Raw genomic sequence first — 230,686 nt, forward strand, 5'->3', positions numbered from 1 at the left:
CGTCATTGCCATAAAGGTTAACGATGGGTTTACTACCGCAGAAGAACAAAACGCTGCACCGTCTGAGACAAATAAATTATCAATGTCGTGGGTTTGGTTAAAGCCATTTAAAATTGAATCTTTTGGATCGCGTCCCATACGTGCTGTACCCACTTCATGAATTGCTAACCCCGGCGCGTTATGATCATAGGTCGTGCGACTTTTAACATCCAAAACACCTGCTTTTCTAAGCATGTCGGCACCAACTTGTGCGGCATCTTCCATCATCAGTTTTTCGTTATCTGACCATTGGCAATTGATGTCCAATTGCGGAATACCCCATTTATCAGTTTTAGTTGGGTGCAATGCCACTTGGTTCTCAAATCTAGGTAACATTTCGCCCCGGCATAAAGCCCTAGTCGCCATTCTCCAGGCTCAGTTAGCTTAGACTTATAGTCGGCACCAATTCCGTCACTGCCACCTTTACCACGCCAATCGGTGCGATATGCACCCATACCAAATGCGTAACCACGTTTAAACCCTTCGCCATAAAGGCTCGGTTTATAACGAAAATTAGGAATGTAACACCCCGTTGGACGACGTCCCTGATAAAATTCGTCCTCAAACCCTTCAACCCTGCCATCGGCACTCGCATTGTAATTATGGTCCATTAGATAATGTCCCAATACGCCTGACGAGTTTGCAATACCATTAGGGAATTTCTTAGACTTACTATTGAGCATAATTTGGGTACTGCCCAGCGTACTTGCACACAAAAATACTACTTTGGCAAAGTATTCACGGGTGGTTAAATTGTCGTTATCGATGACTTTAACACCGAGCACTTTATTGGTTTTGTCGTCATAAATTAGACTATGAACCACACTATTTGGCGCGATATGCAGATTGTTTGTTTTCGCCGCCGCAGGCAGAGTTGAGCTTTGGGTAGAAAAATAAGCGCCAAATGAACAGCCTTTTTGGCATTCATTTCGGGCTTGGCATTGCACTCGGCCTTGCTCGATATGCAGCTGTGTCGGTTTAGTTAAATGGGCGCAACGGCCCATAACCACGTGTCGTTCAGTGTAATTTTTATCAACAAACTGTTTGAACATTTTTTCCGGTGAGGTCATTTCAAACGGCGGTAAAAATTCGCTGTCGGGCAAATTTACTAGCCCTTCGGCCTGACCACTAATGCCGACAAACTTTTCAACGTAGCTGTATTCATCTTTCAAATCATCATAACGGATTGGCCAGTCATTGCCTTCACCGTCACGTTTATTCGCTAAAAAATCGTCTTCACATAGTCGGTAGCTTTGTCGATGCCACAAAAGGGACTTACCACCGAGTTGATTGGCTCTAATCCAGGTGAAGTCGGTACCTTCTTTGGTCGAATAAGGCAATTCTCGGTCGTTACCAAAAAAATGCTTAGTGCTATCGTGAAACGCATAACATTTTTTTGTTGATGGAAATCTTGTTCCACTAGTAAGTTATCGACCTTGCTTCTATTTGGAAACTCCCACGGGCCTTTACCTTCACCCGGATAGTCTTCACGGTGTTTTACCACACGCCCGCGCTCAATCATTAACGTATTTAATCCGCGTTCACAAAATTCTTTAGCTGCCCAGCCGCCGGTAATTCCAGAACCAACAACAATGGCATCAAAGACAGTATCGGTTTGTTCTATATACATTTTATCGTTCATATTTTACTCCACTGCCATTTGAGACTAATAAAAGGCATGTGAACCCCATGCTTTATCGCCCTTTTTATAAGGGATTGAACCGGTAAACCCACCCGGTACCGGCAGATATCGTAGCGCCTGTGTCGCGCCAACTTCTGACGTGAAAAAGCCGAACACGATAAGGTGTTTAATTAGCTGAAATTTGGACTTTTGATCGTGGTTAAAACCGTCAAGTCGTTCTAATTTAGTTAATAATTCATGACGTTGACTGTCAATTAACTGCGCAAATGACGTTGAAAAAGCATTGATGGCTGCACTTTCAATATCATCCACTATTTCTATTGCCAAACGTCGGTCATGCTCGTTGTAACAAACCGCTAATTGATGATCGATGAACCCATGACAATCAACATCTTCAGCACTTGGTGTATCTGTTTTTGGCAAAACGGTTCTGGCAATTTTTGCCAACGTCGCCATTTGTGACTGCGTAAAGGTTTTGCCTTTACGGTGGGCGCTGTTTGGTGTCATTTCGTAGGCAAATGCCTGATTTAACTTCACCCCACTGACAAGCGTAAAGGCTGCACTCGAACCAACTACTAGACCTAACTTACGCAGAAAGTCACGGCGCGTTGGTTCAGTTAATTCGTTATTAGATGGTTCCATGTTCACCTTCCGACTTTTCTACTATTGAATCTGTGTCAGTAGATTGTTCTGGTTGTTTTTGTTGACCGTTTGTTTGTCTTCTCACAATGACAAATAACACCGCAAATACAACGATTAAGACACTAGGGAATACCGTTAAGTTTGAGAGTACTTCTTGCCCGGCAACCAATCCAACTTGGTCTGGCGCGACATTTGACATTTCTGCAGTCTTTTTCGCGTCGTCAATCCATTGGCCAATAACCGGATTCCACATACTGACCGAAAACATGCCTACACCACCGGCTAAAGACAATCCTAGAGCGCCTGTTTTTGGCGTATATTCCACAACACAACCCAGCATAGTAGGCCAAAAATATGTCACGCCGACGGCAAATAATATCGCCGCTAGATATATCATTGGGCCGCTGACTTGGCTCATCATATAAATTCCGCTAAGTGCGATTACCGACGATACAAACAAGGTGCCAACAGGGCTTAAGCGGTGAACCAATGGCCCCGCATAATAACGACCAACCGCCATTAGACCTGTAATTAACGCTAGGATAAGCATTGGCGAAGCACCGCTTTCACCTAAAATGCGTTCAATCCATTGTTGTGTGCCAAGTTCGGTTGTTGCCGTCAAACTAAAACATAACAACAGTAAAAGGTATAACGGCGAAAATAGACTGCGCATGTTATTTATTGTTGAGTTCTGTACTTTGTCAAAAATTGGGAAGGTGCTTTTTAGCAACATAGTTCCGTAAATAAGCGTAGGGATTAGAATTAGTGCAACTTGCCATTGCCACGTTAACCCAATAGACCCCATAAATTGTGATGCTAATGCACCAATCAATATGCCCCTGAAACCACACATGAAAACGATTCAGCATTGTTGTTTTATTGCTTGAATGCAGATCCGCGATTAGTGGATTACAACCCGCCTCGACCGAGCCATTAGCAAAGCCAATTAAAAACGTTGAAATAAGCAGGCCCCAAAATCCACCAGCGGTTAGGGTAAAAATAATGCCAAACAAGTGACAGGTAAATGCCAAAACGATCAGCTTTTTAGCGCCAAGTGCGTTATACAAAATACCGCCAAACATAGTCGCTATAGGAAAACCCAAAAATGCCATGGCATTTATCCACCCCAACTCACGGCCGTTGAGCCCAAATTCAACTCCGAGTTCTCCCAAGATCCCCGCGCGAATTGCAAAGGTCATTGCAGTCACAATAAGGGCAATACAGCAGAGCCTAAAAATCTTATCCTTGTCGACGATATTATTCATAATGTTCTCTTTTTTGTTATTTTTATCTGTTGATTGAACTACTTGAATTAGCTGAGGCCAAGTACCTTATTATTAAATTCAACGTCTGCTGCTCCCCAGCAAAATCGTCAAATGCCTTATCTGTCGGTCTTATAATATGTTGTTCGATAAATTTAGCGCCCTCCGCTGCTCCATCTAAAGGATGTTTAATACAACATTCCCATTCCATCACTGCCCACCCTTCATAACCATAGGCTGTCAGCTTGCTAAATATGGCATTAAAATCTATCTGACCATCACCTAATGACCGAAAACGTCCATGACCTATCGACCCAAGATTCATAACCACCATAAACACCAGCGCGTCCTGTTGCGTTAAATTCAGCATCTTTAACGTGGAATGCTTTTATTCGTTCGTGGTAAATATCGATAAATGCCAGATAGTCGAGTTGCTGCAATATAAAATGTGATGGGTCATAAAGAATATTGGCTCGTGGGTGATCATTAACCGCCTTCAAAAAGCGCTCAAATGTCACTCCATCGTGTAAGTCTTCACCTAGGTGTAACTCGTAACAGACATCAACACCTGCGGCGTCAAAGGCATCAAGTATCGGTAACCAACGTTTCGCAAGTTCGGCAAAGCCTTGTTCGACAAGACCGGCGGGGCGTTGCGGCCACGGATAAAACGTGTGCCACAATAACGCGCCAGAAAAAGTGGCGTGCGCGTTTAGGCCAAGCTGTTTACTGGCGGTTGCTGCCCACATCATCTGCTCAACGGCCCACTCTTGGCGAGCGACTGGATTATTTTTGACGTGTTCAGGTGCGAAGCCATCAAACATTTCGTTATAAGCTGGGTGAACCGCCACTAACTGACCTTGTAAATGGGTTGATAGCTCGCTGATTGAGAGTCCATAACTTGCCACTTTTTTCAGTATTTCGTCACAGTACGAAGTGTCCTGAGCGGCCTGTTTAAGATCAAAAAACGGGCATCCCATGAAGGTATTTGAATCGCTTTAAAACCAAGTCCAGCAGCCCATCTACAGATATCATCGAGATTACTGAAAGGTATGTCGTCACTGGCAAATTGAGCAAGAAAAATACCTTACCCTTTGATCTGTTTCATTATATTTGTCCTTCACTGTTAACGGTGAGCTTAAAGGGTTGCCATTTAGTTTGTTGTTTACTCGCCTCGACGACATTTTCGATAAATGCCATACCACGAATTGCCTGTTCAATATCAGGCGCAAGTTCACTAATGTCTGAATCCGATTGTTGTTCTAGTGCGATAATTTGATTGATAAACTGCAAATAAATATTGGCAAACGCTTCAATGTACCCTTCAGGATGACCAGCCGGTGTCCGTAAATACGCGTTAGTATTCGCGGCCAGTGTGCCTACGCCCGCTCGAATAATTTCCCTCGGCTGATTATTGTATTTTTTGATCAACGAGTTTGGCTCTTCTTGACGCCATTCAAATGAAGCTTTTGTCCCGTAAACTCTGATTGATAGATTGTTTTCTTCGCCAACCGATATTTGGCTCGCAATTAGTACGCCTTTGGCACCGTTATTAAATTTCAATAACACTGTGCCATCGTCATCGAGTACGCGTCCAGCAACGACAGAGGTTAAGTCCGCGCAAAGCTCGGTTATTTTGAGTCCACTAACATACTCGGCCAAATTAGCCGCATGAACGCCTATGTCGCCCATGCAACAACTCGCACCTGCACGTTTAGGATCGAGTCGCCAACTTGCCTGTTTGTTTTCTTCATTCGTTGTTTCCGCTAACCAGCCTTGACTATATTCAACAATAATCTTAACAACATCACCGAGCGCGCCCGCGGCAACCTGCTCACAGGCTTCTTTAACCATTGGATAACCGGTATAGGTATGCGTAAGCCCATATAATTTTTGCTGTGAAGTTACAATTTTCTCAAGTTCAAGGACTTGATGTAGGTCCATTGTTGCCGGTTTGTCAGACAAAACATGGAACCCGTGTTCTAACGCGCATTTTGAGACTGGAAAGTGAAGATGGTTAGGTGTCACGACCGATACAAATTGGATCCGCTGCTCAGCGGGTAATTTGGCTTCAGCTTCAAACATCTGCTGATAGGAGGCGTAACAGCGTGTTGGTTCAATCCCTAACATGTGTCCGGTTAATAAACAGTTGTCATGATTAGAGCTAAACGCACCAGCAACTAATTCTATCTTACCGTCTAAGAACGCGGCCATACGATGGATGTTGCCAATAAAAGCACCTTGGCCACCACCGACCATACCCATTCTGACTTTATTGCTGGTTTTTGCCATATTCTCAATACACATATAGATTACTAAACTTAATCCAGTATAAAGAGACATGGATTTAACCTATATAATAATATCGGTCAAAATTAAAAGGTTTTCGGCGTTGTGGTTTGTAATCTAACAAACAGAAAATCCCGAATCGCCTTTATTTATTGGGTTAGGTATATTTTGTCGGAGTTATGATTTGGTAATTTTTAGACTAATTACTTTAAAAGTAGATGCGAGATATTTAATGTTTGCCATGGAGTTGAGATTTAAGCTAAGCCCTTATTTTTCAAAATAAGGGCTTACACTATCCTTAGAAAATAACGTTTAGTCGGGCATACGGACCATGTATGATGTCGTCTCGGTCGTAATTAATGAAATATCCATCATCAGGGAAATCATCTTCGTCATCCCAATTGGATTGAACATGATAGTAGTCAACTTTATAACCGGCTTGAAAAGATGCACCAAACCCCTTTAATGCCCGAAAACGATGCTGCCATATATACCCCAATTCACCCGATACTCCCAACTCAATAGGATTTAGCCCGATGATGTCAGCTTTAGTTTCGCCTGTAACTTCAGTAACAGCATCTCGACCAACAGTCAGATTTGATAGGCCAATAAAGCCCGTTACATTAAGATAAAAACGGCTATAGTTTGTTTCATATCGATAACCATAGGCGGCTTCGTCAAAACCCAATTTAAATCCAAGTGAACTCATGCTAAAAGCTTCATCAAATGCCGAACCTAGATAAGCGCCATTGTGGGAACCAAAGCCAACAACACTTGGTGAATCAAACTGGTGATAATACATGCCCAAGAACAAACCTTTTTCGGCAATAATTAAGGCATCATATGTCTCTCGTTTACTGGTAAATGCATGTGACATATTTGTACCGTTTTGCATATAGCTTGCTGTACCGCCGGCATCCATTGTTGAATAACCTAATCGCAATGTGCTCGCGCCATTAAACAAGCCATGATAATCAAATTGAATAATATATTTATTCACGGCGGCTCGAATTAATTGGTTGTCGGTTAAGTTATCCAGCTGATCTTCTGCTTCGTTTTGTAGTAACGTGACGGCTAACTGTGATTTTCCCCAGCGACCTTGAACAAAGAAAGATTTGAGAATATTGGTATTCATGTCATATTCAGTGGTAGCTTTTTCTACGTCATTAACGACAACACTTTGATTTACTGACCAATTAGCATATTGAAGCCCGCCCCCAGCCATAAAATCAACTACACTGCCCGATGCAAAGTCGTGTTGATTGTATTCCATCGTTTGTAAATCGCTTTTAGAATACTCAAAAGTGTCCAACTTTCGTTCCGACGTATTTCGGGTGGTTACAGTGATCTTATTACCAGTGACTTTGATTGTGGGTTCAAAGCCTATGTTTTCAACTTCAGAGGAATGTTCATTCCCTCTCGATACAAGGCCTTTGTCATCAAAATAGTAAATGACTAACCCTTTGTTATAGGCGTTAACCCACTCGTACACAGCGGCAACATAACCAATATTTGGAACCACTTTAGCGTCAATGATCTGAGAATAATCACTGCGCTCATGCAACGCCGTTTTTGCAGATAACCATGGCTGATGTGATTTGACTCGGGGGAGATCAGATACATACAATTCAAAATCATCTTCACTGACAAAACTAACAGCTATTTCTCCAGAATAATTATGAGAAACCGATCCAACTTTACGCTCGGCTGGTAATTCAAAATACGTTTCTTTTTACCAAAGTGACGGCCATCAATGAGGAGCTGAGATGCCGACAGGCAAACAAGTTCGCCCTGAGGGGTTATGTCTCGTTCTTGGCCGTCACAAATGGACGACAACGACGCACGTTTACGACCTTTTGAGCTATGAAGAAAGTACTGCTTTTTATTACCTTTTCCTTTAGAAACCCGAATGTAATCAGACACAATGGCCCACGCAACGCCGTTATACAGAGCCTTAAGCTCCAATTTGGATTTGTCACTGTAACTCTGTCGATATTTACCAATCGTCAGTTTCATCGAGCAGTCTTTTTTGCATTTAGAATTAGACTGGCTAAAATCCACCATAGGCAAAGCTTCAACATTCGGAGCCAATCCTAATAACACCAATCCAAATAACCATTGTGTAATCGCTATCTTCATCTTCACTTAACTGTCCTTAATTGAGCTTTCTAAATAAACTGTTCGTAGTACTTTTTAGCTTTAAGTACTTTTTGAATATACCCTTGAGTTTCAGGGTGTGCATTTGCACGAAGCTTGTTGTAAACCTCCTGCGGTGCAAGTTGATTGATTGCTTTATAAGCTGGTTTAAGTTTTTTACTGCTTTTATCGTTAAAAACATAGGCAACATTGCTCATGTGCCCGTATTGTAAGCCGCAATTGCGACATAAATTTTACTGGTTTCATTTTTTACTGGCGAAAAGTAACGATTGACCAATAAATTCATATACGTCGAACCAAATTCAACATTGGTTTCAGGGACTAATAATGTTTTTTGATGCGGCGGTGTTTTTGATTTATTCAAATAGTCATTTACGTCTATGCCCGCGCTTGTTGGCACCACCTGCATTAAACCAAAGGCAGGGATGGGGGATTGGGCCATAGGATTAAAGCTAGACTCTGTTTCCATAATGGCATACAGGAGCGCTGGTGATAGGTTGTATTTATTGGCCTGCGAACTAACATAACGTCGATACGGTGTGGTTTTTTCCACTGCGTACTACTGAATTTTATTTTCCGTGTCGCAGGTTGTTTTTTCTCTGGCGCCACACTGACTTGCTGTTGATGTTTAAGCGCATTACTGGTTTCCACATCAAAGGTATTAAGAAACATACGCTCCGGTAATTGCTTCTCCACGGGCAACGTTTGGATATAGGCTTCGACTTTCTTTTTGGCCTTAACGAGTGCCTTAATATTTTCTTCAACGCGCTCAACTTCTTTCACGGGAATGGAACGCTTAGCAACCGATTTCACTAATGCCTTTAATTCACTTTGGCTAATACCAAGCGAATCCGCTACTGTTAATCCTTTACTCGGATCGTATTTTTTAATCTTTTTGAGCTGAGCGACATGCCGTTTTTCAAATCAGCAATTGATGCATTAAGCGTATTATTTAATAAGGTTTCGGCTTGCTTTAAATTAGACGGTTTGATGCTGGAATAAAAATTTCATCGGCGGCGTAATCAATGAGCACCTTCTCATTCATGTCTTGAGAATAAACAACTAGCCTTGAGCCACTGGACACATCGGCATACCCCCAAACTCCCGTAACTTGAGCTTTATACTGCGCTAACTCTTTCCTAAGATTAAGTTTGTAGTCAGCAAATTCCTTTTTCTCATTTTCTGCGAACGTTGCAAATTGTGCCTTAAAACGCTCAAATTCTGATTTTGGCGCGCTAACCCCTTGAGGGAGTGCGCCTAGCATGGAGAGCAAAATTGTCAAAATTTTGTATTTATTTTGCATGACATAACCTTTCTATACCCAGCAATTAGCTATTTATTAAATGAATGATGTCGCTGAATTAGTAAGGGATAATTAGGAAGTTTTTGAAAAAATTGCATTTTCTTACTTACACTAATCTTTTGACAGGCTGTTTGCATCCTTACTAACGAGATTAAACATTACTATAAGCGTGGCAAAAAGGCACGGAAAGGTTACTGATAAGAGCGTAAATTTGCTAAAAAACACACTTTATCTCACAATCGACTTTCCACCCATCGGTGAAGGGATCTGTTACGCATTGGTGACTGAATCTGACGATTGCTCATCAAAAATTTTAAAAATGTTTTTGATTTTTTTCAGGTGCAGTTGTGAGAACAACGGTAGTCGTATAACGATAGATATAACAAGAGATGATTACGCACAAAATAAATGGGATGGTAGAAAAGAATGAATCACCGACAATCCAGAAATAGCCACTTATATGAATAATTAACATTGTGCCAAATATAACTGCTTTTCTATTTAACTTATCTTGTATTGAAAGTTCAGCTGAGCACTTAGAGCATTGAAAGTGTTCTGAAAATGACCAATAGAGTTGAAACCAACTAACTTTAGTTTTGCACTTAGGGCAAGCGTGATCTTTTTCATAATCCTTGAACCTATCTTAATTTAATCCATTAAATAATGCCTAATAAGGCCATTTTATCTGTTTCGCTAAAACGAGTAAACATCAAATTTACCACGCAATTAGAAGAAACACAGAGCAAGTCACCGTTCTTTAATACATAATAAAACGGCATATGGATAACGAGCAAAGCGTCGTTAAGGCAATTAGAAAATTGTGGCCATACACATTGGCAACAGCGCCTATGTTTTATGGTTATTGTTTAATTGCGACTTACCTAAACTAACGCTTATTTAGACAACGCCTTGTTCTATCATGGCATCGGCAACACGTCGGAATCCCGCAATATTAGCGCCTAATACTAAATTTCCCTCATGACCAAATTCTTTCGCTGCATGACTTGAGCTAATAAAAATGTTTTGCATTATTTGCTTTAGCTGCTCATCTACCTGTTCAAATGTCCATTTTTGCATACTCGCATTTTGAGCCATTTCTAATTGGCTTGTTGCTACACCGCCGGCATTGGCAGCTTTACTCGGCCCATAAGCAATTTTAGCGTCAATAAATGCATCAACAGCCGCTTTAGTTGAAGGCATATTTGCCCCTTCACTCACCAATTTGCAATCGTTTGTTAATAAAGCCTTTGCATCCATCAAGGTTAACTCGTTTTGAGTGGCGCACGGAAATGCCGCATCGGCTCTATAACGCCAAACCGCGTGGCCGTCTTCAGGATAATGTGCGGCCTCTGTGTAGATAGCTTCTGGGTAACTTTCGGCATAATGAGCTATGGCTCACTCGTTGTTTTTCTTTAAGTTGTTTTACTAACTTTAGATCGATGCCGCGGTCATGATAAATTGTCCCCGATGAATCACTGCAGGTGATTGGTGTTGCTCCCAGCTGATAGAGCTTTTCCATTGTATATATAGCGACATTGCCAGCTCCAGACACTAAACAGCGTTTGCCATTTAAGCTATCTTTACGTTCTTTAAGCATGCATTCAGCAAAATATACAGTGCCATAACCTGTCGCCTCTTTACGAGCAAGTGATCCACCCCAAAGTAGACTTTTGCCTGTAAATACGCCGTCGTAATTTCCAGTTAATCGTTTGTATTGACCAAACATATAGCCTATTTCTCGCGCACCAACGCCAATATCGCCCGCAGGTACATCCGTTGTCGGTCCGATATGGCGAAAAAGCTCTGTTATAAATGATTGGCAGAAACGCATAATTTCACCATCACTGCGACCTTTGGGATCAAAGTTTGCACCGCCTTTGCCCCCGCCTAAAGGCAGACCCGTTAAAGCATTTTTAAAAATTTGCTCGAATCCTAAAAATTTGATGATCCCCGCATTGACGGAAGGATGAAACCTCAACCCTCCTTTGTATGGGCCTAATGATGAATTAAACTCAATTCGATATCCCTTATTAACGTGTATTTGACCGTCGTCATCAACCCAAGGTACCCGAAACATAATCTGACGTTCAGGTTCAACAATACGTTGAATAATCGCTTGCTGTTGGTAGTGAGTATGTTTTTCTAAAAGAGGCGCTAACGAGTTAAGCACCTCTTCAACAGCTTGGTAAAATTCAGTTTGCGCCGGGCTACTGCGCATTAAATCAGATATCGTTTGGTGAATATATTTCATCAAATACGTCCTTTATATTGAAAGATTACGTCTAGCTGTTGCCTTACAAATACAGTTTTAGCCGCATAAGGCTTGCCGAGTAATAACCCCCATGAAACCGACGTTCCTATGTTTAATTCAAGTCGGATTGGCCCCTTAGGCTTAACAACTGGATTTCGAGCCATGCAAGCGAACTAAGCAAAGAATCTCAATAGGAGCTCGATATTTTGTTTTGCGTTCCACTAATGCTGAGCTTTCTAATACAAATCACTAGTGGACTTTGTAAATTGAGCTCTTCCCTTCACTTTAGACAGAATTAGAGTCAATTAGGCAAAACGGGAAAATTAAGGCTTTGAAGACGTGTAATGAAATCTGAACACTGCGATGGCAACAACTTGTTCTTGAGCTTAGATAAAGTATAGAAAATCAGTCCAGCAACATTTGCCGCCGTTTCAAAATTTAGGGAGAGAAAATTCAGGGTTTGAGCACTAACATTAGAGACACCCGCAAATAAAACGCATTCGTAATTTGTTGATAACCTAAATCTTCATTCATTACCTTTAGGATCGACAATGAGTAAAAACAAAACAAAATTCACGCCGTGTGAATTATATACTTTGGTTATACCAGAAAATGAAATAGCAGAAATTAAATGCGTTTTTAAATTAGACCACACATCCATTAATGAATATGAGCACCAAGCTATCACCCACGCCCGACAGGCAATTGAGGGTATCGAGGGTTACGCTTACATCCCCAGTTTAATGGAGTTCATTCTAAATAAAGTCCCGCCGCACAAATAAACGGTACACGTGTTGCTCGATAACATATGGATAATAATAGAACGCTGCTCACAAATAGCGACAAAAAATGGATTTTTACAAAATAGAAACACCTAACTCATTGTTAACGATAAGTTAGGTGTTAGTACTATTGCATAATACGGCTAACATAACGTTTCTGTTAATCGCCACCACCACCGCCGCCATCTCCTCCTGAGCTGCCACCGTCAGAATCAAACCAACTAGAACTAGCATCCCCATGACGCAATTTGGAGCGTTTGGATCGGAATGCACTCACTAAAAATATAAGTGCTAATGCAACAACGATCCATATGACTTTAGAGTGAGGTTCAACGGTGTATTTTTTATATGCCGCAATAAATAGAACTGTGGATATTATGAAGGGAACAAGTTTCATAAGCAGATCCGTGCCTTTTTGGGTGTTACGATAAAATCGAAAATTTAATTTAAGATCTTATAGTATAAATATTCCCATGCCAACTGAACGCTATATAAAGGCGGGTAGGTGTACTCTTCAACTTCGGCAACCATATACTTTGGCACGTTAAATTCAGCGTGATGAAATATCTCCATCCAATCAATATTGCCACTTGCCCCGAGCTCTTTATAATCTTTAATGTGCCAACTTAAAAATCGGTTTGGGTATTTTTTAAAATAATTCACAGGCTCTACCCCAGCGACTTTCATCCAGTAAATATCAGCTTGAAAATACACATATGAAGGGTTGGTGTGTTCTAAAAAATAGTCATAGATCCGAGTGCCCTCGACATCGCCAAATTCGTCAGCGTGATTATGAAAGGCAAAGGTAATGCCCTTTTCGCGGCATAACTTCCCAATCGCATTATAATAATCGCTATAACGCTGCAGTTCTAATTTAGTCGTTACACCTTTTAGTTGATTATTGGACGTTGTCAGATAATGTACGCCCGCTTCTACATGGTCATCTATCGTCTTCGCCCACCATTTTAAGGCGCTTTCCCAATTGTCAGAAGCAGGCAGATCATGAAATGTCATGGACCCCAAAAATTGCATTCCGTGTAACCTAACTTCCTGTCTAAACTCGGTTGGCGACATGCCATAAAAAGTTCCATTGTCATAAACGAAGGTTTCTATGTAGCTATAACCCATACGTCCTAGCTCTCTCAGCGTTCCTGCAGGGTCATTCAGCATTTCCTGATGTACCGAGACTAGTTGGATCCCAATATTTTTATCTTTAGGGTTAGACTTGATATAGCGGGTTTTCCAAAGGCTTTTACCTGTAACGTCAAACCCCTCTACTAATATATTGCTGGGGCTTTGAAACTCAAAATCGACTTGCAAATAAAAGTTACCAAGCATATCGACGTCTCGCATCGTCCATTTTTTATCCGATGAAAAAGCCCTTTTCCTTTGAAAATAACCCCTTCTTGGTTTTGCCCTAATGCAATGATTTGGTCACTCTTAGTATCGTAACCAATCAATTCAGTTAATAAGGTTTTGTAATGGCCGTTTTGATATTGAAGTACTTCAACTTGCATCGACTGATTATTCATTGTTGAAATATTTTTCATCTTTATTGCAGGAAAGGCCCCAAAGCTATCGGTTTCAATATTATCGCTGCTGACCCAATGCCCCGCATACTGATGTAGGCGATCAATTTGAGATCTGAGCAAAGGTTCTGCCAATAGGCTTTGGCTTTGGCTGAGAAAGAGAAAGAAAATGAATACAATCGAAATGATTAATCTCATGGTTAAGACCTGTCGTTTTATTAGTTTTAGGTCGCCCAATAACAAGGTAAACCTGCATGTTTATAAACCTCTCTCCCAATAAAAAAGCTTATAACAACTAATTGCATTTTTTGGAGTAAGGCCAGCCGCATTTACAAAATTTAGGAACGATAAATAAATCGATATAAATAGTAACGTAGGTTTCTACTTAACTATCTTTACGTATTTTTGTTTTAGGTATGCGATATCGATTACGATTACTGGAAGGTAATTAATAATTTAACGGTTCGTTAAATCGAACTGCGACCATCTTGCGCACAAACACAGCCGAAGCTATCCATCATAAGACTTTTGTTTTTGTCACAGTCTAAGTGAATTATTGTTGCGCCTTTAATCCAGTTGAGCACATTGCTCTACTTGCCTATCTTTCTTCAACTTCCGGCTTTGTTTTTTATCGCTAATATAAGACCAACGTGACGCTAAGCCTGCAGCATAAAATAAACCTATCACCAGCCAAATAGTCGAACTGTAAACCCAAAACCAAACCCCGAGGCTTGCAACATACGGACTGTCAAAAAGGAAAGGAACAAAAAATCCATACAAGCCCCGCACCATGCACAATGCAGAAATAAGTATTAGACACTCTTTCAAGAAGGGCAATCGACGAATAACACCGGCGCCAGAAAGGGCGTATAAAGACCAGCCAAAGAAAATACAGACTAAAATGACGCCAATAAATGCGGGGTAAATCGAGCCTGTTTCCGCTAATTTTGCCATGTTTTCACCTGCACCAGAAGCTAAATACCATTCTGGTCCGCCTATAATTATCGCGATGTGGAGTATACATCCGAGGAAGGTTAATACTGCGCCGTAAATAAAACTCTGCTTTACCATAAGATTCCTTCCTGAATTAAAATACGTGCTAATTTTGTTGGTTATCTTGTGTACTGTCGATAAAGTTTGCGACAGAAGAAGTATCGATTGAATTTCAATCAGTTATATCAACACTACCGTGTTTTTTATGGGAATGACTTGACCCATTTAAAGATTAAGCGATACTTTATTGATCTTATCAATACAAATTTTGGAAGTTCAAACTGCAACATTTTTTAAGTAAGAACATATGCGGTTAATTGGATATTTAGGCCAATTGCACTTGGGATCCCCCTTCGCTAAAACATGCATACAATATTTTACCAAGTCAATTTGGTCATTATCTGATCCTAGTTGTGTTTTTCTGTATTGTGTCTTTTTGTACTAATGCCCAATCAGAAACCAGCTCTTCGAAAGCTTTCGAGTCAAGTTCTAAATTTGCTCATCTATCCGATAGCGAACTTTTAAAAAACGCCGAGTCTCTTCGGTCTATTGATCTACAAACAAGCATGAAACTGGCAAATGAAGCACTTCGCTTATCTACAATTAATAATAACCATACAGTAAGCGCAGAAGCACACTCATTATTGGGGCAATTAAATCAACGCTCACATAATGCAGACCAGTCACTTGATAACTTTTTGCAAGCCTCTGTTATATATAACAATATCAATGACAAAAGAAATCAGATCTTGTCGACAATTGATTATATTGAAGTGTTATTAGTTGAAAAACGCTACGATCAAGCGGAAAACACTATTGATGAATTATTACCTATCACCCTGCAATATGACGACGGGTTCCTTATCGCACTTACATTCATTAATAAAGGTAATGGCTATTATCAACAAAAACGTTACCAAGATGCTATCAATCAATACCTTCAAGCCCCCGATTATCTTTATGGTAGTGATAAAGTTATACAACATCGACTTGGAGAAACTTACAAAATAATAGGCCAGTCATACAAACGTTTAAGAAATAGAGAGCAAGCTGCTAAGTACTACAGGAAAACACTAGAGGTATTTACCACGCTGCAAGATAAACGATTAATGGCGCGTACCCTAAATACGCTTGCTGACTCAGAACGCTATTTAGGTAATCTAGTTATAGCCCTTGATTATTCAATGCAAGGGCTCGAATTGCATCAAGGATTCGACGACCCTGAAGCTTATGCTAAATCTTTGCTCGGTGCCGGAATTATCTATCGTCTTATTGGCCGTTACGAAAAATCTCTAACACACATTCATGAAGCGTATTTATATTACAAACAAGTTAATGATGTACTTGGTATTGCGAAAACATCGAACCAAATTGGCCATATTTATACTAGGTTAAAACAGTTTGAACAGGCTAAATCCTTTTATCAGGTCACGGTAGATTTGCCCGAAGGGTCAATAGAAGAGAAAACAATAGCGTCGTCTTTACGAGAGTTGGCAGTTATTAATTTAAAGTCTGGCGATTATAAAACCGCCATGGTAATGGCTCATAGAGCCTACACGATTTATAAAAGAAGCAAATACAAATCAAACCAATCAGTTATAGCTAGAATTATTGCCAATATTTACCGAGCCATAAATGACACCAATAATGCTATTAATTATTACCGTGAATCTCTTTCTCTTGCTAGAGAAATAAACAGTAAAATATACCAAATAAGAGCACTAAACCCGCTTGCCGGCATTCTAATCGGAATAGATAACGATGAAGCAATTAGCTTGCTAAACGAATCACTTGCACTATCAAAGGAATTGAATAATAAAGTAGAAATGTTATTTGCCTATGGCCATTTTAGAACAGCAGAAAAAGACAGAGGCAACTTCACAGCCGCGTTACATTACGCAGAACAAGAGCTAGAGTTAAGTGAAATCATTCAAAAAGAAAATGAAGATAATCAACTTATCCTAGCAAAAGCCAATTTGCATTCACATAAATTAGAAGTTGAACTCGAAGCATTAAAAGAAAAATCCAAACTCGATGAACTTGAATTAGCTAGGAAAAACAATGAAATTGAGATTGCAAAACAAGTAAAAACCATCACTGAACTAGAACTTATAAAAAATAAATATGCCAGTGTTGCGTTAACGTTATTACTTGTTATTTGCCTGTCGCTAATCTTCTTAATTTATCGCCGATTCATTGCATCAAATAAACGTAATAAAGAGCTCGATTACCTTGCGGCGCGTGATCCCCTGACGGATTGTTACAACCGTCGTATTTTATTGAAGTTGATGAATCAAAATTTTGAAAATGCAGAAATACTTGGCGAATACTGCATTATTTTGGCTGATATCGACCATTTTAAAAAGGTTAATGATACCTTTGGTCACAACATTGGTGATTCAGTCCTAAAGAGCTTTGCACATGTATTACAAAATTGCGTTCGGCAAAATGATATCGTCGCTCGATTTGGTGGTGAAGAATTTTGTATTGTTTTACACAGAGTAACCCCAGAGCAAGCTATGACCATTGCCGAAAATATGCGTAAAAAGTGGAACAAACAGCTTTTGATGATGTTTCGGTAACGTCTAGTTTTGGCATTACGTCTATCCGGTTTAATGCCAAAAACCCTTCTGAGTTGATTGAACAAGCGGACAAAGCACTGTACAAATCAAAATCCAACGGTCGCAATCAAGTTACGCTTTGGGAGCCCACTTTATAAATATTTTTACATTACATGTCGAAGAATATTGAATAAACAAATGTGAAGATGCCGTTCAAATTGCTACAACACCCGTTCTGGCAATTGTGGACGACTGCTGATGTCGCTTTAACTTAACTATCAGCCAGACATTGTGATTTTATGGGAGGGTTACAGTGGTAATGGTTTGTCATCAAACAATACGCATGGATCAGCCAATTAAATCTGTCACAAACATGGCCTTTTTGGAATTATCTTTTTATTTGGACTCGTTAGGTCCAATAGGAAGAAATGAAATTAAATAGCCCGCAACGACAACAAATAGCAGTATTGCCGGCAGAATTAATACCGGATATTCATTAAGTAACTCCATTATTACCCTCCGTTAGTCGCAACCAATTGTTTAAATAATAATTTATCGCTAATGACGATTATAGTAAACGATACCCAATTTTCACTTTTCACAATACACTTTTTGCATTTCCAAAGAGCGTATGGTCAATTTCCACTTTAAGAATATTTGTCTTTGAATTTGCTGGCGTATTATTTGGGGTATTTAAGAATTGGCGCCCGGCAGGAATCGAACCTGCGCTTCAACCTCCGGAGGGACGAGCTAAAACAGTGTATCTAAATCGTTTTTTTCGTTACTAAATGGTGTTCAAACTACCACAAAAACGTCAACCTTTTGTTTTTATTAATATTTAATAGTTTCATTTTGTACCTTTTAACGCCGAACATCTGAGTCACACAAATCTTATCCATGATTGTAGTGGTACAAATTTTTACTGTTATTTTACATTCTGGTCACATATAGGTCACAGAAGAATTCAAATTAAAGAGCTATAGAACTCAACCCAACGGTAGGAATACGCTCAAACATCAATTAACGATACGGTGTCAAAAATAAGATCCCAAATGCCCCCTTAGTTTATTTAGAGGGATTGAAGCGACCACAACCAAAAAAACAATAGCAAGGTATGTTATCAATAGCTTATCAGACGATGTTCAAAGCGCAAATCGAACCCGAGATGCGATGTCCTTACCTATCCAAATTGTGGATGTAGATCATAGTGAACGGCTGACAGAACAGGATGTCAACGCAGCAAAAGGGCGTCTCTCGTTCTGGGAAAAGCGTAAAGGGGATTTAACTTTTTGGTAAATAACGAATTGCTGTTTCAGCCACACCATTAAAGTTGTCAGCTTTGTAATGAAAAACTTTGCCTGAGTCAGGAAATTTAGTTAGTTCTGTCTCTGTCATTGTGTGTGATGCTGAAGTGATATAGACATCATTTAGCCGCGGTCCAGCAAACGTAATGTTTGTTACATAGAGCGCCGGAACTGAAACTTTTATGACTAATTTTCCTTGTTCGGAATAGCAATAGACTGCGGCACCGCCCCAGCTTGCAATCCATAAGTTGTTTTGATTATCGACGGTTAAGCCGTCAGGATAACCTTGTGAACTTGGCCACTTGATGAAAACTGATTTAGAGAAGGCATTATGTTGTTTCGAGTATTGGATTTTATAGATTGTTCTTTCTGTACTCGATACCGAATAGATAATATCACCTGACAAATTGAACGCTGGGCCGTTGCTGACCGTATATCCAGTATCCACTGTTATGCAACTATGACTATTATCTATAGTGTATAGTCTGCCTTTGGCTTTTGTTTCCGAGTTGTCCAAAGTACCAAAATAAAGTCGCCCACTTCGGTCACATTTGGCGTCATTAAGTCTGACGTTGTTTTTAACCTCTCTGTTGCGCCAGAGGAGGGTTTTCCTTTGGGATTTAAAGCTATAGTGGAATATACCTGAATTGCATCCAATAACGAGCTTGCCATTTATATCTTTATTTACCCAGCAGATCGCTTCATCAAATTCTTGTATGGTAATGGATTGATTATTTAAGTCTTGACGGAACAGCCGAGGTTGCAGGATATCTACCCAGTACAACGCCATTTCATGCGAACAAAAGTAAAGACCTTCGCCTAAGCGCGCAACCGGGACATCTAGGGTAGCAACGTAAGTTAGTTCAGTCATAAAAGTAAGCTGTGTTGACGTTTTACGTAATTAACAGCATACCGGAAATTGTCGCAACGAGTAAAACAAGAATTCGCATGAGTTTTGGGTTAATAAGATTATTGATAAAATTAGACAAACATATTCCTATTAAGATCGCCGGCGCCAATTGCAGAAAGTGTATAAAATCTTGAGTACTTGCCTTGCCAGCCAATAAAAGTGCAATAATTGCGATCGCATTGAGATAAACAAAGAAGATACTTAAATTGGCTTTAACCGTCGATTTTTCCTCGGATTGATATAATAGCCCCATTGGCGCACCTCCAGCGGACGTGATAGTGCCCATGACACCAGATACAAACGAAGCGACCAGACTGCTGACGTAATTGACTTTTGGCTTAATTCCTAACACAGACAATGAGACCGCAAGTAACACTAGAAAACCAAAAATTTTCTGGTACTGCTCAATAGATATAAGCCCAATGAATATCGCTGCGAAAAATACACCAAACGTACCGCCAATCAATGACAGTTTCGTTTGAGATACATCAATTTTGTCTTTGAATTTCAAGGATAGGATAACCGTATTTAACAGAGCAAGCAGGATCATTGGCCCTAGCACCAACTCAGGGTCGATGAGAAACACCAATGGTGCACTTAAAAGCCCTAATCCAAAGCCGACTAAGGCTCTGTAGACAGGCTCCAAAGATAATGATGATGTACAGTAAATAAAATTCAGAACTCACAAAACAAAATACTTTAACTAATATTGTATTACAATAGTATTCTGTGAGCACAAATAGTCAATTAATAATTTTATTAATTTCAGTTATTAAATTTAATTAAATCCAACCCGCGTCGATTATTAACGTTGTTGCGGTCATCATTTTACTGTCATCTGATGCCAAAAATAATGCAGCTTTGGCAATATCGATAGGCTCTAACGCTTTATGTATGCATTGGGCTTCTTGTGTTTTTTCGGCGACGTCTGGGCTTAACCATTTGGCAATTTGTTTGTCGGTTTTCACCCAACCTGGAATAAGGGTATTGACTCTAATGTGGTCGTTACCAAAATTAGAGGCTAAACTTCGTGTTAACCCTTCAATAGCGGCCTTAGCTGTAGTGTATAAAGGCATTCCTGACTGTTTTCGACGCCAGCTTGCTGAGCCCAAATTGATGATGGAGCCACCGTGATTTTTCATAAATGGGTGGACAGCTTGTGCCGCAAAAAATAGGGTTTTAGGTTAATGGCAATCGAATGATCCCAGTAGTCTTCATTTACGGTGTCAATCCGGTGCCTTTCATCATTCGCCGCATTGTTGACCAGAATATCAATTTGCCCATGTTTTTTAGCACTATCTGCAATGATGTTTTGTAACTCAGAAATTTTGGTTACGTCACATTCAATGTATTGAACCTCTAGACCTAGTTCGGTTAAGTGGTTTGCGACTTTACTGGCATTTACCTTATCAATATCGACAAAGGTTACCTTAGCGCCTTGGTAACACAATTGTTTAACTATTACGGCGCCAATGCCTGTGGCTCCACCCGTAACAAAGGCTAATTTGTTTTTTAACGAAGGATAAATCGCTTGGTCATTGCTGGTAGGGATCATAAATGCTCGTTTTTACTTACTATGTGTTGAACTGATCTTTTCGTCAATAAGCACCATAGCTTCATCAATTAAATAAGCCATCATATTTTTTGCTCGTTCCGCTTCACCATTATAAATTGCTGAGTAAACTTTGTGATGTTCCTCTACAATCGACAACCGGTTTCCTTTTGCAGGTGTAGTATGCTGAATACTGACTGACAAAGCTGTGCTGATGAACTCTTTAAGTTGCGCAAAAATCGGTTGCCACTGGCTTGTAAGATAGACGAATGAAAAGCTAAATCAGAATCAAACATTGACGCATCGTCAATTTTTGCGGCTTTCTCCATTTCATCAAGCGCATTCTTAATGTTTTTGATGAGTTCTTTATCACCATTTTTGGCCGCTAACGCGGCGGCTTGCGGTTCAATCGCCATGCGCACCTGTAAAAACTCTTTTAGTACAAATAGAGAAGGACTATTTTGCAATAACCATTCTAATACCCGGGTGTCATAAAGGTTCCAGTTTTCAGCCGGTTCGACTCTGATCCCTTGGCGGGGTTTAGAGGAAATTAACCCTTTTGCCGTTAACATTTTTACGGCCTCTCTTACGGCGGTTCGGCTAACTTTATAATGCTCACAAAGTTGCGCTTCTGTTGGAAGGTTTGACCCCGCTGCATATTTCTCTGAAATAATTTCTTTACCTAAGGCATCAGTTACTTGCTCTGATAGGTTATTTTTTGACACTGCCATAATGTTAATGCGTCCTATTCATAACTATTTTTAAGATAATAACATAATAATTTGTAAGGCAAACTCCAATTGTTGCGAGTGTATTCCACTCATGAATAAGAATAAATAACAAATAGTGACCTTAGTTTTTGGTTTAAATTTTAATATTATTATTATAGTATAAATAATAATTTTACTGAGGATAATAATAATGATTGAACTTAGTTGGCTCGATTGGGCCGTTTTAGCGGGGTTTTTCTTGTTATTGATAGGCGTTGTTGCTCTGTCAATGCGAGATAGAGAAGAAGATACAGCGGATTACTTTTTAGCTGGCAGAAATGCAACTTGGTTAGTGATAGGTGCGTCTATCTTCGCCTCAAATATCGGTTCGGAGCATTTAGTCGGCCTTTCAGGAGCGGGGGCATCATCAGGAATGGCGCTTGCTCATTGGGAGTTACAGTCGTACATCATACTTTTATTGGGCTGGTTTTTGTACCATTTTATTGGAGCTCAAAAGTTTACACTATGCCAGAGTTTTTGGAGCGACGATTCTCAGAACGTTGCCGAACGTTCTTAGCGGCAATTTCAATTATTAGTTATGTGTTAACTAAGGTAGCCGTTACGGTTTATGCAGGGGCGCTGGTTTTGCAAACTTTATTAGGTATAGATTCCGTTTGGGGTATCGACTTTTTCTGGGTTGCGGCTGTAGGTATGGTGGTTGTGACTGGGATTTATACGGTATTAGGCGGCATGAAGGCAATTATGTGGACTTCAGTACTGCAAACACCTGTACTTCTGATTGGTTCAATCATTATCGTTTGGTTAGGCCTGGATAAAGTCGGAGGTTGGGCAGAAGTAGAGCGAATTAACGCAGCCAATATGCACTTGATCCGACCTTGGGATGACCCCGAGTTTCCATGGCCGGGTGTTCTCTTTGGCTCATTTATTATTGGATTTTGGTACTGGTGTACTGATCAATATATTGTTCAACGTATCCTGTCTGCAAAAGGGATTAAAGAAGCTAGGCGCGGGACTATGTTTGCAGGTTATCTGAAGTTATTGCCTGTGTTTATATTCTTAGTTCCATAGGCATGATCGCTTTTGCACTTCAGCAAAAAGGGCTGATCAGTTATGACTCTTCAGATGCAGCATTTGCAACCTTAGTGTCTGAACTTTTACCAGCTGGGGTAAAAGGCATAGTGATTGGCGGCTTATTGGCAGCCTTAATGTCTTCGTTAGCATCACTGTTTAATTCATCTGCGACTTTATTCACTATCGATTTTTACAAGAGGTTTAAACCCCAATCTTCCGAAAAGAGTTGTTGCAAGTCGGTAGATTGGCAACGGTTGGAATTGTAATTTTGGGGATGCTTTGGATACCACTGATGTTAGCATTATCAGCGAATTTGTTTGAGTACCTTCAACAAGTGCAGGCACTAATCGCACCTATGGAATAGCCGCGGTCTTTTTGCTTGGTATTTGCAGTAAACGGATCACTGAGGCGGCCGCATTTTGGGGGCTTGTGATTGGATTTATTTTGGGCATGTTAAGGCTCGTATTGAGTTTCTTCGCTGAACAAGTTGAGTCTATTGCCTTAATTGGTTGGTTCGCGAACGAAAACTGGCTCTATATTTGTATATTTTTGTTTATTGTTATTTCGCTTTTAATGCTTGTTCTGAGCTTAGTCACTCCACGGAAATCGCTACAAGAACTAAAAGGTTTAACCTTCACTACGATGCCTAAAGAACAATTAGAAGAAGTAAAAGCCGGTGTCGACAAATGGGACTATATCCATACGGCAGGCATAATCGGCATCACAGTGTTTATCTATTGGCGCTTTTTCTAACCATTTTCCCGTTGTTGATTGTCAGGTCGACACACCTTTTAGGCGCTATTAATTAGCGTCTTTTTTTAATCGCTCATTTCTGGTCTCAGTTGGGGAAAACCATTTTTATCCCATTGAATTACTCGCGCTCTCGCGTGACGATTAGGATCGGTGAGTGGCGTCCCCTGTAAGTCTTTGTAGTCGCGAGCATGATAGATGAGTAGATCTGTTTTGCCATCTTCGGCAATGACAAAACTGTTATGACCTGGGCCATAGCGATTGACGGATTCATTGGTTCCAAAAATGGGATTTGGGGATTTATTCCAACTTTTAGGGTCCATCAAATTATCTTCTGGATTAGCCCAAAGTAAACCCATTGCATATCTGTCATCTGTGGCGCTGGCCGAATAAGCGACAAATACCTTATTATTTCGGATCAGTACAGCGGCGCCTTCGTTAACTTTATAACCTTGAATCTCCCAATTCAGCTCCGGTTTCGACAGTTCGATCACTTCGCCCTTGATGGTCGTTGGATCAGACATTTCTGCCATCCACAATGCAGAGTTGTATGTGGCTGTTGGGTCTTGTTGAGCCCAAATTAAGTAGCGCTTACCTTTGTGCTCAAAGGTGGTTGCATCAAGCGCAAAGGTATCCCATGGTGTTTTGATTTGTCCTAAGTTAGTCCATGAGCCTTGCATAGGATCTGGATGGTCATTTCTTAATACAAACATTCTAATATGAAATGGTCGATCTCTTTCGCCAGCAGCAAAGTATATATACCATGATCCATCAATTTTATGCAGTTCAGGCGCCCAGATGTTAAGGCTTAAAGGACCTGTTTGATTTTTTGCCAGATCACCTTAGGGCGGGCCAACTTTAAATCATTAAGTCGGCAGGCTTGTCTGAGTTCTATGTTGTCAAATTTAGGAGACGAACCAATGAATGTATAACAACCCGTTTCTTTATGTTTATATAAAAAGGATCGGCCCTCTGGGTTACGATAGGGTTGTCGTACAATAGTGTACCGTGAGATTGGGTACCTACTATACTCGCGCAAAGGCAAGTTAAGGTTGCTAATCGTTTCATTAAATACCTCTGTTTTATGAAATTACAATTGAAAAACCATGATTAAAATACTATTGTAATATAAATGTATTGTCCATCAACAAAGAGAATTTTATGAGTTTAAGAATAGAAGTATTATTCCAGCACTTTACTAGGCTGTTATGTTTGACCGCATTCGTGACATTAGGTGCCTGTGCGAAACAGGTCGAAGTTCACGACCCGGTTATGATTAAGGCTGACGACACATATTATGTGTTTAGTACCGGACCGGGGATTACTTACTACCGGTCGAAGGATATGAAAAATTGGCAGCTTGTTGGCCGAGTTTTTAAGGATGAGCCGAGCTGGGCACGGCGAGTAGCTCCTGAGTTTAACGGCCATTTGTGGGCCCCCGATATTTACCATAAAGCGGGTAAATATTATTTGTATTATTCTGTCTCAGCGTTTGGTAAAAATACGTCTGGAATTGGCGTTGCGGTAACAAAGTCGTTAGAGCCTAACTCGCCTGATTATGGCTGGGTAGATTACGGTATTGTGATCCAGTCAGTACCAAATCGTGATCATTGGAACGCAATTGATCCCGCAATCGTCGAAGACGAAAATGGACAAACTTGGATGACGTTTGGCTCATTTTGGGATGGCATGAAGTTAGTTAAGTTAGACGATGATTTAGTAAGGCTTGCGGAGCCACAAGAATGGCATACCATTTCGGCGCGTCAACGCTCACATAACCTTGATACTGCAGAGCCTTAGCGACGCCGCCGTTGAAGCCCCATTTATCTTTAAGAAAAACGGATTCTATTACCAGTTTATTTCGTTTGATAAATGTTGCCGTGGGCTCGACAGTACTTACAATGTTAGAGTCGGGCGCTCTAAGTCGGTAACAGGCCCTTATTTGGACAAAAATGGTGTTGATATGAATCATGGTGGAGGCTCCTTGGTTATTTCCGGCAACGATAATTGGGTTGCGTTGGGGCATAACTCGGCATACACCTTTGATGGGAAAGACTATCTGGTACTTCATGCGTACGAAACTGCAGATAACGCGCTGCAAAAGCTCCGTATTTTGGAAATGTCTTGGCAGGGTGGTTGGCCAACGGTTGATGCCAGCGACCTAGATAAAAATATAACCCAGTTAATCGAATAAACCATACTCCCCTAATTGAGGAATTTTAAGCGGCCATTTCCATTGGAACTGAGCCGCTTTTTTGACGGAATTCAACAGTATTTAAAACGCTTGTTTGCTGATGTTTAATCACTTAGTTTTAACTTAAAGCAGGAAAGCGGTTTACATTGTTGGTATTGGCCATAATTGCATCAGTTACCGAATTACAGAAAATTTGTAGTGTAGTATAGAGTCTGTTTTAAGAGTAAAAAACAAAGGCCAAAGCCAAGGCATAGAGTTATTGTGGAAGTAACTTTGTGTTTTTCGCGGCGTAAAAAAGGCTGCGTTTCGGCAACCTTTATCGTTTATCTGGATCTTTATTGAGTTAGGGTGACTCATTAAGCGAATTCCATAAATTCCGCCCGCGATAGACTCTGGTTTTGCATGAAACTTTAGTTCTAGAGTTTTAGCCTCTTTCATTGTCTGTGTTAATGGGTAGTCAATATAATAAAAATCATCCTGACTCGAATGTGGTTTCAAGTCGACCTCCGCCAATAACTCTCCATTAACTTCAATGACAAAACGACGGTTTATGTCGTGTTTAAAATATTCTATTCGCAGTAATTCTGCATTTAAATCTTTATTAGAAAGCTTATAACTGAACCAACCGAACGCATCTCGCCAGTGATGTCCGTTATTAACACCAGCTCGGGTGTTATCACCTTTAAACTCATGTTCAACCTCTGGTTGTTGTTGGCTAGGAGTAACTTTGTCGATCGTTTTTGCTGCCAATTCAGCATCCTGAAGCGCTTGTTTTTTAACCTTTTTGGCATAGGCATCAAACTTTTGTTTATCGAGTTGCGGCCAATAAACCTGATGGCGACTGTCGTGTAAGCTATAAAATGGGATTAACGTGGTGGCCATGGACTCATTGGCGTTCTCAACAGTTGCGATATGTTTATCGACTCGAAAAGCCAATGAACCCGGAATTCGAGTAATACCCGCAATAAAGTCATCCGGGCTAGCCAGCATGATTGGCAGGGCCTCGGGGGACAAGTTGGTCCCGCCGCGATATGTCCCATCCGACTGTTGTCAGCGACAAAACTGAGCTTTTCGTTTTGTAATGCTTCTACTTTATTGGCAAGTACCACTGGACCATATAATAACGAATAGTAATCCTGACCATCTGGGAGTTGTTCGGCATAGAGCTTAGTAATTAGCTCAAAAGTTAGGGTATCGCCATCTTGCCAAGTTTGGTCAATGGCGACATAACCATTATTAAATTGCGAAGTGATCAATTTCCCATTTAGTTTGACGGCTAGTGGGGCATCTATCCAATTAGGTTGACGAATTTTGAGGGTAAAGTTTTTGGCAACTTCGACATTTACTTTTAACGAAACTTGGTTGGAGTCTGGAAATTGGGTCCTTTGGGTTATTTTAATACCTTGTTCCTGCCAATCTAAAGTTGATGGAACGAACATATTTACCAGCAGTTTTTCTCCTTGTTTGGCGTAGATAAATTCACCGTATTTACTATGATTTTCAATTCCTGAACCGACACAACACCACATTGAATCTTCAACGGCTGAATACATTCTATAATGTCCGGGGCGCATCGAGGTAAAGTAAACTAATCCACCATGTTCTGGATGCTGTGACGACAAGATGTGGTTATAGGTTGCTCGTTCATAGTAGTCCAAATACTTTGGTTCAGATGTGGATTTAAACAACATTAGACTGAGTTTCATCATGTTGTAAGTGTTACAAGTTTCCGGGCCCTCAATATCTTCAATCATTGGAGTGAAGTCTTCGCTGGAGTGGAAGTGTTCACGGACGCTGTTACCACCAATCGAAACTGTGCGGTTGCCTGTTACCGTTTGCCAAAAGTATTCGGCGCCATTAATCCAATCTATATTTTTAGTGGCTTCCGCGTAGCGTAACATGCCAATAATTTTAGGGATTTGAGTATTGGCATGCAGTCCTGTTAGCTCATCTTGCTCATTTAATAATGGATTTATTATTTTCAAATGTGAGAAGCGGCGGCCTAGTTCTAGGTATTTTTCTTCGCCAGTTATTGTCGCCACGTCGACAAAGACTTCGTTTAATCCGCCATGTTCGGAATACAACATTAACTGTATTTGCTCGTCAGTTAACCCTGCAACGAGATCCAACATCCAATCAGTGAGTTTTATTAACATTTCTCGCGCTTGTTGGTTTTTGCCAATTAAGTAGGCATCTCGCAACCCATGATAAATTTTGTCAATATTATACAAAGGTACCCAGCGGTCATTGAGACTAAATAAGTCTGCTTTAATGGTGCCTTGGCGTATTTCCTGCCATGCTGTCAGGCCATTTGGGATACCGCCTAAATAGCCTCCCGTTCTAATTTGGGCTGCTGCTAATCTTTCAATCATATAGTCGAGTCGGCGCTTGAGATCAGGTTGACCTGTAGCCGTCCAAGCCAAACTTAATGCTGACAAATAGTGGCCACCGATATGTCCATCTAATCCGGTGTTTTCCCAATTACCATAAGGCTCTACTTTTGATCCGATCCCGGCTTCACGTAAATAAGGAGCAAGTAACCTATCCGGCTCCATTGCCAATAAATAGCGTACATTTGTTTGCTGCGCGTGAGCCATTGGGCCATGGGTAATTCGTATTTGATTCAGTGGGAAAGATTCTATTACCTCTTCGAAAGCGATGGTGGAGAAGGCAAATAATAAAAAGGCGCTTGATAAAAAGCGCCATTTGAAGATTTTTGTAGTTAACATGTTTTAATTGTTTCCACTGAAATATACTAAGGTTGGCCGGGTTTACCGAAAATTGGCATACCGTGTACGTCCCATTTCACTTGTTTTACATACGCATGACGATCGGGATTCCAAAGCGGATCACCTTCGATTTCTGTATAGGTGCGACTGTGATATACCAAGACGTCATTATTATTTTCATCTTTAGTAAAACTGTTGTGGTCAGGGCCGAACATTTTCACGGTGGGGTCGGTTTGAAAAACCGGTATTTGAGATTTAGTCCAACTCGCGGGGTTCAGTAGGTCTGACTTTTGATCAGCCCATATCATACCCATGGCATAGTTTTCGTCTGTTGCACTGCCAGAATAAGTGATAAATATTTTTCCGTTTTTCTTTAATACGGAAGGCCCTTCGTTAACCCAAAAACCAATGGTTTCCCAGTCAAACTCTGGCTTAGTTAACATCACAGGTTCGCCTTTGATTTCCACCGGCGTTTTCATGGGGGCAATGTAAAGGTTTGAGTTGCCTTTTATGCCAGGACCTTTTTGGGCCCAGACATAATACAATACGTCATTATGAGTGAATGTGGTGGCATCTAGGCAGAACGTGTCGATACCTGTATCAATTTGACCGCAAAACTCCCATTCGCCATCGACCGGATTATCATCTGAACACTTGATGGCGTACATACGGTGTTGGAAGAGATCATCTTTGATTTCACGAGAAGGTGCCGCCGCAAAATAGACGTACCACGCACGTTGGTTAAAATGAATTTCTGGCGCCCATATTAATTCGCTGTATTGGCCAGTTTCTGGTTTGGTCCAAACTATTTCGGGTTCAGCATTAGCAAGACCTTCAATTGTTGTTGCACGGCGTAATTCAATGCCGCCATACATTGGAATTGACCCAGTAAAGTAAAAGTAGCCGTCGGTGTGTTTAAAAATATGTGGATCAGCACGTTGAGGGATTAACGGTTCATTGGTATTCATTTTTGCAGCTTGCGTGCTCATATTATTTAGCTCCTGAAACAACAACAGTATTTTTACTGTCTGACGAAGTTGAATGAGTTTGGTTGGATTCTTTGACCTGTAACTCTGTGATCAATTTTTGGTATGCCGCATCGGTTATCAGGTAGCGTTTCATCAACAACCCAACGAAGTAGTGAAACACACCGGGAATTATAGTTAGCATTAGCGCTATCCCCGTTAAGGTAAATTCACTCTGCTGTTGGGAAGGGTTATAATTAAAGTACGCGAGTAACCATCCTACGATAGCTCCGGCAATACCCATACCGGCTTTTTGGAAAAAGGAAATACCACCAAATGCCAGCCCCGCGACTCGCTTATCAGTTTTATTGTGCCCATAGTCCACGGCTTCAGTAATCGCAGACCAGAATACTGGGGCATGCAAATCCACCACAAATGAGATTATAAAATAGAAAATAAAGGCTAAGAAAATGTCGTTTGGCCCCACCAAAAAGTACATTGCAAAACTGATAACACCTACAGCCATTTGGCTATATCGAAACAACTTAATCTTACAAAAGCGCTTTGTTATCCAAGTTGAAGCAACCATAGAAAGGATTGCGGCACTTACGCCAGTCGCTAAAAAGGCGGATTGAATACTGGTATCACCACCTAAATAATATTTTGCATAATAAAGTGCTACCGAACCACGCACGACATAGCCAATCGTTCCGAGAATGCAAACACCTGCTAAGATGAGCCATTGGTCATTTTTCAACAATAAGGTGAATTGTTCCTTAAGTGGTTTTTCGTCAACCTGATGTTCCAATCGTTCTTTAGTTGTAGCAAAACAAAAGACAAACATTACTACCGCTAATACTGACATTATACCCATCGCAAATTGATATCCTAGTGCCATATTGCCTTGCCAGTAGTCTGCCGCCGCAACTTTAGGTACGATAATCGTGACTAAAAACGCTGCAATTTTTGCAAAAAATAACCGATATCCATTTGCTGAAAGCCGCTCCTTTGGATCTGAGGTCATAACACCGATAAGTGAGATATAAGGTATGGTCACTGACGTAAACATTAGCGTAACAAAAATGTAGGTTGAATAGGCCCACATTAGTTTTGCGTTGTAATCGCCGTCAGGAGTACTAAACGTAAGAAATACCGAAATTCCAAACGGCACGGAAAGAAATAAGAAGTAAGGGCGATAGCGGCCCCAACGTGTCGTGTATTTGTCGGTTATCATGCCCATTAGTGGGTCACTAATAGCATCCAGTAACCTTACTGATAGAAATAAGATAGCCATATCTGTAGGTTTTAAACCAAATACATCGGTATAGAAGAATGAGATGATTAACATCATCGAAGATATCACCACATTAACGGCCATATCGCCGGCGCCAAAACCGACTTTCTCTAGATAAGATAATTTTTGTGAACTCATGAAGTAACCTGTTTCATACTTTTTATTATTTTGGTACTGGTTGCGAATAAATCCAGCAAGTACATATTACTCTGGTAATATTATCATACATATTTAAATATGGAAGTAAGTTAGTGTAAGTTTCATATTAATTACACGTTTTAATATTCAAATTTGAGTTCGTGAAATCTATTGATTGCGCTTGTGACATGGCTTACAGGGTTGGTAAATTTTATGTTCGGGTTTTCGTAACAAAACAAACAGAGCAGTAAAAATGGCAAAACCTAAACCTATTATAGAAATAATTAGCTACGGGATATATGACAAATGGGATGCAGACGACAAAACATTACCAAAGATTAAACGTTTTACAACAACCGTTGGTGCCGTGATCGATGTGGAATTTGGATTCATTATCAATATTAAACGGGCAAAAGGGGAAAAATCCGTTACTGCATTTACCACCCTAACATTCCCGATGCTGATGGTCGGATAATGGCGCCATTTGACGGAGAGCATTATGTGAAAAGTAACAACTGGGATTTCTATTTGGGCGACACCATTTGGGCCCCGGAACACAATAAGTTAGGTGTTTGGCGTATGACGATAGAATTAGGTGGAAAGGTCGTAGCGGAACAAAAGTTCAATCTTGTCACCCCCAAAGGGGTCAGATACACTTATTTCAATTTCAAACTTTAGTTTGGGTGGATTTTGATAGGACGCCCCCGTTTTCCTTCCATTACTCTTCGACCTGTTAGTGTTTCAACTTCTAATTTGAAGCGTTCACTGCCTAATGCCATGCTTTTGTTTAATGCTTCGCGAATATCATGCAATAGTGGTCCATCAACATGGGAACGAAATATCTCCCGATAAGCTTTTAATCTGTCAAACTTATTATCGCCAAGTCTCAAATATAAAGGGTGAGGGGAGCACAGTTTTGAAACTTTTCCCAGACCATTAATTTGATAACTAGACCATAAATAATTTGCAGGGTCATTAGTTATTTTTGCGCGAACAGGGTTTAGTTCGATGTATCGATATAATTCCATCAAGTATTTTTCTTCCTGAATTAAACAGGTTTTGTATCTTCCTTCCCATAATGTGCCGCTCCGATTATATTTTTTATTAAAATAGGGGACGTAACGGCGTCCAAGACTTTGCATCATCAAACTTACACCATTTGAAAATCTAGGGGTACAAAGTATATGAACATGGTTTGTCATTAAAACCCAAGCGTGGACATCGACTTTAAACTTTAGAGAATACTCCATTAGCCAGTGACAATACCTTAGCAAAATCGTCGTCGCTTGCGAAACAAATTTGTCGGTTGTTTCCTCTCTGAATCACGTGTTGAGGTACATTAATCAAATCTACTCTCGGTAACCTTGCCATAGTTTCATCCCTGATTTTATTGGTTTAGGGAATATAGCTTTATTTCTAAAACAAAGAACCTGTTCCTCATGCATATAATTATGTGTATCTGACCCCAATTTTTATTAATCAAATCTACTCTCGGTAACCTTGCCATAGTTTCATCCCTGATTTTATTGGTTTAGGGAATATAGCTTTATTTCTAAAACAAAGGACCTGTTCCTCATGCAAATTATTATGTGTATCTGACCCTATATTTGGGGATTTGGGTACAAAAAGCCCGGGCGGACCCGGGCTAAGCACTTTATGTTTTTAAGCCAAAACTAACTACATTGAGTAACGAATACCTAGTGCAACCGTGCGACTGTAGTTACCCGTGTAAAAGTTAAACAAGTCCGGTTCCTCGTAGTATTCTTGGTACAATTCATTTGTGATGTTTGTTGCATCTAACGTAACGGTGACTTGGTCTGTTATGTCATAAGTGAATTGAACATCAATGCTGGTTTCTGGTCGGCGCCAAATAGCCAATGGGTTAGCGAATAAACGCGCTTCGTTTCTTTGCTTAAATGCTTCGCGATAAACATAAGACCAATTAGCACTGAACTTTTCAGTTTCATACATGACCTTAATATTGTAAGAATCTGGAGAGACACCAAACATGGGTTCTTCCATAGTTCCAATCGCTTCGCCTGTGGCACTAAATAGCGGGTTTACTTGGCTGGCTTCTAATTGAGTGTAACTCGCTTGGAAACCTAATCCATTCAGAATGCTTAAGGCAACTCTTCAGGATAATACGTCACACCCACTTCGACGCCTTCTAACGAACCTGTGGCCTCGTTATTAGGTTGTGACAATACAAATGGGTAATCCGCACCTTCAATACTTATTGAGCGTGTTGTATCGATAAACAAACCGTCGATATCACGCTGGAACCACGTCGTATAGATCGCGTTACCTTCGCCAAAGTAATACTCTAGTGAAATATCTAAGTTTGCCGATTCAACCGGTTTTAAATTTGAGTTACCTTGCCAAGCCGTCCCATAACCAACATCGGTGACGTCAGGAAAATAGGAGCGCAGCGGGTTAAAGGAACCAAAATCTGGACGTCTAATAGTCTCCGTATAGGCGAAACGTGCCATCCAATCCTCTAAGAAAGTGTAACGTACAATTGCGGTTGGCAATATCTTGTCACTTTCATGGACGCTTTCTCCTTTACAATAGATGATTGTTGATACATCAAATGCGTTATCATCCGCTGGGTTAACCTGAGGATCGCGACATGCTTGAGTATAGGTGCCTTCGGTTTTTACCTCCGAATATCGAGCACCTATGGAACCGTCAAATTCACCTATATCCGTATCATAATAAAACTGCGCTTCTGCATAGAATGACAAAGAGGTCTCTTCTGAGTTCATGTTTTCGCTAAGGTTTAGTGAAAATATGGTTGGAACGCCATTGTCATATAGACGCATATCAGTCGACGCCAACTCAGAAAACCCGAACCCTTCGCGATAAAACTCTCGCTCAGCAAACAAGTGATTGCCATCACCAATAACCCATGATTCTGGCACATCAGCTCGGTCGTCAAAAAATTCGTCATTTATAAACGCTAGGTCTTGGTGTGTTCTTTGAATGTCATCACAATAAAAACCAATGTCATCATTATTACTACAATCCATTCGAGCGCCGCGGCCGGAAGCTATTGCAGTTCTCTGCTCAAATCGAGTTCCAAAGTTGATTTGACTGATGCCGCCAAAATCCACCAACCATTCACCATCTAAGGTAAACGTCACAGATTCCCCTTCATCTTTACCACCGTTATCCCAGGCTCTACCAATGGTATAAGCCTCTGGGTTAGTTAGGTCCGACTCGTCCCATTCCGTTGAAGGATCATCAGGGAAAATCAAGGAAGGCACGCCATTTCCATTGTTAAAATCAACTTCAACAGTATGGTAGCTAGAACCCATGCATCACCTACGCGATGACGAGGATTCCAACGTGTCGCAAAAACTCACTTTCAAACGTACTTTGCTGATAGACCACCTCTGACTCAATTTTAAGATCTTCGTTTAAGTCCCATTTTCCGCCCAAAGCGTAAACAAAACTGTCAGTTTTACCCGTACCCGCATCGCCACTGTTAAATCCGCCTGCGTTGTATACTGTACGTTCCTTAATGACATTGGTACCTTCATATACGGTATAACTGTCATCTAAATTCACAGTGCCATTTGGGTTTACAAACGTGAAAAATAAACTGTTGAACGATTGCGAACGGTATCCGTTATAAAACGCTTCGAACAAGTATTCAGAGCTGTCGTTTGGTGCAAACTGCAGTGAAATATTTGCTGCAGGACGTTCCCGTTTACCTGTAAAATCTGAGGCAAATACTGCATCTCTAGCTAAGAAATATTCTTCATCAACGCCACCAACATTAATTGTTGAACCGGCAGCCGTAGGCAAACCCGCAAGAGTGCCTGGGACCCATGCCGTCATTTCCTGTCCATCGACCACATATGTCGTGTTGATCTGCTGATACGCAGACAATAAAGGTGAAGATGGGTTTGCTCCTGCAAATGGAACCGCCGCGCCTGAAGTAATGTTTTCATCACGCCAATTCGTTTCAGAATATGAAAGGTTAACAAGCGCGCCGAATTTTCCTAAACCTGACTCCCAAGTATTGGATACCAAAAAGCTAGCATGAGGATCGGTCGAATCCGCTTGATCTTGATATACCCCTTTTGCTGCCGCCACAACTTTGACACCGTCGAAGTTAAATGGGCGTTGGGTTCGAACATCAATTTGACCCGCGATACCCGTTTCAACTTGTGAAGCCGAGCGGGTTTTATATACATCAACACCAGCTAACAGGGCTGCAGGTGTATCGGCTAACGCGTAGCCACGGCCCGTTGAAATAAAGATCTGCCGGCCATTGATGGTCGTGGTTACGTCACTTAAACCACGAATTGAAACGGCGTTGGTTTCGCCTGAAGCCCGATCGGTTACCTGTATACCAGGTACACGTTGTAGTGCTTCAACGACATTGTTATCGGGAAATTTTCCGATATCTTCCGCAACGATACTATCAACAATTTGAATCTCTTCTCGTTTTAGATCCATCGCTTTTACTAAAGAAGAGCGCATGCCTTTAATTTCAATTACTTCAATATCGTCACTATCAGTTGCTTCTTCAGCTGCCATTACATAACTCGGCGCTGAGATCATCATTGCGGTTATTACCGCTTTATATATAGTCGAACGCTTAAACATAAGTTAGTTCTCTCAAATTCATTTTAACTAGGTAGTTGTGTTTATCACTACCGCTGTTTTTTATGGCCCACCAGCAAGGTGGGCGCTTTTTAGTTATTCAGCTAAATTGCCTTCATCAAAAAGCTCTTTAATATCAGTCGCCTCAATGGGCTCTGCAAAAATAACAAGCTCATCAATTAAGCCATCAAAACTTACGTCCCAATAGTTAATACCTAGTGAGAATTCAGATGAAGATGCGGCAGTAAATACATCTGGAAAGCCATCAAGTTCGTTGGCCAATTCACCGTTTAGGTATATCGATAACTTGCCACCATCAACGGTAACCGCAAAGTGAGTCCACGCATCTACTGGGATTTGCACTCCAGAATCACCATCAAACCACGCGGTACCTGACCACAACATCGTGTTTCCTGCACCTGGACCATACGGCACGACGCTAAACCAGCTATTTGCGGATGCTGCGCCAAAGAAGGCCGTTGTGAATTGACTTAAACTGCTTGGTTTCAACCAAAGAGCGAATGAATATGTGTGATCAGTGATCAAGTTATTGGGTAACTTGGCACCAGCGGAACTTCCACCTGCAATCGAGAAAGCATCTCCAACGATACCTGTGTCATAAATTGTGGCGGCGTCAGTAGGAATTAATCCATTTACCGCAGCTTGACCATCGGCAAAGTTGCCGGTGCTGTCCGCCAAATTACCTTCAAAACTGAAACGAGCAATTGGACGTGGTGGGCCTTCGGCGATAACTTTAGCGGTGAAGCTTTTGGTTTCGGTTATACCAGCTAAGGAGATAGTCGCAGTTAAAGTTACGTCGACATCTTCATTTCCGCGAGTCGGGCGTGTAACGTAACCAAATTGGTCAATAACCGCTGGATGGGAAGACTCCCAAACCACACTTGATGCGAACATTCCGGTTCCCGCTAACGGCAAGTCTGCAACAACAAAAGTCAGGTCAGCAGCAATTGATAAGTTTTCTTTGGCCACGGCTGTCATTTGTGCATCTTCAGTGAACATGTTGTATTCAAGTGCACTTATTTCTTCTTCCGTTAAAGCTTGTGAATAAACTTTTAGTTCATCAAATTGGGCAACAAGACCTGGATCCCAATAATTGAGTCCTAAAGTAATAATGGAACCATCAGGCTTATCAGTGTGCATGTCTTCTAGACCTTCCGCACTGCCGACCAGCTTACCGTCATAGAATATTTCTATGGTTCCCTCTTTAAAGGAATAGGCGACATGGTGCCACTCATTGATTGGGTAAGGTACGACACTCGTCGTCCCGTCAAACCAAGGAAAAGAAGCATCTTCTTCGAGCCAATGTGACCACATCATTAAACCGTCATTCCAACTTGCAGGAAGGAAGGATTGCCAATAGTCAGCACTTCGGGCAGAAAAAACTGCTGGACGGAAATTGTGTTGTTCTTGTTGGTTTAACCAAAACGACACTGTGTACTCATTGCCTTCAATCACACTTGGATCAAGCAAAATACCATAGCTTCCATCGAGGTTAACGGCCTTACCTAGCGGACCATCGACGTAATTTGCAGTGGCCGGGTCACCCGCTACGTTTGCAGCGGCGACACCATCCGTAAAGGTAACACCTTCATTTGTTAACGTGCCAGATTCAGCTAATGTTTCATCAAAACTGAAATGTGCACGTTTTGGCAAAGCAGACAATATAGTCATATTAATCGCTTCTAACGCTTTGACGGTTACAGTTTCAGTGTAAGTTGCCGACTGACCTTTGTAAGTTACGTTTGCTGTAATATCGACTTGTTGATCACCTAGATCAGACGGACCTTGATATATTGCACCTGAGCGACGAACTAAGTATTCATTGCTCGACGTCCAGCTAACGGTTAAGCCACGTGGGCCAGTGCCAGCAAGGAGGAAATTGCCGTCAGACAAAATTTCGGTTTCGGTTGGAAAATAATCAGCCATTGCGTTTTGAAAATCGGCTAATAATTCCGCAGGCGTTTTGTCTTCGAGTTTGTGAGCCCAAATCATTTCGCCAGAAGAACTCATGGCAGAAATAACAGGCTCTAAACGTTCTTCACCCTTGTTCCATTGCCATTTCACGACACCGTTATAATTGGTACCGTCAATGGTTATATTTATGAGGCTATCATTTTCCGAAAAAGTATATGTGCCACTTGCTGCACCGGAAATATTACCTTTAAATACGTGGTTGCCCTGAGATAAATTGATATACAAGGATTGATGTTCTTCGGTATTGGTATCATTTTCATGAAAAATAATACGGTAATCACCTTGAATATCCTGGTTATCAACGTAATTAACACCTTCGATTGGTGCATAGCGATGCGGCGATAAAACTAACCAACCATCACTGTTAACCCACATTTCGTGAACCCGCACTGCATGCGCATTTTCATGGGCCTGCTGTTCTACCGGAAAACGCGTATGGGAAACAAATAGGTGTTTATCCAATTCAACGTCATACATTGCTGAATTGTGGCCCGGTGCGTTATAGCCCCATTCTGTTGCAGTTTCACCTAGCGGAGAGTCGAAATTGAAGCTACCAATAAGTTTAACGCCATAATTGTTGTTAACTCTAGCATCAATGACGTCACGTCCTTCGGCGTCTAAATATGGCCCATCTGGTGTTTTAGAACGAGCGACCCTGACGTTGTAACCTTCGCCATCGGCAAAACCACCGTTTGACCACATTAAATAATAATAATCACTTTTAGGGCTATAAAATACAAATGGCCCTTCCATAGCATTAAAATCACCGCCTGCGAGCTTTTTACCAAAGCCTTGACCTGCCACAGGCATTCCGGAAGTTTCATCAATATCAAGGACAAAAATACCGCCAGAATAAGAACCGTAAACCATCCACAAACCACCGTCTTTATCATAGAAGGTGGTTGGGTCAATCGCATTAGGATGGATGGCAGCATTATATTCTGTCACACCATCCACAGGGTACGTCGCCAATTCACCGTCGCGGTGACCCGAGCGTAAAAGATCCCTTTATTGACATATGGACCTTCAATAGAATCCGCTTCTGCCAATCCTAAATAAGAGCGGTGATAACATACTTCGGTGCCGATATTCGGTTCTTCTGGCTTAGCTTGACCACAATGGTTGTAATAAAACCAAAACTTTCCATTTGGTGCTTGGATTACATTTGCAGCCCAATTACCACTAAAATTATCCGTCCAAGCAATACCTTCGGCAATTTCGGTACTATACGTTTGGAATAGAGGGCTTGTGTCTACATTGCCTTCGGTGAGAGATGATACTTCTTGCCAATTCATTAAATCCGTGGATTTTGCGGCCGCGAGATGGGAGCCAAAAATGTAATACGTGCCATCGACTTTAATGACCGACGGATCATGAACGCCATAGTCGTTAAATCTTTCACTGTTAGAAATCCCTGCGGTTGGATCAGCTTTAACATAATTTGAGTTGTTAGGTATATTGCTTGTCGAAAAGTCGGTTAGATCTTTTCCTGATTCGCTACATCCTGACACGGCAATTATGCTGCTCACGATGAGCGCTAATTTTCGTTTCATGTTGATATTCCTCAAGTATAGAACCTGTTATTGTTATTTAATTATTACCAAAGGCAATGCAAACTTATTAGAATTGAACAAAGTTTGTAGATTTATTCTGTAATAGTAATACAATATTATCAACCTACAATTTTGTTATTGTATGATTTTTTTCAAAAACATACAGGTTCAAATGATGGTTTTTTATTATTTATTCTTTATTTACAAGACGTTAATTGAGGTTCTAAAGGTAAATAATTATTTAGTATATAAATGGTAATTTGTATTACATATTTCGATAATATTAAAAAATAGGGTAAATCAAAAGAGGGTATTATGTTTAAAAAGTGTTTATTTATAGTGTTGGGCGGATTAATGAGTACCGGCCTAATGGCTAAAAATCCAATTGTCACGGATGTATTTACAGCGGATCCAGCCGCATTAGTCGTCGGTGATACAGTGTACTTATATACTGGTCATGACGAAGCACCACATAACGATCGTTTCTTTGAAATGCACGACTGGTTAGCGTTCTATTCAAAAGATATGGTGAACTGGACATCACATGGCCCTATCATGCGTGCGACTGACTTTAAGTGGGCTAAAGGTGATGCATGGGCAGCGCATATGGTCGAAAAAACGGGACATTTTATTTCTACACAACAGTTCGTCACAAAGACGATAAACCGGGATTTGCTATTGGTGTCGCAACGTCCAAATCACCGACAGGACCGTTTAAAGATGCGATTGGCAAAGCCCTGGTAACAGACGATATGACAAAACACACCCCAAATGATTGGGATGACATAGACCCTGCAATCTATATCGAAGAGAACGGCGATACTTACATGTTCTTTGGTAACTTTATGCCTAAATACGTTAAACTTAAAGACAATATGCTGGAATTAGATGGCGACATTAAAACGTTGGAGTTACCAAACTTTACCGAGGCATTGTGGGTCCACAAAAAGAACAGTATTATTATGTGTCCTATGCGTGCGAATTCCCTGAAAAAATTTGTTATGCCATGAGTAAATCAATTCACGGCCCATGGGAATATAAAGGGATTTTAAATGAAATCGCGGGGAATTCTGAAACGAATCACCAATCGATTATCGAGTTTAAAGGTCAGTCATTTTTCATTTATCACACAGGCGCTATGCCGCCTAAAGATGGCAAGCCAAGCGGCGGTCGTTTTCGTCGTTCAGTCGCAATTGATCCACTATATTACAATCCAGACGGTACATTAAAACGCGTTGTAATGACTACGGAAGGTATCGAAAACTAAAATAATCTCATGTCATTACCAATTAAATTAAGCACCGTTTATATCGGTGCTTTTTATTTGGGAGCAACATTAAATTTAGCTTGTACTTAACGACGCTATGTAGAATAATTATTAGCATATTATAATATAAATAAGTTAGGTATAACGATGACTCAAAATACTATGCAAAAATCGGCAAACGCCATCCGACTACTTGCGGTTGACGCCGTACAAAAGGCAAACTCAGGTCACCCTAGCGCCCCAATGGGCATGGCTGATATAGCAGCCGTTTTGTGGCAAAAGTTCTTGTCTCATAATCCAACTAACCCAGAGTGGGCAAACCGCGACCGTTTTGTATTGTCTAATGGTCATGGTTCTATGTTGCAATATGCGCTCTTGCACTTATCAGGCTACGATTTAGATATCGAAGAGCTTAAACAATTCAGACAGCTACATTCGAAAACACCGGGTCATCCAGAGTATGGCTACACGGTGGGTGTTGAAACGACCACAGGCCCATTGGGTGCTGGCATTGCTAACGCAGTAGGCATGGCCATTGCAGAAAAGACCTTGGCGGCACAGTTTAACCAGCCTAAATTTAACATTGTTGATCATTACACTTATTGTTTCTTAGGTGATGGATGTTTAATGGAGGGTATTTCTCACGAGGCTTGTTCGTTAGCTGGCACGTTAGGATTGGGTAAACTGATTGCGTTTTGGGACGATAACGGCATTTCAATCGATGGTGAAGTCGAAGGTTGGTTTACCGATGATACGGCAAAACGTTTTGAATCTTATGGCTGGCATGTGGTCACAGATGTAGACGGTCATGATTTTGAGCAGATCACCGCCGCCATTGAACAAGCAAGATCAGTCTCGAATAAACCAACCATGATTTGTTGCAAAACGACAATCGGCTTTGGCTCGCCAAATAAAGGCGGAAGTCATGATTGCCACGGCGCGCCGTTGGGAGACGCTGAAATTGCTGAAGTGCGTAAAACTTTAGACTGGCCGTTTGCACCGTTCGAAATCCCGCAAGACGTTTATCAGCAATGGGACGCAAAAGAAGCCGGAATTGCAAAACAATCGCAATGGCAAGCTGTCTTCGATGATTACGCCGCAACTTATCCAGAGTTAGCCGCTGAATTTACGCGCCGAGTAATTGAAAACCGTTTACCAGAGTCATTTGGTGCGGCGTTTGATGAGTATATCCAGCAATGCCAACAAGAAGGCGCACAGATCGCGACTCGTAAGGCGTCACAAAATGCCATTACTTTTTTGCCGAACAACTTCCAGAAATCATCGGTGGTTCAGCTGACCTTGCGGGCTCAAATTTAACTTTATGGCCTGACGCTAAAGGCATTCAGGATGACGCTGCAGGGAATTATGTGTTTTATGGAGTTCGTGAATTTGGCATGAGTGCCATTATGAATGGCATAGCATTGCATGGTGGCTTCATTCCTTATGGTGCAACGTTTCTGATGTTTATGGAATACGCAAGGAATGCGGTACGTATGGCTGCATTAATGAAAGCTCAAAGTATTTTTGTATATACTCACGACTCGATAGGACAAGGGGAAGACGGTCCCACTCACCAACCCATTGAGCAATTGGCTAATTTAAGAATGACCCCAAATTTAACGACGTGGCGACCATGTGATGCAGTTGAAACGGCAGTTGCATGGAAAAATGCGTTAGAAAACAATACGGGTCCTACCGCACTTATCTTTTCTCGTCAGGGTACACAGCACATGGTAAGGGACTCTGAACAAGTGGGCTTAATTGAAAAAGGAGGTTACGTGATCTCCGATTGTGGCAGTAAACCCGAATTAGTGATCATTGCCACTGGTTCAGAAGTGTCATTAGCCGTAGAAACGGCAAGCAAGCTGCGCGAAGAGGGCATTAAAGTGAATGTGGTCTCAATGCCTTCAACAACGGCGTTTGACCGACAAAGTGAGGAGTACAAACGCCAAGTGTTACCCTCTAATACGGCAAGGTTGGCAATAGAAACCGCTCATGCAGATTTCTGGTATAAATACATCGGAGATAAAGGAGATATCTTAGCGATGACCACTTTCGGTGAATCGGCGCTAAGGCGGAATTTTGCTGCAACACTTTGGCTTTACGGTAGAAAATGCGGTTAAGAAAGCGAAAGCGTTGCTGAATTAATATAGAAATTTTTTGGTGCACTGCACAATAGGCCTAGCGACTAGGCCTTTTATTTTGCAACAAAAACCAGCCTCGCAGACTGGTTTTTATTGATAGCTAAAATTTAATATTTAGGCCAACCATTTTGCCAATTCAAATCACTAATTAGTAACTTGGGAGTGCCGTTATCATTTGCATCGTAGGCATGCCGAACGATATTGCCGGTGCCAAACAAATCCTGACCACTAGGACCAATCCACACTGTATTTCCCGCGTCTAAAATGCTGCCTCCATCATTCATCATATTAACGCCATTTTGATCTAAATAAGGCCCCGTTATTTGAGTCGCTCGGCCAAATCGTATGGTATACGTAGAATCAACGCCACGACAACAGCTACCTACCGATACAAATAGATAATAATAACCATCACGATAAACAATTGCAGGTGCTTCGATTACCTTAGCCATCACCATTTTGACGACTGGCAATTGAATGTGTAAACCCGGTAGGTTTCATCGTATTGGCATCAAGACGGACCAATTTAATTCCGCTAAAATATGAACCATACACTAACCAAGGATCACCGTGTTCATCAACGACCAAGGTCGGGGTCAATGGCATTGTGATCTGAGTTTGAATTAGTAGCCACAACTAAGCCTTCGTCAACCCAATTGCCAGCTGTTATATCGTTGGTGCTCAATAAACCGATCGCCGACGTATTTGAACCAAAAGTTGAAATGCTGTAATACATATAAACTTTGCCATTAAATTCTCTAACTTCAGGTGCCCACACATCGATGCCGTCATGGTTAGGTACGTAGTTTTGCCACCAAGATAATCCGTTAGGCAGTATTGCGGGTAATGGTTCCCAATGCGTCCCTCCATTCGTTGAATATTTGCCATAGATGCTAGGGCCGGTTTGATATAGCCACCAAGTGCCGTCTTTTTCGATAAAGGTTGGATCGTGCGTAACCAAATTTCCGGTAAGCGACCAATGATATGCTGCGCCGTTATTTGGCGTAGGATTTGGATCAATGTCAGAAGGGCTAGAAGGGCCGACAGGTTGAGAATCAAATGACCACTTTTGTGCCGCACCGCCCCAATATGACCATTGTCCAATATTAGCGCCGTCGCTTGTATCCCAAGCTAATAAGTCGAGCGCTTTACCGCTAAACTTATTAATAATGAAGTAGCTAGCTCCATCTTTGTTAATGGACCAGAGCTGTGGATCTCCGCCCCAATAATCGTACTGTACGACGTTGCCGCCATCACTTTGATCCCAGTTAAAGACTTCCATCGCTTTGCCGCTATGGATGGCTCGAATACTGTAGTAACCATCGCCTTGGTGTTCAATCTGCCATTTTTGATTATCAAAACCGTTCTCGGGCCAAGAAATTATGTTGGCACCGCTATCTTGAAGCCCAGCTTCGACTTCCACTAATTTATTGCTGTGGTCGTTTTTAATCGTATAGATACCGTTTGGGATATCAAATGCGATAGCGGTGAGTGAAGGAAGTAATAATGTACTCGATAGAGCATATTTTAAATGTATTTTCATTGTGGTTTACCTGTTGATGTTTTCCCTATTTTTATTGTTATATCTGCTCCTTTAGATATAGTTGTTATTATATTACAATATGATCTTGGATGTAGAAGGTCAACAAAATTTGTTTGATATTTAACCCATACTCAAATAGTCATGAACTAAATATCAAAAAAGAAGAAACTATCGCTGGCTTAAAGCATAGTAAATTGCGGTTCTTAACATTTTGTGGTCATCAATTGTCGCCTAATGGCGACAATAGACTTAACTAGACGAAACCTTGAGTTGCTTTAACGACACAGATAGACAAGGCATTAAAGTATGAGGACAATCGCAGAAATCGCGAATAACATGATGGTTTTAATAACGGTCATGAATTAGTCTTCCATATATATAACGGCCCCACCTTGAGGTGCTAGTTTAAGCGTGAGTTTTCCGGTTTCACGGATAGTTAGTTGACGTTGAATACTCGATAACCGTTCTCCATCTTCGATAATTGTGACCTGTTTTCCAACTAACATTGGAACAACCACTTCCAGTGTTTTAGGTTGTTTTTCACCGTTTGTCACCCCGATATACCACTTGTCATCCAAGCGCCTTAGCAATTGCAACGTGATCGGCCGGTTTACCGGATATTAATTTCGTTTCATCCCAGTTTGCTGGCACTTGTTTCAAAAATCTCAACACATACTTTGGCTGTTCGTTGAGGTTATTTGGAGTAAGGCCAAAATGTTGGATTGGAGATTGATATACAATACTGGTGGCCAATTCAAAGGCATCTGTGGTGGTTCGGATTGTTCCGCCATCTTGGTTTTTAGTTAATCGGGTATTAAGAAAGACCGGAGCAAAATCCATTGCGCCGATAGCATTGCGAGTGAATGGCAAAATTGTCGAGTTTAGCGCGTGTTTGTTCATCGAATCTTGGAAAAAGATTAGGTTTTCCGATGCCATTACGGCTTCAGAACTGACAAAGTTTGGATACATGCGTTCCCAGCCTCGAGGAATGGTACTACCATGTACGGTAACTAGGAGTCCGAAGTCATTGGCGTCAGTGAATATGTCTTCATATAACTTTATCGTTTGCTGTTTGTCGCCACCAAAAAAATCGACCTTAATACCTTTGATCCCAATAGACTCCATCCAGGCCATTTCTTTTTACGTTTGGCACTGTTGTTCATGATGTCCTGAGGTGTCTGAGGAGCGTCATTCCACCATCCATTTGAGTTATACCACAACATCAATTCCACATTTTTGGTTGCCGAATATTTCGCAAGTTGCTCTATTTTATTGCGGCCAATTTGGGTATCCCACAAACTATCTATCAATACGTATTCGAGATTTAAATCGGCAGCTAGGTCAATGTATTTGATCTGGTCCTCGTAGTAGATGCTCTCATCCTGCCAAACAATCCAACTCCATGACGCTCGACCCATTTTATAGCGGTTTTTGGCACTAAATCTTGGCGTGACTAAATCATAAGGAATCGATGTTTCTACGATAGGCGAGAGGTCGCTTCCAACCGTGATAGTTCGCCACGGTGTTTTTGCAGGTAGCGCCATCGCTGCGTAAGTCGCACCTATCCCCGAATTTTCTCCTTCCTGTGGAAATAACAAGGGATAATTGCCGTCCGCGCCACTTTCTCCAAGGCGACTGCCAACATAACGGCTATCAAGGTCGGTTTCGGAGATCAGTAGCCAACCTTTTGATTTTATCTCAAACAGAGCCGGCAACGTATACCCAACGTTATTTGCAGAAGACATCGAGTGAGTACCATATACTGTGTAAGGTTCTTCATAACTCGGTTTCGTTTGCATCCAACCGGTTTCTGGTAAGGCTTGTGAAGTAATAAAAGTCGCGGCGTCGTCTGGCAAATTAAAACTGGTTGATTCGCCAAAAATTTTGATCCGGGTAGCGCCAGAATTGGAACGGACGCCATAACGGAATGCTAAGTTATTGTTTGATACTTGAACGTCTACTTCTAAAGTGTCGTTCTTTTTATTCGCCAATGTTACCGACAGGGTGTTGGCTAAATATTGAAATTGGCTGTGCTTAGCATTAGACATTTCATATCGTTCAGCAATCTCATTATAGGAATGAGACTGTAAAGTTAACGCGCTGGTGAAGTCTCCTAGGGAAGTTTCTAAGCCTAGTGAAGAAGGTTCAATAAAGACCCTATTTTGGTAGGTCACTTGGTATTTTAATTCACCATCTAACAAAAATAGTTCTATGGCAGTTTGATTATCAGGACTCTTTAGCGTGAGGCGTTCTGCTGAAGTGACGCTGAAGTTCAATAAGGCAGTGGCACAGGTTAATAGAAAAATGTGGATCCGAAACATATGAAGCACTCTTATTTTTATATTTTTTATGTACTCACATTAAGCGAGTGGTTTTAAAACTACTTTTAATTAAAAAAGACTCCTTAAAATAAGGAGCCTCGTTCAATTACAGATGTTCTTTGATGGTTTGTTCTAACGTTTTTTGGTCTTTTGCAAATTGTCGAATGCCTTCGGCTAACTTGTCATGGGCCATCGCATCTTCGTTCATTGCCCAACGGAAATCCTGTTCGGTCATCACGTCAGAAGTCGTAGATAAGGTTGATGCTGGGTGCAATTTACATTCAATTTCACCGTTAGTATTCGCTAATTCTTCCAACAAAGTAGGGCTTATTGTTAGCCGATCACAGCCAGCCAATTGGCGAATTTCTTCAGTATTTCTGAAGCTGGCGCCCATCACTATCGTGCGATAATTATGTTGCTTAAAGTAGTTGTAGATCTCCGTGACTGATTTTACGCTAGGATCATCAGCGCCTTCGTAATGGTGTTCAGGTTGTGTTTTTTGTACCAATCTAAGATGCGACCAACAAAAGGGGAAATGAGATACACATCCGCTTCTGGCACATGCTTTTGCTTGAGCAAACGAAAATAACAAGGTCACATTACAGTTGATCCCTAATGACTGGAGGATCCGGGCCGCTTGAATACCTTCCCATGTCGCCGCGACCTTTATCAAAATTCGTTTTGGATCAACTCCTTGCTCTTCATATAAATTTAGTAGTTGTTTGGCTTTTTCTACGGTACCCATGGTATCAAAAGAAAGGTGGGCATCGACTTCAGTTGAAACTAAGCCCGGAACCTGTTCCAACAATTTACTGCCTATCAATACACAAAGCTTATCTGACGCAGCTTCAATTACATTTTCCGGATGATTACTTTTGGCCCAGGTTATTGCGTCATCTAATAAAGTTTGAAATTTAGGTTGTTGGATCGCCTTTAAAATCAGCGATGGATTTGTCGTTGCGTCTTGTGGTGAAAAGCGTTCTATCGCTTCAAAGTCGCCAGTATCTGCTACTACAGTAGTAAATTTTTTAGACTAGTTAACTGATCCATTATTGTTCCTCTTACTCTTTAAAAATAATTTAATAATATTTATTTGTGTTTTGTTATTAGTGATATTATCATACAAATAAATATTGGATAGCAAAATTTGTTACTCCTGTTAATTTTTAAAGAGAAAGGTTGTTATGTCTTCTTATACTCTTGGCCTAGATTATGGGTCAGATTCAGTCCGCGCATTATTAGTGGATGTTACTACCGGCGCTGAAGTTGCCAGCAGTATGGTTATGTACCCTAGATGGTCAGCAGGTTTGTTCTGTAAGCCTGAATTGGATCAATACCGTCAACATCCACAAGATTATCTCGATAGCCTAGTTGAGGTGGTGAACGAACTCTGGACACAAGTGTCTCCATCTGTTGCAACCAGTGTTATAGGTATGAGTTTCGATACAACTGGTTCAACACCGGTCGCAATTAATAAGGAAGGTACGCCGCTGGCGCTTACGTCTGAATTTGCTGAAAATCCCAACGCAATGTTTGTGCTGTGGAAAGATCATACTTCCATTAAAGAAGCTCAAGAAATTACAGACGCTGCGAATTCTGCAGATATCAATTACCTATCCTATATGGGCGGCATCTATTCTTCAGAATGGTACTGGGCTAAAGCATTACATGTTTTACGCCAAGATGAAGGCGTTCGTCGTGCGGTGTATTCTTGGGTAGAACATTGCGATTGGATGACCGCGTTAATGTGCGGAACAACGGATCCAAAACAACTACAGATGGGGCGATGCGCCGCTGGACACAAGTTAATGTGGAACGAAAACTGGGATGGGTTTCCTCCAAATGACTTTTTAAATCAATAGATCCTCTATTAGATGGTTTAGTGGATACCTTAAATCCAGCAACGCAAACAAGCGACATTAGTGCAGGTCAGTTGACTAAAGAGTGGGCGGATAAACTGGGATTACCAGCAGGCATTGCGGTTGGATACGGCGCTTTTGATTGTCATATGGGCGCAGTCGCAGCCAACGTGCGTCCAAACGTATTAACCAAAGTCATGGGCACATCAACCTGCGACATTACCGTTGCTACCCCGACAGAGCTTGGAGATATATGTGTACCGGGTATTTGCGGTCAGGTAAACGGTTCTGTGATCCCCGGCATGATTGGTCTGGAAGCAGGACAGTCGGCGTTTGGCGACCTTTATGCTTGGTTCAAAAAGGTGCTGTTGTGGCCAACTAGACATGTCGAAGGCATTATCTCACCGGCGCAGCTTCAACAACTTGAAGACTCAATCCTGATCGATTTATCACGTGCCGCGCAGTCACTCCCTATAAAGGAAAACGATATTGTTTCATTAGATTGGGTAAACGGTCGCCGGACGCCGGATGCGGATCAAAATGTATCAATGGCACTGACTGGCATAAAAATGGGAGCAGATGCCCCTCATTTATTTAAAGCTATTGTAGAAGCAACCGCATTCGGGGCGCGCGCCATTACCGAACGTTTTCAACAGTCGGGAATTCCGATTAGTTCCATCGTTACTATTGGTGGGATCTCCAAAAAGTCAGATTACGTAATGCAAACTTGTGCAGATATTTGGAAATGTCCAATTGAAGTCTTGGACAGCGATCAAAGTTGCGCGCTTGGCGCCGCCATTATGGCATCGGTAGCCGCAGGCAAGTATCCATCCGTAGAAGCTGCACAACAAGTGATGGCTTCACCGGTATGTAAAACCTATCAGCCTAACGCAGACAATATCGCCGTTTACGACGCGTTATACGCGAAATATCAAGCGCTTGGCAAAGTAGTTTCAGGAGATTTGTAATGAATTTTAAAGAATTAAAACGCGAAGTGTTTGAGGCGAACTTAGAACTCGTTAATCGAGGGTTGGTGATTTACACCTTGGGAAACGTTTCTCAAGTCGATCGTAATGCCGGAATTATGGCAATTAAGCCAAGCGGAGTGTCATATAGTGACATGAAAGCCGATGACATGGTTTTGGTCGATATGGAAAACAATGTCGTTGAAGGAACGATGCGTCCATCGTCGGATACAAAAACCCATACTCATTTATATCGTCACTTTGACAATATCGGCGGGGTTACCCATACCCATTCAACTTACGCAACTGCATGGGCTCAGGCTAAACAGGCAATCCCATGTTTTGGCACGACACACGCGGACTTTGCTCATGGGGAAATCCCTTGTACGGGCGAATTAACTAATGAACAGATAACTCGTGACTATGAAGAAGAAACCGGTGTGCAAATTACGGATACCTATAAAGACCGTAACCCCATAGAAACACCAATGGTTGTTGTCGCAGGCCACGCCCCATTTACTTGGGGCAAAGACGGTGCACAGTCGGTTTATCACGCTGTCGTGTTAGAGGAAATTGCACGTATGGCCTATTTGACACGAACGTTAAATCCACATTCTGAACTTCTTAAACAAGAAGTTGCAGATAAACATTACCTTCGTAAGCACGGTAAAAATGCATATTACGGCCAAAGCTAATTGGCCCCGAAATAAATTGAAATTAAGGAAATAATCATGTCTACAAAACAAATTTGGTTTGTTACCGGGTCGCAGCATTTATATGGCCCAAAAGTGTTAGCCGAAGTCGCCGACAACAGTTCAGCGATTGTAAACGGTTTAAATGAAACCGGTAAACTGCCAGCAACATTAATCTGTAAACCAACCGTAAAAACTCCGGAAGAAATTTATACCGTTTGCCAACAAGCAAATAACGACGCAAATTGTGTCGGCTTAGTATTATGGATGCACACATTCTCGCCGGCAAAAATGTGGATCGCAGGATTAAACGAACTGCAAAAACCTTGGTTGCATCTCCATACTCAATTCCACGCAGAGTTGCCGTGGGATAGCATTAACATGAATTATATGAATACACACCAAAGCGCACATGGCGACCGAGAGTTTGGCTTCATCGGTACGCGTATGAGAAAAGAGCGCAAAGTTGTGGTTGGACATTGGCAATCACCGCATGTGGTCGAGCAAATTGATAATTGGAGCCGTGCGGCATTAGGCTGGGCAGAAAGCCAATCTCTTAAAATCGCTCGGTTTGGCGACAATATGCGTCATGTAGCGGTAACGGAAGGGGATAAAGTTGCGGCACAAATTACTTTTGGTTATCAAGTGCATGCCTATGGTGTCGGCGATTTGGCGGATGTAGTGAACTCTATTTCAGAGAGCCAAGCGCAAGCCCAAATTGATCTGTACCAAAATGATTATGAAATATCCGCAGATATCCTTGCAGATAGTTATGCACGTCAGATGTTAATCAATGAAGCAAAACTCGAATTAGGTATGGAGAAGTTTTTAACTGACGGCGGTTTTGGTGCATTTACCAATTGTTTTGAGAACCTTACAGGTTTAACCGGGTTGCTAGGACTAGCAACACAGAGGCTCATGTCGAAAGGCTTTGGTTACGGTGGCGAAGGCGATTGGAAGACTTCGGCAATGGTGCGCATTTTAAAAGTAATGGGGGCTGGTCGTGATGGCGGTGCAAGTTTTATGGAAGATTACACCTACAACTTCAATGACAAGGTTGACCAAATATTAGGGGCACACATGCTGGAAATTTGCCCTTCAATTTCTGCGGCTAAACCTCGATTAGAAGTTCATCGTCATACCATTGGGGTTAAATGTGATGTCGCGCGTCTATTGTTTAATGCTATGTCGGGGCCGGCGATTTGTGTGTCGCCAATCGATATGGGTAATCGATTCCGTATCATTGTAAACGAAGTTGATACCGTTGATTTACCTGAAGGCACGCCAAATCTTCCAGTCGCATCGGCGTTATGGCAACCAAAACCTAACCTGAACGTCGCGGCCGCCGCATGGATAATTGCTGGTGGTGCACACCATTCAGCCTACAGCCAACAAGTGACAACCGATATGATTGAAGACTATGCCGATATGGCCGGTGTTGAAACGGTCGTTATCGATGACGGTACCGAGATCCGTCAATTTAAAAATGAACTACGTCAAAACTCGGCTTATTACGCGTTAAAACAAGGCGTTTAATTCGAAAAAAACTGGCTTGAATGTCTCTAGTATCGTCAAGCTAATGGAATGAGTGAGGGAGTTATGGACCTATCTAAGTACGAAGGGATAATTTTTGATATGGACGGAACATTGGTCGACTCAATGCCATCGCATATCGAAGCGTGGCGGTTGACCTGTCTACATTATGGTTATCCTTTTGACTTAGATTATATGTGGAGTTTGGGTGGCGTTCCGACAATTGAAACGGTCACATTATTAAACGCAAAATATCAACTTGCACGTGATGAAGAAGAAGTTGCCAAGACCAAAAACCTGCTTTGGAAACAGTTGAACCTCACGCCATCGTTAATAAATGTTACCTACGACATCTTTCAGCAATATCTAGGCGTGTTACCAATGGGGATCGGCACCGGTGCCGAGCGCAGCCACGCTCTGGAATTATTACAACACCATGGTTTATTTAATAAGATTAACGTATTAGTGACGGCTACTGATGTTACTAATGGCAAGCCGCATCCGGAAACATTTCTTTCGGCGGCAGATAAGATGAAGATAAATCCAACCAAGTGCATTGTATTTGAAGATACTAAAATTGGTGCTATTGCCGCTCAGCGAGCCGGTATGGACTGCATTTTGGTGAAAAATGGTCAACTAATTTTATAACAATAAAAATCAACAGGAGTCCTAAGCATGAACTTTAGCAATGGGATTAGACACAGTATCAAAAAATCTCTAACGGCAATATTAGGGATATCATTGAGTATTAGTTCCTTAGGTGTACTGGCACTCAACGAAGGAGTAAAAATGAATAATAAAATCCCAAGTGCAAGCTTGTCGCATTACGGTTACCTTGAAGATAGAACGCCGGTTTCGCAAGTGACGATGACCAATTCGCACGGTGTGACGGTCAAAGTGATCAGTTACGGTGGCATAATCACCGACGTGTTCACACCTGACAAAAATGGTGAGTATGCGAATATCGTTTTAGGTATGGACAACATTGAAGCATACGAGTCGAGCAACCCATATTACGGCGCCATTATCGGACGGTATGGTAACCGTATTGCCAACGGGCGATTTAAACTCAATGGTGTCGAATATCAACTGGCAAAAAACAATGGTGAAAATCATTTACACGGTGGCCTCAATGGCTTTGACCGCAAAAACTGGCAGTTAGCCCCGTTTACCACAGAAAATAGTGCAGGCGTCACGTTAACGTTAATTAGCCCTGATGGTGATCAAGGTTACCCTGGACAGTTGGAAATGACCGTCACCTACGTATTAACAAACAACAACTCGTTAGAAATGTCCTTCTCCGCAACGACCGACAAAGCGACAATTGTTAATATGACACAACATTCTTACTTTAACCTAGCAGGAAGTGGCAGCATATTAGGCCATGAACTCATGATCCCTGCCAAAAGTATTACGCCGGTTGATGAAGGTTTGATACCAACTGGTGAATTAATGGCCGTTGCTGACACGCCGTTCGACTTCAATACCGCAAAAGCGATGGGCGCTGACATTGAAGCGTCACATCAACAACTTGAATATGGAAAAGGCTACGATCATAACTATGTACTGAAACCTGAGGTGAACGATGAACTCATTGTTGCGGCAAAGGTATCTGAGCCGCAGTCAGGTCGTACTTTAACGGTGCTAACCGACGAGCCAGCGATACAGTTTTATTCTGGCAATTTTATGGACGGCACGACAAGTCGCAACGGCAAACCCTTTGGTTTTCGTACGGGCTTTTGTTTAGAGCCGCAGCATTACCCAGACTCGCCAAATCAACCAAATTTTCCAAGTACCACTTTGTTACCTTGATGAGCAATATCAAATCCGAATCGTGTATGAATTTGGGGTTAACCAGTAAGGTTAAGTGATTGAAGAAAGGATAAGTGATTGAAGAAAGGATAAATTATGAATTTAGTATCAAATTTAAAAAATTCGTTACAGCTGACTTTGTTAACGACTGCGATAATGGTTGCTTCTTGTAGCATTAATTTGGATGACAATCGCGCAGCCAAAATAGAATCCAAGCCAACTCAAGATGACGGCACTTTCACCAATCCGTTGTTCCCCAATGGTGCCGATCCTTGGTTAGAGTATTGGGACGGAAATTACTATCTGACTACAACGACTTGGACATCCGAACTGGTGATGCGCAAATCCCCAACTTTGGCCGGTTTAGCAGAAGCGACGCCAATAAATGTTTGGTCATCTGCGGATCCTATTCGTAACGCAAATTTTTGGGCATTTGAGTTTCACCGATTAAAAGGACCGAATGGTCACCGTTGGTACATGATGTATACGGCAGGGCAGGACGGAACTTTAGATCACCAACATCTCAATGTATTAGAGAGTGCGGGTGACGATCCGATGGGGCCTTATGAATATAAAGGCGCGTTAATGCCCAATGTCTGGAATATTGACGGTAACTACTTAGAATACAATGACAAACTGTATGTGATTTACTCTCAATGGCAGGGCAACCAACAATTGAACATTATTGCCGAAATGGATACGCCTTGGTCGTTAAAAGAAGGTGTAGAGCACACCATATTAACGAGGCCGGAATTAGATTGGGAGATCAGCGGTCGCAAGGTCACTGAAGGCGCGGAGATCTTGCAGCGAAATGGTCGCACTTTTATGACATATTCCGCTAGCTTCTGTAACACCCCAGATTACAAACTGGGTTTACTTGAACTTGTCGGTGATGATCCTATGAACATTGATCACTGGAAAAAATTTGAGAAACCCGTTTTTGAGCGTACTGAAACTGTTTTTGGCCCAGGGCACAATGGTTTCTTTACCTCGCCAGACGGAAAAGAAGAGTGGCTTGTTTATCATGGTAACGATTCCGTCGAACACGGTTGCAGCGCGACACGTTCTTTACGCGCACAAAAATTCTCTTGGAATGAAGATGGTACGCCTAATTTTGGTACACCGCTTACTCCGGGCGTAAAAGTGGCGCCACCTTCTGGCGAATACGGCCCTCTGATAACTCGCGTTCAGGGGCAGCATTATCAAATTGTCAATGCCACAACAAATTTGTGTCTAGACTCGGGTAGCGATCCGCAAAACCCTAAAGCAGTGCAAAATCAATGTAGCGTCACAAATGGTCGATGGGTGATCGATGCCATGAGTGACAACTATGTGCGTTTAGCCAACCAAGAAGACAGTAAATTTTTAGAGGTTGCAGGATGTTCTACTGCCGAAAACGCTAAAGTGCGTTCAGCCGCTTGGCGCAACAACTATTGCCAGCAATGGCAAGTGAACGACGGCTCAGATGGAAACCTGACGTTTACAAATCGTTATTCAGGTAAAGCGTTATCAATCGCTGGGTGTTCGGCATCGACCAATCAATCGGTATTACAAGCCAGTGACGCGCCATGCAGTGAATGGCAATTACGACCGACCGGTGACGTTGTCATTTTGAGTCAACAAAGCGGTAAATCTCTAACGGTGGAAGGCAAGCCTAAAATCGGTGCGAATGTTTTCCAGCTGGCATGGCAGCATAAAGACACCCAACGATGGGAGTTTAAGCCAATTGAATCGGGTTTTATCTCGATTAAACCCAAAGGCTTTGATTTGTGTGTAGCCGTTGGAGGAGGGGATATTACCCTAGGAGCAAACGCGGAACTGACGAACTGTGAAGATAAAACTGCTCAGTGGAAAATATCTTTAGTCCCGGGGGCGGCATAACGCTGACCAACCGTTACACCAAACAAGCGCTTGGACTCGAAAATTGTGGCTTGGCCGAGCAACAAAACTTCGGCTTACAACCAATATTTAAAAATAAATGCCAGATATTCCATTTAAGGCAACCTGACTAACCGTATTTACTTAACCGTGTTGTGTGTAATTGGGACATCTCCCAAGCCAAAGGCCTCTAAATTTTTTAGGGGCCTTTTTAAATTGCCTGTTATTGGTTTTTTCTGCTAAATCAGGACAGACCAACAATCGGCTTAGGTTTAGTTGAGCGTCTTCCCACATAAGTAATACGCTAAGGAATAAAAGATTGCCAAATGCATCATTTTGGATGGAGGTGCCGATGAAAGCCGAAACCTTGAAGTCTGGTTTTATGGATAAAGGGCTGTTCTATCGCACTGACGAGGGGACACAACAAGGCGGAGTCATATCTCCAACCTTGATGCTAATGACTCTTACTGTAGTGGTCAAGTTAAATTGGCCACGGTTTTATAGTTTAGCCAGTATCTTTTCTCTGACTCATTTGGTGCCAAACCGCCATTATGCTGATGCGGCCTAACTTGGCTGTAATAGCCAATAATATATTTCGTGATATCTATCTTAGCTTCATTAAAACTACGATAACCTACCGTCGGTATCCATTCTGTCTTTAAACTTCTGAAAAATCGCTCCATCGGTGCGTTGTCCCAGCAATTTCCGCGTCAGCTCATGCTTTGTTTTATCTGGTAACGCCACAGCCTCTGTCTGAATTTTCGGCTCGTGTAGTGACTTCCTTGGTCACTGTGATACATCACGTTTTCAGGTCTGCCACGTAGCTCGTAAGCCATTGTTAGTGCTTTGACTGTTAAATCGCTATCAGGTGAGTGTGACATGGCCCACCCAACAGGTTTTCGAGCGAACAAATCAATCACGACCGCTAAATAGGCCCAACGATTTCCTGTCCATATGTACGTCACATCGCCGCACCAGACTTGATTGGGCGCAGTTACATCAAACTGACGTTCAAGCAAATTAGGTATTGCCACATGCTCCTTTGAGCCTTTCTTATAAGCATGTTGAGGTAGCTGGCAACTGACTAAATTAAGCTTTTTCATTAAGTTAGTAGCTCGATATCGACTTAACGTTACGTCACTTTCATCTTGTGTAATGATTTCACTTATTGTTCTGGAGCCTGCGGAGCCACCACTCAACTCATGAGCATTCTCGACCTTTTTAAGCAGCATTTGATACTCAAGCGATGGCGAGTTATCTCGCTTTAACCAATATTTATAGCTACTGCGGTGAACGCTGAAAACGTCGCACAATAATTTAATTGGATACCTTAGCTTTATGGCTCTGATTGAGTTTTTCGATTAATTCGAATTGTTCAGTGAGTCCGACATCAACAGAGCCGTAGCCTTTTTAGAATTTCCTTTTCTAATTCAATGCGTTCGATTTTCTTTTCAAGCTCTCTTATCCTAAGCTGCTCGGGAGTCATGGGGCTGCTTTAGGCGCTTTACCTTGCCGTTCTTCTTTTAACTGTTTAACCCATTTACCAATCGTCGAATAACCCACATTCATGGCCTTGGCTGCTTCTTCATGGGTATAACCATGATCGAGTACCAATTGTGCCGTTTCTAATCTAAATTCTGGGCTGAAATTTTTACGTGACTTCTTAGCCATTATCTTCACCTAATACTGTTATGATTCAATCATAACATCCTCTAATTAGGTGGCCAAAATCACTATGCCACTACAATGGAGGCGTTAGCAGTCTAATCGCATCTATCGCATTACTTTTTCCACTATTATTTTCACCTACTAAGATGGTTAACTCTTGTTGGAAGGAAATTTGGTTTGACTTGAATGAGCGGAAGTTTTCTAACGAGAGTTTTTTAGATACATTTCGTGACCTCTTATCCCTGAATCTAAATTTTGCGTCCCAACTTTGCATAACTGCATGTACCATTACTAAAGGTGTGTGCGTTTTGCTAATAGTTCGATGTATTTACTATGCCTTTCATACCGCTAGGTACAATTTAGTACCGACGCTATTAGTGTTTTTTACTATTCTTTTACACACTTTTTAGCATAAAAAAACCGTTGCTACATATGATTTCTTTATAAAATTACAAGATAAAACAGAAACGCACTATTGGCATATTTTTCTTCTCCATTAGCATTAATACTTTGGAAATATATGTGTTCGATTAATGAATGCTTCCAAGAGTCAAATAACAGCGGCGAATCAACATGCTCAACTATTGTTCTCTCAAGGCTCTATTTAAAGTAGTTACTCTAACTTAGAAAGGGGCAGGAATAATTTTGACCCCCATCTCTATATTGAATTCTAGCACTGCATATTATTTAATTTTGAGTATCCAAAACCCGATCGCTAATAACTTTGGTCACACAGTGGTCACAAAGCGAAATCGTAGCGGTTTTTGGTCACAAGGTTTGCGTCGGTTTTTAAAGGTTGGAATTTTGTAGAATGGCGCTCCCGACAAGAATCGAACTTGTGACTTAGACTCCGGAGGTCCACGTGATATCCACTTCACCACGGGAGCGTTTACTTACTTTTTGTGCAGTCGACTTTGCGTCGAGTATCTTTGTGTTTGGCGTGAAACAGCTGAAAAAGCCGCATCCCTCATTTTTACGTTTTAAAAACGTCGCATCCTCCGGAGGGTCGCGTGATATCCACTTCACTACGGGAGCAACTGGGCAGTAGTTTATGGAATAAGGGTGATAATTGCCAACATAAATCGATAAACGTTCCCTAACTGTTCAAATTTACAACAGTTTGTAGGTCATCATAATAAGCCAAACCTGACTCGCCGCAATGGGCTGCACGATATATAGACAACCTAATATTGAGGTTAATTTGGTATTTTATTAGATGAATTTTTTATTGCGTACAACAATACGGTTATCTTAAATTTAAAAAATCAGAGATAAACAATTGTTTTATCACCCTATTTTAGTTTACATTGGTGTAACCATGCTATTTACGTTTATTGCCAATTTGGCAAATTTAACTAGATATTTTGGCGTAATAAGCTTTAATTAACTCACCACATTCATATGATAAAAAGGGTAGGAGACGGGGTATGTCGTTAATGACAGTAGATCAAGTAGCTGAATTTCTTGGCGTAAAAGACGTTAGAGTTTTACGATTAGAACGCGAGCACTTGTTAAATGCAGCTGAAAAAGATGGCGGCGGTAACCCGTTGTTTAATCAAGAAGACGTTAAAAAATATAAAGAAATTGCTGAGCGACTCGGCGGCATCTAGTCTCTTCAGATACTACTATTGATAAAGCCTTAATGGGTGGTTGTGTTTTAACGCCCAGCAAAGGCAAGTTAGTCGGTAAAACTCAATCCAATGCTGTGCACCTTGCACAAATTCATTAGGCGCTAATTCATTGCTACCGCTTTTATTAAAAATTGCCGTTAAGTTAAATTGTTGTACATAACTTAGCAGCAACTTTTGAGTCTGTAGTTCGTTTAATTCAAATTCGACAATGATACTCGCGAGATCCCATCGAACGTCGGTGTACTGTGCACATTCCCAATCTAACAAGCCAACCTTAGTATGATCAGGTGTCATTAAGATATTGCCTAGATTTAGATCTCCATGAACTAACCCTTTGAAACACCCAGTTATATTTTCATTGTTATCCATCAGACATTTAATGGCTTCAAATTTTTGTTTTAACTGCCATTGGTCGTTTCTTGTCGTTAATACTGAGTCTATTTCTTGTTTTAACTGCGTGATTGTCCAAGTTGCAGGACTTACCTGCTCTAACTTTGTTGTATGGGCTTCTATGAGCGCATCGACAACTAACGGTAACATTGTCAATAATAACTCTCGGCTCATCAACGCCCCAACAATTTCTTCTGTCGCTAATGACATCCCCTTATTATCACGCCAAGTGACCTTTGGAACGCTTAGATTTTGATGTGGTTGCGAGTTTAAATGTTGGGTAATATCAGCTTCATATTGCAATGAATCTGATGCTAGTTTTGTGCGTGCAGTTTTAAGATACCAGACTTGGCCATTATCAAAGTAACATTTTAAGGTGTTGTGGGTGCCTACAAACACGGCATCTAACCGAACGATTTGGTCAAGTAAAGCTTGGGGTAAATGCCTAACCTGAGGTGTGTCTACTAGATCAATGCCATTACGCATGGTCTAATAATTCATTGTCGTCTGTTTCTTGCTCTTTAATATACAACTTACGCCAACTTACATAGCCGTGGGCGGCAAATAGGGTATATAACATAAATAGGACGACGGTTGGGTAGTAGCCCTGTGTGACATATAGAAACAAGGATGCGATATCAATTACAACCCAATAGAGCCAATTCTCCAATACTTTTTGGGTTAGTAAATACGTAGCAAATAGCGCAAATACTGTAGTGAAAGTATCTAAGTACGCCATGTTTGCATGGGTAAAGTTGTCGAGCATAAATCCAACCACCAATACCATTAACGAAATAACAGCAATGTATTTTATGTGGGATGCCATACGCCACGATATAATTGGTTTTACGGTGGTGATATCTTCAAAAATCGCATTTTCTTCTGCACATTTATCAACAGTGCGCCACTGGTGAAAACCAAAAACCGCCATCAACATATAATAAAAGTTTAGCAGGCTTTCCATTAGCAAGGCACCATGCCAAAAGAGTAGGGTGTAGATTGCCGTACTAACAAAAGCCGCTGGCCAACACCAACTATTTTGTTTTATGGCTAATATGACATATACAAGGCTCAAAATAGCGGCAATGTATTCCCATATCGACATTGCTTCGAATCCAGCTAAAACCCCATCAATCATTTTCCGATTAGCCCTTACCAACTGTGTTAGACAAGTCACCTGGAATAAACTTACAGACAAATACGGTTGTTCCAAACTGCTCGAAGCTTCGTTTTAGTTCGGTATTTAAAGCGCTCATAACTATGTCATAGTCACCAAAAATTTGAGTACTCATGCAATTTGTAGATACGTTAATTGCTGAGTACTGATTTAGCCTATAGCGATAAAATCAGAGATAGCCGCTATATAATCAACTTCGCTTAGTGGGTACTTACTTATTTCGACGCTTAATTTCAATTTCGTGCTTCTCTTGATCTAATTTTCAAACTGCTTTTGGGGTCTAAACTCTTGCCTAAAATTGTTGGGTTTTATCCCATTTTCTTAGAAAACGAAGTCGACTTTTACGCCATAAACAAATGGTTCGCCAAACTGTTCATAAAGTTTGTTCTCCCAACCGTCTCTTGGGTCATTGCCAAAATAGAAACCACGTACGCCGTACGTTTCGTCTGTTAGGTTTCGAGCCCAAAAGTGATGTCCATGTTGTCGCCAATATAAATTACACTCGCATTAACCAATTGCATTGCTTCAGATTTCTGGTCATGGCTAAATGAGTAGTAAAACTCGTCTTTACCAGTAAGGCTAACACTTGCTTCAATACGGTCTGTAACTCTAAAGTTACCGCCTAAATGGAATTGATAGCTTGGGGCATGGGCTTGTTCGCGATCTTGGATAACAATGATTTTGTCTTCCCATGTTTCTGGATCCGTGAACTTACGATTTATATTGTCTACTTCGGTTTCTAATAACGACAATCCAGCCGTAATAGACATAAACGAATTTGGTTCGTATTTAACATTGGTTTCTAAACCGTAATTAACGCCTTGCGGTGCATTAGAAATATAACCAATGAAAATAGGTTGGGCTGAATTGTTTTGCACGTCAGCTTGATTTGTGAGCCATTGTTTTATTTGGATATTGTCACGAGTAGCATAAAAAATATTGGCGCTGGCTGTTAACGTATTTTTGTTATTGCTTGCTCTTATGCCCATCTCAATATTTTCAAGTACTTCGGGTCTAAACGTTGAATATTGACTCAGTTCTGCTCGGTCCAAATCATTTTGTAAGTCACCCACGCGCCCTAATGCTTCACCATTAACACCGCCAGATTTAAAACCACGACTAATTCGAATATAGGTTAAGAAGTTATCACTGTATTTGTTACTCGCTGATACATGACCACCCCACATGTTATCGTCAAAATCATGGGCTGTGCCTGCATTATCAACATACTCACCGCTATAACGTTCGAAACGCAATCCAGTAGAGATCTCCATAGTGTCCGAACCTTCAAAGCGTTTTTCACCATAGATAGCAAAATTATTGACCTCATTTTCGCTTTCAAATATACCAGCCGCGTAAACATAATCTCGAGTTAGCTCTTCTGTAATACTTCGGCCAAACAAACCAACAACTAAGTCGTCTTCTTTTGAGCTGAAAGCAACGTCAAATTGATATTGCGCTTTATCACGAAAATACGCATCAGTACTGGTGTATCCATCTGGGTGGATGCCGTCATACGCCCAATCTTCATCATAGCCATATTCCGTGGTTGTATGAGAAGAGCTAAACGCCACTTTATTATTAAATTGCTCAGCACCTCGATAATAACTAATGACACCAACAGAAGTTGTGTCCTTAGCGGTCAAAGCCTGATTGGTCCGACAAGGTATTGCGATTGTCATCTAATGAAAAAGTGTCATAACCGTTGTCGATATCAAATTTGTGAAGCGTAGATGCGATGATCCAATCGTTCGTTATAATCGATTTCACATTTGCTCTAATTGCTAACTCATCAAAACCATTAGTGTCATCTCGGTTTAGGTGGGTATTATTAATGTAACCATCACCATCAACTTTATTGATAGAAACCCGATAAGCGTTGCTTTCGTTAATATCGCCGCCAGTAGCAAAACCAAGATTTGTGTAACCGTAATTACCCGCTTCAAGTCGAAGTCTTGTTGGGTGAGCCAAGCCTGTTTCTGCACTGCTTATGTTGACAAAACCGGCCATGGCATTGGCGCCAATGCTGGTGCCTTGAGGCCCTTTAAAAACTTCGATTTGTTCAACATCAAACATCATCGCAGCACCGCCAACACCAGAGTAATCAATACCATCGATTGCAATACCAACAGATGGGTTGACCGGGTCGACAAACTGACTGCGTTCTCCAATACCACGAATTTGTATAAAGCGGGCACGAGAGCTACCCGCAGAGAAATTTACATTACCCATTTGTTGTAACATATCTTGCAGATGAGTTGCGCCTAAACGCTCTATCTGTTGCATATTTACAATATCAACCGCATTAGCTGCGTCGGATGCAACTGTTGGTAGGATCTCACCTTTTACTTCAATCTTTTCAATTTCATCTGTTTCTTCGTATGCAAACGTCGAAACAGAGAACGTCAGTGCGATTAGAGATGTGACGTTACGAATCATACTCATTATATTAGTTGTCCCTGAAAATGTTGGTGTCCCGTGATTGGCGTGCCCAACCTGAGATAAAAGCTTAATTTAATGGATTAATTTTCGATCATACCTAAATTAGTATAGTTACTCCAATTACTGTTTTCTATGAATTATGCTTTTTAATGTGTTTAATTATCGGCGCTCACGCATTTATTGCCACTAAAAAGGAAAACTTAATTTGAATTGTTAGTATGTCAGTCGCATTCCAATATGCGGGATATCGTCTTCCAGGTACATTTCGGTGATTTGAACAAACCCCAAATTTTGGTAAAAAGCCTGCAGGTGCTGCTGTGCAGAGATATGGCAAGTGCACTGTGGCCATCGTTGTTTCACTTCGGATAACGCACTTTTCATTAACGTAACACCTAAGCTTTTTCCTCTATGGTTCTGGTGGACGACAACCCGCCCGATAGCAGACTCTTTCGGATAAACAATGTCTGGCCCAATAAGTCGGCAATAGCCAACCATTTCGCCTTTTTCATAAGCAAAATGATGGTAAACGTTTGGCATTCGGTCAATGTCATCTAAATCTGGGTAATAACAGGTTTGCTCGACAACAAACACGTCAATTCTGAGTTTAAGCAGGTCATACAATTCGTCAGTCGACAGTTCGCTAAAGGACTTAGTTTGCCAATTTAGTTCTATTGTCATTATGTTCCTCATAAATTTAAATTGTCGTTAAACGCAAATTACATGGCGATGATAACAAGCAACTTGGCAAAGCCCAATCAGCCAGTTATTCTTCTTTTAGTTCCAGTATTCTGAGTAATGTATGATTAAAAATGCCGTTTTACTAATTTGTTTTGTTATCTCAACTCACCTATTTGCACAGCAACCAGTCGAACTAGAATGGGAAAATTTGGTGCCTAACGATTTTCAGATCGAAGCACCAAACGTTGAGCATATTGGTCAAGCAATGGCAGGCCCACAAACGATTAACGCCCCTGTTGTAAAGGAGTTAGACGGCAAATTAGTTAAAATCCCTGGATTTGTTGTGCCATTAGAAGGTGATGAAACATCTGTTACTGAATTTCTACTCGTCCCTTACTTTGGCGCATGCACGCACGTTCCGCCGCCGCCCTCAAATCAAATTATCCATGTCACCTTTAAAAAGGGGCGCCTGCTGAAGCGCTATACGACCCAATCTACCTAATTGGCACACTATCAACTAAAGAATGGAAAGGCGAGTTAGCACAAGTTGGCTACACTATGGTCGCAACGGCATTTGCACCGTACGACGACTTTTAATTATTTCGCAATCCTTCATTTTCAATCGCATCCAATTGTCGGTCAACAATGCTGCAAATTTTTCGACGATTTTGATCTGAAATTTCAGTATTAAAAGCATCGTGTTCACAATAATTGCGGTGAAACTTCATCAAACCTTCAGGTGTAAAAGGTAAGGTTTCAAAAACTCTTCCTCGGCGTCATTTAGGGTATTAAAATGACTGACGATTTCGGCACTTACGGTATCGGTAATTCTGTTTTCTGCGTATTCCGACGACGCAATATTACTCACAAATCCAAGAAGCTTCGCTCGGATATCGTTTATAAATGGGCTATCGATAGTGAGTAACGACCCTATCAATAATAAAAACAAAATAAATTTCATATTAATACCTACTAATTAAAATGAGAATATACGCCAAAAATGTGATTTCTTTGTTTAAATGTCATTTTGTTATGTAGCAGATCAAAGAAACGACAATTTTTCCAATAATATATCATTTTATGCTTTATAATCAGAACAATACTGCAACCATAATTGTGTCCCCTTTTTAGGGTGTATTGTTGCTAGTTAATTCCCTAACATTGTTACAATGTTAAGGGGTTTTATTATTTATGGCCAAATCTCTCAAGCCACGGATCGTCCAATGAATCAAAAAATTGATATTAAAAACATCCCTTCCGACGTTAAAGTTCATCGTCCTGAACAATCTGACAATCATACTTATAATCTGCGAAGTCGTATTTATGTAAGAGCCGTAAAAGGTCTGCACCAACTGATACGTCGTAAAATAGGTATTATATCGTTAGGATTATTCGGATTATTACCGTGGTTGAAATACGGTGACCGACAGGCTATTTTACTCGACATCGTAAATCAAGAATTTAACATTTTTGGCCTAACACTGTGGCCTCAAGACCTTACCTTATTTGCCTCTATTCTTATTATTTCTGCCTATTTGCTGTTTTTTGTTACCACATTTTATGGTCGGGTTTGGTGTGGTTATTTATGTCCACAAACTGTGTGGACCTTTATGTTTATTTGGTTTGAAGAGAAAATCGAGGGGACAGCTAATAAACGTAAACGATTTGACGAAATGCCAATGAGCTGGACAAAAGTCTGGAAAAAACGCTCAAGCATACCTCCTGATGGGGTGTTTCGTTGCTAACCTCATTAACATTCATCGGTTATTTTGTTCCTATCGACCAATTATTTGTCGACTTTTTTACGTTTGAAGCCTCATCAGCGATTGTTGGTTGGACCCTATTTTTTGCCGGTGCTACTTATGCTAATGCCGGTTGGATGCGTGAAGTTATGTGTATTCATATGTGCCCATATTCACGGTTCCAGTCGTCGATGTTTGACAAAGATACGTTTACAGTTACCTACGACACTGAGCGCGGTGAAAAACGCGGCCCTCGTTCACGTAAAGTTAACCGTGAAGAAAATGGTTTAGGCGACTGTATTGACTGTAATCTATGTGTTCAAGTGTGCCCAACAGGCATCGACATACGCAATGGCTTGCAATACGAGTGTATAAACTGCGGTGCCTGTATAGACGCCTGCGACGAAACCATGGATAAAATGAATTATCCACGTGGATTAATAAGTTACACCACCGAACATAGCTTAGAGGGTAAACCGACTAAGATATTGCGCGGTAAGTTGTATGGCTACCTTGTGGTTATTTCTATCATGTTTGCAGCCTTTATTTGGCAAATTTCGTCGCGAGTGCCGCTTGAACTTAACATCGAACGAGACCGTAACGCTTTGTATCGTGAAACAGATGAAGGTCTCATTGAAAACACTTATACATTGCAGATTATTAATAAAAGCCAAACAGACAACGAATATTTAATCGAAATCCAAGGGTTAGATCATTTCGATTTTATTGGCCTCAAACAAATTAAAGTTAAAGCCGGCGAAGTACTCAGGCTGCCGATCAGTATTGCTGTTGATCCATTTGAGTTAAACAAGCCAATTACGGACATAAAAATTGTTCTTCATTCAACAAGTGGTGACTTAACCGTAGATGAAGAGTCCCGCTTCTTTAAGGGACGTTAATGTCGTCATTTAATTTTTCTGAACTTGGCCCCGACATGATATTGGACGCTATCGAATCACTCGGGGTGTATCCCGAATCGGGTTTATTAGCGTTAAATAGCTATGAAAACAGGGTTTACCAATTTAGAGCTGACGACCAACTAAAATATGTCGTAAAGTTTTATCGACCTGAACGTTGGACCAACGAGCAAATTCTTGATGAACATCAATTTGCTTTGCATCTCGATAGCGAAGATATTCCTGTTGTTCCGCCGTTAGTGATTAACGGCGAGACACTTTTTGAATATAACAATTATCGATTTTGTTTATACAATAGCGTCGGCGGACGAATGTTTGAGAATGATAACCTTGACCAGCTTGAGTGGTTAGGGCGCTTATTAGGGCGATTTCATAAGGCCAGCGGGGTTAAGAAGTTTAACAACCGCAGTACCATTAATTTCCGCCCTGAATTTGCCGAAGCTCGCGCTGAACTGCAGCAATCTGACTTTATTCCGTCCTATTTAAAAAATACCTTTTTCCATGACTTAGACATGTTAATTGACGAAACATTAACGCGCCTAGACCAGTCCTCAGCTGAATACGACGTGATCAGATTGCACGGTGATTGTCATGCGGGCAATATTTTGTGGCAGAGTAATGGCGACCAAGACGACGCGATTTTAGTTGACTTAGACGATTGTTTAAATGGTCCCGCCATTCAGGATCTGTGGATGATGTTAAATGGTGACCGGCAGCAACAAATGCTGCAACTCGATACCCTTGTTACCGCGTATGAAGAATTTAACGAATTTAATACAGCGGAATTGTCGCTTATCGAACCTTTGCGGGCACGTAGAATGGTCAATTATATGGCTTGGTTAGCAAAACGTTGGTCTGATCCTGCATTTCCAAGGAACTTTTCTTGGTTTGCATCAGACAAATACTGGGAGCAGCAAGTTTTAGCCATTAAAGAACAAATTTATTCGCTAAGAGAACCGCCGCTTAAGTTAGGTTATTAGTCGCATTCCAAATAAACTGGGTTGTAAAAATATTCTCTACAGGCATAATTTGGGTCAACACGATACCAAATCGTAATTTCAATTAGGATAATTCATGAAAAAGATCATCACTCTGTTAGCCACGTTTGTTTTCGCATTTAGCATTCAGGCCGTAGAACTTAAAGAAGGCGTTCACTTTGAAGTGATCGCTAAAGAGAAAACAGAAACTCCAGAAATCAAAGAGTTTTTCTCATACTACTGCCCTCATTGTTTATCATTTGAACCGTTGGCAGCTAAGTTAAAAAAGAGTTCTAAAGCTCAAGGTATCGAATTTAAAAAGAGCCATGTTGACTTTTTAAGAGCCGCAGGTCCTGATATCCAAGAGTTATTGACTCGTGCACTTGTTGCGTCAGACAAGCTAAATGTACCACAGGTATCAACCGCTATTTTTAACTATATCCACAAACAACGCGCGGTTTTCACTTCTGAAAAAGACGTTAAAAACTTATTTTTAGTCCATGGCGTAAGTGCCGAGCAGTTTGATAAAGCGTTTAATAGCTTTGCGGTTAAAGCGGCGTCGAAAAAAATGAAGAAAGACCAAGTTGAATTGTCGCAAGCGCGCGTATTAACGTCTGTTCCTACTTTCATTGTTAACGGTAAATACAAAATCCTAAGCAAGGGCTTTAAAGCGTCTACTTATGATGATTTATTTTCACAACTTGAAAACGCGGCACTAGAACTAGCCAAAAAAGACTAGTTGTTAGCCCTTACGAGAGCTAGCTCATAAAGTTGAAGTCATTAATATCAGCGGCGTTCGCGCCGCTTTCAAAACAATCACACGTTAAAAACATCAACCTGCCTTTACTTGGTGAAGTGCAATACCTTTTGAAGCTTTCCCTAAACGCCGAACCGTATCTTTACAAGTTAAGTCCGGGCAAATTGTAGTCAACGCCCCTAGCTACATTCATTTATCGGACATCGAGCAGTTTGTTGTCGGCCGTGCTTCTTGGCTTAAATCTGTTTTGCAAAAACAAGCTCAGTTACCTAGCAATAAAATGACCTACAAAAACGGTTCCGCACTGTTATTTGGTGGCATTTGGCATGACTTGTTATTTAACGTTGGATCGGACAACTCGATTGTACATGACGCCACAACACATACATTAACGTTAATTGGCCCGAGTCAAAGTCTCAAAAATCCCAATTACATACGTCGTCGATTATTGGCTTTTTTTAAACAAGAAGCCGAAACCTTAATTGCGCAACGCTTAAACTACTGGATCGAACGGTCGGGTCTAACGCCAACTAAATTGAGTTTTAAGTTCTATAAAAACCGCTGGGGTTGTTGTTACCAAAGTGGCGAAGTACGGTTTAATCCGCTGCTGGTTTCAGCACCGCTTGAAGTCATAGATTGTGTGGTCATTCATGAGCTTTGCCATTTAAAACATATGAATCATTCAGCGAAGTTTTGGGCATTAAATAAAAAGATTTGTGGGCACTGTGACGAAACTAAAAATTGGTTACGGCATAATCATGAGGCTTTGCAATTACCAACCATCAAAGAACAATAAGACTCAATGCTGCATTTTAGTGTCGGGCTTTACGCAACTGCGTTAAAAGAAGTAGCTTCTGTTTGATACGATTGTGAATATCGATTTTGGATCACTTGGCCTACAGGACTCAATTCAAATCTCGATGAAGTCGGTTCTTCTGCCAGTTTTAATGTTTGGCTTTGTTGTGCTTCCATTTCAGAAGACTTATCGTTTTTAACAGCGTTATATTCATCCGCTAAGGCTCGTTTACGAGGCTCCTCACCTATAGGCGACTCTGTATTAACTTCAACCTTTTCATCGTCACTGGTTGAACTAGAGGCCGCTTGACTCGTCTCACGAATTAACTCAGCTCTGGCTTCGGAAATTTTTTGGCTCGCTTCGGCCGCAACTTTACGATCTTGACTTGATGGTTCAGCCGGCGCCAGAGCGGCAGCTCTAACGGTTTGCATTTTTTGAATCGTTTCTTGTGCTGTTGGCTCTTTAGATACATCAATTGGCACTTCGCCGCTTACTGCATACTTCTGACCGTTTGGACCTGTTTCATATTGATAACTTGGTGTTCCAGCATGTCCGCCGCCAACAGAAGCGTGTGCCTGTTCATGGGCGCGAACTTCATCGTCACGACGTTCGAGTTGCTGTACTTCTTGACGAACTGCTTCATTTTTAGCTTGTTCAGCACGTTCTTCAGTTTTCTTCTCTTGTTCGCCATCGGTTTGTTCACTGGTGTTCTGCTCAGCGCTTTCGTCTCCAACTGTATCACCCGTTTCTCCTGCCGACCCCTCCTGCGACGATTCTTGACCGCCCTGTTGGGAGTTTGACTCACCCTCAGCAAGTGGATCGTCTGGAATTACTGAGCCGCCGAGTTGCTTAATGCCATCGTAAGTTGGATTATCAACCACTGGAGGGCGAACATCTTGTTCGCGCGATTTTTGCGGGACGATTGCTTCGGCTTGAACTGGCGCTGGGACAACCTCTTTAATTGCATTCGCGTGCGCAAGCGACTCCGTTGTCGGAGCAGCTGCATTCACAATATTGTGAGGTAACGGCGGTGCAATATTTAAAGACATTGTTGTATCTATCTCGCTTTACTAAACTTTGGTGTCAATGAGAGTGCCAACAACATCATCGGCAGTTTTAATCACATTTACATTTGCTTTAGCTAAATGTTCATTTACCACTAAGTTTACCGCTTCAGCATTAAGTGAAACAGGTGGTGGTGTATTTTCGCGCGGCGCATTTTCATTTTGGTCATTTGCCACATCTGTTTGTGCAACGACATCACGCTCAGCTTGCAGCTGATTGATATTTACGCTTGCTTGTTCTATGCCTTGCTCTGCAGCTTTATATCCGTTTAATCCAGACACCACCGCAGAAGACACATTTGAAATGTCCATCTTACCCCTAATTTATTACCACATATTAATACACGCTATTTTGTAAACGTAATACGGGCCAATAAAAAACCTACCATGTACAATTATTAACCAATAGTAAAATATTGCAAGTCCTTACGTTAGATTAATTAGGTCTAAACACCATAAATTAAAGGCCTCAGGGTGCGAAATAAAAGGCGCATGAGAAGCTTTATCTAGTTCAGTGACATCAAAAGCTTGCGTAAATTCAGTAAGTTGTTTGGTCATTTTTATTGGCACTAAAGCATCTAACCGTCCTAATAAAACAGCTACTGGCACCTTGGATAAGATGTAATTTTTGCCGTAAATCAGCATTTTTTAATATCTCCAACCCCTGTTTTAGCACATCACTCGTCGGAGTTGGTTTGGCCAAAACAGCGGTTTTAATTCTTTTATATCTTGCTTTGCAGAAACACTGCCCATCGCTTGAATCGCCATAAACCGTTCTATAACCGCTTTATGTTCATTATCAAGTTGGTTTGCAAACTGATCCAAAACTGCTGGTTGAATACCCGGCCAGTTGCCGTCAGCCATAAATTTGGGTGAACTGGCCACCAAACCCAAATTGAGGATCTTTTCTGGTTGGGTAATGGCTAATTGCGTTGCCACTACCCCCTAACGACCAACCAATAATGGTGCTTGGTTCTTGGATTTGGTCGGCTAACCAATCACTTAAGGTTTCGACAGTGTGGTTATTTACGGTATTTGGTTCATCACCATAACCTTAGCAGTTCAATGGCAACAATTGGTCGCTCAGTGAGTAACGACAACTGCTCGATGGTTTGCGTCCAAACATTATTATTCATTCCCCAGCCATGGATCAGTATCACTGGCGATTGAGATAAGGTAAAACTAGTGATGGCAAAACCCTCTTATTAAAGAATTAAATCTCTCAGGGCATTAGGCAATTGGGTCTGAGAAATTAAAATACGGAACTTGAAAAACAAATGGATTTTAACGCGACAAAAAATGGATACAAAGCTTTCTTATCAAGCACATGCCAACCGACTGTATTTTGTGTCAATTACCACTAGAGAAACCTCAGCGATTTACTCAATTGTGTGTAACGTGTGTGCTAGACATGCCAACTTATCCTTTGGGCTGGGATATTAAACAGCACGATCCCAAAGCCACCAGCGAGCTCACCTGCAGTAATCTAGCGGGGATCACAGCAATTGGAAAATATGATTGGCCTTTAGATCACGTCTTACTGCAACTCAAATTTGGCCGCAGATTGTGGGCCGCTCGACCAATAGGAGCTCTTTTGACCAAACAGTTATCACAATTAATCTGGCCCCAGATTGACTTTGTCTGCCCACTGCCATTACACAAAAATAGATTGCGAAGTCGTGGCTTTAATCAGGCATTCGTCATCTGCCAACATATCAAGTTTGACTTGCCGGTTAACATTTTGTGCTCTTTAAAACGGGTAAAATATTCGATGCCACAAAGTGAACTGTCGCGTCGTGAACGTTTGCAAAATGTTCGCAATATATTTCGTTGTTCTGAAGATTTAACCGGCAAAACGATTTTATTGGTAGATGATGTTGTCACTACTGGCGCTACTTTAGACAATGCCGCTAAAGCACTTTTAGAACAGAACGCAACCGCAGTTTATGCTGCGGTTGGTGCTATTAGAACGCTGGATTAGTAAGAAATACCTTTCGCGATAAATAGGGCATTGAACAACAAACGTTGGCTACCATAATTTATTGCTCTAAAGTTCGGATTGTCGGTCATGCCAATGACGACGCCACGGCCAAAACGATGAGCGACTAATGCCGTCGCTTCTGCGATTTTTTCAACATTGACCTGATCAGCATACCCTGAAATCAGTGGCTCTTTAGTATATTTAGCAACAACAGTGAAAGGCTTTTCAGGTTCGAGTAATAAATCGATGCTATTTTTAAACAACGGCATAGTTGCGTTACTGATACCAAATGACAAAGGATGTCCTAGGTCGATGTCTGCAGCAAAATAAGCGCCTGCAACACGTTGACGACCTTGCAATGCTTCTTTGTCGTTGTAGCTTAAACCTTCGCTTTTAAAGCGCTTGCGCATATCTTTTGCGTTTATATGTTCTGCACTGAGTAATTTTTGTTGAGACAACCACAAGGCAGCGCGTTTTTGCCCCCACAACACACCACCGCTTTGTACCCAACCTTTTAGTTGTTTCGCTAAATTGTCATCGCTTTTACTGAAACTGCCGTCCGCTAAAATAATATGGGTATAACGTGACAAGTCCGTTGCTATTATTTTTCGCTTATCAATAATCGTTGGCGAAAAACCAACGTGGCGGTCAAGTGCATACCAAGTTTCACCTACTTCATATAAGTTCATTCCGTTGCCGCCAATGACAAGGACTTCAGGCAGTTCAACGTTTAACATTGAACGACTACCCAAATCGATGCCCTTAGCCGACAATCCGGTGGTGATTTGGATCAGCTCTATCCCATGCTTATCAGCTACCGCAGCTAATGTTTTGCGCCAATCGCCTTGTTGCAAACCGGCATGAATTAACATTGTGCCTGCCGCCAATTGCTGGTCACCTTGCTTTGTCGAAATATAAAGCGGCTTCATCGCAGAACGAACCTTGATGTTTTTAGACAACAATTCATAAACTGCGGGCGCAGCACTAGAATCACGCCAATCGATGGCATAGGAGTAAACGTCATCTAGTGTGTTGTTGTTTGTTACTTTACGTTGCCAAAGGTTATTTGACACGTTTAAGCTTCTTTGTGACTTAACAGCGCGGTATTCAAGGTTAAAGGCCATTGCCAAGTTCCAACTAGATACGTCGTAGAATGTATTATCGTTAAAACTGGTGGCTTCAGAAAATATAGAGCGAATTAACCGAGCTTGTGGTTGCTGCAGTGGAATGTACACACTGTTTTCGGCTGTAAATTGATGTTTGTCTATTTTAGCGTCTTTGTTTATCGCATAGGCTTGTATATTGTGTTGCTGCAACAAAGCCACAAAGTCGGCGACTCTTGATTTGTCAGCAATATCACCAACGATAAAACCATCTATATTTGCTTTTTAGCCACTTTTTTGGCATCTTGTTCAAATTGCCATTGGTAATCGAGTAATACTTGTTTGTTTTCTAAACTGCCTTTTAACGTAGAAAACGACGCAGTAATTTGATTTTTAATTGTTGCAGGGAAAGCAACATCGCCGTTTATCGACTCCTGCAAATGGCCACGTGACGAACCTTGCTCAAACAAAATCCCTATCGTGCCGTGTAGGTCGGGGTAAGTTGAGCCCTTACCTGCATAAAAATCGTCAAAAGCTTCTTCGGTAAAATACAGTTGCTCTTGTTGGTCAAATGCCGCGGCGTGATACGTTGCTAATTCTTTAGTGAGTTCTACGTTGCGCTCAGGTGTAAATGGGTTTTTACGAGACGCTATGCTAGGCTGAAAAAGAATGTGCTGTGTGTGCCCATTTCATGATGGTCAGTTAATACGTTTGGTCGCCATTGATGATACTGCGCGATACGAGCGCGAGATTCTGGATGTTGTAGCAATAACCAATCCCGATTTAAGTCAAACCAATAATGATTTACCCGTCCTCTGATCCAGTCTTGTACATGCTCACGATTGTTCGGATCGCTATTTAAGTTCATGCCTTTATGTTGATTTGCCCATTGCGCAAAACGGCTTAATCCATCCGGATTTAAACTTGGGTCGAGTAATACCACCATTTGATCTAAATATTCCGCAACGGCAGGTGAACTCGATGCCGCTAAATAGTAGGCGACTAACATCGACGCATTACTGCCAGACGATTCATCACCGTGCACGCTGTAATTAAGATTAACAATCAGTGGAAACGCATCGTGATTTGGTTTGTTTCTTTGTTGTAACCGCTGAATGTGGTTACTTTGTATAGAAGAAATATTAGATTGATTCTTTGGTGCTGTGATCACTAATTGCAAAAGCTGCCTTTGCTCGTGACTTTGCCCAATAACATTTAATGTTACGCGGTCACTGCTCTTTGCTAATGCGTGATAATACTGTACTAGCTGATCATGTCTTACATGCCACTCGCCAACTTGATAACCTAAAACTGATTCTGGTGTTGGGATGTTTTTATTATAATCCTCATCTGGGAGGTAATAACTTAGCGGCACCGCATGCAGGCCAGAACTAAGAAAAAAACTAAACTTATTGCTAAAACTCTAAGGTTCATTTTATCAATCTCTTTTATCAAACTTAACAACACATTAAACATAGCTATTGCCCATTCACAATACCAATTAGATAAATTCAAGGTTAATTACGACCACCGAGGGTCAGTACTATTGAAATTCGACATGTTGCACCCATATCTTTAACCAAGTATTATGCATGTAATTGCCAATAACCTAGTAAATTAGTCGGATATTCTCATGATCTCTATCTCCGAAGCGGCCCAAGAACACTTCGTAAAACTGTTAGAAAAACAAACACCAAAAACGCGTATTCGTATTTTTGTTGTTAACCCTGGAACAAAAAGCGCTGAATGCGGTGTGTCATATTGCCCTGAAGAATCATTAGAGGAAGACGACATTGTGCTTCCGTATACTGGCTTTGAAGCTGCGGTAGACAAAGAAAGCGAACCGTTTTTAGAAGACGCAGAAATCGATTTTGTTACCGACCAAATGGGCTCTCAGCTAACGCTTAAAGCACCAAACGCTAAAGCGCGTAAAGTTTCTGAAAACGCAACTTTAAGAGAGCGCCTTCAGTACTTCATCGATACTGAAGTTAACCCAAGTTTAGCGGGTCACGGTGGCAACTGCCAAATCGTTGAAATTACTAAAGAAGGTGTGGTTGTTCTGCAATTCGGTGGTGGTTGTAATGGTTGTTCAATGATTGACGTAACGTTAAAAGACGGCATCGAAAAACAATTATTGAAAGAATTTGAAGGTGAAGTGTCAGGTGTTGCAGACAGCACTGAACATGAAGCTGGCGAACACTCTTACTACTAAATTGCGACAAAGGGACGGACATAAACTCAGGTTTGTCCCTTTTTCATTTCGAGAGCTAATGTGACTCACGATAAACTGCAAGATTTTCTCCTTAAATATGGATCGACTCCGCAGGCCAGCGCAAAATGGTTTGGGATTGGCATCTTTTTATTTTTACCGGGATGATTGGTATCTATCTTTCGGTCAACGCACCAACTTGGATATCTGTTGTTAGTTTTGCCACCTTAGTCGTTGGTGTATTAGTCGCACTAAAGGGCTATGTAGGTATTTTATTTAACCGCCTCGCTTATTTTCGCCATAACGCCGCTAAAAACAAAGCAAAATACAAACATATCAAATAATCTTTTTTACTGTTCCGGCAATTTTAAAATCGCACATTATCAATATAAAAATTCGGTAATCAGCATCTACTCTAGGTTTATCCTTGTGAGTTAACTTTACCCATAACATATTGGCTGTTTTGCAACATTGTTAATTGACTTGCTCCTCTGGCAAACAAAAACAACCAAAACGCTAGCCACAACCCTAGGTTTTCACCACCTAGTAAATGATTTAATGATACTGCGCAAACAAATACTATAGTAGCGATAAACATACTGTTGCGCATTGAACTAACCCAGCCTAATCCAATAAACACGCCATCAAAAATAAAACACATAAAACTGCCTAAGGGCATAAAAATGATTATCCAATAATAGCTACTCAGTGATTGATGTAACTCTTCAATGTTGGTCATTAACTGAATAATGTCATTAGCAAATATCAAATAAACCAAGCTGTAAAAAATGGCAAACTTAGCCCCAAACCGAAACCCTTTGGTGATGAATAATCGGACTTTTTCGCTTGTTTAGCACCAACTTGTTGACCCACAAGCGACTCAAGTGCAAAAGCGACACCGTCTAGGGCAAACGACAAAAACAGAAAAAACTGCATCATAATCGCATTTACCGCAACCGCATTAGGTCCAAATCGGCTGGCATAAAGAGTCATAAACGAAATGCAAAACTGCAATAACGCGCTTCGCATAAACAGCACTCGATTCATTGCGATAAGCCCTACGATGCCTGCATAACTTGCCGCAACAAAAGGCTTAAGCCGTTTTAGAACTGACACGTTATAGCTAATCAGCAGAACAAACTGACACGTTTCGGCAATGACTGACGCAAGTGCAACGCCACTCACTTCCAAGCCAAGTATAGGGACAAACACAATATCCCCAATTAAATTGACAAGGTTACAAACGATGACGGCAATAAGCACTTGTTTGGTTTTACCGATACCTATCAGGTAGCCCATAAATACAAGGTTAAGTAAGCTTACGGGGGCGATCCAAATTCGGATATCAAAATACTGTTGAGCGTAATACAGACTCGCTTCCATGTGCGCACCAGTGTCGACCAACAGTAACATGGCTTGAAACAACCAACTTTGCAGCGTCAAAATCACCACTGCTAATAAAATAGCGAGAACACAACCCTGTAATAAAACACGGCTTAAACCTTCACTATCTTGTCGTCCCCAAGCTTGAGACGCTAGGGCGGTTGTCGACATTCTTAGGAAACCCAATAGCCAAAATGCAATAGTTACGACTAAACTACCTAAAGCGGTCCCAGATAAAAAATCGCTACTGTTTAAGTGACCTATTACGGCCGTATCAACAAATCCTAACAACGGCACCGTAATGTTTGCTAAAATCATAGGCTAAGGCAAGTTGCCATATTTTTAAATTAGCATGACCGCGAGGTCGCCAGAGGTGTTGAATATTTTGAATCATTTACTTTCTACTATTTTAACTGTGCTTTTAGCAATTTTTGTTTTTGCTGTCAGTTCGACATCGGCCCAAGCCGCAACGGTTGTAATATACCATCATGTCAGTGAAAACACGCCAGCATCCACGAGTCTTTCACCGGAAGACTTTATTAAGCACTTAACTTTGTTCGAAGAGCTCGAGCTCGAAGTCGTGCCACTATCCAAATTAGTGAACGCTATTCAAGATAAGCAAGATGTCCCATCTAATTGGGTCGCGATTACCTTTGACGATGGGTTTACTAGCGTTTATGACAACGCTATGCCTGAATTACAAAAACGTAAATACCCGTTCACAGTGTTTGTTAATCCAGATAAAGTTGGGCCAAGTAAGCTGTACATGGACTGGCAACAACTCAGAGAAATAACAAAGGCCGGTGGAGAGATTGCGAACCATACGTTAGCCCATGAAAATTTGGTTCAAACCGGATTAACGCTAAACGAAATCAAAGCAAACCTCGCGGCGGCAGAAAAAGCCATCACCGAAAACACTGGGCAAGCCCACAATATGGTTGCCTATCCTTTTGGCGAGTATAACGACATCGTGAAAACCGCTTTAAAAGAATTAGGTATGGTCGGGTTTGCCCAACATTCAGGGGCGATTGATAAATACAGTGACCTTCAAGCCTTAACGCGCTTTCCCGCTGCAGGTATTTACGCCAATCCTAATACGTTGAAAAATAAAGTGCTAAGTCTGCCTTTTTCGGTGAAATCCTACAGCCCAACAGATACGACGCCAATTAACAACCCGCCTAAATTTGTTGTTGAACTGGCTAAAAAAGACTTTTATCAAAGTCAATTAGCCTGTTTTGTTTCAGGTTTTTCCGATCCAGTTAAACCAACTTGGATTGATGATTTAACATTTGAGATCACCGCAACAGATGTGATCGGACTTGGCCGAGTAAAATACAATTGTACCGCGCCTTCCATCAGCCACGCCGGTAAATATTACTGGATGTCCAAGTTATGGATTAACCTCGATGGTACAGACTGAGTTTTGTTTATACCAAGCGGATCTCGGCTGTTTTGTGGTTATATAGTTGGGATGGCGTGGCTAATCATAGAATTAGCCACGTACGGTCTCACTAAGTTAAAAATGCCTTACATCAACTTTTTGAAGTCTTCTAACATAGTTTGAGTATCGACAGTAGGAACTTGGTTTAATACAATTTCAGGCTTAAAAATAGCTTCTATTTGTGCGTCGGGGTTCACTAATATTATTGACGCACTGTGGTCAACAAAATAGCCATCTTCGATTTCCTGATCCGGTATTGAGTACATCAAACCTAAGTTTCTGACGAAAGGGAATAGGTTTTTATGTTCCGCTCTAACGCCTTTAATATTGCCACCAAAGTAGTCAATGTATTTAGCCATGTTTTCTGGTGTGTCCCGTTTAGGATCAACAGATACGAACACAATTCGCACGGGCTTGTCTGACACTTTCTGAAGCTCTGGTAAAATTCGACTGAGTTTAGCTAATGTCATAGGACATACATCAGGACAGGACAAGTAGCCTAAAAAGACTAAATCCCAATACCCTTTCAGGTTATCGTTAGTGAATACGGTATTCGTTTCGTCCTGTAACTCAAAAGGTTGGATCACGCGTTGGGGGTCGTATACAAACGTTGTTTCCGAAAACTCAATTTTGGAAGTAGATTGAAATACAAACACACCAACACAAACAGAGATTAGAGCCGCTAATACAAGCAATACATTTTGTTTTAAGTTCATTCGAGGGCCTAAATAAAGTGGTCGACTAACAAGACCACAAATAACGCCAATAAATGCCAGATCGAAAACTTAAAGGTTTCCATCGCTAATTGTTTATTTTCTGTGGTTTTTAACAACCAAGCATAACGTAAAAAGACAACGTTTAAGCCTAAGCTTACAACCAAATACAGGATACCTGTCATACCCACCAGATACGGTAGAATACAAACTAAGGTCAGCAAAATGGTGTATAACATGATGGTATTTTTGGTAAATTCGTTGCCATGAGTTACGGGCAACATTGGGATATTAACCCGGGCGTAATCTTCTTTTCGGTGGATCGCTAACGCCCAAAAGTGCGGTGGTGTCCAAGTAAAAATGATCATTACAAGTAATAACGCATGTGGATGAATTTCTCCGGTAATCGCACACCAACCAAGTAGCGGCGGCATCGCACCGGCTAAACCGCCAATGACGATATTCTGAGGTGTGAGACGTTTTAGAATAAGAGTATAGACAACCGCATAACCAAATAAACTGGCAAGTGTTAACCAAGCTGTTAGTGGATTAACTTCAAAATACAATAAAACAAAGCCACTGAACGCCAAAAATAACGAAAATCCGATAGCTTGTTGATTAGTTAAACGCCCTTTGGCAATAGGTCTGTTGTATGTTCGAGCCATCTTGGCATCGATTTTTTGGTCAACGATATGATTCATCGCAGCGGCTGCGGCAGACAGTAAACCTATTCCTAAACTCGCGACAAATAATAAACTAAGTGAAGGCAATGTCGGTTGGGCTAAAACCATTCCAACGATAGCGGTAATCACTAACATAAAGACTACTTTTGGTTTGGTGATTTCATATAAATCTTTGACCAACCCAACTAAGCTAGTCAGTTGATTTGACTGTGTACGTTGTTCTATCATTTCACGCTCCTTCCACCAAGGTTTGACTTGACCTTACTGGCTTTTCTTGTGGCTCTATCGTCGGGCGACGTAACTTAAAGCCCGATAAATACCAAGTGGCAATTAAACTCAACAACAGGCAGACAGCAACAAAATTGTGCATTACTGCGACGGCCAATGGCAGATGAAAAACCACATTAGAGATCCCTAGCAATATTTGCAATAGCAAAAGCCCCGAAATCCCAAGGGCCACTTTTCTATTCGCTTGAAAATCTCTTTTAGAAGCATAAAGATCAGCGTTAAACACATCAAAGTAACGGCAATTGCACCAAAACGATGGAGAATATGGATACTCATTCGCGCTTCATAAGGGAAAACACCAAACTCATAATTGGCATGCCCTGTTGGTATGGATAGGGCCTGACCTAAATCAAATCGTTGTTGCCAACCATCTTCACAAATAGGCAAATCTAAGCAAGCAACAGCTGAATAGTTGGCGGCTGTCCAACCGCCCAACGCAATTTGTAGAACCACAACAAACACCGCTGATTTAATCGCTAGATGAAGCTTTGATGAAGATGAAAACTTAGAGTTTTCGAGCCAAGCCGGATAAAGTTTTCGTCGTAATTGAATGGTTAATAAAAACAATATTGCGAAGGTCGTGAATCCGCCTAACAGATGACCCATTACAATTAGAGGCATAAGGTTCATAGTAACGGTTAACATGCCGAGTACGGCTTGCAGGGTAACTGTAATGAGTAGAATACTGGGGAGCAGAAGTCTTTGTTTGGCTTTGATGCTTAAAACAAAGATAGCTAATATCAATAACCCTAATGAGCCAGCAAAATAGCGATGGATCATCTCATTCCACGCTTTATGCGCTTCGACTGGACGCTCTGGAAACGCCAACTCAGCTTTAGTAATGTCAACTTCCGCAGTAGGGACTGACAAAAATCCATAACAACCGGGCCAATCAGGGCAACCTAAACCGGCGTGGGTCAAACGTGTATACGCACCTAAAACTATCACTACAGACGTTACACACAGTGCAACAACAGCTAATTTGTACAATGAACGAAGCATGGCACACCTCTTTTATTATTCTTCTTATTTTGTTCTTTTAATACCGTTAACCGACTCGCGCATAATTCAGCAGCTTTTTGATGTCGGCCAAAATATCTTTGCTGGTATTTATCGTATGTTCCCTGTCAGCTGCACCGGCATACTGCATAATCACCTTACCAAATGGGTCCACAATGTATAGATACTGCGAGGATAAATTTTTGTTCGTCAATTTTAGCGTTTTTAACATAGGGTATTCTGAGGGCAACTTGGCGCTACCTAACACGTAAGCATTGACTCTTTTTGTAATTTACCAAGCGCTATATAAGTTTGATTTAGACCATAAAATTGCTCCACACAAACCGCGTCGCAACTTTCTGTTGGCTGATAAACAATTGACTAAGGTCGGCACATCGTGATGCAGGTCGAGTTCTGTTGTAAATTCAACAAACTCCCCTTATTTGTCGCACCTATAGGTGTACCATCCCATTTTTAAGACAACAAACGCGAGTATCAAAGGGACACCCGCCATAACTAAAAATATCGAGAAAAATGATTTGGTTTTCATTACTACAACTCTCCTAATTCGAATCCTGTGAATCGGGTTTGACCCGGCTAGCGAAAACAAAAATAACTAAACTGGCAAAGGCCAACAGAAACCACTGTAGCGCATACGCTTCATGTTTTTCAGGCATCATCACGACGGGCTTATACGTTTGAACTAAACCTTGAACTTGTTCATTATTTGCATAGACAATTAACGGCACCATTTTGGGCTGCCAATCATGTTCAAATACCATATTAATTGATTGGATCCGCTGAGGCCATTGGTCTGTTAAAGGGGATTTTCTAATACAAACTGTTGTAACTGTGTCGACTTAATCACCCCATGTAATTCAACTTCTGAGGGTAAATTGAACGTTGGAAGTTCAGATCGGTTATTTGGTGCTTTTAGCCAACCAAAATCAACCAGTATAGATTGGTTATATTTACTTGATAATACAGGTGCCAGTACTTTATAACCTTAGCTGCCCTTGATGAACTCGGTTATCCAATAACATCATATACTGAGATAAGACATGGCCCGTAATTACTGTATTTTGACCATTCAACAATTCGCTAGACTTGGCGTCAACGGGATTAAATAAATCATCCTGAGTTGCTAATTGTTCCGTGCCAAACGACAACAACCACTCGCGCTTCTCATCCGCACGCTGCAATTGCCAAAATCCCAACTTGCACAACAGAATAAAAGCGGTCAAAGTGACCAACACAGGCCAAAAAGATATCTTGATTCGTTTTAACACTACGACTACAACCTATAGGGAAAAACATATGCCATTGGTGATAAAAATTATTGCAGTAGCGCTACTACTACTTATTATTTTTAATTTATTTCGTGCCATGTTCAGTATGTTAAAACAAGATCCGAACAGACCACCAATGTCTTATTTTATTGGGCTAAGGTTAAAATTCACCGTTGCCTTAATTGTCTTATTGCTATGTTGTCTGGCGTTTGGCGTTATCACACCAAACCCCAGACCTTATTAATGTTTATAGAATATAAACAAACAAGAACAACAGTACCCATACCACATCAACAAAGTGCCAGTACCAACTTGCGGCCTGCAAACCAAAATGGCTTTGCGGCGTAAAGTGATCTTTTAACACGATTCTTAAGAACATAATCAATAACATGATTGTGCCTAAGGTTACGTGTAGTCCGTGAAAACCAGTTAACAGGAAGAAGGTATTACCGTAAATACCACTTGATAACATCAATCCCATTTCTTGATATGCATGAACGTACTCTTCAACTTGTAGAATTAAGAAAATAAATCCTAATAATACCGTCGCGCCTAGGGCAATTTTGAGCTGTTTACGTTTATTTTGTTCTAAACCTACGTGCGCAAAATGACAGGTAACTGACGACGTTAAAAGAATAATGGTATTGATTAGCGGTAAGCCATTCCAGCCCATTGCCTCTGTAACCGCACCTGAAGGGGTTGTTGTTAGCGGCCACATCGCTTCAAATGCAGGCCATAATACTTCGTGAGTCGATACGTTATTACTCGCTCCACCTAACCATGGAACCGAGAACACTCGGGCGTATAACAAGGCACCAAAAAAGGCACCAAAGAACATGACTTCGGAAAATATAAACCAGCTCATACCTTGCTTAAATGAACGGTCCATTTGCTTGCTGTACATGCCGCTCATCGACTCGTCGATAACGTTCCTAAACCAACCCACCAGCATGAATATAATTATTGCGATACCAGCTAATAGTAGGTAACCGCTGTATCCTGAAACGCCTTTAGTTACATCATTAACATAACCACCTGCGCCAAACGCAATACAGAATAATCCGATTGCGCCAACAATTGGCCAGTGACTCTGCTCTGGCACATAATAACTTTCGTATTTTTCACTCATTTTTTTGTCCCCTATGGTGCACTTAACGTGTCACCAGCAAACAATTGTTCAAATTCGTCATGCTCAATTTTTTCGCTGATATCAAAAAGGGTATAGGACAAGGTTACGATTTTATATTCTTCAGGTAACGCATTGTCGATATAAAACTGCAAACCTAAATCTGCGGTTTCACCTTTTTCTAGCGGTTGACGATTAAAACAAAAACACTCGATTTTGTTGAAATAGGCTGCAGCTATACCCGGACTTACCGAAGGTACAGCCTGCACAACCATGTCGTTTACTGACTTATTTTTTACAATAAAATTAAGTTCGTGCATTTCACCTATAGGTGAACTTCTATCCGTTTAACTTCTGGACGAAAGTCCCAAGGTAAGCTGCCTTGAGTACGAGCAATGAATTCCACCGTAATTGTGCGCGACGTATCGACAAAATCCGATGTAACAGCCGCCGTAGTACTGGTTTTACCGTTGAGGCCCGTGATGTCGCAAAACACGTCATATAGCGGGACTAAGGCAAAACCAAATCCAAACATCAATGCCACTGTTAAGACTAATTTCTTAACAATTTTATTGTTATTTTTTGGCGAATTATTTTCCATTACGCGACTCGACTACTTAATCTCAGGTGGTGTTGAGAATGTATGATAAGGCGCAGGTGAAGCAACCTCCCACTCTAAACCTTCAGCCCCTTCCCAAACTTGGTCAGACACTTTATCGCCACCTTTAATACATTTATAAACAACCACTACAAACAATATTTGAGATAAACCGAAGGCAAATCCACCAATACTGATAATGGCGTTAAAGTCAGCAAATTGCGTTGCGTAGTCAGGAATACGACGAGGCATACCCGCTAGTCCAACAAAGTGCATTGGGAAAAACAACACGTTCACTGAGATAAGTGACAACCAGAAATGCGCTTTAGCAAGACCGATATCAAACATATGCCCAGTCCACTTAGGCAACCAATAATACGCACCTGCCATAATGGAGAATATCGCACCTGTCACTAATACATAGTGGAAGTGAGCAACTACAAAATAGGTATCATGGTATTGGAAATCCACTGGGGTAATGGCCAACATAAGTCCTGAAAACCCACCTATCGTAAATAAGACAATAAAGGCGATTGAGAACATCATGGGGACTTCAAAAGTCAGTGCGCCGCGCCACATAGTTGCAACCCAGTTAAAGACTTTCACCCCAGTTGGCACCGATATCAGCATGGTGCAGTACATAAAGAACAGTTCGCCCGCGAGTGGCATTCCTGTAGTAAACATATGGTGCGCCCAAACGACAAACGACAATAATGCGATTGACGCGGTGGCATAAACCATTGATGAATAACCAAACAGTTTTTTGCGGCTAAACGTCGGTACGATTTGCGATACAATACCAAAAGCAGGCAAGATCATGATGTAAACTTCAGGGTGTCCAAAGAACCAGAATATATGCTGGAACATAACCGGATCGCCGCCCCCTGCTGCGTCAAAGAAGGACGTAGCAAAGTATTTATCAGTTAACACCATAGTGACCGCACCAGCGAGTACAGGCATAACCGCAATCAATAGAAACGCAGTGATTAACCATGTCCAAACAAACAACGGCATCTTCATGTAAGTCATACCTAGCGCTCGTAAGTTAACAATAGTGACGATGACATTAATCGCCCCCATAATTGACGAGATCCCCATGATATGAACAGAGAAAACAAAAAACGCGGTGCTGTCATTACTAAATGTTGTTGATAGTGGCGCGTAGAATGTCCAACCGAAGTTAGGACCGCCGCCTTCCATAAACAATGACGATAACAAGATCAAAAACGCAAAAGGTAAAATCCAAAAGCTCCAGTTATTCATGCGTGGTAGGGCCATATCAGGCGCACCAATCATCATTGGAACCATCCAGTTCGCTAAGCCTACAAACGCCGGCATTACCGCACCAAAGACCATAATCAAACCGTGTACGGTCGTCATTTGGTTAAAAAGTCTGGTTCAACTATTTGCAAACCTGGTTGAAACAATTCTGCACGAATAACCATTGCCATCGCACCGCCGATGAAAAACATCACCAGTGAGAAGATCAGGTACATTGAACCGATGTCTTTGTGATTGGTTGTTAGAAACCAACGTTTTATGCCTTTAGGCGCGCCGTGATGATGATCATCTGCATGATGATTCGAATCGACTGCATTGTTTTCAGTAGTACTCATTGTAACGCCTCCTATTGTCCAGACATATATTTGATAACTTCAGCCGCTTGAACCGCGTCTCCCGTGCTATTACCCCAAGCATTACGCTCATAGGTAATAATCGCCGCTAAGTCTTTCAAACCAAGTTGTTTGCCATACCCTTGCATTGCTGTGCCCGGCTTACCGTTAACAACAATATCGATATGAGCACCAAGGTCACCTATGGCAATTGCACTGCCTTTAAGCGCTGGGAAAACTCCAGGGATACCTTGACCGTTTGGTTGGTGACATGCCGCACAATTTGCGTTGTAGGCTTTTTCACCATGAGCCATAAGTTCGTCAAACGACATATTCATCGCTAACAACTTTTGCTCTTCTTCTTTGGCTTTTTAGCAATCTCAACTTGCTCGCTAACCCACTTATCAAATTCAGCTGGCTCTTTAGCAATAACCACAACCGGCATGAACCCGTGGTCTTTACCACATAATTCAGCACATTGGCCGCGATAAATGCCAGGGACATCGACACGAGTCCACGCTTCATTGATGAAACCTAGGTTTGCATCTTTTTGATAGCAAATTCAGGAACCCACCAAGAATGGATTACGTCGTCAGAGGTGATAAGGAAACGAACTTTTTGACCGGTAGGAATGACAAGAGGGCGGTCAACTTCTAGGAGGTAATTAACGGATTTTTCACGTTTATCGTAAATTTCGTCTTTCGTGGTGGCTAACAAGCTGTAATATTCTAACTCGTGGTCAAAATATTTGTAATGCCATTTCCACTGGGAACCTGTGACTTGCACCGTTAAATCCGCTTTGGAAGTGTCTTCCATTGCGATTAAGGTTTTAGTAGCAGGAAAAGCCATCGCAATCAAAATAACAAACGGAATAGCCGTCCAGAGTATCTCAACTTTTGTGCTTTCGTGGAAATTAGCGGGGCAACCCCTTTCGATTTGCGGTGGTATAACATCGACCAAAACATGATCCCGAATACCACTGCACCAATGACGCAACATATGTAAAAAATGATCATGTGTAAGTCGTAAACATTACGACTAATCTCAGTCACACCTTTTGTAAGGTTAAGCGGCATTTCTTCGGCTACAGCATTATTAGCAAATACGGCAGCTGACAACAGCCAACTAGATTGCTTAGCAGTCACTCAGTATCCTCCCAATTATGGTCAAACTTAAGAGGAGACTGTACAACCCAAACCAGTACAAAAACCGACTGTGTATTTAACACTAGACCGTTTTTTATTCCCCGAAAATTTGATTTCATCTATTAATTATTATTTTGTCCGTGTCCAATTTGTACTGTGACACCTGTTGATTTTTTATTATTTTATCGCTGATTTTTTATCCAACAAAAATAACCTATACCCTTTGTGAAACAAGTGCAAATTTAATTTGAACAAAAAAAACCAACCGAACAATAATTGTTCAGTTGGTTTATTTTTAACTCGTATTGGAATAATTACTTTAAATTACAGGATCTTCCAGACTCTATAAAAAGAAACAATGCGACTGACATCAAAAAATCACAAACTTTTTCGAGGTGGCAATGCTGAGTTAGCGAAGATTAATCCCGCCACAAGCGACATAAAGATAACGAGCGACTGCTGCATTGCATGGTCACCGTAATCAAAACCACTACCTGCAATATAAGCATTTAAGCCAATAAACGTTTTGCTCCCAGGGACCAAAACAATCAAGCTAAAGCATACCCACAATAACCGCAGGTGCCTTAGCGACTCGCGTAAATATATTGCCATATACCCCAACAACAAAAGCACCTAAAAATGCGCCCATGGCATAGTCGAAATATGAGGCCCCAAAGTTACTTGTACCAAAAGCAATAAAGCCAACGGCAAATGACCAAAGAATGTGCCTGCGTCTTGTTCTAAATGCAATAATTAGTGAAGTGGTTAACGCCGCAATAGCAATCCACGCCGTCCACGCAGGTAATACCGCTCGAGGTTGGAATGGCACTTCGCCAAATAACCAAAAACCAATTTCGAGACCTAAAAAAGCACCAAAATACAGTTTAAAGAGCATCATCATCGCATCCATGATCTTGGCTGTGCCCGACACTAAATGGCGCTCTGACAACTCTGCGAGCCCTATGGTTAATGCGAGTCCTGGTATAAACACAATAATCGACGACAACACGACCTTACGTATATCAATACTCGGATCGACATAACTGGAAATTGCACATGCTAAAATTGCAGACACCATAGCAACCAACGGCTCTAGCATATTAGTGATGCCTTTGGAACGACCCGACCACAGGACAAACACATAAACCACTATGCCCAATAAACCTGCCCAGATCACATCTCGAACACTACTGACCATGATCATTGAAAATGCGGCACTGGCCATCCAATAAGAAATGCCAGTAGCAACCTTGCCATAGGGATTTGGCATATTGTCGATTTCATCAAGGCGCAACGAAGCTTCTTCGATTGACAGAGTTTTATTTAATACCTGCTCAACAACTTCATCGGTGCGAGACAAACTGCCCATATCCAAATCACTAAGGTGCCACACGCGCTGCATGGGTATATTCGTCCTCATGTCCTTCTGTCCACAACACAAATGTCATAGAGGTGGGAGAAACAATAAATGCGGAGCGCAACTCAAGCGCATGGGCCAATTCCATCAAATGCGCTTCTAGGCGATAGACCGGAGTACCGTATTTATGAAGCATCTTACCGATGCGAACAATAAATTTACGTCTGAGTTTAAAGAGATCACTTTGCACGTTTTTGTCCTGCGCTAATTATGGGTTTTGTCACTGTATCCCCAGGAGCTGGTGGATTAATGATTCGCGATGTTAAATCAAAATCGACTCGAAACTCGCGCCCTTGTCTGATCAATCGGTAACTAAATTTATCTGGGTATACAAACATTTGCCATGTATTGCCTACCGATTGTGGAATGCCAAGTTCAACAAACAGTTCTTTTGAGTACTGATCTGCAGGGAACGATTGCACATTATCCCAACCAGCATCAACCGTATGTCCACCATACATCGTCGACTTGTCATGACTACCGTCGTCGTGGCGATGATCATGCTTTAGCGACAATCCAGAACCCGTTTTAGTGATAATCCAAGTACGTGATGCGTCTTCGCCAACATGAAATGGAATTTGCAGTTCCGAGTCAGTGCATTTTCTAACATGCATCACCAATTTTTCTTCACTAAAACTACTTGGTCCGGCGTTATCCACCGTTACTTGGCCAACAAAAGATTGACCGCAAAGTTGTTTTATTTGATTAAAAACGCATCTTGAGTGGCAATTGAAACAAGCGGTGCAGGTGAATAAGACATTTTAGCGTGGGCAAACGTCGGGCTAATCATAAGAACGTTAGCCAATACCAATATACTAAGTAATTTTTTCATTTAAGTGACCTATCGTGTTTGTTCAAATTGTCTAAGTGCAATCGCGAGTTCTTCCGGTGTATCAACATTTAAATATAATGTGGATACTTCGTCTTTTATCATCGCCATACCACTAAGGTAAAGTTGTGGCGTACTAAATGACAACTTAACATTAGCAGGCTGTGCACCAATATAAACTTGCTCTTTGTCATCAGCTTTGTGCCAGTTTCCTGTTTCGACCGACTGAATATCGGCTTTGCTAATGACGCAGAATCCCCACCACGAGTTATTAACAATCACTTTATCGTCAAATTCATAGAGTGAGTAATATCGGCTCACACGGTAATTCGCGACAAACATGACCAACAGGTAAAAGATAAATGTTGCAACAAAAGCAGCAACCAGTTCGCTCCATTCATATAACCACAAATAGCTTACAACGGTTGCTAACGATGTTCCAATCACAGTTAGTGCAAAATACCATCGACTAGCTGATCTCAGTTTAATATTGGCAAGGGCGGCAGTATGACGTCGAGAAAATCGTGGGATCGCATAATACCAACTTGCTGGTTCATGCGCCAAAGTCACGGCCAAGTCCATTTGAGTAGACGCTTTAGACGTGGAATTTCGCGCTTCGTCTGTATCATACTTGCTCAACATATGGATCCGTGGATCACCAGTCAAACTTCTTGCCTGCCACAATGCTTTTATAATCGTGACCAATAGGTAAAGTTCGATGACCAACAATACAGCAATAATTGGATAACGTAGCCAAGTTATAAATTCAAAATATTCCGCTAAATTTGCCGGATAAGTATACCGAGCAATCAAACTGCTTAACGACAATGAAACGATTATTTTCCACTTAGCTTGCTTGCCTATTTGGATCACCCAGAACCAGTACAGTATTGGTAATAAAGCGAAGTACCAAGCTGATATTCCCAGTACTTTTGCCACGCCCCATCGGCTAATATTAACGACCAATCGCCGGTAAACGCCATAACATGGTCAGGCATGAGTTGACTGCCAAGCCAATAACTTACAATAGCGACGACCACATAAATCAGTCTAAATTTTACAGGTGTTCTCACTTTTTTTCCGTTCTTTTGATGAGTATTATTATTTTGACGTTGTTGCTTTATTGTCGTCCGCCTCTAAAACGGCGGTAGTATGTTCGGCCAGTTTTTCATCTTCAGGTTCAGGCGCTGATGAAAAATCAGGGTTGTTTACGGGTTCTGCGATCAAATCCAATCGTTCATGTTCGACATCAATATGGCTTGGCTCAATCTTAGGCATCGATTTGGAGACTTTATTCGACAAACGACTAAAACGTTCCACTTTGCCCGCTAGGCCTTGTTTTCCAGCGAGTCCCTTAACCGTATCATTGTATTGTTTGCCAACGGTATCCAGCGTGCGGCCAAGTTTTTGCAAACGTTCGGCAACTAAACAGACTTGATTGTATATCTCTCCGGCTCGTTCACTAATTTCACGAGCTTCTTGGTTGCCTTGTTCTATCCGCCACAAATTAGCAACAGTTTTTAAAATTGGCATCAAGGTTGTGTGTGATACTAGGATGACATTGCGTTCGTATCCGTAAGTAAACATATCTTTGTTGTGCTTTAACGCCTCTATGTATGCGGGTTCAATTGGCATAAACATCAATACAAAGCTCGGACTGCGCATGCCGATTAAATTGGCATAATCTTTTTAGTTAAATCGTCGATATGATTTTTAACGGCGCCGACATGTTCATCAAGGGCCACTTGAGTTTCAGCGTCGGTTTTAGCGGAAATAGCCCGGTCATAGGCGACTAAGGAAACTTTGCTGTCGATAACAATATGTTTATTATCTGGCAATTTGATCACAAAATCAGGCAAACGACGTTGACCTTCCGCGTCGACAAATTTTTCCTGACTATCGTAATGATCGCCTTTGACTAAACCCGCGAGTTGTAAGGTGCGCTCAAGTTGAATCTCACCCCAGTTACCCGCCGTCTTTTTCTCACCTTTCAGTGCTGTTGCAAGGTTATTTGCCTCGTCAGACATTTGCACCCCAACGTCGAGTACTTTTTTCAACTCAGAGGCCAAATTAGCCTGACCTTTGACTGACTCGGAGTGCACTTCATTAACCCGCTTTTGAAAGCCTTCGACTTGTTCTTTAAACGGACGGAGAATGGCATCAAGTTCTGATTTATTCGACAGGCTAAAAGATTTACCTTTTTCTTCTAAGATCTGATTAGCTAGGTTAGAAAATTCCATTTTGAGCTGGCCTTTTTGCGCTTCGATGTCTTTTTTCTGCTGTTCAAATTGATCTTCTTTAGCACTTAAATTTGTTCTCAACTCGGTCAGTTCATTTGACAACTCAAGTTGGATCCCTTGCATCCGGTGCAATTGCACCGCTGATTCTTTATGTTGTTGATTCGCAATAACCAATTGCTCATCGCGCTCAGAAATACGCGTTAGTAAACCTTGATTATCAGCTTGCAGTTTAGCGACTTCCTGCCGAGCTAGGTTGGTTTGCGTCTGAAAGTTTAAAACTGAATTGGTTTGTTGTGCCAGCTCACTTTTTATCGCCTCTATTTGTGCGTCTTTTTCTATCAAATGCCGCTGTAATTGTTCGGCATGCATTTGTTGTTGCGCCATTTTAATTCGGCTCGTCACCAAAAGTATCAGCAATACAAAGACTACAACACCGCCCAAAAATGCGGGTAAATACGGGATAAATTGCTCAAGCACTCGGTTGTTCACTTTTGAGAAATTAGAATAAGACTATTGTGCCTTGTCGGACACAAAAAGTCGTTAGCTATATCAAAGAATTAAGGGGCAGAACCACTTTCAAAAACCAGAGGTTGGGCAACTCTAGCGAGAACGAAATAAAGGTGGTTCTGACCCGTTAAATTATACGGGAAAAACGTTGTTGATTGAGTTGAGCCGCCATGTACTTATCGAACGTCATACAGATTGTACGTACAAATAACTTTCCGCTTTGAGTAACTCGAATGTGGTTTTCTTCTAGCTGAAGCATATGGTCTTTTATCATAGGATCGAGTGCATTTAATTCGTTTTCAAAGTAGGTTTTAAAATCAATTTGCCATCGTTTTTCGATATCTGAAATATTAACCAAAAAATTACACATTAACGTTTTAATCACATCGCCTCGAATTTGGTCATCTCGACTTAGCCACAACCCTTTTTCAACGGCATTTTTGTATGTATCAATAGAGGCATAATAGTCTGTTAACGACTTATAATTCTGGCTAAAACTATTCCCTATTGAACTTATCGAGGACACTCCAAGCCCTAGTAAGTCACTGCTGCCTAACGTGGTATATCCCTGAAAATTTCGATGCAATTGCCCAGATTGTTGCGCCTGTGCTAAATCGTCATTAGGTTTGGCAAAATGATCCATGCCTATTGCGATATATCCTTTTTCGACAAACACATCCAATGCTCGCAACATTAATGACATTTTAACGTCTGGCGTAGGTAACCATTCATCTTTGATCTTTCGTTGAGCGGCGAAACGAGACGGCATATGAGCATAACTAAACAGTGAGATTCGGTCAGGATCACAGTCTAAAATATCATTTAATGTTTTCTCAAATAGCACAGGCGATTGATGCGGCAACCCATATATCACGTCTAGATTAATTGAACAAAAACCAAGATCTCTTGCGCGGCGCAGTAAACTTTTAATAAATGTTAAATCCTGCACCCGATTAATGGCTTCTTGTACTTGCAGATTGGTATCTTGAACACCAAAACTCAAACGAGTAAATCCAAGGGAATACAAATGGTCTAAATAATCCAATTCGATTTCTCGCGGATCGATTTCAATGCTCATTTCCCACTTTTGGTCGAACTCAAATTGTGTATTGAGAAGTGCGATAATCCGTGAAAATTGCGCTTTTGATAAAAAACTGGGAGTTCCGCCACCGAAATGAATTTGCACGACTTTGTGATCTTGAAACAAACTTGCCCGGCTTTCGATTTCTTTGGCTAAATAATCTAGGTATATATCTGCCTTATGTTTATGACGAGTCACTACTTTATTGCAACCACAGTAATAACAAAGCTTATGGCAAAATGGAATGTGGATATAAATCGATAAGTTGTCGGTTTCGCTCTGTGCCACAGCTTGACAAAAATTTTTGTTAGAGAAGTCGTACTGAAACTCAAGTGCTGTTGGGTAAGAGGTATAGCGTGGGCCATTCATATTGTATTTGTTCATCAATGGTAGATGAGATGTCGACACGTTTTGCACTCTAAGTTCCCAATTGTTTTTCACGATTGGCGCTACTTTAAAACAATAATAAATTGTCTGAGTTGATCAAGCTCAACAAAATAACCGTTATTATTATTTGTGCTTAGCGCTTAAGAGACTTAACTTATTAGATTAATATAGAATCTAGAAGGGTATTGAAGTCTACGTTTGGGCTTAAAAAGTAACGTATTTATCAATAATACATAATGGGCAAAATAGAATGGTTATCAGCGACACACAAACTCTAGTTAATAGGTTAGCCGAATTAGCTTCTCCAGAAATAGCCAATACGTCTCAACGATTTTTTAAAACGCAAAAGGGGCAATATGGAGAGGGCGATCAGTTTTATGGGATCCGAACCGCAACATTACGTGCCGTCGCCAAACAATGTAAATCTATGACCATTCCAAAGGTATTTGAATTACTTAATCATGAATATCACGAAACCCGAATGGTTGCGGTGTTTATATTAGTCGAACGTTATCAAAAATCTAAAATCGACACAGACAAACAAACCATCGCAGATCTATATATTCAACATTCTCAGAAAGTGAATAACTGGGATTTGGTCGATAGTTCAGCCTATAAGATTTTAGGCCCTCAGCTCCATGGCAAAGACACCGCAGTACTGTATGAATTAGCTCAATCCTGTAACCTTTGGCAGCGTCGAATTGCCATAATCACGACGTTGTATTTTATCAAACAAGACGACTACGCAGACACTCTGGCGCTTGCAGAAATATTGTTACATGACAAAGAAGACTTAATGCATAAAGCTGTGGGGTGGATGTTGCGAGAAATCGGGAATCGCAATAAATCGGTCGAAGTGGCATTTTTAGATAAATACCACAAGACCATGCCACGCACGATGCTCCGTTATGCCATTGAGAAATTTACGCCGCAGGAACGACAACATTACATGAAAAAGTAACCCGCCATAGCTTACTATTGCGCTTCAAACTGGGTTACAAGCGTCTTAACAGAAGCACTTAGCCAAATAACGATTTTGCTGAAAGCATCAGTGACACCAGTAATACCAAGCCACCCAAGATATTTTGACGTCGATTATTTTTATAAATACCAAGTAATTGACTATTCATGATCCACAGTAAAAACAACACAATCAAAGGCAACATGACGCCATTGGCAATTTGAGCAAACACAATTATAGATACCGGCTTAAAACCCAAACTCGCGGGAATAATGCCAATAATAAGTATGGTTGCCCAGACCAACTTAAATCGCTTGTCTGAAATATCAAACGCTTTACCTGTTAACCCTGTTAATGCAAATGCAGCAGCAAGAGGAGCGGTTACCGCAGAACTGACTCCGGCACAAAATAAACCAGTTGATAACAACCATTTTGCACTACTACCAAAAACCGGTTCTAAGGCTGGAGCGATATCCGCCGCGGATTGAATATTGATTTGATGTCCAAAAAATGCCGTGGCTGCGGTGGAAACAATGGCGATACTTAACACGCCGCCAATAGGTATCGAAAAATAAAGATCACGATTTGCTAATTTAATGTCATCGGGGTTATGCCATTTTTTAGCAACACTCGCGGTATGTAAAAATAAATTGTACGGCACAACGGTTGTCCCGATAAGTGCAATTACGGTTAACATCGCGCCACTAGGCACTTGCTAAGGTCGTTAGTCCAGACCACAATTGACCAATGTCGACACCGACTAAAACCGCTGTTACCACAAACGCCGTGCTCATCACTAAAACAAGAGCAATAAGTGCTGACTCAATTAATCGATAGCTGCCTGTAATTAACAGGCCGAAGGCAACTAAGCCAATAACCCAAGGCCATAAAGAAACGTCTGTTCCGAGCTTACCAAATAACCCTTCTAGTCCTAAACTGGCCCCCGCAATATTGCCACCTTGATACGCGCCATTGCCAATAACAACTGCGCTTAAAATGAGACCACTGGCCGCCCACTTAAAGTACTTGTTTGGCATTGTTGCCACAATGTTCTCGGCCAATCCTCGTTGGGAGATAATGCCTAACCTTGCCGTCATGCCCTGTAAAATGATGGTGGCAATGACTGAAAATAATAGCGCCCAGACAAGGGCGTAACCATAATTGGCCCCCGCGAGTGTTGCGGTAATGACCGTGCTTATGGCCCTATAAATGCCGCGGTCACTAAAAATGCCGGACCGATATTAAACTTTCTCATGTCATCACCATTTTGTTTAGCGCAGCGTTAGTTATATATGTTTTTCCACAAATGTTTCAATTGCTTTTATCGCTTTCATTCTATTTTCTGCTTTGCTCAAATGATGATTACCGCCCTTCAACTCAATTAAAGTGACATCTTTATCTTCATCTTCCAATTCATCTGCCATCTCTCGCGATTGCCCTACAGGGACCACTTCATCAAATTGGCCATGGATAAGTAAAATTGGCGCTTTAACATTTTTGACATGATTAATTGGCGATATTTGGTCTAAATGATCATCATCAAATTTGCCATTGGCAATCGCATTTTCCCAATAGGAGATAACCCAATGATCTGACCCATAATCACGACGTTCCGATTCCATCATTTCTGAAATATCTGAAACGCCATTAATTGAAACCACACACTTGTATAAATCTGGCGTGAATGTGGCACCGGCTAAAGCGGCAAAACCGCCATAGCTAGAACCGACAATACAAACTCGTTCATCATCAACAAGCCCTTCTTTGGCCAGAGTTGTGACTGAGTCCGTGAGATCATCTTGCATTTTTCGGCCCCATTCACCGTTGCCAGCTCGAATAAAATCTAATCCAAAACCTGTGCTACCTCTAAATTGCGGTTGCACAACCAAATAGCCTTTTGACGCAAAAAATTGAGCAAAATAATTAAACCCTTTTGTATCATGGGATTTAGGTCCACCGTGGGGCATTATTATGGTCGGTAAATTAGTCGGTTCTTTGCCATTAGGCATAGTGAGCAACGTCGGAATGGTAATTCCATCTCTGGCTTTAAATTCGGTTTCTACAACAGCATGCACAGCCTCCGGTGGGATCTTGGGACGACGTTGAGCCAGCATTGAGATTTCTCCTTTTGAATAAAGGATATAATCGCCCGAACTAAGTTCACCATCCATATAAAATACAATATTGTCCCAGCTTGGGGTGTAATCTCTAATGGAAAACCAGTTGTTAGGCAATGCCTTATTTATGCCTTTTATTCGAGCATTTAATTTAGGATCAAAAAATTCGTAAGCTGGCGTCATACCGGAGTATGACACGCCATATACGGTGCGAGTAAGATCCGTTAGCAATCCACTCACATCCATTTTGTCATGGATAAATATAGGTTCTGAAATTGCACCGTCTTTTAAAGACATAGTGTAATAAGCACGACGGCCATCTGAGTTATACGTTCTAAAAACTAAGCTCTTTTTATCCGGTGTTAGACCATTAAAACCTTTGGTTCTTATGTCAGTCACTTCGCGATAAATTTCGACCCAATCATCATCGTGACGGGCTTCTATGCGGTGCAGGTCAGACTTATTGTTATATCGTTCACGTGCGAGTACCTCGCCATCGTTTCCGACAAAAAAATCTACAGTATCCCCTGATCCTTTTTGGTGGATTCGAGGTTTACGACGCTTTTCCAAACTAACACGATACAAATTATATGAGCCATGGATTTTCATAAGCTGGCATAAAAGCGTATTTTTTATCTTTGGATATACCTAAGATTCGGCCCAAGCGCGTTTGGCCTTTATATATCCCGTAATCTTGCTCTAATAATGCGTGGATTTTGCCAGTTTCAATATTAAACGCATAAGCCCAACTTGAGTCATGTCGGCCTCGATAGCCGCCAATTCGTACATTTTTAGTCGCCACAAAAATGACAATATTTTCACTAACAAAATATATATTATTCGGGTTGATATTTTCGATCGACGCCGCTTGAAGTAACTTGCCTTCAACCATGTCAACGGCCACAAGTAAATCGCGATCTTTTGATGTTGTGCGATACGCCATGCGATTAGCGCTCGGCGATATAGCGATTAGGCTTTTTCAGGCAGCTCACCATACACTTCTGATGGCACAGACACCGATTGGGGGTAAGCAGAAAATGCTGACAATAATAAACTTGCTATAGCAAACCCACTGAATTTTATTGCTTTTAATCTCTTTCGAATTGACATCATTAGTCCTTTAAATACTATTTTCGCGTCTCAACTGTATAGAAAATTAACTTATAAATAAATTAAACTAATCAAAATACCTAATACATACGTATCAATAAGTTGCTAGGTGCTTTCTCACTATGTTTGCTACATTAAATTCATTCGATATTGTACTGCCTGTCGGACTGCGCTTTGCCATTGTTTGTCAGACGATAAACCAAACTGAGATTGCAACTCTGCTCGGCTGAGTCCGTCATTAAACCAGGCAGAAAGTAGGTCATTTGCTTTTGACTGTTTCGTCAGGCGATACAACGCCAATAGGCAGTTATCTGGTAATCGAAAATGCTGGGTCAGGTAGGTTAAATCCACCATGTCCTGATTTGTCAACGTATGGGGGATTTCTGGGCACTTATTTGACTGCGTAATATCGAGTTCAAATAATGCCGTAAACCAAGATTCGGTTAACCATTTTTTTCGTTCATCTATAAATTTTAACTCTGTCGTTAATGATGCAACAAAACGTTGATTGACTGTGTTGTAAAACGCTCTTGATGCCGAAGTTAGACATTTCCACATCATTAACGATAGCTCACCCGTTGAGGCCTCGGGCTTTAATCCTAATCTCGCCGCAACAAAACGATTATTTTTCCAAAAACGCAATAAACTCTCTGTTAACCCAAAACTGGTACACAAAAAATCTACGCCTGTTGCTATCGAATATGCTTCGATTGTAGAGACTAATTTACTGCCAATGCCAAAGCTCTGCAGTTTAGGGTGCACAGCAATACGCACAATTCGGCTGTAGTGGTAATTACCGGCGTGTTTAAACCCTCCGTGATTAAGTAAGGATTGAGGGAATAAATGGCCTCTTGGCCGACGTCGACCCTGACAGATCTGCTCAGCAAGCGGCCCTTCAATTTCACCTTCTTTAGCCACGAGTGCCGCAGCAACGACAACGCCTTGGTCCTCGGCAAGCCAAACGGTCATATTTGGACTGTCCAACAGTAGCCTTAAGTCGTTAGGTGATGTTCGATAATGGGCATGCACTAACAGCGCAAATATCTGATCAGTTAACGTTATATTGTTAGCGAGTTCTGCTTGTTCAACAGGATAAATATTGAGTTGGGTTAGGGCATTAGCCTCAGATCCTGATGTCGCCGGTACATGTGGCGTTAATCGAGTATGTATCGCCGTAATATCCGCTAACTCAACGTCTAATGCCAACAGGCGGTTTACAATTGGCTCTAAGTTGTCATGTGCTGACCATCGTATTGGCTGACTGAGTTCAATGTATTCGACAGTCTCAAAATAGGTGTGCAGCGCTGGCTTAAGTTTATATTCAAACCCGCGCCCCGTGCCTTCATAACCATGTTGGGTAGAAGCCAAAATACAACAGCTGTAATGATTAAAAACAGGCGACAGCATTTGAATTGGAATGGCGGCAGCTTCATCTATCAAAACATAATTTGCGTCAGGTAATAACAAGGCGAGTTGATCAGGTGCGACAAACTTCACTTGCCACTCATAAGGAGACTGACGGTTCGAATAAATGGAATTTCCTGAGCGCTCAACCGCTGATTGGCTTGCGCAAGCTAAGTGATAAAAGTGCGACATTAACCCCGATACAGAATCAACAAGTGGACACGTTAGAACAATTGTTAAGTCAGCTTCATTCGTTGAACAAGTGCTTAACTTTGCTTCAATTAACTGCCAAGCGGCAATCGCCAAACTTGTGGACTTACCCCTGCCTCGGTCGGCAGTTAATACCAGCGCCCGTTTTTGATTTTGGTTTGCTAACGCTAATATCGATGTAACAGCGTTGGTTTGATCGGTAGTAATACAACCAAAATCTAAACCTTGTTTTACGTTTATATCGGTTTTTACATCAATGCTTTGAAGCCGTACTGGCGCCAGTTGGTCGACTATAGAATGCTCAGATTGAAAGATCTTAATTACCGAAGGTGCGGCAGTCAAAAGTGTAACCAACCGCTGGATAAAATGATGTTCGATTTGGTCAAATTTAAACGGTTCAACACAAACTCGGTTCAATTCGGGATCTGCAAACATAGGCCAGTGTTCAATACTTGGCGTCACCAGAATAACCAAACCACCTCGTCGTACTGTGCCCGCCAATGCCCCAAAAGCATCGGGATTAAACCCAGCAAAAGCATCAAACATTATGATGTCCGATTCTTGGCCTAATTGCTTTTTATACTGCTTAGTTCGAATATCGTGAACTTGGTGGAAGGTACTTTGGTTATTTTCACGCGAACCAAAACGCACAATATCAAGGGGTTTGTCGCTATCAATTGCATTGAATTCACGAGATAACCAATTTAAAGTCCAATCCGCCTCGCCTGCGAGCCAAAGTAACCCACGCTGCTGACTGAGCCGCAATTGCGATAGGATACCTTAGCAAGTACATCGAGGTTAGATTTTTGTTAATTTAGCGTAAGTTGTCACAAGCCACTTAGCACCAAACTGATCAAAATTAACCTGAATACGGGAGTTGTCACCATCTCCTTCACAGTTTAACACTGTACCTTCACCAAATTTTGCATGTTGCACGCGTTGGCCTAGACCAAAGGCACTTTCAGAAAACTTTATGTGGCTGGCTGAAGCACCATAGTTGCTTTTCGATTTTGATTGGCCAGATCCGTAGCCCGTCGAACTACCATACTGAGAACTCGGTTTGTAACCGCTGTTAGCATTTCCTGAGCCACTGCCGCCTTGACCGTAACTCGACTGTCTTGGCTGACTGGTAGTTAGCTTGATTTCATAAAGACACTCTTTTGGGATCTCTGAAATAAATCGCGATGGTCGGTGATAATGCTCTTGTCCATACATCCGGCGAGATTCGGCGTGTGTTATGAATAATTTTTCCATCGCACGGGTCATACCGACATACGCTAAACGACGTTCTTCTTCTAGTCGTTCCGGCGCATCCGAGCTTTGTTGACTCGGGAACATACCTTCTTCAACGCCAACCAAAAACACCATTGGGAATTCAAGTCCTTTTGCACTGTGCAATGTCATTAACTGCACCGCATCTTCAAAGGCGTCAGCTTGAGATTCACCAGACTCTAATGATGCGTGGGATAAAAATGCCGCTAACAGAGGCATTTCCTGCATGTTTTCGTCAGGTTCATATTGGCGACACGCGGTGACTAATTCTTCTAAGTTTTCGACTCGAGTTTGTCCTTTTTCGCCTTTTTCAGCTTGGTACATTGCTTTTAAACCAGACGACTGAATGACTTGGTCAGCTTGTTCATGTAGCGGTAAATCGGCAACACCAGTTTCTAGGTTTTGTACTAAATCCATAAATCCACGCACAGCCGTCATTGCTCTTGCTGCCATGGCTTTTTCGTCTATTAGTCGGCCAGCGGCCTGCCACATAGTTAAATTTTGGCTACGTGCGGCATCACGGATGGTTTGCAGTGATTTTTCACCGATACCACGGGCCGGAGTATTAATAACACGTTCAAATGCAGCGTCATCGTCACGGTTAGATACCATACGTAAATAGGCGAGTGCATCTTTGATTTCTTGACGTTCAAAAAATCGTAAACCGCCGTAAATTCGGTACTTAATGCCACTTTGTAATAAGGCTTCTTCCAGCACACGTGACTGAGCATTGTTACGATACAATATGGCGGTTTCTGATAATGAACCACCTTCTTCCTGCCATTTTTTAATATTACCCGCCACAAAACGAGCTTCGTCTAAGTCGTTAAATGCGGTATAAAGCCCAATCGGGTCGCCTTCACGCCCTTCCGTCCACAAGTCTTTGCCAAGTCTGTCACTATTATTAGCAATAACTGCATTGGCCGCTTTTAGAATATTGGCGGTAGAACGATAGTTCTGTTCGAGCCGGATCATTTCTACCGATTCGAATTCTTTTTGGAAATTGTGAATATTTTCAACACGAGCCCCGCGCCAACCATAGATTGATTGGTCATCGTCGCCAACAATCATCACATGTGCTGCTGGAATATCATCTACCATTGCGCCGGGGTTACTCCCAGACAACAATCTGATCCAGGCATACTGAATGCTATTGGTATCTTGAAACTCGTCCACCAATATATGGCGGAATCGCTTGCGGTAGTGGTTTAAAATATCGCTATGCGTGGCCAATATCTCATGACTGCGGAGCAGTATTTCGGCAAAGTCGACTAAGCCAGCACGGTCACAGGCTTCTTGATACGTTTTGTACACCTGCAACATGACCTGTTCCGTTGGATCAAACGACTCGATATGTTTTGGTCGTAGCCCTTCATCTTTTTGCCATTGATGTACCACATGCATTGTTTTGGCGGATAGCGCTTTTCATCCAAATTTAGGCTTTTCATTACACGGCGAATTAACCGATGCTGATCGTCAGAATCCAAAACTTGAAAGCTTTCAGGTAAGTTGGCTTCACGAAAGTGCGTTCGTAAAAAGCGATGCGCCAAACCATGGAATGTGCCTATCCACATGCCACTTGAACCATAAGCAGAGCCCACCGCTCCGTGGCCTAATAGTGACTCTAAACGATGGCGCATCTCCGCCGCCGCTTTATTGGTAAACGTTACTGCCATAATTGAAAATGGCGAAACTTGATGAGCGCGGATCAAAAAACCAATACGGGAAATCAATACTTTGGTCTTTCCCGAACCCGCACCTGCCAAGATCAGCATATTTTGCGGTGCCGCAGTCACGGCTTCATATTGACGTTCATTGAGTTCGTTTAGCTTTAAAGTCTGAGTATCTGCCGAACCTGTATCGGCCGACGGAATATAAACGTCCATACAAAAATAACCTTTTAATGGCAAAAGAGATCGAAAAACTGGATCTATAAACAGGTATTATAACAGCTGTAACAAATCATCCAAGTCTGAATATTCACCATCGGCTAAATGGCTTAAAGGATTGATTTTTTGCTCAGGGTTAAACCACAAACTTGAACAGCCCGCATTTAGCGCGGCACCTACATCTGTCTCTGAGTTATCACCCAAGTGCAGAATATGTTGTGGAGCAATATCCAGCTGCTCTGCCGCTTGAATTAACATATCAGGATAAGGCTTCATTCGAACATCAGGCTGCCCCGCTCGATAATACGCCGCAAAATAAGGCGCAAGGCCAATGCGTTCAATGTCAGCATTACCATTTGTTGCGGCGATCAATGGAAAGCGCTCAGCCAGTTTCGCTAGCACATCAAAAGTCTGTTGCGGCACCACAAAATCAGAACGCGCAGTATAAAACACATCAAATATGTGACTATTCAGCGCTTCTATGTCATGACCGGATAAATCAAACATGGCTAAACCTTGTCTAATCATGGTTTTTCGCCAATGCGTAACATCGTGACGAATTTCAGGATCGTCAATTGCCAGCTGCCACTTTAACGCTATCCAAGGGTCAATGCCCACTTCCTTAGCTGCGGGAACCCGTTCACAAACCGCGTCAAATTGGGCCTGTTCTGCACGGACAATCACTTCGTCGTTGTAATAAAGGGTGTCGTCCAAATCAAAGCTAATCGCTTTAATTTGCGCACCAAAGGGTCGATTAAAACGCAGTGCCACAAAAACCTCTCATTAAGAAATCAAATTCGCGTCAGTCTAACACGGCCGATTCGTCGACAACACTGTACTTGTAAGAGATAAATCTCATTTAACAGCTGAGCTTAAATGGCCTATAGATACGGCGCAAAGGCGTCAAAAACCGTGTATTTTTAAAATGAAAATGGCATTTAACCCGATACTGGCACGTTTGTTGAAGATTTGTTCACTATCAGATTTATTAAGTTCACTAATTTGTTGTGGCAACTGAGATACTCAGAATCTAACGAAAAGCCCTAAATCAGTAGGCAGAGACGCCAATAAAGGCGGAGGACAGATGGAAAATAGTTTTATAAAAGACTTTATCGCTAAACATAAACTCGGTGGATCATTTTGTGACATTGCACCAAAATGGTTCATTCCAGTAGCAAAACAAGTCTTACTTAAATCCACGACGAAATCTGCACCTCTGTTTATCGGTATTAATGGCTGCCAAGGTTCGGGCAAGTCAACTTTGACCGACTTTATTGCCGATTACCTTAGACAATCTGCAGGATTAACGGTTGCTGTTTTATCTCTTGACGACTTTTATTTAGATAAAGACGACCGCAATAAACTTGCAACGACAATCCATCCCTTATTTAAAACCCGTGGTGTGCCAAGGTACACATAATACAAAATTAATGCGCCAAGTATTAATGGGATTACGACAAAACAACTTACCCATTGCGCTGCCTCGATTTAATAAGGCCACTGACAATCCACATCCAAAATCTAGCTGGCCGGTGATTTCTGAGACACCTGACATTGTAATCTTTGAAGGCTGGTGCTGGGGCGTTCCCCACAGACTGAGGAAGAACTTGCTTCTCCAACAAATACATTGGAAACCGATTTAGATAACACCGGGGCTTGGAGAACATACAGTAACTCAATGATTGAGAAAGAATATTCGCCCCTTTATTTAATTATGGATTATTGGCTGATGTTAAAGGCACCTTCTTTCGAATGTGTCTCCCATTGGCGAAAAGAACAAGAACATAAACTTGCGGAAAAAACGCAGGGAACCGGTACCGCAGTGATGTCCGATAGCGAAGTAGAAACTTTTATCCAACACTATCAACGTCTTACTGAACACAGCTTAGAGCACGTGCCATTTATCTCTAATATCGTACTAGAGCTAGAATCACAATCGAAATATTTTGTCCGCCAACGGACTGGAGCAATAAAGTTGTACAGACAATTAATCATATTCACCGATCTCGATGGCACATTACTCGACCATCACAGCTACAGTTATGCTGCTGCATTGCCGATGCTAGAGAAGTTACAAGAACACCATATTTCGGTTATCCCAAATACATCTAAGACTTTTGCAGAAGTACAACAACTACGTAATGAATTAGCGCTGCAAACTCCTTTTGTCGTCGAAAACGGCGCGGCAATTTATATTCCCGACGGATTTTTTGACCAACCACCAGCAGATTGTGAGTTAAAAAATGGGTATTGGCGAAAAGCCTTTAGCCGGGAACGTAATTACTGGCTTGAGCTTATAACTGCCAATAGCAAAGACTTAGACGGTGCGTTTAAAGGCTTCTCCAAAATGTCGGATGAAGAACTGAGCTTAGCGACTGGGCTGTCAACAATCGATGCGAGCCAAGCCAATGACCGTCAATTCAGCGAACCCTTACATTGGTTGGGCACAGAACAACAAAAAACCTTGTTTAGTAATCGCATGAAAAGTGCCGGTGCAAACGTGCTACAGGGCGGTCGATTTCTACACATTAGCGGTCAGTCGAATAAAGGCATAGCACTGCGTTGGTTAACTCAAGAATTTTCGCGTCAAAATACAAATACTCAATTCAAGTCTGTTGCTTTGGGGGACAGCTTTAACGACAACGACATGTTAGAAAGCGCTGACATAGCCGTACAGATCAAGACATCCAAACACGATTTTCCAAAGCTCTTTCGCACTGATGCCATTTGGCAGAGTACAAAGATGGGCCCCAAGGGCTGGGCCGAATGTCTGGATCAAATATTAACTCAAGAATTACAAATCTAATGGAGCAATAACATGGCTGACTTTTATCAAAACGGTATAGTTACAACACTGCATAACCTGACAAATCGCAGTATCGAAGATCTCGAGTCTGAACTTACCGAGTTCTCTAAAAAGCGGCCTCTAGGTCTCATTTTACCTTCGCTTTTTCTGAATTAGAAGGTAAAGCATTACCCGATATCATCAGTAAAATAGCTGAAGTCCCTTATCTTTCTCAAATTGTAATCGGCCTCGACCGTGCAAGCCTTGACGAATACAAACACGCAATCAACTTCTTCTCTACCTTGCCTCAACACCACAGGATCCTATGGAATGATGGCCCAAGATTGCAAGCACTAGACAAAAAATTACAAGCATTAAATCTAGCGCCTACGGAGTTAGGTAAAGGCCGAAATGTTTGGTATTGCATGGGTTATGTATTGGCCTCTGGTAAAGCAGAATCGGTCGCCCTGCATGACTGCGATATTTTAACCTATGAACGCAGCCTACTGGCTCGTTTGATTTATCCAGTGGCAAATCCACAATTTAACTACGAATTTAGTAAAGGCTATTACGCCCGCGTCGCTGACAAAAAACTCAATGGCCGAGTCGCTCGACTACTCGTTACTCCGCTGTTAAAAGCCCTCAAAAAGGTATTAGGCGACAATGATTATTTAGAATATATGGACAGTTTCCGATATTCATTATCTGGCGAATTTTCGTTCCGTCGTGATGTATTAACTGACTTAAGAATTCCAAGTGACTGGGGCTTAGAGATTGGGGTGTTATCTGAAATGCACCGCAACTTTGCATCAAACCGCATTTGTCAGGTCGATATTGCAAATAACTACGACCATAAACATCAGGACTTATCACTTGAGTCTACCGATGGTGGTCTAAGTAAAATGTCGATAGACATTTCCAAAGCACTGTTTAGAAAATTGGCGACTCAAGGTTATATTATAAATGCTGAAAACATGCGTACCATTAAAGCGACTTACTTCAGAATTGCATTAGACTATATAGAAACCTATCGAAATGACGCGATGATTAACGGCTTAACGTTAGACACTCATACCGAAGAAAAGTCAGTTGAGATGTTCGCACGTAATATCATCGAAGCCGGTGAGAGCTTTATCGCTAACCCAATGGAAACGCCATTTATTCCGTCTTGGAATCGTGTCGTGAGCGCCATGCCAAATGTATTAGAAGAATTGAAGCAAGCTGTTGAAGAAGACTTTGAAGAGTTTTCCAAGATAGCACAACCAAACGCAGTATAAAAAGGAGCCACTATGAACGACGCTGTTACCGAGCTTAGTCAAAAGTTAGAACATCAGTTAGGGCTCATCTATGCCGATGTTACATTGGACCGTTCTATCCAAGAATTTCGCCAGCAATTGCTAGACGAAATGCGATTAGGTGCCGAGGTAAAATCCCCGGTTCCTTTTGCCAATCATTGGGACGAAAAAGACATGATCTTGATCACCTACGGTGACAGTGTCATTCAGTTAGGTGAAAAGCCATTAAAAACCCTTGATGGCTTTATGGATAAACACTTTGGCTCAAGTATTAACAGTGTTCATATATTGCCGTTTTTTCCTTATAGTTCAGACGATGGGTTTTCCGTCATAGACTATTCGAGTGTTAACGAATCACTCGGTGATTGGTCTGATATCTCAGCTATCGCTGGCAAACGAAAGCTAATGTCCGATCTGGTAATCAACCACTGTTCTAGTCGTAGTGTGTGGTTTGAAAACTTCATAAAAGGCGAGGGCAAAGGTAGCGATTACTTTTTACGGCCCAACCAGACGATGACTTATCTGCTGTAGTTCGGCCTAGAACTAGCCCTCTGCTTAGAGAAACAGAAACAGCACAAGGCACAAAACATGTTTGGTGTACCTTTAGTCACGATCAGGTCGATTTAGATTTTCGCAATCCCGACGTCTTGATCGCGTTTGTTTCCATTATTCGCCAGTATCTCGATGCTGGCGTATGTATTTTCCGCATGGATGCCGTGGCGTTTTTATGGAAAATTGTTGGTTCAAACTCAATAAACTTAATGCAAACCCATGAAATTATTAGGTTATTGAGAACCCTGATCGAACATGCCGTTCCAGAAGCCGTGATCATTACCGAAACCAATATCCCTAACACCCAAAACTTAACTTACTTCGGCAACGCCAATGAAGCGCATTGTATCTATAATTTCTCGTTGCCGCCGTTACTGGTCAATACGTTAATTACCGGCAGTTGTTTGTACCTTAAACGTTGGTTAATGAGTATGCCACCTGCACAAAATGGCACATCGTATTTCAACTTTATCGCATCGCACGATGGGATCGGTTTAAGGCCTGCAGAGGGCTTGTTGAGCGACCAAGAGCTCAATAGTCTCGTTAGCACAATGCAAAACTTTGGTGGTCGCGTCAGTTGGCGGACAAGTGAAGATGGTGAGCAAAAAGCCTATGAAATTAACATTGCCTTATATGATGCATTGCAGGGCACTGTAAATGGTGAAGATAAATGGGGATTGGAGCGTTTCATCTGTGCACATGCCGTCATGTTTGGCTTAGAAGGGATCCTAGGGATTTACCTCCACAGTATGCTGGGTACTCGTAATGACTATGAAAAGTTAAAAAATACTCATCATAATCGTGCGATTAATCGACATCGTTGGGATTTACCAAGCTTAAACGAGCAATTGGAACAACCTAAAAACGCACACTCTAAAGTGTTGTCACGGATGTTAGAGCTTATCGACATCAGAACAGCACAACCGGCGTTTCACCCAAATGCCACCCAGTTTGTTTTGCACTTAGGGTTACAATTATTTGGTTTTTGGCGACAAAGCTTAGACCGAAAACAAAGTATCTTTTGTGTCAGTAACATTAGCGATCAACCACAAACTCTCAGATTAAGTGAAATCAATTTAATCGCAACAGATCCATGGGTTGATTTAATAACAGCACAAACCATTGAAGACACAACAGAAGATGTGACGTTAACACCATATCAAACGGTGTGGCTGACAAATTACGCAGGTGAGAATAGCTAAAAAAGTCGCTATTTGATTTTTGAGATTGCCGCGATAGTAGTAAATTCACTGTCGCGGCTTATTAAAGAAGCTTTAAACAAGTTATATCCAGCGTCGAACTCGAGTTACATACTCGTCATATTCCTCACCAAACATCTGCCTTAATATTTTTTCCTCTGGCTTAATTTGAAACTGAACCATATACAGAACAAATACCACCAAAAATGCTAGGTTAGCAATAATGCCGATATAAACACACCAGCCCGTCAATACAAACAACATTCCAAGATACATTGGATTACGAGTAATACTGTATATGCCGGTCGATACAACTCGGCTTGTTTCATTAGGCTTAACTGGGTTTACTGTGGTTTTAGCTTGATCAAATTGCATCACACCTGCGGCAATTACAACAAGTCCAAACCCAGCTAAAATACCGCCAACTTCTGTCTGTCGTGCAAATTCAAATAAACTGAGATCCAATGTTTTAACAAGTGTCATAACTACCATCAAAATAATGACTAATAACACGGGTGGCAATTTCAGCTCTAACCAAGTTAACTTCATATACTTCCTTGCTTGTTGTTCAATTTTTAATATTTAAGTTTCTAATGCTTACGAATGGCACTTATTCGTTTATCTGATTCGGCTTATTTTCCCTTGTTGGTCTAAGTACCAGTGTTCCTTGACAATTGGGGCACACGTTCGCCATTGCCGTTGTACAGTCTTCACAAAAGGTACATTCGTATGAGCAAATATACGCTTTTTTTGTTCTAACAGTGAGCCAGTACATTTTTCACACGCGGATTTCATTTCTAACATAAGTGCCTCTATTTGTTAAAACAGACTCAGCTCAACTTCAACAGCTTCGTCAATAACCTTAATGCTTTTGATGGTCGACTTAGCTAATTTTTGTTTCATGTCGGTATCGTCTAATTGATAAATTGGGTATTTTTTAACGCTTTAGCGACCAGCTTCTCTACCGATTTTTTAATCTTAGGTTGTATAGCTGTTGGCACATCATTAAACGCCAATTTTGCGACCTTAGGGTTTTGTAAATAAAACGCACCTTCTTTGGTGCGATATTCAACATCACCTGTAACTCCAACCAAACCTGAACCGCCTAAACCACTAGGGCCAGAAGCGGTGATCGTCGCTTCAATATATAGCGCGTCCTAGCCAGATTTCAAGGCGATTTTGGGGTCGCTTATTTTCACCTTAACAAAGTACTTTGTGCGTTCCAGCGGCATCATTTGATCTAACTTTTGTTGGATCTCACTTTGCTGAATTGTTTTAGTCAATCCCAAAGCCCACAAATTACAACTAGCGACTAACAACAAGAAAACGAATACAACTTTCATAAATTACTCTCCAACACCTTTTCGGCGTCTATCTCTTTACTTAACTGGGACAAAAACAATTTCATAAAACGCACCCTTTTATCGGCTTCGGTCTTACCAGCATTTGTTTTCATGGTTTCAGCGGTTTTAAATAGTTTCTCATAAAAATGGTCTACCGCGGCTATTTTGCTATTGGGTTCGCGTTGTTGACAGAACGGATCGTCATTGCTGTATATTTTACTGTCGAGCTTACCCGCCACCAGCATACACCGGCTTACACCTATGGCGCCTAATCCATCAAGCCTGTCAGCGTCCTGTACTACTTGCGCTTCTAAAGTTTCAGTCGGTATTTTAGCACTGTAACTATGGGCACAAATTGCGTGATGAATCGCTTCATTATATTGGCTGTCGTAGTTCACCGAAGTTAAAAACTCAATGGCCTTATCTGCAGCACATACCGATGCACGCTTGTTATCTGGATGATTTTTAGGAAATGACACGCAATCGTGTAACCAAGCCGCAGGAACAACAACATTCAAATCAGCGTTTTCAGCATAGGCAATTTGTTTAGCTGATTGCACCACACGTTTTATATGATTCAGGTCATGGGCAGCGTCGTGAATTTGTTGCTGTTGAATAAAGTCGGCAAATTGAAGTTCGAACTGAGATAAATTCATAACTACCATTTATCAAGAAAGAGATGACGTTATGGTAATCCTTACTGAATTGTGGGTAAATAAAAAACACCACATCGAGAAATAATACCCGATGCGGCGCTATACAATTTTGCGTTCTAATCACATTTATTTAAGCTATTTTGTTATACCAACAAGGTCGAAGAAAAACGCAGTTTCCAAAGCTCGCTCTTTATAGGCTCTAAAACGACCTGATGAACCACCGTGTCCAGCCTCCATATTGGTCACAAACAGCAATTTGTTATTATCGGTTTTATACTCTCTTAATTTTGCTACCCATTTCATTGGCTCAAAGTATTGTACTTGAGAGTCATGCAAACCGGTTGTCACTAACATGTGCGGATAATCTTGTTTAGCGACTTGATCGTAAGGTGAATAGGATAGTATATACTCATACGCTTCTTTATCAGCTGGGTTCCCCACTCGCCATATTCACCGGTCGTTAATGGAATCGTGGCGTCTGACATAGTGGTCACAACATCAACAAATGGGACATGTGCGCCAATACCTAAATATAACTCTGGTGCCATATTAGCAATTGCGCCCATGAGTAAGCCTCCGGCACTGCCACCACCGGCGTAAACCTTGTTTTTGTCGGCATAACCTAGTTGTGTTAGTCCTTTAGTCACATCAATAAAGTCATTAAACGTATTCATTTTATTCATCATTTTGCCGTCTTCATACCAAACGCGACCGAGTAGCTGACCACCTCTAACATGGGCAATGGCAAACACAACACCTCGGTCGAGTAAGCTAATACGCGACGCGGAAAATACGGGTCTACAGTAATGCCATATGAACCATAGGCATATTGATATAGCGGGTTGGTGCCGTCTTTTTTAAACTTATCTTTGCGATACACCAGCGACACTGGGACTTCTTTTCCGTCGCGAGCTTTAACAAAAACACGCTCACTGCCGTACCAATTAGAATCAAATTCACCTATGACTTTGTCTTGTTTTAAAGTTTTTGCGTTAAGTGTTTTTAAGTCGTATTCCAACACCATATCCGGTGTTGTCATCGAACTATATTCCAACCGCAGTTTTTGGCTGTCCATCTGTTTGTTAACCGAAAAGGTCGCGTAATACGCTGGGTCATTAAATGGCAACATAGACGTTTTGCCTGTTGCTAACTCAATGACCCGAATTTGCGTCAAACCGCGTTCTTTTTCTTCAACGACGAGATAATCATTAAGTACGATAAAATCTTCGATAAAGACGTTTTCTCGGTGCGCCAGAACTTCCTGCCACTTGCTTTTGTCATGGCTGTCTTGTGCTTTAACTTTCATTATTTTGAAGTTTTTGGCGTTGTCGTTGGTGTAGATATAAAACCAGTCTTGTCTGTTTTCATACGTGTATTCGTGACCTTCAACCAAAGGATACAACAATTCAAATTGACCTAAAGGCTTACTGGCATCCAGTAGACTTACGCCTAACGTGGTATTAGAAGTGTGGTAAATTTCAATAAAACGGCCATCTCGGCTTTTTGAAATACTGGTATAAAACGTTTCGTCTTTTTCTTCGTACATCAGTACATCTTGGCTTTGCTCTGTACCGATTTTATGGCGATATACCTGATACGCTAAAAGGGTCTGTGGATGTCTTTTAATGTAAAAGAGATGTTGATTGTCGTTCGCCCAAATGAGTGACCCATTAGAACCCGTCAATTTGTCCGCGTATAACTTCCCCGTAACTAAGTCTTTAAATTGGATATCATAAATACGACGCCCAACGGTGTCAGACGAGTACGCCATAATTTGGTTGTTAGTGCTAACGGAATAACGGCCAATATCAAAATAATCGTGTCCCTTGGCTAGCTCGTTAACATTGAGCAATACTTCTTCTTTAGCGTCTTTGACATCTTTTTACGACTATAAATTGGGTATTCGGACTCGCCTTCATAAATTGTAATCCACCAATAACCTTGTTGTAAAAATGGCACTGTTGAATCGTCTTTTTCAATTCGACCAATCATTTCGTCAAACAACACTTGTTGAAAGGCTTCCGTGTGGGCCATTTGAGACTTGGCGTAGGCATTTTCCGCCTCAAGATGTGCCAATATTTCTGGGTTTTCACGCTTATCGTCACGCATCCAATAGTAGTCATCAACCCGAGTGTGACCATGTTGAGTCATTGGATAGGGTATTTTTTCGCAACAGGTGGAGTTAATTGCGGTGTATGCTGCGTCGATGATTGTTCGACTGAGTCGGTAGTTGATTCTGGAGTCATATTAGTAGATTGATTACATCCGATGAGAGAAAAACTAAGTACACTAAGTAATAAAAAATTAAGTGACTTAATATTACGTCGAACTAACAATACTGAGTGTGTGAATAATGTTGTGGCGTTTGTCGCCCATTGCCTAGTGACCATTGTGCTTATTTTGCCTTTTTATTTTACCTAATCAAATGATAGTCCGCTAACGCATATTTGAATAGGTGCAGTATCGTATATTGCATTCAATTTATCGACTTAACCTCGTATTTTTGCGATTTTGGCTTAGCGACTTGCCAATATTGGCCGTTTTCTGCTAAAAATAACTAGAACGTATAATAAAGAAGAAAGTTTTTAGGGCATTTTTAAATTAGAGCTTGCACTCCAATTTCATGAATGTTAAAAATTAGGTTCTAAATAGAAAAGAATATTTATTTAAAAAATGACACATTTATTCAATACAACATCTTTTTACTACTCAACCTGCTGCTGTTATCTAAGCGCGGGTCGTTTGTTGTTGTTTGAGATAAAAACAAATTCAATGAAACCCCGCCTAAGCAGCGGGGTTTTTTATACCGAAAGTAGAATCCTCGCCGCTTTAGACAAAGTGTATAAACGACAGTAAATACACAAAAGATAGGGTATAGATCAAAACGTCTTTGGCGAACTACAGGAGAAGTAACATGGCTACAACAGAACAAGATAAGGTTGTCATCTTCGACACCACATTGCGCGACGGTGAACAGGCCCTTAGAGCCAGTTTAAGTAAGCGTGAAAAACTGCAAATTGCCCACGCCATCGCCCGTCTAGGTGTTGATGTTATGGAAGTTGGTTTTCCAGTTTCATCGCCAAGGTGATTTCGACGCCGTACAAACCATTGCCAAAGAAGTTAAAGGCCCAACAATTTGTGGTTTGGCACGCGCAGTTGACAAAGACATCATCGCCTGTGGTGAAGCGTTAGCGCCAGCTGAGAAACGTCGTATTCATACGTTTATCGCAACCTCCCCAATCCATTTGGAACACAAATTACAAAAGACGTTAGAACAAGCAACTGACATGGCAGTGAAAGCCATCACGTTAGCAAAAACCTATACCGACGACGTTGAGTTTTCCTGTGAAGATGCTGGTCGTACTCCGGTTGCAGATTTAGCCTATGTTATCGAGCGTGCTATAGACGCTGGTGCAACAACCATCAATATTCCAGATACGGTTGGTTATACCGAACCTACCGAATTTGCCGAAATCATCCGTGGTATTCGAGAGCTAACACCAAATATCGACAAAGCCGTGATATCAGTCCATTGTCATAATGACTTAGGCTTAGCTGTAGCTAACTCAGTGGCTGCGGTGCAAGCTGGCGCACGACAAATTGAATGTACAGTTAATGGTATCGGTGAACGTGCAGGTAACTGTGCACTTGAAGAAGTTGCGATGATATTGCGTACCCGCGCAGAACGCTTTGGTGTTACGACTAATATTAAATCGGAAGAAATCTTCCGGACATCAAAATTAGTTAGTCAACTTTGTAATATGCCGGTACAACAAAATAAAGCCATTGTCGGCGCGAACGCGTTTGCACACTCTTCTGGTATTCACCAAGACGGTATTTTGAAAGCCCAAAATACCTATGAAATCATGAAGCCAGAACATATCGGCATGCAAAGTAACGAACTAAACATGACATCCCGTTCAGGTCGCCATGTTATTCAACATCGAATGACCGAAATGGGTTATGACAAAAATGATTATGACTTAAATGACATATACGACGCATTTTTGAAATTGGCCGACAAAAAGGTCAGGTTCACGACTATGACTTAGAGGCAATCGTCTTTAATCAATTATTGGAAGAAGAATCTGATTATTACCAATTGGCGTCTTTACAAGGGTTGTCGAGCAACTTGCCGGTAAATACAGCAACCGTTGGCATTCGAACCGGTGGCGAAGATGTCATATACAAATCAGAAACCGGCAACGGACCAATTGAAGCTTCATATAAAGCAATGCGCCATATCACGGGTGTTGAGCTAAATATCATTGACTTCAAGTTGGGTTCTAAAGGCGAAGGCGCTGACGCAATTGGCCAAGTGGATATTATTGCTGAATTTATGGGGCGTAATTTCCACGGTACTGGATTGGCAACCGACATCATCCACGCCGGGGTTAAAGCCTACATTCACGTATTAAATTTAATTCGCCGAGCGCAGCAGGTCGAAGACATTAAAGAAAAGCACCAAGGTGTTTAAGCAAAGCAATATTTAGGAAGTAACATGACAAATAAATACAACATTGCTGTTTTACCATAGGTGACGGCATAGGTCCAGAAGTTATGGCAGCGGCAATAACTGTGTTAGAAAAAGTACAAACTAAGTTTGGATTTTCTCTTAACTTTGAATTCGCTGACGTAGGTGGTATCGCCATCGACAATCACGGAAGCCCGTTGCCACCAGCAACATTAGAACTTTGTGAAAAATCCGACGCGATTTTGTTTGGTTCTGTTGGTGGTCCTAAATGGGAAAACCTAGCGCCAAATGACCAACCAGAACGCGGTGCGTTATTACCGTTACGTAAACACTTTTCGTTATTTTGTAATATGCGCCCAGCGGCATTAGTTTCATCACTTGCACCTATCTCTCCGTTGCGCGCTGATATCAGTGCCAAAGGGTTTGACGTATTAGTTATGCGTGAATTAACGGGCGGTATTTATTTTGGTGAAAAAGGCCGTGAAGGCGATTCGGCATTTGATACTCAGCGTTATTCAAAACCTGAAATTCAACGCATCGCTAAACTTGGTTTTGAAGCCGCTCGCAAGCGTCGTAACAAAGTCACTTCGGTTGATAAAGCAAACGTATTACAAACCTCTATTTTGTGGCGCGAAACCGTTAACGAAATGGCAAAAGATTACCCAGATGTTGAAGTTGAGCATATCTATATCGACAACGCGACAATGCAGTTGATAAAAGATCCATCTCAGTTTGACGTGTTGTTGTGCGACAACTTATTTGGTGACATTTTGTCTGATGAATGTGCAATGATCACAGGTTCTATGGGACTGCTACCGTCTGCAAGCTTAAATGACAAAGGATTTGGCATGTACGAACCTGCTGGTGGCTCCGCCCCTGATATTGCAGGCCAAGGCATTGCTAACCCAATAGCGCAGATCTTAAGTGCTGCTTTATTATTACGTTACAGCTTAAACCAAAACGATGCCGCTAATGCAATCGACCAAGCTGTGGCTGACGTAATTAAGCAAGGCATCGTTACTGGTGACATCGCGCAGGGCGGCAAATCATATTCTACTTCTGACGTGGCAAACGCCATTGCAGCAGCGATCTAATTAAGGCAATCGACATGGCAAAAACATTATACGAAAAAATTTGGGATGCACATTACATCTCCGAAATTAACGGCGATACAAGTTTGATATATATCGACCGTCATTTGGTACACGAAGTCACGTCACCTCAGGCATTTGCGGGACTACGTGAAAAAATCGTCCTGTGCGTCGTTTAGACAAAACATTTGCAACGATGGATCACAACGTATCGACTCAAGTTCGTTCGTTTGACGCTGCCGGTGAAACCTCTCGTAAACAGTTAGAAGCATTAGCTAAAAACTGTGAAGAATTTGGTGTAACGTTATTTGATTTAAACCACAAAAACCAAGGTATTGTGCACGTAATTGGTCCTGAATTAGGGATCACTTTGCTAAGGTCATACTATTGTTTGTGGTGACTCTCATACCGCGACTCACGGAGCATTTGGGGCTTTAGCTTTTGGTATAGGCACCTCGGAAGTTGAACACGTTTTAGCGACTCAAACGTTGCAACAGAAAAAAGCCAAAACGTTAAAAATTGAAGTAAACGGACCGTTGCGAACTGACATTACGGCAAAAGACATAATCTTAGCGGTAATTGAAATCTTAGGTACGGCTGGCGGTACAGGTTATGTCGCTGAGTTTTGTGGTCAGGCAATTGAAGAATTGTCGATGGAAGGCCGTATGACATTATGTAACATGGCAATTGAAATGGGTGCCAAAGCAGGCTTGGTTGCGCCGGATCAAACAACGTATGATTATGTTGAAGGTCTTGATTACGCACCTAAGGGTGACGACTTTACCCAAGCCGTTGAATATTGGTCTTCTTTAAAGACCGACAGTGACGCGACGTTTGACCATACCATTACGTTACACAGTGACAACATCATTCCTAAAGTCACTTGGGGCACTAGCCCAGAACAAGTTGTTAGCATTGACGCAATAGTCCCAAATCCAGATAAAGAAACTGATTTGGTTAAAGCCGATGCAATTCGTCGTGCGATTGCCTATATGGGGTTGGAAGCGGAGCAAAAGATCACCGATATTCATGTCAACACGGTATTTATTGGTTCTTGTACCAACTCTCGTATCGAAGACATGCGCGCTGCGGCTGATATAGCGAAAGATAAAAAGGTCGCCTCTGGCGTTCGAGCATTAGTAGTTCCATGCTCAATGCGAGTCAAATACTAGAGCTGAACAAGAAGGGTTAGACCAAATATTCAAAGACGCTGGATTTGAATGGCGTGAACCGGGTTGTTCAATGTGTTTAGCCATGAACGACGACCGCTTAGAACCAGGCGACCGTTGTGCATCAACGTCAAACCGTAACTTTGAAGGTCGTCAAGGCCGTGGTGGTCGTACGCATTTAGTCAGCCCAGCAATGGCCGCTGCCGCTGCTATCCATGGTCACTTTGTTGACATTCGTAACGCGTAAGGAGCAAGACAATGACTGAAGCTGTTTTTCATCAGGGTATTGTATGCCCATTAGACAAAAATAATGTCGATACTGACCAAATTATTCCTAAGCAATTTTTAACTTCGGTTGAACGTGATGGATTCGACAAAGCGCTGTTTTTTGACTGGCGTTATTTAGACAACGGCGAACCAAACCCTGAGTTTGTTTTGAACTTTCCTCAATATCAGGGTGCGTCGGTGCTATTGACTCGCGAAAACTTTGGTTGTGGTTCGAGCCGTGAACATGCTCCTTGGGCATTGAAACAATATGGTTTTCAAGTGGTTATCGCTCCAAGCTTTGCGGATATTTTTTACAATAACTGCATTAACAATCAAATTGTTCCAGCAAAAATTAGCAACGCTCAAATCGATGCGTTGTTTGATTTAGGCCAATCTGGTGAACCATTTGAATTAAAAGTGGATCTAAAAACCAACAGTTATTGGTTGATGGCCAAGCGGCTATTGATTTTGAAATTGCTGAAGATGTGCGTGAACGTTTACTTAAAAACTTAGATTTTATCGGTGTAACCGAAGAGTTTAACGACCAAATAAGTGCATTTGAGCAAAACTTAGAAGCGCAACGAGCGTGGCAATAAGCCACTCCTTGAGTCAGTATTTCAACTGATAACAAGACAATTTGAGGTGCTCTTACCCTGATCGTCTTGTCACTTAAACCGCATCCTATTAAGGGTTGCGGTTTTTTTCATCTAAGCTGCGGTGAACAATCGACAAATACGTGGGTTTTGGTACTATTTGATCAATCTCGCTTATAGGAAAAAATTATGACTGACTTTAAACGGATCAGCGTTACTGAAGCAAACGACTTGATTGCAAAAGGCCATGTTGTCATCGCTGATATACGTGACGACCAGTCATTTGCAAACGGTCACATCGCCAATTCATTCCATTTATCTAATGGCTCTATGACTTCGTTTAGCCAGAAATACGATTACGATGTTCCGGTATTGGTTTTTGCTATCACGGCAACAGCTCGCAAGGTGCGGCGCAATACTTGGTTCAACAAGGATACGAAGAAGTCTATTCTGTTGATGGTGGTTTTGAAATGTGGAAGCAAAACTTCCCATTTGTTACGTTAAGCGAATAATTTATAGATGCTATTACTTGCCAGTATCCCTAATCAACGTGCCGCTCAGGCATTTATCGATTACCTGAAACTACAGCACATTCACGCAAATTTACAAAACGAGTCAGCTAATGAACTGGGACGGCTCGAATGGGAGATTTGGGTTGACCCCGATGGATTTCATCAGGCACAAACGTTTTATCAAGAGTTTGTTAGCAACCCAAATGACCCTAAGTATTTAGATGCCTCTTGGCAAGTGGGGCAACCGCAAACACAACAAACACAATCATTTGGCATGGCCCGTATTTGGCGAAGTGCTGGACCACTTACTCGATTTATCACCTTGTTGTGTGCCTCTGTCTTTTTATTATCTTGGTTTGGTTTTTACGGATTTTTTAAAGCTCACTTTAGTTTTTCGTTTGAACTTACTGAGTTTTACCGTGTAGTAACCCCGCATTTATCCACTTAAGCGCAATGCATATTGCATTTAACTTATGCTGGTGGTGGTATTTAGGTGGTCGAATTGAGAAGGTCTTGGGTAAACAAACTTTACTCATCGTTGTGTTATTAAGTGCCGCCTCGTCTAATATTGCACAGGCTTTATTAGTCAATGCTAACTTTGCTGGTTTATCTGGAGTTAACTACGCGTTGGCTGGTTTTACATGGTACTGCGGAACCTTCCACCAATCTAAGAGCATTTTCCTACCGAATAATATTTTTATCTTTTTAGTGGGTTGGATGATTTTAGGCTTTCTCGAAATATTACCCGTCGCAATGGCAAACTGGGCGCATTTGTTTGGCTTAATATCAGGCATAGCGTTAGCTCAAATCATGGTAAAACCTGAACCTCGCACCTAGCACAGTTGATAAACACTGTGCTTTTACAAGCGCAGTGTGGTTGAGTAGCGGGTTATTTATAAAGAACCTTGGCTGACTTTCGCCGAGTTGTCTGGGTGTTATTAATGATAAAGATATTTAGTAAACAAAATATCTTTCACTAAAGTCTGGCCCGTTTCTTTCTTCATTAATTCTTGTAAGCGGTCCAATATTTTTAATCGAATTTCTTCACGTCCCGTCATAGATTTAACTTTCTGTTCAGGTTGTCTCATTAAAATATCAATAATTGCGTCGCGCAATAGTGGTGAATGATGTTCAACAATGCCAACATTGGCAACGTCGGTTATCATCAACTCCGCCGTGATACGAATAAACCCAATGTTACGTTTATTACTGACATAATTTGTGATGATGTCCGGTTCAAAACCAAAGTAACCTATGTTTTTAGGCTCAGCTTGCGCCGGTGCGGTAAATAACAAAACAAAACTGGCAATTGAAACAAGCAGTAAACGCAACATGTAGGTTTCTCTAAGATGGCTTTAAGTATAATGTCTAATTTTAGTGAATTAATTAACAACTACCAGCCTTAATGCCAATTTGTTGCAATAAATATTATTCTGCGACCTTTGAGCTTTAGCAACATTGTTTGTTAACATGTGCCCAGACTCATAAATGGAAGACGCTGTTGCACCCTTTAACTTTACCGGAAACTTGGTTTTCGCTGGATTCCGAACAATTTACAAAGCTCCGATCCGACGTCGCCCAATGGATAAAGGGTGAAAGCTCACTAACGGTTAAAATTAAAGAGCTAGGCATCGCATTTAATGTTGCCGTACTGGCGCAAACGACATTGCCAAACAGGGCACTTTTACATCCAGCCTTACCCAGTCAAGAAGGTAGCGCCTTATTTCGAGAGGTTTTGTTACAGCAAGGTGATGTGCCGTTAGTTTATGCCCAAACCATTATGCCTGACACCACCACGACCGGCACAGAAACGATGTTAACAGAGCTTGGTAATCAATCCCTAGGCCAAGTGTTATTTCAGTCCCCACAGGCGATACGAGGCGATATAGAGTTTGCAGAGGTCACTCCAACGTCACAACTCGGGCTGTATATCCAACAAGAACTGCAACAAACGATTAACGAGCCGTGTTATATTCGTCGTTCGTTATTCCATCTCAATCGTAAGCCACTTTTGGTTTGTGAATGTTTTTTACCGTCATTGTTCCAATAGCTTATGAAATTACTCCTAACGTTTTCTAATTACCCTGCGTACCACCGTTTAATGCGGATGGATAAACCCATCGGTATTTATTTATTATTATGGCCGACGTTTTGGGCCCTGTGGATAGCAACAGAAGGTGTTCCTAGTCTGCACCTTTTTACTGTTTTTACCTTAGGTGTGATTGTCATGCGGGCGGCGGGCTGTGTGATCAATGACTACGCAGACCGAGAAATAGATGGTCATGTTAAGCGCACACAACAACGACCTATACCAGCGGGGAAGCCACTGCAATAGAAGCATTACAACTGTTCGTTTTATTACTATTGATAGCCTTTGCTCTGGTACTGACCCTAAATATTGAAACTATTGTATTGTCGTTTGGAGCCTTGATATTGGCGTCTGTGTATCCGTTTATGAAACGTTACACTCATTTTCCACAAGTCGTATTAGGGGCCGCCTTTAGCTGGTCAATACCGATGGCATTTATGGCCGCAACGGCGCAACTTCCTGCGGTGGTTTGGTATTTATATGGGGCGAACCTATTATGGACCGTGGCCTATGACACATATTATGCCATGGTAGATAAAGACGATGATCTCAAACTTGGCGTTAAATCAACGGCCATCGCTTTTGGCCGTTTTGAACTACAGGCTATTGTATTGTGTCAGTTATTAACGGTTGCAATATTTGCTGTGTTGTATCATCAATTGGGTTGGCAATGGCCAATGGACATTGCCTTGACTGTGGTTATCGTATTGTTTGCTCAACAACTATGGCAAGCTAGAGAAAAACAACGAGATGCGTGTTTTCGCGCTTTTCTAGCCAATCATTATGTTGGTTTAGTTGTCTTTATTGGCCTGATTGGTCAATACAATCTGTTGCCTCTACTAGCGAACTAAAGTTATCTCTTTAGTTCGTCATGTCGGCACTGTTTTTACTCAACAAACGTAAGGTGTTAAGCGCTTTTTCAGCGTCGTTTTTATTTACAAATACGTGGTCGTGGTAATAAGCTGCAACGACATTTGCACTTATGCCTTGCTCCCCTAATGCCGTTGCTATTGCCGCTGTCAGGCCAACCGCGTCCAAACTTGAATGCACATTTAACGTAATGCAACTGAAAACACTTTCTATCAACATTTGATGTTCTTGCGCTATCGTCAACGGCACTATCGCTGTCATGCCCTCAGATTCCATAAACGTTCCTATCGGCTTTAGGTCCTTGAGGGACGACAAATCATCCGTTTTAATATGGCTAAATACATAATCAATTGTATGTAATTCAGGTTCCATCGTTGCGATAAGTTTATGTAAATCAGTCTCACCTGTCATGATTAAATTTGTCCTATTTGTTTTGTTAGATATTTAAGTTCACCTAACGCAAAGTTACTCTTGATAGGCTCTTGTCTTAAAGCCACTAGACGTGTTGGTCGATTAAAATAACATTGCCGTCTGGATCCTTTAACGCGAAACTTGCAGGCCCCTTTGAGTCAGGGTCAACAGTACTGTCAAGCTCACAACCGGCTTGTTGTAAATGGTTTTGAATTGCCCTCACATCGTCAAATTCGGCTAAGGCTTGAGCATCCTGATCCCAACCTGGGTTGAAAGTCATGATGTTACTTTCAAACATGCCTTGAAACAAACCAATGATATGATCCCCGTTTTTAAGAATAAGCCAGTTTTGATGCTCGACCCCACCAAAAACCGTAAACCCTAAATTTTCATAAAAGGCCTTTGACTTGGCTAAATCTTTTACCGCCAAACTCACTGAAAATGCACCTAATTTCATATTCGTTTCCTATCCATTATCCTGCTGTTTATTTTTGTTTTCGATGTTATCAACAGACAATAAAGGCATAGTGACAATAAATCGACAGTATTCATCGTGTTTGCTGCGGCATACCACCTGTCCGTTCAGTTTTTGCGTTACTAGGTTATAAACAATACTGAGCCCTAAACCTGAGCCTTTATTATGATTCACAGAAGTTGAATAAAAAGGTTCAAATATTTTAGTTTGAAGCGTTTCATCAATTCCACGGCCATTGTCTTCAACGGTAAATTCTAAGGTGTCTTTAAGAAGTTTATAGCCAATTTTAATTTGCCCGACCTCTATCCCTTCGAAGCCATGTATAAATGCATTTTCTATCAAGCTTGAAATAATTTGTGCCGTTGTAACCGGATAAACTGATACAGAAAGGTTTTCATCACCCGTTAATATTATCTTTATATTTTTTCTTCGGCATTCGGCGCCTGAGCAGCGACGATATTATGCAAGTATGAACTCAGAACGACATTCTCTGGTTTATCGCTGGATTGATCAACGGCTATCATTTTGAAGTTTCTAACCAGATCCGCCGCACGTTCCAGGTTTCGTAGGATTAAGTCGCTACTCATCTCAATTTCGTCGCAGTTACTGGTAAATACCTTTTTACTAAGGTTGCCACCGAGCACATTTTGTTTCAGTTCTTTAGCCAAAACCCCTAAATGACTCGCCCCAGTTACTGCGATACCCAGTGGGGTGTTGATTTCATGAGCAACACCTGCAACGAGATTGCCTAACGCGGCCATTTTTTCGGTTTCAACTAAATGATCTTGAGTTGCTTTTAGCTCCTCTATGACCACTTCAAGTTTTTTATGGGATTCGGTTAATTCCGTTGTACGGTCTTTAACCCTTTGTTCTAATTCGTTTTTAGCGACACCAAGTTCATGTTGTATTGTTTTTAGTTGGGTAATGTCATCGTAAGTCCCGACTAATCCAACAACAACATTTTCATCAGTAACAATTGGACGTTTAGATGTTCTTAACCAAATCGTTTTGCCATTTTTATGGGTTTGTGGCTCTTCTGAACACAAAAGGTGTTCTCGTGTTGACATTGTTACTGCATCATCAGAGCGATATAATTCCGCTTGTTCGGGGAATATATCGTGATCTGTAACGCCAATAATCGAGGCTGGGTTTGGTAAAGATGCGTCTTTAGAAAACGCTTCGTTACAACCTAAATACATCGAATCACGGTTTTTCCAAAACACCCGCTGTGGCATCAAATCAAGTACGGTTTGGTAAGTTTGCAGTTGAATTTCCGCTTTTGATAAACGATAACTCCCGCCCAATATCGACTTTAAAACATAATAAGCGGAACTAAAGGTTTCTTTAAACTGTGCTGTTTTTGGCGCGACATAGCTTAATAAGCCAACAATATCACCTTGAGAAACAAAAGGGATTACAAATATCTGCTCTGAGTCTCCCCGATAAATATTAGTTAAATGATCAGGCAATAGACAAGAGAGCACATATTGTTTGTCCATTACCTGCTCAATGTCATTTTGCAACCAATCTTCCAACTGCGGGGGCAATCACTAAAGCGATACTTAACAAATAGGTGCTTGTCTGAATTATTGGGCTTACCCGTAGCATAAAGGTGACTTTTAAACTGATATTCAAGATTGTGTTCGTCTTTAAAAACAGTAGTTAACATGACAAAAGATGCATTTAATATTTCACTTAGGCACTCAATTGCCCGCGGAAAATCTTCCATTTTAGTAAAGGACGCTGTGGCATCATGTGAAATCAGCCGGATAAAATCCAATTGGTCCTGTAAATGTTTGTCGTCCACTGGAACTCCTAACTGTGTCTTCTCGTCTTAGATTAGCCCTGCTTGTTTATTTGTTCAAATCACTTTTGATTCAAAAACAAACTATTGCGACAGATTAGTCTTGCTCAACTTCCTTTTTTGCTTCTGATAATCTTCAAAGGGCACCGTTTCGAGTTTATCGCACTCTTCTAACTGCCACGCTGTTTTCGCTTCTTTAATACACTCGTTTTTTGATAATTTTTACCAAACTGATACATAGATTTATTTGAACAAGCCACTGCCGATAAGGCAACAATAACTACTAATGCGTTTCTCAAGTGTTTCATTAACTCTATCTCCTTTTATATTTCTACCTCAAAGAGTAACGAAAGGATCAATAAGTTCATAAAATAATTTCAACAATACGGTTCAATAAATACCGTCCAACGTCAAATGTCATGACATTTGTCACATCAAATTGGTGACAAACCTCTCTACAATCATTTCATCGAATAACGAATACTTATCCCGTCAAACAAACAGGAGAACTGACATGAACATTAAATCTAAATTACTTACTTTATCAATGACAATCGCAATCTCTGGTAGTGCACTTGCTGGACAAGCTGAAATAGACCGCATCGAGCAAGCTGCAGGTGTATTGGACATTACGCAACTCAAAACAATCGCGGCGGATTTATCCGGTTATGACCTTGCTTTAGCATATTATCGAATTGCTTTAAGCGCTAATTTAAAGGGCCAAACTCCCGTTGCTAAAGAGTCTATCGACCAAGCTATGGAATTACTTGAAAAACTAGATGAATCGTCACCAGATAATGTAGAAATCAAAGCCTTACTTGCTCAGGTTTACGGATACAAAATTGCGTTAGACCCAATCAAAGGGATGTATTACGGTCCAAAATCAAATTCAACGCTTTCATCTGCTGAAACCATACAACCAAATAACCCAAGAGTGTTATTAGTTAAGGGGATAAGCAAATTTAATACCCCGGGTGTTTTTGGGGGCAGTACAGAAGCAGCTTACCAAGCATTTGATCAAGCGATAACGGCGTATTCAGAAGACCAATACTCTGATTATCACTGGGGCTAAGGCAGAAACGTACACTTGGCGCGGATTGATTTCGATGCAACAAGGTGACGTAGAAAAAGCCAAAAATGATTGGGAACAGGCTCTAACCATTAATCCTGATTATGGCTGGGCGAAAATGTTACTCGCTGCACAATAATCATCATGCAGAAATCGTGAGGGCGACACCACTTCTTGTATCGCCCATCACTTAATATTAGTAACACGCTCAACCAATATTACCGGCTAATTTCATTTTAACATTGACCATAGTGACCATAGTGGTCGACACTAAGTGTCGGAAAAAATAGGAAAAACATGACTCAAAACAGTTCAGAAACAATACTTACGCCAACAGGCAGCGCTGCCGCTTTTTCGGTAAGTCCGATTGCCGCGACAGGTGCGGCTAAGTGGAGTTATTTTTCACTTGTTTTTTCGGTGTTCTATTTTTTCAATTTAGTCGCCCAATTTGAACACTTTTCCACAAAAGAAGTTGCCATATCGTTTTTCATTTACGCTGTATTTATTGTGTTGTTTTTCCAAGCAACTCGCTTAACCGGTATAGCGGTAATTCGTCCTATCTTGGCTATTATTCTTTTATCTGCTGTTGGCGCGTCTGTGCAGCCTGGAACCAATGCGTTATTTGGCTATGCGGCATTTTTTGCGGGATACTATTTTCAATTCAGAGGTTCATTCACACTTTTACTATGCAACCTTGGATGCCAATTTGCGTCAGCTTATGCCTTTGACTTACTTAGCCCTTATTATTTGGGACCATCGATAGCCGTATCCACAAGTCTTTTTGTATATGGGGTGTTTAGTCAAAAAGAATATTTAAACGCCTGTTTGCAAAATAAAAAGAATCAGCAAATTGAGCAACTTGCGGCCATCGCTGAGCGGGAACGAATTGCCCGTGATATGCACGACTTACTCGGGCATTCACTTTCGTCATTGGCATTAAAGTCCGAACTCGCTGAAAAACTGGCACACAGAGCGCAATTTGACGCAGCAAAAAGAAATAACCGAAGTGGCAGAACTTGCGAGGCAAACCCTTACAGAGGTTCGTTATGCCGTAACTGGATTAAAACAGCGAGGGCTAAACGGCTCGCTAGAAAAACTCACGAAACAACTACAACATATGAATTTTGAAACCCAAACATTTATTGAAGTCACCACCTTGCCGCCAAAAGTCGAGTCGACCGTGATCATGTTATGCACCGAATGGATCACGAATATATTACGCCACAGTAAAGGTGATCGAGTTTCAATTTCAATAACAAATACCTCTGACTCTATAGAGCTTAATATTGGGGACAACGGAAAAACCTCAACATTAACACCGGGCAATGGCATAGACGGCATGAAATCTAGAGTTGCAGAGCATGGTGGCACCATTGATATCCAGCAAAATGGTGGGGTTAAATTGCGAATTGTTATTCCACTCGGCCTAGAGGAACAAACAATATGAGCTAAGGTGGTAAAAGTTTTAGTTGTTGAAGACCAAGCATTGGTGCGCGGCGCAATTTGCAGCTTGTTAGGTTTAGAAGACAACATTGAGGTTGTTGGTCAGGCCGAAAATGGCGCTGTAGCACTGCAAATGTTAGAACAACTTAATGTGGATTATGTGCTCAGTGACATTGAAATGCCGGTAATGTCTGGCCTTGAGCTTGCTGAAGAGATACACGATAAACACCCTAAAATTGGGGTATTAATCATGACGACTTTTTCCAAATCGGGTTATATAAAACGTGCGATGGCGTTAGGTGTTAAAGCATTTATTTTAAAAGAATCACCTACTGAATACTTAGTAAACGCAATTGGTAAAGTCCAAAAAGGACAACGAGTTATCGACCCCGAACTGGCACTTATGGCACTTGACGATAACGATCCGTTAACTGAAAAAGAACGCAAAGCTATCAAATTAGCAGGGGACGGATTAAAAACTGCAGAGATCGCTCCAGGCGCTATTTTTATCAGAAGGTACGGTGCGCAATTATTTATCAGAAGCCATTTCAAAACTAAATGCCGCAAATAGAGTTGACGCTGCAAGAATTGCAAAACAAAAGGGCTGGATTTAGCCCATTTGAAACCCTTAAACTGGGTAAGACGTTCAATCTGATTATCGTAATAAAAAGTTGGTTTGTGATCCAAGTCCCGTTAAAGTAGGGCTTAGCTGATTTTATTGGCCCACAGGAATCTATGTAGAAAGGATGGAACCATGATTATAAAAGCGTTACTTATTGTCGCAGCCCTAAAGCTCCACAATCAATTAGATGAACCAATCGCACCCACTTTAGTTTATCTCATCCCTATGTTCATCATTTCCCTGTTTGCAGGTGCATCATTTTTTTGGCTTTTACTCACAAGCATTGTTTTAGGATGTTGTTTGTTCTGCTATTTTTTATTGTTGTCTCGATGGAATAGTGGACTGAACTATTATGGGATCATGGCCCTTGGGATCGCAGTTTTATTGTTTTTGTTTTAAATCACCTCGATCAAATAAAACGGTCAAACAAGAACATTCAAGGCCCCAGTTGGTAAAACAGGAAACATCATGAAGATAACAAGAACGACGTTAATTGTAAGAATTGTATTATTTGTCGGTACCTTTACGTCAATGTTTTTTGTCCCTTGGATTTTAGTCAAAGCCTGGTTGATACCACTACCAGACACTGTTCAAGAGCAAGTCATCGAGGCGATAAACTACGACTTTGATGGCATGGTTGTTTATGTCGATAAAGCGGGGAGCCACCAGCGTGGTATACCGCAGGGTGGAAAGACCGAAACAATAAAATTCCTGCAGATCCAAACGCCTTATTCAAAATCGCCAGCATCAGCAAATTGTACGTTTCAGTCGCGACGGCAAAACTCGTCAACGCCAACCGCTTGTCACTGGATAAAACCCTGACTGACTATTTTCCAGAACTGGTTGGCCGAATAGAAAACGCCGACAAAATAACGTTACGATTAATGGTTCAGCATCGCAGCGGCATTCCAAATTATACCGACACACCGGCTTATTGGGATGCACCTCCGGATACCAGCGATGAAAAGCTCGCCCTTGCACTTGATTTACCCGCGACATTTGCCCCAGGTTCGAGTTACGAATATTCAAATACCAACTACTTATTATTGGCAGAACTTATAAAAAAGTGGTGGGTTACAGCCATCACCAATTTATCAAAGAAGAAATTTTAATACCTCTTGGGCTTACAAATACGTTCAGCTCGTTAAGCGAAGTTGATATTGATGACGTTATGGGGGGTTATTATGTTGGTGTTGAGCAAGATATTAAAGCAAACGACTACGGGTCGATGTTAGCCACGGTAGAAGATGTCGGTATTTTTCTGCGTGCGTTAAATGATGGCTCGGTATTTAAAGAGGGTGAAAAAGAAATCTACTCTTCTATTTATGTCTATGAACATGGCGGGTTAATTCCCGGCTATCAAAGTTTAGCAGAGTATCACAAAGACATTGACACCATAGTTGTCCAAGTGATTAATACCACAGACTTTAATGGCTACGACTGGAATTTGTCGCAAATTTTATACAGCCGTATAGTGAAAATTTTAAGAAACCAGCACGCTAATTAACAAGCGTATAAAAACGAGCTTGCTCTTCGACAAACTTAAAACAACAAAGCGACTTTCGAGTCGTACTTACTGACCATAGTGAAGGATTATCGATGTACCGAATTTTAATTATTTCCTTATCAATATTTATTGGCGCTTGTTCTAGCGTGGCTTCTAAAGACCGGCCTAGCAGTTATTATCAGGGTAATACAAACACAAAAGGCATTACCAGTGACTCGTTATTAGGTGAAAACGACCAAAAGATAAACGAATTACTTTATTACCAAGTAAAGCTACCAGCCAAAAATAGAATCGCGATTTTGAAATTAAGTCGAGACAATCAGTGGCAATTTTACTCTAACGACTTTACGACCCTTACGACATCTTTAATTGACGGGTTTATTTCTGAGCTACGTTCGTCTCCTCGGGTATATGACGCTTCGTTTTTACCGGCCATGTTAGTTCCTGATAAAAGAACGGTTCCCTCTTTAAGAGAAGCGGCAGCAAGGTTCCAAGCCGACTTACTACTGGCTTATAGAAGCTCATGTAATTCCTATAATAAATATCGATTTATGGACCCGAACGAAACCAAAGCTTATTGCTCTGTAGAAGCCGTATTGCTCGATGTTCGCTCTGGCGTAATTACCAAGTCTGTTGTGAGTACTCAAGATTTTGTTGCAGTAAAACAAAAAGACGATGTTAACTTTTCGGAAACAATAAAAAAGCGGAATTAGAAGCGGTCGCCAAATCGCTATTAGACGTCGCTAAAGGCGTTAACAACTATTTGTTAACCGTACCAACTATCAACAATTAATTGAAAAAACAAATACCAAGAGGTTGCTCGTTACTGAATATCAGCACAAGTAACCTCTGTTTTTTGTTGCAGGTCTATTTAGGTTCAACTGTGATAACAATCCGTTTATAACTCGACAAAGCTGGCGTGCCCTTATCAGACACTTTTAAAATAATATGTACCGTTTTTGTTTCGGTTACTTCTGGCGCTGTTATGTAGATCGCGTGCGCATTATTGGCAGCACCGGTAGAAACCGTTTTTTATAAGTGCCCGCTTCTGGGTAGTCAAACCAAATAAAGCTCAAGTTATCACCATCTGGATCGTAGGAATCACTGGCATCCAATGCCAAACTTTGTCCAGACTTTACGGTCATACGATCTGAGCTTTTTAATACCGCTATTGGTGCGTGATTCGCTTGTTGATAACTTTGAGTTGTCCAATCCATTCGTGCCGCAAAATCATTTTGCAAATCATCTCGCCAGCGCCATAGCGTTTCTTTATAACCTTCAAAGCTACGCTTACCGGGGATGGTTGCCCGGCCATATTCTCCCGCCACATAAGGAGTAAACGTATCTGTGGCATTGGTCCAAATTGCCCGGGTTTCAGGGGCGATAATCACATCCGATCCCCCTTCCTTAGTTTTTGAAAAGTCTGGGATATAGAGTTCATATCGTCCCCCCAGCCTCCCCAGTTCGGTTTTTCTGCATGATTTAACCCATTCGGGATTAAAGATAAAAAAGCCGGTGTATCGCCTTCCACGCCCCAAGCCACATCTGGATATCGAGCGCCTAAAGGACCGTGACCTTGCTGAATGTTAGTAGCAAACCACTTATTACTTATTGTGCTGTTATCTATACCGTCGATAACTGAATTAATGCCTGTCCATGTTGCGCTACCATAGTCATCACCTGGGCTCACAATATAAAATAAATTAGGGAAATTGTTTCTGATCCAAATCCCGCTATCGTCTTGGTCAGAAATGGTATAAACCCTAATTTTAGCAATCAGCGCCTTGGCTTCATGAGCGGGTTTGGTTTTGCGTATTTTATACAACGCCTGAGCTAGGGTATTTACGCCTCCCCAGGTTGATATCCATAGCGGACGTTTATCATTTTTTCAAGCTCCGCAATGATCAAATCTGAACCTTGAGAATCATGACCATCTCCAACCCCCTTCATACCGTAAAGTGGCAAACCAGATTTAACCAGTTGCAAAAGTGCTTTGCCACTTGGGTAATCCGATTGATGATTGACTAAATTAGGCTGAACTTCACTATAAGCATTAATCACCTTAACAATCGACTCCGGTTCAACCGAGTTTTTGTGCCAAACAGACGTTGTTGCGACAATCCCTTTAATGTCGATTTCATTGGCGTACAAAAACAGCCGGACTAATGACTGCGTATCGTCAGGATCTGCTTCTATGTCTGTTAAAATGATCACTCTATGTTTTTCATAATCTTGAGCGTAACCAAGATTAAGTGTCACGGTTAAACATATCGTTATTAAAAGGAATAAATATCTCATCGATTAAACCCACAGCCAATTACAATGGGGATAAATTAAACCTCCTATGCACTATTGGTCTATTACGGTTTTTTATTTATTACGTATTATTACTTTTATATTTATTTAATTTGGTAAAATTGCTAAATCAATTTAGCCGTCAAACATACATTCAACCCTGTTAGTAATTAAGGATTTCATGTCAAAGTCAGTGCAACATATTGGGGCAATATCTCTGGTCGTAGAAAACTACGATGAAGCAATTGAGTTTTATACATCAAAACTGCAATTTACGTTAGTCGCCGACACCGACTTAGGAGATGGCAAACGCTGGGTTTTGGTATCCCCGCCAAACTCAAATGGCACTAACTTACTGTTAGCGGAAGCGAGCAGTGAGGCGCAAAATAAAGCGGTTGGTAATCAAACTGGGGGAGGGTATTTCTGTTCCTACAAACCAATAACTTTTGGTACGACTACGAATTGATGAAAGCAAATGGCGTGGTATTTGACGAAGAACCCCGTGTTGAAGAGTATGGTACGGTAGTTGTTTTTCAAGACTTGTACGGCAACAAATGGGACTTGTTACAACTGGTTATTCCAACACTCTGACACAGTTAAGTAGTTAGCAACATGGATTTTACATACCCGTTTAGTCGCCACCTTGTTTAAGTTCTGTATCAAATGCTTTAATTAATACTTAAACAAGGCGACAGAAAATGCTTAATTATTTACCCGTTAGCGCTTTGAGTATAATTGTCCAATGATCTAAACCACCGTAAAATGCTTTAATCGGTAAACGCTCATTTAATCCGTGTGCGAACATGTCATCTGGATTCATAAACGCGCTAGATATCGCCCAAGTTGGGATCCCAGCTTTACGAAAATGCATGCCGTCGGTGCCACCAGACTCCATATAAACAACTATATCTACTTTTGGATAGCGACTATGAACTGCCTTACTAATCGCCGCCATCACATCTGCTCTTGGTTCTGAAATTGGGCTTTCAACTGGTGAGCCAGTCACGACAAACTCAACTGCGTCATTGTTAATCGCTTGTTTGAGTTGCTTTTGCACCTGCGCCACCGTTGTCCTAGGGAATATCCGGCAGTTTACGGTAACCATTGCTGATTGAGGCAGGGCATTTTCTGCATGTCCCGCTTTTAACATCGTAGGCACACATGTGGTACGGGTAGAACCGACATAAGACGGTTCGATTTCCAACCGGTCTGATGCCGCTTTATTATTGGGGTTATTGGCAAATTGCATCATTGCTTGACCCAACTCTCCCCTAGCTTTTGTCCTGATATCCGAAAAAATCACGGGTCATTTCACTATATTGAACAGGAAAATGGTATCCCTGAATTTTAGTAATCGCATCTGCGAGATCATAAATCGCATTATCCATTTTAGGTCGCGAGCTATGGCCACCAGCATTACGAATAGTAAGTTCGAACGTGGCGTAGGTTTTTCTGCGGCTTGAACCAAATAGGCAACAGGCTTTCCGTCTGCACTCAAGTCTCCACCTCCTGCGTCCGAGTTAAGCGCAAACTCAGCTTCTGCCAGTTCTGGCATGTCGTTCGCTAACATTTGGGTAGTTGTCATGCCGGTTTCTTCGTCACCAGAAAAGGCAATTATCAAGTCACGATTTGGTATAAAACCTTCATTTTTTAGCCGAATAAAGGTCGCTGATAACATAGTAATACCGTATTTGTTATCAATGGTACCGCGACCATAAAAATAGTTATCATCTTGGGTTAATTTAAACGGTGGGCGCTCCCAGTCTTTAGCTAATGCTTCAACAACGTCCATGTGCCCAATAAGTAAGATGGGCTTTTTACCCGAAGAACCATCGCCTCTGTAACGTACAATTAACGAAGCTGTTTCCCCTTGGGAATAATTTGAATGTCTTTTGCTGCAAAGCCTGCTGCAGTAAATTCACTTGCCAAATATTTAGCCATTTTAGGAACATTACCGCGACCCGCTACGGTTGGGATTTCTATTATCGTTTGATATATTTGCGGGCTTTTTAGCATGGTTTGAATCCGCATTAGGGACACTCAAAACCGAAAACGTAGCGCTAAGTAGCACAAAAATGCCTAACAATTTTTTCATAATTAACTTATACATATCCTAAATGAACAACTAGCATATACCCGTTTATACAAAAACGATAGCGTGCCGTTTTTCACATACATAACCATTGTAAAACTCGAATCATTGCACTTATTGTTTCGGGGTTATCTATCGGGCTTGGTTGGCACGGCCATTTTTGGTTGTCTAAAAGGGAACACCAACAAGCGGTGAACCATTAACAATTGTCAGGTGTGTGACAAACTCTTTGGATTATTGCCTTCGCTTCGCTAAAGTAGAACCAATTTTTACGTGTAATAAAAATATAGCGTGACCTGTTTTGGACTAAATCGGCATAAGGAACAATAATTGTGATAATTGATTGGGGTGTTGTCAGCTCTGCGGCTACCGCTGTGGGTTCGTTGGTTACGGCGCTTGGCGTTGGTTTTGGTGCGTGGCAAATTAAAGTCGGTAAAGAGCAAGCGCAAGCGACATTCGAAGATAGTTTAGATCAACAGTACCGCTCGTTATCAATGGAACTGCCAGTAAGTGTGCTAATTGGTGAACCGGTTGAAGAAAGTGATAGAAACCAGGTACGTGAGCTCATTTATAATTACCTTGATTTGAGCAACGAACAAGTCTATTTAAGGGCCAAAGGGCGTATTTCTAAACATACATGGACCTCTTGGTCTCAGGGAATAAAATTACATTTAGCGAAACCATCATTTGCCGAAGTGTACTCAGAAATAAAAGATAAATGTGACTTTACCTACTTAAATCGACTCGTAGCATCGGATTTTCAATCTGATCCAAAAAGTTGGTATCGCTAAGTCAGAAATGTCAATAAACCTATGATTCTTAAGTTATCTATTCCTCGACTTAAGGTGGGTTTTAAATGCTGTTTCTATTTAAGGTTAATCTGGTTATACGCATCTATGATGTGCTGTGCCTTGTTGTTCCCCTTTTGAATACGCTGATAATGGCTAAGCGTTTTATGTAGATACCTTTGGGCAACCTTCTCTTGTTCTGCGGACTCCCCTGCCAAATACTATCGCCGACAGGACTGATATCATGCTGGATATCGCTTGCGAGAGAAACATGAAGGATTTCATAAAAACGTTTATTGTCTTCGACTAAAACTTCATCGTTTAAACTGAAACCAAGCTCGATTAATTTTTGACGTAAAGAAAATTGATGATGTACGGGACACAATAAAAAGTCGAGTTTCAGGTTTTTATGTTCTTGCTGTTTTTTGTGCAGCGCTTCAATAAATTCAATCATTAAATCGCCACCCACACCTGCGATAATGACTAACTGTTGACCGTTAAAATCCCCTATAGGCAACTTTGCAACATCCAAGCAATGTGTTTTCCACAATGCGCTTTGAAGTGGGTAATGACGTTGTAGTTTAGTTTCTACCTCAGTCATTAGCGTCGGCACGATATCGACAAAATGTATTGTCGAACCCAAATTACGATCTAATAAAGCGGCACCTAAATAGCCATGATCACAGCAACAGTCCCAAATATGAGCATATCTGGAAGACACCATCTGTTCTATTTGCTTTAATCTTTTACTGAGTTTCAAAAAATGGTCCATTTAGCTATTCGACTGCCCGCATTGTATAGGGGATTGGGCAACGCCGACAAGTAACCATCAGGAACTCGACTTAGTATTAAACTTGTCGTTTTAACTAAAATTGCCAATAATGGCAAAAGCTTTAAGATAATGAATGATATACCGACCTAGGAATCGTAAACATGGACCAACAAAAGTGGTATAAAAACCCTGAGATGATAGTGGCATTATCGGCGCTTCTAATTGGCCTAGTAACCGCTTTCACATCTATTTATTCTGCTTATATTGACCGGGAATATTCTAGAGCCTCTGTATGGCCAAGATTGGAGATATTCAGAAGTCACAATCATGATTCCTTCAGTTACACGATAAAAAATAATGGCACTGGACCCGCGTTAATACATGATGCCAAAGTATTAAACGGCACCACATATATAAAGTACTGGCAAGAAATCCCACAATTTAAAAGCTTTGTGCAGTCGCATATAAGCAACCGTACCTTATCACCTCAAAATACAATAAGTCCGCTTGTGTACAATGGCGAACATGCAAAAGAATTTAAAATGGCCGATGAGTCAATTCAAATTGAGCTTTGTTATTGTTCAATCTATGACGAGTGCTGGGTAGTTGACAGAAATAATCAACCAACGCCAATTGAATACTGCGAAGTAAACGAAGCGCAAAAGTTTCTGCAATAACACAATGTGAGTTCACGATTTACAAACAAAAGGATGCGTTAACCGTGACATTCCCCATTATTTCAACCTATATATTTGGCATTTTTATTGCCGTCGTTGTGCTTTTCCAGTTTGCATTAATATTTGGTGCCCCGTGGGAGAAATGGCGATGGGTGGAAAATTTGGGACGTTTACCTGTTAAAATACGCATCGCAGCGGTGATGCAAATCATACTGCTTTTATTAATGGCTGAAGTTGTATTCTCTCATTCGGGACTAGTTAACGATGTAAACTTTGGTTTTTTCATATGGTCTTTCCAGACTATGCTATTTGGGTGGTCGTCGCTTTATGTTTATTAAGTTGTGTTGCAAATACCATTACCCCGAGTAAAAAGAACGAGCATTATGGGCCCCGGTTTCGACCATTTTACTAATTTGTGTTTTAGTCGTTGCTCTCAAATAGGCAAACAACTAGGTAAACAACTACCGTTATCAAGCACCGCAAGGAGAACTAAAATGGTTACCGGTTACTGGGTAAGTAATAACTTAAAGGATATGGATCTCAATGCCATTCATGGTTATATATCTCAATCTTATTGGGCGAAAGGCATTCCGATTGAAACGATGGAAAAAGCGATTAACAACTCTGTGTGTTTTGGTATTTTTACCGATTCAGGTGAGCAAATCGCCTTCGCTAGAATGATAACAGACCGTGCAACGTTCGCGTATTTAGCCGACGTTTTTGTATTAGAGCATCACCGAGGCATTGGTCTAAGTAAATGGCTAATGGAAGAAGTGGTTAAACACCCTGAGTTACAAGGATTACGTCGAATAGCGTTAGCAACTCGAGACGCCCACGAGTTATATAAACAGTTTGGTTTTACCGAATTACATTCGCCACAATCGTTTATGGAATTACACCAACCAGACGTTTACAAAAAGACATGACGTTAAACGTTTAATTATTTTAACATCTCATATCCGGCAATTTACCATTGTTAAATGCAACCTTTTACGACACAGATACCTTGTATTCTTTATTGCCAATCATCCAAAAGTTAGGCATGTTAGCGTGTCTTATTTGGTTTTTGGCTATATATTGTTGCCATATTGAAAACCCTCAAACAACTTCCCCTTCGTCTTAAGGGTTATCGCTTAATCACAAAAAGTAGGAAATAATTTTGGATATTGCTGCAAACATACTCGTGCTGTTCATGGCCGTGCTTCATATTTACATATTAGTTATCGAAATGTGGTTTTGGGATAAACCACCGGGGCTAAGAGCATTTGGATTTAAAAAGATTTTGCAACCGCCACTAAGGTATTAGCTGCCAATCAAGGTTTGTACAATGGCTTTTTAGCGGCAGGGTTAATATGGGGCTTAGTGCATCAAGATCCATTTTTTGGCCTGCAAATTCAATTGTTTTTCTTATCCTGTATCTTTGTTGCCGGTATTTTTGGCGCAATAACATCGTCAAAAAAGATCCTATTTGTGCAAAGTGTACCTTCGTTAATTACGATAATATTTGTACTGTTTAATTATTTAGGACTTTAATTTTACTTAATATCAGAAAAAACAAGGCCAACATGGCCTTTTCAAGTGATGATGAAATGCTTAAAAAGTGATATTGCAGGGCTATATAATAATTCCTGACGCAGATTTAAAGGAAGTGAATTCAGAATTGGATTTGCACATAAAATTAACACTCGGCGAACCTAGGTGCTTAATATTTGAAGTAATACATGATCAACAAAACCCGAACAAACTGCATGTCTACGAGGAATTTGTTGACGAACATGCATTTGAATATCATCAAAATCGAGTAAAATCTTCGAAATGGGGCAGAGTTACCACACGGGTTGAGCGACATTATAAGATTACTCACTGACTTCAAGATTAAAAATGGGCGACACCCAATATAGTAATAAGACGCACCGATTGTGAAATATAATTGCAGTACATAAACAAGTATTAGAAAGAAAATTGGAATGCCCAGTACAAGAGAAATTTAAATTTTCAAACTAGACTTTGTAATTCAAAAAATTACCCAGTTACTTAAAATGAATTTAAAGAACTGGTGTTTAGAATTTTAATTCACAACCTTCAACTCATGTTCGAACCACCCAAATAACAAGTAGATCCATCTATGCGAAAGACAGACAAAAAATTAGACAAACAAATTACGCTGGTGCTGAATGACATATGTGAAACAAAGTTAAAAGATTATTCAGGTTTTAAATGGGTTACACACTTAGCCAATTTTTCTAATTTTCCAAATAGCCTAAAAATTGCCATCGTATTTGATACTAACCAAAGTTTAACGCTGTTTAGAACAACAAATAACGACTCGAAAATCATTTCATTAATACAAGACAAACTGTCAAAAACCGGCATTGCGATCAAAGACCCTATTAAAAAAATTATTTTTGATACCGAAGAAAATTGCGAGCAACAGCATGGTGGAAATTGGCAACTTAGATTGAGTTAAATCGCTGTTTTAAGCCCCTTCGATTCCGCAGCGGTAATATAGAAGCCGTTTTGCTCAAAGCCTAAGGCGAGTTTGTTGCCGAAATTGTTTTAGTTTATATCAATGACCGTTATATGGTTGATCACGCAATGGTTTTTTAAGACTCGTTGCAGTTAAAACAAACTAAAAACAGATTCATGGCGATTTATCACACAACGATAAGTAATCAACTGGGCTGTATGATAAACTGCGCGCGTTTTTAGTACCGACCAAATATGCCCCACCATCAAAAATGGTTGCCGTTTTTTAATTTCAAACAGTTTAGGTTACAACATGTCAGATAAGTTCTTTTTTAAAGGCCGCCAAGATGCTCGCCAAAAACACATAAAATACGGTTACGAAGGTAAACTATATAACAAGCCTAGTAGCAAAAAATTACCTCTGCAATTAATCGTCACCTCAGAGACGCGTAAAGCCGAAGTAACTAAACTTGCTACAGAAGCCCAAATGTATGTTGATATCACGGTAGATTTAAGTGAGGGCGCTGTAGAATCCATCGCTGAGCTAACAACGCTATTAAATAAAGCTGAAACAGTTAAAGTAGATAAACTACCCGGTCGCAATGACCCTTGCGTATGTGGCAGTGGGCAAAAATATAAAAAATGTTGTGGTTAATTCGCTTCTGAATTCATTCCGTATTATTTTATATAACACAAAACAGTATGTTGCGACCTTCTGCGCAGCTAAATTAAAAAGACTGATTACCTATGGAATTAAGTGTTCAGAAAAAGTTTGAAACCTATCCCGACGATATTGCCGCCGCATTATTACGGATAAGAACACTTATTTACCAAGTAGCAGAGCAAGACGGTATTGATAAGTTGGAAGAAACCTTAAAATGGGGCGAACCCAGCTATATATCGCCAATTGGAAGTACAATCAGGTTCGATTGGAAAGCCAAACATCCCGACGAATATTGCCTATACTTCAACTGCAAAACAACCTTAATTGAAACCTTTAAAGAAATCTACGGTGAGACTTTTGTATACCAAGGTAACCGAGCTCTTGTGTTTAAAATAATCCAAATTGATATTGACGCAATTACCGACAATCCGGCTCTTGCACATTGTCTATCTATGGCATTGCGGTACAAAAAGATTAAACACCTCAAATTGCTAGGTGCATAATTATACGGTCTTATTTAATGATTTAATTTGGTTAAAAATTACCGCGCTAGAACATTTCCTTATTTCTGTTCTACACTGTAGGTTACCTGTTTTATTTTGAGTCGCACTGTTTGGCGACTTTTAGGCCATAAGCCGCCCATGGATTGAAATTAATACGGTCATAAATATTTTATATGTCTAATAAAACAGTAATGATTAGCCAATGTTCAAACATCGGTTAACTTAATGAGTAGACAATTAGAATGTGTGTGAAAAAGAATAATTAAATAACCAAGATGTCATAACACAATGAAAAATAACGAAAACTTACGTGTAATAGTTTACGTTTCTGAGCTTACATCAGACGTGGCTATTATTGATAAAACGTTAAAGGATATTATTACTAGTGCAAATCGTTTTAACGAAGAACACAAAATTTACGGTGCACTTTTTTATCATAATCAGCGCTTTTTACAGCTAATTGAAGGTGAGCACGACAAGTTATCATTACTTATGGATAAGTTGTATGCCGACACAAGACATACCAATTTAAAAGTAGTTGTTGATGCCCCCATTGGGGTTCGGACCTATGAAGATTGGACGCTAGATTTATTTAATCTAAGTGAAAATCAAAAGATAGACTTTGATCATATAATTACCATCAAAAAAATGTTTGATGCCCAATGTAAAATGGATGGTTGGTTGTTTGTACAAACCATAAAAGACTACATCAATTTAACGTAATTTTGGCTTATTCAAGTTACCCGCAACTAACATGACAAATCAATTCCAGATCGTCCCATCGTCACCATTTTTGTTAAAAACGACGTAAAGTTTTCATTTGTTATTGATTTGGTTTTACTCAAACGGATACAACCTTTTCCTAAATTATACCCTTCTAATAACTGACCTGTGGGATCCACTTTTGAAATATTTCCAACATATAGACTAACCGTATTTTTCTGGGCATTTAAATGACACATTACAATGTCATTAATTTTAAAACACAGCATTTTGTAGTTAATAGAAAGTTCTGTTTCTGGGGCCATTTCGAGTATTTTCTGTTGCAGTAATAACAACTTTTCTTTTCGCCAGTCATCTTCTAATGCAGCGACATAGTGTTCAGGTGTATTTACGTCATATTGCATACAAACTCCTTAATTGAAAAACGTTGTGTCGGTTATAGCAGTGGGATCTGCTGTTGTTCAAATATTAATAGCCATTGTTTTTTATCTAATCCACCAGCATAACCAGTAAGTGTGCCATTAGCCCCAATTACTCGATGGCAGGGCACAACAACCGCTAACGGATTTTTACCATTTGCAGCCCCAACCGCCCTTACAGCCTTAGGGTTATTTAAAACTTTAGCCAGATCCCCATAGGAACAGGTTTCGCCATAGGGGATTTGAGTAAGGCCCTGCCAAACTTGACGTTGAAACTCAGTACCAAAGTCACTTAAATGACAAAGTAAGTCATTAAACTCGGTTCTACGGTGAGCAAAGTACTCAGTTAATTGAGTGAAGGCTAAATCTAATAATGGGTGTTCATCGGAATTTTCGACATCAACCAAATCAGACTCTTTTACAAAGACAATCGACTTATAAACAGCGGGTTTAGAGGTGAAATTAACAACTCTAATTTCTAGTGGCCCCAGTGGTGTGGTCAGCCAGCGTGTTAATTGCGTGCCTTGCTCTTTATTATACGGATCTATTTTCATAACATTCCCCACATAGTAAATGTCATATATGAACGCCAAGGCTTTGCATGCTCGACATTAATGCTTGGGAAAATATCCAATGCCTTTTTAATACCTAAATCGGTATCAAGCCAGATGTCCGGGTGACCCTCACCGCGTAATTTTGCATACTCAACAGTCCAAGGTCCAATGCCTTTTAATGCTAACCATTGATCAATATCATTTTCAGCACCTGTTCCTTTTGTTGCAACAAAGTGGTTAGCCAGATTTAAAATGGTCTGTTTTCGAGCACCAGGGATCTTTAAAAAGGCCAAGTCAGATTTAGCGACTTGCTCTGGGGTTGGAAACCAGATCCGTTCATGGGGTTTGTCACCATTGTTTATGTGATTAGCGGGCAACGCCACCCACTTTCTGTCACCTAACTGCTCCACTAACGTATTCAATAGGTTTGTCGCTGCTTTTACCGAAACTTGTTGGCCAAAAATAGCTCGGATCCCCGCCTCAAATGCATCCCAACATTTAGGAATGCGTAACCCCGAAATAATATGATGATCGGGTAAACCCGCACTGCGCAGTGACTGTTCAATGAGCGCGACGTTGGCATCTAAGTCAAAAATTTCACGAATGCGCTGACTGACTTGATAGAGGTATTTCGGGTTATCAAGTTCAATACTAACGTTAAATCCATGTTTATCTGGCCGATGCACCGCATTAAACCAACCTTTAACATACTGACCATCAGGCTGTTGCCAAGTGAATGTTCTACCGTAGGAACTTTGCCCAAGTGTTTCAACCGTATTGATCTGCCTATATTCGCAAAAACTTCGCCAATGCTGCCAGTTAAATGGTGGCTGGTAATTGAGCTGCAGACGAATAGGCACGTCTGCAGTGTGAAGTTTTTTGATCTCCGTTGGTGTTTTAGTCGTGATCCGCTTAAATGCGTCGTTAAATCGCCTAACATTATTAAAACCACAGGAAAAGGCTACATCTTGTATAGGCAAATGAGTTTGATGTAATAATGCTTTCGCAAACAAAATTTGCTGATGTTGAATATAAGCTTTTGGTGAAACCCCTAATTGTTGCTCGAACAGCTTTCGTAAATATCGATCAGTAATGCCTAGACGCTCAGCAAGAGTAGTCAAATTTAAATCGTGAAAACCTTCGTTGTGAATAATATTTAGCGCTCGTTTAACCGTTGTTGCTGTGCCGAACCAAGCAGGAGAAAAGGGCGCAGACTCTGGACGACACCGTAAACATGGTCGATATCCTGAAACTAAAGCCTCAGAAGCTGTTTCGAAATATTCAACGTTTTCTTCTTTAGGGGGCGTGGCTGGACAAATCGGACGACAAAAGATCCCAGTCGTCTTCACTGCGGTAAAAAATACACCGTCAAATCGGGCGTCTCGAGAAAGTCGAGCTTGTTGATAGTCTATTTGAACCATAATTTATTCTTCATCTTTAGCAATTAAACAAAAGTCTAACGTAAATCGGCAATAAAACTAGATGAATTCGGAACAGAATGTTAACAAACTTGATATGGCTTTTTTCTTTCCATATCGCGTGTTTTTGAGTTTTTGGGTTATATTATAGTGACTCAATTTACAAATTACGGGTTAACCTTGTTAAAAACTTATAAACGGCTCTTGTTCTTTATTGCCATATCCGCCAGCCCTCTGGCATACAGTACAATAATTAAAGTACCAGCTCCTCGTTCGGTTTTTGATATTTCCCATGATTATCACGTTAAATTAATCAACCTTGCGTTAAACCAAGTCAGCGGAAGTGACTACCAAGTTCGCACCCTTAATCAAGTTAGTTTGTCCTAGGGCCGCGCAGAAGCTGAACTTAAAAAAGGTAAAACAATTAATTTGTATTGGTTTGGCGCAAGTAAAGAGCTAGATCACACATTGCGCGCAATCCCAGTCCCTACAACAAGAGGACTCATTGGTTTTCGTAAATTCATTATTCGGAAAGAGTCACTTCCTTCTTTTAATAAGATAACAAACGCCAAAGCACTCCGAAAAATGATTGCTTGCTAGGGCGAACACTGGCCTGATACCAAAATACTGCAAGATGCAGGTTTACCTGTCACAACTTCAGTGCAGTATGAAAGCTTATTTAAAATGGTAAAATTTAAACGTTGTGATTATTTTCCGCGCGGGTATCACGATGCAGAAAATGAGTTAGTTATGCGTAAACGTACCTACCCAGACTTAGTCAGCTATCCAAATATATTATTGCATTACCCATTTGCGGTTTATTTTTATACTAATAAAGAGAACGAGCAGCTAGGTAAAGATTTAGAAGAAGGTATGCATAAACTTGCACAACTTGGTGAAATAGAAGCCCTAATGAAACGCCATGAGTTAACAAAATCAGTTTATCCGCTTAAAAATGAAAGCAAAACCGTGCATATATCCATACCCAACAATTACATTACACCTAATCCACTGATCAAAGACGGGCGTTATTTCATCCAACCACAAGATTTCAAAATTGATTAAACTTGATTAAACATTAATTTGTTAATTCGAAAAGCAGTTGTTCAAGACTTGGATGCCACTGATATTGTTTTAAGGATACTGTTCGGCCCTTAAGAAAGATGCCTTCGTCCATCAATAACGCTTTTTGTCGTTGAAAGTCTTCACTACCAAGCGTAAAAGCCAATTGACCCGACGAGCGGAGTACTCGATACCAAGGCACGGGTTTATTATTGTGACCTTCTTTGGGAATAAATTGCATTGATTTACCAACTAACCGAGCTCTGCCCGGCAAACCGGCTAGGTCGGCGATTTGACCGTAACTTGCAACTTTCCCCACAGGGATTAGCTGAACTACAGACCATATTTTTTGGTACGTTTGTAAGCTACTCACAAATAACAACACTTACGTTCCATATGGAACAATGACTTACGCCCATTCACCATGCAAGAACACGCTATAGCGTTTTATAATATTCATAACGAGATATAAGGTGCTCTTGAACGCCTACGTCAGTGTAATTTTGATGAATATATTTAAATATTTCAGGTTTACTCATTAGGCCACGCTTTTCTTTATAAGCCCAATAAGACGTCATTAAATCGTACTGAATTTCTTCTTGTTCTTGCTTAGTTCTCACTGCGATATTATGAACCATGACCATCACTCAAAATTAATTTTGGTTATTCTAACCTGAACGATAACAAATTCTAGTTTTATCCCATATTCAGAATAAGTTTTGCCTTTCCGACGAGCCATATTAATTTGAGCACTAAATTTATGCTCGCCATTATCAATTGTTTACTAGGTATTTATGGCGATTTGGCCATTTCCACAATGTGCTGACATAAAAAATCGTTTAGCTCTTCTATGTTCTATAGCTAACTGATATTTTCGCCATACTTTTACGCTTAATTGCGTGCTAGTTGCGCCATTAACGATTGCATCTACGAATTCTCTTTCTTCATCTAAGATAGGTTCAATGGCACATTCAGCTAACGCCTTTAAAAGTTGGCCATTTTGGGTAAGGAATTCTGCTTCTAAGACGGTAAAAAGTCCACAACGTCTAAACCCTTCAGGGAAATTAAGATCGTCATAGAATCGCGTTCGCTGTTTTCTAATATCTTTTATCATGGGTTACCCTTAACTATTTACGAACAATAAAATGCAAAGTGTTAATCAGTTTGGCAATTTATAAGCTGAAAATAAGACAACGCCATGACAGAAAAGTGTCTTTTTTAGAACATCTACGATATTGAAAAGATACGAGTTGAATAATCTAAAACCAACATGTTTTTATAAAAAATACCGTCCTTAGCGAAAGGGCTGCTTTTAACCAAATAGCTAAATAAGTAACCATAAAACTGAAATTACAGGCGTTTATACCGTAACGGTTGGTTCTACTAGTGTAATTGAACCATTAACCGCAGGTGTTATGTGTATTAAGGCACGCAAAAAGCCGTTTTAAGCGTCAATATAAGATAATGAGCTGTGGTGTATTACCCGGCGAAACATCGCCCTTTGTGGGGCATTAGGGGCCTTTATCTACAAATGAGGGATCGACGGAATAGTGCAATTAATTATGGAAGTAAAGTTGGTAGGCTAGTCAAACACGTAAAAACAAAAACCCAGCCTAAGCTGGGTTTTAACTTTCAATCTAAACACGAAGTGTAAATCAAAATAAATTCTAGGAAGCTAATTTAGCCTTTACGAATTTGTTGGATAACACGTAATTGTGCAATAGCTTGAGCAAGCTCAGCTGCTGCTTCAGCATATTCAAAGTCAGCGCCTGGATTTGCAATAGCTTCTTCAGCAGATTTTTGTGCTGCTAAAGCTTCTGCTTCATCTAGGTCTTCTGCTCTAAGAGCTGTGTCAGCCAACACGGAAACGCTACCAGGTTGTACTTCTAAAATACCACCGGCAACGTAGAAAAACTCTTCTACTCCGTGTTGCTTAACTACGCGTACCATGCCTAAGGTTTAATGGCAGTAAGTAAAGGCGCGTGACCTGGATAAATACCCAAATCACCTTCACTACCTGTTACTTGTAATGTTTCAACAAGACCAGAGAATAATCTCTTTTCCGCGCTTACTACATCCAAGTGGACAGTCATTGCAGCCATTGTACGCTCCGTATTCTATTTATTCGCTTTTTCTACCGCTTCGTCGATAGAACCAACCATGTAGAACATTTGTTCTGGTAGTTCATCGTAGTCACCATTCAGAATGCCTTTAAATCCTGCAATAGTGTCTTTAAGCGATACGTATTTACCTGGAGAACCAGTGAATACTTCTGCTACGAAGAAAGGTTGAGATAAGAAACGTTCAATCTTACGAGCTCGAGATACAGTCTGTTTATCTTCTTCAGATAATTCGTCCATACCCAAGATAGCGATGATGTCTTTTAACTCTTTGTAACGTTGTAATACAGTTTGTACGCCACGTGCAACGTCATAATGCTCTTGACCAATAACTAATGGGTCAAGCTGACGTGAAGATGAATCTAGTGGATCGATCGCTGGGTAAATACCTTTTGATGCGATATCACGAGATAGTACAACTGTAGCATCTAAGTGAGCAAACGTTGTTGCTGGTGATGGGTCAGTCAAGTCATCCGCAGGTACGTATACCGCTTGGATTGAAGTGATTGAACCAGTCTTAGTAGATGCGATACGTTCTTGAAGAACACCCATTTCTTCAGCAAGTGTTGGTTGGTAACCAACGGCTGAAGGCATACGACCAAGTAGTGCAGAAACTTCTGTACCAGCTAGTGTATAACGATAGATGTTATCAACGAAGAATAAAACGTCACGACCTTCGTCACGGAATTTCTCAGCCATTGTCAAACCAGTTAAGGCAACACGTAAACGGTTTCATGGAGGCTCGTTCATTTGGCCGTAAACTAGAGATACTTTATCTAGTACGTTTGATTCGTTCATTTCATGGTAGAAATCGTTACCCTCACGAGTACGCTCACCAACACCTGCGAATACTGAGTAGCCGCTGTGCTCGATTGCGATGTTACGGATAAGTTCCATCATGTTTACGGTTTTACCAACACCGGCACCACCGAATAGTCCAACTTTACCACCTTTAGCAAACGGACATACAAGGTCGATAACCTTGATACCAGTTTCTAGAAGTTCAGTAGAACTTGATTGTTCTTCATATGAAGGTGCTTCACGGTGAATTGTATAACGCTCTTCTTCACCAATTGGGCCCGCTTCATCAATAGGGTTACCTAGTACGTCCATGATACGACCTAGGGTCTTAGTTCCTACAGGAACTTCGATTCCTTTGCCAGTACCGACGACAACAGCACCACGTGACAACCCGTCAGTTGTACCCATCGCGATTGCGCGAACGATACCACCACCAAGCTGTTGTTGTACTTCTAATGTTAAGCCTTCAAGCTTACCATTAGTAACTTGTATTGCGTCATATACCGCAGGTACTGCATCTTGTGGGAACTCAACGTCCACAACTGCGCCAATGATCTGTACGACCTTACCTTGACTCATGACATTTCCTCATAAATTTTTGTTAACCTAAACCGCCGCAGAACCAGCACATATCTCAGAAATTTCCTGAGTGATGGCTGCTTGACGTGCCTTGTTGTAAACCAATTGTAAATCGTTGATAAGGTCACCCGCATTGTCTGTAGCGGCTTTCATTGCAACCATACGTGCAGCTTGCTCTGAAGCTGAGTTTTCAACGACACCTTGGTAAACCTGTGATTCCACATAACGAACTAATAAAGCGTCTAACAACACTTTAGGATCTGGTTCGTAGATGTAATCCCAGTTTCCTGACATGTCTTCATCTTCTGATTTTGGTAAAGGTAATAACTGATCGATCGTCGGTTCTTGCGTCATTGTGTTAACAAATTTGTTATACACAACGAACAAGCGGTCGATTTTGCCTTCATTGTAAGCGTCTAACATAACGCGAACAGAACCAACAACGTCTTGTACAGACGGTGCATCGCCGAGTCCTGAGTTTGCAGCAACTACTTTACCGCCAAAGCGGTTAAAGAAGCCGATAGCTTTAGTACCAATCGCAGCGAAGTCAACTTCAACATCAGCTTTGAAATACTTTTCAGCATCTTTTGCTACGGCTTTGAACTCATTTGCGTTCAAGCCACCACACAGACCACGGTCAGACGAAATCACCACATAACCTACACGTTTCACTTCACGCTCTTCCAAATATGGATGGCGAAATTCCAAGCTACCACGTGCAATGTGACCAATCACTTTACGCATAGTTTTCGCATATGGACGGCTAGAAGCCATACGGTCTTGAGCTTTCTTCATTTTAGAAGCTGCAACCATTTCCATAGCGTTGGTAATCTTCTGAGTATTTTTAATACTACCGATCTTACCTTTTATCTCTTTTGCGCCGGACATGTGATTCTCCGATAAACGTTCAACGAAAGTGAGTTACGCTTTAATAGCGAACTCACTTAACCTAATTACCAAGTTTGAGTCGCTTTGAACTTCTCAATGCCTTCTTTCAAACTTGCTTCGATTTCGCCGTTGAAGTTACCAGTTGCATCAATATTATCCATAAGCTCAGTGTAAGTACTTTGCATGAATGAAATTAACGCTGATTCGAAGTCCAATACTTTAGATACTTCGATGTCCTGTAAATAACCTTTTTCAGCAGCAAACAATGAAACACCCATTTCAGCAATTGACATTGGTGCATATTGTTTCTGTTTCATCAACTCAGTTACACGCTCACCATGCTCTAATTGAGCACGAGTTGCTTCATCTAGATCAGATGCAAACTGAGAGAACGCCGCTAATTCACGGTATTGCGCAAGTGCTAGACGGATACCACCACCTAGTTTCTTGATAATCTTTGTTTGTGCCGCACCACCAACACGAGATACCGAGATACCAGCATTTACAGCTGGACGGATACCTGCGTTGAACATGTCAGACTCAAGGAAGATTTGACCATCGGTAATCGAGATTACGTTAGTCGGGACGAATGCTGATACGTCACCTGCTTGAGTTTCAATGATTGGAAGTGCTGTTAAAGAACCTGTTTTGCCTTTAACTTTACCTTCAGTGTAACGTTCAACATAAACGTCATTTACTCGAGCAGCACGCTCTAGTAGACGTGAATGAAGATAGAAAACGTCACTCTAGGTATGCTTCACGACCTTGGTGGACGTTTAAGAAGCAAAGAGATTTGACGGTAAGCAACAGCTTGCTTAGACAAATCATCATATACGATTAGTGCGTCTTGACCGTTATCACGGAAATATTCACCCATTGTACAACCAGAGAATGGCGCTAAGAATTGCAATGCAGCAGATTCAGAAGCAGATGCAGCAACGATGATAGTATTATCTAACGCACCGTGCTCTTCTAGTTTACGTACAACGTTAGCGATAGTAGACGCTTTCTGACCGATAGCGACATACACACACTTAATATCAGAATCTTTCTGATTGATGATTGCATCGATTGCCAACGCAGTTTTACCTGTTTGACGGTCACCGATAATAAGTTCACGTTGTCCACGACCAACTGGGATCATAGAGTCAACAGACTTATAACCAGTTTGAACTGGCTCGTCTACCGATTGACGTTCGATTACACCAAGGTGCAATTTTTTCTACTGGTTCAAAACCAGCAGCGTCGATTGGACCTTTACCATCGATTGGCTCACCAAGTGTGTTTACAACACGACCTAGTAGCGCGTCACCTACTGGAACCTGTAAAATACGGCCAGTAGATTTAACTTTTGTACCTTCTCTAAGGTCCGCATATGGACCCATAACTACCGCACCTACAGAGTCACGCTCTAGGTTTAAGGCGATAGCATAGCGGTTACTCAGGAAGCTCGATCATCTCACCTTGCATACAGTCAGCTAGACCGTGGATGCGGATGATTCCGTCGGTAACAGATACGATAGTACCTTCGTTACGTGCTTCGCTGACAACGTCAAACTGTTCAATTCTTTTCTTGATCAGTTCGGCGATTTCAGTTGAGTTAAGTTGCATGCTCAAATCCCCAATTACGATTGCAATACGTGTGATAAACGATCTAACTTGCCGCGGATTGTTGCATCAATAACGGTATCACCCGCCTTGATTAACATCCCGCCAACAACAGAGTTATCAACGCTGCAATTCAGCTTAATTTTGCGTGCTAGACGTTTTTCTAATGACGAAGATAATGCAGTTTCCTGCGCACTTGTCATCTCGATTGCTGAAGTGATTTCCACTTCAATTTCATTCTCGTACTCTGCTTTAAGTTCTGCGAACATTTCAGCAACAGCCGGAAGTGCAATCAATCGTCCATTCTCGGCCAATACTTTTACAAAGTTTTGACCGTTTTCATTCAGTTGTTCACCACATACTTTGATAAATAAATCAGAAGTAGCATCTGGTGAGTGAGAGCCAGACAAAAAGGTAACAATGTCGCTATTTTTTGCAACTTCTGAAGCAAAAAATAACATGTCGTTCCAATTCGAAACTGCTTGGCTTTCTACAGCGAAATCAAATGCAGCTTTAGCGTAGGGACGAGCTACTGTAGTCAATTCAGACATATTGCTCTATTCCTCTGCTTAAAGTTCTGCAACTAGTTTATCTAGGATATCGCTATGGGCAGCAGCATCTATTTGACGCTCTAAGATCTTCTCTGCACCAGCAATGGCTAAAACAGAAACCTGTTGACGAAGATCTTCCTTCGCGCGATTGCGCTCAGCTTCAACTTCCGCTTGACCTTGAGCAATGATTTTCTCACGCTCTTCATGTCCACGGGTTGTTTCTTCATCAACGATTTGTGTCGCACGCTTTTTGGCTTGCTCAATAATATCAGCAGCTTGAGCTTTAGCGTCTTTCAACTGCTCAGTTACTTTATGTTGGGCAAGTTCTAAGTCTTTTTCTGCACGTTCACCGGCAGCAAGACCTTCTGCAATCTTATTCTGGCGTTCTTCAATCGCACCATTCAATACTGGCCATACGTATTTCATCGTAAACCAGACAAAGAATATAAATGCAATCGCTTCGCCTAACAGAGTGGCATTAAGATTCACAACCGCTCTCCTTAATTAATTTAATGTTCGGAATGGACGAATTAATTAAAGTGCGAACATCAAGTATAACGCAATCGCCACACCAATCATCGCGATAGCATCGATTAGACCCGCTACGATGAACATTTTTACTTGCAGCTGTGGAGCTAGTTCAGGTTGACGAGCAGCAGATTCTAAGAATTTGCCACCTAGTATACCGAAACCGATAGCTGTACCAAGTGCACCTAAGCCGATTAGTAAAGCAACAGCGATGTAAATAATTGGATCCATTTTTATCTCCAAATGGTTAGTTAAGTTAAAGTTAAAGTTAAAAGTAAAACTTGATAGGACTTCCTGTCCTATAGATGGTGATTAGCCATCTATATAAAATCTTAAAAATTAGTGATCTTCGTGAGCTAACGATAAATATACAATAGTTAGCATCATGAAAATAAACGCTTGTAGCGGTATAACTAATAAGTGGAATGCAGCCCAGATAAAGTGAGCTGGCAATTGCCAAACACCAATCAGACCAGCAATTAGGATGAATATCAATTCACCTGCATATAAGTTACCGAATAAACGTAAAGCTAAAGACATTGGCTTAGCAAGCAAAGAAATAACTTCAATAATAAAGTTAAACCAGTACAACCAAGGTGTATTAAACGGGTGAGCATAAAGCTCTTTCATAAAGCCGCCAAAGCCTTTAATTTTAATCGAATAGAAAATCATTAGGACAAACACGCCCAGTGCTAATGCAGCTGTCATATTAAGGTCTGTAGTTGGTACAACCTTCATATATACGTCGTGTGGGTCATAACCCATTAGACCGCCGATCCATTGCGCTAAAGAAGGCAAGAAATCAACTGGGATAAGATCCATTGTATTCATTAACAATACCCACATAAAGATGGTTAATGCTAATGGTGCGATAAGTGGGTTTTTGCCGTGGAAAGTATCTTTAACACTTTGACCAACAAATTCGACAATCATTTCAACAAAACATTGAAATTTCCCCGGTACGCCGACAGTTGCTTTTTTAGCGACACTGCGGAATGAAAGAATGAATACCAAGCCGAGAAGGATAGACCAAGCAAGTGTATCCACATGCCATGTCCAAAAGCCTTCACCCACTGACGCATTGGTCAGATGGTGCTTGATGTAACCCTGTGTAGTGAGTTCACCAGCCATTGTTAATTTCCCAAAAGTTTAAAGTTATTAAAAAAATCGATTGCATAAACTGGCTAACTTTCATAATCACAAACCCTGCTAATAACGCCGGAAATACAACCGGAAGGGTCTTGATGACTAAAATAAACAGCGCACCAGTTAACATTATCTTTACCGTTTCACCGCGATAAAATGAAGCCGCAACTTGTTGTAGTTGTCTTGCCCCACTAAAACGAAACGCATATATAGTAAATATAAAAGCAGGAAGTACATCTAACATAACGCCAATCATAAATGACTGGCCAGCTTGCACTTCCCAAATAATTCCTACGGTAATCGCTAACAACATCCCAATGCTAATTTGCAAAGCCAAAAACTTAAATGCTTTGACTCTATTTATCTGGGAAAGATGTTGTACCAAAAATCGATTACCCTAACTTGTCATACGCACCCTACTTGGTGCAAAAACTGACTCCACTGAACTAAAAACGTCACAATTGCTAAATTGTGGTGCATCAAGAGTCAAAAACTCGCGAAATTATACGTTTAAATGGTTTATTTGCAAGTTTTGCCAACCTTATTGTGTCTTTATCCTTTAAGCTCTATTTCCGCGTTGCGTGCAGTGAATACCAATAATTTCGGCGAACAGGCAGATCGTTGATTTTGTTAACTAAACGCGACAAAAATGACACTTTTGTTGCAACTTACTAAAACTAAAGTTTGGCAGCTAAGTGTATTTAGTGAAATAAACATGGTGAATATTGATTATTAAATGATGTTTATTCAGTTACTTTGCGTATAAACAAACATATTTTCTTAGATCACTTAGAGTAAATAATCTAAATATGGTTATATCAGCGAATAAACTGGATCCGCTGATATTATCTCTAAATGTTAAACCGACTTATTTTAAGTGGTTCAAAATACCATCTAGTTCATCGAGTGAGGTATAGGAAATAACCATTTTTCCTTTGCCTTTTCGATTGTAAGATATCTCTACTTTGGCACCTAGTTTCTCAACTAACTGTTGTTCGAGTAGTTTTACGTCAGGATCTTTAACTTGTTCTGCTTTTGGCTTAGCTTCCTGCGATAAACTGTTTACCAGTTTTTCAGTTTCACGAACGGTTAGTTCTTTTGCGACAACTTTACGTGCAGCTAACACTTGCTCATCGCCACCTAAACCCAGTAACACTTTAGCGTGTCCAAACTCAAGATCACCATGTTCCATTAAGGTTTTTACATCGTCTTCGAGTTTATTTAAACGCAAATAGTTAGTGACCGATGTTCTTGATTTGCCGACAGCATCTGCTACTTCTTGGTGTGTTAATTCGAATTCATCTTGAAGGCGTTGCAAAGCAATCGCTTCTTCCATTGCATTTAAGTCTTCACGTTGAATATTTTCGATAAGCGCAATAGCAACGGCCGCTTCATCTGGAACATCTTTGACAATGACAGGTACCGAGTCTAATTGGGCGATTTGAGATGCACGCCATCGACGTTCACCGGCAATAATTTCATATTGATCATCGCCAACAGGTCGAACAATTATTGGTTGAATAATGCCTTGGGTTTTAATTGATGCGGCAAGTTCTTCTAAAGCATCAGGAGACATATCTTTACGAGGTTGATATTTACCAGGTTGCAATTTTTCAATCGGAAGTTTCGACACAGCCGCAATTTCGTCATTAGGCTGCGCTGTTGAATTTCCTGTTGGATCGGCTTTATTCGATTGGGTCGCTAATAGAGCGTCAAGACCTCTTCCTAATCCACGTTTACGAGCAGACATTATTTTTCCTTTACTACAAATTGACGTTTATGATGATGCAGCGGCTTTTACTGCTTTGTCCGACCGACGTAAAATTTCTCCAGCTAATGCCAAATAAGCTTTTGCACCAGAAGAAGACTTGTCGTAATACATGACAGGCGAGCCAAAACTTGGGGCTTCAGCCAATCGAACGTTTCTTGGAATAACTGTACGGTAAACTTTATCGCCAAAATGGTGTTTTAGTTGCTCTGAAACATCATTGGCCAAACGATTTCGCGGATCGTACATAGTCCGCAAAATACCTTCAATTTTTAATTCTGAATTTAACACACTCGCCAGCGAAGTTATTGTGTCCATTAATGCGGTTAACCCTTCAAGGGCATAATACTCACATTGCATCGGCACGATAACGGAATCTGCCGCAGCCATTGCATTAACAGTTAACATATTGAGTGACGGGGGCAGTCGATAAAAATAAAATCATAATTGTCTTTTATTTTTTCTAAGGCTTTTTCAAACGCAATTCACGTCCATACATTTCCATCATTTTGACTTCAGCTGCGGTGACGTCGCCATTGCCGGCAATAAGGTGATAGCCGCCAGACGTTTCTGTCTGAACAACTTGTTCGAAAGGCGTATCTTCGACTAATAGATCATAGGCACTGAATTCAATTTCATATTTATCAATACCAGAGCCCATAGTTGCATTACCCTAGGGATCTAAGTCGACTAACAAAACTTTACGCTTTGTTGCTGCCATTGACGCAGCTAAATTGACCGCAGAAGTGGTTTTGCCCACTCCACCTTTTTGATTGGCTATCGCTATAATTTTTGCCACGTTATCTATGATCCATATTCTAATTTATTGCGACGTTTTCTATTGCGATTTAAGCAACACTAAGTGTCGTTCAGCATTTAAATTCGGCACCACTAACGGTGCAATTGAGTCAACTTTAACAAAATCAGGCAAAGCTTCAATTTCTTCTTTTGCAAGTTGACCTTTTAACGCAAAAAATCGGCCATTAGGTGCAACAAGATGACGACTCCAATTGACCATATCTGAAATCGATGCAAATGCTCGGCTTAATACGCCAGCAAACTCGCCTTCGAAATCTTCTACCCGACTTTGTACAGGAATAATATTTTTAAGTCCTAGGTCGAGTTTAACTTGAGTCATAAATCTCACTCGTTTACCAAGGGAATCGAGCAACGTGAATTCTAGATCCGGATTTATAATCGCTAGTGGGATCCCCGGTAACCCTGATCCGGTACCTACATCAATAAACTTATTATTAATATCAGTAACAGAAAGTAAGTGAGGACTTACAACTAGACTGTCCATTATGTGTTTTATTAACATCTGTTCAGGTTCACGCACAGACGTTAAATTATAGGCTTTGTTCCATTTATGCAATAACTCAACATAGGCGACTAATTGATCTATCTGCAAGTCACTAATTTTCAGGTCTGTTTGTGCTATTAATTTGGTAAGTTTGTTTTTTAACATGGGTGTATGAGATACAAGAAATTAAAATTACCGCTTAAGTATAACTAGCTAAACCAACCATACCTAGCGATAATTTTTAAACTTTGGAATTAAGCAAATCGGCGCAAAATGCCTTGTTTTTTAAGATAGACAAGGATCATCGAAATAGCTGCTGGTGTAATACCTGAAATACGTGATGCTTGACCAACAGTATCTGGTCTTGCTGCTTCAAGCTTAGCAATAACTTCATTTGATAAACCGCTTATGATCTTGTAATTAAAATCACTAGGTATTGTCGCTTGTTCGTTTTTGTCTTTTTTGGCAATTTCTAACAATTGACGATCTATATAACCTTGGTATTTAATTTGAATTTCAACTTGCTCAGCGGCTTGTTCGTTATCGCAACCCGGGCCAATACCATCGATTGCCATTAGATCTGTGTAGCGAATTTCAGGACGACGGAGCAGTTCTTCTAAACTTGCTTCTCTGCTCAACGGACCTTTTAACAGTTTATTAACGTCGTCTATTGATGCGTGATCTTTATGAACCCAATTGCTTTTTAAACGTTGTTGTTCGATTGCAATTTTGTCCATTTTTTCATTAAATAATTTCCAACGGTGATCACAAACTAAACCAAGTTCACGACCTTTTTCTGTAAGGCGAATATCGGCATTGTCTTCACGGAGTAATAAACGATACTCGGCTCTTGATGTAAACATACGGTAAGGTTCTTTTGTCCCTAACGTTGCTAAATCATCAATTAATACGCCCATGTAGGCTTGATCTCTTGTTGGTGACTAAGGCTTCTTTATCTTGTGCTTTAAGTGCGGCGTTTAAGCCAGCAACTAAACCTTGGGCACCGGCTTCTTCATAACCGGTTGTGCCATTAATTTGTCCAGCAAAGAATAAACCTTTAACAAATTTTGTTTCCAAAGATTGATTTAAATCTCGAGGATCAAAATAGTCATATTCGATTGCATAGCCTTAGCCGTGTGATATGAGCGTTTTCAAAACCGGCAATTGAATGAACTAATTCAAGTTGAACGTCAAATGGCAAACTGGTGGAGATCCCATTTGGATAAACTTCATGGGTTGTTAAGCCTTCTGGTTCAACAAAAATTTGATGTTTGTCTTTATCTGCAAAACGAACCACTTTGTCTTCAATAGAAGGACAATAACGAGGACCAATTCCCTCAATTACGCCAGAATACATAGGTGATCGGTCTAATCCGCCACGAATAATTTCATGGGTTTTTTCGTTTGTGTAAGTAATAAAACAAGGGATCTGAGTTGGATGAGATCCTTTTTCACTGATGTATGAAAAATATGGTGTAGGAAGATCACTAAGGTTGTTTTGCCATTACTGAAAAATCAATTGAGCGCGCATCGATTCTAGGTGGAGTACCTGTTTTTAAACGGTCTACACGAAATGGCATTTCACGAAGACGATCTGCCAATGCAATTGAAGGTGGATCGCCAGCTCGGCCACCGGAATGATTTTCTAATCCAATGTGGATCTTACCGCCTAAAAATGTTCCGACCGTTAGAACGACCGATTTTGCTTTAAACTTAAGGCCCATCTGGGTAACAACACCGACTACGGTTTCGTTTTCAATGATTAGATCATCACAAGATTGTTGGAAGATCTTTAAATTAGGCTGATTTTCTAGTGTGGTACGAATAAAGTTTCGATAAAGAATTCGATCGGCTTGAGCCCTTGTTGCTCGCACGGCTGGGCCTTTAGAACTATTTAATGTTCTAAATTGAATGCCACCAGCATCTGCTGCAAGTGCCATGATCCCGCCAAGAGCATCGATCTCTTTTACCAAATGGCCTTTGCCAATTCCGCCAATCGCAGGATTACAAGACATTTGGCCAAGTGTTTCAATGTTGTGAGTAAGCAATAGGGTTTGTTGCCCCATTCGTGCAGCAGCAAGGGCTGCTTCGGTGCCTGCGTGGCCACCGCCGATAACGATAACATCAAAATGTTCAGCAAAGATCATTAATACCTCAAATTCTTTAAATCGGGATCTTTTAAAAAGGGCGCATATTCTATCTTGCTTTTGCTGAGATTCAAATGGTTATTTTTTGGTCTGAAAGTGTCCAGTGATCTCATTTTCAGATCTCTTAATTATATTAAGATCTTTAAATAGATCTTTTATTATTACTACTATTAGCATTTGATTTTGTGTGCATAAGTGGTTTTTATTGTTATTTCATAGGATCTTAAAAGGATCCTAAACTGTGATCTAATGGGGATCTTATTCGGTATAACTTGGGTATAAACAGCCCTGTTATCCACAGGCACTGAAGTCGAAAAAGTTATATTCTGGATATCTCCAGTTAGATCATACGATCTTAACGATCTTATACACAACCCCTTCTAAGTATGAATGATACTGTGTGTATTATGTGTATATGTTGGGTACTTCATGTGATCGGGTTATTTAGTGAGGTGTTTTGGTGATCGATTGTGGGTAAAAATTATTTTTGTTTGATCAAAAAAAAGATCCAATTTAGCGAATAAATTGAGATCTTTTTATGGATGATCGTATTTTGTGGGGTTTTTAACAGCTTAATTTAGTAAATCGAGTTTTGATTTTAGCCATGGAATGATCAGATCTTCTGGTAATTCTTCGTCCATAGCGTCAACTGTGAAGGTTTCTGTGAGTTTATTTGCACCTAGTTTTAACAGTATTGATTCTATTTGATAGGCTGCTTTACAATAAGTGTCATAGCTACTATCACCTAGACCTATAACGATAAAACTGACATTAAATAAATCTGGTTTGGTGTTTTCTAATCAGGTTAAAAATGGTTTTAGATTATTTGGAATTTCACCAGCCCCATGGGTAGAGGTACAAAATATCCATAACTGTTTGGTGTCTGAACTGTCATATTCAGGCTCTAAAGTGACCTCTACAGGCAAATTATATTGTTCTAGTAGGGCACTTATATCATCCCCTACAAATTCAGCTGTACCGGTTTCTGTGCCTATTATTAGTTGTCGCATTGTGTTTCCTAGTTAAATATTTTTTCAATTTCTACTGGCGGCATTGGTTTATAGAAATAATATCCTTGGATTTGATCACATGAAAATTGTTTAAGTATTTCGACTTGCTGCACATGCTCTACACCTTCGACAATAGATTTCATACCAAGAGAATTTGCTATGGAAAGAATGTGGCTCATTAATTTTTGTCGTTTATTTTCTGTATGCAAATCATCAACAAAGACTTTGTCTACTTTTAGTATATCTACTGGAAATTCAATTAGATAACCCAAGGAGCTGTATCCTGTACCAAAGTCATCAAGCGCGATTTTTATTCCCATCGACTTTAAAATAGAGACTATTTTCTTAACTGCATTTGCATCATCCACCATGGCACTTTCTGTCATTTCGAGTTTTAAGTATTTTGAGGGGATGTTGTATTTTCTTAATGCGCTGTCTACTTCTTTTATTAGTGAAGGATTAACCCAATGTTTAGCTGATATATTAACGCCGACAGAAAACTCTTTGTCAGGCCCATATTTTGTAATCCATTTGGAAATTTGATTACACGTTTCATCAATTACGAACGAATCTATATCAAAAATCAGTCCTGTTTCTTCAGCCAATGGAATAAATTTGAAAGGTGTAATGAAGCTCCCATCGGGTTGGATCCAGCGGATCAGTGCTTCAAAAGTCTCTATTTCACTGGTAATCGTATTTACAATTGGTTGATAATATAAACACAATTCTCTGTTTCTTATCGCCTCTTTTAATTTGGGTTCTAGATGAAATTTATTTAAATTAGATTGATGAAGTTCTGGGTCATAAAACGCAATACCAATGTCGTTGTCTAGAGCCGTTTGTGAAGCAAATGCGGCGTTAGCGATTAGTGACTTAGGTTTTTTCTCACGTCCTTTGGTCATGCTAATACCAATGCCAAGGTTTCCTTTAAAGGTTTCCTTTTCTAGCGTAATTGTCTGATTTAAGGGACTGTATAATTTGTCTAGAGTTTCTATGTTTTCAACCAAATAAGCTAAATTTTTTGCTGTACCGCTAATCGCAATTACATCATCAGCTAATCGGCCAATAGTGATTTCAGGGTCTTTGCAGGTTTTAGCAACTCGAACCCCTTGGTGCTGGATATATTCCCTCGCTAAATCTGGACCTAGCGTTTGACTAATAAAATTGAATAATGAAAAACGGATATAGACGACAACAAACGTTGTATCTAGGTTATTGCTCATTTCATTGTCTAAGGTGCCAGAGAACAATTCGAGTTTGGCAAAATCCGTATCTTTATCGAAGTCTTTATAATAGTTAGTTTCAATATTTACGAGCCGTCTTTTTCTAACCGCAGCCTTGAGCCTTGCGTTTAATAGTATCGGGTTGAATGGTTTTGGCAAAAAATCATCTGCGCCCATCTCAATCCCTTTTATGACATTTTGTATATCGTCTAATGCAGAGATCATTATGACCGAAATATTTGCCGTTTTAGGAGTTGATTTAATTTTTTCAAGGACTTCAAAGCCATCCATGCCTTAGCATCATGACGTCTAATAGAACAATATCAAAAAGCTCGCTTTCCAATAATTCCAATGCAACAAAGCCGTCTTCAGCTTCGACAATATGTTTGTAATTAAGACGCGTTAATCTGCGCTTTAATGTATATCGATTATTTTCATTATCATCTACTACTAATATTTTAGTCTCTGGTGTCATTGTTCGTCCTTAGCGGTAGGTCTTTGCATTGATAAACATAGCTCTAATTATCTGCCTTTGGTCTCGTTAACTTAAATACTCTGAAAATATTAGACCGATGTTACTTTTATTAATGGGCTTTAATAAACAGTGCCTGACGCCTAGATTTAGATAAGTTTGTTTGTCTAGCTCTTCGCAGATTACAACAATTGGCACGTTATTCAATGTTTCATCTTTACTTAATTTTTGTATCATATTCATAGCTAGTTGCTTGTTAATTAAAGAATTGATGATAAACACACTTGGCTGTTTGGCAGACTTAAATTCAGCTATGTCGGTTTGAATTGCATAGGGCACGAGTTCGTTTGAATCACTTTGAAGGTGATACTTCAATAACTCTATCATGTGTTGGTCGTCGTCAATTATCAGCAATAAATTGGTATCTGTTTGAGTTGAGTCGTCTTGGCTTTCGGTTTCTTCTAAGCTATCTAACGTATTATTTGTGTTCTCAACAGTTCGTGGCATAGCAACTGGAATAGTGACATAAAAGTTTGTGCCGATATCAATTTCACTTTTGACTGTAATATCGCCACCCATTAAATTGGCTAGTTTTTGACTGATCGATAAACCAAGTCCAGTGCCTTCGTAGCGGCGGGTGGCTGATGAGTCAACCTGTTGAAAATCATTAAACAGTTTTGACAATTGGTTTTTGTCCATCCCAATTCCATTGTCACAGATGGCAAATTGAATATGAGCAATGCTGTCGATATCCAGTTTGTTCAACGTCATTCGAATAGTACCGTTCTCGGTAAATTTACAGGCGTTGCTAATTAGGTTTAACAAGATCTGTCTAAGTTTAGTTACGTCAGTAAACAAATCGCCAATATTGGGTTCTATTTCAACAATTAATGTGTTGTCTTGTTTTAGTGCAAGTGCTTCACATGAGCGTTTTACGTCATTTATAAAGTAGCCAATATCAAATACTTCAGGGTGCAATTCCATTTTACCCGCTTCAATTTTTGATAAGTCTAGAATATCGTTTATCAGAGCGAGTAAATGTTTACTGGAGCGCAATACTCGATCTAACGGTTCAATATAATTTTCATCATTAGTCTCATTAGCGTCTTCTGACATCATTTCTGTTATGCCAATAATTGCATTGAGTGGTGTACGTAGCTCGTGGCTCATTTTAGCGAGGAAATCAGACTTTATTTGATTCGCTTGTATGGCTAATTTTTTAGCCTCTTCAGCTTCGTCACGGGCGTTTTCAGCGTCAATTTTTGCCTTGGATAATTTTAACTTCAGATTCAGACAAATTATTTTCAATTCTTCCTAAAAAGTACCAAAACGAGATGAATATAAAGCTCATGATGACACCAAAAGAAATTGACGTGACTGTTAGTGAAACTTGGTAACTTCGTGTATCTGCACTTATATCTTTGAGCAACAGTACGCGCCCTAAATAGTTTCCGTCGATATCATTAACTGGGAACAAAGCGAGATTAAATATTTTGTCGCCAAATCCAACTTGGTCTCGCATATATTTTAAATCCGGAGCATCGGAGGTCATAACGTCATCGAGCACATCGGCCAGCATTGGAAGATTGATATTGCCCTGAATCGGGGACATTAATACTAAATTCGTAAAATTATCCCAATGATTGATGATACCGAGTTGATTGTAGTGACGACTTACTGCGTTTTTAGATATTTTAGCTTTGTCGACAAAAAGGTATAAATTGGCTTTATTTAGTGCAGAGACGTCTTGCACCGTATCAATTAGTGGCTTTGTAACTTGCACATAGCCAATTTTTGTATTGTTGTAAAAATGCCGACAATGGCATAAATGTTTAATTTGCCATCGAGGTTTAAATTAATGCCGGTCGCAGAATCGGTTTCAGCGTAAAGTGTATCGTGATGCGGCGCCTGGTTATAGTAAGTGCTGCCAACGCCAAAATTAGCTAAAAGATCTCCGTTTACGGAATATATTTGAATTTGTTCAATTAGCGCCTTAGCTTGAATAGTTACGATGAAAAACCTTTATAGTATCTTGTAGCGCTTCTTCGTTGTTTGATTGAATCGCTGAAATTATTGGATTTCGAGAGGCTAATAATGTTGCAGAGCTGAGTAATTGATATCTTAAATCTTCACCCACTTGATATAGTTGGTCGTCTACCTGCTCAACTAATTCGGCCAAATCTTGTTGCCTTTCTTTAGTAGACCAACTGCTTAAAATAAATGTAAATATTAACCATAATGCACTAAAAGCGATAGCAAGAGCGATAAGCACCGGAAATCGCAATTTACCGCTGGCAATAATTTTGTCACCCAAATTTAAATGCATCAATTCTGATCCTTGTTGTCAATTTGGTTTGTAATTAGCTGTTGTTGATCTAATTTTGACAACTAAGGTTTTTTTATCAGAACACGATCTTTATACACGCTGATGGTTTTATCTAGGCCTATGTCATAACGTTTTAAATAGGAAAATGAGTTAACAACGGTGGTTTTACTTATATTTGAATTTGGGTCTTTTACCCAGCCAACCACCTGATCTATAAGCTGAAATGGCAAGGTGATGATCTCTATAAAGGAATCAGTATGAACTTTGTTGACACTCTGAAACATCGAGTCGATGGCAATTTTAGCTAATAGATAGCCTTTTAAAGCTTGGTGAGAATAGGGCGCTTGTGGGCTGTAAGCTTTCATGTCTCGTATAAATTCTTCAATTAAAGGCAGGTTTCTGCGATGTAGCGGCACAGAACTTACAAATAATAGGTTGTGACTATTGGTGTCACTGTATTTTTCCACCAAAAGCTTTTGCAATAGTGTTTTTTCCACAACTGGTAATATAAGCATTTGGCACTGGTTTTGTTGTTTGGTTAATTCAGCGAGGATATTCGCTGTGGTGTTAACGTTATTTGCAAAAACAATAGTGCAATTTTTTTGTGTTTTTGGGGCACGAATGCGTGGATTAGTTAGCTTTCTTACTGATTTGAGCGAAATAGAACGAATCGCATCTTCTATGGCATTGAAGTCATAATCATTGTCTGCTGAGACATAAATCGTGTCGCTGTTTTTTAATGTTTTGTTAAGAGAACGAAACATTTCAGAGTAGGGTTGCGATAAAAAACCAATGTATCTGTGATCTTTGATGTTAAGGGGTTGTTGGTGATGGTTCGCAGATAATAATAAGGTTTTATTATTGCCAGCCAGTCTAGCTAGATCAGCAACGTTTTCACTAATATCTGTAGTTAAAAGGGCCAACACATTTTTAGATGTTATTAACCTTTTAGCATTGGAAAGTGCTCGGTTCGTTTGGCCAATATCATCCATTGCTAGCAGTTTTATCTGATATTTATTGAAACGCTTTGATTGGTTTTCGGCATGTATAAAGGCTTCAATTCCATTTTTGAAGTCGATACTAGATTGGGCATTTGGCCCGGACATGTTTAGTGTAATACCGATAGGTAATGTTTTTGCAAACACATTGGCTGAAATGAGGTTATTTGCTAATAGAGCAATAAGGCTCATAAAGAACATGTTTATGCATTTAGATCGAGTGATTAGCGCCATTCCTGCTTTTTAACGTCCTGAATCCATTGATGAGTCTAATACTAGTTTAAATATAGAATATTCCTAGTAATGAATTAATACCATTACATATAGTCTCTGTTATCTCTAGCTTTAACTACTTCCCTGTAATTATTCAAGTTTAATGCTATTTACCAATACAGAACGAACTGAATATTCGACCAAGTAAATCGTCTGAACTAAATTCACCCGTAATCTCATTTAGATGCTGTTGTGTCAGTCTGAGTTCTTCCGCGAGAATTTCGCCAGCAATGTACGAATCGAGTTGTTCTTTCCCCGTTAATAAATGGGATTCTGCTCTGTCTAAAGCGTCTAAATGACGACGTCTTGCCATAAATGTACCTTCAGTCGTACCATTAAATCCCATCGCTTTTTTAAGGTGAGTTTTTAACGCTTCAATTCCTTTTTGTTCGCGGGCTGAAATTGAGATGATAGGTAATGTTCCATCAATGGTAATTTCTCGCTGATCAGCGGCAAGCAAGTCGACTTTATTGCGAACAATAGTCACTGGCATAGATTCAGGAAGTTTGGCCATAAATTCTGGCCAAATATCTTCTGGCGTTACACTGTGATTTTCCGTTGCATCTACCATCAATAGTACTTTATCGGCTTGTTCAATTTCTTGCCAAGCGCGTTCGATACCGATTTGTTCAACTTTATCAGGAGACTCTCTAAGACCTGCCGTATCGATTATGTGCAATGGCATGCCATCGATATGAATATGTTCTTTTAAAACGTCTCTGGTTGTTCCAGCGATGTCTGTAACGATTGCAGAGTCTTTGCCTGACAAGGCATTTAACAGGGAAGACTTACCTGCGTTTGGTTTACCTGCAATAACAACTTTCATGCCTTCGCGCATTATAGCGCCCTGTTTGGCTTCGTTTTTTACCACAGCAAGTTCGGCTATTATTTTATCAAGATCGCCTGCAACTTTTCCGTCTGACAAAAAATCGATTTCTTCTTCCGGGAAATCTATCGCAGCTTCAACATATATGCGCAGATGGATTGTCTGTTCAACAAGGTCATGTATTTTTTAGAGAACTCACCTTGGAGTGATTGCAAAGCAGATTTTGCGGCTTGTTCTGAGGTACTTTCTATTAGATCTGCAATGGCTTCTGCTTGGGTTAAATCAATCTTGTCATTTAAAAAAGCGCGTTCTGAAAACTCACCCGCTCTTGCCAGTCTAACGTTGTCTATTTGGCAAATTTGCTGGAGTAACATATCAAGAATGATTGGGCCGCCGTGTCCTTGGAGTTCAAGTACGTCTTCACCGGTAAATGAATTAGGGCCTTCGAAAAAAGTGCAATACCTTGGTCAAGAATATCGCCACTTAGCGCTTTAAATGGCAAATAGTCCGCGTAGCGTGGCTTTGGACATTTCCCTAAAATGGCAAGAGCGACGTCTTTTACCAACAGCCCAGAAATACGAATAATACCGACACCACCTTTGCCTATGATGCGGTTGCTTGTGCGGCGATAGTTTCAGTCGTATTTATTGTCATAATATCTCTCATTTTGTACAAAGTGCGCTCATTAAAAAAGCGACTCGAGAGTCGCCTTTTAATTTTAAACCAATTTACATTAAGTTGTTATGGTTAGTCTTTTTTGCTGCGGCTTTTTTATCAATCCCGCGATAAATCAATAACATTTGAATGATAGAGATTACGTTTGAAACAAACCAATAAAGTACGAGTCCCGCTGGGAACCAAAGGAAAAATACTGAGAAGATAACAGGCATCCACATCATCATTTTTTGTTGCATTGGATCTGCAGCTGGCGTTGGACTAAGTTTTTGCATCAAGAACATCGACGCACCAAATAAAATTGGCAAGATGTAATACGGGTCTTGTGCAGATAGGTCTGATATCCATAAACCAAATGGTGCATGGCGCAGTTCAACACTTTCTAAGAATACCCAGTATAACGCCAAGAAAATCGGCATTTGCAGTAACAGAGGTAAACAACCGCCCATCGGGTTAACTTTTTCTTTACGATAAAGTTCCATTGTGGCTTGGCCGTATTTTTGACGGTCGTCGCCAAAACGTTTTTTCAACTCTTCCATCTTAGGCTGTAGTGCACGCATTTTTGCCATAGACTCATATTGTTTTTTGGTCAGCGGGAACAATGCTGTTTTCACTAAGATAGTGATAATTATGATTGCGATACCCCAGTTACCAACAACACCAAATATCCAAACTAAGGCCGAGAACAACATTTGGCTGATAAACCACAAAAATCCGTAGTCGACTGTTAAGTCTAACGTATCGTGAATAGCTTGAAGTTCAGCTTGATTTTTGGGCCTGCAAATAGAGTCGCTGTAGTTGTTACAGTGTCACCAGCATTAACGATTTGAGCTGGTGATTTAACCCCAATGATCGCAGCTTGCTGATTACCTAAAATGCGAGTGTAGATAACATTTTGTTCCGTTTGTAACGGAACCCAAGCACTTACAAAGTAATGCTCAATCATGCCAATCCAACCGCCTATAGTGTTGCTTTATTCAGTGGGCTATCTGCCATATCGTCAAAATCGTATTTTTCATACGCTTCATCAATGGTTGAGTAAACCCCGCCACGATATGTTGGCATCATCATGCTACTTTCAGTTGTTACAATTTCTTGTTTTAACTGGTAAAAAGGCTGAATTTCTAGAGAGTTATTAGACTGGTTTTGTACTTCAAATTTCACTTCAATTGAGTGTTTACCACGTTCGAAGTAAAAAGTTTTAGTAACTACTAAACCATTATCCATAGTGTAAGTAAGTGGGACTGTTAACGAATTATTCGTCATTGTCCATTCAGTTTGCGCAACGTCATAGACCGGACGGCCTGTACTTTGTGCGTCTGGCCCATGGCGACCTACTAAACCTGACTGGGCAATATATTGCGGAGCCTGGTGTAATAAATGATATTTTTCTTCAGACAGATGCGTTAAGTCATATTCGAGTAAAGTGGCTGACACTAGGTCACCGCCTTTTGTGTCGATTAGAACTTCGAGTGTGTCTGTAACAACCTTAACCACGGTATTGCTGGTTTTAGGCATAACGGCAGGAAATGCAGAATCTGATGACGGTAATTCGTCAACGGCGTTTGCAGTGTCACCTGTTGCGACTGGTTGGTCACCGGCTAAAATTGGCTGCGCAGTTTCAACAACTGCTTGCTCCGGTGTGTTGTAGTCGACTTGCCATTGTTGGTATAGCAAGAAACTGACTAACAATAATCCAATAGTTAAAAACGAACGTTGCGATTCCATAACGCTAATTACTCTTTATCTTTGTTTGATTTTGATGAATTTGGTACTGGATCAAATCCACCTTCAGTTAAGGGTTGGCATTTTAGAATACGTTTGATACTTAACCAAGTACCTTTTGATGCCCCGTGGATTTCGATTGCTTCTAATGCATAATTTGAACATGACGGATAGAACCGGCATTTGGCTCCAAACCAAGGGCTGATGGCGGTTTGATAGAATCGGATCAACGCTTTAAGGATTGTTCGCATCGTAAGCTAATTTTTTCCATAGTTTATTCAATTGTTTTTGCAAATATGCATTATCTGCGTCGCCAATGTTATCACGGGCAAGCACAACTATGTCTATATTGGGCAAATTATCTTGATTTAAACGGAAACTTTCACGAATGTTACGTTTGATTCTATTACGGCCAACGGCTGTTTTTTCTTTTTCTTTGCTATGGTCAGGCCTAATCTTGGGTGATCAAGGTCATTATATTTAGCAAGCAATGTGAAATGGTCTGACACCGCTTTTACAGGTCGGTCAAAAACTGGGGAAAAATGCGAGGGAGTTAACAGACGTAACTCCCTTGGAAAAGTATTACTTTTCACTGTTATGCAGAAAGACTAGAGCGTCCCTTTGCACGACGACGAGCTAATACAGCTCGGCCGTTTTTAGTAGCCATGCGAGCACGGAAACCGTGTGTACGCTTGCGTTTTAAAACGGTAGGTTGAAATGTACGTTTCATAGTTAAAATCCATCCGATCGGTTAATGTTACTATCACTTTTCTAACTAACAAAACACGTTAATTAGAACCTTCGAACCCGCAGGTCGCGACCCCTGCAGGGCCCCAAAAAGGACGCCGAATAATATAGATTGATCCTTTATTAGTCAACAAGATCCTGATAAAAAATAAGTTATTTACAGGTTATTAACAATTAACACTGGTTTAGGTGTTGTTTTGTTGATAACTTTGTCGTTAAGAGCACTATGTTTGAGTATAGCAAAAACATTTAGAACGCCTAGAAAATATCGTTTTTGAGGTGTAAAAACGGTTTATGTAAGCGCTGTTCTTTTATTGCCTTTTTTATTAATATTATTGTCATTCTTGGTTGAGTTTGTGGATAAATATAAGGCATAATGTATGGTGATTCGAAACAAAAATAATTATAACCGTACATCAATTTAGGATTATCCGTGTATCAGTCTCTTTGGCAGAGCTGCCTGCAAATTTTAGAACAAGAATTATCGCAGCAGCAGTTTAATATGTGGATTCGTCCGTTGCAGATACAAAGCTCCGAACAACTCATAACTTTATATGCACCAAACCGATTTGTATTGGATTGGGTGCGTGATAAATATATGAATCGTATAACTGAGTTGTTATCGCAATTTAGTGACGGTCATAGCACACCGAGTTTAAATTTTGATGTGGGATCAAATGCCGCAGTAATAGCGCCTCAAGTTTCTCATGCGGCTGCGACAAGCAATGTTTCTCATGCGCCTCATCATTCAACGCAGCAACAGCACCATAACAACCAACAACAAACGCGACCGTCTGAGTCAAATATCAGAGCCAGTTATAAATCAAATATAAATGATAACTATACGTTTGATAGTTTTGTTGAGGGTAATAGTAACCAATTGGCGCGCGCAGCTGCGATGCAAGTAGCAGATAACCTAGGTGAAGCATATAACCCATTGTTTCTCTATGGCGGCACCGGTCTAGGTAAAACCCACTTATTGCATGCTGTCGGTAATGGCATCATGGCAAATAAGAAAGATGCTAAAGTTGTCTATATGCATTCAGAACGTTTCGTTCAAGACATGGTTAAAGCGTTACAAAACAATGCGATAGAAGAGTTTAAACGGTACTATCGAAGTCTAGATGCATTGTTGATCGATGACATACAATTTTTTGCTAAGAAAGACCGTTCCTAGGAAGAGTTTTTTCATACGTTTAATGCGTTACTTGAAGGGAACAAGCAGATCATATTGACGTCGGACCGCTACCCTAAAGAAATTGACGGTGTTGAAGACAGACTTAAAAGTCGTTTTGGTTGGGGTTTGAATGTTCCAATTGAACCGCCAGAGTTAGAAACTCGAGTGGCTATTTTGATGAAAAAAGCCCATCAAAGTAAGGTTAAATTGCCAGAAGAGGTTGCGTTTTTTATTGCTAAACGCCTTCGTTCAAATGTTCGTGAATTAGAAGGTGCGTTAAATCGCGTAATTGCGAACGCTAATTTTACAGGTAGACCAATCACCATCGATTTTGTCAAAGACGCGCTTCGCGATTTATTGGCATTACAGGACAAATTAGTCACAATAGATAACATTCAAAAAACAGTGGCCGAGTATTTTAAAATTCGGGTTGCTGATATATTGTCAAAACGCCGTAGTCGCTCTGTAGCAAGACCAAGACAGATAGCTATGTCGTTGGCTAAAGAATTGACCAATCACAGCTTACCTGAGATTGGAGACGCGTTTGGCGGACGAGATCATACAACAGTCCTCCATGCTTGTAGAAAAATCAAAGAATTAAAAGAAGAAAGTCACGAGATAAAAGAAGACGTTCAAAATTTAGTTAGAATTTTGTCTTCTTAGTGGGAATAAACTAATGCATATAATAATAAGTAAAGATTCATTATTAAAACCATTGACCTTGGTCTCGGGGGCGATTGAACGAAAACATACGTTACCGATCTTATCGAACGTATTAATCGAAACGTCGTTAGACTCGGTTAAATTCACTGGTACTGATATGGAAGTGGAATTAGTCGCATCGACTGTACCAGACAACGTTATTCAAGCTGGGGCGATAACAGTTCCAGCTAAAAAGTTATTTGATATTTGTCGTTCATTACCGGACAACTCAGAGATCGAGTTTAAAGTTGAAGGGCACTCAGTCATCGTTAAGGCAGGTAAAAGTCGTTTTAGTCTATCGAGTTTGCCAGCGAGTGATTACCCAAATTTGGAAGAATGGGATAGTTCTGATGTCATTCAGATGACTCGTCATACCTTACGTGCACTAATCGAAAGCACCCATTTTTCAATGGCGAACCAAGACGTTCGTTATTATCTCAATGGTATGAGTTTTGAATTTGAACCTTCGTTAATTCGAACGGTATCGACCGATGGCCACCGTTTAGCTTTAGCACAACAAAGTGTTGAAGGCGGTGTACAAGAGCAGCGACAAGTGATTGTGCCTCGTAAAGCGGTACTTGAAATTATGCGTTTGTTAGAAGATGACGACGCCTCAATTCAGTTTGAAATTGGCACAAACCATATTCGGATCGTAGAAGAAGGTTTTATCTTCACGACCAAACTTGTTGATGGTCGTTTTCCGGATTACCGACGTGTGTTACCACAAGGTGGTGATAAGTCGATAATTGCCGACAAGCAGATGTTAAAAGACGTGTTCCAGCGTGTATCAATTTTGTCTAACGAGAAGTTTAGAGGCGTTAGATTAAACTTGGCTTCAGGTGAATTGTTAGTGTCTGCTAACAACCCAGAGCAAGAGCAGGCTGAAGAGTTAGCTTTGGTTGACTACACTGGTGACAGTTTAGAGATTGGTTTTAACGTCTCTTATATTATTGATGTGTTAAATAATATCAAAACAGACACAGTAAAAATTATGTTAGCGGATTCAAATAGTAGTGCGTTAATTGAAGGGTTAGATGACGCATCGAGTTTGTTTGTCGTTATGCCGATGAAACTATAGAATTCTTATGCTGGTAAAATCCGTAATTATTTCTAATTTTCGAAATATCGAATCTGCAAACTTAATTACGGACAAAACAGTTAACGTGTTTTATGGCAAAAATGGTGGCGGTAAAACCAGTGTTTTAGAAGCGCTGTTTTATTTGGGGCGGGCCAAATCATTTCGCACTTCTAAACGTAAAACGTTAGTCAATAATGACAGTGAGCGTTTTGCCGTTAGTGCAGGTCTTGTTCAACATGGAAATGAACATCGCTTGGGGATTGGGTTAGAACTAGCAGGTGAGTCGTTAATAAAATTGGATGGTGAAGTTGTTTCTCGTTTGTCTGAAGCATCTTCTTTATTTCCGACTCAAGTGATCACACCAGAAAGCTTTGACGTTTTTTTAGCTCCCCTAAAGCACGACGTAGTTTTATTGATTTTGGTTTGTTCCACGTGGAACACGAATACCAAGCGAAATGGTCTGAGTATGCGAGAGTCCATAAGCAGACAAACGCGTTACTAAGAAAACCAAATGTTAATAAAACGGAGTTACTTTATTGGTATAAGTGCCTTATCGATTCTGCTGAGATAATCGAAAGTTTTAGAAAATCATTTTTCGACAAATACTTTTCTAAAGCTATTGAAAAACTGGTAAATGAATTACCTGACAGTGAAACAGCAAGACTGATTAGAAATGTCGAACTTAAATATAAACCAAAGACATTCAGTAAGTCGGAAGAAAATTTTGAACAACTCATTTATGACCAAATCGAAAAAGATTTACGTTATAAACAGGTTGGGTTCGGACCAAATAGGGCGGATATCGTTTTTGTTAAAGATGGCGACGATGTCAGTAATCAGCTTTCTCGTGGTCAGGCAAAAATGTTGTTTTATCTTTTAGAGATAGCGATGGTAAAAATCATTCGTGATGTTACCAAAAAGAATATGTTGTTATTGGTAGATGATCTTCCTTCAGAAGTGGATGAATTTACACGTAGCACCATGCTTCAAATGTTATTACATTCAGAAGCACAAATATTTGTAACAGGGATAGAAAATAAAATTGCAATGGAATTTAAAAATTACACAGAATCGGTCAACGTGTTCCACGTGGAACAAGGTACCGTTACACCCAAAAGTATGGAGCAGTTATGTCCGTAGAAAATGATTACGACTCGGCTAGTATCAAAGTTTTAAAAGGCTTAGACGCAGTAAGAAAACGTCCTTAGCATGTACATCGGTGATACTGATGATGGTTCAGGTCTACACCACATGGTTTTCGAGATTTTAGATAACTCTATCGACGAAGCCTTAGCAGGACACTGTAGTGACATTAATGTGAAAATTCACCTTGATGGTTCAATTTCAGTTAAAGACAACGGCCGTGGTATCCCAGTCGAAATTCACCCAGAGGAAGGTGTTTCTGCTGCTGAAGTTATCATGACAGTACTTCACGCCGGTGGTAAGTTTGGTGGCGATGATTCAGGTTATAAAGTATCTGGTGGTCTTCATGGTGTTGGTGTTTCAGTTGTAAATGCACTGAGCGACAAGCTTATACTTACAATTCGACGAAATGGTAAGTTATACGAACAAGAGTATAGCTTAGGTGTTCCGGTTGCCCCACTTGCAGAAATAGGCGAGTCTACTGAAAATGGTACTGAGGTTCGTTTCTGGCCAAGTCCAAAAACGTTCTCTGACGTGACTTATCACTTTGATATTCTTGTCAAACGTATTCGAGAACTGTCGTTCCTGAATTCAGGTGTATCGATTCGTATTACCGATGAACGTGAAGAAGACAAAAGTGAACATTTCTTCTTCGAAGGTGGTATCAAAGCATTTGTCGAGTATTTAAATACCAACAAAACTTCGGTCAATGATGACGTGTTCTTTTTCTCTTTAGAAAAAGATGACGGTATTATTGTTGAAGTTGCTATGCAGTGGAATGATTCGTTCCAGGAACACATCTTATGCTTTACTAACAACATCCCTCAACGTGATGGTGGTACGCATTTAAGTGGCTTTAGAGCGGCATTAACGCGTACTCTTAATACCTACATGGGTGCTGAAGGTTTAAATAAACCACGTGGCAAAGGCAAAAATTCAATCGAAGTTTCTGCTTCTGGTGATGATGCACGTGAGGGTTTAACTGCGGTTATCTCTGTAAAAGTTCCTGATCCAAAATTCTCTTCTCAAACGAAAGACAAATTGGTGTCATCTGAAGTTAAATCTGCAGTTGAACAAGCAATGGGTGAGAAGTTACAAGAATACCTATTAGAAAACCCAAGCATAGCTAAAAACATCATTATGAAAATTATTGATGCGGCCAGAGCTCGTGAAGCTGCTCGTAAAGCACGTGAAATGACTCGTCGTAAAAGCGCTTTGGACATCGCAGGTCTTCCGGGGAAATTGGCCGATTGCCAAGAAAAAGATCCTAGTAAATCTGAACTATATATAGTGGAAGGAGACTCTGCTGGCGGATCAGCTAAGCAGGGGCGTAATCGTAAAAACCAAGCTATATTGCCACTTAAAGGTAAAATCTTAAACGTTGAAAAAGCCCGTTTTGACAAAATGATTTCTTCTCAAGAAGTTGGAACGCTTATTACTGCATTAGGTTGTGGTATCGGTCGAGATGAATACGACCCAGAGAAATTGCGTTACCACAACATCATCATCATGACCGATGCCGACGTTGACGGATCGCACATTCGTACTTTGTTACTGACATTTTTCTATCGTCAGATGCCAGAACTCGTAGAACGTGGATACATCTATATTGCTCAACCACCACTTTATAAAGTGAAAAAAGGTAAGCAAGAACGTTATATCAAAGATGACGAAGTCTTAATTGAGTACCTAACTACATTAGCAATTGATAACAGTACGCTACATGTAAATGAAGATGCACCTTCGATAAGTGGTACAGAGTTGCAAAAAATTATTACGCAATTCCATACAGCTGAATCGAGTGTTTCTAAATTGAAACTGAAAATCAATCCAAGAATACTTTCTGGTTTGATGTATCAACATGAAATTACTCGTGAACAGTTGGCAGTAGAAACTGAAGTAACCAATTGGACTGAATCGTTTGTTAAATACCTAAATGATAACGAATCTGAAGGTGTTCACTACACTGCTATGGCAACGCGTGACGAAGAAAGAAACTTGTTCCTTCCTCAAATTCGAGTACGTCAACATGGTGTAGACCGTGATTATGTGTTTACTCGTGATTTCTTAGAATCAAAAGAACTTCGCAGCTTATTTACCATTTCAGACCTTAATCTGAATATGTTAGAAGCTGGAGCTTATGTTAGTCGTGGCGAAAAACGTTTCCCAATCACAAATATCGCGACTGCGGTTGAATGGTTAATGAAAGAATCAAAACGTGGCCTATACATACAACGTTATAAAGGATTGGGTGAAATGAACCCAAGCCAATTGTGGGAAACTACAATGGATCCTGAAGCGCGTCGTATGTTGCAAGTTACAATTGAAGACGCCATTGGTTGTGACCAATTGTTCACTACATTAATGGGTGATCACGTAGAACCTAGACGTAACTTCATTGAACAAAATGCACTGAAGGTTGCTAACTTAGACGTCTAATGAGACGTCAAGTTAACTATTATTTAAAAGCGCAAAATGGAATTGCGCTTTTCTTGTCTTAGACAAACTAAAAACTTGCGATAAATGGACGGTCAAGTTGACGAAAAAAGTTATGAGCAGCAAATACGATATAAATACATTCCAAGGTTTAATACTTGCACTACAAGATTATTGGGCCAAACAAGGGTGCGTCATCATTCAACCACTTGATATGCAAGTGGGTGCAGGAACGTTTCACCCTATGACCTTTCTTCGTTCATTAGGCCCAGAGCCTATGAGCAGTGCCTATGTGCAACCATGTCGTCGACCTACCGACGGTCGATATGGTGAAAACCCGAATCGTCTACAGCACTACTATCAATTTCAAGTTATGTTGAAGCCATCGCCAAAAAATATCCAAGAACTGTATTTAGGTTCGTTGGAAGAATTAGGCCTTGATACTTTAGTACATGATATTCGGTTTGTAGAAGATAACTGGGAATCGCCGACATTAGGTGCCTAGGGATTGGGTTGGGAAGTGTGGCTTAACGGTATGGAAGTTACTCAGTTTACGTATTTCCAGCAAGTAGGCGGCATAGAATGTTCACCAGTTACCGGTGAAATCACCTATGGTCTAGAGCGATTAGCGATGTACTTACAAGGTGTCGACAGCATTTATGATCTTGTTTGGACTGACGGACCTCTTGGTAAGGTAACGTATGGCGATGTATTCCATCAAAATGAAGTAGAGCAGTCTACCTACAATTTTGAACACGCTAACGTTGATACCTTATTTCATGAATTCGACCAAGCCGAAAAAGAAAGCGCTAAGCTAATTGAAGCTGGTTTACCACTACCTGCTTACGAACAGGTTATGAAAGCTTCCCATGCATTTAATATGTTAGACGCACGACACGCGATTTCAGTAACAGAAAGACAACGTTACATTTTACGTGTACGAACGTTAGCAAAAGCATGTGCTCAAGCCTATTATGATGCGCGCGAAGCACTCGGATTTCCTCTTTGCAATAACACTAATCCGGTAGCCAAATAAAGGTATTTAACGACAATGATAAAAGATAACTTATTAATCGAATTAGGTACGGAAGAGCTACCGCCTAAAGTACTAAAGAAATTAGCCCTTGGTTTTAAAGACGGACTAACATCGCAATTAGACGCAGCGAACTTAAGCTACGACAATATCGAATGGTTTGCCGCTCCGCGTCGTTTAGCGTTACGTGTTAATCAACTTGAATCGCAACAAGCCGACAAAGAAGTTGAAAAACGTGGACCTGCAGTGAGTGCGGCATTTGACGCAGACGGCAATGCAACTAAAGCAGCATTAGGTTGGGCACGTGGTTGTGGTATCGACATTGCTGAAGCCGGCAGACTCAAATCTGACAAAGGTGAATGGCTGTTACACAAAGCCACTATTTCAGGGCAACCTTTGGCATCATTAGTTGAAGGCTTTATAACAAAAGCATTAAAGCAGTTGCCAATTCCTAAACCTATGCGTTGGGGAAGTGGTCGAGAAGAGTTTATTCGTCCTGTTCATACACTAATCGCATTGTATGGCGATAAAGTTCTACCGGCAACGGTATTGGGTTTAACGTCTTCAAACTTGTCACAGGGCCATAGGTTTCATCATAGAGGGCTTATTGAAGTTAGCAGTGCTGATGTTTATGAAGAAACGTTATTAACGGCAAATGTCGTAGTTGATTATGCAAAACGTCAGGCGATGATTGTTGAGCAAATGGCAAAAATTTCTAACGATAATAACGCACAACCTGTTCAAGACGCTGATCTTTTAGATGAAGTGACCTCTCTAGTCGAATGGCCTGTTGCATTGGTGGGGACGTTCGAAGAGCGTTTCTTAGATGTACCGCCAGAGGCGCTTATCTATACGATGAAAGATGACCAAAAATACTTCCCATTGTTAGATCAAAATGGCGAGCTATTACCTAAGTTTATCTTTATCTCAAACATTGAAAGTAAAGACCCTAAACAAGTCATTGAAGGTAACGAGAAAGTTGTTCGTCCTCGTTTAGCCGATGCTGAATTCTTTTACAATACTGACAAAAAATCGACTCTTGAGTCTCGTTTAGAAAGCTTAGACTCTGTACTATTTCAAAAACAACTTGGTACGCTTAAAGATAAATCTGAACGTATTTCAAAACTAGCAGGGCATATTGCAGGAAAAATTGCTGCTGACGAAGCACTTGCAGCTCGTGCTGGTTTACTGTCTAAAACAGATTTGATGACTGAAGTTGTTATGGAATTTACCGACATACAAGGTGTGATGGGTAAATACTATGCTCTAAATGACGGTGAAGACTTGGTAGTAGCTGATGCATTGTATCAACAATACATGCCGAGATTTGCTGGTGATGCGTTACCGACGTCGTTAGAAGCATGTTCAGTTGCATTAGCGGATAAGTTTGACTCATTAGTGGGTATATTTGGTATTGGGCAACATCCAAAAGGTGACAAAGACCCTTTTGCGTTACGTCGCGCAGCTATCGGTATCATTCGAATTCTTATTGAAAAAGAATTGGAACTTGATTTCAGCGACTTAGCTGAATTTGCCAAAATGTTATTTGGTGACAAGCTGACAAACGAAGCCGTAGTATCTGATGTAAATGACTTTATGTTAGGGCGATTCCAAGCTTATTACCAAGAGCAAAACATTAAGGTTGAGGTAATTCGTGCGGTTGAAATTAAGCGCCCAACGTCTGCTTTAGACTTTGAACGACGTTTAAAAGCGGTTGTGAACTTTGCAAATCTAGAAGAAGCTGTCGCACTTGCTGCAGCAAGTAAACGAGTTAATAACATACTTAACAAGAACAGCAAAAATGAGTTTAGCGTTATTAATGATGCTTTATTGTCAGATGATGCTGAGAAAACATTAGTTGCTAATATTCGTGATATTCAATCTGACGTAGAGTCTGCATTTGAAAATGGCGATTATACTAATGGTCTGACTCAGTTGGCGACATTGCGTGATTCGATAGATAACTTTTTGACAATGTAATGGTAATGGCCGAGGACGACGCGGTAAAAAATAACCGCTTAGCGATACTTGGTTTGTTACAATCGTTATTTATGTTCACAGCGGATATTTCTGTACTGTAAGCAAAGCAACAAAACTAACGTTTTAATTAAAGCCAGTTTACGAACTGGCTTTTTTATTGCTTAATTGTAGTACTGACATTAATAAAAAGTCATTGCCTTAATTTAGGAGTTATTATTTTGAATAAACTAGCTATTTTAGTTTCGATTTTACTATTAAGTTCTTCGATGCTCATTTCTTGTACTTCAAAACCAAAATTAACGGCAACCAATTGGTATTTGAAATCGGAATTTACCTAGTGGGAAGCGCGTCCGGAATATATGTTGCATTTAAATGAAGAAGCCGGGGTGCTAGAAGTTCAATTTACATTAAGGCCAGACGGGCAGGCCTACCACCTAAAGCTTGCTGACAAATCCTGGTCGGTTGGTAAAAATTGTGGCTCACCACAAAATAATACCAGTGCAATTGAAATAGATACTTGGTATCCAGTCTACTGCGATCCGCAAAGTGATCCGATAACACCGTTAAATGGCAGCTATCGATTCCATCCTAAAGACAATGCCGTTTATAAATTAAAAGTTAGATTTTACAAAGGCTTACCGTCCGAAATGTTGGTTTCCAAACAATAAGCTAAAGATTTTGGTATCGTCTGCTTTGACCAAAGTATCTGTCAATTAAACTGTTAGAAAGTCAAAAAGGTTAGCAATATACAACCTGATCACGACCATTTTCCTTTGCCTTATACAGCCTGTTGTCAGCTATTTTAAGCCCATCTTCAAATGTTCTATTAGATAAAGTCGCAATACCAAAACTGCAGGTAAAGTTTATGGTTTGTTTGTCACTTACCGTTAAACTCGTTTCTTTTAGGCTGGTTCTCAATTTTTCTGCGATGACAATCGCCTGTTCTTTATTTGTATTGGGAAGGCAGATCAAAAACTCTTCGCCACCATAGCGGCATAGTAAATCAGATTTACGTATTTTTTGGCCAAAGATATTCGCGCAGTGCTTTAGCGCGAGATCACCTACCTCGTGGCCATATGTATCATTGACCATTTTAAACTTATCGATATCCGCCATAATAACGATAAATGTTTCGTTGCATTCTACGACTTTTTTAACATAGTTAGATTCAAGGAAACGTCTATTTGGCAAACGAGTTAGTGGGTCTGTGTTTGCGTCTTTTTTATAATTTAGTGTCATATTACTGGTTTCGTAATATTCACGAGTTCTGAAATATTCATTGATAAAACAAAGTATGCTTATACACAATAAAGCCATTAGGTAACGACTTTTTCTATTGCCGAATAAATCGCAACAATGTCGAAACTATAGAGCAATAAGATGGCGAACAAAAACATTACGCCGGTAAAAATTGTACCTAACGTTAAGCCTAAAACGGAATAAGCGGCGAGTGGGAAAAACATTGTCCAATATAGGGCGGTATTCTCTTTTCCACCACTATATATGAGCATTAAGTCTAGTATGCAGGCGAATGTAATACAGATGAGGCCGGAAACTATTAGATTTTTAGTTTTGGCATAAAAAGCAATAGAAGATATTAATCCAATGTTGTTAATAATTAGAATGTTTAATAGTAAATCGGGGTAGGTCGACCAGTTTGTCGCGATCAAAACAGACAAAGCAGAAATCCCCAAAAACGCCATGGCGATTAGAGATGCTTCCCTTCTGCGAAATTCAATACTCTTTGAATTTCTATTATCAATTAGTTCAAACCACTCATTTTTGATGTGGGATATCGAACTTTTGTTATCCATCTTTTAGCCTAATTTTTTTATCACGAATTCAAATGGGTCAAGATCCGTATTTTGACTTACTAACTCATGGCCCATAAACCGACAAAATGATGGTATATCCCTTACAGTGGCGGGATCATCTGCTAATACTAAAAGCGTTTCACCGGGTGTCATATTTCTAATATTCTTTCTAATTAGCATTACAGGTTCAGGGCACCGCAAACTTACTGCATCTAAAACATTATCTGTGCTGTGTTCTGCTTTATTATTCATTGTGATTCCATAGTACATTATGAGATCAATTCTAGATGGCGAAAAAAAGTGCAATAAATAATATCATTGCACCTTTAGTTTCTGTTATCTATAGGTTTTTTAAAGTGCGGTTATGCTAAACCGTTTCAAATAAGGTCGCGATTCCCTGACCAAATCCAATACACATTGTCGCTAAACCAACTTTACCTTTAGTGCGTTCTAAATTGTTGATTAGTGTTGTTGAAATTCTAGAGCCTGAACAACCTAGTGGATGCCCCAACGCTATGGCGCCCCCGTTTAGGTTAACTTGTTCCATTTTATTTTCAATGCCTAAACCCTTCATTACGGACAGTGCTTGGGCAGCAAATGCCTCGTTAAGTTCAAAAACATCGACATCTTCAATAGACAAACCGGCGTGTTTTAGTGCTATTTTAGTTGCAGGAACCGGACCCCATCCCATAGTTGAAGGTTCGCAACCAGAAACACCCATACCTATCACTTTTGCTCTGATCTTAAGTCCCAGTTCATTGGCTTTCTCTTCACTCATGACTAACATCCCAGATGCGCCATTTGATAAAGCTGAAGAAGTAGCTGCTGTTACTGTTCCGTTTACAGGATTAAATACAGGGCGTAGGCCTGACACTGATTCTATGTTTGTTTCCGGTCTAATAACTTCGTCATAGTCACATAATGTTAGCGCACCTAACGCATCATGACCTTCGACAGGAATGATCTCATTATCAAAATGGCCGTTTAAAGAAGCTTGATGTGCTAGTTGATGAGAACGAACACCAAACTCATCTTGCTGCTGTCTTGAAATGTCGTGTTTACGAGCCAGTGCTTCGGCAGTTAAACCCATTGAACCCGCAGCTTGCGCTGTTGTTAGATTTAGTCCTGGGTGAAAATCTAGGCCGTGTGTCATCGGTACGTGCGTCATATGTTCGACTCCCCCGATGATAAACATATCACCTTGGCCCGCCATTATTTTACAAGCGGCATCGTGTAATGCTTGCATTGACGAACCACATAAACGGTTAACCGTTACAGCAGGGACTGAAGTCGGTATTCCAGCCAATAGAGCAGCTTGTCGTGCTATGTTAAAACCTTGCTCTAGGGTTTGCATTACGCAACCCCAAATTACGTCATCAAGCTCTTCTGCGTTTACTGACGGGTTACGTTTTAACAACGCAGTCATTACCGCAGCTGATAAATCTTCCGCTCGAACGTTGTCGAACATACCGTTACGTGCTTTTGCCATCGGTGTACGTACGCAATCTACAATTACTACATTATTCATATCAATCGCTCCTATTTTGCGCCGTAAGTTGAGTAAAATGTTTGGTTAGACTTTGCCATTTCGCGAGTCTTGTCCGTTACTTGATAGATTTCACCTAGTGCCGCGTATTTGTCCGCTTCCGCGACAAATTCAGCTAACCCCATTGTATCAACAAAGCGGAAAATACCACCTCTGAATGGAGGGAAACCAACACCGTAAAGTAATGCTAAATCTGCTTCAGCAGGAGAAGCAATAATACCTTCTTCTAAACAACGAATTGTTTCGTTAACCATAGGTATCATTAACCGGTTAATGACTTCTAACTTATCAAACTTTTGATTGCTAGGAGCTGCCGCTTTTAGTAATTCCAATGTTTCAGGATTAACGTCTTTTTCGGTTTGCCGCGTTTATCTAATGTATGATCGTAAAAACCCTTACCATTTTTCTGACCATAACGGTTTTCTTTATATAAAGCCGTAACAGGGTCATTGTTTAACTTAGGCATACGGGTTGGGAAACCGTCGGACATAACGTCTGTGCAGTGGTCAGCGGTATCAATGCCAACAACATCTAACAACATTGCCGGACCCATTGGCCAACCAAATTCACGCTCCATTACCTTATCAACATCAACAAAATTGGCGCCGTCGTTTAGCAATAAACTAAAGCCAGCGAAATAAGGGAATAATACTCGGTTGACAAAAAGCCTGGGCAATCGTTTACAACTATTGGGGTTTTACCCATTTTAGCTGCATACGCCACTGTCGATGCAATAGTTTCGTCAGAGGTTTTTTCACCGCGAATAATCTCTACCAATGGCATTCTAGGCACAGGGTTGAAGAAGTGCATACCACAGAAATTTTCAGGGCGAGCTAAGCTTTTTGCCAATAAGTTAATCGAAATTGTCGATGTGTTAGATGTTAAAATCGTATCGCTACCAACATGAGTTTCGGTTTCCGCTAAAACAGCGCCTTTAACTTTTGGGTTTTCAACAACAGCTTCTATTACAAAGTCGACATCTGCTAACGATTCGTTATTTAGGGTTGGAATAATGTTATTTAACACGTTTGCCATTTTGGCACCCGTTGTATGTCCCCGTGATAATTTTTTATCTAGTATTTTTGTCGCTTCAGCAAGTCCTTGATCCAATGCGCCTTGATTAATGTCTTTCATGACAATTGGCGTACCTTTAGAAGCTGACTGATAAGCAATACCGCCGCCCATTATTCCAGCGCCTAACACTGCAGCTTTATTTAATGGTTTTGTTACACCTTTGGCTGCTTTTTTAGCGAGACCTTTAACGTATTGGTCATTCAAAAAATTGCCAATCATTGCGGTTGCGGCGTTTGTTTTTGCGAGTTTTGCAAAATATTTGTTTTCAACACGCATCGCATCGTCACGATGCATACCGGCAGATTCATATACCGAATCTACAGCTGCAACTGGCGCAGGGTAGTGTTTACCGGCTTTCGCCATTACCATTGTTTTTGCAACTAATACGGCATTTTCGAGCTCAGTTGCATTAAATTTAATTGGGTCGAGTTTTTGCTGACGTTTAGCTTGCCAATCTAACTTTCCGGCAATTGCAGAATTTAGCATAGACAATGCTGCAGCATCGAGATTCTCACTGCTAGTCACGGCGTCAATGGCGCCCATTTTAAGCGCATCTTTTGGCGATTTCGGGCGAGCTGAGGTGATCCACTCAAGTGCATTGTCAGGGCCAATAATTCGAGGAAGTCGTACGGTACCGCCAAAGCCTGAATTAAACCCAAATTATTTTCAGGTAAGCCAACTTGTGCTGTGGCATCTGCAATTCTCATGTCAGTTGCAAGGCACAATTCAAATCCACCACCTAATGCAAAGCCTCGTATTGCTGTAACGGTTGGGACCTTAATGTCTTCAATGGCATCAAACATGTCTGAGCTTGCTTTTACCCAAGTAACGAGAGTTGCTTCATCATTCTTAAATGTTTCTAAAAACTCAGTAATGTCGGCACCTACAATAAATGCGTTTTTTGCTGTTTTAAATACAACACCTTTAATAGTGTCGTCCGCGTTGATAGCCTTAGCTGCGTCACGACATTCTTGAATGGTTTGTTGATCAAATTTATTAACCGATCCTGCAGCATCAAATACAAAGTGGCCTATGCCATTGTCATCTAATGTTACGGATAAAGTTTGGCCTTTAAATAGCATTATTAATCTCCTCAGCGAGTAAAGGTACGACCAGTTGGTGTAGTCCGAGTTTGGCCTTTGTCGGCAAAAAAGCAACTATTTTAAAACGATCGTTTAAATGCATTGGGTTATTCTAGTTACAAATAATGGCTAACGTGGTTTACCCATTGCGTATTTTTAATTAGATTAGTGTTTTAATGGCTGTTGACTCAGTGCTTAGGCGATAAAAACCTAACTACTTGCTAAACAAGTGATAATCAATCTAGCCATTCGTTTTTTTAAATTAAACTAAGGATAGGCGATGCATTCATTTTTTCTTTATTTATCGCTTAATTTTTGGAAGTTCCGATGAAAAATTGTATTTCGCTTTGTACCTTTATACTAAGCAGCGTCTTATGCGCCCAGCCCATAACAGATGTAGAAAAAATGCGTGAAGCATATTTGGAGGCGGAACATGCAGCCCAATATGAAAACCCGAGCGTTTATCGACAACACGCAAAAAAATTAAAAACTACCCACTTGCCCCTTATGCCGAGGCCCTTTTTCTTGAGCGTCATTTATCTTTTCAACTAAGACACCGAATAAACCGTTTTTTAAAAGTTAATAATGACGCGCCATTTACAAAAGTATTAAAACAAAAGTGGCTGTCATATCTAGCTAAAAACAAATACAAAACAATGTTTATAGAAAACTATCAGGATGTCGGTGATACAAAACTAGCATGTCTAAATCTAAGTTGGTTGTTAGAGAATGGCGAATCTGAAAAATCAATATTTTCAAAAGTAACCCCATATTGGTTGTCTGCTACGTCTCAACCCAAAGTATGTGATCCTTTGTTCGAAAGCTGGAAAACCGCCGGTTATTTAACATCTGAAGTGGCATTGGAGCGACTCATTTTAGCCGTTAAGGCTAAAAATTGGGGACTGGTACCTTATTTGAAAAAACAACTTAATAAAGGTGATATCCATCTTGCTTCATTATGGGTTGACGTTGTTAAGCAGCCTTCTTCAATATTTGATGACAATTTTTTCTTTTTGTATAACAGCGCTGAACGAGATGTGTTTTTATACGGGGTCCGTCGATTAGTGTTTTCGCAACCTGAAAAAATCTCTGAAGTGTGGTTAGAAAAAGCCGCCAAATTTAATATATCTCCGAAACTACAGCAGCAACATATTCGACGACTTGCCATATCGTATGCTATATCGCAGCATAAAGACGGACTTGAGTTTCTTAATAGATTGCCTGACGAATCGGTGGATGAGTCCGTCAAGCAATGGCGTTTAGCGTCAACCATCGGCAACTTAGACTGGCAAGGCACGTTAAATACCATCACAAGTTTGCCTGAAAAAATGCAGAAAGATTTAGCCGTAGTTTACTGGAAAGCCCGTGCTTTAGAGGGGATTGGTGACATTGAGAATGCTTTGGTCACTTATCATGAATTGGCCCAAAGTCGAAATTACTACGGTTTTTTAGCCGCTAATCGACTTGGTGAACCCACTCGATTGCGACACGAACCTTTGGTTGTTGACCAACAGGATGTTATTCGTTTTCAGCAACAACCCAATTTACGGCGTGCGTTTGAACTATTTAAATTAGGTCGTGGCAATGAGGCACGTAAAGAATGGAATGTCTTGTCTCGGGGGTTATCTGATAAAGACAAGCTTGTCGTAGCCAAAATGGCCCATGATTGGGGGTGGTATTCACGACCAATATTTACTTTGGCAGAGGTTGGGCATTTGAACGATGTCGAATTGAGATTTCCGCTTCCTTATAAATCACTCGTTTTTGATATGGCTAAGCAGAATAATGTGGAACCGGCCTTATTATTTGCCATAGCACGCCGGGAAAGTTCTTTTATGGCAGATGCGTATTCCTCAGCAGGGGCAGCTGGTCTAATGCAACTCAAGCCTAGTACCGCAAGCTATGTAGCTAAAACAAAGATCAATCGTAGCCAATTGTTTGACCCTGATAAAAACGTACAGCTAGGAAGTCATTATTGGTCCTATTTGATGGAACGTACCAATCAGAATCCGATACTAACTGCAGCCGCTTACAATGCCGGTTTACGTAAGGTCTCGAGCTGGTTACCAGAGAAGGAAATGCCGGCTGATGCGTGGATTGAAACTATCCCATATAAAGAAACTCGTAATTATGTCAAAGCGGTTGTTGCCTATAGCAAGGTCTACGAGAAGCTGTTGAGTCAAGATAACAGTACATTTGGTGAAATTACCGATATTCGTATCTTACCGGCCCTGTAATTCAACGCCTATTAACGCTATGGTTGTTTCGTATAACTGAATTTCAGGCTAAACTTGCGGGAAAAAACGGAGTCCTCTATGTCTTTATCGAATCAACTAGCACAATCGTATCCTCAACATATCGAACGATTGCAAAAACTCACCGCTCAAGTGTTAAAAGCGGAGCGTTTAGACGCTTTGGTTTTTCATAGTGGTAAACCTATGCGTCAGTTTTTAGACGACATGGATTATCCGTTTAAACCTAATCCACAATTTAAAGCCTTACTGCCTGTTGTCGATAATCCAAATTGTTGGTTGTTGGTTGACGGCGAAAGCAAACCGAAACTCATTTTTTATCGCCCTGTTGATTTTTGGCATAAAGTGCCTGACGAACCAACTGACTTTTGGGCCGAACATTTTGATATTCAATTATTAACAAGTCCTGCAGAAGTAGGGCAATTGTTACCATATGACCGCAGTAATATTGCCTATATGGGTGAACATGTTGATGTTGCGCAAGCGTTAAGTTTTGGTCATTTTAATCCAGTACCGGTCACCAATTTTTTACATTATCACCGCGCGTATAAATCAGATTATGAAAAACTATGTTTAAGAGAAGCCAATAGACGCGCAGTTACCGCACACGTTGCGGCTAAAGATGCGTTTTATGCGGGTGAATCTGAATATGGAATTCAGTTAGCGTATTTAAACGCCTGCCAACATACAGAAAACGAAACGCCTTACGGCAACATTGTCGCGTTAAATGAAAACGCAGCGATATTACATTACACTCATTTCCTTCGTGAAAAACCTGTTGACCCTCGTAGCTTCTTAATTGACGCTGGTGCTTCATTCCATGGTTACGCTGCCGACATCACACGTACTTATGCGTTTAAGCAAAATGAATTTGCCGAGTTAATTGGTTCTGTTGATAACATCGCAACGACCATGGTCGATGGCTTAAAGCCTGATGCTTCTTATGTCGACTTGCATATTCAGTCGCATGCGATGATTGCCGAAACCTTATCGCAGTTTAATATTATTAAAGTGACCCCGGAGCAGGCTGTAGAGTCGGAATTAACGCGCACCTTTTTCCCACATGGGTTAGGGCACAATCTAGGCTTACAAGTTCATGACGTAGGCGGGTTTATGGCCGATAGTCGTGGAACAACAATTGCGTCACCTAAATCACATCCATTTTTAAGGACGACCCGAGGTATTGAATCTGATATGGTGTTCACCATTGAACCGGGTCTCTATTTTATCGACAGTCTATTAAGTGACTTAAAAGGCACAGATAAAGAAAAAATGGTGAATTGGGACAAGGTCGAATCGTTTAAACCGTTTGGTGGAATACGGATCGAAGATAATATTATTGTGCATCGCGAGCGTAATGAAAATATGACTCGAGATCTAAATCTTAATTAGTAACTAATAACTACAGAAAAGAATAAAATACATGCAGTATCGGACGATTATACGGATCTTAGGCCTGCTCGTTGCGCTTTTTAGTGTGACTATGTTGCCACCGGCTTTAGTGTCGTTAATCTACCGAGACGGTGGCGGTTTGCCGTTTGTCATCGCATTTGTGTTCAACTTAATAGCGGGCCTTCTTATCTGGTATCCAAATCGCTTTCATAAAGCCGATTTGAGAGCCAGAGAGGGCTTTCTAATTGTTGTATTCTTTTGGCTCGTTCTAGGGTCGTTTGGTGCTTTACCCTTTCTATTCTCGACAACACCGCAAATCGGTGTTGCCGACGCTTTTTTGAATCCTTTTCGGGATTGACAACAACCGGCGCAACCGTTCTAACAGGGCTAGATTTCCTTCCTAAAGCGCTGCAATTTTATCGTCAACAATTACAATGGCTTGGTGGTATGGGGATCATTGTTTTAGCGGTGGCAATCTTGCCTATCCTAGGTGTTGGTGGCATGCAGTTGTATCGAGCTGAAATTCCCGGTCCGATGAAAGACAGTAAAATGACCCCGAGAATAGCCGATACAGCGAAACACTTGTGGTACATCTACGTGGTATTGACGACCTTGTGTGCAGTCAGTTATTGGCTGGCAGGTATGAATGTATTCGATGCAATTACTCATTCATTTTCAACAATAGCTATTGGCGGTTTTTCGACGCATGACGCAAGTATGGGATACTTCGACAGCTCAGCAGTAAATCTGGTTTGTGTGGTTTTTTACTTATCTCCGCCGCAAATTTTTCATTGCATTACGCTGCGGTGACTAACCGTTCGATTAAGCAATACATTCGTGATCCTGAGTTCAAAACCTTTTTATATATTCAAGCGTTCCTTGTTTTGTTGTGCTGGTGGACACTGGTAGGTGAGTCAACGTATGAGTCTAATTTAACATCATTGGATCAGGCATTATTTCAATCTGTTTCAATGTCGACAACCGCTGGATTTACCACGTCAAACTTTGCCGTTTGGCCACTATTTTTGCCTATATTACTTATCTTTAGTTCGTTTATCGGCGGCTGCGCAAGTTCAACGGGTGGCGGATTAAAAGTGGTCAGAGTGTTGTTGCTCTTTAAACAAGGGCTCAGAGAACTCAATCGATTGGTGCATCCAAAAGCCATATTTTCGATTAAGTTGGGACAAAAAGCGTTACCTGATCGAGTGGTAGAAGCTGTTTGGGGATTTTTCTCAGCGTATACGTTAGTGTTTATTATTATTATGTTGGCGTTAGTGGGGTGTGGTTTAGATAACGTTACTGCATTTACAGCGACAGCGGCTTGTTTAAATAATCTTGGTCCTGGGTTGGGTGAGGTGTCGGCAAACTACGCAAGTGTTGGTGACGGAGCTAAATGGATTTTAATGATTGCGATGGTATTCGGCCGACTTGAGGTCTTTACCTTATTAGTACTATTCACTCCGGCATTTTGGCGCAGTTAAATCGCCACGTTTGTTGAACTCTATGTCGGCGGTAAAACCAGCAGGCGGCATGCTATGAAGAACTTAATACAACAAAGGTTTCAACTACTTTTGATAGCTGAAACCTTATATTGAAAAGCATCTAATCCCAGTTCAAGATAACCTTACCTGAGAGGCCACTGCCCATAGTTTCAAAGCCAGCTTGAAATTCTTCAACTGGGAAACGGTGTGTAATAATAGGCGAGATATCTAAGCCTGACTGGATCAAACTTGCCATCTTGTACCAAGTTTCAAACATTTCTCGACCATAAATTCCTTTGATGACTAATCCCTTAAAGATAACCTGATTCCAGTCAACACCCATGTTTGACGGAGGTATGCCTAACATCGCAATTTTACCGCCGTGATTCATGTTATTTAACATGTCGTTAAATGCCACTGGAACCCCCGACATTTCAAGTCCGATATCAAATCCTTCAGTCATTCCTAATTCGTTCATAACGTCTTTTAGCTTTTGCTCAGCGACGTTTACGGCTCGTGTAGCGCCCATTTTTTTCGCAAGGTCTAAACGATATGGGTTTACATCTGTAATTACGACATGACGTGCGCCGACGTGTTTGGCAACCGCAGCCGCCATAATGCCTATTGGACCTGCACCCGTGATTAATACGTCTTCGCCAACGAGATCAAACGATAACGCGGTATGGACGGCATTTCCAAACGGGTCAAAGATAGACGCCAATTCATCAGAAATATTGTCTGGAATTTTAAATGCATTAAACGCAGGGATGACTAAGTATTCGGCAAATGAACCTTCACGATTTACGCCAACACCCGTTGTATTGCGACACAAATGTACACGTCCAGCGCGACAGTTACGGCAATGACCACAGGTAATATGACCTTCACCGGATACGCGATCACCGACAGAGAAACCACGAACTTCCTAGCCCATATCGACTACTTCACCTACATACTCGTGGCCTACAACCATAGGAACAGGAATGGTTTTTGAGCCCATTCATCCCAGTTGTAGATGTGCATATCCGTGCCACAAATCGCGGTTTTACGAATTTTAATTAATAAGTCATTGTGGCCCATTGTTGGTTTTGGGCTATCGGTCATCCAAATGCCGACTTCGGATTTTAATTTAGCAAGTGACTTCATTAGTTGATCACCTTCAATTCTCTGCCCACTTTTATAAATGCAGCAATGGCTTTGTCGAGTTGCGCAGGCGTATGGGCTGCTGAAATTTGAGTTCGAATACGGGCTTGACCTTTTGGTACAACAGGGAAGCTAAATCCAACAACATAAATACCTTCGGCTAGCATTTTCTCAGCAAACTCTGAAGCAAGTTTAGCGTCGCCTAACATAACTGGAATAATAGCGTGGTCTTTACCAGCTAAGGTAAAGCCGGCCTTTAGCATGTTTTGTCTAAAGTAATTTACGTTAGCCCATAGAGTGTCACGCAACTGTGAACCTTGCTCTAACATAGATAAGACTTTAATGGATGCGGTGACAATTGAAGGCGCAAGTGAGTTTGAAAACAAATAAGGACGAGAGCGTTGACGTAACCATTCTACGATTTCTTTTTACCCGACGTATAACCACCAGATGCGCCACCTAGTGCTTTGCCAAGGGTTCCGGTAATGATATCTACACGGTCTAATACATTGCAGTACTCATGGGTACCACGGCCATTTTCACCAACAAATCCCACAGCATGAGAGTCATCGACCATAACTAAGGCATCGTATTTGTCGGCTAAATCGCACACGCTTTTTAAGTCGCAGATAACGCCATCCATTGAAAATACACCGTCGGTAGCGATAAGTTTAACGCGGGCACCGTCAGCATCGGCTTGCTTTAATTTCTCTTCTAAATCAACCATATCGTTGTTGGCATAACGGTAGCGTTTGCATTTAGATAAGCGAACGCCATCGATAATTGAGGCGTGGTTTAAAGAATCTGAAATAATAGCGTCGTCGGCCGTTAGAATGGTTTCAAACAAGCCGCCATTAGCGTCAAAGCAAGACGAATACAAAATGGTGTCTTCTGTTTTAAGAAACCCTGATATTTTTTGCTCTAACTCTTTATGGATGTCCTGTGTACCACAAATAAAACGAACAGAAGCAACACCAAACCCATGGTCTGTTAAGCCTTGTTTTGCCGCGTCGATGAGCTCTGGGCTGTTAGCTAAACCTAAATAGTTGTTCGCACAGAAATTAATGACTTGTTCGCCATTAACATCGATTTGTGCCTGCTGCTGTGACGTAATGACACGTTCAGATTTATACAAACCTTCTTGTTTTGTCTGATCAATATTTTGTTGAAGTTGTTTAAAAAAGCCTTCTGCGCGCATCGTGTTTACTCCACTGTAATAGCGACATTAATCCTACTTATTCAATAGAATAGTAAAAGATCGTTGAATATAAAGAATTGTAGCGGCTTTAATTGTTTTGGTCAGCCAAATGGATTGTATTTTGACCTAATAATTCTAATGAATAATATTAAAATTGTTCACAAAAGTGGACGTGTTGTTTTCTAAAGCTATGCTGATATCGATAACGCCGGAGGTGTCTCATTAGTAATTGCATGCAAACGAACTCAGTAATATTAGTAATGGATTAGTTACCCAGCTTTGACAGTCTGCTACTGTAGGTTTTAATCGAAATTTTGGCACTTGTAATAGCTGTTATTTACTGGTTATTAAATTATGGAATACGCTAATTGATTGGTTGTAAGTGGGTACTAACGTACTAGATGTTCCTTGTTTTTAAATATGGAGTATCAAACTTATAGATGGAGTTGTCCATGTTAGAAACTACTAACATTGAAAAATACTAAATGAAAATCAAAATGAAGAGAAAGGAAATAGGATGACAGCGAATTTAACAGGTCAGTTTACAATTTCGGGTTGGCAGGAAGAACCAAAATTTCAGAATGACGCAGGGCACAAAGTAAGTTATGCCGATATAAAACAAACCTACACAGGTGACATTGAAGGATCATCGGTTGTGCAATATCTGTTGTGTTACACCTCAGCTACGCATGCTCTGTTCACGGGATTCGAGGTAATTACCACCACAGTAGACAATGTCGAGTCGACTCTTACCATTAGCCATACCGGTGAATTCTCCGCAGGTGTCGCCTCTAGTACATTCATTGTGGTAGAAAACACTGGTACGGGCGCGTTTGCAAATGCAACGGGTCAGGGTCATTTGGTGCCGGCGAAGCGGGAAGCGCAAAATTTGAAATCGAACTTAATTAATGACGTTTGAGACAGGTAGATTAACTATGAAAACAATTGGTATTTTAGGTGGCATGAGTTGGGAATCGACCGTTGGTTACTATCAACGTATTAACCGAGGCATTCAGGCGAAGTTAGGCGGTTTACATTCGGCCAAGGTACTAATTAATAGTGTCGATTTTGCGGAATATGAAACGTTACAACATCAAGGTGATTGGGCTGAAATCGCCCGGTTATTAACAACCGCAGCGCAACAGTTGGAGCGAGCTGGTGCGGATATGATCCTAATCGCGACCAATACAATGCATTTAGTTGCTGAGCAAATACAAAGTCAGCTTCAAATCCCTCTGCTTCACATAGCCGATGCAACGGGTGAAGCCATTGTTGCCAAAAAACTAGACAGAATTGCTTTATTAGGCACCGCGTTCACAATGGAAAAGCCATTTTATAAGGCCAAACTTACCGATCAGTTTGGGTTGCAGGTTGATATTCCACCGTCGGACCAACGTAAAAAAATTCATGACATTATATACAACGAGTTATGTCGTGGTGAAATTAATGAAACGTCACGTTTGTATTATCTTGATGTAATAGCAGACTTAGAACAACAAGGTGTTCAGGGGTGATACTTGGCTGTACAGAAATTGGTTTGTTGGTTTCACAGCAAGATTGCAATATTGAAGTGTTTGATACGACACAAATTCATGCAGAAGCAGCTGTTAATTGGGCGTTAGCAAACGAGTTGTTGCCATAAATGTACCGAGTGCGCAGAGCCTTTCATCGATTTATGGTTAAAGATAATAATCGATAAATGTTTAACCATGGCAAATAAGTGTATAAATCTCTAACAGACAAAGTCTGCAAGTTGTTCTAAATTAGAAAAAACTTTGTCTGCTAAAGTGCGATCGCTTTCTGCTAAATCTTGTCCTGACGTTACGAGGAATTTCCTTCCAACACCAGCGTTAACCGCAGCTTTCATGTCGGAGCCTTTATCTCCCACCATTATACTTTTGGCCATATTTACTTGATGTTGTTGCTGTGCGTTCAGCAACATGCCCGGGGCGGGCTTACGACAGTCACAATGCTGTAAATAGGGTGGGTTCGCTTTTTCAGGGTGGTGAGGGCAATAAAATACATCTAAGATTTTGATGCCATTTTTTGCAAATTGCTCAATCATCCAGGAGCTTAAATTAGCAAAATCCTGTTCGGTGTAATAACCCCGACCAATCCCTGATTGATTGGTGATGACTATGATTTGAAAACCAGCCTGTTGAAACTTTTTACATCCCGCAAAAACGCCGTCAATAAATTCAAACTTTTCAGGCTCATACAAATAGCCATGATCGACATTTACCACACCATCTCGGTCTAAAAAGAGTACTTTATTGGTCATATTTTTTTGACTTCAATTTTAAAGTCTTGAACGATACGGTCGAACTGCGTTTTCACCATCTCAATACTAATTTCGCTCATGATGTTGTCACCTTTTACTCGCGTGCCCCATTTTACATGTCTTGGGGTTTTGCCATGTTTGTTTAGCAACGTTTGTTGATAAACTTCAGCGACGTATCCTTGATATAAATAAGGGCCCGTTCGTTTAGGGTTTGAATGGCCATAAAGCCCAATCACGGGCGTATGTTGTGTTACTGCCATGTGAGCAGGCCCAGTGTCAGGGGCAAGCACAAGCTTGGCATTTTTTAACAGCATTAACATTTGCTTTAACGTCGTTTTCCCAACTAGGTCGACAACGTCTGTTTTGATATGCTGCTTAATCTGGTCGGTCAATTCTCTATCAACGTTACCTGGACCGCCGCAAATGGCGACTTTGAAGCCTTTACTAGCCGCATAATTGGCAAGTGCTGCATATCGATCTGGTAACCAGTTTCGCTCTTTTTACTGGCCGCAGGCGCTATAACAAAGGTGTTTGAATCTTTTGGAATATGTTGTTCGGCAAACGCTTTGTCGTCGTCGCTGGTGGGAATATTCCAAGTCAAATTTTCAAGTTCTGACGCTGGCACATCGACTTTTTCTGCAAAAGCAAAAAACCTTCCAGTACATGGGGTTCAGTTTGTGGCTTGATTCGTTCACGGGTGAATAAGGCGTGTAATTCTTTTGCTCGTTGCCAATCAAACCCAATTTTTCGTTTGGCCTTAATAAATCTTGCTGCCCAATTTGCTCTAAGTGCCACTTGCATATGCAGTAAAACATCAAAGTGGTAGGGTTTAAGATCGTGTTTTAACTTGGTAAATGCTTGTTTTCCCGTTGATTTATCAAATACGACAAACTCGACCCCAGGTAACCCGTCTAATAACATGAGTTCTATTTTACCTATTACCCAGACAATTTTTGCTTTTGGATGTTGTCGTTGTATGGCTTGCACAGCGGCTACCGCATGGCAAACGTCACCGATGGCAGAAAGGCGTAATATGCAAATAGACTTCAAAGACATAGTTTCTCTCGGTTGGTTAAATCAAATTGGCGTCAAACCGCAATGCTAATGTATGATTCTCTCTATTCCAAATTAAATCATGATAAAGATACTTTTTGACTAAATCGAGCCTTCCATTGGATTGGATACAATCCAATGACTCAACAAATTACATATACGTGCGAGCTGATCTGAAACAATTGATCTCAGCTGATTGGTTTGAACCGCATTTTTGGGGTTCCCAGAAAAAATCACCGGCAGTAGCCAAGGTCGGTTCACCACGTATTTTATCGATTATACCGATGATGCGGGCGTCACTAAAAATATGGTGTTACGCCATTATTATCGCGGCGGCATGGTTAGGTACTTGAGTAAAGATAAGTTCATTTATACCGGCATTGAGAAAACTCGCTGTTATCTAGAGTTAGAAATGTTGGCAAAAATGTCGGCTTTAGGTTTACCAGTGCCTGTACCGGTGGCCGCTCGTGTTCAGCGTCATGGGTTTAGCTTATGTAGCAATGCTATCTTAATAGAGACCATCGCAGGAACGAAGGACGGCTTTCATCATTTGATTGAAGGGACTTTGGCGGATAAAACCTGGTTTGCGATGGGGAAAACCATTAAGCGATTTCATGATGAGAACGTCTTCCATAGTGATTTAAATATTCATAATATTCTGATTGATAACAATCAAAACGTATACCTCATTGATTTCGATAACTGTAAGTTCCGTGAGAAAGACGACAAATGGCCTACTCAAAATTTGGCGCGCTTGTATCGCTCGTTAATGAAAGAGAAAAGGTTACATGAGTGTTTTCATTTTGAGCAAAGTGATTGGCAAACTTTGTTGGCAGGTTACAACTCATGAAAACCATGTTAGCGAGGTGGTTGTATGCTCTCGTACTCATGTTGTTTTATGTAATCGAATTGTTTATTTGGTTAAAAGAAACCTTTCTAATCAAGTGTTACTATGTTCCCTTTAAAAAGTCGCATCACTTAAAACGAGATTGGCAATGGGGCAGTAAACTTGGTTTATTACCCTTTGGGCTAAAACTTAATAGTGGTGAACAGGCGATCATCCACTGTGCATCTATGGGAGAGGTAGTCGCTGCGACCCCGCTTATCAAACAACTTCTCATCGATAAGCCAGAGTTGCATCTCGTTATTACCTCCAATACTCAAACCGGCAAACAACAAGTTCAACGTTTAAAGCAGTCGTGGCATGACTCGCCTTTGGCAGAACGCATTCAACATTGTTATTTACCTCTTGATTTAATGTCGTTGATGGCGGGTTTTTTAAATAAAATAAACCCTCAGTTTGTGATCATTATGGAAGTGGAATTGTGGCCAAATTTAATCAGATTGTGTCATCACCGAACTATCCCAACCATTGTTGTAAATGGTCGCATGACGGACAAAACAAGGCGCGGTTATCTAAAATTAAAATGGCTAGGGTTACCCATGATACGCCAGTTGAGTTTGGTTTTTGTTCGAAACAAACTCGACCAAGCCAATTATCTTTTATTGGGCATTAAGCCCGAAAACTTATTTCTAATTGGCAACATAAAGTTGGATGTCACTTTACCCATACTCGATATAGAAAACGATCCTGAAAATAATATCGATGAGAAGAGCAACCAACAATACGCAGCTCTACGTATGACCATGGGGTTGTCCAAGCGCCTCGTCTTGTTGGGGGGAGTACCCATTTAGGAGAAGAGTCGTTATTAGTTGAGGCTTACAAAAAGCTTAAAAATCGCATCCAACTTTGGCCTTAGTTATTGCCCCACGCCACCCTCAGCGTTTCGAAGACGTTTTTGAGTCTATTAAAAATGACAGCCTAAATGTTATTAAATATAGCCAACATAGCTGGATGAACGATGATAATGATGTTTTAGTTGTCGATAAAATGGGGATGTTGAGTCAATTGTACGCGGTCTGTGATGTGGCATTTGTCGGCGGCTCATTTGCTAATCGAGGGGGCATAACCCTATCGAGCCAGCAGCATTTGCTAAACCAGTTTTGATGGGGCCACATATTCATAACAACCCCGAAATTTGTGAGGTGCTTTCAAAAGCCGGTGGTTTGCTAGTGTGTCAAAAAGAACAAGATTTTTATCATCAGTTGTCATATTGGTTGAACGAGACATCAGTAAGAATAAGCGATGGTTTACTTGGCCGGAAAGCGCTAGAAAGCCACTCTGGGCTAATTAAAACGACTTTGAATACGCTCTATCAACGTCTTGAAAATTGGGACAACAAAAAGTGAAGAACGTATTTTGCCGAGATAAAATCCGCCACTGTGCAAATTTGTTGGCACTGCAAATCGAAGGTTTTGATACTGACGGTTTTTATCAACTTGCCAGCCATAATATTGATCAGCATGAGTTAAAAGAGCGTGGTCATCAGGTTTTTATCGCACTGCAGCAGTATCTACCCGAAAATTTTGAACAGGCGATTGCGGTTCTATTGGCGACACTGCAACCGGTTTCTGACAACCAAGACCTAACCGACTTAACAACCGACGAACACGGCGTTGCAGGTTGGATGATACTGCCTTACAGCGAATATGCAGGTGAGTTAGGGCAGGCGAATTTACCAATGGCGTTAGATGCGCTTAAACAAATGACAAAGCGATTCACCAGTGAGTTTGGTATTCGTGCTCTATTTATTGCTCAGCCAGAAAAAACGCTGGATGTTATTCGCTCTTGGCTTGTTGATCCTTGCCACCATGTGCGTCGATTAGCGACAGAAGGGTGTCGGCCTTTGTTACCTTGGGCACAACAAATTCCTCAATTTAAAGCTAATCCAACGCTAATCATGTTTGTACTTGAAGAATTAAAAGATGATGAGTCGGAATATGTCCGTCGAAGTGTCGCTAATAATCTAAACGATATCGCTAAACATCATCCAGATTTAGTTGCAGATGTAGTGCGTCAATGGTCCCAAAAGGCCTCTAAAAATCGTCAACGGTTAATTAAACATGCAAGTCGCACCTTGATTAAGCAAGGTCACATAAAAACGCTAGAGACATTTGGTTACCGTGTTCCAGATGATTTGGTCGTTGAGCTTTCGATTGCCAACAATGTCGTTCAGTTAAACGAGAGGCTTGAAATGCACCTGCAATTAACGAATAAAAGTGATAAGGCATTGAGCGTATTATTAGATTTTATTATCGATCATCAAAAAGCCAACGGTAAACTCACCCCTAAAGTATTTAAATGGAAAGCGTTGGAATTGCGTGCAGGGGAATCCGTTAAATTAAATAAGGCGCATCACATCAAACCCATTAATACCCGAAAATATTATAAGGGCGAACATCAGGTCGCGGTGCAAATTAATGGCCAAATATTCGCAAAAACACGTTTTGATTTGACCATTTAAGTCCCGCAATCTGACTAAGCTTTAATTTTTTCGATAACTTTAGTCGTTGAACAACCATCAACAAAATCAATAGTTGCCACTAAACCACCATTTTTTGAACAATATCTGCTCCGACAATATTGTCTATTGTATAGTCGCCACCTTTTACTAATACATCAGGTTTTATTGAATCAATTAGATGAAAAGGCGTATCGTCAAATCCATCGCCTAACTGTTCGCCAAATGGGATAACCCAGTCAACACTAGCAAGACCTGAAACAACAGTAGCACGTTCATTTAATGGATTTATTGGACGATTTTCACCTTTGAGACGGCGAATTGAGTCGTCATTATTTAAACCGACCACTAGGCGATCACCGAGGGCTTTTGCCTGTTCTAAATAGTGGACATGTCCCGCATGTAGAATGTCGAAACAGCCATTAGTGAAGACAATTTTTTCACCACTTTGGCGAGCAAACTGAATATGCTGGAGCACTTCTTCAAACGGTGTTTGGTAATGTGCTTGTTTTGACGCAAACATATTTTTGTTTACGGCTTGGTATAATTCTTCAGGTGAAACCGTTGCTGCACCGAGTTTAGACACAACAATACCAGCAGCTAAATTAGCCACTTTTGCAGCATCTGCTAACGGTAAACCGGCAGCCATCATCATGGCGAGCGTTGCTATAACGGTATCGCCTGCGCCGGTTACGTCAGAAACTTCTAATACCTGCGCTGGCATATCGACTTTTTCAGTTACCGATATAGCGGACATACCCTGTTCGCTGCGCGTAAGTAATATAGATTCGATATTGTGCGTCGCAATAACGTCCTGTGCCGATTGCCAAATTTCTTGTTCGTTGGCAACTTTACCGCCAGCGGCGACAAATTCGGTTTTATTGGGGGTAATTACGTTTGCACCTGAGTAATCACTTAAGTCTTTTGATTTTGGATCAACAAAGACCATTTTCCCAGACGTTCGCGCTTTTTCAATCATGGATTTAATATTTGCTAACGTGCCTTTGTTGTAGTCTGAGAACACAATAAAATCGAAGTCGGGCAATACGGTTTCAAAGGCAACTTCCAGTGCGTCAGCATGAGCTTGATCAAATGCTTCTTCAAAATCCAGTCTTACGACTTGTTGCTGACGGCTGATAACCCGCAATTTGGTAATTGTTGGTTGGGTCGTTTGCGTAACCAATGCAGACTTGATTTGTTCACCAGCTAACAGTGACTCTAATCGCTCACCGTTTTCATCGTCACCGATAATGCCAAGTAAAGTCACTTGCCCGTCAAGGTGGGCAATATTGCGGGCGACGTTGGCTGCTCCGCCAACTTTGTCGTCTAGATTGTCAATTTTGACAACTGGAACCGGGGCTTCAGGAGAAATTCGAGACGAGTCGCCGGTCCAATATCGGTCGAGCATAACGTCGCCAACCACTAAGATTTTTACATGAGATAAGGTTTTAAATACGGATAAGTCGAACATAATAGCTGCGGTTTGGCTGTAAAAGTGTGGATAGCATAACGTAAAACCGTCTGATATCAATGGGGAGAGCCGGATTTGGTAAAAGATTAGTTGAATGTGTACTGCAGCTTGTTGGCATTAATTCGCAATTGAATCGTCATGCCAACCAGCGATTTGATTCGTAATGTTAGTCGTCTTGGGTGACTAATTCGTCAATGACTTCGCACAACCAGTGACCAATGAACATATGTGCTTCTTGAATGCGCGCGGTTATGTCGTTTTTAATAATGATAGGTAAGTTAGCGATGTCTTTAACTTGTCCGCCGTCACGACCAGTAAATGCCACTGTATAGGCACCTATTTCGTTTGCTGCTTCTAAGCCTAAGTTAATATTGGCGCTAGTACCTGATGTGGTTAAACCAATCACGACGTCTTCTGGTTTGATCAACGCTTGAACCTGACGGGCAAACACGGTATCAAATTCATAGTCGTTTGTATGCGCGGTAAGAATTGATGTATCAGTTGTTAGTGCAATAGAAGCCAAAGCGCGGCGCTCTTTTTTAAAGCGCACAACAAATTCAGCGGCTAAATGTTGACTATCCGCAGCACTACCACCGTTGCCAAAAAATACAATTTTTCCACCTTTACCTAGTGCGTCAAAACACTCAATTGCGAGTTGTTCAACTTCAGGTAAATAAGATTCCATCGTTTGAAAAAGCGATAGGTGTTGTTGTAAGTTGTCTCGGTAACACTGTTTTAAGTCAAACATAATTATTCTGTCTCGCTGATTTCACCCGTCGCCAAAGCTTTGTAGCGACCTGTAAGTTCAGCTACGGCCACTTGGTAATCTGGTGTGACATAAGGTTTAAACAACAATAATACTTTAGTTAGGCCCTGATACAAAATTGGATTGTTAACCTCTGCCGCTTCTTCACTCGTTTTAATGTAACTGATCCAAAACGTAACTTGCTGCTTGATGATATTAGCGAAGTCATCAATATCGTTATTGTCGATATTTATTAAGCCGGCAACTTGCAAACTCACGATAAGGTGATGAATTTTTTCCATCATTTTATTATGGATTTTCAGGTATTGGGTTCTTAATTCTGGATCTCTTGCCATGATGACAGGGAGGTTATCGTACAAAAAATTGAAGTGATAAAGTGCGCTAAATACAGCGTCGAGATAATTGGTTAATATCTTCATTGCGTCTTGGCTAGGCTTTACCGGCTCAAAAGACGTCTGCATGTGGTCTGCGTATTTAGTGAATATATGTCGGATAATTTCTTCTTTGTTACGGAAGTGATAGTACAAATTACCAGGACTGATGTTCAGATGTGAAGCTATATGGTTTGTTGTAACGTTGCGTTCACCTTGAGCATTAAATAACTCAATACTCGCTTCTATAATGCGATCTTTTGTCTTCATATCCAATCTCTGTTATCAGCCAAAAAATTGACCAAATACCACTCCGTATCAATGTTTAATTCCGATGCTATTTTTAGTCACGCTTAAAAAGCGATTATAAAATGAGCCTAATCGAGCCATTCTCTATCTTACGCAAGTTTAGATCAATAGCTCTATTAACATTTCTTTATATCATATTTGTAATAGATTTTTCACGCTTACCTGCTTTATTTGTTTGTCATGATGAAAGTTTTCGCGGTGATTTCGAGTATGTTGCGATAATGTAATTCTGCTATAGTTCGTAAAATATTAAATCAGACGTGCTGGTTATCACTGTCACAAACGCAAATTTGCGTTAGTTTCAAGGATGTTAGTGGCGTTTAACTCTTTGAAGATTTGCTCCTATGAATGAAATGAAAAAACGCGTAATAGCGATTTACCCGGGCACATTTGATCCGTTAACAAACGGCCACATCGATTTAGTAAATCGAGCGAAAGACCTTTTTGATCATGTTGTTGTTGCGATAGCGAAGAGCGACAGAAAAAATCCCCTGTTTTCATTAGATGAACGAGTTGCGTTGGCACAGGCATCATTAGCTGGTATCGATAAAGTGTCAGTGGAAGGTTTCTCTGGATTATTGGCTGAGTTTGCGGTGCAAAAGCAAGCAACGGTTTTACTTCGTGGAGTGAGAACAGTCGCTGACTTTGAATATGAATCGCAATTAGCCGAGATTAATCGCTCGCTTAATGTTGGACTTGAAAGTGTTTTGTTAACCCCAAGAGGTGAATTGGCCCATATATCTTCTACGATCGTGAGAGATGTTGCAGCCCATGGCGGCGATGCCAGTAAATTTGTTCATCCAAGTGTTGCTCAAGCACTTAACTTAAAATTTCAAGCCAAGCTTTAATTAAAAGCGTTCACTTATAAGGAAGGTGTTATGAGTAAAGGTTTTACAACGGATACGGTACATCACGATAGATTACTTAACCCAGATAGTGGTGCGGTGCATTATCCCATTGTTAACTCTGTGTTGTTTGGTTACGACAACCCTCAAGATTTAGTTGATATTTTCAGGGAAAACAAGCAGGTCATGCATACGCTAGACAGTCGACACCGACCACAGATGCCCTGCAATCCCTAATTACTCAGATGGAAGGTGGCACTTCATCGTTAGTTTTTGCGTCGGGTATGGCGGCAATTAGCACATTATTTTTTACGTTACTAAAAGCCGGCGACCATGTGGTAGCAAGTCGCTTTTTATTTGGTAATACTCCTAGTTTATTAAATACTTTTAAACGATTTGGGATTGAGGCAACACTAGTTGATGTCACCGACGTTGCACTCGTAGAAGCCGCAATTAAAGACAATACCAAATTTGTTTTTACCGAAACGATTGCGAATCCTGTAACGCAAATAGCTGACCTGTCTGCGATTGGCGCACTCTGCAAAAAACGCAACATACCGTTTGTGGTCGACAACACAATGACACCAAGTTACTTGTTTAAAGCCAAAGAGGTCGGTGCGAGTTTAATCACTTGTTCGCTAACAAAGTATGTCAGTGGCCACGGTACCGTGACGGCTGGGGCAGTGATTGAAACCGGGCAATATAATTGGCAGGATTTTAGTAACATATTGGACTCTTTTCGACACCTCAAATCTGAAGCTCAAGTGATGACTCAAATTAAGAAAAAAGGGTTAAGGGATTTTGGAGCATGCTTGTCATCTGACAGTGCTCAAATGATCGCTGTTGGCGCTGAAACCATGGCATTGCGTATGGACCGAGCGTGTTCTAATGCGTTGGCTTTGGCCGAATATTTGGCACAACATCCTAAAATAGCAAAGGTTTATTACCCCGGGTTAGCGGGGCATCCTCAACATGAGTTAGCTAAAAAGCATTTTAAACATTTTGGCGCAATTGTGAGCTTCGACCCAGTAGCGGATATTGATCCGGTCAAACTTTTATCCGAGTTAACCACTGTTATCTCAGCCACCCATTTAGGTGATAACCGAACGTTAGCGTTGCCAGTCGCTCAGACGATATTCTGGGAGATGGGTATAGAAAATAGACAACGTGCAGGGATCAGCGAAAACATGATTAGAATGTCAGTTGGTATTGAAGATGAAAAAGACTTAATTGCTGATTTTTCAAATGCGTTAACAAATTGCTAATGAGGATGTGCTTGAAATACTTGTCCTACGGCCTACTAGTAGTACTGTTGAATTTTTGCGGGCTAATCGCCTCAAGTGGCGTACAAGCCGTTCCGCTTTGGGATAATAAAGCGGATAATGGCGATGACTATTTGGTTGGTACTATTCATGTGGGTGACATTCGCCTACGTGATTTGCCCATTGAAATTAAAAAAGCAATTGATCAGGTCGAAGTTATTGTTGTTGAGTTTGATCCAAGTTCCACATCGACCTACCAGCGAGAGTTTCTAATGGCGAAGTTAGGCATGTTGCCCGCTGATGAATCTCTGCAAACTGTATTGTCGTCTCCGGTATACCGCAAACTCGCTAAGGTCCTTCTTGAATTCAACGTTGATATTAATACAGTAGAACAATTTAGGCCGTGGTTTTTGTCATTGATGTTGGTGCAACTGACTTATGAAATGCAGGGCTTAAACGCCGACCGTGGCGTTGATGTACAGATAGTCAACTATGCGCGTCGACAGGGCAAAAAAATCATTGGATTAGAAACGTTCGAGCAACAGCTAAGAATGTTTGACGATTTGTTTAAACGATATCCTAATATCAATCAGGACGATTTGATTTTAGATACCATTGATGAAATCGAAACCAATGTCGATTTACCAATCCAAATGATGGATGCTTATGGATTGCTGGTGACATGGCGGCATTTGAAGAAATATATAGCCATACGCTTAATAAATCCGAATTCGATAAGGCCGCTGAACAAGTGCTTTTAGTGGAACGAAATCACAACTGGGTTCCGCAATTAAACCAATTATTAGCAAATAATTCTGTAATGGTGGCTGTAGGTTCGTTACATTTTGCTGGACCGAACAGTGTTAAAAAGCTTTTAAAATCAAAGTTTTCAATGTACAAACAAGATCCTAAAAACGTTATTCCCTAATAAAGTTGCGTATTGCTTGTTCATTTGTAACAAACTTTGACTATACTGAAGGGCGTGGCTCATTTTTAGTGAAAACAAAAATGTGTAGTAGGGCTATTAAAAGGAATACGATCAAATATGATGATATTACCCATAACTCTGTTAAATCGATTGACATAATTGCTGTTTAACATGAAGCCTCAAGTCACCTTGCCTAATAACAAAAAAATCATTGGCACTTAACATTACTTTTGCTGCAAGCGAATACGTTTGCTTGTTCGTATATATTTGCATTTAAACAACAATTTTTAAGGAAGTTTCTATGAAAAAACATCCGACGCTTTCCCGTATCGCTATTGCGTGTCTAATGACCTGTTCAGCAGGTGTTTTAGCTGCCAATCCGACGTATACACCGGGAGCCCTGTCGACATTAGGTAAAGTGAGTCACCCAGGTACCATTTTATCTTCTACGATTAATCCAGCAGCCGGCGAGTTATTAGTTGGAATGGACGAAAAAGTACGTATGGGCTTTATGAGTTCACTTGGCTATCGCCTTGAACTCGGTCCAATTGACAACTTTTTAGACCAAGCCGATGATTTAGCCGATGCACTAGAGGATGAAGATTTATCCCTTAATGATGCATTAGAACTGAAAGACGACTTTGATGCCTTATTACCAGAGTTTGGCCAAAGTGGTCGTTTAACTCAACAAGCCGGATTCTCTATTCCCCTTATGCCTTTCGCATTCAGAAGTGAAACACTTAACGGTGTTATTACATTTGATATTTCTGCTGGTGGCATGTTAGATGCTCGATTCTTAGATGATCCAATTCAAATTGAAGTTGCCAGTGAGCAAATCAATCTGTTGACCTCAAGTTCGTTTTATATCAAAAGTGCCGCAGCATTAACGGCATCTGTTGGTTATAGCCGCAACGTTTGGGAATCGGAAATGGGCGACTATAATGTTTACGCCGGTGCAACTGCAAATTTACATGTGATTGGCCTAAACAAACAGCTGATTGCATTGCAAAATTTAATCGACGATGAAGATGTTGGTACTGCAATTGAAGACGAATTTAGCAGCAATACAGGTTCAACAACTGAAGTCGGCTTTGATTTAGGCTTGTTATGGACGGCACCAAACGCACAAATCGGTTTGACGATTTTAAATGCGAATGAACCAGAATTTGCTTATGGCGATATTGGTCAAAACTGTTTGGAATTAGACACCGTCTCATTGCAATCAAATTGTTTTATTGCGCAACAAGTTTTCTCTGATGAAATTGCCTTAAGTGAAACGGCAACATTAAGTGCTAAAACAATTGTTGAAGGTGCTATTTATACAGAGAGCCGAAACTGGTTAATTTCAGCAGCTGCAGAACTAAATTCAACTTACGACTTAATTGGTCGTGAGTCACAGTACGTTTCTGTTTCTGCAAGTTATTCGTCTGACGGTTACATATTACCTAGCTTGCGCTTTGGCGCGGCAAAAAACCTAGTTGGGACTGAATTGACAACGGTCAGTGGCGGTACAACTTTGCTAGGTATGATCAATATTGATTTGACCATGAGTTTAGAAACCATTGAAGTTGACGGAAGTGAAATTCCTCGAGTATTTGGTTTCAACATTGGTATCGAAGAGAAGTTTTAGGAGTTCGACTATGAGTATCAAGACAAAAAATATGAAAAAATTGTTTTTAGCAACCTGTGTTACAACAGCGTTGGTTGGACTTCAAGCGTGTAATGCAGATGACCCAGATGTTGGTGATTCTTCTGCTAAATCAGCTTTTGGTGGCCGTTTAATTGATGGTTATCTTGCTGGCGCAACTATCTATATTGATCTAAACAGAAATAATCGACGCAATGCTGGCGAACCTTATGCGATTACCGATAAGGATGGTTATTTTTCTGAATCTAAAGAAGGCGTGAATTATTGCCGCGAAGGCGCTCCAGAAAATGAATCACGTCATTGCTTGAATTCAGTTTTAGCTGACTCCGACGTTCTTATCCGTACTTATGGCGGCTTTGACGTGGCAACAGGCGAACCTTTTACAGGTAGTCTTTCTCGAGAAGTGAAGGTTTCAACAACAGGTGTTGTGAACAATAGCGTTGTATCTCCACTAACAACGGCGTTAGCCGCAGCAGAAGACAAAGAAAAACTGTTAGCTGATTTAGGCATTACAGAATCTGACTTAGACGTCGATTTTTTAAGTGAAGACGAGTTCTCTTCTGCGTTAACAGGTAAAGCGCTAGGGTTGCATAAAGTCGCGACCGCATTTTCTGAAGTTGTTGATAGTGTTTACACTGAGTTTGGTGAAGATTCAGATTTACCAAGTAACAGTTATGAACTTGTTTACAAAGGTTTAGTTAACAATGCTCCGGCGGATGGTGTTTGGACTGAAGCTGATCTATTTGCAGCGTTTGAGGCGGCAGAGCAAACTGCCATCGACCTTTATGTTGGCGCGGGCCTTACTAACGCAGCGGTTGCTCCAGAAGACATAGTTGCAGCAGTAAATGGAGCAAAAGTCATACTGGGTGTTATTGGCACATCGTTTTCGAGCGAAACCACGTTTGATAACTTAAATCAAAACCTACTTGGTGTTGAGCTTGTTACCACTAAAATCGTTTATGAAAAAGCAGAATCGGACGAAGTGGATACGATTGTTAATGAACTTAGTGATCCTAGTTCAAACTTGAATCAAACCTTGTCTAATGTAAATGCCGATTTCCAAGGTTTAGCTAAGACTAAAATTGATGATTCAACTGACTATGATTCGTTGGTTGTTGTCGATCCTCAAAACTTAGGGGACCCAATCGACAAGCAGTTATCAATTAACTATGAAGATGAAGACGCCAGTGGCGCATTCCATATCTTCTTCAAAGGTACTGAAGGCAGTTCTTCTGGTACCTTAGTTACATGTTTAACTTATACCACAACTGACCAGTCAGAACTTGATGATTCAGATTTTGATCTTGAAGACGTTAATACTGCCGGTAATTGGTTTAACATTGATGCAAAAAGCATGGTTGTTACTCTAACGTTTGGTGGTGGTAACTATGATGTTGTATTGGCAAGTAAAGGCTTAGACGCCGAACAGCGCCAAAAATACAGCTTTAGTTACGGCGGTGAAAACGTGAGTTGGTATAGTAACAATGGTTTAATCGCCAACGACGATACTAACGCATTGCCTGTGCCAGTCTCAAATGATGACTGTTCTGCAACTCTGGTAGATTAATCCGGGGGCTTCACACGATTTAATGTCAGTGTGAAATAAAAAAGCCGCAATTTCTTGTAAGAGATTGCGGCTTTTTAGTATCCAAAATTTAGAACCAATAAAATGGCTAAAACAGAACTGGTATTCAGGCTATTCTTTTAATGCGCAAGTCAAAAACGCAGCAACAATTTCATTGGTCTTTTTATTGTTGTGGCAACATACGCCCAGTTCAAAAGGTTCCGGATTTACGTTAGGTTTTAACACCGATATTTTACTTTTCACCGGACTTGCATCAATAACCAATTGCGGTGCTATGCTCACGCCACACCCTAGGGCGACCATGCTCACTAGGGCTTCATGCCCAGAAACGCTGGCATAAATATTTGGCTTAATGTTCATAGATTTTAGCCATTTTTCAAACTTAAACCGAATTGGTCCAGACTCTGGCATGACAAAAGGTAACGACTGCCAGTCAATGTCTTCAGATTGTATTGCGATGGCTAAATCACTGTTCGTGTTTGGGCCTATGATTTTAAGTGGTACTTCCTGCAAGGATTGAAAAAGTACTTACTTGATTGCCCATCACGCAATGCAGCAATTGCAATATCGACGTGACCATCGTCTATTAACGTCAGTGTTTGCGCCGCATCACCTGTTATTATCTTTAAATCGACATGTGGGTGAGCTTCAGAAAATCGTTCAATTAACGTTGGTAAAAACTCATATGCTGCGGTCACTGTACAAAATATTCTTAACGTCCCCGTTAATTGCTCACTTTTTGTTTTAGACTTTGCTGCAAGTGATGCCAATTTGCCAATGTCGTCGCGGCAAATTCACGGGTTTTAAATCCGGCGTTAGTGAGTTCGACTTTTCGGTTGTCACGAATGAATAAAGCCTCACCAATTTCCTGCTCAAGCCTTTGGATCATGCGACTTAAGGTCGACGGACTCAAAAACATTGCATCAGCCGTAGTGGCAAAATGTTTACTCTGACAAAGATGTAAAAACGCGTTTAATTCTTTTAAATCCATAATATTGTTCTAACTTATATAGCATTTCATTAATCGCAATGATTGGTTGAGTATATATCAATTTACGCAATAATGAATTAATCCTATAGTCACTTCCATCAAAAAAACTCACTTTAGTGTGAGTAAAGTAGCTAAATATATAGGAAACCCCATGGCTAATTACTTTAATACCTTACCTTTACGCGAGCAACTGGCTCAATTAGGCGTATGTCGTTTTATGGATCGCAGTGAGTTCAGTGCTGGATGTGACGCTCTTAAAGGTAAAAAGATTGTCATCGTGGGCTGTGGCGCTCAAGGTCTAAACCAAGGTTTGAACATGCGTGACTCTGGTCTTGACGTTTCTTATACGCTACGCCAAGCTGCAATCGACGAAAAACGTGAATCATTTGTACGTGCAAGCGACAATGGCTTTACAGTTGGAACTTACGAAGAACTTATCCCTACTGCTGATTTAGTTTATAACTTAACGCCAGATAAACAGCATTCAGCTGTTGTTGACGCGATTATGCCTCTTATGAAGCAAGGTGCGACTTTAGGTTACTCTCACGGTTTTAATATCGTTGAAGAAGGCAAACAAATTCGCGAAGACCTAACTGTTGTTATGTGTGCGCCTAAATGCCTAGGTACTGAAGTACGTGAAGAATACAAACGTGGTTTTGGTGTTCCAACACTAATCGCGGTTCATGCTGCAAACGATCCTGAAGGCAAAGGCTGGGATATCGCTAAAGCGTTAGCATCAGCAACTGGCGGCGACCGCGCTGGTGTACTTGAGTCTTCTTTTGTAGCAGAAGTTAAATCTGACCTAATGGGTGAGCAAACTATTCTATGTGGTATGCAACAAGCTGCTGCAGTTGTTGCTTACGAAAAAATGGTTGCTGAAGGCATGGACGCAGGATATGCGGCTAACCTAATTCAATTTGGTTTAGAAGTGATCACCGAAGCAATGAAGATTGGTGGTGTATCGCACATGATGGACCGTCTAACAAACCCTGCTAAATTAAAAGCATGTGAACTTGCTGACGAATTCACTACATTATTCCGCCCATTGTTTGAAAAACATCAAGACGACATCATCAGCGGCGAGTTCTCACGCACTATGATGGCAGACTGGGACAATGGTGACGCAAACTTATTAAAATGGCGTGAAGAAACGGGCCAGACTGGTTTTGAAAAAGCACCTAAAGTTGACCACAACATCACTGAGCAAGAGTTCTTTGATAAGGGCATCTTCTTAGTTGCCTGTATTAAAGCTGGCGTAGAAATCGCGTTTGACGTAATGGTTGAAGCAGGTATCTTACCTGAATCAGCTTACTACGAGTCATTACACGAGACGCCGTTAATCTCAAATACAATTGCTCGTAAACGCCTATACGAAATGAACGTAGTAATCTCAGACACTGCAGAGTACGGAAACTACTTGTTCGCGAACGCAGCAATTCCAATGTTCCGTGAGCACGTTATGCCTAACTTAAGCCTAGAATTAATGGGTAAAGGTTTGGATATCGCGGACAATAAAGTAGACAACGTAACGTTAGCAAAAGTTAACGACGCTATGCGTAATCACCCAGTTGAAAAAATTGGTAAAGAATTACGTGGTTATATGACTGACATGAAACAAATCCAAACTGTATAACTTTTATATATTGGATTGCGTTAGACTTATAATTAAATGAACTAAGTGTTGTTGGCGATTTATTTGACATATAGAGCTGTAAATCGTAAAAACTAATGACACTTATTTCATTGTTCGAATCTTCGAGCAGCGAACGTAACAAAAGAATATTAGAGACATGAAATTTAATTTAGTTATTCTCATTATTAACGTCGTCGTGGTCATTTTACCGCGTCGGGGTTTGTTATGAGCGTAAATTAAATATCTCATATTAGACCCCGGCTTAATGTTCGGGGTTTTTGTTACTAAAGCCTTGAACTAAACCGGATTAACCCTCGTCAGAGAAACGGTAGGAAACAAGATGAAAACAGGTGCAGATTTAATCATAGACACCCTATACGATTTAGGGGCGACTGAAGTATTTGGATATCCAGGTGGTACCATTATGCCGGTCTATGACGCACTCTTCCGCAGTCTCGAACGTGGTTCTCCCGTTAAACACTATTTATGCCGACATGAACAAGGCGCTGGTTTCGCCGCAGTGGGTTTTGCACGTAGTACCGGAAAAACCGGTGTATGCATTGCAACCTCAGGTCCAGGCGCAACGAATCTAATTACCGCTTTAGCCGATGCAAAATTAGACTCAGTTCCTGTAGTGGCAATTACCGGACAGGTTCCTCGTCCACTAATGGGCACTAATGCATTCCAAGAAGTTGATGTTTTTGGCCTTTCGGTAGCAAGTTGTAAACATAGCTTTCAAGTTATGGATCAATCTGAATTAGAAGATACGATTCGCCAAGCCTTTATAATTGCAAATGAAGGACGTCCAGGTCCCGTGTTAATCGACATCCCAAAAGATGTTCAGATGAACACTATCGTTAAGCAACGTTCATTAGTTTTACCTAGACAACCTGAACAGACAGCTCGTTCTGAACAGTTTGAACAAGCTAAGCAACTTATCTTAAAAGCTCAGAAACCAATATTCTATATCGGTGGTGGGGTTGACTTAGCGGGTGTAACAGACGAATTGAATCAAGTGTTACGTACGACTCAGTTGCCAGCCGTTTCTACACTAAAAGGTTTAGGCTCTGTTGACCCTGAATATGCTTACTCATTGGGAATGCTAGGAATGCACGGGAATGCGGGTGCCAACTTAGCGGTACAAGATTGTGATTTACTAATCGCATTGGGCGCGCGTTTTGATGACCGGGTGACAGGTCGCTTAGCGAGTTTTGCTCCAAATGCAAAAGTTTTGCATATCGACATCGACAATTCAGAAATAAATAAATTACGCTAAGGTAGAATTGGCCATCAATTGTAACCTCAAAACGGCTATGTCGTTATTACATAAAGAGCTTACTGTTTTAAGCGCCGAGCAACAACAGTCTTGGCAGTCGTGGCGTGATACATGTACGCAGTTGGCTGAAGACCATCAATGGCGTTACGATTTCCCGCATGATGGGATTTACGCGCCGTCGTTACTTAAGCAATTAAGCGATAAATTAACACCTGCCTCTGTTGTTACTTGTGATGTTGGTCAGCATCAAATGTGGGTGGCACAACATATGAGCTTCGCGAGTACTAAAAACCACTTAAGTTCTGGTGGAGCTGGTACAATGGGCTTTGGCTTACCTGCAGCGGTAGGCGCAAAAGTCGCTCGTCCAAACGACCAAGTTATTGCGGTATGTGGCGATGGCTCGATAATGATGAATATTCAAGAATTAGGTACCATCAAGCGTTTTAACCTTGGGGTAAAAGTTTTACTTATCGACAATGCTAAATTGGGCATGGTTAAACAATGGCAAGAATTGTTTTTTGACCAACGTTTAAGTGAAACTGATCTGTCGGATAATCCAGAATTTGTCATGTTGGCAAAAGCATTCGATATTCAGGTCAAACAATTACAAAACAAAGTGAAGTCGCCGGAGCGTTAGAGACGTTAGTCCAGCATGATGGCCCATACTTTTTGCATGTCAAAATTGATGCAGGCGACAATGTATGGCCATTAGTACCGTCTAGCGCGGCCAACCAAGATATGATAGATCACAGTCAACAAACGAGTTAACAGGAGAATATTATGACCATGTCAAATCACAACACACCCGTAGCTCATATCAGTTTGGTCTGTGTTCAGTCTAGTTTGTTATTAGAGCGTTTGTTACAAACATTAAGATATCGCGGTTTTAATGTCGTTAGCATGGCTTCAAATGATTTAAGTGCCAATGAGACTGAAGTCCACTTAGTCGTGAAGGGTCAAGGAAAGCTGACAACTTTACAAAAAAGCTTTGAAGCTTTGATTGAGGTTCAACAGTGTTATTTAACTGCAGATCAGGCAAAATTGGCGTCTTTATTAGAATTCGGGCTATCTACAAAGTTTAGCCCTGCAAAAACCACCCAACCGGGCTCTTATGCCGCGGAAGGCGCATAGAGGAAACAACAATGGCATTGTCATCATCAGCTGAAAAAATTTGGTTCAACGGTAAACTTATTCCTTTTGCAGACGCAAAAGTACACGTATTAAGTCACGCTATTCATTATGGTTCTTCTGTATTTGAAGGTGTTCGTGCATACGATACGCCAGATAAAGGCACATGTATCTTCCGTTTAGAAGATCACACACGTCGTTTATTTGATTCAGCAAAAATTTATCGCATGACGATTCCTCATACGATGGAAGAGCTTAATCAAGCACAAAAAGACGTTGTTGTTCAAAATGGTTTTAAATCGGCTTACCTACGCCCAGCGGCATTTTATGGTGAGATTGGCCTCGGTTTAGCGGTTCCTTTTAACACTGAAGCAGACGTCATTGTTGCGGCAATGGAATGGGGCGCTTACTTAGGTGAAGAAGCACTTGAAAATGGCGTTGACGCTGGCGTTTCAAGCTGGAATCGTCTTGCCGCGAATACTATGCCTACTGGTGCAAAAGCCGGTGGTAATTACTTATCTTCACAGCTAATTTCGATGGAAGCTCGTCGCCATGGCTACGGTGAAGGTATTGCGTTAGATGTGCATGGATATGTATCTGAAGGCGCTGGTGAAAACCTATTTGTTATACGTGACGGTGTTGTAACAACAACGCCAATTACAGCGGCAATTTTGCTTAAGGTCTGACTCGCGACACGATCATCAAGCTTTTAAAAGAGCTGGGTTATGTCGTCCGCGAACAAAATATTCCACGTGAAGCATTATACCTAGCTGATGAAGTATTGATGTGTGGTACTGCTGCGGAAGTTACGCCAGTACGCAGTGTTGACGGTATCGAAGTCGGCAGTGGTAAACGTGGACCGATTACAAAACAAATTCAAGAAGCTTTTTTGGTTTGTTTAATGGTACAACAGAAGATAAGTGGGGCTGGTTAACACCAGTTAAATAATAGCGAATTGCTCTGCAGTTTCGGTCGAAACAAATGTCGACCGATACCATGTGGATAATTAGCCGTTACACGTCTTTAAAAAGATAGCTAAAAGCTTCTGTTGTTTTTGATTGAATTGTTCAATGCAAAAAGCGCAGAAGCTTTTTGCGTTTTAAGAAATAGATAAAAGGAAAATACACATGCCTAAGTTACGCTCGGCAACATCCACTCAAGGTCGCAATATGGCAGGTGCTCGTGCGTTATGGCGCGCGACGGGGATGACAGATGGTGATTTTGGTAAACCTATCATTGCAGTTGTTAATTCGTTCACTCAGTTTGTACCTTAGCCACGTGCATTTAAAAGATATGGGGCAGCTTGTCGCCGGTGCAATCGAAGAAGCTGGTGGTGTCGCAAAAGAATTTAATACTATCGCAGTCGATGATGGTATCGCGATGGGTCATAGCGGTATGTTATATAGCTTGCCGTCACGTGACTTAATAGCTGACTCTGTTGAATACATGGTTAACGCCCATTGCGCTGACGCTATGGTGTGTATTTCCAACTGTGACAAAATTACTCCGGGTATGTTAATGGCGGCCATGCGCATAAACATACCAGTTATTTTTGTTTCTGGCGGACCAATGGAAGCGGGTAAAACGAAGCTTTCAGATCAAATTATCAAACTGGATTTAGTTGACGCTATGATCCAAGGGGCTGATCCAAAAGTGTCTAACGACCAGTCGGATCAAGTAGAACGTTCTGCTTGCCCTACGTGTGGTTCATGTTCTGGTATGTTCACCGCAAACTCAATGAACTGTCTAGCCGAAGCGCTTGGTTTAGCGTTACCGGGTAATGGTTCTATGTTGGCAACACACGCTGACCGTGAACAATTATTCTTAAAAGCAGGTAAACAAATTGTTGAGTTAACGAAACGTTATTACCAAGATGACGATGAGTCTGCATTACCGCGTAATATCGCTAACAAAGATTCATTTTCTAATGCGATGTGTTTAGATATTGCGATGGGTGGTTCAACAAATACTATTTTGCATCTTTTAGCTACGGCGCAGGAAGCGGGTGTTGATTACACTATGGAAGATATGGATAAATTGTCTCGTATCGTGCCGCAGTTATGTAAAGTCGCGCCGTCTACACCTGAGTATCATATGGAAGACGTCCATCGCGCCGGTGGTGTTATTGCCATTTTAGGTGAGTTATCACGTGCAGGTTTGCTAAAAACAGACGTACCAAATGTTTTAGGAACTTCGCTTGCTGACGTTATTTCAAAATATGATATTAAAATCACTGACGATGAAGACGTTAAAAAATTCTATCGCGCCGGTCCAGCGGGTATCCGTACCACAAAAGCGTTTAGCCAAGATTGTCGTTGGGATACATTAGACGAAGACCGCGAAAATGGCTGTATTCGCAGTATTGAAAACGCCTTTTCTACAGAAGGTGGGTTAGCGGTTCTTTCTGGTAATATCGCGGTGGATGGTTGTGTAGTAAAAACTGCCGGCGTAGCTGATGAGAATTTAGTATTTACCGGTCCTGCGCATATTTTTGAAAGCCAAGACGAAGCGGTTGCCGGCATCTTAGAAGGTAAAGTTGTGGCTGGTGAAGTCGTCGTAATACGTTACGAAGGCCCTAAAGGCGGTCCAGGTATGCAGGAAATGTTGTACCCTACGACTTATTTGAAATCGATGGGCTTAGGTAAAGCGTGTGCATTATTAACGGATGGTCGTTTTTCTGGAGGCACATCTGGTTTATCAATTGGTCACGTATCACCTGAAGCTGGAAGTGGTGGTGTCATTGGACTCGTTGAACAAGGCGATATTATTCATATCGATATTCCTACCCGAGAAATTACCCTAAAAGTATCTGATGCAGAACTTGAAGCTCGTCGTACAGCGATGGAAGCCAAAGGCAAGGGCGCTTGGAAACCAGTTAATCGTGTTCGTCCAATTAGTTATGCACTGAAAAATTACGCAATGTTGGCAACAAGTGCTGATAAAGGCGCGGTACGTAATAGAGAGTTATTGGATAACTATTAATAATTCAAAACAATTAATTTACATTAGCGAGAAAAATGATGTCACCTACAGACCAACTAAATAAACTGAAAATCGCACAGGGTTACGTACGTGATATTTTGTTGGCACCAATTTATGACATAGCTGTGCAAACGAGTGTTGACCGATTAAGCATACTGTCTGCGCGTCTAGAGAATTCAGTATTTGTTAAGCGGGAAGATGAACAACCCGTACATTCATTTAAGTTACGTGGCGCATTTAACAAACTTGTTGGTCTATCAAAAGAAAAACAAGCATTAGGTGTTGTGGCGGCCTCAGCTGGTAATCATGCCCAAGGACTTGCCTTATCAGCAAAGGCCTTGGGTGTTGTGGCGACTATTGTAATGCCGGAAACGACACCGGACATTAAGGTCAATGCGGTTCGTAGCCACGGTGCGAACGTTGTTCTTAAGGGAAAAGCTTTGATGAAGCGAATAATTTCGCCTTAACACTAGCCTCGGACAAAGGCTTGAGTTATATCCACCCGTTTGACGATAAAGAAGTCATTGTGGGTCAAGGTACGGTTGCAAAGGAATTGTTACAGCAAATCCGTGACTTGGATGTGGTTTTTATTCCGGTTGGTGGCGGCGGTCTATTAGCTGGTATGGCGGTGTACATCAAGCAGCTCAAACCTGAGATCAAAGTTATTGGGGTTGAGCCAGAAGGGGCGGCCTGTTTAAAAGCGGCACTAGAAGCGGGTAAACCTGTTGATTTAGGTCAAGTGGATTTATTTGCAGATGGCGTTGCAGTGAAATTAATTGGAACGCATACCTTTGAGCTTGCTCAGCAGTACTGTGACGAAGTGGTTACCGTAAATTCAGACGAAATATGTGCAGCGATTAAAGACTTGTTTGATGACGTACGAGCGGTTGCAGAACCTGCCGGTGCGTTAAGTTTGGCGGGCCTTAAAAAGTACGTTAAAACGACAGGCATAAAAGGCAAACGACTCAGTTGTATATTGTCTGGAGCAAATCTCAATTTTGACAAATTACGTTATGTTGCCGAACGCACCGAGCTTGGCGAGAAAAAGAAGCGGTACTTGCGGTGACCATACCTGAACGTAAAGGCGCGTTTATAGAATTCTGTGACGCGTTGGGCGGTAAAGCGATTACTGAATTTAACTATCGATATCATGATACCAGCTCAGCTGAGATTTTTGTCGGTGTTAAAATGTCAGATATGAGTACAGATTTACCTGTGTTAATTCAGAGCTTAATTAATAAGGATTATCAGGTTGTCGATCTCACTGATAATGAGTTAGCCAAACTCCATATCCGTCATATGGTGGGTGGCAAGCCAACTCAAAAAATCAATGAAAAGATTTATAGTTTCGAGTTTCCAGAATACCTAGGAGCCTTGTCGAAATTCCTAACAATGTTAGGTCAAATGTGGAATATCACTATGTTCCATTATCGCAACCATGGTGCGGCTTTTGGTCAAGTTTTAGCAGGGTTTGAAGCTTTAGAAGATGATGCTGCTGAGTTGCAAGGGCATTTAGATGCTGTTGGGTTTAATTGGAAAGATGAATCAGATAATCCAAGCATAAAACTGTTTTTGAAAAACAAATAGTGGGTGCCTTTTAGAATTACCTATTAGAATAAAAAGGGATGTTCGCATCCCATTTTATTTGCCAAATACACTTACGTTACCCTCGCTACCCGATAAAATATCGACCCCAAAAGAATAAACCCTAAAGTATACAACCAAGATTGTATGCTCGCCTGCGCTATCAACCAAACACAAACCAAAATACCGCTACTGGATATCAGAAAAATAACCCATTGTGACAATGGCAGTTGCATCTTTTTATGTAGTTTGGGTACGGCAAGTACGCACACTAAATAACCTATCAGTCGAGCCAGAGAGCTAAAAATTGCCAACCAAACAAAGCCTTTTGTAATGGCTAAAATCATGGCAAACCCCGCTAGAAAGTAAATTGAATTTATGGGGGTTAAATATCGTTTATGGGTCGACAGAAACCACTGGGGTAACTGATTGTTTTCAGCTAATGCGTAGGTCATTCTGGGTGCGGCTAACATTAAGGCAAGTAAATTACCAAAAATAGAAACTATTGCCGTGAACGCAATAACAAGACCAAATGACGTTATGCCTAAAGATTCGGTTATCACATTGGCACTTGTAACAAGTGGCGCATTGGTCGCGATGGGGGTTGGTAACGTACTGACGACAATTGCCTGAATAAAAAATACAACACAGTTGTGGCGATGAGGGTAAGCAGCAACGCCTTTGGCATATCGGCTTTCGGGTTTTTGCTTCTTTTGCCGGAATTATCGCACCTTCAAATCCGATAAAAGCGTAAACGAGTAATAACATTGACGTTGGAAATTGATCAAGTTGCGGCGGAGGTGCGGAAAACAATTGTTCGGCATTTATATAAGTGACGCCAAATAAAACAAAAAGCGCAATGGGTAGGAGTTTGGCCAAAGTGACTAGATAAATCGACGTCATGGCATTTTTGATACCAAGAATATTGATCGTTGCTAATAGGACAATGAGTAAACAAACTCCAATTGACGCAATTTCTGGTGTTTGTAATACGGGAAAATAAAGTGATAAATAAAGCACTAGAGCGTGTCCGTTGGCCGCAAGGGCACTGACACGACCTAAATATAATAGCCAGCCTGTTTGAAACCCAACAAAAGGACCAAAGGCTTTAGTGCTGTATAAAACAGGACCACCGGTTTGGTCGAAAGCACTAGATAAAATAGCAAAACAGGCAACTATCGGAAAAATAGCTATGCCACATAATAAGAACATCCATGGACTAAAGTAGGCCAGTTGATTGGCTGCCGCGGCGGGCAATGCAAAGATCCCGGCACCTATGAGGCCATTAATCGCAATCGCTGCGACACCTATCTTAGTTATGGATTGAGTTGAAAGTGTAGCCAATGAATGTTCCCGTTTTTAGCTAAACTAACAAACTAACTGTTTTAATTGCAATATTTCGCTGACATTGGTTATCAGCAAACTGTAAATAATCTTTTTCAGAAAAATAAAAGGCACTCGATGAGTGCCTTCTAATACAGAAATGAAACACGTTTAAAACTTAGCTATCACTTTAACGTCACCGGTTACTGATGCCGCGTCGATGTAACCAATGATATTGGGATTCGAGCTTACGAGTCCGATAACTTCAGCGTCACTATTCAAAGCTTTAGGAGGTGTGCCTTTACCGGTAAAAACCAATTTTGACCAGTAGGCTTTTAATTGGCTACCGGATTTCTTAAGCACATTTTTATTAAACTCCTTGGTCTGTGCACTCGATTCACTCAAATTTATCGGAACAGCTTGGTCGCCACCGGGAAAGGATTTTAATTTCCCTAAGAACAATCTGGAGATCGCATTTGAGTCAAGTTCTGCATTATTAGATGGATGCACAATAACAGCTATTTCAGCGAAACTTGCGGTTGATGCAAGCAGAGCAAAACAAGCAATGGATAATTTTAATAATTTTTTCATGCTAATTACTCCTAAAAGACTAAGTCTAAACCGACAGACAAGACACTCGCATCAGAAGTTTGTCTCTCTCTTTTGGTATAATCAAACTTTAATGCGGCGGAAGGGTGGAAGTTATAACGAGCACCCACTGAAAAAACATCATTTTCTGTTTCTTGGCTTGTTAATGTTGCTTGATACGCAGCTCGCACGTCTATTGGACCACCACCTAGATTTAGGTCGGTGGGCAATCCAGCACTGTAGTCATCATCATTTTCATCCTTGCGGTGTTCAAATGAGATATACGGAGTCCATTCATCAAACCGATAAGCAAAAGAAATGTAATATTGATTTTGTGTCGCGATAAGCGTGTCTTCAACTTCTACTCGGGTAAATTCTGAATCTATCAAGAAGTTTTCATAATCGATAGATACGCCTATTCCCAAAAAGGAACCATCATCTTCTTCAATTAAAAGGCCATTGGCTGCATCGGTTGCACCAATCGCCCCGAGCAATCCAACAAATTGGTTTAACTGCTGAGTTGGGTCCGGATCGTTAACAAAGCTTATTGAAGCATCTGCCTGCATATAAACGGCCCTAGCGGTCAACCAATAGTTGCCAACCGTCCAGTTAATACCATACATATTACTAAGCTTTGCAGGGTCGTCATCACTTAAAACATTCACGCTGCCTTCAAAAGACCCAACAATTAATTGTAAGCTAGAATCCCACTCTCCCATCGTGCTGGTATAGAGCAAGCTTGCTCCGTCATAGGTAGAAAACGTTAAGTTATAAACACTTTTTGGCGGACGAACCCAAGTGTAGGCATAACCTACATCAAGGTAGTCAGAATAACGATAAAATGGGATCCGCATTCGTCCAACACTTAATTGGGTAGAATCTGAAATTGCGTAACTAAAGTACGCCCATTCAAATGTTGCATCATAGTCGTTTTCTCCACGAGCAATAATTTGAGATGTCGCTGAGAGTCCGTCACCTAAGTCTGATGAGACTTGCAGTGCAAATAGACTTTCAGGCTTAAATGACAATGTATCATCGTAACCATATAAAGATTTGTCCTCGTCCATGGATGTACCTGCAACAATAGAAGCAAAGCCGTTAATTCGCACTTCTGCCTGACTGGATAGTGAACTTATCGCCAATGCAGTCGCCGTTATAAATTTTACAGAGTTATTCATTATTAGTTACCTAATGTTAATAGTTAGCTAATGGCCAACAGACAATCTATCTGTGCCTAATTAAGTCAAGACTACTATTTATTATTATTCAAGAAATTAGATCGAAATTGTTAAGTGGCTGTTATTTTTTAGGGCTATAGTTTAACTGGGAGTCAGTTCCATCTGGGTGATTAGGTATTTTCCTACTTGTTATATTAGTAAAATCTAATATAATGGTTGGTATAGTCTAAATTTATTATGCGTTAATGATAATTACTGTCGTTAATGTGGATTTACAGAGCTGAGGTTTGCAATGAAAGTATTAACGTCGTTAGGGTTAGTTTGGATTTTATTAAGTCATTCGACATGGGCTACGGAGATCCAAACATCACTGGTCGCTGAGATAACGGTTCCTAATTTACAAATGGTGGATGGGTCCATTGAAGCAATTAATCAGTCAACAATTAAGGCATTAGTAAACGCTAAAGTCACTGCGATTCATGTTGACGTTGACGATTATGTTGCGGAAAACACCTTGCTTGTCGAATTAGATGATACTGAAATTCGAGCCAACTTAGCACAGGCTGTTGCCGGTGTTAACATAGCTGAAGCTGCATTAATTCAAGCACAATCAGAACTAAAGCGGTTGCAAGATCTAAAAGACAGCAGCTTTGTAAGTGAGAGTGCATTGACTGCAGCACAGGCCAACAAGGACAAAGCGTTTGGTCAATTACAGTTTTATCAAGCTCAAGTCGACGAATCAAACTTGAGATTGTCTTACACCAAAATCATTGCGCCTTATTCTGGAGTAGTTGTTGCTCGGCATATTGAAGCCGGTGAAACGGCATTAGTCGGCTCGCCATTGTTGACAGGTTTTTCTATCGACCAAAACCGAGTTGTTGCGCAAGTGCCACAGCGGTTAATTGAATACATTGAAGACAGTAAGCAAATTTGGGTTCAGCAAGCAAACAAGTCTTGGATAGCGCTTAGTGATCCTATAATTGCCCCGAGCGCCAACAAATATAACCATACTGTTTTGGTTCGCGCCAATATCAGTAAGCAAGAATTTTCGATGAGACCTTAGTAGTTTTATCAAAGTTGGCGTGGATATCGGGCCAAAAAAATGATCACGATTCCTTCTTCTTCTGTTGTTTATCAAGGGGATCTCGTAGCGGTGTTTGTTAAGCAGTCTAACGGCTTTACTCTTCGTCAAATAAGAGTTGGCAAAAATCATGATGGAAAACTAGAAGTGATTTCTGGATTAGTTACCGGCGATATTGTTGCAACAAATGGCTCATCTGCCTTGTCTGCGCCACTGCAGAAAACCAATTTGTCTGGTCAGTAGGAGGACAACATGAAAGACAAAATGGGCATTTCAGGCCGAGTTGCAAAGTTAGCACAAAATAATCCAATAACACCTATCGTCGCATTGTTAATCGTGATCTTAGGGGTTGTGGCGATACTCATTACGCCAAAAGAAGAAGATCCTCAAATTGATGTCACTATGGTCGACGTTTATCTATCGGCACCCGGATACAGTGCGCGTGAAGTTGAAACGCTCATTTCTACAAAAGCTGAAAACGCGATGGCGCAGATCGCTGGTGTTGACCACGTATATAGCACATCTATGGCAGACAATGCTGTGATTACCGTACAATTTAAAGTCGGTATTAAACGCCAAGAAGCGTTGGTTAAGTCATGGAATCAAGTGATGACCGAGTTACATTGGCCTGCTTCACTTAATATTAATTCGCCAGTAGTAAGAGCCCGTGGCATAAATGACGTCCCGATTTTGTCATTAACCTTATTTAGTAATGATTTAACAACCAATCAAAATGACCTAGGGCATATTGCCAATACTGTCGCTCAAGTCTTGCAGCGTGTGCCAAGGCAGTCGCAATATTAAAGTCAGTGGTGGTAGCTCGTCAGTCGTAAAAGTGGTTTTTGACCCGGTTAAAGCGGCGGGGCACCAAATAGATATATCTACGGTAATTGCGGCAATACAACAATTTTCTGGCCGTCAGGGATTGATCCCAATTCAGACAGACGCGAGACAAGTGCAGGTTGAGTTAGGTCAGCATTTTAATCATGTAGATGACGTCGCCGGTTTAGTGGTGAGTCAACTAGATGGTCATCTGGTATTACTTAAAGACATTGCATCGGTGAGTTTAACGGTTGGTAAACCCAATCAATATGTACAGTTTGGGTACGGTGGTGGTTCAACGGATGTTAACCAACTCAATACCGCGGTTAGCATTAGTATCGCCAAGCAAGAAGGTGAAAATGCAATAGATGTGGCCAATGCGGTCTTGCTCACAATAGAGGATTTAAAAGGTCGTATTATCCCAGACAGCGTTACAGTAAATGTGTCGCGAAATAGTGGCTTTACCGCACAGCAAAAAGCCAATAAGCTAATTCAAAAGCTATTATTTGCGACCTTAGCGGTGGTTGTTTTAGTCTTTTTAACCTTAGGGAAACGAGCTGCGTTAATTGTAGGCGTTGCGGTTGGTCTAACATTATTAATTACTTTATTTTCATCTTGGGTGTGGGGCTTTACACTTAATCGAATATCCCTGTTTGCTCTCATATTTTCTATCGGGATCTTAGTCGACGACGCCATTGTTGTTATTGAAAATATACATCGACGTCAACAATTGTTCCCCATGGAACCTTTAAAGGTGCTCATTCCAAAAGCCATTGACGAAGTCGGTAGCTCTACGATCTTAGCAACATTTACAGTTATGGCTGCGCTTATACCTATGGCGTTTGTGTCTGGTTTAATGGGCCCTTATATGAGTCCTATTCCAATTAATGCCAGTACAGGAATGTTGTTATCGCTTATTATCGCATTCACCATTACGCCTTGGCTGGCACTGCGTTGGTTTAAATCTGACGCGCCTAGTGACGATGCAAACCCAGATAGTGAAGAAACTTCTGAAGAACATAAAGCAAGCGGACATGAAGAACATGATCGAATTGGTTTATTCGCCTCCAACATTTTGTCGCTATTTGTTAGCCATAAACGCGCGTTGCGCAACCAATGGTTGCTATTTGTCGGCATAGTGAGCTTGATGTTTGTGGTGATGATTTTACCAGTCGGAGGCCAAGTATTATTAAAAATGTTGCCGTTTGACAACAAATCAAGTTTGTCCGTCGTTGTTGATATGCCGGAAGGCACAACGCTGGAAGATACCTTAAGTGCACTGCAACAATTGTCAGATCCATTAAGAAAGGCGCCAGTGGTGGTTGATTTTCAGTTATATGCCGGTGTGAACGCGCCTATCGATTTTAATGGTTTAGTGCGTCAATATTATCTTCGCCAACAACCGCATTTAGGTGAAATTAATATCAATATTCTTGATAAAGGCCAACGAGATTTGGGCAGTCATGATATTGCAAAATTATTGCGAGCCACTTTGTTACCAATAGCGACAAAGCTTGGTGCAAATATTAAAATTGTTGAACAACCTTCTGGGCCTCCAACATTAGCCCCGTTGGTTGCTGAAGTTTACGGACCAGACGCAGAGCGTCGACGTGAAACGGCGACTAAGTTAGAACGAGTTTTAGCCAATACACCTGAAATTGTCGATACGGATACGAGTATTGCCGCACCGCATGTCAGATTAAAGATAGTAGTCGATAATTCTAAAGCTCAGTATTTTGGTATTACAAAACAGCAAATACAATCAGTACTAGGCCTTCTTTTAACAGAACAACCTGTGGCGTATTTGCATGACCAACTAGGGATTACGGCAATTCCAATTATTGTGTCAACGGGTGATAGTTATCAGACAGACCGCGATCGCTGGCTGAATACTAAAATTCAACTGCCAAATGGTGAAAGTGTTGTTATCGGTGAATTCATCGAGCTTGTCGAAGTGAACGACGAAGGCGCTATTTACCACAAAGATATGCGTCCCGTGATTTATGTTGTAGCGGATATGGCTGGAGAAACAGACAGCCCGCTTTACGGTATGTTTGCAGCGCAGGCAAACTTTGATGAGCAAAATGGTGAAACTAATTGGCTATACACCCAAGCACCACAGCAAGCCTATCGCGAAGCGATCAAGTGGGATGGTGAATGGAAAATTACCTATGAAACGTTTAGGGATATGGGAATCGCGTATTCTGTCGGTCTGGTGCTTATATACTTGCTCATCGTCGCGCAGTTCAAAAATTATATGATGCCATTAATTATCATGGCACCCATTCCGCTAACGGTTATTGGTATTTTCCTAGGGCACTGGTTAATGGCGGCAAAATTTACAGCGCCATCAATGATCGGCATGATAGCCCTTGCTGGTATTATTGTTCGGAATTCTATTTTGCTGGTGGACTTTATTGAGTCTCAAATTGAACAGGGAGTGGCCCTGCAACAAGCGGTAATTATGTCAGCTCAAATGCGCGCACGACCAATTATATTAACCGCACTTGCGGCGATGATTGGTGCAACGTTTATCGTATCGGATCCTATTTTTAAAGGGTTAGCTGTATCATTGATTTTTGGTATCGCTGTATCGTCGATATTAACGTTAATCGTTATTCCGGTTGCCTATTACCGAAATGCGTTAAAAAACACGCCGTTTAAGACCGCAAACTATCAAACGCTCAATATATGAATGATGAGCGAGATTCATGGACTACAGAGGGAAGTTACTCGTGCTTCCCTCTGTTTATTCTCATGCAGTTATCCCAATCCTCACCTTTTGCAAAAAAATTAAATAAATTAAAACTATCTGCAAACTTGCATCGACTATTAAGATGAGACAAAGCGATGGTTTATATCAATGACATTTAATAATTTGCGAGGGCGATTTGTCACTATTTCAACAAACAGACGATAAGTTGATCGAGAAAGCCCTCAAAGGCAACCAATCGGCATGGCGTAAGTTAGTCGATAGATACGAAAAAAATGTCTATCTCTACGCACTTCGTATGACGAGTAATCAACATGATGCAATGGATGTTATGCAGGAAACATTTATTTCTGTGTGCCGCAGTTTATCTGACTTTCGTGGAGACAGCAGCTTTAAGACCTGGGTGCTTAAAATAGCTCACTTTCGTTGCATCGAGTTTTACCGCCGTCGGAAATGGTTTGCTGACGAAAGCGAATTGCAGCACATGGACGCCGAGCCTGAACATAGCTGTCCTGAATTGGCTTTGGGGAATTCTCAGTCGCAAAAACAGCTATTGACCGTAATGAAATTATTGCCATTTGAACAGAAATTAATCGTTGAGCTAAAGGTCTTTCAAAGCCAAACGTTTGACACTATTGGCCAACAACTCGGGGTTTCGACCAACACAGTGAAATCGCGTTTTTATACTGCATTAGATAAATTAAAAGTGTTACTGGAGGACTCGTATGACGCAGCCTGAAGAAGCAAATTTAGCCGAACTATTTGATTATTGGTTGGAAGGCAAGGCATTGACCTCTGACCAACTGGCCAGTCTGAAACAAGCGCCTTTGTGGTCGCAACGAATGGCTGTGCATAACGAGATGCTTGAGATGGCTGACAACCTGTCAGAGTCGGTCGATGTACCAAAGTGGCGTAAGGACAAAGGTTTTGACCAATATTTGGCAAAACCGTCGTGGTGGCAACGTCAAGGGACGTCACTTGTTGCGCTTAGCTTTTCAATATTTGCCTGTCTTATTATGTTATTTGATGTGCGTTTAGTTAATACCAGTAATGGTCGAGAATTGGTGATAAATGACCAATCTCAACAGGCCTTAGTTGGAACAGCAGTTTGTCCAATTGGCCGAGAAAAATAATGAAGTTATTAATGCCAGAATGGATGATTTAAGCCTAAAGCAACAAAATGATACGGCACAACTGGCAAGTTATCTGGTTGCAAATAGCCGCCTTGAGCGTAAAGAAGACATAGAAGATGTGGTTCGGGTCATTCAACAACAAAGACAGGACGACATGCGCTATTTACGACAACAGTTTAGTGATGTGAATTACAACATCCGCCTAGCGTCACAGCAAAACGAACGAAATTTAAGAAAGTCTGACTATAACGACGCGTCAGAACAGCAAGTAACCGAGTAGGCATTGAGGTAAACCATCGCTTATTTACCTTAATTATTTAGAAACGGAAATGATCATGAAAAAACAAAATAAACTTTTGCAAAAAGCCACGTTAGCAAGTCTGTTATTAGGTCTAAGTTTTAGCTCAGCAGTTCAAGCACAGGACTTGTCTGAGAAAAAATTGAAAAGTGTGAAACGTGACCTAAACATCATGACCACGATTATTAAAACCGCCATCAATGGTAATGAAAATAGTCGTAACAGTCGCAGTCACCGCAGCAGTGACGTGGAGGGTATATATCTGGCAAATCAAGGAATGGTATTTACCATAGGGTCTCGCCATGGGGTGAGTTATAGCTTTAGTAGTGGTCATCATAGTGTTGCGCCAATTGCACCTGTACCGCCAATTCCACCCATTATTAGAAGTAGCGCACCTTTATCAGAAGATGACGTCGATAGGATTGAAGAGTCAACGATGGAAGCGGTAGAGTTGGCAATGGATATGGCGGAAGTTCAAATGGAGTTTTATTCTGAAATGGATTGGTCTCATCGTTCGAGCCAAGAGCGCAGTGAAGGTCGTGCGGAACAAAACGAATTGGAAAAACAACGCCGAGAATTGGAACGAGAAGCCCGTAAACTGGAGCGAAACGTACGTGATATTGAACGAAAAATACGTGACGCTGAGTATCAACAAGAACTTAACGCAAGTGCTGACAATAAAAAGAAAATCGCTAAGTTAGAAGCCGAAATGAAACAACAGTCTGAAAACTTGACCAACGTCGCAAAAGAAATCAGCAGTAAGGCTGAATTACTTCAAAAAAGGCAAGTGAGATGCGCGAAAAACAGATCGCACAACTTAATGCTCGCATTAAAGTAACTGAAACCGCGATAAGTCAAGCGGTCTGTGATTTTGGTGGAGGGTTGCGGTCATTGGCCAAAGGTGAACACATCACATTTAATCTAAAAGGACGCAGCGACCGCTTGTACATATTTGATATGCCATCGATATATAAATGTGCAGATGGTGATATTACGGCGACTGATTTGTTAACCAAAGCAGTGCAATACAGTCTTTAAAACTAAGATTCAGTAGGGAGCACCAAACTCCCTACTGAATGGATTATATCGCTTGGTTTTAGGGTTTAACTAACGTTCTAGCATAATCCGCCATATCGGCCTGCAAATTTAGAATCGGCGATTGGTCTATTTCAATTAACCCACGTCTTGGTCGGTCAAGGTCGACGATCACAAAAACCAACGACACAATTAGCGCCACCATGACATATGCACTATAGGTTGTGCGGGTACCAGACAAGCCCGATACATAACCGACAATGCTTCCGGTCATTAAAAAGTCCCATAGAGCAGCATAAGCACAATTTCAGGAACGTGGCGATTAAGTGCCGAATCTCGAACATGGAATACCTGCATTAGTTTGCCAATGGCATCAGTAAACGAACCTGTTCTTATGGCTCCGGCTGTAGAAGTTTGGATCTCAGTTGCTAAAATCCACAATTGGTTTTGTAATTCCTTAGCTTCAGTAACAAAAGATTCTCTTTTGTCTTCATTTACCATACTGACATTACCCGCTTCAGTACGATTGTTGGTGTATGCGATAAGCAATTGTTTGGCTTTTAATTGACTTTCCTGAGGTAAAAGGTCGGCTCGAATAAAGGCGTTATGAATTGCGTTACTTTCATCGAGTACTGCATTGCTCCTAGCGTCAAATCGTTGCAACGACTGCGAGAAGGTAAAACCAAGTAACAGCGCTAATATCCCTAGCAAAGAGGATTGGATTGCACTGACTTGAGCCTTACTGGCATCATTCGCCTTAATTGCAGGCCGACGACCTATTCGAAAACCACACTCAATGGCGACTGCCATTGAAACAAACAATGAAGATGCAATCGCCAAGCTATTAATGTCGTATAACATTTCTTTCATTTAACCTTCCGCCACTTTAAACGTCACAAATAGCACATTTGCGTTTACCTATAAACGTTTTATAGGTGTGATTTGAAATGGGATCAACTAATACCCAAATTAACTGATAAACAGCGTCGAGTTTCTAGGTCGCTAGAGAATGGTTTATCTAGCTACCTAGATTTAATACGATCACTAACCACATCCCTATAGTGCAGTTAAAAGACATGATGAATGCAAAAAATCGGTGAATCGGGTGATTGTACGTTAAGTGGATTGCACTGTGGATTAATCGAAAGGCGACAAACGCCCAAGCAAAAGCCGTCAAATAGACATGGGAAATATTTAAAGCAAGAGCAGTAACGCTAGCGACATAAAACAAAACGGGTACTTCAAATAGATTGTCAAAGTTACGACCAAATTTGGCAATGTCATCTGGAATATCGTATTTCCCCATTAATTTGAAATAACGAGGGTCGACTTTGCCTGCATAGGCGCCTCTGATCCTGATAACAGCGGTAAAAACACCGACGACGGCAGTAAGTAATACCATCACAAACATTGGGTAAACGAGTTCCATATTGATTTCCATTGTAAATTTTTAAAAATGATTTCGACGTTTGAGCATAAGGATGCGGTAAATATTCAATATATTCAAATACTCGTTTTATTCGAGGTACATTCAGGTGTGTACTTATTGTTGTTAAGCGTTTTAGTGGCAACGCATTATCGCCAATTGAGCCAATTGGTGAGTGTTAAATATCTGTTATTTTCTCAATGGCATATAGTTCATCATCTATTGTCGCGACTTTTTCAGAAATGATGGCTCGTGCATCTGTCAATCCTTGGTTATAAAAGTGATCACCTATTTGCTCAGCAAAAAAATCGAGTAAAAAGCCAGCTTCAAATTGCCCAATTTCCTGATCAAGCTGTGACTCAAAGTAGTTTTGGATCTTGCTAATTATGATTTCTTGTTCAGATTTTTTGAACGTTATATTACTCATTAATGACCTCTTTTATGTCGAATACGTTTTACTAGTCGCTTTATTATTTCATGAGCTGTTTACTAATGTTAGATCAATTTCATACGTATTCATCTAACATTGGGTACGCTTTTAGTTTTGAATACCGGCTCAAACACACTGTTAACTAAAAACAACAGCGTTTAAGAAGGCTTTTTAAACATACTGACTTAGGATATTTATGAAAATAAAATACGGAATGACGATTGTTATTACGCTGATTGTCGTGGTCTTTGGGATCCGCATTTTTGAGCCAAAATCCGCAACAGTAACCTTTATGCTTAAAGCGCCAGATTCGACGGCACCGGCAGACGAAATTCATATCGTAGGAAACTTTAGCGATTGGAAGTTTGAAAGCAAACATGCGATGAAACTAGAGGGTGAGTTTTACCGTGTTGAAATCCCAGTTTCTGAAAAACCGTTATTTTATACCTTTATCAAAAACCAATCATGGCAACATGGTCCAGCTCAAGCATACGGTAAAGGCATGTGTCAGTTTTCCTATAATCCTGAGGCTGGATTGAATATCGTTGAAAATGGCTTCCCAGCCTAGGGCGGAGATAAACCAACAGAACCATTAACTTCCTCGCTGGTGGGCAATATTGAAAAACTTATTGATATTGATTTTCCTCAGCTACAAACAAAACGTGATGTTTGGGTTTATTTGCCACCGAGCTATCAAGCTGAGTCGAACACGGCATTTCCAGTGCTTTATATGATGGACGGACAAAACGTATTTGACAAAAAACGTCATACAGTGGTGAATGGCAAGTTGACGAGACGCTGCAGCAAATGTTCACCGAGCAGCAACTTAGTGAGTTTATTGTGATTGCGATAGATAATGGCCCTCGACGAATGAACGAATATAGTCCTTGGAAGTTTCAATATGGTGACGATGTATTTGAAGCTGAGGGGAGCAGACCATGAAATTTATCACGCAAACATTAAAGCCTTTGATTGATGACAAATACCGTACTCAAGCGGGTAAAAAGACCACAGGCATAGCGGGGTCAAGTTTAGGTGGCTTGATGGCAATTTATTCTGCACTAAATTACAGTAATATATTTGGCTATATCGGGGCGTTTTCGCCGTCGTTGGGTATTGAAAATGAAGAGGGCGTTAACGTTTTATTCCAAGCTATTGAACAGGTAAATCAGATAGATGATGTCGTTATTTATACTGACATGGGGTTAGGTGAGTATGGCGATTATGCAAAGTTTGATAAATTGACGCAATTACTTAACGCAAAACTGACAAATGGTGCATCTCTCACAACCGTAAAAGATGACTTAGGCCGGCATTGTGAAGCGTCTTGGTCTGAGCGTTTTCCAAGACTTGCTTCGCAGTTTTCTAAAAATTAGTGAGTTGGTATTCGTGACGTTCAACGCCACATCTGCGTCGGACGGCCACGAATAACACAAGTAATAGTAGAACAGAGAAAGATAAATTGGCCGAGCCTGATTTTTTAGGCTCATCGGGTATAGCATTGACTGTGATAGTGACTTTATCTGTTGCGGTTGCACCATGTTCATCGGTTACAGTTAAGGTCACGTCAAATACACCAGTTTGTACAAATTCAACAATAGTCGTTTCACCTTCAGCACCAATTGACCAAACAAATTGGATAATTTGGCCATCTTGGTCGCTCGACGCAGAACCATCAAGTTGCACCGACTCACCCACAGTAACCGTTAAATCGGGGCCTGCGTTGGCGGTTGGCGCGACGTTTGGTTTGTCTGTTCTGAACATCGTATAGGCGCCAGTAAAAGCATTGAATTGAATGAGGTATTCGCCAAAGCCATCATCAAATGGGATTGAATCGCCGCCTAATTCAGCAATGCCATCGGTATTGCTGTCACCAAAACTTGTGCTCCAATCGGCGTAAACGTCAAATTTAAATCTAGGCACGCCCGTGGCGTTTGTAGCTTCATTATTTTTTACCGTGACTTGCCAAATATTGTCTTCTATTTCAATCATAGGCGTCGTGCCCCATTGATTGGTTACACCACGAAAATAAAGTGATGGATAAATGTGGTCGTCAGACTTAATACCACTTAACACGGCCGATTTACGAGTTGTATACCAGTTTTTACCTGAGCTAAAGTCGAATAAACGATAAGAACTTTGATTGCCCCAATAAGCGGGTTCATCGATAATCTGTTGGTTGTCACCTGTGTCATTGAGCAAACTATATTGAATAAGTTGGTGAGCGTCACTAATCCAGCGTGTTGAATAATGCTCGGTCATTAAGTTGTCTTGGTTTACCAACTGGGCTAGGAGAACTTTAAACTCGGTACGGTACTGCGCGATGGCCAATACTTTCTCAACTAAAATAGGGCTACGAGCGGCAAAGTTCATTGGGTTCCGACTGCCAACATCTTCAACTAACAGGGACGTTCCAAGGGCATTGTCGGTGTCGTATGGAATAAAATAAACCACTTCGGATTCGTCGATATAAAAGTAGTAGTTATTGCCATTGCCCCAAAAACCGTCCCAATGTCCTAAAACAGCCTCCGCTGCCAGAAATTTAAGAAATACAGGGATATCCAAATGTTGTTCGATATAAAGCTTAAACTCGTTGCCGCTCAATTGCGTGAAGTTATTCGCGATAGTTATAAGTTGTGATTTAGCTTGTTCAAAGTCATCGTCTTTACCTTTAAATTCAAAGGTCGCTTGGTCGTTAACATCGATGCCTTGCCAATTTTCCTGAATATTTGAAAAATGCGCTGCACCAAACCCTTTGTGGTTACCTTGCCACAAAAAACCTTTGTCATTATCAGTACCAAAGCGCTTATCGATATACTCTTTTCGGTTAACACTTTCATTCATTCGATAAACACCAAAATAGGCAGTATTTGCGGCGCCCACTTTAATGAACAAACGGGCATATGTAGACGAGTGTGCGGTCCACAAATCAAAGTTATGCATGATCTGATTACTAAGGGGTTCATGAACAAATGTTGGATCGTTATGGAAACGTTTAAGGCGTAATTTACTTAACTTTGAAAAGGTTTGTTTGTCGACAAATTCGTCAAAATCTAAAGAAAAATGAGCTTGACGATATTGGCCATTACCGTCGTCTGGTAAAACAAAGCTGGTATTGCCACTTAGTTTTACGCCAACCGAAGTGAGTTGCGTGACGGTACCGTTTTTATCAAATGAAAAATCGGCAGGCACCTCATATGGAACTTCGCGACTTGATTGTAAAAGGCTCTGCCATTCGTCGTCGGAAAAGGTTAGGGTAATTGAGGGCAAGGCATTGATATCAAATACATATTTGTGGTCGGCTTGAGCTAGAAAGCTTGTATCTTCAACCGCTATAGTTACATTTGAGATGAGCAATAAAAGGCAGGCAAGGATGTGTCTTAATGGTTTACCAGTCATTGGGTAACCTACGCAAGAATAGAGTTATTCAACCCTAGAGACAGAACGGGCTGTTGGCAAATAGGTACATACGTATTCAGCTATTAACCAACGGTCGTATTAGTGAAATTCTCAATATAAACAGTGTGTTAACACTGTTGTCATGTTTAAAATGAAAAGCAAAGCAAAGCAAAAACAACACAGGTTAGAGGAAGAAAGCATTCACTTGGAATAATTTTTCAACTTCACTAATGTATTTTTTATCAACTAAAAATAAGATCACATGGTCATTACTTTCAATAACCCTATTGTCATGAGCAATGAGCACTTCGTTACCCCTTACGATGGCCCCAATAGTTGTACGAGGTGGCAATTTCAGTTCTTGGATTGAGCGACCAACGACTTTAGAGGTGCTTTCGTCACCGTGGGCAATCGCTTCAATGGCTTCGGCTGCACCGCGGCGAAGTGAGTATACATTTTCGATATCAGCTCGGCGAACATGAGTTAAAAGTGCTGAAATTGTTGCTTGTTGCGGTGAGATTGCGATGTCGACTTCACTACCTTGGACTAAGTCAACATAGGCGCTACGTTGGATCAATACCATGGTTTTTTGGGCGCCCATGCGTTTGGCCAACATGGCAGACATAATGTTGGCTTCATCGTCGTTTGTAACTGCGATAAAGACATCGGTTTGTTCAATTTGTTCTTCAGATAGCAATTCTTGGTCTGACGCATCGCCGGTAAAGACAACCGTGTTTTCAAGCGACTGGGAAAGTTCTTCGGCGCGTTTGGGGTCAAGTTCGATTAACTTTACACGATAATCTTTTTCTAATAATCGGGCGAGTCCAGAGCCTATGTTTCCGCCGCCAACAATCATGATCCGTTTATAGCTTTGTTCTAGCTTTTGTAATTCATTCATAACTAAACGAATGTGTTTTGACGCCGCTACAAAAAACACTTCATCATCGGCTTCAATGACCGTTGTCCCGAGTGGGCGGATTGCTTTACCTTTACGGTATATTGCCGCAACACGAGTTTCAACCGACGGCATATGTTCTTTTAATGCCGATAAGGCGTAACCCACAAGTGAGCCACCATAGTAGGCTTTTACCGCAACTAAACTGACTCTACCTTCTGCAAACTCAAGTACTTGTAAAGCGCCCGGATATTCAATTAAACGGCGGATATACTGCGTGACTAATTGCTCTGGGGCGATGTAATGGTCTACAGGTAAGTCATGGTTATGGAAGAGTTGTTCTTTGTATTCTAAATATTGCTGTGAGCGAATTCGGGCTATTTTGGTCGGGGTATTAAAAATACTATACGCTACTTGGCAGGCCATCATATTGACTTCGTCACTGCGGGTTACGGCAATGAGCATGTCTGCGTCTTCAGCTCCCGCTTGAC

Annotated in this window: 207 protein-coding genes, 1 tRNA gene and 61 pseudogenes (2 of these 269 only partly in view); 108 read left to right on the top strand and 161 right to left on the bottom strand. The window is 40.9% G+C overall.

Annotation, left to right across the window (positions count from 1 at the left end; all coding sequences use genetic code 11):
- From PN838_RS14120 to PN838_RS14205, 18 genes and pseudogenes are all read right to left on the bottom strand, one after another.
- Positions 1–375, bottom strand: partial view of a GMC family oxidoreductase gene (locus tag PN838_RS14120; protein WP_272181087.1) — the 5' portion only. 51 nt of this gene lie to the left of the window's left edge; 375 of the gene's 426 nt are visible here — the first part of the coding sequence; its start codon is at positions 373–375; the stop codon falls past the left edge of the window.
- A complete protein-coding gene (locus PN838_RS14125; RefSeq protein WP_272181088.1) occupies positions 267–1,307 on the bottom strand; it encodes a GMC family oxidoreductase N-terminal domain-containing protein in 1,041 nt (346 codons plus the stop codon). Before PN838_RS14125 ends, PN838_RS14120 begins: the two co-directional genes overlap by 109 nt.
- Complete coding sequence (locus tag PN838_RS14130) at positions 1,262–1,681, bottom strand: hypothetical protein (RefSeq protein WP_272181089.1); 420 nt, start codon at positions 1,679–1,681, stop codon at positions 1,262–1,264. Before PN838_RS14130 ends, PN838_RS14125 begins: the two co-directional genes overlap by 46 nt.
- Before the next feature lie 24 nt (positions 1,682–1,705).
- Entirely contained in the window at positions 1,706–2,323 is a 618-nt protein-coding gene (locus tag PN838_RS14135; RefSeq protein WP_272181090.1) for a gluconate 2-dehydrogenase subunit 3 family protein, read from the bottom strand.
- Positions 2,310–3,588 (bottom strand): annotated as a pseudogene (locus PN838_RS14140) (MFS transporter). The gene PN838_RS14135 and the pseudogene PN838_RS14140 overlap by 14 nt, the downstream one beginning before the upstream one ends.
- Before the next feature lie 47 nt (positions 3,589–3,635).
- Positions 3,636–4,666, bottom strand: a pseudogene (locus PN838_RS14145) (sugar phosphate isomerase/epimerase family protein).
- A 23-nt stretch (positions 4,667–4,689) separates the two neighbouring features.
- Positions 4,690–5,847, bottom strand: coding sequence for a Gfo/Idh/MocA family protein (locus tag PN838_RS14150; protein WP_370661111.1), 1,158 nt, complete (start codon positions 5,845–5,847; stop codon positions 4,690–4,692).
- A gap of 322 nt (positions 5,848–6,169) precedes the next feature.
- Positions 6,170–7,498 carry a hypothetical protein gene (locus PN838_RS14155; protein WP_272181091.1) on the bottom strand — a complete coding sequence of 443 codons (1,329 nt, stop codon included), beginning with the start codon at positions 7,496–7,498 and terminating at the stop codon, positions 6,170–6,172.
- Between the two features lie 32 nt (positions 7,499–7,530).
- Positions 7,531–8,016, bottom strand: a complete 486-nt coding sequence (locus PN838_RS14160; RefSeq protein WP_272181092.1) for a hypothetical protein — start codon at positions 8,014–8,016, stop codon at positions 7,531–7,533.
- A 23-nt stretch (positions 8,017–8,039) separates the two neighbouring features.
- Positions 8,040–8,225, bottom strand: coding sequence for a lysozyme family protein (locus tag PN838_RS14165; protein ID WP_272181093.1), 186 nt, complete (start codon positions 8,223–8,225; stop codon positions 8,040–8,042).
- Positions 8,222–8,497: a transglycosylase SLT domain-containing protein gene (locus PN838_RS14170; RefSeq protein ID WP_272182605.1), complete on the bottom strand. Its 276-nt coding sequence runs from the start codon at positions 8,495–8,497 to the stop codon at positions 8,222–8,224. Before PN838_RS14170 ends, PN838_RS14165 begins: the two co-directional genes overlap by 4 nt.
- Positions 8,437–8,841: a hypothetical protein gene (locus PN838_RS14175; protein ID WP_272182716.1), complete on the bottom strand. Its 405-nt coding sequence runs from the start codon at positions 8,839–8,841 to the stop codon at positions 8,437–8,439. Before PN838_RS14175 ends, PN838_RS14170 begins: the two co-directional genes overlap by 61 nt.
- Before the next feature lie 160 nt (positions 8,842–9,001).
- Complete coding sequence (locus PN838_RS14180) at positions 9,002–9,331, bottom strand: hypothetical protein (protein WP_272181094.1); 330 nt, start codon at positions 9,329–9,331, stop codon at positions 9,002–9,004.
- A gap of 897 nt (positions 9,332–10,228) precedes the next feature.
- A pseudogene (gene gdhA / locus PN838_RS14185) lies at positions 10,229–11,582 on the bottom strand (NADP-specific glutamate dehydrogenase).
- A gap of 942 nt (positions 11,583–12,524) precedes the next feature.
- Positions 12,525–12,761, bottom strand: a complete 237-nt coding sequence (locus tag PN838_RS14190; protein WP_272181095.1) for a hypothetical protein — start codon at positions 12,759–12,761, stop codon at positions 12,525–12,527.
- Between the two features lie 44 nt (positions 12,762–12,805).
- A complete protein-coding gene (locus PN838_RS14195) occupies positions 12,806–13,702 on the bottom strand; it encodes a sugar phosphate isomerase/epimerase family protein (RefSeq protein ID WP_272181096.1) in 897 nt (298 codons plus the stop codon).
- Positions 13,642–14,016 carry a hypothetical protein gene (locus PN838_RS14200; protein ID WP_272181097.1) on the bottom strand — a complete coding sequence of 125 codons (375 nt, stop codon included), beginning with the start codon at positions 14,014–14,016 and terminating at the stop codon, positions 13,642–13,644. The genes PN838_RS14195 and PN838_RS14200 overlap by 61 nt, the downstream gene beginning before the upstream one ends.
- 444 nt (positions 14,017–14,460) lie before the next feature.
- Positions 14,461–14,964 carry a hypothetical protein gene (locus PN838_RS14205; RefSeq protein WP_272181098.1) on the bottom strand — a complete coding sequence of 168 codons (504 nt, stop codon included), beginning with the start codon at positions 14,962–14,964 and terminating at the stop codon, positions 14,461–14,463.
- Between the two features lie 488 nt (positions 14,965–15,452).
- Between PN838_RS14205 and PN838_RS14210 the strand changes: the two genes are divergently transcribed.
- A complete protein-coding gene (locus PN838_RS14210) occupies positions 15,453–17,468 on the top strand; it encodes a tetratricopeptide repeat-containing diguanylate cyclase (RefSeq protein ID WP_272181099.1) in 2,016 nt (671 codons plus the stop codon).
- Positions 17,435–17,605 carry a diguanylate cyclase domain-containing protein gene (locus PN838_RS14215; RefSeq protein ID WP_272181100.1) on the top strand — a complete coding sequence of 57 codons (171 nt, stop codon included), beginning with the start codon at positions 17,435–17,437 and terminating at the stop codon, positions 17,603–17,605. The genes PN838_RS14210 and PN838_RS14215 overlap by 34 nt, the downstream gene beginning before the upstream one ends.
- Before the next feature lie 1,123 nt (positions 17,606–18,728).
- Here the strand turns inward: PN838_RS14215 and PN838_RS14220 are convergent.
- From PN838_RS14220 to PN838_RS14240, 5 genes and pseudogenes are all read right to left on the bottom strand, one after another.
- Positions 18,729–19,622 (bottom strand): SMP-30/gluconolactonase/LRE family protein, encoded by an 894-nt coding sequence (locus PN838_RS14220; protein ID WP_272181101.1) that lies wholly within the window; start codon positions 19,620–19,622, stop codon positions 18,729–18,731.
- A 22-nt stretch (positions 19,623–19,644) separates the two neighbouring features.
- Positions 19,645–20,307: a sulfite exporter TauE/SafE family protein gene (locus PN838_RS14225; protein ID WP_272181102.1), complete on the bottom strand. Its 663-nt coding sequence runs from the start codon at positions 20,305–20,307 to the stop codon at positions 19,645–19,647.
- Between the two features lie 136 nt (positions 20,308–20,443).
- Positions 20,444–21,216 (bottom strand): annotated as a pseudogene (locus PN838_RS27375) (SDR family NAD(P)-dependent oxidoreductase).
- A 12-nt stretch (positions 21,217–21,228) separates the two neighbouring features.
- The gene (locus tag PN838_RS26455; RefSeq protein WP_334313370.1) at positions 21,229–21,372 is read right to left on the bottom strand and encodes a hypothetical protein; all 144 of its coding nucleotides are present in this window, start codon (positions 21,370–21,372) and stop codon (positions 21,229–21,231) included.
- A complete protein-coding gene (locus PN838_RS14240) occupies positions 21,360–21,944 on the bottom strand; it encodes a FadR/GntR family transcriptional regulator (RefSeq protein ID WP_334313371.1) in 585 nt (194 codons plus the stop codon). The genes PN838_RS26455 and PN838_RS14240 overlap by 13 nt, the downstream gene beginning before the upstream one ends.
- Before the next feature lie 268 nt (positions 21,945–22,212).
- On the opposite strand from PN838_RS14240, the pseudogene PN838_RS14245 reads away from it, so the two are divergent.
- The 3 genes and pseudogenes from PN838_RS14245 to PN838_RS14255 all read left to right on the top strand — a co-directional run bounded on the left by PN838_RS14245 (position 22,213) and on the right by PN838_RS14255 (position 23,768).
- A pseudogene (locus PN838_RS14245) lies at positions 22,213–23,012 on the top strand (SLC5 family protein).
- A gap of 2 nt (positions 23,013–23,014) precedes the next feature.
- Positions 23,015–23,281 carry a sodium:solute symporter family transporter gene (locus PN838_RS14250; RefSeq protein WP_272181105.1) on the top strand — a complete coding sequence of 89 codons (267 nt, stop codon included), beginning with the start codon at positions 23,015–23,017 and terminating at the stop codon, positions 23,279–23,281.
- A 109-nt stretch (positions 23,282–23,390) separates the two neighbouring features.
- Positions 23,391–23,768: an SLC5/6 family protein gene (locus PN838_RS14255; protein WP_272181106.1), complete on the top strand. Its 378-nt coding sequence runs from the start codon at positions 23,391–23,393 to the stop codon at positions 23,766–23,768.
- Between the two features lie 65 nt (positions 23,769–23,833).
- Here the strand turns inward: PN838_RS14255 and PN838_RS14260 are convergent, their stop codons facing one another.
- Positions 23,834–24,601, bottom strand: a complete 768-nt coding sequence (locus PN838_RS14260) for a glycoside hydrolase family 43 protein (RefSeq protein WP_334313520.1) — start codon at positions 24,599–24,601, stop codon at positions 23,834–23,836.
- A gap of 325 nt (positions 24,602–24,926) precedes the next feature.
- Here PN838_RS14260 and PN838_RS27380 point away from each other — a divergent pair, with 325 nt between their 5' ends.
- Complete coding sequence (locus PN838_RS27380) at positions 24,927–25,565, top strand: family 43 glycosylhydrolase (protein WP_370661037.1); 639 nt, start codon at positions 24,927–24,929, stop codon at positions 25,563–25,565.
- Positions 25,546–25,959, top strand: a complete 414-nt coding sequence (locus PN838_RS27385) for a family 43 glycosylhydrolase (protein ID WP_370661038.1) — start codon at positions 25,546–25,548, stop codon at positions 25,957–25,959. Before PN838_RS27380 ends, PN838_RS27385 begins: the two co-directional genes overlap by 20 nt.
- Before the next feature lie 174 nt (positions 25,960–26,133).
- Here the strand turns inward: PN838_RS27385 and PN838_RS14270 are convergent, their stop codons facing one another.
- From PN838_RS14270 to PN838_RS14285, 4 genes and pseudogenes are all read right to left on the bottom strand, one after another.
- Complete coding sequence (locus tag PN838_RS14270; RefSeq protein ID WP_502592201.1) at positions 26,134–26,841, bottom strand: DUF6805 domain-containing protein; 708 nt, start codon at positions 26,839–26,841, stop codon at positions 26,134–26,136.
- A pseudogene (locus tag PN838_RS14275) lies at positions 26,836–28,688 on the bottom strand (glycoside hydrolase family 127 protein); the annotation flags it as partial. The gene PN838_RS14270 and the pseudogene PN838_RS14275, both read right to left, overlap by 6 nt.
- Before the next feature lie 26 nt (positions 28,689–28,714).
- Positions 28,715–29,677: a glycoside hydrolase family 43 protein gene (locus PN838_RS14280; protein ID WP_272181108.1), complete on the bottom strand. Its 963-nt coding sequence runs from the start codon at positions 29,675–29,677 to the stop codon at positions 28,715–28,717.
- Between the two features lies 1 nt (position 29,678).
- Positions 29,679–31,085, bottom strand: a complete 1,407-nt coding sequence (locus PN838_RS14285; protein WP_272181109.1) for an MFS transporter — start codon at positions 31,083–31,085, stop codon at positions 29,679–29,681.
- 253 nt (positions 31,086–31,338) lie between these two features.
- On the opposite strand from PN838_RS14285, the pseudogene PN838_RS14290 reads away from it, so the two are divergent.
- A pseudogene (locus PN838_RS14290) lies at positions 31,339–31,763 on the top strand (DUF3859 domain-containing protein).
- Here the strand turns inward: PN838_RS14290 and PN838_RS14295 are convergent.
- The 6 genes from PN838_RS14295 to PN838_RS14320 form a co-directional block, all read right to left on the bottom strand.
- Complete coding sequence (locus tag PN838_RS14295; RefSeq protein ID WP_272181110.1) at positions 31,760–32,335, bottom strand: transposase; 576 nt, start codon at positions 32,333–32,335, stop codon at positions 31,760–31,762. The pseudogene PN838_RS14290 and the gene PN838_RS14295 overlap by 4 nt on opposite strands.
- Positions 32,336–32,762: 427 nt before the next feature.
- Positions 32,763–33,107 carry a hypothetical protein gene (locus tag PN838_RS14300; RefSeq protein ID WP_334313372.1) on the bottom strand — a complete coding sequence of 115 codons (345 nt, stop codon included), beginning with the start codon at positions 33,105–33,107 and terminating at the stop codon, positions 32,763–32,765.
- A gap of 98 nt (positions 33,108–33,205) precedes the next feature.
- The gene (locus PN838_RS14305; RefSeq protein ID WP_272181111.1) at positions 33,206–34,402 is read right to left on the bottom strand and encodes a TonB-dependent receptor domain-containing protein; all 1,197 of its coding nucleotides are present in this window, start codon (positions 34,400–34,402) and stop codon (positions 33,206–33,208) included.
- Between the two features lie 7 nt (positions 34,403–34,409).
- Positions 34,410–35,702: a TonB-dependent receptor plug domain-containing protein gene (locus PN838_RS14310; RefSeq protein ID WP_272181112.1), complete on the bottom strand. Its 1,293-nt coding sequence runs from the start codon at positions 35,700–35,702 to the stop codon at positions 34,410–34,412.
- 93 nt (positions 35,703–35,795) lie between these two features.
- On the bottom strand, positions 35,796–38,666 hold the full coding sequence (locus PN838_RS14315) for a LamG-like jellyroll fold domain-containing protein (RefSeq protein WP_272181113.1): 2,871 nt from the start codon (positions 38,664–38,666) through the stop codon (positions 35,796–35,798).
- Entirely contained in the window at positions 38,639–39,247 is a 609-nt protein-coding gene (locus PN838_RS14320; protein ID WP_272181114.1) for a family 43 glycosylhydrolase, read from the bottom strand. The genes PN838_RS14315 and PN838_RS14320 overlap by 28 nt, the downstream gene beginning before the upstream one ends.
- Before the next feature lie 315 nt (positions 39,248–39,562).
- Between PN838_RS14320 and PN838_RS14325 the strand changes: the two are divergent.
- Positions 39,563–40,514: pseudogene (locus PN838_RS14325) on the top strand (glycoside hydrolase family 43 protein).
- Between the two features lie 147 nt (positions 40,515–40,661).
- Positions 40,662–42,662 (top strand): annotated as a pseudogene (gene tkt / locus PN838_RS14330) (transketolase).
- 103 nt (positions 42,663–42,765) lie between these two features.
- Here tkt and PN838_RS14335 read toward each other — a convergent pair.
- From PN838_RS14335 to tal, 7 genes and pseudogenes are all read right to left on the bottom strand, one after another.
- Positions 42,766–43,131: a family 43 glycosylhydrolase gene (locus PN838_RS14335; protein WP_272181115.1), complete on the bottom strand. Its 366-nt coding sequence runs from the start codon at positions 43,129–43,131 to the stop codon at positions 42,766–42,768.
- Complete coding sequence (locus PN838_RS14340; RefSeq protein ID WP_272181116.1) at positions 43,103–43,264, bottom strand: hypothetical protein; 162 nt, start codon at positions 43,262–43,264, stop codon at positions 43,103–43,105. The genes PN838_RS14335 and PN838_RS14340 overlap by 29 nt, the downstream gene beginning before the upstream one ends.
- A complete protein-coding gene (locus PN838_RS14345) occupies positions 43,236–44,201 on the bottom strand; it encodes an RICIN domain-containing protein (RefSeq protein ID WP_272181117.1) in 966 nt (321 codons plus the stop codon). Before PN838_RS14345 ends, PN838_RS14340 begins: the two co-directional genes overlap by 29 nt.
- A 362-nt stretch (positions 44,202–44,563) precedes the next feature.
- Positions 44,564–44,755, bottom strand: a complete 192-nt coding sequence (locus PN838_RS14350) for a hypothetical protein (protein WP_272181118.1) — start codon at positions 44,753–44,755, stop codon at positions 44,564–44,566.
- Positions 44,756–44,771: 16 nt separating this feature from the next.
- Complete coding sequence (locus tag PN838_RS14355) at positions 44,772–45,326, bottom strand: glycoside hydrolase family 97 catalytic domain-containing protein (protein ID WP_272181119.1); 555 nt, start codon at positions 45,324–45,326, stop codon at positions 44,772–44,774.
- Positions 45,260–46,477 (bottom strand): glycoside hydrolase family 97 N-terminal domain-containing protein, encoded by a 1,218-nt coding sequence (locus PN838_RS14360; RefSeq protein ID WP_272181120.1) that lies wholly within the window; start codon positions 46,475–46,477, stop codon positions 45,260–45,262. Before PN838_RS14360 ends, PN838_RS14355 begins: the two co-directional genes overlap by 67 nt.
- 151 nt (positions 46,478–46,628) lie before the next feature.
- Positions 46,629–47,540: pseudogene (tal, locus tag PN838_RS14365) on the bottom strand (transaldolase); the annotation flags it as partial.
- 166 nt (positions 47,541–47,706) lie between these two features.
- On the opposite strand from tal, the gene PN838_RS14370 reads away from it, so the two are divergent.
- From PN838_RS14370 to PN838_RS14405, 8 genes are all read left to right on the top strand, one after another.
- Positions 47,707–48,384: a hypothetical protein gene (locus PN838_RS14370; protein ID WP_272181121.1), complete on the top strand. Its 678-nt coding sequence runs from the start codon at positions 47,707–47,709 to the stop codon at positions 48,382–48,384.
- Positions 48,385–48,404: 20 nt separating this feature from the next.
- Entirely contained in the window at positions 48,405–49,349 is a 945-nt protein-coding gene (locus PN838_RS14375; RefSeq protein ID WP_272181122.1) for an FGGY-family carbohydrate kinase, read from the top strand.
- A complete protein-coding gene (locus PN838_RS14380) occupies positions 49,349–50,041 on the top strand; it encodes an L-ribulose-5-phosphate 4-epimerase (protein ID WP_272181123.1) in 693 nt (230 codons plus the stop codon). Before PN838_RS14375 ends, PN838_RS14380 begins: the two co-directional genes overlap by 1 nt.
- Before the next feature lie 36 nt (positions 50,042–50,077).
- Positions 50,078–51,574: an L-arabinose isomerase gene (gene araA / locus PN838_RS14385; RefSeq protein ID WP_272181124.1), complete on the top strand. Its 1,497-nt coding sequence runs from the start codon at positions 50,078–50,080 to the stop codon at positions 51,572–51,574.
- 63 nt (positions 51,575–51,637) lie between these two features.
- Complete coding sequence (locus tag PN838_RS14390; RefSeq protein WP_272181125.1) at positions 51,638–52,219, top strand: HAD family hydrolase; 582 nt, start codon at positions 51,638–51,640, stop codon at positions 52,217–52,219.
- Between the two features lie 141 nt (positions 52,220–52,360).
- On the top strand, positions 52,361–53,383 hold the full coding sequence (locus tag PN838_RS14395) for an aldose epimerase family protein (protein ID WP_272181126.1): 1,023 nt from the start codon (positions 52,361–52,363) through the stop codon (positions 53,381–53,383).
- A 96-nt stretch (positions 53,384–53,479) separates the two neighbouring features.
- Positions 53,480–55,264, top strand: coding sequence for a family 43 glycosylhydrolase (locus PN838_RS14400; protein WP_272181127.1), 1,785 nt, complete (start codon positions 53,480–53,482; stop codon positions 55,262–55,264).
- Between the two features lie 316 nt (positions 55,265–55,580).
- Positions 55,581–55,829: a hypothetical protein gene (locus PN838_RS14405; RefSeq protein WP_272182717.1), complete on the top strand. Its 249-nt coding sequence runs from the start codon at positions 55,581–55,583 to the stop codon at positions 55,827–55,829.
- Here PN838_RS14405 and PN838_RS14410 read toward each other — a convergent pair.
- From PN838_RS14410 to PN838_RS14415, 3 genes and pseudogenes are all read right to left on the bottom strand, one after another.
- Positions 55,738–56,932 (bottom strand): annotated as a pseudogene (locus PN838_RS14410) (IS3 family transposase). The gene PN838_RS14405 and the pseudogene PN838_RS14410 overlap by 92 nt on opposite strands.
- Before the next feature lie 70 nt (positions 56,933–57,002).
- Entirely contained in the window at positions 57,003–57,218 is a 216-nt protein-coding gene (locus PN838_RS27390) for an AAA family ATPase (RefSeq protein ID WP_370661039.1), read from the bottom strand.
- A 523-nt stretch (positions 57,219–57,741) separates the two neighbouring features.
- Positions 57,742–57,816: transfer RNA gene (locus PN838_RS14415), tRNA-Arg, on the bottom strand.
- Positions 57,817–58,356: 540 nt separating this feature from the next.
- Here PN838_RS14415 and PN838_RS14420 point away from each other — a divergent pair.
- On the top strand, positions 58,357–58,539 hold the full coding sequence (locus PN838_RS14420; RefSeq protein ID WP_215964451.1) for a helix-turn-helix domain-containing protein: 183 nt from the start codon (positions 58,357–58,359) through the stop codon (positions 58,537–58,539).
- A 15-nt stretch (positions 58,540–58,554) separates the two neighbouring features.
- On the opposite strand, the gene PN838_RS14425 is transcribed toward PN838_RS14420, so the two are convergent.
- The 6 genes and pseudogenes from PN838_RS14425 to PN838_RS14450 form a co-directional block, all read right to left on the bottom strand.
- Complete coding sequence (locus PN838_RS14425) at positions 58,555–59,436, bottom strand: aminoglycoside phosphotransferase family protein (protein WP_272181128.1); 882 nt, start codon at positions 59,434–59,436, stop codon at positions 58,555–58,557.
- Positions 59,429–60,088 carry a nicotinamide riboside transporter PnuC gene (pnuC, locus tag PN838_RS14430; RefSeq protein WP_272181129.1) on the bottom strand — a complete coding sequence of 220 codons (660 nt, stop codon included), beginning with the start codon at positions 60,086–60,088 and terminating at the stop codon, positions 59,429–59,431. Before pnuC ends, PN838_RS14425 begins: the two co-directional genes overlap by 8 nt.
- Before the next feature lie 7 nt (positions 60,089–60,095).
- Positions 60,096–60,364, bottom strand: a pseudogene (locus PN838_RS14435) (YkoF family thiamine/hydroxymethylpyrimidine-binding protein).
- A 212-nt stretch (positions 60,365–60,576) separates the two neighbouring features.
- Positions 60,577–61,809: a TonB-dependent receptor domain-containing protein gene (locus PN838_RS14440; protein WP_272181130.1), complete on the bottom strand. Its 1,233-nt coding sequence runs from the start codon at positions 61,807–61,809 to the stop codon at positions 60,577–60,579.
- Positions 61,763–62,572, bottom strand: coding sequence for a TonB-dependent receptor plug domain-containing protein (locus PN838_RS14445; RefSeq protein WP_272181131.1), 810 nt, complete (start codon positions 62,570–62,572; stop codon positions 61,763–61,765). Before PN838_RS14445 ends, PN838_RS14440 begins: the two co-directional genes overlap by 47 nt.
- A 210-nt stretch (positions 62,573–62,782) precedes the next feature.
- Positions 62,783–63,247: a GNAT family N-acetyltransferase gene (locus tag PN838_RS14450; RefSeq protein ID WP_215964456.1), complete on the bottom strand. Its 465-nt coding sequence runs from the start codon at positions 63,245–63,247 to the stop codon at positions 62,783–62,785.
- A gap of 121 nt (positions 63,248–63,368) precedes the next feature.
- On the opposite strand from PN838_RS14450, the pseudogene PN838_RS14455 reads away from it, so the two are divergent.
- Positions 63,369–63,844, top strand: a pseudogene (locus tag PN838_RS14455) (DUF3299 domain-containing protein).
- Positions 63,845–63,974: 130 nt separating this feature from the next.
- On the opposite strand, the gene PN838_RS14460 reads toward PN838_RS14455, so the two are convergent.
- Positions 63,975–64,208 (bottom strand): hypothetical protein, encoded by a 234-nt coding sequence (locus tag PN838_RS14460; protein WP_272181132.1) that lies wholly within the window; start codon positions 64,206–64,208, stop codon positions 63,975–63,977.
- A gap of 262 nt (positions 64,209–64,470) precedes the next feature.
- Between PN838_RS14460 and ccoG the strand changes: the two are divergent.
- From ccoG to PN838_RS14480, 4 genes and pseudogenes are all read left to right on the top strand, one after another.
- Positions 64,471–65,888 (top strand): annotated as a pseudogene (gene ccoG, locus PN838_RS14465) (cytochrome c oxidase accessory protein CcoG).
- Positions 65,888–66,886: a serine/threonine protein kinase gene (locus PN838_RS14470; RefSeq protein WP_272181133.1), complete on the top strand. Its 999-nt coding sequence runs from the start codon at positions 65,888–65,890 to the stop codon at positions 66,884–66,886. The pseudogene ccoG and the gene PN838_RS14470 overlap by 1 nt, the downstream one beginning before the upstream one ends.
- A gap of 94 nt (positions 66,887–66,980) precedes the next feature.
- Positions 66,981–67,622, top strand: a complete 642-nt coding sequence (locus tag PN838_RS14475; RefSeq protein WP_215964461.1) for a thiol:disulfide interchange protein DsbA/DsbL — start codon at positions 66,981–66,983, stop codon at positions 67,620–67,622.
- Positions 67,623–67,743: 121 nt separating this feature from the next.
- On the top strand, positions 67,744–68,436 hold the full coding sequence (locus PN838_RS14480) for a M48 family metallopeptidase (RefSeq protein WP_272182608.1): 693 nt from the start codon (positions 67,744–67,746) through the stop codon (positions 68,434–68,436).
- A gap of 29 nt (positions 68,437–68,465) precedes the next feature.
- Here PN838_RS14480 and PN838_RS14485 read toward each other — a convergent pair whose 3' ends face one another.
- The 4 genes from PN838_RS14485 to PN838_RS14500 all read right to left on the bottom strand — a co-directional run bounded on the left by PN838_RS14485 (position 68,466) and on the right by PN838_RS14500 (position 70,439).
- Entirely contained in the window at positions 68,466–69,485 is a 1,020-nt protein-coding gene (locus PN838_RS14485) for a putative metalloprotease CJM1_0395 family protein (protein ID WP_272181134.1), read from the bottom strand.
- 21 nt (positions 69,486–69,506) lie between these two features.
- Entirely contained in the window at positions 69,507–69,812 is a 306-nt protein-coding gene (locus tag PN838_RS14490) for a hypothetical protein (protein ID WP_215964464.1), read from the bottom strand.
- A gap of 114 nt (positions 69,813–69,926) precedes the next feature.
- Positions 69,927–70,145: a hypothetical protein gene (locus PN838_RS14495; RefSeq protein ID WP_272181135.1), complete on the bottom strand. Its 219-nt coding sequence runs from the start codon at positions 70,143–70,145 to the stop codon at positions 69,927–69,929.
- Positions 70,146–70,169: 24 nt separating this feature from the next.
- The gene (locus PN838_RS14500) at positions 70,170–70,439 is read right to left on the bottom strand and encodes an alpha/beta hydrolase family protein (protein ID WP_272181136.1); all 270 of its coding nucleotides are present in this window, start codon (positions 70,437–70,439) and stop codon (positions 70,170–70,172) included.
- Between the two features lie 472 nt (positions 70,440–70,911).
- Between PN838_RS14500 and PN838_RS14505 the strand changes: the two genes are divergently transcribed.
- A complete protein-coding gene (locus tag PN838_RS14505) occupies positions 70,912–71,481 on the top strand; it encodes a ComF family protein (protein ID WP_272181137.1) in 570 nt (189 codons plus the stop codon).
- Here the strand turns inward: PN838_RS14505 and PN838_RS26460 are convergent.
- From PN838_RS26460 to PN838_RS26470, 3 genes are all read right to left on the bottom strand, one after another.
- A complete protein-coding gene (locus PN838_RS26460; protein WP_334313373.1) occupies positions 71,478–72,806 on the bottom strand; it encodes a hypothetical protein in 1,329 nt (442 codons plus the stop codon). The genes PN838_RS14505 and PN838_RS26460 overlap by 4 nt on opposite strands.
- 50 nt (positions 72,807–72,856) lie before the next feature.
- The gene (locus tag PN838_RS26465; RefSeq protein WP_334313374.1) at positions 72,857–73,054 is read right to left on the bottom strand and encodes a hypothetical protein; all 198 of its coding nucleotides are present in this window, start codon (positions 73,052–73,054) and stop codon (positions 72,857–72,859) included.
- 179 nt (positions 73,055–73,233) lie between these two features.
- Entirely contained in the window at positions 73,234–73,959 is a 726-nt protein-coding gene (locus PN838_RS26470) for a M14 family zinc carboxypeptidase (RefSeq protein ID WP_334313375.1), read from the bottom strand.
- Between the two features lie 258 nt (positions 73,960–74,217).
- Here PN838_RS26470 and nfuA point away from each other — a divergent pair, with 258 nt between their 5' ends.
- Entirely contained in the window at positions 74,218–74,796 is a 579-nt protein-coding gene (gene nfuA / locus PN838_RS14515) for a Fe-S biogenesis protein NfuA (protein WP_215964468.1), read from the top strand.
- Positions 74,797–74,921: 125 nt separating this feature from the next.
- Positions 74,922–75,137, top strand: a complete 216-nt coding sequence (locus PN838_RS14520; RefSeq protein ID WP_272181138.1) for a hypothetical protein — start codon at positions 74,922–74,924, stop codon at positions 75,135–75,137.
- A 77-nt stretch (positions 75,138–75,214) separates the two neighbouring features.
- Here PN838_RS14520 and PN838_RS14530 read toward each other — a convergent pair.
- Positions 75,215–76,494: pseudogene (locus PN838_RS14530) on the bottom strand (MATE family efflux transporter).
- A 67-nt stretch (positions 76,495–76,561) separates the two neighbouring features.
- On the opposite strand from PN838_RS14530, the gene PN838_RS14535 reads away from it, so the two are divergent.
- Positions 76,562–77,596, top strand: coding sequence for a polysaccharide deacetylase family protein (locus PN838_RS14535; RefSeq protein ID WP_272181141.1), 1,035 nt, complete (start codon positions 76,562–76,564; stop codon positions 77,594–77,596).
- Positions 77,597–77,703: 107 nt separating this feature from the next.
- On the opposite strand, the gene PN838_RS14540 is transcribed toward PN838_RS14535, so the two are convergent.
- The 6 genes and pseudogenes from PN838_RS14540 to PN838_RS14565 all read right to left on the bottom strand — a co-directional run bounded on the left by PN838_RS14540 (position 77,704) and on the right by PN838_RS14565 (position 81,589).
- On the bottom strand, positions 77,704–78,333 hold the full coding sequence (locus tag PN838_RS14540; RefSeq protein ID WP_272181142.1) for an SCO family protein: 630 nt from the start codon (positions 78,331–78,333) through the stop codon (positions 77,704–77,706).
- A gap of 8 nt (positions 78,334–78,341) precedes the next feature.
- A complete protein-coding gene (gene cyoE, locus PN838_RS14545; RefSeq protein ID WP_215964473.1) occupies positions 78,342–79,241 on the bottom strand; it encodes a heme o synthase in 900 nt (299 codons plus the stop codon).
- 1 nt (position 79,242) lies between these two features.
- Positions 79,243–80,303: pseudogene (locus PN838_RS14550) on the bottom strand (COX15/CtaA family protein).
- Between the two features lie 46 nt (positions 80,304–80,349).
- Entirely contained in the window at positions 80,350–80,568 is a 219-nt protein-coding gene (locus PN838_RS14555; protein WP_272181143.1) for a redox-active disulfide-containing membrane protein, read from the bottom strand.
- A gap of 295 nt (positions 80,569–80,863) precedes the next feature.
- Positions 80,864–81,136, bottom strand: a complete 273-nt coding sequence (locus PN838_RS14560; protein WP_272182609.1) for an SURF1 family cytochrome oxidase biogenesis protein — start codon at positions 81,134–81,136, stop codon at positions 80,864–80,866.
- A gap of 162 nt (positions 81,137–81,298) precedes the next feature.
- Positions 81,299–81,589 carry an SURF1 family cytochrome oxidase biogenesis protein gene (locus PN838_RS14565; protein ID WP_272181144.1) on the bottom strand — a complete coding sequence of 97 codons (291 nt, stop codon included), beginning with the start codon at positions 81,587–81,589 and terminating at the stop codon, positions 81,299–81,301.
- Positions 81,590–81,617: 28 nt separating this feature from the next.
- Here PN838_RS14565 and PN838_RS14570 point away from each other — a divergent pair, with 28 nt between their 5' ends.
- On the top strand, positions 81,618–81,833 hold the full coding sequence (locus PN838_RS14570) for a DUF2909 domain-containing protein (RefSeq protein ID WP_256448325.1): 216 nt from the start codon (positions 81,618–81,620) through the stop codon (positions 81,831–81,833).
- A 3-nt stretch (positions 81,834–81,836) separates the two neighbouring features.
- On the opposite strand, the gene PN838_RS14575 is transcribed toward PN838_RS14570, so the two are convergent.
- The 12 genes and pseudogenes from PN838_RS14575 to hemN form a co-directional block, all read right to left on the bottom strand.
- Positions 81,837–82,718 carry a cytochrome c oxidase subunit 3 gene (locus tag PN838_RS14575; RefSeq protein WP_272181145.1) on the bottom strand — a complete coding sequence of 294 codons (882 nt, stop codon included), beginning with the start codon at positions 82,716–82,718 and terminating at the stop codon, positions 81,837–81,839.
- 11 nt (positions 82,719–82,729) lie between these two features.
- Positions 82,730–83,035 carry a cytochrome c oxidase assembly protein gene (locus tag PN838_RS26480; RefSeq protein WP_334313378.1) on the bottom strand — a complete coding sequence of 102 codons (306 nt, stop codon included), beginning with the start codon at positions 83,033–83,035 and terminating at the stop codon, positions 82,730–82,732.
- A gap of 5 nt (positions 83,036–83,040) precedes the next feature.
- Entirely contained in the window at positions 83,041–83,316 is a 276-nt protein-coding gene (locus tag PN838_RS26485; RefSeq protein WP_334313379.1) for a cytochrome c oxidase assembly protein, read from the bottom strand.
- A gap of 12 nt (positions 83,317–83,328) precedes the next feature.
- Positions 83,329–84,929 (bottom strand): annotated as a pseudogene (gene ctaD / locus PN838_RS14585) (cytochrome c oxidase subunit I).
- Between the two features lie 11 nt (positions 84,930–84,940).
- Positions 84,941–86,002, bottom strand: a pseudogene (gene coxB / locus PN838_RS14590) (cytochrome c oxidase subunit II).
- A gap of 447 nt (positions 86,003–86,449) precedes the next feature.
- A pseudogene (locus tag PN838_RS14595) lies at positions 86,450–87,678 on the bottom strand (threonine/serine exporter family protein).
- Entirely contained in the window at positions 87,668–88,147 is a 480-nt protein-coding gene (locus tag PN838_RS14600) for a hypothetical protein (protein WP_370661040.1), read from the bottom strand. The pseudogene PN838_RS14595 and the gene PN838_RS14600 overlap by 11 nt, the downstream one beginning before the upstream one ends.
- A gap of 38 nt (positions 88,148–88,185) precedes the next feature.
- On the bottom strand, positions 88,186–88,320 hold the full coding sequence (locus tag PN838_RS27395; RefSeq protein WP_370661041.1) for a hypothetical protein: 135 nt from the start codon (positions 88,318–88,320) through the stop codon (positions 88,186–88,188).
- Positions 88,321–88,329: 9 nt separating this feature from the next.
- The gene (locus tag PN838_RS14605; RefSeq protein ID WP_272181146.1) at positions 88,330–89,256 is read right to left on the bottom strand and encodes a hypothetical protein; all 927 of its coding nucleotides are present in this window, start codon (positions 89,254–89,256) and stop codon (positions 88,330–88,332) included.
- Positions 89,187–89,390, bottom strand: a complete 204-nt coding sequence (locus tag PN838_RS14610) for a hypothetical protein (RefSeq protein ID WP_272181147.1) — start codon at positions 89,388–89,390, stop codon at positions 89,187–89,189. Before PN838_RS14610 ends, PN838_RS14605 begins: the two co-directional genes overlap by 70 nt.
- Before the next feature lie 28 nt (positions 89,391–89,418).
- Positions 89,419–90,941, bottom strand: a pseudogene (locus PN838_RS27400) (DNA recombination protein RmuC).
- Between the two features lie 250 nt (positions 90,942–91,191).
- On the bottom strand, positions 91,192–92,532 hold the full coding sequence (hemN, locus tag PN838_RS14620; protein ID WP_215964618.1) for an oxygen-independent coproporphyrinogen III oxidase: 1,341 nt from the start codon (positions 92,530–92,532) through the stop codon (positions 91,192–91,194).
- Positions 92,533–92,782: 250 nt separating this feature from the next.
- Between hemN and PN838_RS14625 the strand changes: the two genes are divergently transcribed.
- Entirely contained in the window at positions 92,783–93,493 is a 711-nt protein-coding gene (locus PN838_RS14625) for a DNA alkylation repair protein (protein WP_272181148.1), read from the top strand.
- A 58-nt stretch (positions 93,494–93,551) separates the two neighbouring features.
- Here the strand turns inward: PN838_RS14625 and PN838_RS14630 are convergent, their stop codons facing one another.
- The 8 genes and pseudogenes from PN838_RS14630 to PN838_RS14660 form a co-directional block, all read right to left on the bottom strand.
- A complete protein-coding gene (locus PN838_RS14630; RefSeq protein WP_272181149.1) occupies positions 93,552–94,190 on the bottom strand; it encodes an NRAMP family divalent metal transporter in 639 nt (212 codons plus the stop codon).
- A gap of 7 nt (positions 94,191–94,197) precedes the next feature.
- A complete protein-coding gene (locus PN838_RS14635; RefSeq protein ID WP_334313521.1) occupies positions 94,198–94,722 on the bottom strand; it encodes a divalent metal cation transporter in 525 nt (174 codons plus the stop codon).
- A 57-nt stretch (positions 94,723–94,779) separates the two neighbouring features.
- Positions 94,780–96,195 carry an alpha/beta hydrolase family protein gene (locus tag PN838_RS14640; protein ID WP_272181150.1) on the bottom strand — a complete coding sequence of 472 codons (1,416 nt, stop codon included), beginning with the start codon at positions 96,193–96,195 and terminating at the stop codon, positions 94,780–94,782.
- 1 nt (position 96,196) lies between these two features.
- Positions 96,197–96,553, bottom strand: coding sequence for a hypothetical protein (locus tag PN838_RS14645; protein ID WP_272181151.1), 357 nt, complete (start codon positions 96,551–96,553; stop codon positions 96,197–96,199).
- A 296-nt stretch (positions 96,554–96,849) separates the two neighbouring features.
- A complete protein-coding gene (locus tag PN838_RS14650) occupies positions 96,850–99,099 on the bottom strand; it encodes a GNAT family N-acetyltransferase (protein WP_272181152.1) in 2,250 nt (749 codons plus the stop codon).
- Between the two features lie 33 nt (positions 99,100–99,132).
- Positions 99,133–100,677: a 3'-5' exonuclease gene (locus PN838_RS14655; protein ID WP_370661112.1), complete on the bottom strand. Its 1,545-nt coding sequence runs from the start codon at positions 100,675–100,677 to the stop codon at positions 99,133–99,135.
- Positions 100,654–101,492, bottom strand: a pseudogene (locus PN838_RS27405) (UvrD-helicase domain-containing protein); the annotation flags it as partial. The gene PN838_RS14655 and the pseudogene PN838_RS27405, both read right to left, overlap by 24 nt.
- A 57-nt stretch (positions 101,493–101,549) precedes the next feature.
- Positions 101,550–102,266: an HAD-IA family hydrolase gene (locus PN838_RS14660; RefSeq protein WP_272181153.1), complete on the bottom strand. Its 717-nt coding sequence runs from the start codon at positions 102,264–102,266 to the stop codon at positions 101,550–101,552.
- Positions 102,267–102,579: 313 nt separating this feature from the next.
- Here PN838_RS14660 and PN838_RS14665 point away from each other — a divergent pair, with 313 nt between their 5' ends.
- The 5 genes and pseudogenes from PN838_RS14665 to PN838_RS14685 all read left to right on the top strand — a co-directional run bounded on the left by PN838_RS14665 (position 102,580) and on the right by PN838_RS14685 (position 107,329).
- Entirely contained in the window at positions 102,580–102,915 is a 336-nt protein-coding gene (locus PN838_RS14665) for a hypothetical protein (protein ID WP_272181154.1), read from the top strand.
- 10 nt (positions 102,916–102,925) lie between these two features.
- Positions 102,926–103,138, top strand: coding sequence for a hypothetical protein (locus tag PN838_RS14670; RefSeq protein ID WP_272181155.1), 213 nt, complete (start codon positions 102,926–102,928; stop codon positions 103,136–103,138).
- Positions 103,123–104,301: an HAD-IIB family hydrolase gene (locus PN838_RS14675; RefSeq protein WP_272181156.1), complete on the top strand. Its 1,179-nt coding sequence runs from the start codon at positions 103,123–103,125 to the stop codon at positions 104,299–104,301. The genes PN838_RS14670 and PN838_RS14675 overlap by 16 nt, the downstream gene beginning before the upstream one ends.
- A gap of 12 nt (positions 104,302–104,313) precedes the next feature.
- Positions 104,314–105,557, top strand: a pseudogene (locus tag PN838_RS14680) (glycosyltransferase family protein).
- Positions 105,558–105,569: 12 nt separating this feature from the next.
- Positions 105,570–107,329 (top strand): annotated as a pseudogene (locus tag PN838_RS14685) (alpha-amylase family glycosyl hydrolase).
- Positions 107,330–107,410: 81 nt separating this feature from the next.
- Here PN838_RS14685 and PN838_RS14690 read toward each other — a convergent pair.
- The 6 genes and pseudogenes from PN838_RS14690 to PN838_RS14710 form a co-directional block, all read right to left on the bottom strand.
- Entirely contained in the window at positions 107,411–107,875 is a 465-nt protein-coding gene (locus PN838_RS14690) for a methyltransferase family protein (RefSeq protein ID WP_272181157.1), read from the bottom strand.
- A gap of 61 nt (positions 107,876–107,936) precedes the next feature.
- Entirely contained in the window at positions 107,937–108,101 is a 165-nt protein-coding gene (locus tag PN838_RS27410) for a DUF1272 domain-containing protein (protein ID WP_370661042.1), read from the bottom strand.
- 139 nt (positions 108,102–108,240) lie between these two features.
- The gene (locus PN838_RS14695; protein ID WP_272181158.1) at positions 108,241–108,420 is read right to left on the bottom strand and encodes a hypothetical protein; all 180 of its coding nucleotides are present in this window, start codon (positions 108,418–108,420) and stop codon (positions 108,241–108,243) included.
- 63 nt (positions 108,421–108,483) lie between these two features.
- A complete protein-coding gene (locus PN838_RS14700) occupies positions 108,484–108,669 on the bottom strand; it encodes a hypothetical protein (protein WP_272181159.1) in 186 nt (61 codons plus the stop codon).
- Positions 108,666–109,325, bottom strand: a complete 660-nt coding sequence (locus tag PN838_RS14705) for an HD domain-containing protein (RefSeq protein ID WP_215964494.1) — start codon at positions 109,323–109,325, stop codon at positions 108,666–108,668. Before PN838_RS14705 ends, PN838_RS14700 begins: the two co-directional genes overlap by 4 nt.
- Positions 109,326–109,460: 135 nt before the next feature.
- Positions 109,461–111,643, bottom strand: a pseudogene (locus PN838_RS14710) (S9 family peptidase).
- 596 nt (positions 111,644–112,239) lie between these two features.
- Here PN838_RS14710 and leuA point away from each other — a divergent pair.
- The 7 genes and pseudogenes from leuA (at position 112,240) to PN838_RS14745 (ending at position 118,268) form a co-directional block, all read left to right on the top strand.
- Positions 112,240–113,802 (top strand): annotated as a pseudogene (gene leuA / locus PN838_RS14715) (2-isopropylmalate synthase).
- Between the two features lie 24 nt (positions 113,803–113,826).
- Positions 113,827–114,893 (top strand): annotated as a pseudogene (gene leuB / locus PN838_RS14720) (3-isopropylmalate dehydrogenase).
- A gap of 14 nt (positions 114,894–114,907) precedes the next feature.
- Positions 114,908–116,306, top strand: a pseudogene (gene leuC, locus PN838_RS14725) (3-isopropylmalate dehydratase large subunit).
- Positions 116,307–116,317: 11 nt separating this feature from the next.
- Positions 116,318–116,922 (top strand): annotated as a pseudogene (gene leuD / locus PN838_RS14730) (3-isopropylmalate dehydratase small subunit).
- A 186-nt stretch (positions 116,923–117,108) separates the two neighbouring features.
- Positions 117,109–117,431: pseudogene (gene glpE, locus PN838_RS14735) on the top strand (thiosulfate sulfurtransferase GlpE).
- A gap of 7 nt (positions 117,432–117,438) precedes the next feature.
- Positions 117,439–117,879 carry a hypothetical protein gene (locus PN838_RS14740; RefSeq protein ID WP_272181160.1) on the top strand — a complete coding sequence of 147 codons (441 nt, stop codon included), beginning with the start codon at positions 117,439–117,441 and terminating at the stop codon, positions 117,877–117,879.
- Positions 117,880–117,884: 5 nt separating this feature from the next.
- Positions 117,885–118,268, top strand: coding sequence for a rhomboid family intramembrane serine protease (locus PN838_RS14745; protein WP_272181161.1), 384 nt, complete (start codon positions 117,885–117,887; stop codon positions 118,266–118,268).
- 101 nt (positions 118,269–118,369) lie between these two features.
- Here the strand turns inward: PN838_RS14745 and PN838_RS14750 are convergent, their stop codons facing one another.
- Positions 118,370–118,765, bottom strand: coding sequence for a flagellar basal body-associated protein FliL (locus PN838_RS14750; protein WP_215964501.1), 396 nt, complete (start codon positions 118,763–118,765; stop codon positions 118,370–118,372).
- Positions 118,766–118,932: 167 nt separating this feature from the next.
- Here PN838_RS14750 and PN838_RS14755 point away from each other — a divergent pair, with 167 nt between their 5' ends.
- Together PN838_RS14755 and ubiA are read left to right on the top strand one after the other, a co-directional pair.
- Positions 118,933–119,481, top strand: coding sequence for a chorismate--pyruvate lyase family protein (locus PN838_RS14755; protein WP_215964502.1), 549 nt, complete (start codon positions 118,933–118,935; stop codon positions 119,479–119,481).
- 3 nt (positions 119,482–119,484) lie between these two features.
- A pseudogene (gene ubiA / locus PN838_RS14760) lies at positions 119,485–120,371 on the top strand (4-hydroxybenzoate octaprenyltransferase).
- Between the two features lie 10 nt (positions 120,372–120,381).
- Here the strand turns inward: ubiA and PN838_RS14765 are convergent.
- The 6 genes from PN838_RS14765 to PN838_RS14790 form a co-directional block, all read right to left on the bottom strand.
- Positions 120,382–120,801: an ACT domain-containing protein gene (locus tag PN838_RS14765; protein ID WP_215964504.1), complete on the bottom strand. Its 420-nt coding sequence runs from the start codon at positions 120,799–120,801 to the stop codon at positions 120,382–120,384.
- An 85-nt stretch (positions 120,802–120,886) separates the two neighbouring features.
- Positions 120,887–121,258, bottom strand: coding sequence for a VOC family protein (locus tag PN838_RS14770; protein ID WP_215964505.1), 372 nt, complete (start codon positions 121,256–121,258; stop codon positions 120,887–120,889).
- Between the two features lie 9 nt (positions 121,259–121,267).
- Positions 121,268–121,696: a sensor histidine kinase gene (locus PN838_RS14775; protein ID WP_334313522.1), complete on the bottom strand. Its 429-nt coding sequence runs from the start codon at positions 121,694–121,696 to the stop codon at positions 121,268–121,270.
- Positions 121,693–122,799 carry a PAS domain-containing protein gene (locus tag PN838_RS14780; RefSeq protein ID WP_272181162.1) on the bottom strand — a complete coding sequence of 369 codons (1,107 nt, stop codon included), beginning with the start codon at positions 122,797–122,799 and terminating at the stop codon, positions 121,693–121,695. Before PN838_RS14780 ends, PN838_RS14775 begins: the two co-directional genes overlap by 4 nt.
- Positions 122,775–123,083: a hypothetical protein gene (locus tag PN838_RS14785; RefSeq protein ID WP_272181163.1), complete on the bottom strand. Its 309-nt coding sequence runs from the start codon at positions 123,081–123,083 to the stop codon at positions 122,775–122,777. Before PN838_RS14785 ends, PN838_RS14780 begins: the two co-directional genes overlap by 25 nt.
- A gap of 167 nt (positions 123,084–123,250) precedes the next feature.
- The gene (locus PN838_RS14790) at positions 123,251–123,388 is read right to left on the bottom strand and encodes a hypothetical protein (RefSeq protein ID WP_272181164.1); all 138 of its coding nucleotides are present in this window, start codon (positions 123,386–123,388) and stop codon (positions 123,251–123,253) included.
- A 206-nt stretch (positions 123,389–123,594) separates the two neighbouring features.
- On the opposite strand from PN838_RS14790, the gene PN838_RS14795 reads away from it, so the two are divergent.
- The 8 genes and pseudogenes from PN838_RS14795 to PN838_RS14830 all read left to right on the top strand — a co-directional run bounded on the left by PN838_RS14795 (position 123,595) and on the right by PN838_RS14830 (position 128,434).
- The gene (locus tag PN838_RS14795; protein WP_272181165.1) at positions 123,595–124,152 is read left to right on the top strand and encodes a hypothetical protein; all 558 of its coding nucleotides are present in this window, start codon (positions 123,595–123,597) and stop codon (positions 124,150–124,152) included.
- Complete coding sequence (locus PN838_RS14800) at positions 124,139–124,288, top strand: tetratricopeptide repeat protein (protein ID WP_272182612.1); 150 nt, start codon at positions 124,139–124,141, stop codon at positions 124,286–124,288. Before PN838_RS14795 ends, PN838_RS14800 begins: the two co-directional genes overlap by 14 nt.
- A 158-nt stretch (positions 124,289–124,446) precedes the next feature.
- Positions 124,447–125,277, top strand: coding sequence for a histidine kinase dimerization/phosphoacceptor domain-containing protein (locus tag PN838_RS14805; RefSeq protein ID WP_272181166.1), 831 nt, complete (start codon positions 124,447–124,449; stop codon positions 125,275–125,277).
- Positions 125,267–125,596: a sensor histidine kinase gene (locus PN838_RS14810; protein WP_272181167.1), complete on the top strand. Its 330-nt coding sequence runs from the start codon at positions 125,267–125,269 to the stop codon at positions 125,594–125,596. Before PN838_RS14805 ends, PN838_RS14810 begins: the two co-directional genes overlap by 11 nt.
- 6 nt (positions 125,597–125,602) lie before the next feature.
- Positions 125,603–126,206: pseudogene (locus PN838_RS14815) on the top strand (response regulator transcription factor).
- Between the two features lie 140 nt (positions 126,207–126,346).
- Positions 126,347–126,613: a hypothetical protein gene (locus PN838_RS14820; protein WP_215964510.1), complete on the top strand. Its 267-nt coding sequence runs from the start codon at positions 126,347–126,349 to the stop codon at positions 126,611–126,613.
- 69 nt (positions 126,614–126,682) lie between these two features.
- Positions 126,683–127,721: pseudogene (locus tag PN838_RS14825) on the top strand (serine hydrolase domain-containing protein).
- Between the two features lie 92 nt (positions 127,722–127,813).
- Complete coding sequence (locus PN838_RS14830) at positions 127,814–128,434, top strand: hypothetical protein (protein WP_272181168.1); 621 nt, start codon at positions 127,814–127,816, stop codon at positions 128,432–128,434.
- A gap of 154 nt (positions 128,435–128,588) precedes the next feature.
- On the opposite strand, the pseudogene PN838_RS27415 reads toward PN838_RS14830, so the two are convergent.
- Both PN838_RS27415 and PN838_RS27420 read right to left on the bottom strand, forming a co-directional pair.
- Positions 128,589–128,938: pseudogene (locus tag PN838_RS27415) on the bottom strand (hypothetical protein).
- A gap of 170 nt (positions 128,939–129,108) precedes the next feature.
- Positions 129,109–130,019 (bottom strand): annotated as a pseudogene (locus tag PN838_RS27420) (DUF1593 domain-containing protein).
- A gap of 178 nt (positions 130,020–130,197) precedes the next feature.
- On the opposite strand from PN838_RS27420, the pseudogene PN838_RS14845 reads away from it, so the two are divergent.
- Positions 130,198–130,607 (top strand): annotated as a pseudogene (locus PN838_RS14845) (VOC family protein).
- A 115-nt stretch (positions 130,608–130,722) separates the two neighbouring features.
- On the opposite strand, the gene PN838_RS14850 reads toward PN838_RS14845, so the two are convergent.
- The 4 genes and pseudogenes from PN838_RS14850 to PN838_RS14865 form a co-directional block, all read right to left on the bottom strand.
- Positions 130,723–131,268 (bottom strand): peptidase dimerization domain-containing protein, encoded by a 546-nt coding sequence (locus tag PN838_RS14850; RefSeq protein ID WP_272181170.1) that lies wholly within the window; start codon positions 131,266–131,268, stop codon positions 130,723–130,725.
- A 19-nt stretch (positions 131,269–131,287) separates the two neighbouring features.
- Positions 131,288–131,440 carry a hypothetical protein gene (locus PN838_RS14855; protein WP_272182613.1) on the bottom strand — a complete coding sequence of 51 codons (153 nt, stop codon included), beginning with the start codon at positions 131,438–131,440 and terminating at the stop codon, positions 131,288–131,290.
- Positions 131,441–131,580: 140 nt separating this feature from the next.
- Positions 131,581–131,808: pseudogene (locus tag PN838_RS14860) on the bottom strand (M20/M25/M40 family metallo-hydrolase); the annotation flags it as partial.
- Positions 131,809–131,867: 59 nt separating this feature from the next.
- The gene (locus tag PN838_RS14865; protein WP_272181171.1) at positions 131,868–132,032 is read right to left on the bottom strand and encodes a hypothetical protein; all 165 of its coding nucleotides are present in this window, start codon (positions 132,030–132,032) and stop codon (positions 131,868–131,870) included.
- A gap of 408 nt (positions 132,033–132,440) precedes the next feature.
- On the opposite strand from PN838_RS14865, the gene PN838_RS14870 reads away from it, so the two are divergent.
- The gene (locus PN838_RS14870; protein WP_215964516.1) at positions 132,441–132,899 is read left to right on the top strand and encodes a hypothetical protein; all 459 of its coding nucleotides are present in this window, start codon (positions 132,441–132,443) and stop codon (positions 132,897–132,899) included.
- 103 nt (positions 132,900–133,002) lie between these two features.
- Here PN838_RS14870 and PN838_RS14875 read toward each other — a convergent pair whose 3' ends face one another.
- Entirely contained in the window at positions 133,003–133,656 is a 654-nt protein-coding gene (locus PN838_RS14875) for a tRNA (adenine(22)-N(1))-methyltransferase (protein ID WP_272181172.1), read from the bottom strand.
- Between the two features lie 173 nt (positions 133,657–133,829).
- Between PN838_RS14875 and PN838_RS14880 the strand changes: the two genes are divergently transcribed.
- The 10 genes from PN838_RS14880 (at position 133,830) to PN838_RS14925 (ending at position 138,701) form a co-directional block, all read left to right on the top strand.
- Positions 133,830–134,345 (top strand): hypothetical protein, encoded by a 516-nt coding sequence (locus PN838_RS14880; RefSeq protein ID WP_215964518.1) that lies wholly within the window; start codon positions 133,830–133,832, stop codon positions 134,343–134,345.
- Between the two features lie 44 nt (positions 134,346–134,389).
- Entirely contained in the window at positions 134,390–134,683 is a 294-nt protein-coding gene (locus PN838_RS14885) for a hypothetical protein (RefSeq protein ID WP_272181173.1), read from the top strand.
- Between the two features lie 156 nt (positions 134,684–134,839).
- On the top strand, positions 134,840–135,271 hold the full coding sequence (locus PN838_RS14890; protein WP_215964520.1) for a GNAT family N-acetyltransferase: 432 nt from the start codon (positions 134,840–134,842) through the stop codon (positions 135,269–135,271).
- A 233-nt stretch (positions 135,272–135,504) separates the two neighbouring features.
- On the top strand, positions 135,505–135,651 hold the full coding sequence (locus PN838_RS27945; RefSeq protein ID WP_272181174.1) for a DUF1304 family protein: 147 nt from the start codon (positions 135,505–135,507) through the stop codon (positions 135,649–135,651).
- A 14-nt stretch (positions 135,652–135,665) separates the two neighbouring features.
- Positions 135,666–135,878, top strand: a complete 213-nt coding sequence (locus PN838_RS14900) for a DUF1304 domain-containing protein (protein WP_272181175.1) — start codon at positions 135,666–135,668, stop codon at positions 135,876–135,878.
- Between the two features lie 67 nt (positions 135,879–135,945).
- Entirely contained in the window at positions 135,946–136,212 is a 267-nt protein-coding gene (locus PN838_RS14905) for a putative quinol monooxygenase (protein ID WP_272181176.1), read from the top strand.
- A gap of 258 nt (positions 136,213–136,470) precedes the next feature.
- Entirely contained in the window at positions 136,471–136,812 is a 342-nt protein-coding gene (locus PN838_RS14910; RefSeq protein ID WP_272181177.1) for a Fis family transcriptional regulator, read from the top strand.
- A 312-nt stretch (positions 136,813–137,124) separates the two neighbouring features.
- Positions 137,125–137,466, top strand: a complete 342-nt coding sequence (locus tag PN838_RS14915; RefSeq protein WP_272181178.1) for a PBPRA1643 family SWIM/SEC-C metal-binding motif protein — start codon at positions 137,125–137,127, stop codon at positions 137,464–137,466.
- A 92-nt stretch (positions 137,467–137,558) separates the two neighbouring features.
- Entirely contained in the window at positions 137,559–137,978 is a 420-nt protein-coding gene (locus PN838_RS14920) for a DUF1801 domain-containing protein (RefSeq protein ID WP_215964523.1), read from the top strand.
- A 288-nt stretch (positions 137,979–138,266) separates the two neighbouring features.
- Positions 138,267–138,701: a BLUF domain-containing protein gene (locus PN838_RS14925; protein WP_272181179.1), complete on the top strand. Its 435-nt coding sequence runs from the start codon at positions 138,267–138,269 to the stop codon at positions 138,699–138,701.
- A gap of 26 nt (positions 138,702–138,727) precedes the next feature.
- Here PN838_RS14925 and PN838_RS14930 read toward each other — a convergent pair whose 3' ends face one another.
- Genes PN838_RS14930 through PN838_RS14940 form a run of 3 tightly spaced genes read right to left on the bottom strand, consistent with a single transcriptional unit; the run spans position 138,728 to position 141,095 of the window.
- Positions 138,728–139,105: a DUF1801 domain-containing protein gene (locus PN838_RS14930; RefSeq protein ID WP_272181180.1), complete on the bottom strand. Its 378-nt coding sequence runs from the start codon at positions 139,103–139,105 to the stop codon at positions 138,728–138,730.
- A gap of 32 nt (positions 139,106–139,137) precedes the next feature.
- Positions 139,138–139,674 carry a methylated-DNA--[protein]-cysteine S-methyltransferase gene (locus PN838_RS14935; protein WP_272181181.1) on the bottom strand — a complete coding sequence of 179 codons (537 nt, stop codon included), beginning with the start codon at positions 139,672–139,674 and terminating at the stop codon, positions 139,138–139,140.
- Complete coding sequence (locus PN838_RS14940) at positions 139,671–141,095, bottom strand: DNA-3-methyladenine glycosylase 2 family protein (RefSeq protein ID WP_272181182.1); 1,425 nt, start codon at positions 141,093–141,095, stop codon at positions 139,671–139,673. Before PN838_RS14940 ends, PN838_RS14935 begins: the two co-directional genes overlap by 4 nt.
- Positions 141,096–141,776: 681 nt before the next feature.
- On the opposite strand from PN838_RS14940, the gene PN838_RS14945 reads away from it, so the two are divergent.
- Positions 141,777–142,157, top strand: a complete 381-nt coding sequence (locus PN838_RS14945) for a hypothetical protein (protein WP_272181183.1) — start codon at positions 141,777–141,779, stop codon at positions 142,155–142,157.
- Between the two features lie 13 nt (positions 142,158–142,170).
- Here PN838_RS14945 and PN838_RS14950 read toward each other — a convergent pair whose 3' ends face one another.
- The 28 genes and pseudogenes from PN838_RS14950 to rpmH all read right to left on the bottom strand — a co-directional run bounded on the left by PN838_RS14950 (position 142,171) and on the right by rpmH (position 165,851).
- Positions 142,171–142,539 carry an MGMT family protein gene (locus PN838_RS14950; RefSeq protein ID WP_272181184.1) on the bottom strand — a complete coding sequence of 123 codons (369 nt, stop codon included), beginning with the start codon at positions 142,537–142,539 and terminating at the stop codon, positions 142,171–142,173.
- Positions 142,540–142,591: 52 nt separating this feature from the next.
- On the bottom strand, positions 142,592–142,792 hold the full coding sequence (locus PN838_RS14955; protein WP_215964529.1) for a hypothetical protein: 201 nt from the start codon (positions 142,790–142,792) through the stop codon (positions 142,592–142,594).
- 146 nt (positions 142,793–142,938) lie between these two features.
- Positions 142,939–143,268 (bottom strand): DUF413 domain-containing protein, encoded by a 330-nt coding sequence (maoP, locus tag PN838_RS14960; protein WP_272181185.1) that lies wholly within the window; start codon positions 143,266–143,268, stop codon positions 142,939–142,941.
- A gap of 566 nt (positions 143,269–143,834) precedes the next feature.
- Positions 143,835–144,256: pseudogene (locus tag PN838_RS14965) on the bottom strand (F0F1 ATP synthase subunit epsilon).
- A 15-nt stretch (positions 144,257–144,271) separates the two neighbouring features.
- A pseudogene (atpD, locus tag PN838_RS14970) lies at positions 144,272–145,654 on the bottom strand (F0F1 ATP synthase subunit beta).
- A gap of 27 nt (positions 145,655–145,681) precedes the next feature.
- Positions 145,682–146,542, bottom strand: coding sequence for a F0F1 ATP synthase subunit gamma (gene atpG, locus PN838_RS14975; protein ID WP_215964533.1), 861 nt, complete (start codon positions 146,540–146,542; stop codon positions 145,682–145,684).
- Positions 146,543–146,607: 65 nt separating this feature from the next.
- A pseudogene (atpA, locus tag PN838_RS14980) lies at positions 146,608–148,153 on the bottom strand (F0F1 ATP synthase subunit alpha).
- 14 nt (positions 148,154–148,167) lie between these two features.
- Entirely contained in the window at positions 148,168–148,701 is a 534-nt protein-coding gene (atpH, locus tag PN838_RS14985) for a F0F1 ATP synthase subunit delta (RefSeq protein WP_272181186.1), read from the bottom strand.
- A gap of 18 nt (positions 148,702–148,719) precedes the next feature.
- Positions 148,720–149,190 (bottom strand): F0F1 ATP synthase subunit B, encoded by a 471-nt coding sequence (gene atpF, locus PN838_RS14990; RefSeq protein ID WP_215964536.1) that lies wholly within the window; start codon positions 149,188–149,190, stop codon positions 148,720–148,722.
- A 45-nt stretch (positions 149,191–149,235) separates the two neighbouring features.
- Positions 149,236–149,460 carry a F0F1 ATP synthase subunit C gene (gene atpE / locus PN838_RS14995; protein WP_215964537.1) on the bottom strand — a complete coding sequence of 75 codons (225 nt, stop codon included), beginning with the start codon at positions 149,458–149,460 and terminating at the stop codon, positions 149,236–149,238.
- Between the two features lie 108 nt (positions 149,461–149,568).
- Entirely contained in the window at positions 149,569–150,360 is a 792-nt protein-coding gene (atpB, locus tag PN838_RS15000) for a F0F1 ATP synthase subunit A (RefSeq protein ID WP_215964538.1), read from the bottom strand.
- Positions 150,350–150,712 (bottom strand): ATP synthase subunit I, encoded by a 363-nt coding sequence (locus PN838_RS15005; RefSeq protein ID WP_272181187.1) that lies wholly within the window; start codon positions 150,710–150,712, stop codon positions 150,350–150,352. Before PN838_RS15005 ends, atpB begins: the two co-directional genes overlap by 11 nt.
- A gap of 531 nt (positions 150,713–151,243) precedes the next feature.
- Positions 151,244–152,125, bottom strand: a complete 882-nt coding sequence (locus PN838_RS15010) for a ParB/RepB/Spo0J family partition protein (protein ID WP_215964540.1) — start codon at positions 152,123–152,125, stop codon at positions 151,244–151,246.
- 27 nt (positions 152,126–152,152) lie between these two features.
- A pseudogene (locus PN838_RS15015) lies at positions 152,153–152,942 on the bottom strand (ParA family protein).
- A gap of 39 nt (positions 152,943–152,981) precedes the next feature.
- Complete coding sequence (gene rsmG / locus PN838_RS15020) at positions 152,982–153,611, bottom strand: 16S rRNA (guanine(527)-N(7))-methyltransferase RsmG (protein WP_272181188.1); 630 nt, start codon at positions 153,609–153,611, stop codon at positions 152,982–152,984.
- A gap of 89 nt (positions 153,612–153,700) precedes the next feature.
- Positions 153,701–155,593 (bottom strand): annotated as a pseudogene (gene mnmG / locus PN838_RS15025) (tRNA uridine-5-carboxymethylaminomethyl(34) synthesis enzyme MnmG).
- Positions 155,594–156,165: 572 nt separating this feature from the next.
- Positions 156,166–156,603: pseudogene (locus PN838_RS15030) on the bottom strand (flavodoxin domain-containing protein).
- A gap of 8 nt (positions 156,604–156,611) precedes the next feature.
- Positions 156,612–158,117, bottom strand: coding sequence for a two-component system response regulator (locus PN838_RS15035; protein WP_272181189.1), 1,506 nt, complete (start codon positions 158,115–158,117; stop codon positions 156,612–156,614).
- A complete protein-coding gene (locus PN838_RS15040; protein WP_272181190.1) occupies positions 158,104–158,301 on the bottom strand; it encodes a response regulator in 198 nt (65 codons plus the stop codon). The genes PN838_RS15035 and PN838_RS15040 overlap by 14 nt, the downstream gene beginning before the upstream one ends.
- 66 nt (positions 158,302–158,367) lie before the next feature.
- Positions 158,368–159,606 (bottom strand): hybrid sensor histidine kinase/response regulator, encoded by a 1,239-nt coding sequence (locus tag PN838_RS15045; protein ID WP_272181191.1) that lies wholly within the window; start codon positions 159,604–159,606, stop codon positions 158,368–158,370.
- Complete coding sequence (locus PN838_RS15050; protein WP_272181192.1) at positions 159,554–160,081, bottom strand: hypothetical protein; 528 nt, start codon at positions 160,079–160,081, stop codon at positions 159,554–159,556. The genes PN838_RS15045 and PN838_RS15050 overlap by 53 nt, the downstream gene beginning before the upstream one ends.
- A 210-nt stretch (positions 160,082–160,291) precedes the next feature.
- Entirely contained in the window at positions 160,292–160,627 is a 336-nt protein-coding gene (locus PN838_RS15055; protein ID WP_272181193.1) for a hypothetical protein, read from the bottom strand.
- Positions 160,628–160,686: 59 nt separating this feature from the next.
- A complete protein-coding gene (locus tag PN838_RS15060) occupies positions 160,687–161,856 on the bottom strand; it encodes an ABC transporter substrate-binding protein (RefSeq protein ID WP_272181194.1) in 1,170 nt (389 codons plus the stop codon).
- Between the two features lie 145 nt (positions 161,857–162,001).
- Positions 162,002–163,375: pseudogene (gene mnmE / locus PN838_RS15065) on the bottom strand (tRNA uridine-5-carboxymethylaminomethyl(34) synthesis GTPase MnmE).
- A gap of 74 nt (positions 163,376–163,449) precedes the next feature.
- Positions 163,450–165,124 (bottom strand): annotated as a pseudogene (gene yidC, locus PN838_RS15070) (membrane protein insertase YidC).
- 8 nt (positions 165,125–165,132) lie between these two features.
- Positions 165,133–165,372: a membrane protein insertion efficiency factor YidD gene (gene yidD, locus PN838_RS15075; protein ID WP_215964549.1), complete on the bottom strand. Its 240-nt coding sequence runs from the start codon at positions 165,370–165,372 to the stop codon at positions 165,133–165,135.
- A pseudogene (gene rnpA, locus PN838_RS27425) lies at positions 165,356–165,714 on the bottom strand (ribonuclease P protein component). Before rnpA ends, yidD begins: the two are co-directional and overlap by 17 nt.
- Positions 165,715–165,716: 2 nt before the next feature.
- Entirely contained in the window at positions 165,717–165,851 is a 135-nt protein-coding gene (gene rpmH / locus PN838_RS15085) for a 50S ribosomal protein L34 (RefSeq protein WP_215964551.1), read from the bottom strand.
- Positions 165,852–166,301: 450 nt separating this feature from the next.
- Between rpmH and dnaA the strand changes: the two are divergent.
- From dnaA to PN838_RS15125, 8 genes and pseudogenes are all read left to right on the top strand, one after another.
- Positions 166,302–167,708: pseudogene (dnaA, locus tag PN838_RS15090) on the top strand (chromosomal replication initiator protein DnaA).
- 13 nt (positions 167,709–167,721) lie between these two features.
- Entirely contained in the window at positions 167,722–168,825 is a 1,104-nt protein-coding gene (gene dnaN, locus PN838_RS15095; protein ID WP_215964553.1) for a DNA polymerase III subunit beta, read from the top strand.
- 7 nt (positions 168,826–168,832) lie between these two features.
- Positions 168,833–169,327: an AAA family ATPase gene (locus PN838_RS15100; protein WP_272181195.1), complete on the top strand. Its 495-nt coding sequence runs from the start codon at positions 168,833–168,835 to the stop codon at positions 169,325–169,327.
- Positions 169,258–169,965, top strand: coding sequence for a DNA replication/repair protein RecF (locus PN838_RS15105; RefSeq protein ID WP_272181196.1), 708 nt, complete (start codon positions 169,258–169,260; stop codon positions 169,963–169,965). The genes PN838_RS15100 and PN838_RS15105 overlap by 70 nt, the downstream gene beginning before the upstream one ends.
- A gap of 69 nt (positions 169,966–170,034) precedes the next feature.
- Positions 170,035–172,407: a DNA topoisomerase (ATP-hydrolyzing) subunit B gene (gene gyrB, locus PN838_RS15110; protein ID WP_370661043.1), complete on the top strand. Its 2,373-nt coding sequence runs from the start codon at positions 170,035–170,037 to the stop codon at positions 172,405–172,407.
- 112 nt (positions 172,408–172,519) lie between these two features.
- Positions 172,520–173,440, top strand: a pseudogene (gene glyQ, locus PN838_RS15115) (glycine--tRNA ligase subunit alpha).
- 15 nt (positions 173,441–173,455) lie between these two features.
- Positions 173,456–175,518, top strand: a pseudogene (glyS, locus tag PN838_RS15120) (glycine--tRNA ligase subunit beta).
- 258 nt (positions 175,519–175,776) lie between these two features.
- Complete coding sequence (locus PN838_RS15125) at positions 175,777–176,085, top strand: hypothetical protein (protein ID WP_272181197.1); 309 nt, start codon at positions 175,777–175,779, stop codon at positions 176,083–176,085.
- Positions 176,086–176,155: 70 nt separating this feature from the next.
- On the opposite strand, the gene PN838_RS15130 is transcribed toward PN838_RS15125, so the two are convergent.
- From PN838_RS15130 to fadB, 5 genes and pseudogenes are all read right to left on the bottom strand, one after another.
- Positions 176,156–176,734 (bottom strand): GGDEF domain-containing protein, encoded by a 579-nt coding sequence (locus tag PN838_RS15130; RefSeq protein ID WP_272181198.1) that lies wholly within the window; start codon positions 176,732–176,734, stop codon positions 176,156–176,158.
- Positions 176,734–177,231, bottom strand: coding sequence for a hypothetical protein (locus PN838_RS15135; RefSeq protein ID WP_272181199.1), 498 nt, complete (start codon positions 177,229–177,231; stop codon positions 176,734–176,736). The genes PN838_RS15130 and PN838_RS15135 overlap by 1 nt, the downstream gene beginning before the upstream one ends.
- Positions 177,232–177,234: 3 nt before the next feature.
- Positions 177,235–177,483, bottom strand: a complete 249-nt coding sequence (gene tusA, locus PN838_RS15140; protein ID WP_215964560.1) for a sulfurtransferase TusA — start codon at positions 177,481–177,483, stop codon at positions 177,235–177,237.
- Between the two features lie 115 nt (positions 177,484–177,598).
- On the bottom strand, positions 177,599–178,759 hold the full coding sequence (fadA, locus tag PN838_RS15145) for an acetyl-CoA C-acyltransferase FadA (RefSeq protein WP_272181200.1): 1,161 nt from the start codon (positions 178,757–178,759) through the stop codon (positions 177,599–177,601).
- 11 nt (positions 178,760–178,770) lie between these two features.
- A pseudogene (gene fadB / locus PN838_RS15150) lies at positions 178,771–180,933 on the bottom strand (fatty acid oxidation complex subunit alpha FadB).
- Between the two features lie 656 nt (positions 180,934–181,589).
- Between fadB and PN838_RS15155 the strand changes: the two are divergent.
- The 3 genes and pseudogenes from PN838_RS15155 to PN838_RS15165 all read left to right on the top strand — a co-directional run bounded on the left by PN838_RS15155 (position 181,590) and on the right by PN838_RS15165 (position 186,058).
- Positions 181,590–183,170, top strand: a complete 1,581-nt coding sequence (locus PN838_RS15155; RefSeq protein WP_272181201.1) for a lytic transglycosylase domain-containing protein — start codon at positions 181,590–181,592, stop codon at positions 183,168–183,170.
- Between the two features lie 78 nt (positions 183,171–183,248).
- Positions 183,249–184,577 (top strand): Xaa-Pro dipeptidase, encoded by a 1,329-nt coding sequence (gene pepQ, locus PN838_RS15160; protein WP_272181202.1) that lies wholly within the window; start codon positions 183,249–183,251, stop codon positions 184,575–184,577.
- A 31-nt stretch (positions 184,578–184,608) separates the two neighbouring features.
- A pseudogene (locus tag PN838_RS15165) lies at positions 184,609–186,058 on the top strand (TrkH family potassium uptake protein).
- 121 nt (positions 186,059–186,179) lie between these two features.
- Here the strand turns inward: PN838_RS15165 and tdh are convergent.
- Both tdh and PN838_RS15175 read right to left on the bottom strand, forming a co-directional pair.
- Positions 186,180–187,204: pseudogene (tdh, locus tag PN838_RS15170) on the bottom strand (L-threonine 3-dehydrogenase).
- Positions 187,204–188,399 (bottom strand): annotated as a pseudogene (locus PN838_RS15175) (glycine C-acetyltransferase). The pseudogenes tdh and PN838_RS15175 overlap by 1 nt, the downstream one beginning before the upstream one ends.
- A 517-nt stretch (positions 188,400–188,916) precedes the next feature.
- Between PN838_RS15175 and PN838_RS15180 the strand changes: the two are divergent.
- The gene (locus tag PN838_RS15180) at positions 188,917–189,318 is read left to right on the top strand and encodes a DUF3224 domain-containing protein (protein ID WP_272181203.1); all 402 of its coding nucleotides are present in this window, start codon (positions 188,917–188,919) and stop codon (positions 189,316–189,318) included.
- Between the two features lie 16 nt (positions 189,319–189,334).
- Positions 189,335–190,041 (top strand): annotated as a pseudogene (locus PN838_RS15185) (aspartate/glutamate racemase family protein).
- 90 nt (positions 190,042–190,131) lie between these two features.
- Here PN838_RS15185 and gmhB read toward each other — a convergent pair.
- Complete coding sequence (gene gmhB, locus PN838_RS15190) at positions 190,132–190,680, bottom strand: D-glycero-beta-D-manno-heptose 1,7-bisphosphate 7-phosphatase (protein ID WP_272181204.1); 549 nt, start codon at positions 190,678–190,680, stop codon at positions 190,132–190,134.
- Positions 190,677–191,736, bottom strand: a pseudogene (locus tag PN838_RS27430) (glycosyltransferase family 9 protein). The gene gmhB and the pseudogene PN838_RS27430 overlap by 4 nt, the downstream one beginning before the upstream one ends.
- Positions 191,737–191,947: 211 nt before the next feature.
- On the opposite strand from PN838_RS27430, the gene PN838_RS15210 reads away from it, so the two are divergent.
- The 5 genes from PN838_RS15210 (at position 191,948) to PN838_RS15230 (ending at position 195,098) form a co-directional block, all read left to right on the top strand.
- Positions 191,948–192,583, top strand: a complete 636-nt coding sequence (locus PN838_RS15210; protein WP_272181206.1) for a 3-deoxy-D-manno-octulosonic acid kinase — start codon at positions 191,948–191,950, stop codon at positions 192,581–192,583.
- Positions 192,580–193,428 (top strand): 3-deoxy-D-manno-octulosonic acid transferase, encoded by an 849-nt coding sequence (locus PN838_RS15215; RefSeq protein ID WP_272181207.1) that lies wholly within the window; start codon positions 192,580–192,582, stop codon positions 193,426–193,428. The genes PN838_RS15210 and PN838_RS15215 overlap by 4 nt, the downstream gene beginning before the upstream one ends.
- A 55-nt stretch (positions 193,429–193,483) precedes the next feature.
- On the top strand, positions 193,484–193,741 hold the full coding sequence (locus PN838_RS15220) for a 3-deoxy-D-manno-octulosonic acid transferase (RefSeq protein ID WP_272181208.1): 258 nt from the start codon (positions 193,484–193,486) through the stop codon (positions 193,739–193,741).
- Between the two features lie 65 nt (positions 193,742–193,806).
- Complete coding sequence (locus tag PN838_RS15225; RefSeq protein WP_272181209.1) at positions 193,807–193,983, top strand: hypothetical protein; 177 nt, start codon at positions 193,807–193,809, stop codon at positions 193,981–193,983.
- A complete protein-coding gene (locus PN838_RS15230; RefSeq protein WP_272181210.1) occupies positions 193,980–195,098 on the top strand; it encodes a DNA alkylation repair protein in 1,119 nt (372 codons plus the stop codon). The genes PN838_RS15225 and PN838_RS15230 overlap by 4 nt, the downstream gene beginning before the upstream one ends.
- A gap of 14 nt (positions 195,099–195,112) precedes the next feature.
- Here PN838_RS15230 and hldE read toward each other — a convergent pair.
- The 3 genes and pseudogenes from hldE to PN838_RS15245 all read right to left on the bottom strand — a co-directional run bounded on the left by hldE (position 195,113) and on the right by PN838_RS15245 (position 197,973).
- Positions 195,113–196,566: pseudogene (hldE, locus tag PN838_RS15235) on the bottom strand (bifunctional D-glycero-beta-D-manno-heptose-7-phosphate kinase/D-glycero-beta-D-manno-heptose 1-phosphate adenylyltransferase HldE).
- A 166-nt stretch (positions 196,567–196,732) separates the two neighbouring features.
- Positions 196,733–197,314 carry a D-sedoheptulose-7-phosphate isomerase gene (locus tag PN838_RS15240; protein ID WP_215964576.1) on the bottom strand — a complete coding sequence of 194 codons (582 nt, stop codon included), beginning with the start codon at positions 197,312–197,314 and terminating at the stop codon, positions 196,733–196,735.
- Positions 197,315–197,316: 2 nt separating this feature from the next.
- Positions 197,317–197,973, bottom strand: coding sequence for a TetR/AcrR family transcriptional regulator (locus PN838_RS15245; protein ID WP_215964577.1), 657 nt, complete (start codon positions 197,971–197,973; stop codon positions 197,317–197,319).
- Between the two features lie 392 nt (positions 197,974–198,365).
- Here PN838_RS15245 and coaD point away from each other — a divergent pair, with 392 nt between their 5' ends.
- From coaD to PN838_RS15270, 6 genes and pseudogenes are all read left to right on the top strand, one after another.
- Complete coding sequence (gene coaD / locus PN838_RS15250; protein WP_215964626.1) at positions 198,366–198,860, top strand: pantetheine-phosphate adenylyltransferase; 495 nt, start codon at positions 198,366–198,368, stop codon at positions 198,858–198,860.
- Between the two features lie 30 nt (positions 198,861–198,890).
- Positions 198,891–200,122, top strand: a pseudogene (locus PN838_RS15255) (cystathionine gamma-synthase family protein).
- 47 nt (positions 200,123–200,169) lie between these two features.
- Positions 200,170–200,880 (top strand): TraB/GumN family protein, encoded by a 711-nt coding sequence (locus PN838_RS15260; RefSeq protein WP_272181211.1) that lies wholly within the window; start codon positions 200,170–200,172, stop codon positions 200,878–200,880.
- Positions 200,802–201,047, top strand: coding sequence for a TraB/GumN family protein (locus PN838_RS27435; protein WP_370661044.1), 246 nt, complete (start codon positions 200,802–200,804; stop codon positions 201,045–201,047). Before PN838_RS15260 ends, PN838_RS27435 begins: the two co-directional genes overlap by 79 nt.
- 301 nt (positions 201,048–201,348) lie before the next feature.
- On the top strand, positions 201,349–202,677 hold the full coding sequence (gene traF / locus PN838_RS15265) for a conjugal transfer protein TraF (protein ID WP_215964580.1): 1,329 nt from the start codon (positions 201,349–201,351) through the stop codon (positions 202,675–202,677).
- 10 nt (positions 202,678–202,687) lie between these two features.
- Positions 202,688–204,262 carry a hypothetical protein gene (locus tag PN838_RS15270; protein ID WP_272181212.1) on the top strand — a complete coding sequence of 525 codons (1,575 nt, stop codon included), beginning with the start codon at positions 202,688–202,690 and terminating at the stop codon, positions 204,260–204,262.
- 129 nt (positions 204,263–204,391) lie between these two features.
- Here PN838_RS15270 and PN838_RS15275 read toward each other — a convergent pair whose 3' ends face one another.
- Genes PN838_RS15275 through PN838_RS15285 form a run of 3 tightly spaced genes read right to left on the bottom strand, consistent with a single transcriptional unit; the run spans position 204,392 to position 205,271 of the window.
- The gene (locus PN838_RS15275) at positions 204,392–204,793 is read right to left on the bottom strand and encodes a LysR substrate-binding domain-containing protein (RefSeq protein WP_272181213.1); all 402 of its coding nucleotides are present in this window, start codon (positions 204,791–204,793) and stop codon (positions 204,392–204,394) included.
- Positions 204,766–205,050 carry a LysR substrate-binding domain-containing protein gene (locus PN838_RS15280; RefSeq protein ID WP_272181214.1) on the bottom strand — a complete coding sequence of 95 codons (285 nt, stop codon included), beginning with the start codon at positions 205,048–205,050 and terminating at the stop codon, positions 204,766–204,768. The genes PN838_RS15275 and PN838_RS15280 overlap by 28 nt, the downstream gene beginning before the upstream one ends.
- On the bottom strand, positions 205,005–205,271 hold the full coding sequence (locus tag PN838_RS15285; RefSeq protein ID WP_272181215.1) for a LysR family transcriptional regulator: 267 nt from the start codon (positions 205,269–205,271) through the stop codon (positions 205,005–205,007). Before PN838_RS15285 ends, PN838_RS15280 begins: the two co-directional genes overlap by 46 nt.
- A 151-nt stretch (positions 205,272–205,422) precedes the next feature.
- On the opposite strand from PN838_RS15285, the gene ilvC reads away from it, so the two are divergent.
- The 6 genes and pseudogenes from ilvC to ilvA all read left to right on the top strand — a co-directional run bounded on the left by ilvC (position 205,423) and on the right by ilvA (position 213,877).
- A complete protein-coding gene (gene ilvC, locus PN838_RS15290; protein WP_272181216.1) occupies positions 205,423–206,904 on the top strand; it encodes a ketol-acid reductoisomerase in 1,482 nt (493 codons plus the stop codon).
- Between the two features lie 340 nt (positions 206,905–207,244).
- A pseudogene (gene ilvG, locus PN838_RS15295) lies at positions 207,245–208,948 on the top strand (acetolactate synthase 2 catalytic subunit).
- A gap of 12 nt (positions 208,949–208,960) precedes the next feature.
- A complete protein-coding gene (locus PN838_RS15300) occupies positions 208,961–209,311 on the top strand; it encodes an ACT domain-containing protein (RefSeq protein ID WP_215964585.1) in 351 nt (116 codons plus the stop codon).
- A gap of 11 nt (positions 209,312–209,322) precedes the next feature.
- Positions 209,323–210,256: pseudogene (locus PN838_RS15305) on the top strand (branched-chain amino acid transaminase).
- A gap of 179 nt (positions 210,257–210,435) precedes the next feature.
- A pseudogene (gene ilvD, locus PN838_RS15310) lies at positions 210,436–212,290 on the top strand (dihydroxy-acid dehydratase).
- A gap of 38 nt (positions 212,291–212,328) precedes the next feature.
- Positions 212,329–213,877, top strand: a pseudogene (gene ilvA, locus PN838_RS15315) (threonine ammonia-lyase, biosynthetic).
- A gap of 71 nt (positions 213,878–213,948) precedes the next feature.
- Here the strand turns inward: ilvA and PN838_RS15320 are convergent.
- The 4 genes from PN838_RS15320 to PN838_RS15335 all read right to left on the bottom strand — a co-directional run bounded on the left by PN838_RS15320 (position 213,949) and on the right by PN838_RS15335 (position 216,963).
- Positions 213,949–214,473 carry an APC family permease gene (locus tag PN838_RS15320; RefSeq protein ID WP_272182614.1) on the bottom strand — a complete coding sequence of 175 codons (525 nt, stop codon included), beginning with the start codon at positions 214,471–214,473 and terminating at the stop codon, positions 213,949–213,951.
- Positions 214,361–215,218: an APC family permease gene (locus PN838_RS15325; RefSeq protein WP_272181217.1), complete on the bottom strand. Its 858-nt coding sequence runs from the start codon at positions 215,216–215,218 to the stop codon at positions 214,361–214,363. The genes PN838_RS15320 and PN838_RS15325 overlap by 113 nt, the downstream gene beginning before the upstream one ends.
- 150 nt (positions 215,219–215,368) lie before the next feature.
- On the bottom strand, positions 215,369–215,788 hold the full coding sequence (locus PN838_RS15330) for a type 2 periplasmic-binding domain-containing protein (protein ID WP_215964589.1): 420 nt from the start codon (positions 215,786–215,788) through the stop codon (positions 215,369–215,371).
- An 11-nt stretch (positions 215,789–215,799) separates the two neighbouring features.
- Positions 215,800–216,963 carry a porin gene (locus PN838_RS15335; protein ID WP_272181218.1) on the bottom strand — a complete coding sequence of 388 codons (1,164 nt, stop codon included), beginning with the start codon at positions 216,961–216,963 and terminating at the stop codon, positions 215,800–215,802.
- Between the two features lie 292 nt (positions 216,964–217,255).
- Between PN838_RS15335 and PN838_RS15340 the strand changes: the two genes are divergently transcribed.
- From PN838_RS15340 to PN838_RS15380, 9 genes are all read left to right on the top strand, one after another.
- Entirely contained in the window at positions 217,256–218,026 is a 771-nt protein-coding gene (locus tag PN838_RS15340) for an efflux RND transporter periplasmic adaptor subunit (protein WP_272181219.1), read from the top strand.
- 39 nt (positions 218,027–218,065) lie between these two features.
- The gene (locus PN838_RS15345) at positions 218,066–218,287 is read left to right on the top strand and encodes a permuted SH3 domain-containing protein (RefSeq protein WP_272181220.1); all 222 of its coding nucleotides are present in this window, start codon (positions 218,066–218,068) and stop codon (positions 218,285–218,287) included.
- Between the two features lie 9 nt (positions 218,288–218,296).
- Positions 218,297–218,848 carry an efflux RND transporter permease subunit gene (locus PN838_RS15350; RefSeq protein ID WP_272181221.1) on the top strand — a complete coding sequence of 184 codons (552 nt, stop codon included), beginning with the start codon at positions 218,297–218,299 and terminating at the stop codon, positions 218,846–218,848.
- Positions 218,823–221,561 carry an efflux RND transporter permease subunit gene (locus PN838_RS15355; RefSeq protein ID WP_272181222.1) on the top strand — a complete coding sequence of 913 codons (2,739 nt, stop codon included), beginning with the start codon at positions 218,823–218,825 and terminating at the stop codon, positions 221,559–221,561. Before PN838_RS15350 ends, PN838_RS15355 begins: the two co-directional genes overlap by 26 nt.
- Before the next feature lie 196 nt (positions 221,562–221,757).
- Positions 221,758–222,318, top strand: coding sequence for an RNA polymerase sigma factor (locus PN838_RS15360; RefSeq protein WP_272181223.1), 561 nt, complete (start codon positions 221,758–221,760; stop codon positions 222,316–222,318).
- Positions 222,305–222,712, top strand: a complete 408-nt coding sequence (locus PN838_RS15365; RefSeq protein WP_272181224.1) for a hypothetical protein — start codon at positions 222,305–222,307, stop codon at positions 222,710–222,712. The genes PN838_RS15360 and PN838_RS15365 overlap by 14 nt, the downstream gene beginning before the upstream one ends.
- Positions 222,696–222,992 carry a hypothetical protein gene (locus tag PN838_RS15370; protein ID WP_272181225.1) on the top strand — a complete coding sequence of 99 codons (297 nt, stop codon included), beginning with the start codon at positions 222,696–222,698 and terminating at the stop codon, positions 222,990–222,992. The genes PN838_RS15365 and PN838_RS15370 overlap by 17 nt, the downstream gene beginning before the upstream one ends.
- 55 nt (positions 222,993–223,047) lie before the next feature.
- The gene (locus tag PN838_RS15375) at positions 223,048–223,848 is read left to right on the top strand and encodes a hypothetical protein (RefSeq protein ID WP_272181226.1); all 801 of its coding nucleotides are present in this window, start codon (positions 223,048–223,050) and stop codon (positions 223,846–223,848) included.
- Positions 223,803–224,048: a hypothetical protein gene (locus tag PN838_RS15380; RefSeq protein ID WP_272181227.1), complete on the top strand. Its 246-nt coding sequence runs from the start codon at positions 223,803–223,805 to the stop codon at positions 224,046–224,048. The genes PN838_RS15375 and PN838_RS15380 overlap by 46 nt, the downstream gene beginning before the upstream one ends.
- A gap of 58 nt (positions 224,049–224,106) precedes the next feature.
- On the opposite strand, the gene PN838_RS15385 is transcribed toward PN838_RS15380, so the two are convergent.
- The 4 genes from PN838_RS15385 to PN838_RS15400 form a co-directional block, all read right to left on the bottom strand.
- Complete coding sequence (locus PN838_RS15385; protein WP_272181228.1) at positions 224,107–224,319, bottom strand: hypothetical protein; 213 nt, start codon at positions 224,317–224,319, stop codon at positions 224,107–224,109.
- Complete coding sequence (locus PN838_RS15390; protein WP_272181229.1) at positions 224,319–224,915, bottom strand: bestrophin-like domain; 597 nt, start codon at positions 224,913–224,915, stop codon at positions 224,319–224,321. Before PN838_RS15390 ends, PN838_RS15385 begins: the two co-directional genes overlap by 1 nt.
- A gap of 148 nt (positions 224,916–225,063) precedes the next feature.
- Positions 225,064–225,474 carry an MAPEG family protein gene (locus PN838_RS15395; RefSeq protein WP_215964597.1) on the bottom strand — a complete coding sequence of 137 codons (411 nt, stop codon included), beginning with the start codon at positions 225,472–225,474 and terminating at the stop codon, positions 225,064–225,066.
- Between the two features lie 175 nt (positions 225,475–225,649).
- Positions 225,650–225,898, bottom strand: coding sequence for a DUF2164 domain-containing protein (locus tag PN838_RS15400; RefSeq protein ID WP_215964598.1), 249 nt, complete (start codon positions 225,896–225,898; stop codon positions 225,650–225,652).
- Positions 225,899–226,097: 199 nt separating this feature from the next.
- Between PN838_RS15400 and PN838_RS15405 the strand changes: the two genes are divergently transcribed.
- From PN838_RS15405 to PN838_RS15415, 4 genes are read left to right on the top strand one after another with little or no spacing between them, the layout of a single operon-like run.
- Complete coding sequence (locus tag PN838_RS15405; protein ID WP_272181230.1) at positions 226,098–226,469, top strand: early set domain-containing protein; 372 nt, start codon at positions 226,098–226,100, stop codon at positions 226,467–226,469.
- A 39-nt stretch (positions 226,470–226,508) separates the two neighbouring features.
- Complete coding sequence (locus PN838_RS27440; RefSeq protein ID WP_370661045.1) at positions 226,509–226,745, top strand: alpha/beta hydrolase-fold protein; 237 nt, start codon at positions 226,509–226,511, stop codon at positions 226,743–226,745.
- Positions 226,709–226,843 carry a hypothetical protein gene (locus PN838_RS15410; protein WP_272181231.1) on the top strand — a complete coding sequence of 45 codons (135 nt, stop codon included), beginning with the start codon at positions 226,709–226,711 and terminating at the stop codon, positions 226,841–226,843. Before PN838_RS27440 ends, PN838_RS15410 begins: the two co-directional genes overlap by 37 nt.
- Positions 226,840–227,277 (top strand): alpha/beta hydrolase-fold protein, encoded by a 438-nt coding sequence (locus PN838_RS15415; protein ID WP_272181232.1) that lies wholly within the window; start codon positions 226,840–226,842, stop codon positions 227,275–227,277. The genes PN838_RS15410 and PN838_RS15415 overlap by 4 nt, the downstream gene beginning before the upstream one ends.
- Here the strand turns inward: PN838_RS15415 and PN838_RS15420 are convergent.
- The gene (locus PN838_RS15420) at positions 227,267–229,300 is read right to left on the bottom strand and encodes a CotH kinase family protein (protein ID WP_272181233.1); all 2,034 of its coding nucleotides are present in this window, start codon (positions 229,298–229,300) and stop codon (positions 227,267–227,269) included. The genes PN838_RS15415 and PN838_RS15420 overlap by 11 nt on opposite strands.
- Positions 229,301–229,484: 184 nt before the next feature.
- Positions 229,485–230,686 (bottom strand): annotated as a pseudogene (gene trkA, locus PN838_RS15425) (Trk system potassium transporter TrkA); it runs 174 nt beyond the window's last position.

Origin of the sequence: Psychrosphaera algicola (assembly GCF_028401425.1) — a bacterium.
Classification (GTDB): domain Bacteria; phylum Pseudomonadota; class Gammaproteobacteria; order Enterobacterales; family Alteromonadaceae; genus Psychrosphaera; species Psychrosphaera algicola.

What these genes read in the sequence shown, in the direction of transcription:
- PN838_RS14130 (WP_272181089.1), bottom strand. Translation starts at nt 1,681, where the DNA reads ATGAACGATAAAATGTATATAGAACAAACCGATACTGTCTTTGATGCC.
- PN838_RS14135 (WP_272181090.1), bottom strand. Translation starts at nt 2,323, where the DNA reads ATGGAACCATCTAATAACGAATTAACTGAACCAACGCGCCGTGACTTT.
- PN838_RS14150 (WP_370661111.1), bottom strand. Translation starts at nt 5,847, where the DNA reads ATGGGTATGGTCGGTGGTGGCCAAGGTGCTTTTATTGGCAACATCCAT.
- PN838_RS14165 (WP_272181093.1), bottom strand. Translation starts at nt 8,225, where the DNA reads ATGAGCAATGTTGCCTATGTTTTTAACGATAAAAGCAGTAAAAAACTT.
- PN838_RS14170 (WP_272182605.1), bottom strand. Translation starts at nt 8,497, where the DNA reads ATGGAAACAGAGTCTAGCTTTAATCCTATGGCCCAATCCCCCATCCCT.
- PN838_RS14180 (WP_272181094.1), bottom strand. Translation starts at nt 9,331, where the DNA reads ATGCAAAATAAATACAAAATTTTGACAATTTTGCTCTCCATGCTAGGC.
- PN838_RS14190 (WP_272181095.1), bottom strand. Translation starts at nt 12,761, where the DNA reads ATGAAACTTGTTCCCTTCATAATATCCACAGTTCTATTTATTGCGGCA.
- PN838_RS14195 (WP_272181096.1), bottom strand. Translation starts at nt 13,702, where the DNA reads ATGCTTGGTAACTTTTATTTGCAAGTCGATTTTGAGTTTCAAAGCCCC.
- PN838_RS14205 (WP_272181098.1), bottom strand. Translation starts at nt 14,964, where the DNA reads ATGGTAAAGCAGAGTTTTATTTACGGCGCAGTATTAACCTTCCTCGGA.
- PN838_RS14210 (WP_272181099.1), top strand. Translation starts at nt 15,453, where the DNA reads ATGAAACTGGCAAATGAAGCACTTCGCTTATCTACAATTAATAATAAC.
- PN838_RS14220 (WP_272181101.1), bottom strand. Translation starts at nt 19,622, where the DNA reads ATGACTGAACTAACTTACGTTGCTACCCTAGATGTCCCGGTTGCGCGC.
- PN838_RS14240 (WP_334313371.1), bottom strand. Translation starts at nt 21,944, where the DNA reads ATGGCAGTGTCAAAAAATAACCTATCAGAGCAAGTAACTGATGCCTTA.
- PN838_RS14250 (WP_272181105.1), top strand. Translation starts at nt 23,015, where the DNA reads ATGATCGCTTTTGCACTTCAGCAAAAAGGGCTGATCAGTTATGACTCT.
- PN838_RS27380 (WP_370661037.1), top strand. Translation starts at nt 24,927, where the DNA reads ATGAGTTTAAGAATAGAAGTATTATTCCAGCACTTTACTAGGCTGTTA.
- PN838_RS14270 (WP_502592201.1), bottom strand. Translation starts at nt 26,841, where the DNA reads ATGGCCACCACGTTAATCCCATTTTATAGCTTACACGACAGTCGCCAT.
- PN838_RS14280 (WP_272181108.1), bottom strand. Translation starts at nt 29,677, where the DNA reads ATGAGCACGCAAGCTGCAAAAATGAATACCAATGAACCGTTAATCCCT.
- PN838_RS14285 (WP_272181109.1), bottom strand. Translation starts at nt 31,085, where the DNA reads ATGAGTTCACAAAAATTATCTTATCTAGAGAAAGTCGGTTTTGGCGCC.
- PN838_RS14295 (WP_272181110.1), bottom strand. Translation starts at nt 32,335, where the DNA reads ATGGAGTATTCTCTAAAGTTTAAAGTCGATGTCCACGCTTGGGTTTTA.
- PN838_RS14300 (WP_334313372.1), bottom strand. Translation starts at nt 33,107, where the DNA reads ATGGAAGAACCCATGTTTGGTGTCTCTCCAGATTCTTACAATATTAAG.
- PN838_RS14305 (WP_272181111.1), bottom strand. Translation starts at nt 34,402, where the DNA reads ATGGGTTCTAGCTACCATACTGTTGAAGTTGATTTTAACAATGGAAAT.
- PN838_RS14310 (WP_272181112.1), bottom strand. Translation starts at nt 35,702, where the DNA reads ATGTTTAAGCGTTCGACTATATATAAAGCGGTAATAACCGCAATGATG.
- PN838_RS14320 (WP_272181114.1), bottom strand. Translation starts at nt 39,247, where the DNA reads ATGAAACGAAAATTAGCGCTCATCGTGAGCAGCATAATTGCCGTGTCA.
- PN838_RS14340 (WP_272181116.1), bottom strand. Translation starts at nt 43,264, where the DNA reads ATGCCATTGACCCCGACCTTGGTCGTTGATGAACACGGTGATCCTTGG.
- PN838_RS14345 (WP_272181117.1), bottom strand. Translation starts at nt 44,201, where the DNA reads ATGAAAATACATTTAAAATATGCTCTATCGAGTACATTATTACTTCCT.
- PN838_RS14355 (WP_272181119.1), bottom strand. Translation starts at nt 45,326, where the DNA reads ATGGAGTCTATTGGGATCAAAGGTATTAAGGTCGATTTTTTTGGTGGC.
- PN838_RS14370 (WP_272181121.1), top strand. Translation starts at nt 47,707, where the DNA reads ATGTCTTCTTATACTCTTGGCCTAGATTATGGGTCAGATTCAGTCCGC.
- PN838_RS14380 (WP_272181123.1), top strand. Translation starts at nt 49,349, where the DNA reads ATGAATTTTAAAGAATTAAAACGCGAAGTGTTTGAGGCGAACTTAGAA.
- araA (WP_272181124.1), top strand. Translation starts at nt 50,078, where the DNA reads ATGTCTACAAAACAAATTTGGTTTGTTACCGGGTCGCAGCATTTATAT.
- PN838_RS14390 (WP_272181125.1), top strand. Translation starts at nt 51,638, where the DNA reads ATGGACCTATCTAAGTACGAAGGGATAATTTTTGATATGGACGGAACA.
- PN838_RS14395 (WP_272181126.1), top strand. Translation starts at nt 52,361, where the DNA reads ATGAATAATAAAATCCCAAGTGCAAGCTTGTCGCATTACGGTTACCTT.
- PN838_RS14400 (WP_272181127.1), top strand. Translation starts at nt 53,480, where the DNA reads ATGAATTTAGTATCAAATTTAAAAAATTCGTTACAGCTGACTTTGTTA.
- PN838_RS27390 (WP_370661039.1), bottom strand. Translation starts at nt 57,218, where the DNA reads ATGGTACATGCAGTTATGCAAAGTTGGGACGCAAAATTTAGATTCAGG.
- PN838_RS14420 (WP_215964451.1), top strand. Translation starts at nt 58,357, where the DNA reads ATGTCGTTAATGACAGTAGATCAAGTAGCTGAATTTCTTGGCGTAAAA.
- PN838_RS14425 (WP_272181128.1), bottom strand. Translation starts at nt 59,436, where the DNA reads ATGCGTAATGGCATTGATCTAGTAGACACACCTCAGGTTAGGCATTTA.
- pnuC (WP_272181129.1), bottom strand. Translation starts at nt 60,088, where the DNA reads ATGATTGATGGGGTTTTAGCTGGATTCGAAGCAATGTCGATATGGGAA.
- PN838_RS14440 (WP_272181130.1), bottom strand. Translation starts at nt 61,809, where the DNA reads ATGACAATCGCAATACCTTGTCGGACCAATCAGGCTTTGACCGCTAAG.
- PN838_RS14445 (WP_272181131.1), bottom strand. Translation starts at nt 62,572, where the DNA reads ATGAGTATGATTCGTAACGTCACATCTCTAATCGCACTGACGTTCTCT.
- PN838_RS14450 (WP_215964456.1), bottom strand. Translation starts at nt 63,247, where the DNA reads ATGACAATAGAACTAAATTGGCAAACTAAGTCCTTTAGCGAACTGTCG.
- PN838_RS14460 (WP_272181132.1), bottom strand. Translation starts at nt 64,208, where the DNA reads ATGAAATTTATTTTGTTTTTATTATTGATAGGGTCGTTACTCACTATC.
- PN838_RS14470 (WP_272181133.1), top strand. Translation starts at nt 65,888, where the DNA reads ATGTCGTCATTTAATTTTTCTGAACTTGGCCCCGACATGATATTGGAC.
- PN838_RS14475 (WP_215964461.1), top strand. Translation starts at nt 66,981, where the DNA reads ATGAAAAAGATCATCACTCTGTTAGCCACGTTTGTTTTCGCATTTAGC.
- PN838_RS14485 (WP_272181134.1), bottom strand. Translation starts at nt 69,485, where the DNA reads ATGTCTTTAAATATTGCACCGCCGTTACCTCACAATATTGTGAATGCA.
- PN838_RS14490 (WP_215964464.1), bottom strand. Translation starts at nt 69,812, where the DNA reads ATGGACATTTCAAATGTGTCTTCTGCGGTGGTGTCTGGATTAAACGGA.
- PN838_RS14495 (WP_272181135.1), bottom strand. Translation starts at nt 70,145, where the DNA reads ATGCTGATTTACGGCAAAAATTACATCTTATCCAAGGTGCCAGTAGCT.
- PN838_RS14505 (WP_272181137.1), top strand. Translation starts at nt 70,912, where the DNA reads ATGCCAACTTATCCTTTGGGCTGGGATATTAAACAGCACGATCCCAAA.
- nfuA (WP_215964468.1), top strand. Translation starts at nt 74,218, where the DNA reads ATGATCTCTATCTCCGAAGCGGCCCAAGAACACTTCGTAAAACTGTTA.
- PN838_RS14520 (WP_272181138.1), top strand. Translation starts at nt 74,922, where the DNA reads ATGGTTTGGGATTGGCATCTTTTTATTTTTACCGGGATGATTGGTATC.
- PN838_RS14540 (WP_272181142.1), bottom strand. Translation starts at nt 78,333, where the DNA reads ATGAACTTAAAACAAAATGTATTGCTTGTATTAGCGGCTCTAATCTCT.
- cyoE (WP_215964473.1), bottom strand. Translation starts at nt 79,241, where the DNA reads ATGATAGAACAACGTACACAGTCAAATCAACTGACTAGCTTAGTTGGG.
- PN838_RS14570 (WP_256448325.1), top strand. Translation starts at nt 81,618, where the DNA reads ATGCCATTGGTGATAAAAATTATTGCAGTAGCGCTACTACTACTTATT.
- PN838_RS14575 (WP_272181145.1), bottom strand. Translation starts at nt 82,718, where the DNA reads ATGAGTGAAAAATACGAAAGTTATTATGTGCCAGAGCAGAGTCACTGG.
- PN838_RS26480 (WP_334313378.1), bottom strand. Translation starts at nt 83,035, where the DNA reads ATGCACGAACTTAATTTTATTGTAAAAAATAAGTCAGTAAACGACATG.
- PN838_RS26485 (WP_334313379.1), bottom strand. Translation starts at nt 83,316, where the DNA reads ATGGAAAATAATTCGCCAAAAAATAACAATAAAATTGTTAAGAAATTA.
- PN838_RS27395 (WP_370661041.1), bottom strand. Translation starts at nt 88,320, where the DNA reads ATGAAAAAATTACTTAGTATATTGGTATTGGCTAACGTTCTTATGATT.
- PN838_RS14625 (WP_272181148.1), top strand. Translation starts at nt 92,783, where the DNA reads ATGGTTATCAGCGACACACAAACTCTAGTTAATAGGTTAGCCGAATTA.
- PN838_RS14630 (WP_272181149.1), bottom strand. Translation starts at nt 94,190, where the DNA reads ATGTTAACCGTAATTGCACTTATCGGGACAACCGTTGTGCCGTACAAT.
- PN838_RS14645 (WP_272181151.1), bottom strand. Translation starts at nt 96,553, where the DNA reads ATGGCGTATCGCACAACATCAAAAGATCGCGATTTACTTGTGGCCGTT.
- PN838_RS14655 (WP_370661112.1), bottom strand. Translation starts at nt 100,677, where the DNA reads ATGATTGTTGGCGACGATGACCAATCAATCTATGGTTGGCGCGGGGCT.
- PN838_RS14665 (WP_272181154.1), top strand. Translation starts at nt 102,580, where the DNA reads ATGGAAAATAGTTTTATAAAAGACTTTATCGCTAAACATAAACTCGGT.
- PN838_RS14670 (WP_272181155.1), top strand. Translation starts at nt 102,926, where the DNA reads ATGCGCCAAGTATTAATGGGATTACGACAAAACAACTTACCCATTGCG.
- PN838_RS14690 (WP_272181157.1), bottom strand. Translation starts at nt 107,875, where the DNA reads ATGAAGTTAACTTGGTTAGAGCTGAAATTGCCACCCGTGTTATTAGTC.
- PN838_RS27410 (WP_370661042.1), bottom strand. Translation starts at nt 108,101, where the DNA reads ATGTACTGGCTCACTGTTAGAACAAAAAAAGCGTATATTTGCTCATAC.
- PN838_RS14700 (WP_272181159.1), bottom strand. Translation starts at nt 108,669, where the DNA reads ATGAAAGTTGTATTCGTTTTCTTGTTGTTAGTCGCTAGTTGTAATTTG.
- PN838_RS14705 (WP_215964494.1), bottom strand. Translation starts at nt 109,325, where the DNA reads ATGAATTTATCTCAGTTCGAACTTCAATTTGCCGACTTTATTCAACAG.
- PN838_RS14740 (WP_272181160.1), top strand. Translation starts at nt 117,439, where the DNA reads ATGCTATTACTTGCCAGTATCCCTAATCAACGTGCCGCTCAGGCATTT.
- PN838_RS14745 (WP_272181161.1), top strand. Translation starts at nt 117,885, where the DNA reads ATGCATATTGCATTTAACTTATGCTGGTGGTGGTATTTAGGTGGTCGA.
- PN838_RS14750 (WP_215964501.1), bottom strand. Translation starts at nt 118,765, where the DNA reads ATGTTGCGTTTACTGCTTGTTTCAATTGCCAGTTTTGTTTTGTTATTT.
- PN838_RS14765 (WP_215964504.1), bottom strand. Translation starts at nt 120,801, where the DNA reads ATGACAGGTGAGACTGATTTACATAAACTTATCGCAACGATGGAACCT.
- PN838_RS14770 (WP_215964505.1), bottom strand. Translation starts at nt 121,258, where the DNA reads ATGAAATTAGGTGCATTTTCAGTGAGTTTGGCGGTAAAAGATTTAGCC.
- PN838_RS14790 (WP_272181164.1), bottom strand. Translation starts at nt 123,388, where the DNA reads ATGAAACACTTGAGAAACGCATTAGTAGTTATTGTTGCCTTATCGGCA.
- PN838_RS14795 (WP_272181165.1), top strand. Translation starts at nt 123,595, where the DNA reads ATGAACATTAAATCTAAATTACTTACTTTATCAATGACAATCGCAATC.
- PN838_RS14805 (WP_272181166.1), top strand. Translation starts at nt 124,447, where the DNA reads ATGACTCAAAACAGTTCAGAAACAATACTTACGCCAACAGGCAGCGCT.
- PN838_RS14810 (WP_272181167.1), top strand. Translation starts at nt 125,267, where the DNA reads ATGAATTTTGAAACCCAAACATTTATTGAAGTCACCACCTTGCCGCCA.
- PN838_RS14820 (WP_215964510.1), top strand. Translation starts at nt 126,347, where the DNA reads ATGATTATAAAAGCGTTACTTATTGTCGCAGCCCTAAAGCTCCACAAT.
- PN838_RS14830 (WP_272181168.1), top strand. Translation starts at nt 127,814, where the DNA reads ATGTACCGAATTTTAATTATTTCCTTATCAATATTTATTGGCGCTTGT.
- PN838_RS14850 (WP_272181170.1), bottom strand. Translation starts at nt 131,268, where the DNA reads ATGATGCAATTTGCCAATAACCCCAATAATAAAGCGGCATCAGACCGG.
- PN838_RS14865 (WP_272181171.1), bottom strand. Translation starts at nt 132,032, where the DNA reads ATGCTAAAAAGCCCGCAAATATATCAAACGATAATAGAAATCCCAACC.
- PN838_RS14880 (WP_215964518.1), top strand. Translation starts at nt 133,830, where the DNA reads ATGGACCAACAAAAGTGGTATAAAAACCCTGAGATGATAGTGGCATTA.
- PN838_RS14890 (WP_215964520.1), top strand. Translation starts at nt 134,840, where the DNA reads ATGGTTACCGGTTACTGGGTAAGTAATAACTTAAAGGATATGGATCTC.
- PN838_RS14910 (WP_272181177.1), top strand. Translation starts at nt 136,471, where the DNA reads ATGCGAAAGACAGACAAAAAATTAGACAAACAAATTACGCTGGTGCTG.
- PN838_RS14915 (WP_272181178.1), top strand. Translation starts at nt 137,125, where the DNA reads ATGTCAGATAAGTTCTTTTTTAAAGGCCGCCAAGATGCTCGCCAAAAA.
- PN838_RS14920 (WP_215964523.1), top strand. Translation starts at nt 137,559, where the DNA reads ATGGAATTAAGTGTTCAGAAAAAGTTTGAAACCTATCCCGACGATATT.
- PN838_RS14925 (WP_272181179.1), top strand. Translation starts at nt 138,267, where the DNA reads ATGAAAAATAACGAAAACTTACGTGTAATAGTTTACGTTTCTGAGCTT.
- PN838_RS14930 (WP_272181180.1), bottom strand. Translation starts at nt 139,105, where the DNA reads ATGCAATATGACGTAAATACACCTGAACACTATGTCGCTGCATTAGAA.
- PN838_RS14935 (WP_272181181.1), bottom strand. Translation starts at nt 139,674, where the DNA reads ATGAAAATAGATCCGTATAATAAAGAGCAAGGCACGCAATTAACACGC.
- PN838_RS14940 (WP_272181182.1), bottom strand. Translation starts at nt 141,095, where the DNA reads ATGGTTCAAATAGACTATCAACAAGCTCGACTTTCTCGAGACGCCCGA.
- PN838_RS14945 (WP_272181183.1), top strand. Translation starts at nt 141,777, where the DNA reads ATGGTAAAATTTAAACGTTGTGATTATTTTCCGCGCGGGTATCACGAT.
- PN838_RS14955 (WP_215964529.1), bottom strand. Translation starts at nt 142,792, where the DNA reads ATGGTTCATAATATCGCAGTGAGAACTAAGCAAGAACAAGAAGAAATT.
- maoP (WP_272181185.1), bottom strand. Translation starts at nt 143,268, where the DNA reads ATGATAAAAGATATTAGAAAACAGCGAACGCGATTCTATGACGATCTT.
- atpG (WP_215964533.1), bottom strand. Translation starts at nt 146,542, where the DNA reads ATGTCCGGCGCAAAAGAGATAAAAGGTAAGATCGGTAGTATTAAAAAT.
- atpH (WP_272181186.1), bottom strand. Translation starts at nt 148,701, where the DNA reads ATGTCTGAATTGACTACAGTAGCTCGTCCCTACGCTAAAGCTGCATTT.
- atpE (WP_215964537.1), bottom strand. Translation starts at nt 149,460, where the DNA reads ATGGATCCAATTATTTACATCGCTGTTGCTTTACTAATCGGCTTAGGT.
- atpB (WP_215964538.1), bottom strand. Translation starts at nt 150,360, where the DNA reads ATGGCTGGTGAACTCACTACACAGGGTTACATCAAGCACCATCTGACC.
- PN838_RS15010 (WP_215964540.1), bottom strand. Translation starts at nt 152,125, where the DNA reads ATGTCTGCTCGTAAACGTGGATTAGGAAGAGGTCTTGACGCTCTATTA.
- rsmG (WP_272181188.1), bottom strand. Translation starts at nt 153,611, where the DNA reads ATGTTAAAAAACAAACTTACCAAATTAATAGCACAAACAGACCTGAAA.
- PN838_RS15035 (WP_272181189.1), bottom strand. Translation starts at nt 158,117, where the DNA reads ATGGATGGCTTTGAAGTCCTTGAAAAAATTAAATCAACTCCTAAAACG.
- PN838_RS15040 (WP_272181190.1), bottom strand. Translation starts at nt 158,301, where the DNA reads ATGACACCAGAGACTAAAATATTAGTAGTAGATGATAATGAAAATAAT.
- PN838_RS15060 (WP_272181194.1), bottom strand. Translation starts at nt 161,856, where the DNA reads ATGGCGCTAATCACTCGATCTAAATGCATAAACATGTTCTTTATGAGC.
- yidD (WP_215964549.1), bottom strand. Translation starts at nt 165,372, where the DNA reads ATGCGAACAATCCTTAAAGCGTTGATCCGATTCTATCAAACCGCCATC.
- rpmH (WP_215964551.1), bottom strand. Translation starts at nt 165,851, where the DNA reads ATGAAACGTACATTTCAACCTACCGTTTTAAAACGCAAGCGTACACAC.
- dnaN (WP_215964553.1), top strand. Translation starts at nt 167,722, where the DNA reads ATGCATATAATAATAAGTAAAGATTCATTATTAAAACCATTGACCTTG.
- PN838_RS15100 (WP_272181195.1), top strand. Translation starts at nt 168,833, where the DNA reads ATGCTGGTAAAATCCGTAATTATTTCTAATTTTCGAAATATCGAATCT.
- gyrB (WP_370661043.1), top strand. Translation starts at nt 170,035, where the DNA reads ATGTACATCGGTGATACTGATGATGGTTCAGGTCTACACCACATGGTT.
- PN838_RS15125 (WP_272181197.1), top strand. Translation starts at nt 175,777, where the DNA reads ATGTTGCATTTAAATGAAGAAGCCGGGGTGCTAGAAGTTCAATTTACA.
- PN838_RS15130 (WP_272181198.1), bottom strand. Translation starts at nt 176,734, where the DNA reads ATGGCTTTATTGTGTATAAGCATACTTTGTTTTATCAATGAATATTTC.
- PN838_RS15135 (WP_272181199.1), bottom strand. Translation starts at nt 177,231, where the DNA reads ATGGATAACAAAAGTTCGATATCCCACATCAAAAATGAGTGGTTTGAA.
- tusA (WP_215964560.1), bottom strand. Translation starts at nt 177,483, where the DNA reads ATGAATAATAAAGCAGAACACAGCACAGATAATGTTTTAGATGCAGTA.
- fadA (WP_272181200.1), bottom strand. Translation starts at nt 178,759, where the DNA reads ATGAATAATGTAGTAATTGTAGATTGCGTACGTACACCGATGGCAAAA.
- PN838_RS15155 (WP_272181201.1), top strand. Translation starts at nt 181,590, where the DNA reads ATGTTTATAGAAAACTATCAGGATGTCGGTGATACAAAACTAGCATGT.
- pepQ (WP_272181202.1), top strand. Translation starts at nt 183,249, where the DNA reads ATGTCTTTATCGAATCAACTAGCACAATCGTATCCTCAACATATCGAA.
- PN838_RS15180 (WP_272181203.1), top strand. Translation starts at nt 188,917, where the DNA reads ATGACAGCGAATTTAACAGGTCAGTTTACAATTTCGGGTTGGCAGGAA.
- gmhB (WP_272181204.1), bottom strand. Translation starts at nt 190,680, where the DNA reads ATGACCAATAAAGTACTCTTTTTAGACCGAGATGGTGTGGTAAATGTC.
- PN838_RS15215 (WP_272181207.1), top strand. Translation starts at nt 192,580, where the DNA reads ATGAAAACCATGTTAGCGAGGTGGTTGTATGCTCTCGTACTCATGTTG.
- PN838_RS15240 (WP_215964576.1), bottom strand. Translation starts at nt 197,314, where the DNA reads ATGTTTGACTTAAAACAGTGTTACCGAGACAACTTACAACAACACCTA.
- PN838_RS15245 (WP_215964577.1), bottom strand. Translation starts at nt 197,973, where the DNA reads ATGAAGACAAAAGATCGCATTATAGAAGCGAGTATTGAGTTATTTAAT.
- coaD (WP_215964626.1), top strand. Translation starts at nt 198,366, where the DNA reads ATGAAAAAACGCGTAATAGCGATTTACCCGGGCACATTTGATCCGTTA.
- PN838_RS27435 (WP_370661044.1), top strand. Translation starts at nt 200,802, where the DNA reads ATGGCGGCATTTGAAGAAATATATAGCCATACGCTTAATAAATCCGAA.
- traF (WP_215964580.1), top strand. Translation starts at nt 201,349, where the DNA reads ATGAAAAAACATCCGACGCTTTCCCGTATCGCTATTGCGTGTCTAATG.
- PN838_RS15270 (WP_272181212.1), top strand. Translation starts at nt 202,688, where the DNA reads ATGAGTATCAAGACAAAAAATATGAAAAAATTGTTTTTAGCAACCTGT.
- PN838_RS15285 (WP_272181215.1), bottom strand. Translation starts at nt 205,271, where the DNA reads ATGGATTTAAAAGAATTAAACGCGTTTTTACATCTTTGTCAGAGTAAA.
- ilvC (WP_272181216.1), top strand. Translation starts at nt 205,423, where the DNA reads ATGGCTAATTACTTTAATACCTTACCTTTACGCGAGCAACTGGCTCAA.
- PN838_RS15300 (WP_215964585.1), top strand. Translation starts at nt 208,961, where the DNA reads ATGACCATGTCAAATCACAACACACCCGTAGCTCATATCAGTTTGGTC.
- PN838_RS15330 (WP_215964589.1), bottom strand. Translation starts at nt 215,788, where the DNA reads ATGAAAAAATTATTAAAATTATCCATTGCTTGTTTTGCTCTGCTTGCA.
- PN838_RS15335 (WP_272181218.1), bottom strand. Translation starts at nt 216,963, where the DNA reads ATGAATAACTCTGTAAAATTTATAACGGCGACTGCATTGGCGATAAGT.
- PN838_RS15340 (WP_272181219.1), top strand. Translation starts at nt 217,256, where the DNA reads ATGAAAGTATTAACGTCGTTAGGGTTAGTTTGGATTTTATTAAGTCAT.
- PN838_RS15345 (WP_272181220.1), top strand. Translation starts at nt 218,066, where the DNA reads ATGATCACGATTCCTTCTTCTTCTGTTGTTTATCAAGGGGATCTCGTA.
- PN838_RS15350 (WP_272181221.1), top strand. Translation starts at nt 218,297, where the DNA reads ATGAAAGACAAAATGGGCATTTCAGGCCGAGTTGCAAAGTTAGCACAA.
- PN838_RS15365 (WP_272181224.1), top strand. Translation starts at nt 222,305, where the DNA reads ATGACGCAGCCTGAAGAAGCAAATTTAGCCGAACTATTTGATTATTGG.
- PN838_RS15375 (WP_272181226.1), top strand. Translation starts at nt 223,048, where the DNA reads ATGAAAAAACAAAATAAACTTTTGCAAAAAGCCACGTTAGCAAGTCTG.
- PN838_RS15380 (WP_272181227.1), top strand. Translation starts at nt 223,803, where the DNA reads ATGCGCGAAAAACAGATCGCACAACTTAATGCTCGCATTAAAGTAACT.
- PN838_RS15385 (WP_272181228.1), bottom strand. Translation starts at nt 224,319, where the DNA reads ATGACCGGAAGCATTGTCGGTTATGTATCGGGCTTGTCTGGTACCCGC.
- PN838_RS15390 (WP_272181229.1), bottom strand. Translation starts at nt 224,915, where the DNA reads ATGAAAGAAATGTTATACGACATTAATAGCTTGGCGATTGCATCTTCA.
- PN838_RS15395 (WP_215964597.1), bottom strand. Translation starts at nt 225,474, where the DNA reads ATGGAACTCGTTTACCCAATGTTTGTGATGGTATTACTTACTGCCGTC.
- PN838_RS15400 (WP_215964598.1), bottom strand. Translation starts at nt 225,898, where the DNA reads ATGAGTAATATAACGTTCAAAAAATCTGAACAAGAAATCATAATTAGC.
- PN838_RS15405 (WP_272181230.1), top strand. Translation starts at nt 226,098, where the DNA reads ATGAAAATAAAATACGGAATGACGATTGTTATTACGCTGATTGTCGTG.
- PN838_RS15410 (WP_272181231.1), top strand. Translation starts at nt 226,709, where the DNA reads ATGTTCACCGAGCAGCAACTTAGTGAGTTTATTGTGATTGCGATAGAT.
- PN838_RS15415 (WP_272181232.1), top strand. Translation starts at nt 226,840, where the DNA reads ATGAAATTTATCACGCAAACATTAAAGCCTTTGATTGATGACAAATAC.
- PN838_RS15420 (WP_272181233.1), bottom strand. Translation starts at nt 229,300, where the DNA reads ATGACTGGTAAACCATTAAGACACATCCTTGCCTGCCTTTTATTGCTC.